The sequence below is a fragment of the Lelliottia amnigena genome (genome assembly GCF_019047465.1).
Lineage (GTDB): Bacteria > Pseudomonadota > Gammaproteobacteria > Enterobacterales > Enterobacteriaceae > Enterobacter > Enterobacter amnigenus.
The window spans coordinates 2,645,917-2,876,602 of record NZ_CP077236.1 but is presented as its reverse complement, the minus strand read 5'-3'; the positions used below and the strand labels follow the sequence as shown (position 1 = coordinate 2,876,602).

The 230,686-nt window shown below is 53.2% G+C and carries 207 protein-coding genes, 5 tRNA genes, 3 rRNA genes, 1 other RNA gene, 1 pseudogene and 1 other annotated feature (2 of these 218 running past the window's edge); of the genes and pseudogenes, 88 read left to right on the top strand and 129 right to left on the bottom strand.

The features are described 5' to 3' along the window. Window positions 1-901, bottom strand: partial view of a cysteine--tRNA ligase gene (gene cysS / locus I6L74_RS13435; RefSeq protein ID WP_059177962.1) — the 5' portion only. The gene continues 485 nt to the left of window position 1, outside the view; the window shows 901 of its 1,386 coding nt (coding positions 1-901); the start codon lies at window positions 899-901; the stop codon falls past the left edge of the window. 173 nt (window positions 902-1,074) lie between these two features. On the opposite strand from cysS, the gene ppiB reads away from it, so the two are divergent. The 5 genes from ppiB (at window position 1,075) to mnmH (ending at window position 5,252) form a co-directional block, all read left to right on the top strand. Then, window positions 1,075-1,569, top strand: a complete 495-nt coding sequence (gene ppiB / locus I6L74_RS13430) for a peptidylprolyl isomerase B (RefSeq protein ID WP_059177961.1) — start codon at window positions 1,075-1,077, stop codon at window positions 1,567-1,569. A 3-nt stretch (window positions 1,570-1,572) separates the two neighbouring features. Beyond that, on the top strand, window positions 1,573-2,295 hold the full coding sequence (gene lpxH / locus I6L74_RS13425) for a UDP-2,3-diacylglucosamine diphosphatase (protein ID WP_059178042.1): 723 nt from the start codon (window positions 1,573-1,575) through the stop codon (window positions 2,293-2,295). A gap of 116 nt (window positions 2,296-2,411) precedes the next feature. Next, on the top strand, window positions 2,412-2,921 hold the full coding sequence (gene purE, locus I6L74_RS13420) for a 5-(carboxyamino)imidazole ribonucleotide mutase (protein ID WP_059177960.1): 510 nt from the start codon (window positions 2,412-2,414) through the stop codon (window positions 2,919-2,921). Further along, window positions 2,918-4,003 (top strand): 5-(carboxyamino)imidazole ribonucleotide synthase, encoded by a 1,086-nt coding sequence (gene purK / locus I6L74_RS13415; RefSeq protein ID WP_059177959.1) that lies wholly within the window; start codon window positions 2,918-2,920, stop codon window positions 4,001-4,003. The genes purE and purK overlap by 4 nt, the downstream gene beginning before the upstream one ends. A 178-nt stretch (window positions 4,004-4,181) precedes the next feature. Further along, a complete protein-coding gene (mnmH, locus tag I6L74_RS13410; protein WP_059177958.1) occupies window positions 4,182-5,252 on the top strand; it encodes a tRNA 2-selenouridine(34) synthase MnmH in 1,071 nt (356 codons plus the stop codon). 4 nt (window positions 5,253-5,256) lie between these two features. On the opposite strand, the gene I6L74_RS13405 is transcribed toward mnmH, so the two are convergent. The 6 genes from I6L74_RS13405 to ybbA form a co-directional block, all read right to left on the bottom strand. Then, a complete protein-coding gene (locus I6L74_RS13405) occupies window positions 5,257-5,916 on the bottom strand; it encodes a methionine ABC transporter permease (protein WP_012016378.1) in 660 nt (219 codons plus the stop codon). Continuing rightward, window positions 5,909-6,925 (bottom strand): virulence-associated ABC transporter ATP-binding protein SfbB, encoded by a 1,017-nt coding sequence (sfbB, locus tag I6L74_RS13400; protein WP_059177957.1) that lies wholly within the window; start codon window positions 6,923-6,925, stop codon window positions 5,909-5,911. The genes I6L74_RS13405 and sfbB overlap by 8 nt, the downstream gene beginning before the upstream one ends. 58 nt (window positions 6,926-6,983) lie before the next feature. Next, window positions 6,984-7,817 (bottom strand): MetQ/NlpA family ABC transporter substrate-binding protein, encoded by an 834-nt coding sequence (locus I6L74_RS13395; protein WP_059177956.1) that lies wholly within the window; start codon window positions 7,815-7,817, stop codon window positions 6,984-6,986. 222 nt (window positions 7,818-8,039) lie between these two features. Beyond that, window positions 8,040-9,185 carry a porin gene (locus I6L74_RS13390; RefSeq protein WP_059177955.1) on the bottom strand — a complete coding sequence of 382 codons (1,146 nt, stop codon included), beginning with the start codon at window positions 9,183-9,185 and terminating at the stop codon, window positions 8,040-8,042. Between the two features lie 185 nt (window positions 9,186-9,370). Then, window positions 9,371-11,782, bottom strand: coding sequence for a putative ABC transporter permease subunit YbbP (gene ybbP / locus I6L74_RS13385; RefSeq protein WP_059177954.1), 2,412 nt, complete (start codon window positions 11,780-11,782; stop codon window positions 9,371-9,373). After that, window positions 11,779-12,465: a putative ABC transporter ATP-binding protein YbbA gene (gene ybbA, locus I6L74_RS13380; protein WP_059177953.1), complete on the bottom strand. Its 687-nt coding sequence runs from the start codon at window positions 12,463-12,465 to the stop codon at window positions 11,779-11,781. The genes ybbP and ybbA overlap by 4 nt, the downstream gene beginning before the upstream one ends. Here ybbA and tesA point away from each other — a divergent pair. The 5 genes from tesA to I6L74_RS13355 all read left to right on the top strand — a co-directional run bounded on the left by tesA (window position 12,436) and on the right by I6L74_RS13355 (window position 16,416). Further along, the gene (gene tesA / locus I6L74_RS13375) at window positions 12,436-13,059 is read left to right on the top strand and encodes a multifunctional acyl-CoA thioesterase I/protease I/lysophospholipase L1 (RefSeq protein ID WP_041689607.1); all 624 of its coding nucleotides are present in this window, start codon (window positions 12,436-12,438) and stop codon (window positions 13,057-13,059) included. The genes ybbA and tesA overlap by 30 nt on opposite strands. Beyond that, window positions 13,049-13,858 carry an SDR family oxidoreductase gene (locus I6L74_RS13370; protein WP_096759508.1) on the top strand — a complete coding sequence of 270 codons (810 nt, stop codon included), beginning with the start codon at window positions 13,049-13,051 and terminating at the stop codon, window positions 13,856-13,858. The genes tesA and I6L74_RS13370 overlap by 11 nt, the downstream gene beginning before the upstream one ends. A gap of 58 nt (window positions 13,859-13,916) precedes the next feature. After that, window positions 13,917-14,771, top strand: a complete 855-nt coding sequence (locus I6L74_RS13365; RefSeq protein WP_059177951.1) for a co-chaperone YbbN — start codon at window positions 13,917-13,919, stop codon at window positions 14,769-14,771. Window positions 14,772-15,052: 281 nt separating this feature from the next. Then, the gene (locus I6L74_RS13360; RefSeq protein ID WP_012016369.1) at window positions 15,053-15,967 is read left to right on the top strand and encodes an SPFH domain-containing protein; all 915 of its coding nucleotides are present in this window, start codon (window positions 15,053-15,055) and stop codon (window positions 15,965-15,967) included. Beyond that, window positions 15,964-16,416 (top strand): NfeD family protein, encoded by a 453-nt coding sequence (locus I6L74_RS13355; RefSeq protein ID WP_059177950.1) that lies wholly within the window; start codon window positions 15,964-15,966, stop codon window positions 16,414-16,416. The genes I6L74_RS13360 and I6L74_RS13355 overlap by 4 nt, the downstream gene beginning before the upstream one ends. On the opposite strand, the gene cueR is transcribed toward I6L74_RS13355, so the two are convergent. After that, window positions 16,413-16,823, bottom strand: a complete 411-nt coding sequence (gene cueR / locus I6L74_RS13350) for a Cu(I)-responsive transcriptional regulator (protein WP_059177949.1) — start codon at window positions 16,821-16,823, stop codon at window positions 16,413-16,415. The genes I6L74_RS13355 and cueR overlap by 4 nt on opposite strands. 221 nt (window positions 16,824-17,044) lie before the next feature. Between cueR and copA the strand changes: the two genes are divergently transcribed. The 3 genes from copA to ybaK all read left to right on the top strand — a co-directional run bounded on the left by copA (window position 17,045) and on the right by ybaK (window position 21,067). Then, a complete protein-coding gene (gene copA, locus I6L74_RS13345) occupies window positions 17,045-19,543 on the top strand; it encodes a copper-exporting P-type ATPase CopA (RefSeq protein ID WP_059177948.1) in 2,499 nt (832 codons plus the stop codon). Window positions 19,544-19,593: 50 nt separating this feature from the next. Next, on the top strand, window positions 19,594-20,388 hold the full coding sequence (locus I6L74_RS13340; RefSeq protein ID WP_059177947.1) for a TraB/GumN family protein: 795 nt from the start codon (window positions 19,594-19,596) through the stop codon (window positions 20,386-20,388). Between the two features lie 199 nt (window positions 20,389-20,587). Further along, window positions 20,588-21,067, top strand: a complete 480-nt coding sequence (gene ybaK / locus I6L74_RS13335) for a Cys-tRNA(Pro)/Cys-tRNA(Cys) deacylase YbaK (protein ID WP_059177945.1) — start codon at window positions 20,588-20,590, stop codon at window positions 21,065-21,067. 136 nt (window positions 21,068-21,203) lie between these two features. Here the strand turns inward: ybaK and ushA are convergent, their stop codons facing one another. Continuing rightward, entirely contained in the window at window positions 21,204-22,856 is a 1,653-nt protein-coding gene (ushA, locus tag I6L74_RS13330; RefSeq protein ID WP_059177944.1) for a bifunctional UDP-sugar hydrolase/5'-nucleotidase UshA, read from the bottom strand. A gap of 165 nt (window positions 22,857-23,021) precedes the next feature. Here ushA and I6L74_RS13325 point away from each other — a divergent pair, with 165 nt between their 5' ends. Continuing rightward, window positions 23,022-24,242, top strand: a complete 1,221-nt coding sequence (locus tag I6L74_RS13325; protein WP_059177943.1) for an MFS transporter — start codon at window positions 23,022-23,024, stop codon at window positions 24,240-24,242. A gap of 233 nt (window positions 24,243-24,475) precedes the next feature. Then, window positions 24,476-26,152: a YbaL family putative K(+) efflux transporter gene (gene ybaL / locus I6L74_RS13320; protein WP_059177942.1), complete on the top strand. Its 1,677-nt coding sequence runs from the start codon at window positions 24,476-24,478 to the stop codon at window positions 26,150-26,152. Between the two features lie 121 nt (window positions 26,153-26,273). Here the strand turns inward: ybaL and I6L74_RS13315 are convergent, their stop codons facing one another. The 9 genes from I6L74_RS13315 to I6L74_RS13275 all read right to left on the bottom strand — a co-directional run bounded on the left by I6L74_RS13315 (window position 26,274) and on the right by I6L74_RS13275 (window position 35,770). Then, window positions 26,274-27,578 carry an inosine/guanosine kinase gene (locus tag I6L74_RS13315; RefSeq protein ID WP_059177941.1) on the bottom strand — a complete coding sequence of 435 codons (1,305 nt, stop codon included), beginning with the start codon at window positions 27,576-27,578 and terminating at the stop codon, window positions 26,274-26,276. 62 nt (window positions 27,579-27,640) lie between these two features. Then, entirely contained in the window at window positions 27,641-28,603 is a 963-nt protein-coding gene (hemH, locus tag I6L74_RS13310; RefSeq protein WP_059177940.1) for a ferrochelatase, read from the bottom strand. 127 nt (window positions 28,604-28,730) lie between these two features. Further along, a complete protein-coding gene (gene adk / locus I6L74_RS13305; protein ID WP_059177939.1) occupies window positions 28,731-29,375 on the bottom strand; it encodes an adenylate kinase in 645 nt (214 codons plus the stop codon). A gap of 192 nt (window positions 29,376-29,567) precedes the next feature. After that, window positions 29,568-31,442: a molecular chaperone HtpG gene (gene htpG / locus I6L74_RS13300; protein ID WP_059177938.1), complete on the bottom strand. Its 1,875-nt coding sequence runs from the start codon at window positions 31,440-31,442 to the stop codon at window positions 29,568-29,570. 236 nt (window positions 31,443-31,678) lie between these two features. Continuing rightward, complete coding sequence (recR, locus tag I6L74_RS13295; RefSeq protein WP_059177937.1) at window positions 31,679-32,284, bottom strand: recombination mediator RecR; 606 nt, start codon at window positions 32,282-32,284, stop codon at window positions 31,679-31,681. Then, window positions 32,284-32,616 (bottom strand): YbaB/EbfC family nucleoid-associated protein, encoded by a 333-nt coding sequence (locus I6L74_RS13290; RefSeq protein WP_012016355.1) that lies wholly within the window; start codon window positions 32,614-32,616, stop codon window positions 32,284-32,286. The genes recR and I6L74_RS13290 overlap by 1 nt, the downstream gene beginning before the upstream one ends. A gap of 53 nt (window positions 32,617-32,669) precedes the next feature. Further along, the gene (gene dnaX / locus I6L74_RS13285) at window positions 32,670-34,598 is read right to left on the bottom strand and encodes a DNA polymerase III subunit gamma/tau (RefSeq protein WP_059177936.1); all 1,929 of its coding nucleotides are present in this window, start codon (window positions 34,596-34,598) and stop codon (window positions 32,670-32,672) included. After that, window positions 33,276-33,340, bottom strand: a sequence feature (DnaX frameshifting element). (Overlaps the previous gene by 65 nt.) Before the next feature lie 88 nt (window positions 34,599-34,686). Continuing rightward, window positions 34,687-35,238, bottom strand: coding sequence for an adenine phosphoribosyltransferase (apt, locus tag I6L74_RS13280; RefSeq protein WP_000127359.1), 552 nt, complete (start codon window positions 35,236-35,238; stop codon window positions 34,687-34,689). Window positions 35,239-35,392: 154 nt separating this feature from the next. After that, window positions 35,393-35,770 carry a DUF454 family protein gene (locus I6L74_RS13275; RefSeq protein WP_059177935.1) on the bottom strand — a complete coding sequence of 126 codons (378 nt, stop codon included), beginning with the start codon at window positions 35,768-35,770 and terminating at the stop codon, window positions 35,393-35,395. 50 nt (window positions 35,771-35,820) lie between these two features. Between I6L74_RS13275 and priC the strand changes: the two genes are divergently transcribed. Next, a complete protein-coding gene (priC, locus tag I6L74_RS13270; RefSeq protein WP_059177934.1) occupies window positions 35,821-36,348 on the top strand; it encodes a primosomal replication protein N'' in 528 nt (175 codons plus the stop codon). Window positions 36,349-36,359: 11 nt separating this feature from the next. After that, the gene (gene rsmS / locus I6L74_RS13265; RefSeq protein WP_059177933.1) at window positions 36,360-36,545 is read left to right on the top strand and encodes a pleiotropic regulatory protein RsmS; all 186 of its coding nucleotides are present in this window, start codon (window positions 36,360-36,362) and stop codon (window positions 36,543-36,545) included. A 46-nt stretch (window positions 36,546-36,591) separates the two neighbouring features. Here rsmS and mscK read toward each other — a convergent pair whose 3' ends face one another. Continuing rightward, window positions 36,592-39,939, bottom strand: coding sequence for a mechanosensitive channel MscK (gene mscK, locus I6L74_RS13260; RefSeq protein WP_059177932.1), 3,348 nt, complete (start codon window positions 39,937-39,939; stop codon window positions 36,592-36,594). Window positions 39,940-40,052: 113 nt separating this feature from the next. Next, entirely contained in the window at window positions 40,053-40,706 is a 654-nt protein-coding gene (acrR, locus tag I6L74_RS13255) for a multidrug efflux transporter transcriptional repressor AcrR (RefSeq protein ID WP_059177931.1), read from the bottom strand. A 142-nt stretch (window positions 40,707-40,848) separates the two neighbouring features. Between acrR and acrA the strand changes: the two genes are divergently transcribed. From acrA to I6L74_RS13225, 6 genes are all read left to right on the top strand, one after another. Then, the gene (acrA, locus tag I6L74_RS13250) at window positions 40,849-42,042 is read left to right on the top strand and encodes a multidrug efflux RND transporter periplasmic adaptor subunit AcrA (protein WP_059177930.1); all 1,194 of its coding nucleotides are present in this window, start codon (window positions 40,849-40,851) and stop codon (window positions 42,040-42,042) included. A gap of 22 nt (window positions 42,043-42,064) precedes the next feature. Next, a complete protein-coding gene (gene acrB, locus I6L74_RS13245; protein WP_059177929.1) occupies window positions 42,065-45,214 on the top strand; it encodes a multidrug efflux RND transporter permease subunit AcrB in 3,150 nt (1,049 codons plus the stop codon). A gap of 508 nt (window positions 45,215-45,722) precedes the next feature. Next, the gene (tomB, locus tag I6L74_RS13240) at window positions 45,723-46,097 is read left to right on the top strand and encodes an Hha toxicity modulator TomB (protein WP_059177928.1); all 375 of its coding nucleotides are present in this window, start codon (window positions 45,723-45,725) and stop codon (window positions 46,095-46,097) included. A gap of 27 nt (window positions 46,098-46,124) precedes the next feature. Further along, entirely contained in the window at window positions 46,125-46,343 is a 219-nt protein-coding gene (hha, locus tag I6L74_RS13235; RefSeq protein ID WP_012016344.1) for a hemolysin expression-modulating protein Hha, read from the top strand. A gap of 214 nt (window positions 46,344-46,557) precedes the next feature. Further along, the gene (maa, locus tag I6L74_RS13230) at window positions 46,558-47,109 is read left to right on the top strand and encodes a maltose O-acetyltransferase (RefSeq protein ID WP_059177927.1); all 552 of its coding nucleotides are present in this window, start codon (window positions 46,558-46,560) and stop codon (window positions 47,107-47,109) included. Between the two features lie 118 nt (window positions 47,110-47,227). Further along, window positions 47,228-47,695 (top strand): YlaC family protein, encoded by a 468-nt coding sequence (locus I6L74_RS13225; protein ID WP_059177926.1) that lies wholly within the window; start codon window positions 47,228-47,230, stop codon window positions 47,693-47,695. Here I6L74_RS13225 and pdxR read toward each other — a convergent pair. Then, window positions 47,667-49,127 carry a MocR-like pyridoxine biosynthesis transcription factor PdxR gene (gene pdxR, locus I6L74_RS13220; protein ID WP_059177925.1) on the bottom strand — a complete coding sequence of 487 codons (1,461 nt, stop codon included), beginning with the start codon at window positions 49,125-49,127 and terminating at the stop codon, window positions 47,667-47,669. The genes I6L74_RS13225 and pdxR overlap by 29 nt on opposite strands. Before the next feature lie 99 nt (window positions 49,128-49,226). On the opposite strand from pdxR, the gene I6L74_RS13215 reads away from it, so the two are divergent. Continuing rightward, a complete protein-coding gene (locus I6L74_RS13215; RefSeq protein WP_059177924.1) occupies window positions 49,227-49,937 on the top strand; it encodes a GNAT family N-acetyltransferase in 711 nt (236 codons plus the stop codon). On the opposite strand, the gene ykgO is transcribed toward I6L74_RS13215, so the two are convergent. The 3 genes from ykgO to I6L74_RS13200 all read right to left on the bottom strand — a co-directional run bounded on the left by ykgO (window position 49,934) and on the right by I6L74_RS13200 (window position 51,810). Continuing rightward, window positions 49,934-50,074, bottom strand: a complete 141-nt coding sequence (ykgO, locus tag I6L74_RS13210) for a type B 50S ribosomal protein L36 (RefSeq protein ID WP_003859006.1) — start codon at window positions 50,072-50,074, stop codon at window positions 49,934-49,936. The genes I6L74_RS13215 and ykgO overlap by 4 nt on opposite strands. 2 nt (window positions 50,075-50,076) lie before the next feature. Then, window positions 50,077-50,337 (bottom strand): type B 50S ribosomal protein L31, encoded by a 261-nt coding sequence (locus I6L74_RS13205; protein ID WP_012016339.1) that lies wholly within the window; start codon window positions 50,335-50,337, stop codon window positions 50,077-50,079. A gap of 93 nt (window positions 50,338-50,430) precedes the next feature. Next, on the bottom strand, window positions 50,431-51,810 hold the full coding sequence (locus tag I6L74_RS13200) for a PTS transporter subunit EIIC (RefSeq protein WP_059177923.1): 1,380 nt from the start codon (window positions 51,808-51,810) through the stop codon (window positions 50,431-50,433). Between the two features lie 278 nt (window positions 51,811-52,088). Here I6L74_RS13200 and I6L74_RS13195 point away from each other — a divergent pair, with 278 nt between their 5' ends. Beyond that, on the top strand, window positions 52,089-53,288 hold the full coding sequence (locus I6L74_RS13195; protein ID WP_059177922.1) for an enolase C-terminal domain-like protein: 1,200 nt from the start codon (window positions 52,089-52,091) through the stop codon (window positions 53,286-53,288). On the opposite strand, the gene I6L74_RS13190 is transcribed toward I6L74_RS13195, so the two are convergent. After that, window positions 53,276-53,995 (bottom strand): GntR family transcriptional regulator, encoded by a 720-nt coding sequence (locus I6L74_RS13190; RefSeq protein WP_059177921.1) that lies wholly within the window; start codon window positions 53,993-53,995, stop codon window positions 53,276-53,278. The genes I6L74_RS13195 and I6L74_RS13190 overlap by 13 nt on opposite strands. 94 nt (window positions 53,996-54,089) lie before the next feature. Between I6L74_RS13190 and pdeB the strand changes: the two genes are divergently transcribed. Then, on the top strand, window positions 54,090-55,652 hold the full coding sequence (pdeB, locus tag I6L74_RS13185) for a cyclic di-3',5'-guanosine monophosphate phosphodiesterase PdeB (protein WP_059177920.1): 1,563 nt from the start codon (window positions 54,090-54,092) through the stop codon (window positions 55,650-55,652). Window positions 55,653-55,689: 37 nt separating this feature from the next. Here the strand turns inward: pdeB and I6L74_RS13180 are convergent, their stop codons facing one another. The 4 genes from I6L74_RS13180 to yczE form a co-directional block, all read right to left on the bottom strand. Beyond that, on the bottom strand, window positions 55,690-56,043 hold the full coding sequence (locus I6L74_RS13180) for a DUF1428 domain-containing protein (protein ID WP_059177919.1): 354 nt from the start codon (window positions 56,041-56,043) through the stop codon (window positions 55,690-55,692). A 62-nt stretch (window positions 56,044-56,105) separates the two neighbouring features. After that, on the bottom strand, window positions 56,106-59,192 hold the full coding sequence (locus I6L74_RS13175) for a beta-galactosidase (protein WP_059177918.1): 3,087 nt from the start codon (window positions 59,190-59,192) through the stop codon (window positions 56,106-56,108). Between the two features lie 103 nt (window positions 59,193-59,295). Beyond that, window positions 59,296-60,363: a LacI family DNA-binding transcriptional regulator gene (locus I6L74_RS13170; RefSeq protein ID WP_059178041.1), complete on the bottom strand. Its 1,068-nt coding sequence runs from the start codon at window positions 60,361-60,363 to the stop codon at window positions 59,296-59,298. A gap of 76 nt (window positions 60,364-60,439) precedes the next feature. Continuing rightward, complete coding sequence (gene yczE / locus I6L74_RS13165; protein WP_059177917.1) at window positions 60,440-61,051, bottom strand: membrane protein YczE; 612 nt, start codon at window positions 61,049-61,051, stop codon at window positions 60,440-60,442. Between the two features lie 84 nt (window positions 61,052-61,135). On the opposite strand from yczE, the gene yczR reads away from it, so the two are divergent. Then, the gene (gene yczR / locus I6L74_RS13160) at window positions 61,136-62,557 is read left to right on the top strand and encodes a MocR-like transcription factor YczR (RefSeq protein ID WP_059178040.1); all 1,422 of its coding nucleotides are present in this window, start codon (window positions 61,136-61,138) and stop codon (window positions 62,555-62,557) included. Window positions 62,558-62,623: 66 nt separating this feature from the next. Here the strand turns inward: yczR and I6L74_RS13155 are convergent, their stop codons facing one another. The 4 genes from I6L74_RS13155 to I6L74_RS13140 all read right to left on the bottom strand — a co-directional run bounded on the left by I6L74_RS13155 (window position 62,624) and on the right by I6L74_RS13140 (window position 64,280). Then, on the bottom strand, window positions 62,624-62,839 hold the full coding sequence (locus tag I6L74_RS13155) for a hypothetical protein (protein WP_041689306.1): 216 nt from the start codon (window positions 62,837-62,839) through the stop codon (window positions 62,624-62,626). Then, window positions 62,836-63,087, bottom strand: a complete 252-nt coding sequence (locus I6L74_RS13150; RefSeq protein ID WP_012016329.1) for a hypothetical protein — start codon at window positions 63,085-63,087, stop codon at window positions 62,836-62,838. The genes I6L74_RS13155 and I6L74_RS13150 overlap by 4 nt, the downstream gene beginning before the upstream one ends. A 433-nt stretch (window positions 63,088-63,520) precedes the next feature. Next, entirely contained in the window at window positions 63,521-63,724 is a 204-nt protein-coding gene (locus I6L74_RS13145) for a hypothetical protein (RefSeq protein ID WP_059177916.1), read from the bottom strand. Window positions 63,725-63,791: 67 nt separating this feature from the next. Further along, entirely contained in the window at window positions 63,792-64,280 is a 489-nt protein-coding gene (locus I6L74_RS13140; protein WP_237729547.1) for a hypothetical protein, read from the bottom strand. A gap of 259 nt (window positions 64,281-64,539) precedes the next feature. Between I6L74_RS13140 and I6L74_RS13135 the strand changes: the two genes are divergently transcribed. The 3 genes from I6L74_RS13135 (at window position 64,540) to I6L74_RS13125 (ending at window position 67,624) form a co-directional block, all read left to right on the top strand. Next, the gene (locus tag I6L74_RS13135) at window positions 64,540-66,750 is read left to right on the top strand and encodes a glycoside hydrolase family 24 protein (protein WP_059177915.1); all 2,211 of its coding nucleotides are present in this window, start codon (window positions 64,540-64,542) and stop codon (window positions 66,748-66,750) included. Further along, complete coding sequence (locus I6L74_RS13130) at window positions 66,750-67,181, top strand: hypothetical protein (protein ID WP_059177914.1); 432 nt, start codon at window positions 66,750-66,752, stop codon at window positions 67,179-67,181. Before I6L74_RS13135 ends, I6L74_RS13130 begins: the two co-directional genes overlap by 1 nt. A 95-nt stretch (window positions 67,182-67,276) precedes the next feature. Further along, the gene (locus tag I6L74_RS13125; protein ID WP_072241755.1) at window positions 67,277-67,624 is read left to right on the top strand and encodes a DUF4087 domain-containing protein; all 348 of its coding nucleotides are present in this window, start codon (window positions 67,277-67,279) and stop codon (window positions 67,622-67,624) included. A gap of 58 nt (window positions 67,625-67,682) precedes the next feature. On the opposite strand, the gene I6L74_RS13120 is transcribed toward I6L74_RS13125, so the two are convergent. After that, window positions 67,683-68,657 carry a site-specific integrase gene (locus I6L74_RS13120; RefSeq protein ID WP_243398825.1) on the bottom strand — a complete coding sequence of 325 codons (975 nt, stop codon included), beginning with the start codon at window positions 68,655-68,657 and terminating at the stop codon, window positions 67,683-67,685. A gap of 225 nt (window positions 68,658-68,882) precedes the next feature. After that, an RNA gene (ffs, locus tag I6L74_RS13115) (signal recognition particle sRNA small type) lies at window positions 68,883-68,979 on the bottom strand. 162 nt (window positions 68,980-69,141) lie between these two features. On the opposite strand from ffs, the gene I6L74_RS13110 reads away from it, so the two are divergent. Together I6L74_RS13110 and I6L74_RS13105 are read left to right on the top strand one after the other, a co-directional pair. Beyond that, window positions 69,142-69,582: a GNAT family N-acetyltransferase gene (locus I6L74_RS13110; RefSeq protein WP_059177912.1), complete on the top strand. Its 441-nt coding sequence runs from the start codon at window positions 69,142-69,144 to the stop codon at window positions 69,580-69,582. 3 nt (window positions 69,583-69,585) lie between these two features. Next, a complete protein-coding gene (locus I6L74_RS13105; protein WP_059177911.1) occupies window positions 69,586-69,897 on the top strand; it encodes an MGMT family protein in 312 nt (103 codons plus the stop codon). Between the two features lie 32 nt (window positions 69,898-69,929). On the opposite strand, the gene I6L74_RS13100 is transcribed toward I6L74_RS13105, so the two are convergent. Then, window positions 69,930-70,499, bottom strand: a complete 570-nt coding sequence (locus I6L74_RS13100) for a YbaY family lipoprotein (protein ID WP_059177910.1) — start codon at window positions 70,497-70,499, stop codon at window positions 69,930-69,932. A 205-nt stretch (window positions 70,500-70,704) separates the two neighbouring features. Between I6L74_RS13100 and tesB the strand changes: the two genes are divergently transcribed. Continuing rightward, window positions 70,705-71,565, top strand: coding sequence for an acyl-CoA thioesterase II (gene tesB / locus I6L74_RS13095; protein ID WP_059177909.1), 861 nt, complete (start codon window positions 70,705-70,707; stop codon window positions 71,563-71,565). Window positions 71,566-71,929: 364 nt separating this feature from the next. Here tesB and amtB read toward each other — a convergent pair whose 3' ends face one another. From amtB to I6L74_RS13070, 5 genes are all read right to left on the bottom strand, one after another. Beyond that, window positions 71,930-73,216 (bottom strand): ammonium transporter AmtB, encoded by a 1,287-nt coding sequence (gene amtB / locus I6L74_RS13090; RefSeq protein ID WP_059177908.1) that lies wholly within the window; start codon window positions 73,214-73,216, stop codon window positions 71,930-71,932. A gap of 35 nt (window positions 73,217-73,251) precedes the next feature. Then, window positions 73,252-73,590, bottom strand: coding sequence for a P-II family nitrogen regulator (glnK, locus tag I6L74_RS13085; protein ID WP_012016323.1), 339 nt, complete (start codon window positions 73,588-73,590; stop codon window positions 73,252-73,254). A gap of 222 nt (window positions 73,591-73,812) precedes the next feature. Beyond that, the gene (locus tag I6L74_RS13080) at window positions 73,813-75,594 is read right to left on the bottom strand and encodes a SmdB family multidrug efflux ABC transporter permease/ATP-binding protein (RefSeq protein ID WP_059177907.1); all 1,782 of its coding nucleotides are present in this window, start codon (window positions 75,592-75,594) and stop codon (window positions 73,813-73,815) included. Continuing rightward, window positions 75,587-77,359: a SmdA family multidrug ABC transporter permease/ATP-binding protein gene (locus I6L74_RS13075; RefSeq protein ID WP_059177906.1), complete on the bottom strand. Its 1,773-nt coding sequence runs from the start codon at window positions 77,357-77,359 to the stop codon at window positions 75,587-75,589. Before I6L74_RS13075 ends, I6L74_RS13080 begins: the two co-directional genes overlap by 8 nt. Before the next feature lie 42 nt (window positions 77,360-77,401). Then, complete coding sequence (locus I6L74_RS13070) at window positions 77,402-77,860, bottom strand: Lrp/AsnC family transcriptional regulator (protein WP_059177905.1); 459 nt, start codon at window positions 77,858-77,860, stop codon at window positions 77,402-77,404. Window positions 77,861-77,976: 116 nt separating this feature from the next. Between I6L74_RS13070 and I6L74_RS13065 the strand changes: the two genes are divergently transcribed. After that, window positions 77,977-79,023, top strand: a complete 1,047-nt coding sequence (locus I6L74_RS13065) for a PLP-dependent cysteine synthase family protein (RefSeq protein ID WP_059177904.1) — start codon at window positions 77,977-77,979, stop codon at window positions 79,021-79,023. A 41-nt stretch (window positions 79,024-79,064) separates the two neighbouring features. Here I6L74_RS13065 and cof read toward each other — a convergent pair whose 3' ends face one another. After that, window positions 79,065-79,883, bottom strand: a complete 819-nt coding sequence (gene cof, locus I6L74_RS13060) for an HMP-PP phosphatase (RefSeq protein ID WP_059177903.1) — start codon at window positions 79,881-79,883, stop codon at window positions 79,065-79,067. Window positions 79,884-79,984: 101 nt separating this feature from the next. Here cof and I6L74_RS13055 point away from each other — a divergent pair, with 101 nt between their 5' ends. Both I6L74_RS13055 and queC read left to right on the top strand, forming a co-directional pair. After that, complete coding sequence (locus tag I6L74_RS13055) at window positions 79,985-81,685, top strand: SgrR family transcriptional regulator (RefSeq protein WP_059177902.1); 1,701 nt, start codon at window positions 79,985-79,987, stop codon at window positions 81,683-81,685. A gap of 66 nt (window positions 81,686-81,751) precedes the next feature. Next, window positions 81,752-82,447 carry a 7-cyano-7-deazaguanine synthase QueC gene (queC, locus tag I6L74_RS13050; protein ID WP_059177901.1) on the top strand — a complete coding sequence of 232 codons (696 nt, stop codon included), beginning with the start codon at window positions 81,752-81,754 and terminating at the stop codon, window positions 82,445-82,447. Between the two features lie 87 nt (window positions 82,448-82,534). Here the strand turns inward: queC and I6L74_RS13045 are convergent, their stop codons facing one another. From I6L74_RS13045 to bolA, 9 genes are all read right to left on the bottom strand, one after another. Further along, window positions 82,535-82,933, bottom strand: coding sequence for a YbgC/FadM family acyl-CoA thioesterase (locus I6L74_RS13045; protein ID WP_059177900.1), 399 nt, complete (start codon window positions 82,931-82,933; stop codon window positions 82,535-82,537). Window positions 82,934-83,033: 100 nt separating this feature from the next. Beyond that, complete coding sequence (locus I6L74_RS13040; protein ID WP_059177899.1) at window positions 83,034-83,417, bottom strand: helix-hairpin-helix domain-containing protein; 384 nt, start codon at window positions 83,415-83,417, stop codon at window positions 83,034-83,036. A 148-nt stretch (window positions 83,418-83,565) separates the two neighbouring features. Further along, window positions 83,566-85,440 carry a peptidylprolyl isomerase gene (ppiD, locus tag I6L74_RS13035; protein ID WP_059177898.1) on the bottom strand — a complete coding sequence of 625 codons (1,875 nt, stop codon included), beginning with the start codon at window positions 85,438-85,440 and terminating at the stop codon, window positions 83,566-83,568. A 211-nt stretch (window positions 85,441-85,651) separates the two neighbouring features. Further along, window positions 85,652-85,924 (bottom strand): nucleoid-associated protein HU-beta, encoded by a 273-nt coding sequence (gene hupB, locus I6L74_RS13030; protein WP_012016312.1) that lies wholly within the window; start codon window positions 85,922-85,924, stop codon window positions 85,652-85,654. Window positions 85,925-86,134: 210 nt separating this feature from the next. Continuing rightward, entirely contained in the window at window positions 86,135-88,489 is a 2,355-nt protein-coding gene (lon, locus tag I6L74_RS13025; protein ID WP_059177897.1) for an endopeptidase La, read from the bottom strand. Window positions 88,490-88,672: 183 nt separating this feature from the next. Then, window positions 88,673-89,947, bottom strand: a complete 1,275-nt coding sequence (gene clpX / locus I6L74_RS13020; RefSeq protein ID WP_059177896.1) for an ATP-dependent protease ATP-binding subunit ClpX — start codon at window positions 89,945-89,947, stop codon at window positions 88,673-88,675. Between the two features lie 127 nt (window positions 89,948-90,074). Further along, a complete protein-coding gene (gene clpP / locus I6L74_RS13015) occupies window positions 90,075-90,698 on the bottom strand; it encodes an ATP-dependent Clp endopeptidase proteolytic subunit ClpP (protein ID WP_059177895.1) in 624 nt (207 codons plus the stop codon). A gap of 259 nt (window positions 90,699-90,957) precedes the next feature. Beyond that, complete coding sequence (tig, locus tag I6L74_RS13010; protein WP_012016308.1) at window positions 90,958-92,256, bottom strand: trigger factor; 1,299 nt, start codon at window positions 92,254-92,256, stop codon at window positions 90,958-90,960. A 332-nt stretch (window positions 92,257-92,588) separates the two neighbouring features. After that, window positions 92,589-92,906 carry a transcriptional regulator BolA gene (gene bolA / locus I6L74_RS13005; protein ID WP_012016307.1) on the bottom strand — a complete coding sequence of 106 codons (318 nt, stop codon included), beginning with the start codon at window positions 92,904-92,906 and terminating at the stop codon, window positions 92,589-92,591. 306 nt (window positions 92,907-93,212) lie between these two features. On the opposite strand from bolA, the gene I6L74_RS13000 reads away from it, so the two are divergent. From I6L74_RS13000 to I6L74_RS12965, 8 genes are all read left to right on the top strand, one after another. Beyond that, on the top strand, window positions 93,213-93,791 hold the full coding sequence (locus I6L74_RS13000; RefSeq protein ID WP_059177894.1) for a lipoprotein: 579 nt from the start codon (window positions 93,213-93,215) through the stop codon (window positions 93,789-93,791). Between the two features lie 46 nt (window positions 93,792-93,837). Continuing rightward, window positions 93,838-95,313: a muropeptide MFS transporter AmpG gene (ampG, locus tag I6L74_RS12995; protein ID WP_059177893.1), complete on the top strand. Its 1,476-nt coding sequence runs from the start codon at window positions 93,838-93,840 to the stop codon at window positions 95,311-95,313. 478 nt (window positions 95,314-95,791) lie between these two features. Next, window positions 95,792-96,739 (top strand): cytochrome o ubiquinol oxidase subunit II, encoded by a 948-nt coding sequence (cyoA, locus tag I6L74_RS12990; protein WP_012016304.1) that lies wholly within the window; start codon window positions 95,792-95,794, stop codon window positions 96,737-96,739. Between the two features lie 16 nt (window positions 96,740-96,755). Next, window positions 96,756-98,747 (top strand): cytochrome o ubiquinol oxidase subunit I, encoded by a 1,992-nt coding sequence (gene cyoB, locus I6L74_RS12985; RefSeq protein WP_012016303.1) that lies wholly within the window; start codon window positions 96,756-96,758, stop codon window positions 98,745-98,747. Continuing rightward, entirely contained in the window at window positions 98,737-99,351 is a 615-nt protein-coding gene (locus I6L74_RS12980; RefSeq protein WP_059177892.1) for a cytochrome o ubiquinol oxidase subunit III, read from the top strand. The genes cyoB and I6L74_RS12980 overlap by 11 nt, the downstream gene beginning before the upstream one ends. Further along, on the top strand, window positions 99,351-99,677 hold the full coding sequence (locus tag I6L74_RS12975) for a cytochrome o ubiquinol oxidase subunit IV (RefSeq protein WP_059177891.1): 327 nt from the start codon (window positions 99,351-99,353) through the stop codon (window positions 99,675-99,677). Before I6L74_RS12980 ends, I6L74_RS12975 begins: the two co-directional genes overlap by 1 nt. 11 nt (window positions 99,678-99,688) lie before the next feature. Further along, a complete protein-coding gene (gene cyoE, locus I6L74_RS12970) occupies window positions 99,689-100,576 on the top strand; it encodes a heme o synthase (protein WP_059177890.1) in 888 nt (295 codons plus the stop codon). Between the two features lie 341 nt (window positions 100,577-100,917). Further along, entirely contained in the window at window positions 100,918-102,279 is a 1,362-nt protein-coding gene (locus tag I6L74_RS12965) for an MFS transporter (protein ID WP_059177889.1), read from the top strand. Window positions 102,280-102,310: 31 nt separating this feature from the next. Here I6L74_RS12965 and I6L74_RS12960 read toward each other — a convergent pair whose 3' ends face one another. Beyond that, complete coding sequence (locus tag I6L74_RS12960) at window positions 102,311-102,802, bottom strand: YajQ family cyclic di-GMP-binding protein (RefSeq protein ID WP_012016298.1); 492 nt, start codon at window positions 102,800-102,802, stop codon at window positions 102,311-102,313. Between the two features lie 192 nt (window positions 102,803-102,994). Between I6L74_RS12960 and panE the strand changes: the two genes are divergently transcribed. Next, on the top strand, window positions 102,995-103,906 hold the full coding sequence (panE, locus tag I6L74_RS12955; RefSeq protein ID WP_059177888.1) for a 2-dehydropantoate 2-reductase: 912 nt from the start codon (window positions 102,995-102,997) through the stop codon (window positions 103,904-103,906). Continuing rightward, window positions 103,869-104,462, top strand: a complete 594-nt coding sequence (gene yajL, locus I6L74_RS12950; RefSeq protein WP_059177887.1) for a protein deglycase YajL — start codon at window positions 103,869-103,871, stop codon at window positions 104,460-104,462. Before panE ends, yajL begins: the two co-directional genes overlap by 38 nt. Before the next feature lie 76 nt (window positions 104,463-104,538). Here the strand turns inward: yajL and thiI are convergent, their stop codons facing one another. Then, the gene (gene thiI, locus I6L74_RS12945; RefSeq protein WP_059177886.1) at window positions 104,539-105,987 is read right to left on the bottom strand and encodes a tRNA uracil 4-sulfurtransferase ThiI; all 1,449 of its coding nucleotides are present in this window, start codon (window positions 105,985-105,987) and stop codon (window positions 104,539-104,541) included. A 191-nt stretch (window positions 105,988-106,178) separates the two neighbouring features. Between thiI and xseB the strand changes: the two genes are divergently transcribed. The 4 genes from xseB to I6L74_RS12925 all read left to right on the top strand — a co-directional run bounded on the left by xseB (window position 106,179) and on the right by I6L74_RS12925 (window position 110,249). Beyond that, complete coding sequence (gene xseB / locus I6L74_RS12940; protein ID WP_012016294.1) at window positions 106,179-106,421, top strand: exodeoxyribonuclease VII small subunit; 243 nt, start codon at window positions 106,179-106,181, stop codon at window positions 106,419-106,421. Further along, the gene (gene ispA, locus I6L74_RS12935; RefSeq protein WP_059177885.1) at window positions 106,422-107,321 is read left to right on the top strand and encodes a (2E,6E)-farnesyl diphosphate synthase; all 900 of its coding nucleotides are present in this window, start codon (window positions 106,422-106,424) and stop codon (window positions 107,319-107,321) included. Between the two features lie 24 nt (window positions 107,322-107,345). Next, a complete protein-coding gene (dxs, locus tag I6L74_RS12930) occupies window positions 107,346-109,208 on the top strand; it encodes a 1-deoxy-D-xylulose-5-phosphate synthase (protein WP_059177884.1) in 1,863 nt (620 codons plus the stop codon). Between the two features lie 66 nt (window positions 109,209-109,274). After that, complete coding sequence (locus I6L74_RS12925) at window positions 109,275-110,249, top strand: aldo/keto reductase (protein ID WP_059177883.1); 975 nt, start codon at window positions 109,275-109,277, stop codon at window positions 110,247-110,249. Between the two features lie 59 nt (window positions 110,250-110,308). Here I6L74_RS12925 and thiL read toward each other — a convergent pair whose 3' ends face one another. From thiL to nrdR, 5 genes are all read right to left on the bottom strand, one after another. Beyond that, window positions 110,309-111,280, bottom strand: coding sequence for a thiamine-phosphate kinase (gene thiL / locus I6L74_RS12920; RefSeq protein WP_059177882.1), 972 nt, complete (start codon window positions 111,278-111,280; stop codon window positions 110,309-110,311). Window positions 111,281-111,357: 77 nt separating this feature from the next. Beyond that, window positions 111,358-111,777, bottom strand: coding sequence for a transcription antitermination factor NusB (nusB, locus tag I6L74_RS12915; protein ID WP_012016289.1), 420 nt, complete (start codon window positions 111,775-111,777; stop codon window positions 111,358-111,360). Between the two features lie 19 nt (window positions 111,778-111,796). Next, on the bottom strand, window positions 111,797-112,267 hold the full coding sequence (gene ribH / locus I6L74_RS12910) for a 6,7-dimethyl-8-ribityllumazine synthase (protein ID WP_059177881.1): 471 nt from the start codon (window positions 112,265-112,267) through the stop codon (window positions 111,797-111,799). Between the two features lie 87 nt (window positions 112,268-112,354). After that, window positions 112,355-113,458 carry a bifunctional diaminohydroxyphosphoribosylaminopyrimidine deaminase/5-amino-6-(5-phosphoribosylamino)uracil reductase RibD gene (ribD, locus tag I6L74_RS12905; protein ID WP_059177880.1) on the bottom strand — a complete coding sequence of 368 codons (1,104 nt, stop codon included), beginning with the start codon at window positions 113,456-113,458 and terminating at the stop codon, window positions 112,355-112,357. Window positions 113,459-113,462: 4 nt separating this feature from the next. Next, on the bottom strand, window positions 113,463-113,912 hold the full coding sequence (gene nrdR / locus I6L74_RS12900) for a transcriptional regulator NrdR (protein ID WP_059177879.1): 450 nt from the start codon (window positions 113,910-113,912) through the stop codon (window positions 113,463-113,465). A 155-nt stretch (window positions 113,913-114,067) separates the two neighbouring features. Here nrdR and I6L74_RS12895 point away from each other — a divergent pair, with 155 nt between their 5' ends. Together I6L74_RS12895 and I6L74_RS12890 are read left to right on the top strand one after the other, a co-directional pair. Further along, the gene (locus I6L74_RS12895) at window positions 114,068-114,607 is read left to right on the top strand and encodes a SadB/YajI family lipoprotein (RefSeq protein WP_059177878.1); all 540 of its coding nucleotides are present in this window, start codon (window positions 114,068-114,070) and stop codon (window positions 114,605-114,607) included. 268 nt (window positions 114,608-114,875) lie between these two features. Then, entirely contained in the window at window positions 114,876-115,754 is an 879-nt protein-coding gene (locus tag I6L74_RS12890; RefSeq protein ID WP_059178039.1) for a nucleoside-specific channel-forming protein Tsx, read from the top strand. 195 nt (window positions 115,755-115,949) lie between these two features. On the opposite strand, the gene secF is transcribed toward I6L74_RS12890, so the two are convergent. The 5 genes from secF to queA all read right to left on the bottom strand — a co-directional run bounded on the left by secF (window position 115,950) and on the right by queA (window position 121,432). Continuing rightward, window positions 115,950-116,921: a protein translocase subunit SecF gene (secF, locus tag I6L74_RS12885; RefSeq protein WP_059177877.1), complete on the bottom strand. Its 972-nt coding sequence runs from the start codon at window positions 116,919-116,921 to the stop codon at window positions 115,950-115,952. Window positions 116,922-116,931: 10 nt separating this feature from the next. Further along, window positions 116,932-118,779, bottom strand: a complete 1,848-nt coding sequence (secD, locus tag I6L74_RS12880) for a protein translocase subunit SecD (RefSeq protein ID WP_072241752.1) — start codon at window positions 118,777-118,779, stop codon at window positions 116,932-116,934. A gap of 26 nt (window positions 118,780-118,805) precedes the next feature. Then, entirely contained in the window at window positions 118,806-119,138 is a 333-nt protein-coding gene (yajC, locus tag I6L74_RS12875) for a preprotein translocase subunit YajC (RefSeq protein WP_012016281.1), read from the bottom strand. Between the two features lie 22 nt (window positions 119,139-119,160). Then, entirely contained in the window at window positions 119,161-120,288 is a 1,128-nt protein-coding gene (gene tgt / locus I6L74_RS12870) for a tRNA guanosine(34) transglycosylase Tgt (protein ID WP_012016280.1), read from the bottom strand. A 73-nt stretch (window positions 120,289-120,361) separates the two neighbouring features. Next, a complete protein-coding gene (gene queA, locus I6L74_RS12865; RefSeq protein WP_059177875.1) occupies window positions 120,362-121,432 on the bottom strand; it encodes a tRNA preQ1(34) S-adenosylmethionine ribosyltransferase-isomerase QueA in 1,071 nt (356 codons plus the stop codon). 91 nt (window positions 121,433-121,523) lie between these two features. Here queA and acpH point away from each other — a divergent pair, with 91 nt between their 5' ends. Further along, on the top strand, window positions 121,524-122,105 hold the full coding sequence (gene acpH, locus I6L74_RS12860) for an ACP phosphodiesterase (RefSeq protein WP_059177874.1): 582 nt from the start codon (window positions 121,524-121,526) through the stop codon (window positions 122,103-122,105). A 128-nt stretch (window positions 122,106-122,233) separates the two neighbouring features. Further along, the gene (locus I6L74_RS12855) at window positions 122,234-122,836 is read left to right on the top strand and encodes a peroxiredoxin (protein ID WP_012016277.1); all 603 of its coding nucleotides are present in this window, start codon (window positions 122,234-122,236) and stop codon (window positions 122,834-122,836) included. A 71-nt stretch (window positions 122,837-122,907) separates the two neighbouring features. Here I6L74_RS12855 and malZ read toward each other — a convergent pair whose 3' ends face one another. The 5 genes from malZ to phoB all read right to left on the bottom strand — a co-directional run bounded on the left by malZ (window position 122,908) and on the right by phoB (window position 130,043). Continuing rightward, the gene (malZ, locus tag I6L74_RS12850; protein WP_059177873.1) at window positions 122,908-124,725 is read right to left on the bottom strand and encodes a maltodextrin glucosidase; all 1,818 of its coding nucleotides are present in this window, start codon (window positions 124,723-124,725) and stop codon (window positions 122,908-122,910) included. 133 nt (window positions 124,726-124,858) lie between these two features. Continuing rightward, window positions 124,859-126,229: a proline-specific permease ProY gene (gene proY, locus I6L74_RS12845; RefSeq protein WP_059177872.1), complete on the bottom strand. Its 1,371-nt coding sequence runs from the start codon at window positions 126,227-126,229 to the stop codon at window positions 124,859-124,861. Between the two features lie 78 nt (window positions 126,230-126,307). After that, a complete protein-coding gene (brnQ, locus tag I6L74_RS12840) occupies window positions 126,308-127,627 on the bottom strand; it encodes a branched-chain amino acid transporter carrier protein BrnQ (RefSeq protein WP_059177871.1) in 1,320 nt (439 codons plus the stop codon). Between the two features lie 409 nt (window positions 127,628-128,036). After that, window positions 128,037-129,332 (bottom strand): phosphate regulon sensor histidine kinase PhoR, encoded by a 1,296-nt coding sequence (phoR, locus tag I6L74_RS12835; protein WP_059177870.1) that lies wholly within the window; start codon window positions 129,330-129,332, stop codon window positions 128,037-128,039. Between the two features lie 21 nt (window positions 129,333-129,353). Continuing rightward, the gene (gene phoB / locus I6L74_RS12830; RefSeq protein ID WP_059177869.1) at window positions 129,354-130,043 is read right to left on the bottom strand and encodes a phosphate response regulator transcription factor PhoB; all 690 of its coding nucleotides are present in this window, start codon (window positions 130,041-130,043) and stop codon (window positions 129,354-129,356) included. Window positions 130,044-130,347: 304 nt separating this feature from the next. On the opposite strand from phoB, the gene sbcD reads away from it, so the two are divergent. Both sbcD and sbcC read left to right on the top strand, forming a co-directional pair. Next, a complete protein-coding gene (sbcD, locus tag I6L74_RS12825; protein WP_059177868.1) occupies window positions 130,348-131,553 on the top strand; it encodes an exonuclease subunit SbcD in 1,206 nt (401 codons plus the stop codon). Continuing rightward, entirely contained in the window at window positions 131,550-134,681 is a 3,132-nt protein-coding gene (gene sbcC, locus I6L74_RS12820; RefSeq protein WP_059177867.1) for an exonuclease subunit SbcC, read from the top strand. The genes sbcD and sbcC overlap by 4 nt, the downstream gene beginning before the upstream one ends. A gap of 533 nt (window positions 134,682-135,214) precedes the next feature. Here the strand turns inward: sbcC and mak are convergent. After that, on the bottom strand, window positions 135,215-136,120 hold the full coding sequence (gene mak / locus I6L74_RS12815; RefSeq protein WP_059178038.1) for a fructokinase: 906 nt from the start codon (window positions 136,118-136,120) through the stop codon (window positions 135,215-135,217). Between the two features lie 123 nt (window positions 136,121-136,243). On the opposite strand from mak, the gene rdgC reads away from it, so the two are divergent. Continuing rightward, window positions 136,244-137,155 carry a recombination-associated protein RdgC gene (rdgC, locus tag I6L74_RS12810; protein WP_012016268.1) on the top strand — a complete coding sequence of 304 codons (912 nt, stop codon included), beginning with the start codon at window positions 136,244-136,246 and terminating at the stop codon, window positions 137,153-137,155. 39 nt (window positions 137,156-137,194) lie between these two features. On the opposite strand, the gene ppnP is transcribed toward rdgC, so the two are convergent. The 5 genes from ppnP to I6L74_RS12785 all read right to left on the bottom strand — a co-directional run bounded on the left by ppnP (window position 137,195) and on the right by I6L74_RS12785 (window position 139,961). Then, window positions 137,195-137,482: a pyrimidine/purine nucleoside phosphorylase gene (ppnP, locus tag I6L74_RS12805; protein ID WP_059177866.1), complete on the bottom strand. Its 288-nt coding sequence runs from the start codon at window positions 137,480-137,482 to the stop codon at window positions 137,195-137,197. A gap of 71 nt (window positions 137,483-137,553) precedes the next feature. Continuing rightward, window positions 137,554-138,231: an AroM family protein gene (locus tag I6L74_RS12800; RefSeq protein WP_059177865.1), complete on the bottom strand. Its 678-nt coding sequence runs from the start codon at window positions 138,229-138,231 to the stop codon at window positions 137,554-137,556. A 241-nt stretch (window positions 138,232-138,472) separates the two neighbouring features. Then, on the bottom strand, window positions 138,473-138,664 hold the full coding sequence (yaiA, locus tag I6L74_RS12795; protein WP_059177864.1) for a protein YaiA: 192 nt from the start codon (window positions 138,662-138,664) through the stop codon (window positions 138,473-138,475). 43 nt (window positions 138,665-138,707) lie between these two features. Continuing rightward, window positions 138,708-139,232 carry a shikimate kinase AroL gene (gene aroL, locus I6L74_RS12790; RefSeq protein ID WP_059177863.1) on the bottom strand — a complete coding sequence of 175 codons (525 nt, stop codon included), beginning with the start codon at window positions 139,230-139,232 and terminating at the stop codon, window positions 138,708-138,710. Window positions 139,233-139,502: 270 nt separating this feature from the next. Further along, entirely contained in the window at window positions 139,503-139,961 is a 459-nt protein-coding gene (locus tag I6L74_RS12785; protein WP_059177862.1) for a YaiI/YqxD family protein, read from the bottom strand. 141 nt (window positions 139,962-140,102) lie between these two features. Between I6L74_RS12785 and proC the strand changes: the two genes are divergently transcribed. Next, complete coding sequence (gene proC / locus I6L74_RS12780) at window positions 140,103-140,912, top strand: pyrroline-5-carboxylate reductase (RefSeq protein WP_059177861.1); 810 nt, start codon at window positions 140,103-140,105, stop codon at window positions 140,910-140,912. 16 nt (window positions 140,913-140,928) lie between these two features. Here proC and adrA read toward each other — a convergent pair whose 3' ends face one another. The 6 genes from adrA to I6L74_RS12750 form a co-directional block, all read right to left on the bottom strand. Further along, window positions 140,929-142,044 carry a diguanylate cyclase AdrA gene (adrA, locus tag I6L74_RS12775; RefSeq protein WP_059177860.1) on the bottom strand — a complete coding sequence of 372 codons (1,116 nt, stop codon included), beginning with the start codon at window positions 142,042-142,044 and terminating at the stop codon, window positions 140,929-140,931. An 89-nt stretch (window positions 142,045-142,133) separates the two neighbouring features. Beyond that, window positions 142,134-142,454 (bottom strand): phosphate starvation-inducible protein PsiF, encoded by a 321-nt coding sequence (gene psiF / locus I6L74_RS12770; protein WP_059177859.1) that lies wholly within the window; start codon window positions 142,452-142,454, stop codon window positions 142,134-142,136. Window positions 142,455-142,546: 92 nt separating this feature from the next. After that, window positions 142,547-143,962 (bottom strand): alkaline phosphatase, encoded by a 1,416-nt coding sequence (gene phoA, locus I6L74_RS12765; protein ID WP_059177858.1) that lies wholly within the window; start codon window positions 143,960-143,962, stop codon window positions 142,547-142,549. 98 nt (window positions 143,963-144,060) lie between these two features. Further along, window positions 144,061-144,321, bottom strand: coding sequence for an anti-adapter protein IraP (gene iraP / locus I6L74_RS12760; RefSeq protein ID WP_059177857.1), 261 nt, complete (start codon window positions 144,319-144,321; stop codon window positions 144,061-144,063). A 244-nt stretch (window positions 144,322-144,565) separates the two neighbouring features. Beyond that, on the bottom strand, window positions 144,566-145,780 hold the full coding sequence (locus I6L74_RS12755) for a multidrug efflux MFS transporter (RefSeq protein WP_096759572.1): 1,215 nt from the start codon (window positions 145,778-145,780) through the stop codon (window positions 144,566-144,568). 169 nt (window positions 145,781-145,949) lie between these two features. Beyond that, window positions 145,950-146,633: an extensin-like domain-containing protein gene (locus I6L74_RS12750; RefSeq protein WP_059177855.1), complete on the bottom strand. Its 684-nt coding sequence runs from the start codon at window positions 146,631-146,633 to the stop codon at window positions 145,950-145,952. Window positions 146,634-146,736: 103 nt separating this feature from the next. Between I6L74_RS12750 and ddlA the strand changes: the two genes are divergently transcribed. Continuing rightward, complete coding sequence (gene ddlA, locus I6L74_RS12745) at window positions 146,737-147,837, top strand: D-alanine--D-alanine ligase (protein WP_059177854.1); 1,101 nt, start codon at window positions 146,737-146,739, stop codon at window positions 147,835-147,837. Here the strand turns inward: ddlA and I6L74_RS12740 are convergent. Further along, a complete protein-coding gene (locus tag I6L74_RS12740; RefSeq protein ID WP_059177853.1) occupies window positions 147,834-148,070 on the bottom strand; it encodes a DUF2754 domain-containing protein in 237 nt (78 codons plus the stop codon). The two genes, ddlA and I6L74_RS12740, sit on opposite strands and share 4 nt — an antisense overlap. A gap of 248 nt (window positions 148,071-148,318) precedes the next feature. On the opposite strand from I6L74_RS12740, the gene I6L74_RS12735 reads away from it, so the two are divergent. Further along, window positions 148,319-148,636: a DUF2755 family protein gene (locus tag I6L74_RS12735; RefSeq protein WP_059177852.1), complete on the top strand. Its 318-nt coding sequence runs from the start codon at window positions 148,319-148,321 to the stop codon at window positions 148,634-148,636. On the opposite strand, the gene I6L74_RS12730 is transcribed toward I6L74_RS12735, so the two are convergent. From I6L74_RS12730 to I6L74_RS12720, 3 genes are all read right to left on the bottom strand, one after another. Further along, window positions 148,625-149,725: a DUF1615 domain-containing protein gene (locus tag I6L74_RS12730; protein ID WP_059177851.1), complete on the bottom strand. Its 1,101-nt coding sequence runs from the start codon at window positions 149,723-149,725 to the stop codon at window positions 148,625-148,627. The two genes, I6L74_RS12735 and I6L74_RS12730, sit on opposite strands and share 12 nt — an antisense overlap. Window positions 149,726-149,739: 14 nt before the next feature. Further along, entirely contained in the window at window positions 149,740-150,960 is a 1,221-nt protein-coding gene (gene sbmA / locus I6L74_RS12725; RefSeq protein WP_059177850.1) for a peptide antibiotic transporter SbmA, read from the bottom strand. A gap of 99 nt (window positions 150,961-151,059) precedes the next feature. Continuing rightward, the gene (locus I6L74_RS12720; RefSeq protein WP_059177849.1) at window positions 151,060-151,593 is read right to left on the bottom strand and encodes an isochorismatase family protein; all 534 of its coding nucleotides are present in this window, start codon (window positions 151,591-151,593) and stop codon (window positions 151,060-151,062) included. 194 nt (window positions 151,594-151,787) lie between these two features. Between I6L74_RS12720 and ampH the strand changes: the two genes are divergently transcribed. Continuing rightward, complete coding sequence (gene ampH, locus I6L74_RS12715) at window positions 151,788-152,954, top strand: D-alanyl-D-alanine-carboxypeptidase/endopeptidase AmpH (RefSeq protein ID WP_410199991.1); 1,167 nt, start codon at window positions 151,788-151,790, stop codon at window positions 152,952-152,954. A gap of 4 nt (window positions 152,955-152,958) precedes the next feature. On the opposite strand, the gene I6L74_RS12710 is transcribed toward ampH, so the two are convergent. Then, a complete protein-coding gene (locus I6L74_RS12710; protein WP_059177847.1) occupies window positions 152,959-153,585 on the bottom strand; it encodes a helix-turn-helix domain-containing protein in 627 nt (208 codons plus the stop codon). Between the two features lie 91 nt (window positions 153,586-153,676). Continuing rightward, entirely contained in the window at window positions 153,677-156,451 is a 2,775-nt protein-coding gene (locus I6L74_RS12705) for an autotransporter YaiT-related protein (RefSeq protein WP_059177846.1), read from the bottom strand. Window positions 156,452-156,922: 471 nt separating this feature from the next. Here I6L74_RS12705 and hemB point away from each other — a divergent pair, with 471 nt between their 5' ends. The 8 genes from hemB to fbpC all read left to right on the top strand — a co-directional run bounded on the left by hemB (window position 156,923) and on the right by fbpC (window position 167,846). Further along, a complete protein-coding gene (gene hemB, locus I6L74_RS12700) occupies window positions 156,923-157,897 on the top strand; it encodes a porphobilinogen synthase (protein WP_059177845.1) in 975 nt (324 codons plus the stop codon). A 119-nt stretch (window positions 157,898-158,016) separates the two neighbouring features. Then, a complete protein-coding gene (gene olsF, locus I6L74_RS12695; RefSeq protein WP_059177844.1) occupies window positions 158,017-159,762 on the top strand; it encodes a bifunctional ornithine lipid synthase OlsF in 1,746 nt (581 codons plus the stop codon). A 164-nt stretch (window positions 159,763-159,926) separates the two neighbouring features. Further along, window positions 159,927-160,556: a response regulator transcription factor gene (locus I6L74_RS12690; RefSeq protein WP_059177843.1), complete on the top strand. Its 630-nt coding sequence runs from the start codon at window positions 159,927-159,929 to the stop codon at window positions 160,554-160,556. Continuing rightward, entirely contained in the window at window positions 160,556-162,097 is a 1,542-nt protein-coding gene (locus tag I6L74_RS12685) for an MASE1 domain-containing sensor histidine kinase (RefSeq protein WP_059177842.1), read from the top strand. The genes I6L74_RS12690 and I6L74_RS12685 overlap by 1 nt, the downstream gene beginning before the upstream one ends. A 58-nt stretch (window positions 162,098-162,155) precedes the next feature. Then, window positions 162,156-163,484, top strand: coding sequence for an MFS transporter family glucose-6-phosphate receptor UhpC (gene uhpC, locus I6L74_RS12680; protein WP_255210199.1), 1,329 nt, complete (start codon window positions 162,156-162,158; stop codon window positions 163,482-163,484). A 12-nt stretch (window positions 163,485-163,496) separates the two neighbouring features. Beyond that, a complete protein-coding gene (locus tag I6L74_RS12675; protein ID WP_059177840.1) occupies window positions 163,497-164,528 on the top strand; it encodes an ABC transporter substrate-binding protein in 1,032 nt (343 codons plus the stop codon). 188 nt (window positions 164,529-164,716) lie between these two features. Then, window positions 164,717-166,795, top strand: a complete 2,079-nt coding sequence (locus I6L74_RS12670) for an ABC transporter permease (protein ID WP_059177839.1) — start codon at window positions 164,717-164,719, stop codon at window positions 166,793-166,795. 4 nt (window positions 166,796-166,799) lie between these two features. Continuing rightward, on the top strand, window positions 166,800-167,846 hold the full coding sequence (gene fbpC / locus I6L74_RS12665) for a ferric ABC transporter ATP-binding protein (protein WP_059177838.1): 1,047 nt from the start codon (window positions 166,800-166,802) through the stop codon (window positions 167,844-167,846). Between the two features lie 90 nt (window positions 167,847-167,936). Here fbpC and mmuM read toward each other — a convergent pair whose 3' ends face one another. Both mmuM and mmuP read right to left on the bottom strand, forming a co-directional pair. After that, on the bottom strand, window positions 167,937-168,872 hold the full coding sequence (gene mmuM, locus I6L74_RS12660) for a homocysteine S-methyltransferase (RefSeq protein WP_059177837.1): 936 nt from the start codon (window positions 168,870-168,872) through the stop codon (window positions 167,937-167,939). Continuing rightward, window positions 168,859-170,259, bottom strand: coding sequence for an S-methylmethionine permease (gene mmuP / locus I6L74_RS12655; protein WP_059177836.1), 1,401 nt, complete (start codon window positions 170,257-170,259; stop codon window positions 168,859-168,861). Before mmuP ends, mmuM begins: the two co-directional genes overlap by 14 nt. 417 nt (window positions 170,260-170,676) lie before the next feature. On the opposite strand from mmuP, the gene I6L74_RS12650 reads away from it, so the two are divergent. Both I6L74_RS12650 and I6L74_RS12645 read left to right on the top strand, forming a co-directional pair. Then, complete coding sequence (locus I6L74_RS12650) at window positions 170,677-171,786, top strand: AI-2E family transporter (protein ID WP_059177835.1); 1,110 nt, start codon at window positions 170,677-170,679, stop codon at window positions 171,784-171,786. A 121-nt stretch (window positions 171,787-171,907) separates the two neighbouring features. Beyond that, window positions 171,908-173,692, top strand: coding sequence for a diguanylate cyclase (locus I6L74_RS12645; RefSeq protein ID WP_059177834.1), 1,785 nt, complete (start codon window positions 171,908-171,910; stop codon window positions 173,690-173,692). A 34-nt stretch (window positions 173,693-173,726) separates the two neighbouring features. Here the strand turns inward: I6L74_RS12645 and I6L74_RS12640 are convergent, their stop codons facing one another. From I6L74_RS12640 to proB, 11 genes and pseudogenes are all read right to left on the bottom strand, one after another. Then, complete coding sequence (locus tag I6L74_RS12640; RefSeq protein WP_072241751.1) at window positions 173,727-174,023, bottom strand: hypothetical protein; 297 nt, start codon at window positions 174,021-174,023, stop codon at window positions 173,727-173,729. Between the two features lie 95 nt (window positions 174,024-174,118). After that, window positions 174,119-174,730 carry a class I SAM-dependent DNA methyltransferase gene (locus tag I6L74_RS12635; RefSeq protein WP_059177833.1) on the bottom strand — a complete coding sequence of 204 codons (612 nt, stop codon included), beginning with the start codon at window positions 174,728-174,730 and terminating at the stop codon, window positions 174,119-174,121. A 135-nt stretch (window positions 174,731-174,865) separates the two neighbouring features. Further along, on the bottom strand, window positions 174,866-176,419 hold the full coding sequence (locus I6L74_RS12630; protein ID WP_059177832.1) for a peptide MFS transporter: 1,554 nt from the start codon (window positions 176,417-176,419) through the stop codon (window positions 174,866-174,868). Window positions 176,420-176,789: 370 nt separating this feature from the next. Next, on the bottom strand, window positions 176,790-177,542 hold the full coding sequence (locus I6L74_RS12625) for an alpha/beta fold hydrolase (RefSeq protein ID WP_059177831.1): 753 nt from the start codon (window positions 177,540-177,542) through the stop codon (window positions 176,790-176,792). Window positions 177,543-177,856: 314 nt separating this feature from the next. Then, window positions 177,857-179,686: an ATP-binding protein gene (locus I6L74_RS21440; protein ID WP_254204911.1), complete on the bottom strand. Its 1,830-nt coding sequence runs from the start codon at window positions 179,684-179,686 to the stop codon at window positions 177,857-177,859. After that, the gene (locus tag I6L74_RS12615; protein ID WP_059177830.1) at window positions 179,670-180,143 is read right to left on the bottom strand and encodes an ABC-three component system middle component 2; all 474 of its coding nucleotides are present in this window, start codon (window positions 180,141-180,143) and stop codon (window positions 179,670-179,672) included. Before I6L74_RS12615 ends, I6L74_RS21440 begins: the two co-directional genes overlap by 17 nt. Continuing rightward, window positions 180,131-181,135: an ABC-three component system protein gene (locus I6L74_RS12610; RefSeq protein ID WP_082691902.1), complete on the bottom strand. Its 1,005-nt coding sequence runs from the start codon at window positions 181,133-181,135 to the stop codon at window positions 180,131-180,133. The genes I6L74_RS12615 and I6L74_RS12610 overlap by 13 nt, the downstream gene beginning before the upstream one ends. Before the next feature lie 22 nt (window positions 181,136-181,157). Continuing rightward, a pseudogene (locus I6L74_RS12605) lies at window positions 181,158-182,326 on the bottom strand (tyrosine-type recombinase/integrase). A gap of 163 nt (window positions 182,327-182,489) precedes the next feature. After that, window positions 182,490-182,565 (bottom strand) — tRNA-Thr (locus tag I6L74_RS12600). 112 nt (window positions 182,566-182,677) lie between these two features. Continuing rightward, the gene (proA, locus tag I6L74_RS12595; RefSeq protein WP_059177829.1) at window positions 182,678-183,931 is read right to left on the bottom strand and encodes a glutamate-5-semialdehyde dehydrogenase; all 1,254 of its coding nucleotides are present in this window, start codon (window positions 183,929-183,931) and stop codon (window positions 182,678-182,680) included. Between the two features lie 10 nt (window positions 183,932-183,941). Continuing rightward, complete coding sequence (gene proB / locus I6L74_RS12590; protein ID WP_059177828.1) at window positions 183,942-185,045, bottom strand: glutamate 5-kinase; 1,104 nt, start codon at window positions 185,043-185,045, stop codon at window positions 183,942-183,944. Window positions 185,046-185,349: 304 nt separating this feature from the next. Between proB and phoE the strand changes: the two genes are divergently transcribed. After that, entirely contained in the window at window positions 185,350-186,402 is a 1,053-nt protein-coding gene (gene phoE, locus I6L74_RS12585) for a phosphoporin PhoE (protein WP_059177827.1), read from the top strand. Between the two features lie 203 nt (window positions 186,403-186,605). On the opposite strand, the gene I6L74_RS12580 is transcribed toward phoE, so the two are convergent. The 4 genes from I6L74_RS12580 to gpt all read right to left on the bottom strand — a co-directional run bounded on the left by I6L74_RS12580 (window position 186,606) and on the right by gpt (window position 190,027). Continuing rightward, window positions 186,606-187,148, bottom strand: a complete 543-nt coding sequence (locus I6L74_RS12580; protein WP_059177826.1) for a fimbrial protein — start codon at window positions 187,146-187,148, stop codon at window positions 186,606-186,608. A gap of 608 nt (window positions 187,149-187,756) precedes the next feature. Next, window positions 187,757-188,158: a sigma factor-binding protein Crl gene (crl, locus tag I6L74_RS12575; protein WP_059177825.1), complete on the bottom strand. Its 402-nt coding sequence runs from the start codon at window positions 188,156-188,158 to the stop codon at window positions 187,757-187,759. Window positions 188,159-188,215: 57 nt separating this feature from the next. Continuing rightward, window positions 188,216-189,460, bottom strand: coding sequence for an esterase FrsA (frsA, locus tag I6L74_RS12570; protein WP_059177824.1), 1,245 nt, complete (start codon window positions 189,458-189,460; stop codon window positions 188,216-188,218). A 108-nt stretch (window positions 189,461-189,568) separates the two neighbouring features. Next, entirely contained in the window at window positions 189,569-190,027 is a 459-nt protein-coding gene (gene gpt / locus I6L74_RS12565; RefSeq protein WP_059177823.1) for a xanthine phosphoribosyltransferase, read from the bottom strand. A 259-nt stretch (window positions 190,028-190,286) separates the two neighbouring features. Here gpt and pepD point away from each other — a divergent pair, with 259 nt between their 5' ends. Continuing rightward, window positions 190,287-191,744 (top strand): cytosol nonspecific dipeptidase, encoded by a 1,458-nt coding sequence (pepD, locus tag I6L74_RS12560; protein WP_059177822.1) that lies wholly within the window; start codon window positions 190,287-190,289, stop codon window positions 191,742-191,744. 105 nt (window positions 191,745-191,849) lie between these two features. Here the strand turns inward: pepD and dinB are convergent, their stop codons facing one another. Then, the gene (gene dinB / locus I6L74_RS12555) at window positions 191,850-192,908 is read right to left on the bottom strand and encodes a DNA polymerase IV (RefSeq protein WP_059177821.1); all 1,059 of its coding nucleotides are present in this window, start codon (window positions 192,906-192,908) and stop codon (window positions 191,850-191,852) included. 286 nt (window positions 192,909-193,194) lie between these two features. Between dinB and dpaA the strand changes: the two genes are divergently transcribed. Beyond that, entirely contained in the window at window positions 193,195-193,935 is a 741-nt protein-coding gene (gene dpaA / locus I6L74_RS12550) for a peptidoglycan meso-diaminopimelic acid protein amidase (protein ID WP_012016168.1), read from the top strand. On the opposite strand, the gene I6L74_RS12545 is transcribed toward dpaA, so the two are convergent. Both I6L74_RS12545 and lpcA read right to left on the bottom strand, forming a co-directional pair. Continuing rightward, window positions 193,906-194,673: a class II glutamine amidotransferase gene (locus tag I6L74_RS12545; RefSeq protein ID WP_059177820.1), complete on the bottom strand. Its 768-nt coding sequence runs from the start codon at window positions 194,671-194,673 to the stop codon at window positions 193,906-193,908. The genes dpaA and I6L74_RS12545 overlap by 30 nt on opposite strands. 214 nt (window positions 194,674-194,887) lie before the next feature. Next, window positions 194,888-195,466 (bottom strand): D-sedoheptulose 7-phosphate isomerase, encoded by a 579-nt coding sequence (gene lpcA / locus I6L74_RS12540; protein ID WP_059177819.1) that lies wholly within the window; start codon window positions 195,464-195,466, stop codon window positions 194,888-194,890. Window positions 195,467-195,829: 363 nt separating this feature from the next. Here lpcA and fadE point away from each other — a divergent pair, with 363 nt between their 5' ends. Further along, the gene (gene fadE, locus I6L74_RS12535; protein WP_059177818.1) at window positions 195,830-198,274 is read left to right on the top strand and encodes an acyl-CoA dehydrogenase FadE; all 2,445 of its coding nucleotides are present in this window, start codon (window positions 195,830-195,832) and stop codon (window positions 198,272-198,274) included. A gap of 108 nt (window positions 198,275-198,382) precedes the next feature. Further along, a complete protein-coding gene (locus I6L74_RS12530) occupies window positions 198,383-199,153 on the top strand; it encodes an amidohydrolase (protein WP_059177817.1) in 771 nt (256 codons plus the stop codon). Between the two features lie 399 nt (window positions 199,154-199,552). Here the strand turns inward: I6L74_RS12530 and I6L74_RS12525 are convergent, their stop codons facing one another. The 9 genes from I6L74_RS12525 to dnaQ all read right to left on the bottom strand — a co-directional run bounded on the left by I6L74_RS12525 (window position 199,553) and on the right by dnaQ (window position 208,646). Further along, window positions 199,553-201,154, bottom strand: coding sequence for a gamma-glutamyltransferase family protein (locus I6L74_RS12525; protein WP_059177816.1), 1,602 nt, complete (start codon window positions 201,152-201,154; stop codon window positions 199,553-199,555). Window positions 201,155-201,163: 9 nt separating this feature from the next. Next, window positions 201,164-202,039 (bottom strand): ABC transporter permease, encoded by an 876-nt coding sequence (locus I6L74_RS12520; protein ID WP_012016162.1) that lies wholly within the window; start codon window positions 202,037-202,039, stop codon window positions 201,164-201,166. Between the two features lie 2 nt (window positions 202,040-202,041). Next, window positions 202,042-202,983 carry an ABC transporter permease gene (locus tag I6L74_RS12515; protein WP_012016161.1) on the bottom strand — a complete coding sequence of 314 codons (942 nt, stop codon included), beginning with the start codon at window positions 202,981-202,983 and terminating at the stop codon, window positions 202,042-202,044. 19 nt (window positions 202,984-203,002) lie between these two features. Then, entirely contained in the window at window positions 203,003-204,517 is a 1,515-nt protein-coding gene (locus I6L74_RS12510; RefSeq protein WP_072241749.1) for an ABC transporter substrate-binding protein, read from the bottom strand. A 2-nt stretch (window positions 204,518-204,519) separates the two neighbouring features. Beyond that, window positions 204,520-205,602 (bottom strand): ABC transporter ATP-binding protein, encoded by a 1,083-nt coding sequence (locus I6L74_RS12505; protein WP_059177815.1) that lies wholly within the window; start codon window positions 205,600-205,602, stop codon window positions 204,520-204,522. Further along, a complete protein-coding gene (locus tag I6L74_RS12500) occupies window positions 205,599-206,612 on the bottom strand; it encodes an ABC transporter ATP-binding protein (RefSeq protein WP_059177814.1) in 1,014 nt (337 codons plus the stop codon). Before I6L74_RS12500 ends, I6L74_RS12505 begins: the two co-directional genes overlap by 4 nt. Further along, window positions 206,609-207,328 (bottom strand): FadR/GntR family transcriptional regulator, encoded by a 720-nt coding sequence (locus I6L74_RS12495; protein WP_059177813.1) that lies wholly within the window; start codon window positions 207,326-207,328, stop codon window positions 206,609-206,611. Before I6L74_RS12495 ends, I6L74_RS12500 begins: the two co-directional genes overlap by 4 nt. Before the next feature lie 383 nt (window positions 207,329-207,711). Further along, a tRNA-Asp gene (locus tag I6L74_RS12490) sits at window positions 207,712-207,788 on the bottom strand. Window positions 207,789-207,917: 129 nt separating this feature from the next. Continuing rightward, the gene (gene dnaQ / locus I6L74_RS12485) at window positions 207,918-208,646 is read right to left on the bottom strand and encodes a DNA polymerase III subunit epsilon (protein ID WP_072241748.1); all 729 of its coding nucleotides are present in this window, start codon (window positions 208,644-208,646) and stop codon (window positions 207,918-207,920) included. Between dnaQ and rnhA the strand changes: the two genes are divergently transcribed. Continuing rightward, on the top strand, window positions 208,600-209,178 hold the full coding sequence (rnhA, locus tag I6L74_RS12480; RefSeq protein WP_164841565.1) for a ribonuclease HI: 579 nt from the start codon (window positions 208,600-208,602) through the stop codon (window positions 209,176-209,178). The genes dnaQ and rnhA overlap by 47 nt on opposite strands. Here rnhA and I6L74_RS12475 read toward each other — a convergent pair whose 3' ends face one another. After that, window positions 209,179-209,895, bottom strand: a complete 717-nt coding sequence (locus tag I6L74_RS12475; protein WP_059177810.1) for a class I SAM-dependent methyltransferase — start codon at window positions 209,893-209,895, stop codon at window positions 209,179-209,181. A gap of 32 nt (window positions 209,896-209,927) precedes the next feature. Between I6L74_RS12475 and gloB the strand changes: the two genes are divergently transcribed. Next, window positions 209,928-210,683: a hydroxyacylglutathione hydrolase gene (gene gloB, locus I6L74_RS12470; RefSeq protein ID WP_059177809.1), complete on the top strand. Its 756-nt coding sequence runs from the start codon at window positions 209,928-209,930 to the stop codon at window positions 210,681-210,683. Between the two features lie 71 nt (window positions 210,684-210,754). Next, window positions 210,755-212,122 (top strand): murein transglycosylase D, encoded by a 1,368-nt coding sequence (gene mltD / locus I6L74_RS12465; RefSeq protein WP_059177808.1) that lies wholly within the window; start codon window positions 210,755-210,757, stop codon window positions 212,120-212,122. 50 nt (window positions 212,123-212,172) lie between these two features. Here mltD and I6L74_RS12460 read toward each other — a convergent pair whose 3' ends face one another. Beyond that, window positions 212,173-212,943, bottom strand: coding sequence for a class I SAM-dependent methyltransferase (locus I6L74_RS12460; protein ID WP_059177807.1), 771 nt, complete (start codon window positions 212,941-212,943; stop codon window positions 212,173-212,175). 75 nt (window positions 212,944-213,018) lie between these two features. Next, entirely contained in the window at window positions 213,019-213,819 is an 801-nt protein-coding gene (locus I6L74_RS12455) for an endonuclease/exonuclease/phosphatase family protein (RefSeq protein ID WP_012016150.1), read from the bottom strand. Window positions 213,820-214,127: 308 nt separating this feature from the next. On the opposite strand from I6L74_RS12455, the gene yafC reads away from it, so the two are divergent. Then, the gene (yafC, locus tag I6L74_RS12450) at window positions 214,128-215,027 is read left to right on the top strand and encodes a DNA-binding transcriptional regulator YafC (protein WP_059177806.1); all 900 of its coding nucleotides are present in this window, start codon (window positions 214,128-214,130) and stop codon (window positions 215,025-215,027) included. Between the two features lie 322 nt (window positions 215,028-215,349). Here the strand turns inward: yafC and I6L74_RS12445 are convergent. The 7 genes from I6L74_RS12445 to gmhB all read right to left on the bottom strand — a co-directional run bounded on the left by I6L74_RS12445 (window position 215,350) and on the right by gmhB (window position 221,621). After that, window positions 215,350-215,426 (bottom strand) — tRNA-Asp (locus I6L74_RS12445). Between the two features lie 55 nt (window positions 215,427-215,481). Beyond that, window positions 215,482-215,597, bottom strand: a 5S ribosomal RNA gene (gene rrf, locus I6L74_RS12440). A gap of 95 nt (window positions 215,598-215,692) precedes the next feature. Further along, window positions 215,693-218,603 (bottom strand): 23S ribosomal RNA (locus I6L74_RS12435). A gap of 208 nt (window positions 218,604-218,811) precedes the next feature. Continuing rightward, window positions 218,812-218,887 (bottom strand) — tRNA-Ala (locus I6L74_RS12430). A 110-nt stretch (window positions 218,888-218,997) separates the two neighbouring features. After that, window positions 218,998-219,074: transfer RNA gene (locus tag I6L74_RS12425), tRNA-Ile, on the bottom strand. Between the two features lie 70 nt (window positions 219,075-219,144). Next, window positions 219,145-220,684, bottom strand: a 16S ribosomal RNA gene (locus I6L74_RS12420). Together the 16S, 23S and 5S rRNA genes with 3 tRNA genes alongside form the textbook arrangement of a ribosomal RNA operon. A gap of 376 nt (window positions 220,685-221,060) precedes the next feature. Further along, window positions 221,061-221,621 (bottom strand): D-glycero-beta-D-manno-heptose 1,7-bisphosphate 7-phosphatase, encoded by a 561-nt coding sequence (gene gmhB / locus I6L74_RS12415; protein ID WP_059180046.1) that lies wholly within the window; start codon window positions 221,619-221,621, stop codon window positions 221,061-221,063. Between the two features lie 188 nt (window positions 221,622-221,809). Between gmhB and metN the strand changes: the two genes are divergently transcribed. The 6 genes from metN to proS all read left to right on the top strand — a co-directional run bounded on the left by metN (window position 221,810) and on the right by proS (window position 227,387). Continuing rightward, a complete protein-coding gene (gene metN / locus I6L74_RS12410; RefSeq protein WP_059180047.1) occupies window positions 221,810-222,841 on the top strand; it encodes a methionine ABC transporter ATP-binding protein MetN in 1,032 nt (343 codons plus the stop codon). Next, on the top strand, window positions 222,834-223,487 hold the full coding sequence (locus I6L74_RS12405) for a methionine ABC transporter permease MetI (RefSeq protein WP_012016144.1): 654 nt from the start codon (window positions 222,834-222,836) through the stop codon (window positions 223,485-223,487). The genes metN and I6L74_RS12405 overlap by 8 nt, the downstream gene beginning before the upstream one ends. 38 nt (window positions 223,488-223,525) lie before the next feature. Further along, window positions 223,526-224,341 carry a methionine ABC transporter substrate-binding lipoprotein MetQ gene (gene metQ, locus I6L74_RS12400; protein WP_059180048.1) on the top strand — a complete coding sequence of 272 codons (816 nt, stop codon included), beginning with the start codon at window positions 223,526-223,528 and terminating at the stop codon, window positions 224,339-224,341. A 106-nt stretch (window positions 224,342-224,447) separates the two neighbouring features. Then, the gene (rcsF, locus tag I6L74_RS12395) at window positions 224,448-224,852 is read left to right on the top strand and encodes an envelope stress sensor lipoprotein RcsF (RefSeq protein WP_059180049.1); all 405 of its coding nucleotides are present in this window, start codon (window positions 224,448-224,450) and stop codon (window positions 224,850-224,852) included. After that, window positions 224,849-225,556 (top strand): tRNA (N6-threonylcarbamoyladenosine(37)-N6)-methyltransferase TrmO, encoded by a 708-nt coding sequence (tsaA, locus tag I6L74_RS12390; RefSeq protein ID WP_059180050.1) that lies wholly within the window; start codon window positions 224,849-224,851, stop codon window positions 225,554-225,556. Before rcsF ends, tsaA begins: the two co-directional genes overlap by 4 nt. Window positions 225,557-225,668: 112 nt before the next feature. After that, window positions 225,669-227,387 carry a proline--tRNA ligase gene (gene proS / locus I6L74_RS12385; RefSeq protein WP_059180051.1) on the top strand — a complete coding sequence of 573 codons (1,719 nt, stop codon included), beginning with the start codon at window positions 225,669-225,671 and terminating at the stop codon, window positions 227,385-227,387. 62 nt (window positions 227,388-227,449) lie between these two features. On the opposite strand, the gene nlpE is transcribed toward proS, so the two are convergent. From nlpE to I6L74_RS12370, 3 genes are read right to left on the bottom strand one after another with little or no spacing between them, the layout of a single operon-like run. Beyond that, window positions 227,450-228,148 carry an envelope stress response activation lipoprotein NlpE gene (nlpE, locus tag I6L74_RS12380; protein WP_059180052.1) on the bottom strand — a complete coding sequence of 233 codons (699 nt, stop codon included), beginning with the start codon at window positions 228,146-228,148 and terminating at the stop codon, window positions 227,450-227,452. 34 nt (window positions 228,149-228,182) lie between these two features. After that, entirely contained in the window at window positions 228,183-228,605 is a 423-nt protein-coding gene (gene arfB / locus I6L74_RS12375; protein ID WP_059180053.1) for an alternative ribosome rescue aminoacyl-tRNA hydrolase ArfB, read from the bottom strand. Beyond that, window positions 228,602-229,147, bottom strand: coding sequence for a YaeQ family protein (locus I6L74_RS12370; RefSeq protein ID WP_059180054.1), 546 nt, complete (start codon window positions 229,145-229,147; stop codon window positions 228,602-228,604). Before I6L74_RS12370 ends, arfB begins: the two co-directional genes overlap by 4 nt. Window positions 229,148-229,343: 196 nt before the next feature. Between I6L74_RS12370 and I6L74_RS12365 the strand changes: the two genes are divergently transcribed. Next, window positions 229,344-229,544, top strand: coding sequence for a YaeP family protein (locus tag I6L74_RS12365; protein ID WP_059180055.1), 201 nt, complete (start codon window positions 229,344-229,346; stop codon window positions 229,542-229,544). Continuing rightward, window positions 229,531-229,791 carry a Rho-binding antiterminator gene (rof, locus tag I6L74_RS12360; RefSeq protein WP_059180056.1) on the top strand — a complete coding sequence of 87 codons (261 nt, stop codon included), beginning with the start codon at window positions 229,531-229,533 and terminating at the stop codon, window positions 229,789-229,791. The genes I6L74_RS12365 and rof overlap by 14 nt, the downstream gene beginning before the upstream one ends. Before the next feature lie 28 nt (window positions 229,792-229,819). Here the strand turns inward: rof and tilS are convergent, their stop codons facing one another. Further along, on the bottom strand, window positions 229,820-230,686 hold the 3' portion of the coding sequence (tilS, locus tag I6L74_RS12355) for a tRNA lysidine(34) synthetase TilS (protein WP_059180057.1). 414 nt of this gene lie beyond the right edge of the window; the window shows 867 of its 1,281 coding nt (coding positions 415-1,281); its start codon lies beyond the right edge, outside the window; its stop codon occupies window positions 229,820-229,822.

Below are 230,686 nucleotides of genomic sequence, written 5' to 3'. Positions count from 1 at the left end.
GACTACGATAGTGGCCGGACATCAAGAAATAACGCACGGTTTCGGCATCGTAATATTTCAGCACGTCACGCACGGTGAAGAAGTTATCCAGCGATTTGGACATCTTCTCGCGATCGACCATCACCATACCGGAGTGCATCCAGTAATTAACGTACTCGCCGCCGTGTGCGCAAGTAGACTGGGCAATTTCGTTTTCATGATGTGGGAACATCAGGTCAGAACCGCCACCGTGGATGTCGAAATGGTTACCTAACTGTTTGCAGTTCATTGCTGAGCACTCAATGTGCCAGCCTGGACGCCCTTCGCCCCACGGCGACGGCCAGCTCGGCTCACCTTCTTTAGACATCTTCCACAGCACAAAGTCCATCGGGTTGCGTTTGACGTCGACGACATCGACGCGCGCGCCGGCCTGCAGTTGCTCAAGATCCTGACGAGAAAGCTGACCGTAGCTCGGATCGGTGGGAACGGAGAACATTACGTCGCCGTTGCTGGCCACATACGCATGACCGCGCTCAATGAGCTTTTCGGTGATCTCGATAATTTCATGAATATGGTGAGTCGCACGCGGTTCGCTGTCCGGACGCAGAATATTTAATGCATCAAAATCTTTGTGCATTTCGGCGATCATGCGATCCACCAGCGCGACAAAGCTTTCACCATTCTCATTTGCACGTTTAATAATTTTATCATCAATATCGGTGATATTACGGACGTACTTCAGGGTGTAACCTAAGAAACGCAGGTAGCGAGAGACCACGTCAAATGAGACGAAGGTACGGCCATGACCAATGTGACAGAGATCGTAGACGGTAATACCACACACGTACATGCCGACTTCCCCGGCATGAATAGGTTTGAATTCCTCTTTTTGGCGCGTCAGAGTATTAAAGATTTTTAACATCAAAGATTCCATGTAAACGTGTGTGGATCGTAAAGACCGTATAATACCTATAATTCGGGATAGGATCAGCACGCAATGCAAGGTGATCGCATCCTGCGGTTATGCTATAACAAACCCCTATATGTGACCCTTATGTGGGTCGAAGCACCACTATAACGGAACAGGATGAAAAAATGGTTACTTTCCACACTAATCATGGCGATATCGTCGTCAAAACATTTGATGATAAAGCGCCTGAAACAGTTAAAAACTTCCTGGACTACTGTCGCGAAGGCTTCTACAACAACACGATTTTCCACCGTGTGATCAACGGTTTTATGATCCAGGGCGGCGGTTTCGAACCTGGCATGATCCAGAAAGACACCAAAGAAGCGATCAAAAACGAAGCGAATAACGGTCTGAAAAACACCCGCGGTACGCTGGCTATGGCCCGTACTCAGGCTCCGCACTCTGCAACTGCACAGTTCTTCATCAACGTAGCAGACAACGACTTCCTGAACTTCTCCGGCGAGAATCTGCAGGGTTGGGGTTATTGTGTGTTTGCAGAAGTGGTTGAAGGTATGGACGTTGTTGAGAAGATCAAAGGCGTTTCAACTGGCCGCAGCGGTATGCATCAGGACGTTCCAAAAGAAGACGTTATCATCACAAGCGTGACCGTCAGCGAGTAATTGGTGGCGACACTCTTTATTGCGGATCTGCATCTGCAAACAGAAGAACCGGCGATTACCGCCGGTTTTCTGCATTTTCTACAGGATGAAGCGCGTACTGCACACGCCCTGTACATTCTTGGCGATTTGTTTGAGGCCTGGATTGGCGACGACGACCCGAATCCCCTCCACCGTGAAATGGCGGCGGCGATCAAAGCGCTGGTCGATTCTGGCGTCCCCTGCTATTTCATTCACGGCAATCGCGATTTTCTGATCGGCAAACGCTTCGCTCGCGAAAGCGGCATAACATTGTTGCCGGAAGAAAAAGTGCTCGAATTATATGGCCGCAACGTCCTCATTATGCACGGCGACACGCTATGCACCGACGACACGGGCTATCTGGCTTTTCGCGCTAAAGTCCACACCCCCTGGATTCAAACCCTGTTTCTGGCCCTACCTCTGTTTATCCGCAGCCGTATCGCCGCCAAAATGCGCGCGGGCAGTAAATCGGCGAACAGCAGCAAATCCATGACGATCATGGACGTCAACCCGCATGCGGTCGTTGAAATAATGGAAAAACATCGCGTGCAGTGGTTAATTCACGGTCACACCCATCGCCCGGACGTGCATCAACTCACTGCCAACGGCGAACCCGCGCATCGTGTTGTATTGGGTGCCTGGCACAGCGAAGGTTCAATGGTAAAAGTCACGCCAGAAGGCGTTGAACTCATCTCGTTTCCGTTTTAATTAACGCCTTTTTTTGCCGGTATTCTGGCGACGCAACCGTTTTCCTTGCCTGTATATCATGCTATTCTCTGTGCCCTCAAAGCAGTGTGTTCCGCACCACAGGAGTTTTAAGACGCATGTCTTCCCGCAATAATCCGGCGCGTGTCGCCATCGTGATGGGGTCCAAAAGCGACTGGGCTACCATGCAGTTTGCCGCCGAAATCTTCGAAATCCTGAACGTTCCGCACCACGTTGAAGTGGTCTCCGCGCACCGCACCCCCGATAAACTGTTCAGCTTCGCCGAAGGCGCAGAAGAGAACGGCTATCAGGTGATTATTGCTGGTGCGGGTGGTGCAGCACATCTGCCAGGCATGATTGCCGCTAAAACGCTGGTCCCGGTGCTTGGTGTACCGGTGCAAAGCGCAGCGCTAAGCGGCGTCGACAGCCTTTACTCCATCGTCCAGATGCCGCGTGGTATTCCGGTCGGCACGCTGGCGATTGGTAGAGCGGGCGCGGCGAATGCAGCCCTGCTGGCGACCCAAATTCTGGCGACCCACGACAAAGCCTTGCATCAGCGTCTGGTCGAATGGCGTCGTTCGCAGACCGACGAGGTGCTGGAAAACCCGGACCCGCGAGGTGCAGCATGAAACAAGTTTGCGTTCTCGGTAACGGGCAGTTAGGTCGAATGCTGCGTCAGGCGGGTGAACCGTTGGGTATCGCCGTCTGGCCCGTTGGGCTGGATGCAGAGCCTGAAGCCGTGCCATTTCAGCAAAGCGTTATCACCGCTGAAATTGAGCGCTGGCCCGAAACCGCATTAACGCGTGAACTGGCGCGTCACAACGCCTTTGTTAACCGCGATGTATTCCCCATTATTGCTGACCGTCTGACGCAAAAGCAGCTGTTCGATAAGCTGAATCTCGCCACCGCGCCGTGGCAATTGCTCGCGAGCGAAAGCGAATGGCCTGCCGTTTTCGATAAGCTGGGCGATCTGGCTATCGTGAAGCGTCGCACGGGTGGCTACGACGGACGCGGTCAGTGGCGTTTACGCCAGCACGAAACCGCAGACCTGCCGACGGATTGCTACGGCGAATGTATCGTTGAGCAGGGCATCAATTTTAGCGGTGAAGTCTCGCTGGTTGGCGCGCGCGCGCATGACGGCAGCACGGTCTTTTACCCACTGACGCATAACCTGCATCAGGACGGTATTCTGCGTACCAGCGTCGTCTTCCCGCACGCCGATGCCGGGCAGCAGGCGCAGGCAGAAACCATGCTGTCTGCCATCATGCAAGAGCTGGGTTACGTGGGCGTCATGGCGATGGAGTGCTTTATCACGCCTGCGGGTTTGCTGATTAATGAGCTTGCTCCTCGCGTGCATAACAGCGGACACTGGACGCAAAACGGCGCGTCCATCAGCCAGTTCGAATTGCATCTGCGGGCGATTACCGATCTGCCACTGCCGCAGCCGGTGGTGAACAGCCCATCGGTGATGATCAATCTGATTGGCACCGCGCTGAACTACGACTGGCTGAAGCTGCCGCTGGTTCATCTGCACTGGTACGACAAAGAGGTGCGTGAAGGGCGTAAAGTTGGTCACCTGAACCTCAACGATGATGATACGGATCGTCTGAGCGCGACGCTCGAAGCCATCGTTCCCCTGCTGCCGCCGGAATATGCCAGCGGTATTGCCTGGGCGCAGACTAAGCTTAACTCATTCGCTTACCCTCAATAATTCGCATTTCAGAAAGGCGGCAAGAAAGTGAATCCCAGGCACGTGCGCAAGTACGTGACTGGGTGAGCGAGCGCAGCCAACGCATATCAAACGCGGATAATGAAGGGTAAGTTGACCTTCCCCTTCCCCGGCGTACAATCCCCGCCCATTGCTATTTTGCTTTCCTCAGGAATTCATCATGAACGATGGGACGGACTATCGCGCGATCCTCGCGAACGATACACCTTTAATTGACGTGCGCGCGCCCGTCGAATTTGCGCAGGGTGCGATGCCCGCGGCACTCAATCTCCCGCTGATGAACGACACCGAACGCGCCGCCGTTGGCACCTGTTATAAACGCCATGGACCGGAAGCCGCGCTCGCGCTCGGCCACCGTCTGGTGAACGGTGAAACCCGCGAACAGCGCATTCATGCCTGGCGCGAAATCTGTCTGGCGAATCCGCACGGCTATTTTTGCTGCGCGCGCGGCGGCCAACGCTCGCACATCGCGCAGGCATGGGTGAAAGAGACCGGGATTGATTATCCGTTGATCGCGGGCGGCTACAAAGCGCTGCGCCAGGCGGCGATTCAGGCGACCAACGAGCAGGTGCAAAAGCCAATGGTGCTGATTGGCGGCTGCACGGGGAGCGGAAAAACGTTGCTGGTTAAGCACCATCCCGACGGGATTGATCTCGAGGGGCTGGCGCATCATCGCGGTTCGTCATTCGGTCGCACGCTGCAGCCACAGTTATCACAAGCCACGTTTGAAAATCATCTCGCGGTTGATCTGCTAAAGAAAGATGCGGCCCGCTGGGTACTTGAAGACGAAGGCCGGATGATCGGCTCCAACCATTTGCCGGAATGCCTGCGTGAACGTATGGCACAGTCAATGATTGCGGTGGTGGAGGATCCGTTCGAGGTGCGTCTTGAGCGTCTGCGCGAGGAGTATTTCGAGCGCATGTGGCACGACTTTGCTGCGGCTTATGGCGAAGACGCGGGCTGGCAGGAATACGGCGAGTATCTTCATCACGGCCTTTTCGCCATCAGCCGCCGTCTGGGATTACAGCGTTTTGCCGAGCTGACCGCATGGCTGGATTCCGCACTCATCGAGCAGCGGCGGACCGGCAGTACCGAGGCGCACTATGCCTGGCTTGCGCCGCTGCTCAATGACTATTACGACCCGATGTACCGTTATCAGCTTGAGAAAAAAGCCGACAAGATTGTCTATCGCGGGACGTTTAACAACGTGGCCGCCTGGCTGGCGGCCTGAAGAGCTAGCGCCGATCCCGTTTATCGGCACGTTTCGCCAGCCAGTCACCCAGCACCTGAACGATCTGTACCAGAATAATCAGCGCAATCACCGTTACCACCATGACCTGGGTTTCGTAGCGGTAATACCCGTAGCGGATCGCCAAATCCCCTACGCCACCGCCGCCGACAATCCCCGCCATTGCCGAGTAGCCGATCAGGCTCACCAGGGTGATGGTCAAACCGCGCAGCAATCCGGCGCTCGCTTCCGGCAATAATACCGTGCAGATGATGCGCATTGGGCTGGCACCAAAGGCTTCTGCCGCTTCGATAATGCCTTTATCCACCTCACGCAGTGCGCCGTCCACCAGACGGGCATAAAAGGCAATCGCCGCTACGGAAAGCGGAACAGAGGCCGCAATCGGACCAATAGTATTACCCAGCAGCAGTTGCGTGAGCGGCAACAGCAGCACCAGCAGAATGACAAACGGCACCGAGCGGATAATATTGACCAGCACGGAGCTGACCAGATAAACAACGCGGTTTTGCCAGAACAGATTTCGGTCGGTGACAAAAATCAAAAAGCCCAGCGGCAGACCGCCGATAATCGCCAGCACCGTTGAGATACTCAACATCTGGAAGGTTTCGTTAAACGCCAGCCCCAAATCGGCCACTAAATCATCCACGAATCACCTCCACCTGTGCGGTACGTTGACGGATATGTTCCACAGCCAGCGCCACGGCAGACGGATTGTCCTGTGCGGTGAGTTGCACCACCAGAATCCCCAACGCGCGTTCGCCGATGTACTCAATCTTGCCGTGCAGAATATTCACCGCGACACCAAATTTCACCGCCACCTCCGATAATACGGGCTGTTCGGCAGAATCCCCGATAAACAGAATCTTCAGCAGCTGTCCCGGAAGATGCTGGCGTAACCGTTCGGGTAAGGTCAGATTCAGCGTGTGCGACACCAGCTGCTGGGTAAACGCGTGTTGCGGATGCGCAAACACATCGAACACATCGCCCATCTCAACCACAACGCCGCCGGACATCACCGCCACGCGATCGCAGATGGATTTGATCACGTTCATCTCGTGGGTGATCAGCACGATCGTGATCCCCATCTGCGCGTTGATCTTTTTCAGTAGCGCCAGAATGGTGGCCGAGGTTTCCAGATCCAGCGCAGACGTCGGTTCATCACAGAGCAATACGTCAGGATGATTCGCAATACCGCGAGCAATACCCACGCGCTGTTTCTGCCCACCGCTCAGCTGTACCGGGTAACGATCCGCTTTATCGGTTAGCCCGACTAATGCCAGTATTTCCGTGACGCGCGGCGCGATTTTACTGCGCTCCCAGCCAGCGGCTTTGAGGCTGAATGCGACATTTTGCGCCACCGTGCGGGTATGCATCAGGTTGAAGTGCTGGAAAATCATACCAATACGCTGGCGCGCTTTGCGCAGGTCTGCGCCATCAAGTGATGAAATTTCCACACCGTTGACGTTCACACTGCCAGCACTTGGGCGTTGTAGCGCGTTCAGCGTTCGCAATAGCGTGCTCTTGCCCGCCCCGCTGGTGCCGACAATGCCAAAAATCTCGCCCGCCGCAATCGTCAGGCTGACGTCTGATACCGCGCGGGTAGAAGGTCCGCGTCCCGTTGAAAAATCAACGCACACCTTATCTAACTTAATCATGACTACCTCAGAAATGCGAAAAGGGCTGACTCGGCTGCCCTGTCTTTCAAAAACGCGATTACTGTTTTGCTGCCGTCATCCAGTCTGGTTTCTGGAAAGCGGTGTAAACATTTTTCGGATCGTCGATAACGGCGCGATACGCCGGGGACTGCACCACCGCCACGATATCTTTGGCGAACGGTTTGTCCGCATCTTCCGTGCGCACGGCAATAATGTTTTTCAGATTTTCGTCGAGGTGTTCCTGCGCCAGGGCGCTGGAGAGATCTAACCCGGCTGCAATCGCAAAGTTCCCGTTGACCAACGCGGCGGTCACGCTATCCAGCGTACGCGGCAGTTGTGCAGCTTCCAGTGGCTTGAACACGAGCCCTTTTGGGTTGCTGGCAATATCACGCTCGGAGGCTTTGGTCGGGTCAATATTGTCTTTGATGGTAATCAGGTTCAGCGATTGCAGGAACCGCAGACCGCGCGCCAGATTGGTTGGGTCATTAGACAGGGTGACGATATCGCCCTTTTTCAGTTCATCCAGGCTTTTAACCTGACGTGAATAAAAGCCCATCCCGGCCGTGGGTACGGTCAGCAGTTTAGTGAGCTTCAACCCTTTATCAGCGGTGAATTTATTGAAATATAAGGAATGCTGGAACAGGTTGGCGTCGATACTGCCGTTGGACAGCGCCATATTCGGCTGCACGTAATCGCTAAATTCACGTACAACCACTTTATAGCCTTTCTCTTTCAGTGAAGGGGCAATCGCCTGCTTCACCATGTCGCCATACGGCCCCGGCGCAACGCCGAAGACGATAGTGTGTGGATCGCTATTAGCGTGAGCGGCCTGCATACCGCAGACCAACAAAAATGCACCGGCAGCGGCGCGAAGCGTGTGACGTAATCCCATGAGATCTCCATTTCAAAGCGGCGTGGCGTTGTGTGAGTGCGCCGTACGATGCGGCACAGTTCCCATTAACATGACACAGATCACAGGCCGCGTCCTTGAAATTATTTCATGATGTTGCTGAATATGTCTTTGAATGTACAGGAGATGAGTTATGCAAAAGGTGAATAAGCAGAGGTCAAAAATGGCAATGCCGGGCGGCAAAACACCGCCCGGACAGACGACTTAGAAGTCGTAACGCAGACGCACCAGGTTCATATCGCCCAGATTGTCGGTGCTGGAGGTAAATACGTGTTCGTAATCAACGCGGAAACCGTAATCCAGCTGGAAGCTGATACCCACGCCGTTATCGATGCGCTGGTAGTTGCGACCATTCACATATTCAATGCGATCGCCCATGAAGTAAGGCTGAACGGATTTCAGTGCATACTGACCCACCGGGATTTTGTAGCCTGCAAAGTACTCAATCCCCCACGCATCACCGGCAAAGTAATCATTCACAGACACTTTTTTGGTGGTCATAAAGTTTTGATACCAGCCGCCACCGACGGAGAAGGTCCAGTTGTCTGGCGTCCAGCTCAGCGCCGTCCCCAGAATGTTCTGGTCGTACGTTTTGCTGTCGCCATTATCCGGGTTACGCATATCCACACGGGTGTAGTTCCACGCTGCGCCCCAGGTCAGGTCGGTGGTCAGATGATAATCCAGACCCAGTGAACCGCCGCCTTTACGCTTATAACGCAGGCCGTTGCCCGGCAGATATTCGCTGTCTTCAAACAGGTAAGAAGCGTAGATATCGGCATCGCCAACGGTTTTTTTGTATTTCAGCATCTGGCGTGAACGATAAGATCCGTCGTAGTCACCGTTGATGCCGTTACCGGAGGCCTGGCCGACCATGTCGTAGTCCCAGATATCGGTCTTCGCGCCCACCACATCATAATAAACGCTGTTCTGTTGACCGAAGGTCAGGGTACCCCAAGTGTCGCTTTTCAGGCCGGTATACAGCATGCGACGAGAGGTATCACGCGCACCCTCGGCATAGTGATGATCCCAGTTGAACTGCGCAGGAATATTCACGCCCAGCTCGTAATAGCTCACCCAGCTAATGTCATCAAACAGGTAATAATCGGCCGCGAAACGGAAACGCGTACCGCCGTCAAAACCATTACGCTTATAGCTATTTTTGCCGTCGTCACCGGTCATATTTTGGAACTGTGGACGAATACTGCCGCCAACGGTGAAGTTGAGACGGCTCAGCGGATTACCCGCCTGAGGATCTTGCTTCAGAACGGTGATTTCTGCTTGAGCTGCGAAAGACATCAATGCCACTGCTGCGCCGATCGTTGTCGCCAGCGCTGTTTTAATTATTGTCATTATTATTCCTTGATAGACACGCTGCTAATTATTTAGCAGCAGAATAATATCCGGAATTAAAGGGATCGTGTGGGCGGGTTTTTAATGTTTCGTGCTACTAAAAAAGAAGAGGTTGTCTTTTTGTGCTACCAAAGGATTACGCACCAGCATATATCCCGGTGCGTAATCATCACATTTAGAAACTATCAGGCAAACTGACGGAACAGCGCTTTGCCTTTGAGCAGACGCGTGCCGAGCCAGCCACCGCATAACGACAGCAACAGCGCGCCGCAAACCGGCAGAATCAGCCACAGACGCCAGTCAGGCTCCCACGGGAAATCAAACACCCGCGTTTGCAACACCGCCAGCGCCGTTTCTGCACCTATCGCCGCCACCAGCCCCGAGACAAATCCCAGCAGCGCAAACTCGCACCACAGCGTGGTGCGCAGCAGTTTTTTACCCGCACCCAGCGTGCGATAAACCACCAGCTCCTGATGGCGCTGACGCATTCCCACCTGCACCTGTGCCAGTAATAACAGCACGCCACAGGCCGTCACCAGCACCACCATCACTTCCAGCGCACGGCTAACCTGCTCCAGTACCTGCCCAACCTGCTTCAGGATGGCGCCGATATCCAGCAGGCTGACCGTCGGGAACTCACGGTTGAGCTGCGTCAGCATGCCGTTACCGTTTTCCCAGCGGAAGCTGGTGAGCCAGCTTTGCGGTTGCCCTTCCAGCGCGCCGGACGGGAAGATAAAGAAGAAATTGGGGCGCAGACTTTCCCAGTCTACTTTGCGCAGGCTGGTCACTTTGGCGCTAAAGTCCTGCGTGTCGCCGGTGAACGTCACCGTATCGCCCAGCCCCACTTTCAGACGCCCTGCCAGCCCCTCTTCCATCGACACTTCGCCCGACTTCGGCGGCCAGCTCCCGGCGGTGATCGGGTTATGATCCGGGCGTTTGTCCTGCCATGTCAGGTTCAGTTCGCGGTTAAGCGACTCATCCTGACTGCCGTCCGTCGTCTGCCCGTTGATTTGCGTCAGGCGTGCACGCACGATCGGATAGAACGACTCCGGCACGATCTGGTGTTCAGACAAGAACCCTTTCAACGGCGTGACCTGTTCCGGCGCGATGTTGATCAGGAAGTAGTTCGGGCTTTCCGGCGGGAGCTGTTGCTGCCAGCGATCGAGCAGATCGCCACGCAGCACCAGCAGCATTGCCAGCAGCATAAACGACAGTGAAAACGCCGACAGCTGGCTGAGCGTGGACCACGGCTGGCGCAGCAGACGGTTTATCGCCAGGCGCACCGGCAACGATTTGACCGTTAGCCCTTTCAGCGCATTGAGCAGCATCCAGCCCAGCACGCCGCACAGCAGCGCCAGTACTACCGCACCGGCCAGCACGGCCCATAGGAGCATGCTGCCGCCCATCAGCCAGGCGAGTAAAATCACCACAACAGCAACAATAATGGGCAGATAGAACTTCATCGGCCAGACGCTGGCGACCGCATCGCGACGCAACACGCGCAGCGGCTGGGTGGCCAGCAACAAACGATACGGGCGCAATCCCACCAGCAACGAAATCACCACCATCGCGCCAATGGACCACAGCCACGGCCACAGGCTGGCAGGGGGGAGCTCCGCTGGCAGAACCGGTTTAAGCAGCAGCATCAGCACTTTTTCAAACAGCAGGCCAATTATCCCGCCCGTGACGGCGGAAAGCGCGAGCACCATCAACCACTGTCCGACGATCAGCTTGCGCAGTTGCGCTCTGCCCGCCCCCAGCGTTTTGAGGATCGCCACCAGATCGTAGCGGCTGCGGCAATAATGCCCCATCGCCACCGCAACGGCGGCCACCGCCAGTAGCATGGTCAGCAGCGCTGAAAGGAGTAAAAATTGCTGCGAACGCTCAAGGGATTTGCCCAGCGCACCGTCGTCCTGCTCAAGACCGATCCAGCGATGCTCTGGTTTTAACTGCGGCAAAAGCCACTTTTCGTAGGACTCAAGCTGAACAGGCGTACCGCCAAACTTGTAGCGCCAGGTGACGCGGCTGCCCGGCTGCACCGCACCGGTTTTTTCCACGTCCGCCGTGTTCATCAACAGGCGAGGTGCCATCTGGAACGGGTTAAAGCCGGAATCGGGTTCCTGAACCACTTCACCTGCGATTTGCAGCGTGGCATCACCCACGTCAATATTGTCCCCGGTTTTGAGATTCAGCAGCGCCATCAGACGCGGGGCCAGCAGCACCGAGCCTACGGTCGGCTTCAGGCCCGGCGGATTGGTCTGCAACTCGCCGTACATCGGATAGACATCGTCGACGGCTTTCACGCTGGCCAGTTGCGGCGTGTCGGCGGCAAACGTCATGGTCTGGAAAGTCAGCTGTTTGCCCACTTTCAGCCCCCGTTTCTGCGCTTCATCAATCCAGGCCTGCGGCACATCGCGCGAGCTGCTCAGCGTTCTGTCGCCCGCCATAAATTCACGGCTTTGCTGACTCAACCCCTTTTCCATGCGATCGCTGACGCTGCCGAGCGCCAGCACGCAGGCCACCGCCAGACTTAGCGCCAGCCAGACAATCAACAGCGAGGGCGAACGCCATTCTCGCCAGAACCAGCGTGCGATCATGCTTCCTCCTGCAACTGCCCGTTAACCAGACGCAGACGGCGATCGCAGCGCGCCGCCAGCTGTGGATCGTGCGTGACCAGAATCAGCGTGGTGCCGTGTTCACGGTTGAGCGAGAACAGCAGATCGGCAATTTTATCCCCGGTCTGCCTGTCCAGATTGCCCGTGGGTTCATCGGCAAACAGGACGTCAGGACGACCATTAAAGGCGCGCGCCAGCGCGACGCGCTGCTGCTCGCCGCCGGAAAGCTGCGCCGGAAGATGATTGAGACGCTTACCCAGCCCAAGCTGCTCCAGCAACGCTTTGGCACTGGCACGGCTCTGGCGGGTATTTTCACCGCGTAGCAGGCCAGGCAGCTCTACGTTTTCCAGCGCATTGAGCGTGGGAATTAGCATGAACGACTGAAAGACAAAACCGATATGTTTTGCCCGCAGCGCTGCACGCGCCTCTTCGTCAAGCTTATGCAAGGGCTGTCCAACAAGATTGACCTCGCCGCTGCTGCCGTCATCCAGACCGGCCAGGATCGCCAGCAACGTGGATTTACCGGAACCGGATTCACCAATCAACGCGATGGTCTGCGCGCGTTTGACAACGAGTTCAACTCCGGTGAGGATGGATAGCTCGTGCTCACCCTGACCGACGGACTTCTTAAGATGATGAACTGCAACAATGTTTTCCGCTGGCATTTGCCCTTCCTGTTTCTGATTCTGATGACGTTTCGCGCCGCGGCGGCGGACACGTTACTGGTGCTGGGTGACAGCCTGAGCGCGGGCTATCGAATGGCGGCTACAGCCGCATGGCCCGCACTGCTCAACGATAAATGGCAAACTAAAACGCCGGTACTGAATGCCAGCATCAGCGGCGATACTTCGCAGCAGGGGCTTGCGCGCCTGCCTGCCCTGCTCAAACAACATCAACCGCGCTGGGTACTGGTGGAGCTGGGCGGTAACGACGGGTTACGCGGTTTCCAGCCGCAGCAGACTGAACAAACGCTGCGCAAAATCATTCAGGATATTCAGGCCGCCAATGCGCAACCGCTATTAATGCAAATTCGACTGCCCGCTAACTACGGTCGCCGTTATAATGAGTCCTTTAGCGCCATCTATCCCAAGCTTGCCAAAGAATTCGATATTCCGCTGCTGCCATTTTTCATGGAAGAGGTCTATCTGAAGCCGCAATGGATGCAGGATGACGGGATACACCCCAATCGCGACGCCCAGCCGTTTATCGCCGACTGGATGGCAACACGGCTGGCCCCACTAGTTAAACATGACTCTTAATTCAGCGGAGATCCTGACAGGTAAAGTTATGCAAAAATCGGTCTTAATAACAGGATGTTCCAGCGGAATTGGCCTCGAAAGCGCCCTCGAACTTAAACGCCAGGGATTTTGGGTGTTGGCCGCTTGCCGAAAACCCGAAGACGTCGAACGGATGAACAACAAAGGCTTTAAGGGCGTTTTACTGGATCTGGACTCCTCAGAGAGTATTGAACAGGCCGCCGCCGACGTGATCGCCCTGACCGGAAATCGTTTATACGGTCTGTTTAATAATGCAGGCTACGGCGTTTATGGCCCTTTGCAAACCATTTCACGCGAACAGTTAGAACGGCAGTTTTCAGCCAATTTCTTTGGCATCCACCAGCTCACGATGGCGCTGTTACCGGCTATGTTGCCGCACGGTGAAGGCCGTATCGTGATGACCTCTTCGGTGATGGGGCTGATTTCTACCCCAGGCCGCGGCGCCTACGCCGCGAGTAAATATGCGCTGGAAGCCTGGTCTGACGCACTGCGTATGGAACTGCGTCATAGCGGCATCAAAGTCAGTCTTATTGAACCAGGCCCCATTCGCACGCGCTTCACCGAAAACGTCAACCAGACGCAAACGGATAAACCGGTTGAAAATCCCGGTATTGCTGCACGTTTTACCCTGGGTCCAGAGGCAGTTGTTGCTAAAGTGCGCCATGCTTTCGAGAGCGATCGTCCCAAATTACGCTATCCGGTGACGCTGGTCACCCATGCCGTCGGCTGGCTAAAACGGCTGCTGCCAGGCCGCATGATGGATAAAATTTTACACGGTTGAGTTGAAGCCTCGCTCCTCACCCCCATGTATTTATCAAACCGATAAAAGAGAATGCCGTATGTCCGTACAGAATATCGTCAACATTACCGAAGCTAACCTGCAGCAGACCCTGGAATTGTCGATGACAAAACCGGTGCTGTTCTATTTCTGGTCTGAACGCAGCCAGCACTGCCTGGAGCTGACGCCAGTTCTGGAAAGCCTTGCAGCCCAGTACAATGGACAGTTCGTTCTGGCAAAACTGGATTGTGACGCCGAGCAAAGGGTGGCCTCGCAGTTTGGCCTGCGCGCCATTCCTACCGTCTATCTGTTCCAGAACGGTCAACCGGTGGATGGCTTCCAGGGTCCGCAGCCTGAAGAAGCGGTTCGCGCTCTGCTGGATAAAGTGTTACCGCGTGAAGAAGAGCTGAAAGCCCAACAGGCGCTGGAACTGATTCAGGAAGGGAAACACGATGAAGCGCTGCCGCTGCTGAAAGAGGCGTGGCAGCTGTCGAATCAGGACAGCCAGATTGGTCTGCTGCTGGCACAAACGCAGATCGAGCTGAACCGTTCTGAAGACGCCGAAGCGGTGTTAAAAACCATTCCACTGCAGGATCAAGACACGCGCTATCAGGGTTTGCTCGCGAAGATTGACCTGCTGAAACAGGCTGCCGACACGCCGGAAATCCAGCAACTGCAGCAGCAAGTGGCGAACAACCCAGACGACGCCGCACTGGCGAGTCAACTGGCGTTGCAGCTGCATCAGGTGGGTCGTAACGAAGAAGCGCTCGAACTGTTGTTCAGCCATCTGAAAACCGATCTGGCTGCCGCCGATGGTCAAGCGCGTAAAATGTTCCAGGAAATTCTGGCGGCGTTGGGCACGGGCGATGCGCTGGCGTCTAAATACCGTCGTCAGCTGTACGCGCTGCTGTACTAACATAAAGTCCCCTCTTCTCGACACGGAGAGGGGAAATTCCCCGTTGAGCACTGAAACTATTCGCTCAACGTTTTTGCCTGATACAACACCCCCACGCTTCTCATTGCCTCTCTCACATGATTAACCTGCCACCCCTTCCCTTGATGAATTTCTGCGGCGACCGAATATTGTAGCCACGTTAATGGATTAGGGGCGAATTCCCCTGCAATAGCCGATATACTAATGTTCAACAAACGAACAATTTTTGCTATGACACGGACTGCTAAACAGGAGGTTTTTATATGTTGATCGTTATCCCTATCCTTATTTTCGTCGCACTGGTGATCGTCGGTGCAGGCGTAAAGATCGTGCCGCAGGGTTATCAGTGGACGGTGGAACGCTTCGGACGCTATACCAATACTCTTCAGCCGGGCTTAAGTCTCGTGGTCCCGTTTATGGATCGTATCGGACGTAAGATCAACATGATGGAACAGGTGCTCGATATCCCCTCGCAGGAGATCATTTCGAAAGATAACGCCAACGTCACCATTGACGCCGTCTGTTTTATTCAGGTGATCGACGCCCCGAAAGCCGCTTATGAAGTCAGCAATCTTGAGTCGGCAATCATGAACCTGACGATGACCAACATTCGTACCGTACTCGGCTCCATGGAGCTGGACGAAATGCTCTCTCAGCGCGACAGCATCAATACGCGCCTGCTGCATATTGTTGATGAAGCGACCAATCCGTGGGGCATTAAAGTCACGCGTATTGAGATCCGCGACGTACGCCCACCCGCAGAGCTGATTTCGTCAATGAACGCGCAGATGAAAGCTGAACGTACCAAACGTGCTTATATTCTTGAGGCCGAGGGTATCCGCCAGGCCGAAATTCTCAAAGCCGAAGGGGAAAAACAGTCCCAGATCTTAAAGGCGGAAGGTGAGCGTCAGTCCGCATTCTTGCAGGCGGAAGCGCGCGAACGTTCTGCCGAGGCCGAAGCCCGCGCCACGCAAATGGTTTCTGAAGCTATCGCGGCAGGAGACATTCAGGCCGTGAATTACTTTATCGCGCAGAAATACACCGATGCGTTGCAGCAGATTGGCTCAGCCAATAACAGCAAAGTCGTGATGATGCCGCTTGATGCCAGTAGCCTGATGGGTTCCATCGCTGGTATCGCGGAACTGGTCAAAGACAGCGGAAACGAGCGCAAAAAATGATTGAGATGATTACGGCACACCCGCACGTCTTTTGGCTCAGCCTGGGTGGCCTATTGCTGGCAGCCGAAATGCTTGGCGGCAATGGGTATCTGCTGTGGAGCGGCGTGGCGGCGGTGATGACTGGCCTGCTGGTCTGGCTGCTGCCGTTCGGTTGGGAGTGGCAAGGCGCACTCTTTGCCGTACTGACGCTGGTTGCAGCGTGGCTGTGGTGGCGATGGCTAAACCGCCAGGTGCGCAGCCAAAAGCCCGCCGACGCCGCGCTCAATCAGCGCGGACAACAGCTGGTGGGTAAACGCTACACGCTGGACGATACGCTAGTCAATGGTCGCGGCCATGTGCGCATCGGCGACAGTTCATGGCCGGTCATCGCTGATGAGGATCTGATCGCCGGAACCCGCGTAGAAGTGATTGCGGTTGAAGGGATCACGCTTCGCGTCAAAGCCAGTTAAGACCCCGTCTTACGATGGCAGCAGCCGGAAAGATTATCAATAATCGGACATTCGGCGCTGTCATCCCCTGGGCAGGACTCCGCCAGTGCCAGCAGCTGTTCACGCATTGCCTGTAACTCAACAATGTGGCGTTCGATCTCCGCCACCTTTTCCAGCGTTCTGCTTTTCACATCCGCGCTATGGCGTTTGGGATCGTTGAACAGATTAACGAGTTCGCCGCACTCTTCAAGATTGAACCCCACCTGGCGGGCCTGGCGCAATAGCGTGAGCTCATCCAGATGCAGTTGCGTGTAGCTGCGATAGCCGTTTTCGCTACGCAACGGCGGTGTCACCAGCCCTTTCTCTTCATAAAAACGAATCGCCTTGCTGGTCAGTCCGGTTTTTTTCGCCACATCACTGATATTCACATTTCCCCCTTGACCTTAACCTTACTGGAAGGTTTAACCTTTATAGTATCCTTTTAAAGCCTAAATAATTCGAGTTACATAAAGGCGGCAAGACTGAGAATCCCCAGAGCTTACTCAAGTAAGTGACTAGGGTGAGCAAGCGCAGCCAACGCACAGGCAACTCGAATTATGACGGGTTTATTGGTCAATCGTTGACCGGATAACTATACAGGAGTTTTGTTATGTCTCACACAATCAACCTGACGCTGGATGGCCTCACCTGCGGTCACTGCGTTAAACGCGTTAAAGAGAGCCTGGAGCAACGCCCGGACGTTGACCATGCTGAAGTGACCGTTGAGCACGCAGAAGTGACCGGCAGCGCGAGCGCCGATGCGCTGATCGACACCATCAAACAAGCCGGATACGGGGCGGAGCTCAGCCACCCAAAGGCTAACCCGCTGACAGAGTCATCAATCCCGTCGGAAGCACTGACAGCGGACACCCCTGAGCTTCCGGCAGCCAGCGATATTGATGACAGCCAGCAGCTGTTGATCAATGGCATGAGCTGCGCCAGCTGCGTCTCCCGCGTACAAAAAGCCTTGCAGGCCGTACCGGGTGTGTCGCAGGCACGGGTAAACCTCGCGGAACGCACTGCGCTGATTATGGGCAGTGCGTCCGCAGCAGAATTAGTCCAGGCGGTTGAAAAAGCGGGTTACGGCGCCGAGGCGATTGAAGATGAAGCCGAGCGCCGTGAACGCCAGCAGGAAACCGCCCTCGCTACCATGAAACGTTTTCGCTGGCAGGCGATAGTCGCGCTGCTGGTGGGTATTCCGGTGATGGTGTGGGGCATGCTCGGCGACAACATGATGGTCACCGACGAGAACCGCACGCTGTGGCTGGTGATTGGTGTGGTAACGCTCGGAGTCATGGTTTTTGCTGGCGGACATTTTTATACCAGCGCCTGGAAAAGCCTGAAGAATCGCACCGCCACCATGGATACGCTGGTGGCGCTGGGAACGGGCGCAGCATGGCTCTACTCGATGAGTGTGAACGTTTGGCCGCAATGGTTCCCGATGGAAGCGCGTCATCTCTATTACGAAGCGAGCGCGATGATTATCGGCCTGATCAATCTGGGCCACATGCTTGAAGCCCGCGCGCGTCAGCGCTCATCAAAAGCGCTGGAACGATTGCTCGACTTAACGCCGCCATCCGCGCGTGTCGTGACGGATGACGGTGAAAAAACGCTGCCGCTTGCAGACGTGCAGCCGGGAATGACGCTGCGTCTCACCACTGGCGACCGCGTCCCGGTGGACGGCGAAATCACGCAAGGCGAAGCCTGGCTGGATGAAGCCATGCTCACCGGTGAACCGATCCCGCAGCAAAAAGGCGCGGGTGACGCGGTACATGCCGGAACCGTGGTACAGGACGGCAGCGTGCTGTTCCGCGCCAGCGCGGTGGGCAGCCACACCACCCTGTCGCGCATCATTCGCATGGTGCGTCAGGCGCAAAGCAGTAAGCCGGAAATCGGGCAACTGGCCGATAAAATCTCCGCCATTTTTGTGCCGGTCGTCGTAGGTATCGCGCTGTTCAGTGCCGCCATTTGGTATTTCTTCGGCCCCGCCCCGCAAATTGTGTACACGCTGGTGATCGCAACGACGGTGCTGATTATCGCCTGCCCTTGCGCACTCGGTCTGGCGACGCCAATGTCGATTATTTCCGGCGTGGGCCGTGCCGCGGAGTTTGGCGTGCTGGTTCGCGATGCCGATGCGCTCCAGCGGGCGAGCACGCTCGATACATTGGTGTTTGATAAAACCGGTACGTTAACGGAAGGCCGACCGCAGGTTGTGGCGGTGCGGACAGTTAACCTTGCGGATACCGACGCGCTACGTCTGGCGGCAGCACTTGAACAAGGCTCCAGCCATCCGCTGGCAAGGGCGATTATCGAGAAAGCCGGTAACGCGACGCTGCCGCAGGTGGATAATTTCCGCACGCTGCGCGGTTTGGGCGTGAGTGGCGACGTGGAAAATCGCGCTGTGCTGCTCGGCAATCAGGCGTTGTTGCACGAAAATAGCATTGATACCGCAGCGCTGGACGATGAACTGAAAGCTCAGGCTTCGCAGGGTGCGACGCCGGTTCTGCTGGCGGTTGACGGCAAAGCGGTTGCACTGTTTGCCATTCGCGATCCGCTGCGTCAGGACAGCGTAGCCGCGCTTCAGCGTCTGCATCGCGCGGGCTACCGGCTGGTGATGCTGACCGGCGATAACCCCACGACGGCCAGCGCCATCGCCAAAGAGGCAGGTATTGACGAGGTGATTGCAGGCGTAATGCCGGACGGTAAAGCTGACGCCATCAAAACGCTGCAAAGTCAGGGCCGTCAGGTGGCAATGATCGGCGATGGCATCAACGATGCCCCTGCGCTAGCGCAGGCGGATGTCGGGATTGCGATGGGCGGCGGAAGCGACGTGGCGATTGAAACCGCGGCTATTACGCTGATGCGCCACAGCCTGATGGGCGTGGCTGACGCGCTGGCGATTTCAAAAGCCACTTTGCGCAATATGAAGCAAAACTTGCTCGGTGCGTTTATCTATAACGCGTTCGGTATTCCGATTGCTGCCGGCATTTTATGGCCGCTAACCGGAACCTTGCTGAACCCGGTTGTCGCGGGGGCCGCCATGGCGCTCTCCTCCATCACCGTGGTGAGTAACGCCAACCGGCTCCTGCGCTTTACGCCGAAGGATTGAACCTTAACCTCCTACGCGCTAGCATGAACCTTTGCATTCATGGAGCGCGTATGAGCCTGTTTAATCGTATAAAAACCACATTCCGCGCTCGATTTCCCCGCCGTTATCCCTGGCCGGGACTGGATAGGGTGCTCTCTGGCGGGCAGCATTTGCATCTGATCGGCAGCATCCATATGGGCACGCGTGACATGTCACCGCTGCCGCCCGCGCTGGTTGAAAAACTGAGTACCGCCGATGCGCTGATCGTTGAGGCGGATATTTCCGGCAACGAATCCCCCTTTGCCAACCTTGATATTCCGCCGCCTCTCAACGAACGACTCAGCGAAACGCAGCTAAGCGAACTTGAACGCGTCGCCGATGAACTGGGGCTTGCCCTGTCGATGCTCGAAACCCAGCCGCTATGGCAAATCGCCATGGTATTGCAGGCCACGCAGGCTCAGCGCCTGGGATTACGCGGCGAATACGGTATCGACTATCAACTCCTCACCGCCGCGCGCGCCAGAAATCTCAGAGTTATTGAGCTGGAAGGCGCTGAAAGTCAGATTGCGCTGCTGCGCCAGCTTCCGGGCGACGGGTTGTCGCTGCTGGATGATACGTTAACGCACTGGCACACCAACGCGCGGCTATTACAGATGATGATGAGCTGGTGGCTGGAGTCGCCGCCCGCAGACGGCAAGCTTGAGCTGCCCTCGACGTTTAGCGAATCGCTGTATGATGTGTTGATGCATGAGCGTAATCAGGCCTGGCAAAAAACCTTGCAGGCGTTGCCCGCCGGGCACTATGTGGTTGCCGTCGGCGCGCTGCATTTATACGGGGAAGGGAATTTGCCGTCGCTGTTAAAATAAAAAAATGGCCAATATTTCTATTGGCCCGTCAAAGAGGAATTTCATCGTTATTATTATGCCGAAGGAGACCTTCGGTTGAGCCGATTGTCGCTCAAAGTCATCATCTCCGCCAATACTATTGCGCAAGATGGTGCTATTTTTTAGACAGCCGTCAGGCGTATGCTGAACGCGAAAATTGTCTGTCGTCAGAAGGATCACTATGACTCCCGCCGTTAAATTACTCGAAAAAAACAACATTCCTTTCCGTATTCATACCTACGACCATGATCCCGCCGAAACTAACTTTGGTGACGAAGTGGTGCGCAAGCTGGAGCTGAATGCCGACCAGGTTTATAAAACGCTGCTGGTGGCCGTGAATGGCGATATGAAACATCTTGCGGTGGCGGTCACGCCCGTCGCGGGCCAGCTGGATTTGAAAAAAGTCGCCAAAGCGTTGGGCGCGAAAAAGGTCGATATGGCGGACCCGATGGTAGCGCAGCGCACCACGGGATATCTGGTCGGCGGTATCAGCCCGCTCGGCCAGAAAAAGCGCCTGCCCACTCTGATCGATGCCCCTTCCCAGACGTTTGAAACAATCTTTATTTCAGGCGGAAAGCGCGGACTGGATATTGAGCTTGCAGCAGGCGATTTAGCGAAAATACTCGGGGCCCAATTTGCGGATATTGCGCGGCGGGAGTGATCCTGCTGCGCATAAAAAGGGCGTTACGGGTGACGTCAGTTTGGGCGCGGACAGCACGCAGGAACCGGAGCGTACAGAGAGTACGTGAGGATCCCGGACACTGCCCGCGTTCAAAATAGCGAACGAGTTTGCTCTGTTACTGCCAGCTCACCTCGCCTTTCGGCTCATACGCATTCACATCCAGCGGTGAATTTTGCTGGATAAACTGCTTCAGCACTTCGGCATCAATAAAACCGGTGTTCACGTAGCCCGGTTTATCATCGATATGCGGATACCCGTCACCGCCAGTGGCGTTAAAGCTTAGCGTCGCCATGCGGTAGGTTTTGGCGGGATCAACCGGTTCGCCTTTGATCTTCAGATCGTTCAGCTTGCCGTCCTTCGCGGTAAAACTGACGTTAGCAAACTGCGGATAGGCACCGGAGTCAGGCTTCATTTGCGCCACGGCGGTCAGATAATCGATCACCTCTTTACCGCTCATATCGGCGTATACCACGATGTTGCCAAACGGCTGCACCTTGAGCACATCTTTGTAGGTAATATCACCGCCATCAATGGAATCGCGAATGCCGCCGCCGCTCATCACCGCAAAATCAGCACCGGTGCGTGCCATTTGCGCTGCCAGCAACAGATGTCCCATATTGGTTTGCACAAAGCGAACTTTGCTGCGATCCCCTTCCAGACGACCATTAATAGTGCCGATCTTCACATCCAGCTGCGCTTTGCCTTTATTCTGGAAAGGCGTCAGAAGCGACAGCATTTGGGCGTTTTCGGCAATTTCAGGCGTGTAAAGTACGCGCTCACTTTTGCCATCATCGTAAGTTACTTTTTTCTTCAGATTCACCGGAATCAGCTGATAATTAACCAGTTTCATCTCGCCGTTGCGGAATTCAAAGTCAGCACGGCCAACGTATTTGCCCCACTCGTGAGCCTGAACAATCCAGATCCCGTTCTGACGATCGGGAGCACATGGCGTTCCCGGCACGTAATCGACCTGCTTTTTATTCTCAGCAGCCATGCAAACCGGGTTTTGTGAGTGACCACCCACAATCATTGCCAGCGCGCCTTCTGGCAGACTGCGCGCCATTTCCACATCACCCGGCGCGTTCGAGCCGTGGTCGCCGTTATCGTAATGCCCCATATGGGTTGTCGCGATAATCACGTCCGGCTTTTCGTTTTGATTCAGCTCCTGAATCACCAGCTTTGCTTCGTCAGCCGGTTTACGAAATTCGATGTCCGTAAAATATTCCGGGTTGCCGATTTTCGCGGTGTCATCGGTGGTTAAACCGATCACGGCAATTTTTAAATCTTCCCTTTTGAATAATGCCCAAGGCTTAAACAGGCGTTCGCCGGTACTTTTTTGATAAATATTGGCGGACAGGAACGGGAATTTAGACCACTTTTCCTGCTGGCGCAGCACGGTTAACGGATTATCAAATTCATGGTTGCCGACGGCCATCGCGTCATAACCAATTAAATTCATGCCGCGGAAATCGGGTTCCGCGTCCTGTAAATCGGACTCCGGTACGCCGGTATTAATGTCGCCGCCAGAGAGCAATAATACGCTGCCGCCCTGCGCCGCCACATCTTTGCGAATCCCGTCCACCAGCGTTTTTTGCGCCGACAGACCATATTCACCGTATTCACTGCGCCAGAAATGACCGTGATGGTCATTGGTGTGCAGAATAGTGATTTTGTAGGTTTTATCTTTTTCGTATGCCTGCGCTGACTGGCTTGCCAACGCCCATGTGGCTATCAGCGCCAATGCGACGCCTCGCTTCATTAACTTCATATTCTCGCTCCCTGACTAAAAGACAAACGCAAAAATTACAATGAGTAAGAAGAATAGACAAATATGTTTTCAGAATTGCGACTTTCCTCAACTCTCACGGAAAGGTATGTTAGCCAGATAATAATGACATCCTGCATTTCTTATAAATAAAAGACGTGGAATTTTATGGCAATCAGTGAATCAACCCAGCCCGTCACGGGCTCTCCGGCGTCACCGCCAAAAGCGCGCACCTCATTTGGTATTTTGGGCGCGATCAGTTTGTCACATCTGCTGAACGATATGATTCAATCGCTGATTCTGGCGATTTATCCCCTGTTGCAGTCAGAATTTTCATTAACCTTCGTTCAGATCGGAATGATTACGCTGACCTTCCAGATGGCATCGTCTCTGTTACAGCCTGTCGTGGGCTACTGGACAGATAAATATCCGATGCCGTGGTCGCTGCCGATTGGGATGTGTTTCACTCTCAGCGGGCTGGTGCTGCTGGCGCTAGCCGGTAGCTTTGAGATGGTCCTGGTGGCTGCGGCACTGGTCGGGACGGGCTCGTCGGTATTCCATCCGGAATCCTCGCGGGTGGCGCGTATGGCCTCGGGGGGTCGTCACGGTCTGGCCCAGTCGCTGTTCCAGGTGGGCGGCAACTTCGGTAGCTCGCTCGGTCCATTGCTGGCCGCCGTCATCATTGCGCCATACGGAAAAGGTAATGTGGCCTGGTTTGGGCTGGCCGCGCTGCTGGCGATTGTCGTATTGATACAGATCAGCCGTTGGTATTCTGCACAACATCGGGTGAACAAAGGAAAACCGCAGGTCGCCGTAGTGAATCCGTTGCCGCGCGACAAGGTTATTCTGGCCGTGGGAATACTGTTAGTGCTGATTTTCTCTAAATATTTCTATATGGCGAGCATCAGCAGCTATTACACCTTTTATCTGATGGAAAAATTCGGATTATCGGTACAAAACGCGCAGTTTCACTTGTTTGCGTTCTTGTTCGCGGTTGCAGCCGGTACGGTGATTGGCGGCCCTGTCGGCGATAAAATTGGGCGTAAATACGTGATTTGGGGCTCTATCCTCGGCGTTGCGCCGTTTACCCTTATTTTACCCTACGCATCCCTTGAATGGACGGGCATTTTAACCGTGATAATTGGTTTTATCCTCGCCTCTGCGTTTTCAGCCATTCTGGTATATGCCCAGGAGCTGATGCCGGGACGTATCGGTATGGTTTCTGGACTGTTTTTCGGCTTCGCTTTTGGGATGGGAGGCCTTGGCGCCGCCGTTCTGGGGCTGGTTGCTGACCATACCAGTATCTTCCTGGTCTATAAAATCTGTGCTTTCCTGCCACTTCTGGGGATACTGACCATATTCCTGCCTGATTATCGGCATAAGGCCTAGTTTCTCTGCGGCCAAAGTCAAACTTTGGCCGCACTCAAAGCCTACTGCTGTAAGGCTTCCCTCTCGCTCCTCGTGTTAATTTGTCCTAATCTGCTTTTTTTAACGCTTATTGCTGTTTTATTCAAATTTCAACAATTATTCATAAACATAAGGGTCAAAATTGTCATAAACTATTAATCGGGTTTTTGGCATTCACGCCAAAAATGGATCACCACACGACGAAAGGAGACGGAATGCATCACGCCACACCGCTTATCACCACCATTGTTGGTGGTCTTGTGCTCGCTTTTATCCTTGGCATGCTTGCCAATAAGTTACGTATTTCTCCTCTCGTGGGCTATTTATTAGCAGGTGTGCTGGCCGGTCCGTTTACGCCCGGCTTTGTGGCAGATACCAAACTGGCACCAGAACTGGCGGAATTAGGCGTGATTCTGCTGATGTTTGGCGTGGGTCTTCATTTCTCCCTGAAGGATTTGATGGCGGTAAAGGCCATCGCCATCCCCGGTGCGATCGCCCAGATAGGCGTGGCGACGTTATTGGGTATGGCGCTTTCTGCGATGCTGGGCTGGCCGCTGATGACCGGCATTGTGTTTGGATTGTGTCTCTCAACCGCCAGTACCGTGGTGCTGCTGCGCGCGCTTGAAGAACGGCAGCTTATCGACAGCCAGCGCGGGCAAATTGCCATCGGCTGGCTGATTGTTGAAGATTTGGTGATGGTGCTGACGCTGGTTCTGCTGCCTGCCGTCGCCGGGATGCTTGAAAAAGATAACGTCGGCTTCGCTTCGCTGGCGCTGGATATGAGTATCACCATTGGGAAAGTGATCGCGTTTATCGCCATCATGATGGTCGTGGGCCGCCGTCTGGTCCCCTGGATTATGTCACGCAGCGCCGCCACCGGCTCACGCGAACTGTTTACCCTTTCCGTGCTGGCGCTGGCGCTGGGCATTGCCTTCGGGGCAGTCGAATTCTTTGACGTCTCCTTTGCTCTGGGCGCATTCTTCGCCGGGATGGTGTTGAACGAGTCAGAACTCAGCCACCGCGCAGCGCACGATACGCTGCCGCTACGCGATGCATTTGCGGTGCTGTTCTTTGTCTCCGTCGGCATGCTGTTCGACCCGTGGATCCTGTTAGAGCAACCGCTGGCAGTGCTGGCAACCCTGGCGATTATTATCTTTGGTAAATCCATTGTCGCGTTCCTTCTGGTACGCATGTTTGGTCACTCTCCGCGTACCGCGCTGACCATCGCGGCAAGTCTGGCGCAGATTGGTGAGTTCGCCTTTATCCTGGCGGGCCTGGGCATGGCGCTGAACCTGCTGCCGCAGGCCGGGCAAAATCTGGTGCTGGCAGGCGCGATACTCTCCATTATGCTCAACCCGGTGCTGTTTGCGGTGCTGGAAAAATATCTCGATAAAACCGAGACGCTGGAAGAGCAGACGCTGGAAGAGGCGACCGAAGAAGAGAAACAGATCCCAGTGGATATCTGTAACCACGCGCTGCTGGTCGGGTTTGGCCGCGTCGGTAGCCTGCTCGGCGAGAAGCTGCTGGCTCAGGGCGTTCCACTGGTGGTTATCGAGACATCACGTTCCCGCGTGGATGAACTCCGTGCACGCGGTATCCGTGCCGTGTTAGGCAACGCCGCTAACGAAGAGATCATGAATCTGGCACACCTGGACTGCGCGCGCTGGCTGCTGCTGACCATTCCAAATGGTTACGAGGCAGGCGAGATTGTCGCGACGGCGCGTGAGAAATGCCCGACGATTGAAATTATCGCCCGTGCGCATTATGACGATGAGGTGGAGTACATTACCGAACGCGGTGCAAATCAGGTGGTGATGGGCGAGCGCGAGATTGCCAATACCATGATTACGCTGATTGAAAAGCCGCCGATTGAAGAAGCGGTGACGGGGTAAGATTATTGCGGCCTGATGCCTTCACCCCGCCCCTATTCCACAGGGAAAAGGGAATACCGAGCCACGATGAGATGCACCGAACGGTTCCCTCTCCCTTAGGGAGAGGGTTGGGGATTATCTTTTAGCGATCCCAGTACGACTCTTCGAGACTGTCTTCCCGCTCCGGCAGCCCACGCGTTAAGCGCGGGGAATGCTGATTCAACACCTGATAGCTAACGCGGTTCGCGTATTTACATACCTGTGCCAGCGACGAATAGGTCAGCCAGCTGAATTTGTGCTTGCTGGAGTTCGGGACGTTAGAGCGGTGATAGGCATTCGCGGTGATGTCGTGCAGCAGTGCCGCCAGCGCACCATCGCCCGCGCCGTTGGTGTTCATGATCTTCTCCGGCCCGCCCATGTATGGCGCGATATGGGAGAAAATGCGCAGTGGATTTTCACACTCTTTGTGGCGCATCGCGCGGCTGAATTCATACTGGTTGAACTCGGCAATCGCGCCCGGCAATAACGGATGCTGGGTTTTGCGTTTGCTCTCTTCTTCCGTAAAGCCCGCCATAAACAGCCCCACAGGACCGGCGGTACAGAGCACTAAATCAACCCAATCCAGCGCTTTATCAGACGCCAGCAGCGGATCGCTTTCGCCGGTCAACGCTTCGGCCTCTTCTTCATTCATCGCCAGAATGGAGACATGCTCTTTCAGGAACGCCTGCCACCACTCCGGGTTATCAGCGATCACGAATTTAGTCCCCAGCGTCAACACCACCGGGACATTATATTTCTTCGCATATTCAATCGCCTGCATGGTCGCTTCCGGCATCGGCTCGCCAGGCTTACAACGCACCAGATAGGAGGTCAACACCAGTGCAGACGCGCCCGCGATCACCTCTTCCGGGATGCTCTCCGCGCGCAGCTTATTCATGTGGCCTGGGCTGATGGCAAACGTGCGCTCGCCGGAATCGCTAATGAGCGTAAAACAGCGGCCAATCGCTCCGTCAACGCCCTGAAGATAGTTCAGGTCGGTACGGCTGGAGGTGTTGCAAAGATAGCGGTAGGCATAGCCGCCGATTTCAATATTGCTGCACATCACGCCCAGCAGGACCGAACGGTCATCCGCCAGCACGGAATAGTTGTGCATAGTGTTCCCGATAGTGCCACCGGCAAACTGATGGGTGATCAGGTTTTCGCGCACCAGCTCCTGGTACAGCGCCTCAGCGACATCATCTTCTATCACCAGCGAATGGCCGGAACTTAGCCCATAGCGTGCGACAAACGCATCATCCACTTTTGCTTCAATGTCGACCAGCGTCTGATCGATACCGACCACCCACGCCGCGCTGGTTTCATTTTCTGGCTGAATCTGTTGCAGGAGGGGATCGCGTGCGTTGACGGGGAAATAGTGCTTGGATTTGCGCTTACCGGGAAATTTCATTTTCAGGGCTACGAGTGACTAATGGGCCGGAAATGGTAGCACAAACCCGGCCCAATACGCGATTATCGACGCGTCGTTACCAGTGAAACCATCATCTCGATATGCTCTGGCGAATCATTCAGAGCTGGAATGTATTCGTACTTCTCGCCGCCAGCTTCGAGGAAAAACTCCCGGTTCTGCACCGCGATCTCTTCCAGCGTTTCCAGACAGTCCGCCGAAAAGCCAGGCGACATCACCTGAACGTGCTTCACGCCCTTTTCACCGAGCATTTTCAGGGTTTCATCGGTGTAAGGTGTCAGCCAGGGTTCGCGACCAAAGCGAGACTGGAAGGTCATCATCACTTTTTCCGGTGGCAGGCCGAGAGCCGAAACCAGTTCGCGCGTGGTGTCGCGACAGCGCTGCGGATAGTCATCGCCTTCGTCGGCATAACGCTGCGGAATCCCGTGATAGGAGAGTAAAAGCAGATCCGGCTCGCCGTGCCTAGCGAACGATGCGCGCGCGCGGTTCACCAGGGCCGCAATGTACATCTCATCATCAGCGTAATCGCGGATAAAGGTGATGCCGGGAATATGACGACGAGTGGCGAGAATGCGCGCCAGCTCATCCCAAACCGCAGCGACCGTTGAGCAGGAATATTGCGGATACAGTGCCAGCACCACAATATGCTCAACGTCCTGTGACAGCAGGTTTTCGACCGCACTTTCCAGGGACGGTTTGCCATAGCTCATGCCGAGTGCAACGGGCATGTCGGGCAATCGGGCGGCAAGCGCTCTCTCCTGACGACGGCTGTAGACCATCAGCGGAGAGCCCTCATCCATCCACACGGACTGATAAAGTTTGGCAACGCGTGGGGAGCGAATAGGCAGAATGACGCCACGCAGCAGCGGCCACCACAAGACGCGTGGGGTATCGACGACGCGCGTGTCGCTTAAAAACTGTCGCAGGTAACGCTTAACTGCCGCTGGAGTGGGTGCTTCTGGAGTGCCCAGATTGGCAAGCAGGATGCCGGTTTTCGCCTGACTCATTCACGCCTCTTAACCATTTGAATGGCTGATGATTGTAACTGAAAAGCGTGTAAACGGAACCCATTGCTGCGATAGGTACTGGTGAGAATATTTCTCACCCAGAGAGCTCCGGGTGAGAGGAGCGTGATTAGCCGAGGATTTTTTCCAGCTCTGCACGCACTTCAGCGACCGGCCTGGTGCCGTCAACTTTCGCGTATTGGGTGTTACCCGCCTGCGCTTCTTTAGAGTAGTAGCCAATCAGCGGCGCGGTCATCTGATGGTATTCCACCAGGCGTTTACGCACGGTCTCTTCCTGATCGTCTTTACGCGTGGTCAGCTCTTCGCCAGTCACGTCATCTTTACCTTCAACCTTTGGTGGGTTGAATTTGATGTGGTAAACGCGGCCAGAAGCAGCATGCACGCGACGACCGATAATACGATCAACGATCAGCTCGTCAGGAACGGCAAATTCCAGAACGTAATCCACGTTGATACCCGCTTCTTTCATGGCGTCAGCCTGCGGAATGGTACGCGGGAAGCCGTCCAGCAGGAAACCGTTACGGCAATCTTCCTGAGTGATGCGTTCTTTTACCAGGGCGATAACCAGTTCGTCAGTCACCAGTTTGCCAGCGTCCATGATGTCTTTCGCTTTTTTACCCAGCTCGGAGCCAGATTTAACAGCGGCACGCAGCATGTCACCCGTAGAGATTTGCGGAATACCGTATTTCTCCATGATGAACTGAGCCTGAGTTCCTTTACCCGCGCCCGGAGCGCCAAGCAGAATAATACGCATTGCGAAAATCCCCTCAAAAGTTGGTTCAATTTTTCAAAAGCGCTAAACAATACCATCAGAACGGGTATGGCTCAAGGAAGGCAGGGAGGCTGAAACGGTTAACGGGGGGATTATTTGGGAGAGCGCGGTCTGAAGCCCTCACCCTGGTCCTCTCCCACATGAGAGGGAGAAGACCAGGGGAGGTGCGGTTAATTACGCCAGCAGCAACGCATTCACGCGCTTGATGAACTGGTTTGGATCTTCCAGCGTACCGCGCTCAGCCAGCAGGGACTGATCCAGCAGCAGCTCAACCCACTCGGCAAAACGAGTTTCATCCTGCGTGTCTGCCGCGCGTTTAACCAGCGGGTGATCCGGGTTCAGCTCGAAGATGTATTTCACTTCTGGCATCGCCTGGCCGGCAGCAGCGAACAGTTTCGCCATCTGCGTGCCCATTTCGTCGGCTTCAGTGGTGACGATTGCCGGCGTGTCGGTCAAACGATGGGTGAAACGCACCTCTTTAACGCGATCGCCCAGCAGCGTTTTCACGCGCTCAACGAACGGCTCCAGCGCTTTCTCGGCTTCTTTCGCGGTTTCGTCCACGTCATCCGCCAGTTTATCGATGGATTCGTCCGCTTTCGCCACGGACTGGAACGCTTTACCGTCGAACTCGGTCAGGTAGTTCATCATCCACTCATCAATGCGATCGGAAAGCAGCAGCACTTCGATGCCTTTCTTACGCAGCAGCTCCAGATGCGGGCTGCTCTTCGCGGCAGCGTAGCTGTCAGCGGTGATGTAGTAGATCTTCTCCTGCCCGTCTTTCATACGAGACACGTAATCTTCGAGCGACACGGTCTGCTCGGAAGAGTCGGTGTGCGTAGAGGCAAAGCGCAGCAGCTTCGCGATAGATTCTACGTTACCCGAATCTTCCGCTGGGCCTTCTTTCAGCACCAGGCCGAACTGTTTCCAGAAGGTCTGGTATTTTTCCGCGTCGTCTTTCGCCAGTTTTTCCAGCATCTGCAGCGTACGTTTGGTCAGCGCGTTACGCAGGTTGCGCGTCACGGTGCTGTCCTGCAGGATTTCACGCGAGACGTTCAGCGGCAGATCGTTGGAATCAATCAGACCACGGGTAAAGCGCAGGTAATTCGGCATGAACTGTTCAGCGTCGTCCATGATGAACACGCGCTGTACGTACAGTTTCAGACCGTGCTTGTGATCGCGGTTCCACATATCCCACGGCGCCTGCGCCGGGATATACAGCAGGCTGGTGTATTCCTGCTTACCTTCCACACGGTTGTGGCTCCAGGTCAGCGGATCGGTAAAGTCGTGGGCGATGTGCTTATAGAATTCGTTGTATTCGTCGTCTTTAATTTCAGACTTGTTACGCGTCCACAGCGCCTGCGCCTTGTTGATTTTCTCCCAGGAGACCACGGTTTCACCGTCGACCTCTTCGGTTTTTTCAATCTCGACCGGCAGTGCAATGTGATCGGAGTATTTGCTGATGATCGAGCGCACGCGCCAGTCATTCAGGAAATCGTCCTCGCCCTCACGCAGGTGCAGGGTGATTTCGGTACCACGATCGGCTTTGGTGATGTCATCAACGGTGTATTCACCTTCGCCATGAGATTCCCAGAATACGCCGTTTTCAGCGCTGTCGCCCGCCGCGCGGGTGCGGACGGTGACTTTATCCGCCACGATAAATGCAGAGTAGAAGCCCACGCCGAACTGGCCGATCAGCTGGCTGTCTTTCGCCTGATCGGAACCCATGGATTCGAGGAAGGATTTGGTGCCAGATTTAGCAATCGTACCGAGATGATCGATCACCTCGTCGCGATTCATACCGATACCGTTATCAGCGATAGTCAGGGTGCGTTTGTCTTTATCGAAAGAGACGCGCACGCGCAGTTCGCCGTCGCCTTCATACAGATCCGGGTTGGACAACGCGCGAAAACGCAGCTTGTCCGCCGCATCCGAGGCGTTGGAAATCAGTTCGCGCAGGAAGATTTCTTTATTGGAATACAGGGAATGGATCATCAGATGCAGAAGCTGTTTGACCTCTGACTGGAAACCACGGGTTTCTTGTCCTTTCATATTCAATCGACCTCAACAATGCCATTTAATGAAGTGGATACCCTAAATAATTCGCGTTGCAGGAAGGCGGCAAGTCAGAGAATCCCCGGGAGCTTACCTAAGTAAGTGACTGGGATGAACGAACGCAGCCAACGCACCTGTAACGTAAAAATATGACGGGTACAAAGCGTTGAGGGAGAGATGGGGATAAGAAGAGAATATTTCAAGCGGAGGCCACAAATGCGACCTCCGTTTGGTCAGAAAACAAGCTTATGACGACCCGCTAAAGAGTGGGACAGCGTGGTGCCGTCCACCATTTCCAGCTCACCGCCGACCGGCACGCCGTGGGCGATTCGGCTGGCGCTCACGCCATACTGTGCGCACAACTCACCGATATAGTTCGCTGTCGCCTCGCCTTCCACCGTGGGGTTAGTGGCGAGAATCACCTCGGTGAGCGTCTCGGATTCAAGACGCTGTTCAAGACGATCCAGACCGATATCATCCGGGCCAATCCCATCCAGTGGAGACAGATGTCCCATCAGCACGAAATAACGGCCCGAAAACTGCCCGGTTTGCTCAATGGCGTAGATATCCGCTGGACTCTCCACCACGCAAATCTGACCGTTTTCCTGACGACGCGGATTGGTGCAGATATTGCACACATCCTGCTCGGTAAACGTACGGCAATCCGCACAGTGACCAATTTCTGACATGGCGCGGGTCAGTGCCTGCGCCAGGCGCATCCCGCCGCTGCGGTCGCGCTGTAACAGCGTAAACGCCATGCGCTGTGCTGACTTTGGGCCGACGCCCGGTAAGCAGCGCAGCGCTTCCATTAACTGCGTGAGCAGCGGACTGGTTTGCATCAGAACGGCATCTTGAAGCCCGGCGGCAGTTGCATACCGCTGGAAACAGAAGCCATTTTCTCTTTCTGCGTTTCGTCGATACGGCGCGCAGCATCGTTAAATGCAGCAGCGACCAGATCTTCCAGCATGTCTTTGTCGTCTTCGAGCAGGCTTGGATCGATCTCCACGCGGCGGCAGTTGTGCGCGCCGTTAATGGTGACTTTCACCAGACCAGCACCAGATTCACCCGTGACTTCCAGCTGGGCGATCTCTTCCTGTGCCTTCTGCATTTTTTCCTGCATCTGCTGAGCCTGCTTCATCAGGCCACCCAGACCGCCTTTTCCACCAAACATAGGCTTCTCTCTCTTTCACGTTTAACGATTAAAACCGTAAGTCAGACTCACGATCAAAGGGGGCGAATACTTTCTTCATCCAGGTCAGCGTCGAAGAAACGACGCAGAGTCTGGATGTTGTTATCCGCAATAATCGACTCGCGCGCCTGCGCAAGCTTCTCTTCATAAATGGCCTGTCGCCACTCCAGCGGCGTTCGCATCTCGGGATTATCATCTTCAATGATAGTCAATTCAACCGGTGCACCGTGCAATGTGGCGAGCGCCTCCGTCAACACCTTGTGCGCTGACGGGGAATTGAGGTGCCGCTGACTCGGACGCAGGTGCAGGCGGATATGATTTCCGTCCTGCTCTTTCCAGGCATTCAGCGCAACCTGTTCCACCAGCTTCGGCAACTGCAATTTACTGACCTCCGCGGCCCAGGCATCACGCTCAAGCGACTCTTCGGCAAGCTTTGCTGACAGCTCTGGCGTCTTCTCATGCTCGAGCGCTTTTTTGAGCGCTTTCGGCGTGGCAACGTCGACTTTCACCTCTACTGCGGTGTTGGTCGATTTCCAGCGGTAAGCCTCTTTCTTCGCCGGGGCTTTGACTTCAGCTGCGCTGGATGCGGGGCGCGATTGCACACGCTCCGTTACCGAGGCGAGTCGTTCGAGTGCGGCGTTATTAACCGGCCGCGCTCTTCCTGGCGCTGCCGGTTCACTCTTTTTTGGCTTGGTTGCTCCCTGCGCGCGCTGTAGCTGATTGCGGGCGGCGAGCACCGAACTGGTGGCATCCGGCAGCGAGACGTCCTGCCGGGGTGGTGGCGCAGGATCGTGCGGCACCTGCGGTGGCGTCAACACGGCGGTCGGCGCGACCGGAGCAAAGGATTGTTGCGTCACTTCAGGCTCGGGCAACGGCTTGCGCGGATGGAACGCCAGCGCGCGCAAAAGCGTCATTTCAACGCCCATACGGCGGTCCGGCGCAAACGGCAGCTCTTTGCGACCGATCAGCAGCGTCTGATAGTAAAGCTGAACGTCGGTAGGCGGAACGATGCGCGCAAGTTCGCGCATCCGCTGTTCTATCGCGGCCATATCTGCGCCGATAGCGGCAGGTGAAAGCTGCAACATGGCCACGCGGTGCAGCAAAGCGAGCATTTCCACCAGCAGCGCTTCCCACTCCACGCCGCGAGACGCCGCGGCGTTGACCAGCGACATCACGCGTTCGCCGTTCGCCTCGATCACGGCTTCCACCAGCGACAGCGCCTGATCGTCGTCGAGCGTGCCGAGCATCGTGCTGACCGCGACCGTAGAAAGCTGGCCGTCACCGCTGGCAATGGCCTGATCGGTGAGGCTTAACGCATCACGCAAGCTACCGTCTGCGGCACGCGCCAGCAGTTGCAGCGCACGCGGTTCGTGGACGATTTTTTCTTCGTCAAGAATATGTTCGAGCTGCGCGCGGATCTGTTCGACGTCCAGCGCCTTCAGATGGAACTGCAGGCAGCGCGACAGAATCGTGACCGGCAGCTTTTGCGGATCGGTCGTCGCCAGCAGGAATTTGACATGCGATGGCGGCTCTTCCAGCGTTTTCAGCAGGGCGTTAAAGCTGTGGCGCGACAGCATGTGGACTTCATCGATCAGATAGACCTTGAAGCGGCCACGCGCCGGGGCGTACTGCACGTTATCCAGCAGATCGCGGGTGTCTTCGACTTTTGTGCGCGACGCGGCATCGATCTCAATCAGATCGACAAAACGCCCCTGCTCGATTTCACGACAGTTATCACACACGCCGCACGGTGTGGCGGTGATCCCGGTTTCGCAGTTGAGGCCTTTTGCCAGCAAACGGGCAATAGACGTTTTGCCGACGCCGCGCGTGCCGGAGAATAGATACGCGTGATGAATACGTCCTAGCGACAAACCGTTCGCCAGGGCGGTCAGCACATGTTCCTGGCCGACAACGTCAGCGAAGGTTTGGGGTCGCCATTTTCGGGCTAACACCTGATAACTCATGGGCAGGCTCTGCAACGCTGGAAGGTGGAATTCAGGGGGGTCATGCTAACACAACCTCACCCGTTGGGCGAGGTTGCGGGAGTCGGGATTAATGACCCGGGAAAGGAACGAGACTGTAGCTGGTGATGCCCTGTTTTTCCAGGCGCTGTTCGCCACCCAGATCGAACAGATTGATGATAAACGCTGCGTCGGTCACTTCACCGCCCAGACGGCGGATCAGTTTCACGGTTGCTTCAATCGTGCCGCCCGTTGCCAGCAGATCGTCGACAACCAGCACTTTATCGCCGGGTTTAATCGCATCAACATGGATTTCCAGCTGATCGGTGCCGTATTCCAGCTCATAACTTTCAGCAATGGTTTCACGTGGCAATTTACGCGGTTTACGTACCGGTACAAAGCCCACGCCCATCGCCAGCGCAACCGGTGCGCCAAACAGGAAGCCACGCGCTTCTGTTCCTACTACTTTGGTGATCCCGGCGTTTTTGTAACGCTCAACCAGCAGTTCAATGCTGAGAGCGTACGCTTTCGGGTCTTCCAGCAAGCTGGTGACATCACGGAAAAGAATGCCAGGCTTCGGATAATCCTGGATGCTTTTGATGCTGTTTTTCAGATATTCAAGCTGCTGCGCAGTTGCGGTCATAAATGTATGCCTGGTTAAAAACGGTGTTACCCACGGCGCGCATAAAAGTCCGGTCAACGTTACAATTGATTAACCTTTGACCAGGCGCACCTGTGCTCGAAAACGGTCGAATTTACTGGCTGCGCGGGATAATTGCAACAGCGATCGGCGCTCTTCAGTGCTTTTGTTGTTTTTCGTCAACCACGGGAATTCGCCACATAAAGAAAAGCAGGCAGGAAAGAATCACCAGCAGCAGAATGCGTACCCACATCATTTTGACCAGCCACAATGAAATGGCAAAGGTAATGAGGATCACCGCAATGGCGCGAGGCTTTGCCCCAGGCGGCATCGCCCGGTATTGTTGCCAGTGGCGCAGATAGCCGCCAAACCACGAGCGATACAGGAGCCATTGGTGGAATCGCGGCGACGAGCGGGCAAAACACCAGGCCGCCAGCAGAATAAACGGCGTGGTCGGCAGAAGCGGTAAAACCACGCCCAACGTGCCAAGCACTACCGCAAGCCAGCCAATGATGATTAAAATAGTACGCTTCATAATGCGAATCGTTATCAAACTGAACGGCTACTTTACCACTGGAGAGCGGATTGAAAACAGCCTTGCTTTTGGAAACCCTGCAAAATCAGCTGATCGCCCTGCGTGCGCAGGCCTCACCGCTGATGCAGCACGCGACGCTGAAACCCCGCTTTGACAGGCAGTTATTCCGCACCCGCAGCACGCTGATGAAAGATTATCTTGATGAAGCGCAGGCTCACTTTGAGGAGCTGCAGCGCGCCGTTAAGCAGGCGCAGCCGGAGCAGGTGGCGTGGCTTGCGGGGCATCTGACCGAGCAAATCACCGCTCTGCATCGCGAGATTACCGCATGGCCGCTGCGCGCCTGGGACAGCGCATCGTCCGGCACAGGAAAATGGCAGCGCAAGCGTCTTGAGCATCAGGATTTTGAGCGCCGGCTGTTTGAGATGAAACGGGATCGAGAAAAGCAGCTAGAATCCGCCGAAACGCTGGACGATCAGCAGCGCTTAATCCGTGAAGTCAGCGCGCTGGAAGGCCGTATCACCCGTTGTCGTCAGGCACTGGAAGAGATCGAACGCGTGATTGCGCGTATGACCCGTTAATGGAGAGAAAAATGTCGCTGGAAAACGCACCTGATGAGGTCAAATTGGCCGTCGATTTGATTATGCTGCTGGAAAATCACGATCTTTCGCCCGAAACGGTGCTGAAAGCGCTGGACATTGTAACGCGGGATTTTGAAAGCAAGGTGAAGGCTGGAAGCCCTCACCCTACCCCTCTCCCACGGGGAGAGGGGATGTAATCAAACCCATTTGCCAGAATCAAGCCAGCGTTCAAGCAGGGAAAAATCAGGCTGGCGTTGGGTCGTCGCCCTTCATTTCGCGCTTCACTTCCGTATGCTCATCACCTTTCTCATTGCGCAGATGAACTTCAAGCTGGTTGAAAGCGATATTAATGCCATTTTCGCGGCACAGGCGGTCGATGGTGCGGTTAAGCTCATCCACCGCATAGCTGCGATCGCGCAGTTCACGCACATATAAACGCAGTTCGTGATCCAACGTGCTTGGGCCAAAGGTGGTGAAGAACACCGCCGGAGCCGGATCGTGCATCACTTTTGGATGCTCCATCGCCGCCTGCAGCAGAACCTCTTTCACTCTCTCAAGATCGGAACCGTACGCCACGCCGAGACGGATCACCACGCGCGTAATGGTGTCGGAAAGCGACCAGTTGATCAGACGCTCGGTCACAAACGCCTTGTTCGGGATGATCACCTCTTTGCGATCGAAATCGGTAATGGTGGTCGCACGAATGCGGATCTTGCTGACCGTACCGGAGAAGGTTCCGATGGTTACGGTGTCGCCGATACGCACCGGGCGCTCGAACAGGATAATCAGACCGGAAACGAAGTTACCGAAGATCTCCTGCAAGCCAAAACCGAGACCGACGGAGAGCGCGGCGGCCAGCCACTGAAGTTTATCCCACGAGACGCCAAGCGATCCGAAGACGGTCATTGCTCCCGCGACCAGAATCACGTAGTTCAGAATGGTGGTGATGGCGTACGACGACCCCTGACGCATGTTCAGACGCGAGAGCACCAGCACTTCCAGCAAGCCCGGCAAGTTGCGGATCAGCGCCCACGCGACCATCGAAGAAACCAGCGCAAACAGCAGGCTACCCATGGTTACGCTTTTCATCACCGCCGCACCGGCTTCGGTGCCGTTGTATTGCCACAGAGTGATGCTGTCGAGATAGGCGAACACGGTGATCAAGTCTGACCAAATCGCCCAGAACACCACGCCAAACAGCGCCACCATCACCAGCATGGTGATACGCAACGTCTGCTGGTTAACCTGTTCGAGCGCAATGGTCGGCTCCTCCTGCGGCTCCGCCCCTTCCGCGCCCTCTTTCACCATGTTCTGACGACGCGCCAGCGCACGACGATAGGCGATACGGCGCGCCGCAACGCTCAGGCCACGCAGCACCGTCTGATGCAACAGGTTCCACAGGATCACCAGATAAACCGTTTCAATCCAGCGGCCTGACAGGCGCAGCGTGGTATAGAAATAGCCCGTCGCGGTGAGCACCATCAGCGCCAGCGGAATGACCGCCAGCACGGTAACGGTGATCAGCCGCATATTGTGCGACTCTTTATCACGCCAGCTGTCGCGGCACATCGGCCACATCAGCACGGCAATCAGCAGCAGGTTGAGGAAAATGGCAAGCTGGCCAAGCACATCATCCATCAGATGCAGCGGGGAAAGCTCAGCCACGACAGACCAGAAATGCAGCGGCAGCAGTGCCAGACTCACGCGCACAATCTGGCGACGCCAATGGCTGGTTAGCTGCTCAGGCATATTGAAGTGACGCACTGCCACGCCATCTTTTTCCAGCACTTTCCAGCACAAGCCAAATACCAACCAGAACAGTGCCAGCTTTTTACTGAATGCCCACAGCAGATCGCTGATGTTGAGCTGCATGGTCAGCAGAATCAGGCCAACGGCCAGAATCACAAGGCAGATCGGCATCGCACGGATCAGATCGATAAGGATCGCTTTTGGCGTGTGGAGCTGGCTGTCATTACGCAGTTGCCCCACTTCGTCCGCCAGCTTCTCCTGATATTTTCTCAGCCAGCCGAGACGCCAGCGAATCAGGCCCGCGATCAATAACAACGGCAAACCCGCGAGGAAGGCAATCATCACCGCAGGCCAGGCTTTCTCCCAGTTCACGGTAATTTTCATGCTCTTGATCTGGGATTTCAGCGTTTCGGGGAAAGATTTAAACCAGTCCCAGTCCATCGGTTTATTGCTGTTCACCCAGAAAATTTGCTGTGTCAGAATTTCCTGCAGACTTTTCGATACGCTCACCAGCTGCTGCTGGTTAATTTGCAGGTTAATCGCCATCATCAGCTGATTACCCAGCTGTGTGTTGAGCTTGTCCAGCAGCTCACGGCGCATATCCACCACCTGCACCAGCGCGTCATGCACCTCGTCATTCACTTCGCTGGAGTGGCCCTCTTCCACTTTCGCGACAAAAGCGTCGCTCTGGAAAAGCGCATCGCGCTGCTGGTTGACTTCGAACTGCTCAAGACGCAAATCGGCAATACGATTCGTCATGTCTTCCAGCTCATCGGCAGAAGGCAGCGTCTGCTGTTGCTGATAGAGAATGCGCGATAACAGCAGACTGCCCTTCAGCACTGCAATCTGTTCTTTGATGTTACGTTCGGCCTGCAGCGCGCGATCCAGCCAGTTTTTAACTTTAATATTTTGCTGAACCAGCGAGTTCCCGCTCTCCGTCGCCTGAATCAGGCGCTGGCTAAGCTGATGGTTAACATCAAGCTCTTGCTTCACCAAAGGATTCGTCTGGATGCGCGTGGTTTCGTCCGGGGAGACCGCTTCCTGCGCGGTTTTTTCAGTGATCGTCAGGCGTTTGCTGTTCAGCGCTTCCTGCAAGAGCTGTAGCTGGTGCTCCAGACGATTAATATTCGCAGTGACATAATCACGTTGTTTTTGCAGGGTATCCTGCAAAACGGTATTGCCTTCCAGACTTTTACGCTGCTGGTCAATTTGCGCATTGAGCAGCGTTTGCTGCGCCAGCAGCAGCGTTTGTTGAGTGGGACGCAGTGCGCCCTCTCCCAGCGTCGTCCCGTTCAGGCGGTTACGAATTTGCTGAAGCTGTTGCGAGGCGCTGTACATCGCGTTCTGTACGCGTTCCGGCTGCGTTTGCAGGGAGACCAGTTGGCTGTTGTACGTCGCGAGATCGCTCTGCCCGGTTTGTAAATCCTCAAGCAGTTGCGTCACTCGCGATTCAAGCTGGCGCAGCGAGAGTGTCGTCAGCGTTTTGCGGGTTTCATCGTCATTATCCACATCGCTCAATGCGCTAAGCGATGCGGTAGCCTGACGCATTTTCGCCGGCGCTTCGGCCACTTTCTGACGCAGTTGCGTGGTTTCCGTCTTCACGCGCTCGATTTTATCCAGCGTCTCCAGCGTTTCCGTCAGATCGGCGAGGACGAGTTTATCCTGTGGCGTGAGGTCTTTTTGTTTGTTGAGCGCGTCCACCTGCGACTGAACATCCGCACGCGCCGGGAGGTCGGTGCTATTTTCAGCACGCGCCCAAGCGGCAGGCGCGGCCATCATGAAAATCAGCACGGAGAAAATTAAGGCAAAAACAGGGTTTTGCAAGCGAGAATAGTGCAACATAGTTATGAGTTTGCTGTGAGAAGATGACCAAAAATAGCCAGGTGCGAAGAATATCATGCGCACAAGTTGCAGAATAGCGAGAACGCCACGCTCCAGGAAAATTCCTGGGGGGATTAAAGCTGAGGGTTGTGGGAACCGGCGCGAAGCGTTGGGCTGAACTGGCACATCTCGAGTAAAATCGCGACGTAACTGCGCGCTTCATTTTTTAGGTCAAACGACTGCGGAGAAAAAAGCCAATTTTCCATCAGACCGGAAATATAGGCACGCATCAGAATGGCCGTCCGACGGGTCAGGAGATCGGCAGGCAACATTTTCGCCTGAATGCACTGGTTCAGGGTATACTCGATGCGGTCGTAGCTCTCCAGACACAGGCTTCTTTGTGCCTGTTGCGCGCTTTCCATTTCACCGACAAACTCACATTTATGGAAGATGATTTCCATCATCAGGCGGCGTCGTTCTTCAATGACCGTCGCTTCAAGAACATATACCAGTATTTCTCTCAAAACTGAGAGTGGATCGTCGGGGAATTTTGCCCGATACTCAGTCTCAAGATCGGCAATACTAGATTCTGACAACTCCCAGATTTCGCTAAACAAGTCTGACTTATTTTTGAAATGCCAGTAAATCGCTCCCCGCGTGACACCCGCGGCCTGAGCAATCTGCGCCAGCGAGGTTGATGACACGCCCTGCTTTGAAAACAGACGCAACGCCACATCAAGAATGTGTTGTCGAGTTTCAAGCGCTTGTTGTTTGGTTTTTCGTGCCATACGTGAGTGAATTTACAGTAGTCAGATTTACATACATTTATGAATGTATGTAACATAGCACGACGATAATATAAACGCAGCAATGGGTTTGCGGACTTTTGATCCATTGATCAATTTGAAATCGGACACTCGAGGTTTACATATGAACAAAAACAGAGGGTTAACGCCTCTGGCGATCGTTCTGATGCTCTCAGGCGGCTTAGCGCTTACAGGATGTGATGAGAAACAGGCTCAACAAGGAGCGCAGCAGGCACCCGAAGTCGGTGTCGTGACGCTTAAAACCGAACCTCTGCAAATCACAACAGAATTACCAGGCCGTACAAGCGCTTACCGCGTTGCGGAAGTTCGTCCTCAGGTGAACGGGATTATCCTGAAACGTAACTTCATCGAGGGTGGTGATGTAAAAGCAGGTGAGTCTCTGTATCAGATTGATCCGGCAACCTATCAGGCTGCTTACGAAAGCGCAAAAGGCGATTTGGCAAAAGCAGAAGCTGCAGCCCGAATTTCTCAGGTCACGCTAAATCGTTATAAGAAACTGCTCGGTACGCAATACATCAGTCAACAGGACTATGACACTGCGCAGGCAGATTCCCAACAAGCTAACGCTGCGGTTGTTGCCGCAAAGGCCGCTGTCGAAACTGCCCGCATTAACCTGGCGTACACCAAAGTGACCTCTCCTATCAGTGGTCGTATTGGTAAGTCCTCCGTCACTGAAGGCGCATTGGTTCAGAACGGTCAAGCGACCGCGCTGGCGACTGTCCAGCAGCTTGATCCGATCTATGTTGACGTCACGCAATCCAGCAACGATTTCCTGCGTCTGCAGAAAGAGCTGGCGAGTGGTGCACTGAAGCAAGAGAACGGCAAAGCCAAAGTGGAACTCGTGACCAATGATGGCAGCAAGTTCGCCCAGGAAGGGACGCTGGAATTCTCTGACGTGACCGTCGATCAGACCACAGGCTCCATCACCTTACGTGCCATTTTCCCGAACCCTGACCACACGCTGTTGCCAGGTATGTTCGTGCGTGCCCGTCTTGAAGAAGGGATTAACCCAACCGCACTTCTGGTACCGCAGCAGGGCGTAACGCGTACGCCACGTGGCGATGCCAGCGCAATGGTTGTCGGTGCTGATGACAAAGTCGAGATGCGTCAAATCACTGCAACGCAGGCGATTGGCGATAAATGGCTGGTGACCGAAGGTTTGAAAGATGGCGATCGCGTAATTATTACTGGTTTGCAAAAAGTACGACCTGGTGCGCAAGTGAAGGCTCAGGAAGTCAAATCTGACGAGAAACAACAAGCCGCAGCCGGTGGCCAGTCAGAACAAACCAAGTCTTAACTTAAACAGGAGCCGTTAAGACATGCCTAATTTCTTTATCGATCGCCCCATATTCGCGTGGGTGATCGCCATCATTATCATGCTTGCAGGGGGACTGGCGATCCTGAAGCTGCCTGTCGCGCAATATCCAACGATTGCGCCGCCAGCAGTTTCGATCTCCGCCGTCTACCCTGGCGCTGATGCGAAAACGGTGCAGGACACCGTGACACAGGTTATCGAACAGAACATGAACGGTATCGATAACCTGATGTACATGTCCTCCAACAGTGACTCCACCGGTACGGTTCAAATCACCCTGACCTTCGAGTCTGGTACCGATGCGGATATCGCGCAGGTTCAGGTGCAGAACAAACTGCAGCTGGCCATGCCGTTACTGCCGCAAGAAGTCCAGCAGCAGGGCGTGAGTGTCGAGAAATCGTCCAGTAGCTTCCTGATGGTTGTCGGCGTGATCAACACCAATGGCACGATGACGCAGGAGGATATTTCCGACTACGTGGGTGCCAACATGAAGGACGCGATCAGCCGTACTTCCGGTGTTGGTGACGTGCAGCTGTTTGGTTCCCAATACGCGATGCGTATCTGGATGGACCCGAACAAACTGAACAACTTCCAGCTTACGCCGGTCGACGTGATTGCCGCCATTAAAGCGCAGAACGCCCAGGTTGCAGCCGGTCAGTTAGGCGGTACACCGCCGGTGAAAGGCCAGCAGCTTAACGCCTCCATCATCGCGCAAACCCGTTTAACCTCCGCGGATGAGTTCAGTAAAATTCTGCTGAAAGTGAATCAGGACGGTTCACAGGTTCGCCTGCGCGATGTGGCGAAGGTAGAACTGGGTGGTGAGAACTACGACGTTATTGCGAAATTTAATGGTCAGCCGGCATCCGGTCTGGGTATTAAGCTGGCAACCGGCGCAAACGCCCTGGATACCGCCACGGCGATTCGTGCTGAACTGAAGAAAATGGAACCGTTCTTCCCATCAGGCCTGAAAATCGTTTACCCGTATGATACGACCCCATTCGTGAAAATCTCCATTCACGAAGTGGTAAAAACGCTGGTTGAAGCGATCATTCTGGTCTTCCTGGTCATGTATTTGTTCCTGCAAAACTTCCGCGCGACGTTGATTCCAACCATCGCCGTACCGGTTGTTCTGTTAGGCACCTTTGCCATCCTGTCGATCTTCGGATATTCGATAAACACCCTCACAATGTTCGGGATGGTGTTGGCGATAGGCTTGCTCGTCGATGACGCCATCGTGGTGGTCGAAAACGTCGAGCGTGTGATGGCCGAAGAGGGACTTCCGCCAAAAGAAGCCACCCGTAAATCCATGGGCCAGATCCAGGGCGCACTGGTGGGTATCGCGATGGTACTGTCAGCAGTATTTATCCCGATGGCCTTCTTTGGTGGCTCGACCGGTGCGATTTACCGTCAGTTCTCCATCACCATCGTTTCTGCGATGGCGCTGTCGGTACTGGTAGCATTGATTCTGACGCCAGCGCTTTGTGCAACCATGCTAAAACCTATCGCCAAAGGCGATCACGGTGAGAACAAGAAAGGGTTCTTCGGCTGGTTCAACCGCATGTTCGATAAGAGCACGAATCACTACACCGACAGTATCGGCGGGATTCTGCGCAGCACCGGTCGTTATTTGCTGCTCTACATCATCATCGTCGTGGGTATGGCGTTCCTGTTCGTTCGTCTGCCAAGCTCCTTCTTGCCGGATGAAGATCAGGGCGTATTCCTGACGATGGCGCAGCTTCCTGCGGGTGCATCGCAAGAGCGTACGCAGAAAGTGCTGGATGAAGTGACCGATTACTACCTGACCAAAGAAAAAGCGAACGTTGAATCGGTGTTTGCGGTTAACGGCTTTGGCTTTGCGGGTCGTGGTCAAAACACCGGTATTGCGTTTGTCTCGTTGAAAGACTGGTCTGAACGTTCGGGCGATGAAAACAAAGTTGAAGCGATTACCGGCCGTGCAATGGGCACGTTCTCACAGATTAAAGATGCGATGGTGTTCGCCTTTAACCTGCCAGCGATCGTGGAACTGGGTACCGCAACGGGCTTTGACTTCCAGCTCGTCGATCAGGGCGGTCTGGGTCACGAAAAACTGACTCAGGCACGTAACCAACTGCTCGGGGAAGTGGCGAAACACCCTGACCTGTTGGCCGGTGTGCGTCCCAACGGCCTGGAAGATACACCGCAGTACAAGATCGACATCGATCAGGAAAAAGCACAGGCGCTGGGCGTTTCTATCAGTGACATCAATACCACACTGGGCGCAGCCTGGGGCGGTAGCTATGTGAACGACTTCATCGACCGTGGTCGTGTGAAGAAAGTCTACATCATGTCTGAAGCGCAGTACCGTATGTTGCCGAACGATATCAACAACTGGTACGTGCGCGGTAGCGATGGTCAGATGGTGCCGTTCTCCGCCTTCTCAACCTCGCATTGGGAATACGGTTCGCCGCGTCTGGAACGTTACAACGGCTTGCCATCGATGGAAATCTTGGGCCAGGCCACGCCAGGTAAAAGTACAGGTGAAGCGATGAACCTGATGGAAGAACTCGCCAGCAAGCTGCCTTCGGGTATCGGCTACGACTGGACGGGAATGTCTTATCAGGAACGTCTGTCGGGCAACCAGGCCCCTGCCCTGTACGCCATTTCACTGATTGTGGTGTTCCTGTGTCTGGCAGCATTGTACGAGAGCTGGTCGATTCCATTCTCCGTTATGCTGGTTGTTCCGCTGGGGGTTATCGGTGCGCTGCTGGCCGCGACGTTCCGTGGACTGACAAACGACGTTTACTTCCAGGTGGGCCTCCTCACAACCATTGGCTTGTCGGCGAAGAACGCGATACTTATCGTGGAATTCGCCAAAGATCTGATGGATAAAGAGGGTAAAGGTCTGATTGAAGCGACGCTGGAAGCGGTACGTATGCGTCTGCGCCCAATCCTGATGACATCATTGGCGTTTATCCTTGGGGTAATGCCGCTGGTTATCAGCACCGGTGCAGGCTCTGGCGCACAGAACGCCGTAGGTACAGGCGTAATGGGCGGTATGATTACCGCAACCGTACTGGCTATCTTCTTCGTTCCTGTGTTCTTTGTGGTGGTTCGCCGCCGCTTCAGCCGCAAGAATGAAGACGTTGAACACAGCCACTCAGTAGAACATCACTGATACCGGTTTCACCTGATAAAAAGGCCGCAATAGCGGCCTTTTTCTTTTCCGTAAAATCATAAATTACGCTTATTGTCAGTTCATTTATTTTCTGCCAACGTAATAAGGCATATCCTATTTAATAGCGAAATTAAGCCATACACTCCGAGTAATTTAATTGGATCCCATTTCAGGATTATTAAGATTATTCCTGGTGGATTAAGTAAGGTCGATGTGTACAGATCCAGACTTCATACGCAAGGGCTGGGTAACGTGATGAATCTTAAGATAGCATTAAAAATGCCAATGCCGATTAAGGAAGTATTTACCCTGCCAACCGTAAGCATTCATTTAACTTTCTCCATTACGAGGTTAATTGTAATTTTTCGTAATAGCGCGATGAAATTTTGATCCGAGTAGATTATAGTTAAAGACATCAGGAGAACTGTACCCGTAAAGGCTACGCTAGTTGTATCCATCCCGACGTTGAAGCTCGGTGAGTAAAGAATCACTCAAAAGGGGATGCGCTATGGACGAGTACTCGCCAAAAAGGCATGATATCGCGCAGTTGAAATTTCTCTGCGAATCCTTGTACCATGACTGCCTCGCCAATCTTGATGAAAGCAACCATGGCTGGGTTAATGATCCGACCTCTGCAATCAACTTACAGCTTAATGAGCTGATAGAGCATATCGCAACCTTCGCACTTAATTATAAAATTAAGTACAATGAAGATAATAAGCTGATTGAGCAAATTGATGAATATCTGGACGACACCTTTATGTTGTTCAGTAGTTATGGCATTAACACGCAAGACTTGCAAAAATGGCGTAAATCAGGAAATCGGCTATTCCGTTGTTTCAACAACGTCAGCAGAGCTAATCCGGTAAGTCATTCCTGTTAAAATTATTACAAATACTAAGGTGAATTTATGTCTGATAAACCATTAACTAAGACAGATTATTTGATGCGTTTGCGTCGCTGTCAGTCACTCGACACGCTTGAACGTGTTATTGAAAAAAATAAATATGAGCTGCCCGATCATGAACTGGCTGTATTTTATTCAGCCGCAGATCATCGTCTTGCCGAGCTAACCATGAATAAACTGTATGACAAAATCCCGGTGTCTGTATGGAAATTTGTCCGTTAATTTCAGGCTTGTTTTAGAGGCACTACCGTTATCTTCTTACGCTGAATTCACCTTTCGATTTACGATCCCTGCGTGAAAGGCAGGTCCACCGTTTCAAACGTGCGCGTCGGCATTTATGCTGTGACTTTGATCACATCAACTTATCGGGAACGTTCCCTTTCTGGATGAGGTTATTTACGCTGATACCGAGCGTATCATTCCAGTGAGGCATTCCATGAGTGAAGAAAAACAAAAAATGATCGCCGGAGAGCTTTACCGCCCTTCGGACGAGACCCTACGGGCAGAGCGCCTTCAGGCGCGCCATCTGATTCACCGCTACAATCACACTGAACCTGATGCGAAATCTGAGCGTCAGGCTTTGCTAAACGATTTATTAGGGCAAAGCGAAGGCGCGTATATTGAGCCTACCTTTCGGTGCGATTACGGCTACAACATTTATCTCGGCAAAGGGTTTTACGCGAACTTTGATTGCGTGATGCTGGATGTGTGCCCCATTATCATCGGTGACAATTGTATGCTGGCGCCTGGCGTGCATATTTACACCGCCACGCATCCACTGGACGCAACCGAACGCAACAGCGGCCTGGAATTAGGTAAACCCGTCACCATCGGCCATAATGTCTGGATTGGTGGACGAGCGGTGATCAACCCTGGCGTTACCATTGGTGATAATGTGGTGGTGGCCTCTGGCGCCGTTGTCACAAAAGACGTGCCTGCTAACGTGGTCGTGGGCGGCAACCCTGCCAAAATCATCAAAACACTGTAAAACTGAAAATGAGTAACTGTTATGCTTTTTCCCCGCATAACTGTTACTTTTTTCCGCTAAACCACTCCCCTAAAATGGGCAGATCCCCTGTATTTTGCAAAATTCATGAAGGTTATAAATGACAGAGATACAGCGCCTGCTTACTGAAACCATCGACGATCTCAATGCCCGCGAGAAACGCGATAATCGCCCGCGCTTTAGCATCAGCTTTATCCGTAAACATACTGGCCTGTTTTTGGCGATGTATGCTGCCCTCCTCGCAACACTCATCGTTATGCTATTGTCAGAAACGCTCATCGACTCGGTGTGGTTACTGATTGTTTTATTCGTCGTCTTTAACGCCTTCTTCTTCTTTGACGTTAACCCGCGCTATCGCTATGAAGATATCGACGTGCTCGATTTCCGCGTTTGCTATAACGGCGAGTGGTACAACACCCGCTATGTGCCGTCGGAGCTGATCAACCGCATTTTGCATTCGCCAAATGTGGAAGAAGAGCAAAAGTCCAAATTGCAGAAAATGATCTCCACGAAAGGCGAACTCTCTTTCTACGACGTCTTCACCCTTTCTCGCCCCGAGACTGCATAATTAACGTCTGCAAGCGCCTGATGCCAGGCGCAAACTGAGACGCAGGGGTATTTCCATACCCCAAAACCAAACCGGTTTGCCCCTGCTGCTCGTCAAGGTAATACCCGCTCAGCGCAGCGGGTGCCATCTGATATTGACTTGCCTGACGTGCTACGGCTTTATCATCAATACCGTCAATCGCGACGGTCAAATGCATGCCCCCTTCCCCGGCTAAAACCCGATGTGGAACGTGGAGTTCAGCGTGAAGCGCATCGCGTAGCTGTTTATACCGCTTGCGGTACAAACGCCGCATCGCAGCAAGATGTCGGGCGTAATGTCCCTCTTCGATAAACAACGCCAGCGTGCGCTGCTCCGCGCGATGTCCGCCGCGTAGCAACGAGCCAAGCGCGGGCTGCGCGGCGTTCGCTAATGCCTTTGGCATCACCATAAAACCGGTGCGCAGCGAGGGAAACAGTGTTTTGCTAAATGTCCCTAAATAGACCACGGGCGCATTTTTCTGCATGCCCATCATCGCTGGAACGGGTTCCCCGCTATAGCGAAATTCACTGTCGTAATCATCTTCAATAATCCAGGCATTATGCTGACGCGCAAATTCAAGCAGCGCGAATCGTCGATGGATGCTTAGCACACTCCCGTACGGAAACTGGTGGGATGGAGAGGTGAATATCAGTGTGGGTGAGTACTCACCTTTTGTTTCAAGCCGCATGCCTTCTTCGTCAACAGGCATGCCGACCATCGTCAGGCCCGATTTCGCAAACGCGCTTTTGGCACCGGCGTAACCCGGATCTTCTATCCAGGCAATATCCCCCGTCTCGCTGAGAAGTTGAGTGCACAGGTTCACCCCTTCAAGTGCGCCTTCGGTAATCACAATCTGGCTGGCGTCGCAATCAATCCCACGCGAAAGCGCCAGATGACGGGCAATCGCGCTACGCAGCGACACTTCGCCCGCCGGATCGCCATACCCTAACAACGCGCTGCCTTCTTCTCGTAAAACGCGATCGTACAAACGTCGCCACAGCGGTAAGGGAAAATAGTGGATCGCGGGCGTGCCGGGTGTGAATGCTGGGACGGGCATGGCGCGAGATGTCGGCGCGGGGAGCCGTGCCACGCGCTGCGCAAGCGTGATATCAAGAATCTGAGCGGACTGTACGTTATCACGATGCCCGACCTGAGCAACACGAGTTCCTTGCCGATTACGGTGTAAAAAGCCTTCAAGAGTGAGCTGCTCCAGCGCGGCATTCACCGTGTTACGCGAAATCCCCGCCTGTTCAGCGATGATGCGGGATCCCGGTAAACGGCTCTCCGCCAGCAGCCTGCCGTTTAATATGGCTTCCCGCAAGCCGCGATACAACGATCGCTGAAGCGTGTCTGCACCGCGACGTTGCAGCACATCATTGATTAATGCGTAAAAATCGTCACCTGAAATATTCATTGCCGCCTCCGTGGTACCACATGATTATAACCATGTGGATCTTCTTGTGGGGCCACAAATTTCCTAATCTGGAATTCACATCAGACAAAGGGAATCAACATGAATCAATTCAATCAGTTTGGTCAGCCAGTGGGCGAGCCGATGAACGACTGGCAGCCTCGTCCACATCCGGATCGTGTGGCGCTAAAAGGGCATTATTGCACGCTCACGCCGTTACGCCCGGAACATGCTGAAGCCCTTTTTACCGCCTATCAGCAGGCTGAAGACACCCGCAGCTGGACGTGGCTTTTGCGCGAACCGGATGCAACTGCCGACGAATTTACAGCGTGGGTAGAGAGCGTTTGTGAACTGTCCGATCCGATTCACTTCACGGTGATCGACAACCAGACCAAATCACCTGTCGGCACACTAGCCTTGATGCGTATCGATGCGAAAAACGGCGTGATCGAAGTTGGGCATGTCCATTTTTCACCGCGCCTCAGCGGCACCGTGATGTCCACCGAAGCACAGTATTTACTGATGCAGTATGTATTTACTACGCTGGGATATCGTCGCTACGAATGGAAATGCAACAGCCTGAATGCGCCTTCACGCCGCGCGGCGCAACGTCTGGGGTTTCAGTATGAAGGGCGTTTTCGTCAGGCGCTGGTGATCAAGGGGCATAATCGCGACACCGACTGGTTTTCGATCATTGATAGCGAATGGCCAGGACTGGAAAGCGCATTCCAGAGCTGGCTCGCCGCCGACAATTTCACCGCCGACGGCAAGCAGATAAGATCCCTGGAAAATTGGCGCGAATCACGGCGTTAACGTCTTTTCTTTCTTCCCTGCACCGCTTTAAAGCGCGGGTTAGATTTGCAAATCACGTACAGGCGTCCTTTGCGTTTCACAATCTGGCAATCCGGATGACGCTGTTTTGCACTGCGTAGCGAGTTTAGTACCTGCATGGTTAGCCTCGCTTCGCATTGATAAAGCCGCTAAAGCGCTGGCGGAAACGTGCCGCGCTGCCCTCTGTCGAGAAGGTTTTCTGCTTCCCGGTATAGTACGGGTGCGATTTTGACGAGACATCGAGAGTGATGTACGGATACGTCTGGCCGTCGAGTTCGATTTCGCGATCGGTTTTAATCGTCGATCCCACTTTAAAAAATTCGTCAACGCTGGTGTCGTGAAAAACGACGGTACGGTAGTGCGGATGGATATCAGGTTTCATCTTATGCTCGATATGTTTTGTTATAACATAACAAAAGTCTATCCGAGTCACAGGATAAAAACAACCCCCGCCCGATTGGGCGAGGGAACCACGCTAAACGTCTTGCGAAGCCTGCTCTTTGCCCACCAGCAACGTGGTCAGGAAAAACGACAGCACCAACGCCATCACCACGCCCGCAAGTGCAAAGATAAAATAGGGGCCGATATAAGCAGGCAAACTGAAGATGCTCGACAGAATGTAGCCGTAAAGACGCACGCCGAAGAACGCGATAAACGCGGAGGCCAGTGAACTGGCAACGGTGGCCGCAATAAACGCTTTTTTGTAGCGCGTCAGAACACCAAACAGCGCCGGTTCGGTAATGCCGAGGAGTGCGGAAATCGCGGCTGAAAGGGTAACGGTTCTCTCCTGGCGGTCTCTGCTCAAGCGCCAGATGGCGAACGTAGAACCCGCAATCGCCATATTGGCCATAAACATCATTGGCATCAGCATGTCGTACCCGCGATCGCTAAAGTTTTGCAGCGCGATCGGCGTCATCGCATGGTGCATACCGGTGAGGATCGCTACCGGGCGAATCGCGCCCACAATCAAACCGGCAAAACTTGCCGACACGCTAAACAGCCCTTCAATAAACAACGCCAGCCCTTTTCCTAGCCAGATGCCAATCGGGCCAATCACCACCAGCGCGGCCAGAGCGCCAATAAACAGCGTTAGCGTGGGCGTGAATACGGTCTTCAGTACGTCCGGCATGATGCTATCGACCCAGCGGTGGATATAGCTCAAGGCCAGAATCGAGAAAATCACCGGGATCACGCTGGAGGAGTAGTTGAACACCGAAACGGGAATCGCATTCAGTAGCCAGAACGCGCTGACCGCCCCTTCCTGATGCGTCGCCAGCGCTTTGGCCGCGTCAATCAGCGACGGATACATCAGGCAAGCCGCGACGGCCGCCGCCAGATACTCGTTGGTTTTGAAGATTTTCGCCGCCGATACCGCCAGGAAAAACGGCAGGAAATAAAACACGCCGCTGGCAATCAGATCGATCACCATCACGGTATCACTTTTGGCGGAAACCACTTTTAGGGCGATCAAACCTGCCAGCAGCCCTTTGATCATCCCCGCGCCTGCGATGGCCGGGACAATAGGACCAAACACGCCCGACACGGTATCCATAAACAGCGATATCAGGCTCTTACGCCCTTTGGTTGCTGCCGGTGCCGCCGTATCGTTATTGCCCAATACGGTAAGCATCTGTTCATACCAGCTGTTCACTTTCGGGCCAATAATGACCTGAAACTGATCGCTTTGCAGCTGCGCGCCCAGCACACCGGGCAATTTTTTTATCTCATTTTGATCGACTTTATTATCGTCAATGAGATCAAAGCGCAGCCGCGTCATGCAGTGCCAGACTTTATTAATATTCCCCTGGCCGCCGACCAGACGAATAATATTATTGATCGCTTCGTGCGTCCCCATAAAGACTCCTGCCCGATGTTGTTGTCGTTTTAATGTCGCCATGAAGAATAATTAAAGCATGGCAACAAAACAAACCAATAAAAGTAGACTTCGCTCACAATTAGCCAGCAGAAAGCCACAAAAACGTAAAACGGCTCAAATTGGTATGGTTTTAAATTACATTTGCGATAAATAACTGACCAAAATAAATAGTCAAAAAAACGGTTTACCCACTCACGATTTTAGGGTGATGATATTCCCCATAACGTATTCCCACAGTGCAGCAAAGGAGTTATTTCGTGACGCCTGTGATCATCAAAGATATTGAATGTTTTATTACCCGCCCGGATCGACATAATCTGGTTACCGTCCGTGTGACCACCGAACAAGGCATCACGGGCCATGGATGTGCGACCTTTCAGCAGCGCCCACTGGCCGTTAAAACGCTGGTGGATGAATACCTGCGACCCCTGCTGATTGGACGTGATGCGAACAATATTGAAGACCTGTGGCAGATGATGAACGTCAACGCCTACTGGCGTAACGGCCCGTTGATGAACAATGCCATTTCAGGCGTCGACATGGCCCTGTGGGATATCAAAGGTCAGCTGGCTGGTATGCCGCTGTATCAGCTGTTTGGCGGTAAATCCCGCGACGCGATCCCGGCCTACAGCCACGCCAGCGGCGAAACGCTGGAAGCGTTATTTGCCTCCGTGGATACGCTCATTGCGCAGGGCTATCGCCATATCCGCTGTCAGCTCGGCTTTTACGGCGGTACGCCATCTGAACTCCACTCCCCGGACAACCCTACCCCGGGCGCATGGTTCGATCAGCAAGAGTACATGAGCAATACCGTCGAGATGTTCCGCGCCCTGCGCGAAAAATATGGCTGGAAGCTGCATATTTTGCATGATGTCCACGAGCGGCTGTTCCCACAGCAGGCCGTGCAATTGGCAAAACAGCTCGAACCGTTCCAGCCCTACTTTATTGAAGATATTTTGCCGCCACAGCAAAGCGCATGGCTGGAACAGGTGCGTCAGCAAAGCTGCGTTCCGCTGGCGCTGGGAGAGTTATTTAATAACCCTGCTGAATGGCACGATCTGATTGTGAATCGTCGTATCGATTTTATACGCTGCCACGTCTCGCAAATCGGCGGGATCACTCCGGCGCTCAAGCTGGCGCATTTATGTCAGGCTTTTGGCGTACGCCTTGCCTGGCATGGCCCGGGCGATATGACGCCGATCGGCGTCGCGGTGAACACTCACCTGAATATTCATCTGCACAATGCGGCGATTCAGGAATTTATTCCTCGCTCTGCCACGACAAACGACGTGTTCCCCGGCGCGCCAGAGGTAAAAGACGGATTTGTCTATCCTCCCGTACAGCCCGGCATCGGCGTGGGCTTCAACGACGCGTTGGCGCTGGCGCACCCGGTTGTTTATCGACCGCACGAGTGGACACAGAGCCGTCTGCCCGACGGTACCCTTCACACGCCCTGATTTTGGCGCCAGGCCAGATTGTCGCGGTTGTACGGAATGACGTAAGTACAGGTGTAGTTGATATCAATAATATCGCTCACCTCAAACACGCGCCCGCCATCCAGAATACCGCGGTTATTGATATGCATTGCCGGGCTGCCTTTTTTGCAGCCCAGAATCACCGCCTGTTCACGGCCTACGCTCACCGCGCGATAGGTGGTCAACATATGAGAAATGGTCAATCCTTTGCTCAGAACATACTGCTGGATTGAGCGCTCAATGGCCTGCTGATTCAGATCCGGGAAATCCGCGGCAGGCATACTCGATATTTCGAGCTGTACGGGCATGTCATCGACGTAACGCAAGCGGCAGAAGTGCCAGATAAAACTCTCCTCATCAATACCGAAAATCTGCTGCGCGGCGCGATCCGGGCGCGTCTTATGCAGACTGATCATTCGGTAACGAATCTGATCGAAGCGCTTTTCCGTGATCGAGTTATACACCAGGGGATTATTGCGCGCGTGTTCGTTGATCCAGATCCCCGAACCTTGCACAATCCGCACCACGCCAATGCTGACCAGCTTTTCAAGCGCCTGTCGAATAGTAAAACGTGACACACCATATTCCTCGGCGAGCTGTCGTTCCGGCGACAGTTTGCGCGGACCCGGCGTGGTGTCCTGATAAATTTTGCTCAGGAGATCTTGTGTCACGAATTCTTTTTTCTTCATTACTTTTCCCTGAATCAAATCAATCACTGCAGCATGTTATAAGATTATCATTTTGGGGCGATTTAATTCAGCACTGCAGAAAGGATACCGCTGCATGACAACCCGCCATTTGGTCAGCCTGGTGACTGGTGTTCTGATTTTTTCCGTGCTGATCCCCATCAGCCTGAGTGTTTGGCTCGCGCATCGCCAGGCAGAAGACAAATTTGTCCAGGATTTGGATCGCTACTCTTCGCGGGTACTGATCCGCACCAACATCGTTATCGATCAAGCTAAAGCAGCGTTAACGCAAATCCAGTCTTTTAACGGTGAGCCGTGCAGCTATCAGCATTTACTGGAGATGCGCCGGATCTCTTTCTCCTTCCGCTACGTTCAGGAAGTGATGTACGTTGATAACCGCAAGCCCGTGTGTTCATCGCTCGAGCAGGTTAGCAAAGCGAAGGCGTTTCCGCTTCCTATGCGCACGACGCACGATGGCTATGATGCGTGGCTGACGCAGCAAAACGATCTCGGTATTCGGCGCTATATGACCGTGCTGGGCCTCGGAAACTATCTGGTCCTGTTAGATCCGGAATCGCTGATTGATGTCATTCCTTTTGGCGCCTGGCCGATCGAAGCCGCGCTGGTCGGCTATGACAGCAATATTGTTTTTTCCAGCAGCAGCCCTCTCCCACCGCACATCTGGCAGCAATTACAGAAACAGAATTTTGCGCCGCTGCAGTACAAGGGATCGATGTACGTCGTCAAATCCGTCCCAGATTTGCGCTTTGCGGTCGTCGCCTGGGCCTCTCTTGAGCCGCTCAAGGCGAGCTGGCATCAACAGCTGCTGTTCTGGTTCCCGTTTGGTGCTCTGGTCAGTCTTGTGGCCGCGGCCTTTGTGATGCGGCTTTTACGCCGCCTGCAATCCCCGCGTAATCGTCTGCTGGATGCGATCCACGCCCGTGAATTTGTTATGCATTATCAGCCCATCGTGGCGCTTGATAGTGGCAAGATAACCGGCGCCGAGGCACTCACTCGCTGGCCTCAGCAGGACGGCAGCCTGCTTTCGCCAAACATTTTTATTCCGCTGGCTGAGCAAACGGGGCTGACGTCTAAATTAACCAGGCTGGTGATTGAGAAGGTCTTTGAGGATATGGGCGAATGGCTGCGCCATCACCCTCATCAACATATTTCCATTAACCTTTCCGCCGCCGATCTATTTTGCGATGAACTGCCGCAGGTGTTGAGTCGTCTGCTTAAGCACTGGCAGATTCCGCCGCAGCAAATTGCGCTGGAATTGACCGAACGGGAGTTTGCCGATCCCGCGGTGAGTGCGCCGCTTATCGCCAGTTTGCGTCGTTCAGGCCACCCCATCTATATCGACGATTTTGGTACCGGCTACTCCAGCCTCAGCTATCTCCAGGATCTGGATGTCGATACGTTGAAAATTGATAAATCATTCGTGGATGCGCTGGAGTACAAAAACGTCACGCCGCACATTATTGAAATGGCAAAATCGCTCAACATGGCAATGGTTGCTGAAGGTATCGAAACCGAAGGGCAATTAGAGTGGCTGCGTCGCCACGGCGTGCAGTACGGGCAGGGCTGGTTATACAGTAAAGCGTTGCCAAAAGTGGAGTTCATCTTATGGGCAGAGAACAATCTCGACCCTGACGAATAAGTCGCCCGGCACGCGGTGCGTCGCCGGGCGCAAACCATCACTCATCCAGTAACGGCATAAACCCGCCGTAGATCATTCGCTTGCCGTCGAACGGCATGGAATCTCCCCACTCTTTCATGCGTGGGTCGGACATCAGCTTTTTGTTCGCCTCATCGCGAACCTCTTTCGACGGATATTCAATCCAGCTGAAAACGACTTCTTCGCCCTCTTCCGCTTTGACCGCCATGCGAAAATCGGTCAATTTTCCATCCGGAACGTCCTCGGCCCAACACTCCACAACCCGCGTCGCGCCAAACTCTTTAAACAGTGGAGCCGCCCTGGACGCCATCTCGCGATAAGCCTCCTTATTTTCTGCAGGAACGGCAACCACAAAACCATCGACATACTTCATGAGTCAAACCTCCGAAGTGAGCGTGCGGCCACCAGCTGTGACCGCAACCGACGAGGTTAAGTTTAGTCCTGTCGCCAGCTAAACGCGTAACGCATCACGCGGTGTTGCAGGATAAATTCCGGCGACACGCTGGGGCTCCAGGAGTCATCGCCGCCCACACCCATATGGAAGGCGTCGATATTCAGCCAGCAGCCCGGTTCAGGTTCCAGCAAATGATGATGGCTGGTTTCACGCAGCTGTTGCTGACTGTAGCGGCTCAATGAAAAGTGGAAATCACCCTGCAGCTGATGCGTGCCAAAAGTCAGTTCGCGCGTATCGCAGCGCAGGCCGTTATCCGTCGGGAAAATATACGGCGTATGCAGCGCATCCAGCGGCAACGTCCAGCGCCCCTGACGGGCGGCCAGTTTTCTGTCCGGATAGTTCTCGTCCGGTCCCAGGCCGAGCCAGCTTGCCGTTTGCGGCGTTTGCGCCAGCTGACAGCTCAGGCCAATGCGCGCGGGTTGCGGAATATCATTCGCCACTTGTACCTGCACGTCGCCATGCAGCACGCCAGAACGGTCAATTGTCCAGGTTTTGCGGCTCAGGAACAGCGTTTTGCCGTTTGATTCCCAGGCGTGAAGCGTGGTGATTGTCACGGCCTGCGCGAGTTGTTCTCCTTCGCAGAGCAACAGACGCGGCGTGAGGTTGTACATGCCCGCCGCTTTCCAGCGCTCAACCCACGCATTCGGATCGATACGCGTGGCTTCGCTGACGCCGATATCATTATCGAGCGGCGCACGGGTGAAATTATCTCTCATCGGGGCGATGAGCGTCGCGGTGCCGTTATTCCACCACTGGGTCAGATTTCCGCTGGTACGATCAAAATGCCAACGCTGTGACTGATGGCTGACTTCGAGCAAATCCTGTTTTACCGTCAGGTTTGGCTTCGTCGTTCCCTCAACGGACGGCGCAATATAGAGCGGCGCGGGCAGCTGCCACTGATCCCAGGCGCAGCGATGATTCGCCGGAGACCAGGCGGTCGCCGCCGTCTGAACGATATCTACATTCAGCCAGATTTCGCCTGCCGCCGCGGCAAATTCCGGTGCGTCAATTTCAATACGCTGCGTTTGCTGCGGGGCAATCGTGAGCGCCACGTCCCCACTCGCCAGCACTTCGCCGTCGCGTGAAATATTCCAGCGCAACTGCTCATTATCACTCTGGCGGAACAGATAATCGCTGTGCACGTCGACCACCAGCGGTGAAGTGCTTACCAGCGTAAACGTGAAAAATTGCTGCGCGCGCTGGGCTTCAAACAGCGCCGGATGCGGCGTGCGATCCGGGAACACCAGCCCATTCAGGCAAAACTGACGGTCATTCGGCGTATCACCAAAATCACCGCCATACGCCCAAAAAGGGTTGCCGTTGTCGTCTTTTTTGGTCAGCGCCTGATCCACCCAGTCCCAGACGAATCCTCCCTGTAAGCGTGGGTGATCGCGAAATGCCTGCCAGTATTTTGCAAATCCACCAAAACTGTTACCCATGGCATGGGCGTATTCGCACAGGATCAGCGGGCGCGTCTCATCCGGCATGCCGATCCACTTTTTCAGTGACCATTTTGGTACGGCCTCAAACGGCTGATCCTGATCGACACGGGCATACATCGGGCAGACGATATCGGTCGCAGCGGTATTTGCGCCGCCGCCTTCATACTGCACCGGACGCGTGGGATCGGTGGTTTTAACCCAGCGGTAGAGCGCGTCATGGTTGGCGCCATGCCCGGATTCATTGCCCAGCGACCAAATGATAATGGACGGATGGTTACGATCGCGCAGCACCATGCGCGTCACGCGTTCGCTCATCGCAGGCAGCCAGCGCGGATCGTCGGCCAGACGGCTCATCGGCACCATGCCGTGTGTTTCAATATTCGCTTCGTCCACCACGTACAAGCCATACCGGTCACACAGCGTGTACCACAGGGGATGGTTCGGGTAATGCGAGCAGCGGACGGCGTTAAAGTTATGCTGTTTCATCAGCTCGATGTCGCGGCGCATGGTGGCTTCGTCCATCACCTGCCCGTTTTCCGGATGGTGCTCATGGCGGTTGACGCCACGGATCAGTAGCGGTTTGCCGTTCACTTTTAACAAGCCGTTGCTGATTTCCACACGACGGAAGCCGACGTCGCAGGCCTCCACGTCCAGGAGTTCACCTTGCCCGCTGCGCAATACAATCGTTAAGCGATACAGTTCCGGGGTTTCGGCGCTCCACAGCGCCGGATCATTCACCGGCAACGTGACGTTTAAACGCTCCGCCCAATTGCCACGCTCATCAATAATGGCTGACCCGGGCCTGGCGCAGACCGTCGCGACTGAAAGCCCGTCACGCCACAGGGTCACCGCCACTTCGCAATCGGCAAACTGCTCACCGGCAAGCGCCACTTCAACCTGTAATTTTGCGCGGTCGTAATCGGCGTTCAGCTCCGTCACGACATGATAATCCGCTATCTGAGTGTGCGGTTTATGCAGCAGCGACACGTCGCGGAAAATGCCGCTCATCCGCCACATGTCCTGATCTTCAAGGTAACTTCCGTCGCACCAGCGCAACACCAGCACCGCCATGCGGTTGGTTCCCGCGCGCAAAACCGTGCTTAAATCAAACTCTGCGGGCAAGCGGCTGTCCTGCGAATAGCCAATCCATTTGCCGTTGCACCAGAGATAAAACGCTGAGTTCACGCCCTCAAAAACAATGCGCGTTTGCCCGCTTTCGAGCCACTGCTCATCCACTTCAAATGTGAGCGAGTAACAACCGGTTGGATTCTCTGCGGGCACAAACGGCGGATTCAGCGGAATCGGATAGGTCACGTTGGTATAAACAGGCGTATCAAAGCCCTGCATCTGCCAGTTTGACGGAACCGGCGTTGTCACCGCGTCGGCGCAATCGTCTGTCACCCAGCTTTCCGGCACCAGCTCTGGTGCCGCGTAATAGCTAAACTGCCAGTCACCGTTCAGCGAGCGCTTACGGGAGGAGTTTTCGTCGGCCCGCGCGAGTGCTTCATCGCGCCAGCTGTTGAACGGGGCATGGGCAGGCAGGCGATGCCATTGGGTCACGCCGGGGTTTTCCCAGTCGCGGCGGGCTAAGATTTTGCTAAGTGACATTGGGGATGCAGTAAACATTTTAACCTCTTTGCGAAGCGCTCACAATTTTAGTCACAATGCCCTGCAGAAATGATCCGGTAAAGGATCGAAAGGCCGCAAAGCGAAGTCGATCACAAAAGCGTTATTGTCGCGCCAGCTGCTCGGCCACGATCGCCAGTGATTTCAGCTGTTGCGCCAGCGCTTCGCGATCGGCCTGCTGTGGCGAAAATCGGGCGCTGGAGTGCCGTTCGACCAGCGTGACGGGCAGCTGCGTTTGCCAGAGTTCATCCATTGCGGGAGAAAGCAGCCACTCGACGCTGCGCTCACCGGCGTCACGAAACGCCTGGCGAATTGTGGTTAACGGCGGTGAAAACCAGGCGCTGTCAGCGGTATCATCAAATCCCACCACCGATATTTGCCCCGGTACGGCGATCCCTTTTTCTGCGCAGGCGCGCATCACGCCCAGTGCCATCTGATCGTTGGCCACCAGAATGGCGTCGGGAAGCGTTGCGCCAGACAAAAGCTGATGTCCTTTTTCATACCCGGAGGCGGCACTCCAGTCACCGTGAGCAATAGCACACGGCGTAATATCCGACTGCCCCAGCCGCGCCTGCCAGCCGGCTAAACGCGCGCGTGAAGAGACCGAGCTTTCAGGCCCTGCGAGGAGAGCAATCTGCTGATGCCCGAGCGAAAGCAGATGTTCTGCACCCAGCGTCGCGCCCTGCTCAGCGTCAAAAGCCAGGCGATGGACGTTCGCAGAAGGAGAAACATCAAAGAACAGTACCGGAACCGGCGCGGCCAAATGGCGAATTTTTTCCGCTTCGGCATCGTCCAGCGGAACGTTCACCAGCAGGCCCTCAACGCGCTGCGCCAGCAATTCCTGCAACGCAGCCTGACAAAACTCGGGCTGTTCCACCATCGAGATCATCACGCTCACGCCGCGCTCACCCGCACGGGATTTTACCGCAGAGGCAATCTGCGAGGGCGCATGCAACGCCAGATCGGTGGTAATCAGCCCGAGCGTGCGGGTGCGTTTCCCGGCGAGCTGCTGCGCGCCGCGATTGGGCACGTAATGCAGCTCGGTCATTGCCTGCTGCACTTTTTCACGGGTGCGAGAAGAGACGTGTTCCGCATCGTTAATCACGCGGGAAACCGTCTGATAAGAAACGCCCGCCAGGCGGGCAACGTCATAGAGTGTAATGGCTTTCATGCTGTATACATCGCAACGGAAGATGCCGATATTCTGGCACAGCGCGTCTGTTAAAGCATGTGAGCGCTTCGCAGAATTAAACAACGCTTTCCGGTTGTGGGGTCACACTCATTTTCGGTTTCTGACGAAACCACGGCAGGCAAATTTGAATCAGTGGGCCGATGGCGAGCGCATACAGCACGGTACCTACGCCGAACGTGCCACCCAGCACACAGCCGATCAGTAAAACCGAAACTTCAATCGCCGTACGCACACTGCGCACCGACCAACCCGTACGGGCGTTGATGCCGGTCATCAGGCCGTCTCGCGGGCCCGAGCCAAAACCCGCACCGATGTACATTCCGGTGGCGAGCGCATTCACCACTACCGCTGAAAACAACAGCACGCTGCGCGCCACCAGCGAACTCATTTCTGGGAGCAATGCCAGCGAGGCATCGGCCGCCAGACCAATCACAATCACATTGCTGATGGTCCCCAGCCCTGGACGCTGGCGCAGCGGGATCCAGAACAGCAACACCAGCGCGCCGGTTAAAATCATCACCGTACCGATGTCCATCGCCAGCAGTTTGGCTACGCCAAGGTGAAACACGTTCCACGGATCAGCACCGAGATCGGCACGGACGAACATCGCGGTGGAAAGCCCGTAAAATCCCAGCCCGACGTAAAGTTGCAGTAAGCGACGCAGCATTCTTTTTCTCCTGAAGTTTATGCTTTCATCTTCGCCGGAAATGGCCCTATGATTAATGTCCAGTTTTCAAATAGTGGACTGCATATGTCATCACGTCGCTTTGGTAGCCAGTCGCTGGTGCGCCTGTTGGGCCACTGGCAGCAAGTTTCTTCGCGCACGCCGCTGTGGCGTCAGTTAGCCGATGCGCTGCGCCTGCTCATTCTGGACGGCAGGCTGGCGCTGGACACACGCTTGCCCGGCGAGCGGGAGCTGGCAAGCGCGCTGAATGTCAGCCGCACTACCGTCAGCAGCGCCCTGGCGCATTTACGCGACGAAGGTTATCTGGAAAGCCGTCACGGCAGCGGGTCGCGCGTCATTCTGCCGGAAAGCCACGCCGTCCCGACTCGCGCGGCCATCACCTCGGCGCTGGATCTCTCCACTGCCGCGCTCAGCGCCGGACCGGAAATTCATCAGGCTTATACCCACGCCCTCACCGCCATGACGCAGCATCTGTCGCTAACGGGTTACGATCAGATGGGGTTGCTGGCGCTGCGCGAGGCGATTGCCACACGGTACAGCGCACGCGGATTGCCGACGCGCGCGGATGAAGTGATGGTAGTGAATGGCGCGGTCAGCGGGCTGGCATTGGTATTACGAATGCTTACCGGCCCAGGCGATCGGGTGGTGGTGGATCATCCGACCTATCCGCTGGCGATTGCCGCGATTCAGGGGGCATCCTGTCGTCCCGTCGGTGTCTCGCTGCCTGAATCGGGATGGGATACCGACGGTTTTGCCGCCACGGTGGCGCAAACCGCGCCGCGTCTGGCGTACGTGATGCCGGATTTCCATAATCCGACTGGACGTTGTATGGACGCCGCCACCCGCCAGACGATAACGGATATTGCCGCTCAGACCCGCACGACGCTGGTGGTCGACGAAACCATGGTTGATCTGTGGTTTGATGCCCCGCCACCGCCACCGCTGGCGGCATTTAACCCACAGGCCAGCGTGATTACACTGGGTTCAGCAGGAAAAAGCTTCTGGGGAGGATTACGCCTTGGCTGGATCCGCGCGTCTTCGCGCACCATCGCAACGCTTGCGCAGACGCGCGACACGCTCGATCTTGGATCGCCGTTGCTGGAACAGCTTGCTACGCTCTGGTTGATTGAGCATTCAGCGTCGTTTCTTCCGGCAAGACGAGAGATGCTGCTTGAACGCCGGAACCAATGTGGCGCATTGATGCGCGAGCATTTTCCTGAATGGCGCTTTTGTGAGCCAGAAGGAGGGCTTTCTTACTGGGTAGAACTTCCAGGCATGGTGGCGACTCAGCTGGCGGCCCGAGCAGAAGCGCTGGGAATCCATCTGGGTACCGGCACGCGGTTTGGTGTTTCGGGGGCGTTTGATCGCTACCTGCGGATGCCTTTTTCATTGGATCCCGCGGAGCTTGAGAAAGCGCTTTTGCAAATTAAACCGCTATGGGCAAATTTGAATAAAACAGACGTTTTTTTAAAACGCGCTGTTATATAGCGCTTCAGAAATAATAAAAACTGCTGGCTGCAATGCATGCAGTCAGCAGTTTTCACAGGTTTGTTCTCAGTGCTGAGGAGGAATAGGGAAACCCTTAAGAGAAATAACAAAACTTTCTCCTTCTTTCTTTATTTTTGCGCCGGTATCACACCAGTCAGACGCAATGCGAAAGAACTCATCACTTCCTACATTCCAGCCAAGACGTACATGCTTTACATAGCCTGAGCGAAGCAGATCGCAGGCTTCTTTGTAGTCACTGGCATTAGACAGTTGTTGTTTCATTTTCTCTTCTTCAGAATTTTTCGTAGTGCTTTGATTTCTTTAGGAGTAAATGGCGCTACACTCTCTTCTTCCGTATGTTGATTATCGATATCCTCTTCCGATACTCCCGCCTCTTCTACTGCTTCAAAGGCCAGCAGCAGCAGTTTTTCTGTGGTGACACTTAAATTCTCGTTATTCACTTCTGCGTAATGACGAAGTCTTTCTTTTAGCGCTTCATCTATTTTTACGTTAAGTACCGCAGTGACCATGTTTGTGACTTCCCTTCGGAATAAGTTATTTATTTAATACACGAAGTTATCAGCGCAATCCACATATATATTTTTTGCTTATGACAGAATAAAAACACCCAACAATAATTTGCCAGTCTATTATTACAGGTTTATGACAATAATATTTCAGATGGATGAAAGATATATTACATAACCCATTTAATCGTAAGGCTAATAACAAAAAAACAAGCCATGGGATCTGCGGACGGTAAGTGAAGATCGAAGGTGTTACGCGAGAGCGTCGAGATGGGCAGAAATGGGTGGGGGCCCTGCCAGCTAAGATTTTTCAAACAAAACCTATGTATTTCAATGCACTAAAAAGCAGTGAGGCAATCAATTTTTATAACCAAAAAGAGGCCAGGCAAGCCGTTTTCTCATGTGACAGACACAAAAAAGGCCAGGTTGCCCAGTCTCAGATTGCTTTCTTCTTTCTCATTTTCAACAGCGCTTCACTGATTGCCTTCTCAAGCCCGTTTTGCTCAACGTCCATCATGAAGGATGAGCGCGGAATCTTAAGGAATCGACATACGGCGCCCACGTTCAGAAATTCTAAAACGCGCTCGTCTGCGATGGTCAGCAGCGGAAAGCCGTTGTTAGTCTGGAACTGAATTTTCAAAGTAATCACCTCTTCTTTGCCTAATTCTTCACTGTGGGGCCAAAAGTCAGCCCCAAAGTCCGCTGTCTTACGCTGCGTCGTTCGTCAACAGCGTTACCATGTCGGGACGGTACACAACTGGTAAAATTGAGCTTTCCGCGAAAATCTCCATGTTGTTGAACTTGTCCTTCAACGACCAAATGCGGAAATCAACAGGATCAACAAATGACAAATCCAGATCGCGGCTGGTCGCTGTTGCTACATAACCGAAAGGTAGAGCAATGTTAGACGACATAGGGCGACTGAAACGGGGAACAAGGAAGGATTGATCCGGACCTATGCCATAAAGATTCTGATCCGTCACCTCCACAACTCGAACATTATCGATCAGGAAGGTGCTGAACGCCGGAAGCACCTCTTTGTTAAACAATACATCGCGATCAAGAACACCGTATTGCACGTTCTGGCGTACATCTGGGTGATACTTAATGCCGCGATAGACGTTGCTATCAGCGAACAGAACAAAGCCATCAAGCTGACCAGCAAGACCACCCATACGCACTTTAGGAGCGGTCACAGCATCATCAAGGCTGCGGAGTGGATCACCAGAGCTAACGTTGGTGTTAATCGTTCCGGTTGCCTGCTGGTATTTCCCACAGATCCCAGCAAAATGGTTAGCGACCTAAGCAGTTGCTTGGCACATGACCCCAAGAGCCGGGAATATTTCATCTCTACAGCGGCAGTCAGTAACAAATTGATAAAATTAAGGAAGTTTTGGTCACGTCCTGTCCAGTATATGATGGAGAAATAACCATCATAAAATCAGGGAGAACAGGATGAAAATGGTGCTGCCAATTGACGGCTACCGATCCGCTTCGGAATTCATGGCCGCCATGCAGGGAAGTAAAGGAGACTCATACTGGTTGATGAAACCGGCGGAGCACTGGCACGGTGGTATTCATTTCTATGAGAATTTTGCTGGTAATGCCATTTTCAAACCTGGCAACCACGGTCTAAAGTGCATGACCGATGGTCACGTAGTGGCCTGGCGTCTGAATGATCATTACCAAACTGCACCATTCGGGAAAAAAGCACCAAAATTCAGCTCCACCTTTGTCCTCATCAAGTCCACCTGCACCCCGGATAAAGACAAACCCGATAATGCACTGGATTTCTACACCCTGTGGATGCAGATAGCTCCACTGTCTGAGTACGGTATCACTGACACCCCAACCGCAACAGTGAGCGCCAGCGCATTGAAAATCCGGCAGGACAATACATTCTCCGGCTGGATGCGCAACGGGATCACTGAAGGCATTAATATTCCCCAAAATTCACAACGCTACTATGAAGCGCCTCAGGATTCACGTACCACATTACCTCGCGGTTCTGTTGTGGAAATTAAACAAGAAGCCACTTTTCTGCTCAATGGCAAGGCTGCCCCATTTATTTTTATCAAAGTAATGTCAGTGCCTGAAGGGGCTAAAACGGGGTTATCAGTGGGGGAGGCTGGTTGGATTTCCGGGCTGGATAAATTTGTTAAACGTCAGGAAAACATACTGCCTGCCTGGATGCAAAAAGCTCGTGAGTATGGCGTATTTAATCAGGTGGTAACAACTTCCGGAAATGAGATAGCCGTTCAGGCCGGGGAGACCATAGGGCACCTGAGCCTGGATGAAAGCCCTTATGGTGGTCCGCAGTATTTCTGCCATCTGGAAGTATTCAGTCAGGATCCCCGAATGAAAGATTTTCTGGCGAATAAAGCTGGGGTAACGGTCGGGGCAGCAGAGTTGCACACGCTTGCAGATAAACCCCGCTGGCAGCATCGAGAGAGGGACAATTCTTTTGTGGTGGCAGGTGTTGGTGGCGATCCCTCGCCAAGTACAGCAGAACGCTACACGCAGGAAAGCGAATGCCAGAAACTAGAAGTTGACGGAAAAACCTGGTATTACATTCCTGGCGAACATGCCTGGATGTCAGCGACTGACGTTGAAAGAGCTAATCAGTTTAACCTTGAAAAACGAGGCTTTATTCCTCTGGAACAGGAGGATGCACCACAAAGTATCTTCCAGACGCCAAAAGAAGGTTGGCTGCGAAATGTATTCGGACGCCTCGAAGAACTGGCACGAGCAGAAACCCGTGATATGTACTCGTTAAGCTACACGGAGAAGTACCAGAGGTTGCTGAAACAGATTGATTCGAACCAGGATGGTGTTATTGATGCTGGCGATCTGTGGCGTTTTTTACATAACAGTCAGCCTCATATTCAGTATCAGGTGCAGCGTCTGGTATTTAAACACCACAGCGAGTGGCTTAAGGATGGTATGTCAGCTTTGTGGCAAGCGGCACTGGATGAACAGGCAAAGAAATATCCCAGCATGGCACTCTTCAACCGTGTCTTCATCAATAAACTGGTGTGGATGAAGGATGTGCCGGAGATCCGCAGTAGTGAGGCTTTGTGGCATATGCACCCACTGGTATTCCTTAATGCAATAAGTCTTTTTTCATTATCACTCGAAGAGGCAAGGGTTCGGGCATTTATGCGAATGCTTCGTGTTGGTGAAGGAACTGTTGGTGAAGCTGGTTATGAGACTTTATTTGGAGGGCAATCTTTCATCAAGGATTATCATAAGGATTTTAGCGACCACCCGCAGATCTCCATTACAAGGGGCAACCTCACTTCATCAGCAGCAGGGGCATATCAGATCATGGGTTATACTTGGAATGACCCCAAAATGATCTCACATCGAGCAGATGCTGGTATTGTTGATTTCACACCAAAATCTCAAGATGAATTTTGTGTTCTAATTTTTAAATATAAGAGAAAACACTCTTTAGATAAAATTATGTCCGGGGATGTTGATGGAGCATTGGATATATTAAGTTATGAATGGGCAAGCCTTCCTCCTGGTCGGTATGGTCAACCAGCGAAATCAAAACAAGATGCACTTTCTTTGTATAGTCATTATCTTGATGAAGAATCATCAGGAAAAACTGATCTTCATTTAGATATTGGATATATAGCAGCCGTCGCGGAGTCTAAATAATGAAAATTTGGCCATTTGCTTTACTCTTCATTTCCATAACAATCCATGCAGGTTCAAATTTTGGTGTGTGGAGCACAACATGTGATGATGACGGTTTCTCTATCAATATTGAAGAAAAGCCTAGCCCTCTTGTTGTTAATGACAATCAGATTGTTATTAATTCACACTCCAAGGAAGTAGATAATAACAAGATTAATATTTTATACGATAGTGTAACCGATCTTGGTAGAGGTGGTATGAATTTCGACTGGAAGAGTGTCAGCTCCACAATGCCGATTGCAGTGCTAAGCGTAAATAATAATAATGGCAAATTGCTCTGGAAAGGGTTTTATGATAATAAAAAATCCAAGTATTACTGGATTAATGATCCTGATTTCGTACAGTCTTATGCGGAAAACGGCATTATAAAACTTCATAAATGTGAAAAATAGCCGAGGTGTAAAACCGCTACCTGTTGGGTTCATACTGATACACTAAAAACCCATAAAGACGGGTGTTGTCCAAAAAATAGCAACGAGTAATAGTAATGAGAAATTTTTTACCATTGGCCATACTAATTTTAAGCAGTTATGCCTTTGCCAGTGAGTTACGGTGCGGCTGGTTGCAAAACCCTACACCAGCCAATCAATGGCTTATTGATAAAGATGGTACTTGGGATATTTCGTTGGAAGGTGGATATTCTGCTCCAGGCATCGAAAAATTAAAGGATTTCCCGGATGACCAATTTGTTAAAACCAACGGAAACTATGGGTATGGTTGCTCATGTATTCGAGTTGACGTAAACAAAAGCGATAAGAAGGTGACAAAGATTTACAGCTCTAAAATTCTGCCTCTTAGCCGTTGCGAAACAGACAAGACTCTCCCAAAACCATAATATCGAGCTTAAGCGGAGGAAATTCAGCCTCCGCTTTGCACCCACATAGTTTTTTGTTCTACAGAGTTTCCACCAGTTCAACCGAGCACGAGACATCAATGCCCTTCCCGTATCGGTTGTAAGTGATCGCTGCGTTCGAGTGTCCGAGCACTTGGGTGGCGAACTGCTCAGGAAAGCCATTTTGTTTGAATGTTGTGGCGGCGTAGTGTCGCAACGAATGATACTCAGGCAAACCATGCTTACCCCTGAACCTCGTAAACCAACGGCTAAAGTAGTGACCATAACTGCCAAGATGCAAGGTTAACTCAGGGAACAAATGCCCTTTTCTGTCGGATATGAAATCAACCAGACCAAGTGTCAGTAGTTGCGAATGGATAGGAACGAACCGACGTGAACTGTCCGTTTTAAGCGTCTGATTAGGGTTTAAGTTATCGATACGGAAGCACCAAACCCCGTCAACTTTCATCACGTCATTGTCGTAAAGCTGGCTTATCTCATTTTGCCTCATACCAGAATATCGCCCGATTAAGATGACCCAGCGCTTCCAATCCCTCACACCATGCAAAGCAATGTGCAAGCGTTTCAAATCGTTGAGCGAATACGCAGGACGGCGATCCATTGGTGCTGTAGTCTCCTTCACCCCCATCCCCTCAAACGGGTTTCGAATGTCTTCATCCGTGCGAGTCGCAAGCCATTTGAAAAACGCCGAGTTCTTTTTGATGTAACGGTTTCTGGTAGATGCAGATCCTTCCAAACTATCAACAAACGCCGCTGCGCTTCTCTTGCTAAATGGCTCTTTGGTCGCAGGCAAATACGCATTCACGCACCTGTTGATCGTCAAAATCTCGCGCTCACCCACAGACCCCGTTTTCGCATTGCCGTACTTCTCAAACTCATTTTTCAGGTTCGGAAATAATGGCTTCTTCTCGTTCAGCAGCGTAGGTGCAGCCAGGGCAGAATATGAGTGTGCCGGGATGGCCTGGGGAACACAGGCGAAAGGCTGTGAGGTGATGTATTGCTCTGCACGTTTCATAGCTTCGCGCTTTGAACGTGTACGCAGAGAAATACGAATCTCGCGCCGTTTCCGAGGTGTTGAATAAACTCTACGGTAGTACCAGATCCCGTGACGGGATAGCATCAGATGTGACATTGATTAGCCTATTAAGTGATACACAAAAGTTGTACCATCAGCAAATCAATGCAGAGAAATAATATTTTTAGCTATAAAAATCATAGCGTTATCAGAAATGGGTGGGGGCCCTGCCAGCTACATCCCGGCACACACGTCATCCGCTTTGGCTGCTTCCTTCCGGATCTGACCTGGTAAACAGAGTAGTGTTGCGGGAGAACCAACAGAGCCCCCATTGAGAGCGTTGTTCCCAACGCGCCGGCGCATTATCCCTGCACAGGATCGCAATTGCAAGTTCACCGCGACCGGATGATGGTTTATTGCGCAAAGAACATCATTTATCCGCTATTATCGTCATCCCGGCATGAAATGAACGCAAGGATGAGGCATGGCTGTAAAAATTAGACTCGCAGTTCCCGGCGATGTTCCCGGTTTGTTCGACGTTCGCACGTCGGTCACGGAAAACTCCATGAACCAGGAAGAGATGCAGGCGCTGGGCATTACGCCCGCGGCGATAAGATCCATGATACAGACTTCTGACTGCGCGTGGGTCGCAGTAGATAACGAGCAAATTGTCGGTTTTTCCATGATTATCCCGGAGGATAACTGTCTTTTCGCCGCGTTTGTTCTGCCACAATTTGAAGCTCTGGGGCTGTGTAAACAGCTTGTGCACATTGCTGAGCAGGAACTTTTCAAGCACAGCGCTACGATTTGGCTGGAAACCGGAAAGAACACACGCGCAGCGGGCTTTTATCGTCATCTGGGATGGGGGAATGAACAGGACGCTGGCGACGGCGATATCCGTTTAGAGAAACGCCGACAGGACTAACGCATGGACAATAACGACACCTTCCCGCAACGGGTATGGCAAATTGTGGCTTCTATTCCGCAAGGTTTCGTCACGACCTATGGCGATGTGGCCCGGCTGGCAGGTTCACCACGCGCGGCGCGTCAGGTGGGCGGCGTGCTCAAGCGCTTGCCGGAGGGCAGCACGTTGCCGTGGCATCGGGTTGTGAATCGTCATGGGGAGATTTCCCTGACTGGGCCTGATTTACAGCGTCAGCGCCAGGCGTTGCTGTCAGAAGGCGTGCAGGTGTCGGGAAAAGGCCAAATCGATATGCAGAAATATCGATGGGTGTATTAAAACCCTCTCCCCGCAAGGAGAGGGTCAGGGGATTAATACTGTGTCGGTGCAGGAACGGCAGAAGACGGGTTAACCTGCGTTGGCGAGGTTGACGGAACGGTTGTTGCCGAACCACCGCCCTGCTGCATCGGAACGGCTGTCTGCTGAACCGGAACCAGCGTCAGATCGGCTTTTGTCCCGCCCTGGTTGATCACTGGCTGTACCGTATCAGTGATAAACACCAGTTTGTCATTGACGGTCACCGCTGCGCTCAACAAGATACGCGCGTTCGGCTGAATGTCTGCCGGGTTAAAGGGCAGTACGAAGCTGAACGGGGACTGTTTACCTTCGGTTCGTACAGCCTTCTGCGACAGCACTTTTGACGGCGCATCAGCCAGCGAAGCATCCGACAGGGTCACGGTTAATACGGCATCCGGCGGCAGAGCCACTTTCTGACGGATCCAAACCGTACCGGAAACATTCGGCTGCTGCATGGTCGGCTGCGTTGTCGCCCCTGCCGCATTTGGGTTTGGCGCTGGCGTCTGAATGTCTGCACTTTTGTCCGCACACGCAGACAGAGCAACCGCTACCGCTAAACCACTTAACATGTGCACGAGTTTCATTGAGTTCTCCTTATCTTCAATGCACAAGCGGGATCGATCCCGCCCGAAGTCGTTAACAAAAACATAACGTGACTAAGTGTGGCACATATCACTTATTTATGCCTGGTTTCGCCTCGTTATTCAGATTATTGCACCCATCGGACCACTTCTCATTCTGCGTTATAATCAGCGTATCTTTCGCGATAGCGCTTTATTGAGGACGACTATGAGTCAAGCATTGAACAATCTGCTGACATTACTGAATCTGGAAAAAATTGAGGAAGGACTCTTCCGTGGACAGAGCGAAGATCTCGGCTTACGCCAGGTCTTTGGCGGTCAGGTCGTTGGTCAGGCGCTGTACGCAGCCAAAGAGACCGTGCCCGAAGACCGTCTGGTTCACTCTTTTCACAGCTACTTTTTACGTCCGGGCGATAGCGCAAAACCCATTATTTATGATGTAGAAGTCCTGCGCGACGGCAACAGTTTTAGTGCCCGGCGTGTGGCTGCCATTCAAAATGGTAAACCGATTTTTTACATGACGGCCTCATTCCAGGCCCCGGAGCCGGGTTATGAGCATCAAAAAACGATGCCGTCCGCCCCAGCGCCTGATGAGCTAAAATCAGAAACGGATATCGCGCGTGCGCTGGCGCATTTGTTGCCGCCGCAGGTTAAAGAAAAATTCCTGTGTGATAAGCCGCTTGAAATCCGCCCGGTCGAGTTCCACAACCCGATGAAAGGCCATATCGCCGAGCCAAAGCGTCAGGTATGGATGCGCGCTAACGGCGCAATGCCGGAAGATCTCCGCGTTCATCAATATTTGCTGGGCTATGCCTCTGATTTCAATTTCCTGCCGGTGGCATTGCAGCCGCACGGCGTGGGCTTCCTGGAAAAAGGGATGCAGGTGGCGACTATCGACCACTCCATGTGGTTCCACCGCCCGTTTGATATGAACGAATGGCTGCTGTACAGCGTGGAAAGTACGTCTGCATCCAGCGCGCGCGGATTTGTGCGCGGTGAGTTTTATACTCAGGATGGTGTTTTGGTAGCTTCAACGGTGCAGGAAGGGGTGATGCGAAATCGCGGTTAAGCCTTGTGCGGTCTGCTGCCCTCACCCCTGCCCTCTCTCATGGGAGAGGGGGAAAACAGTAAAAAAGGCAACTTACGTTGCCTTTTGCCTGGATCTTGTGCGGTCTGCTCACCCCAGCCCTCTCCCACGAAAGAGGGGGAAAACAGTAAAAAAGGCAACTTACGTTGCCTTTTTGCCTGGAGCTTGTGCGGTCTGCTGCCCTCACCCCAACCCTCTCCCACGGGAGAGGGGGAAACATTAAAAAAGGCAACTTACGTTGCCTTTTTGCCTGGAGCTTGTGCGGTCTGCTGCCCTCACCCCAGCCATCTCCCGCGGGAGAGGGTGAAACATTAAAAAGGCAACTTACGTTGCCTTTTTGCTTTTATTACGCGTTATACGCATTCTCGCCATGGCTGTTGACGTCCAGACCTTCGCGTTCCTGCTCTTCAGGTACACGCAGACCCACGGTCATATCAGCAAGTTTGTAGGCAATGAAGGCGACGACACCAGACCAGACAATCGTCACGCCGATGCTTTCCAGCTGAACCAGAACCTGATGGCCCATGGTCACACCTTCTGCATAACCCACACCGCCCAGAGACGTTGAGGCAAAGATACCGGTCATGATGCAGCCAACGATACCGCACACACCGTGCACGCCGAAGACGTCACAAGGGTCATCTACACGCAGAATACGTTTCAGCGCAGTCACGCCCCACAGACCTGCCAGACCGGCAACCAGACCCACGATCAGTGCTCCGCCTACGCCCACATAACCACAGGCTGGCGTGATACCGACCAGACCGGCAATCGCACCGGAACACGCGCCCAGCAGAGACGGTTTACCCCGTACCACCCACTCGCCGAACACCCATGAAAGGATTGCGCCAGCGGTTGCGACAACTGTGTTCACAAAGGCCAAAGCGGCGATTTCGTTCGCGGCGCTCGCAGAGCCAGCGTTGAAGCCAAACCAGCCAAAGTACAGAATCGCGGTGCCCGTGAAGACCATCGGCAGGTTGTGCGGTTTGAACGCTTCTTTGCCAAAACCTACGCGCTTGCCAATCAGGTATGCACCCACCAGGCCTGCTACCGCGGCGTTAATGTGAACAACCGTACCGCCTGCGAAGTCCAGCGCGCCATGGGAAGCCAGCAGACCGCCGCCCCAGACCATATGCGCGATTGGCACATAAGAGAGCGTCAGCCAAACCACCACGAAAATGAGCACCGCTGAGAAGCGAATACGTTCCGCCAGCGCGCCAACAATCAGGCCAACCGTAATCGCGGCGAAAGAGCCCTGGAACGCGACGTGGATATACTGGTAGAAACTGCCCATCAAAGCGGTCAGTTCAATATTTTTCAGCATTACCCAGTTAAAGTTGCCGAAGAAGGCGTTGCCTTCGCCGAACGCCAGTGAATAGCCGTAAACCACCCACAGCACGCAGACCAGCGCGAACGTCACGGCAACCTGAGTCAGCATCGACAGAACGTTTTTACCGCGGATTAAGCCGCCGTAGAACAGCGCGATACCCGGAATAGTCATGAACAGCACCAGCGCGGTGCAGATCATCATAAAAGCGTTATCGGCTTTATCAGCCACCGCAGGGGCCGCCATTGCCAGGCCCGGCAGCAGTGCCAGAGACCCCAGAGCCAGTTTGATTGTTGTTTTCTTCATTTTCTCGATCCCTATCACTGTGTGCCAGGAGTTACTTACAGTGCCGCTTCGTCAGCTTCGCCCGTACGGATGCGAATGACGCGCTGCAATTCGGCAACGAAAATTTTGCCGTCGCCAATTTTGCCGGTGTAGGCCGCTTTGCTGACCACATCGATCACTTCATCAAGCTGATCGTCAGCAATCGCCACATCAATCTTCACTTTAGGCAGGAAGTTGACGCTGTATTCTGCTCCACGATAGAGCTCCGCATGACCCTTCTGACGACCAAAGCCTTTCACTTCGGTGACCGTCAGTCCCTGAATACCCATTGAAGACAACGCTTCACGTACGTCTTCGAGTTTGAATGGTTTGATGACAACCGTAACCAGCTTCATAGATCCCCTCCAGTCAGAATTCAATAATGGCCGCAGCGTTTACGAAAGAGATATTGCAAGCCCTGTGCCAGAGTTGGAAAAGAGGACAAAATCAGGCTGGCGTGGCGAAGCGAGGGGGAATTTCGGACTTAACTAAAAAAAACGCACCATGACAGTGCATGATGCGTTGTATTTTTGCACCAACAGAAAATCCCTGTTAGCAATGTGCGTAATTCTGGTGCATTACGCGCTCAACGATTCCTCTTCGCGCGTGCTGGCGGCCAGCTCTTCACCGGCAAGCTGCAATTGATACATTTGCCAATAGCGCCCTTTGGCCTCAAGCAGCTGGCGGTGATTCCCACGCTCAACGGCTTGTCCGCGATGCAGCACCAGAATGGTGTCCGCATCGACAATCGTCGAAAGGCGGTGCGCAATCACCACCAGCGTGGTGTGCTCTCTGACGGCAGCCAGCGCCTGCTGAATGGCCTGCTCGGTACCCGAATCTATACTGGCGGTCGCTTCATCCAGGATCAGCACCTGCGGCGTTTCAATCAGCACGCGCGCCAGCGCCAGCAGCTGTTTCTGTCCGACGGAAAGCGTATTCCCCTGCTCACCGAGCATCGTGAATATTCCGTCGTTCATACCGCGAACCAGATCGGCGAGTTGGACTTTCTCCAGCACGTCCCAGACCTGTTCTTCCGTAAACGGCCGTCCCAGCGTGACGTTGGAAAAGAAGGAGTCAGCCATCACCACCGGATCCTGCTGCACCATCGCTACCCCTTTGCGCAGCACGCCGTGACTCAGTGAAGCTAGCGGTCGGCCATCAATGCGGATTTCGCCGTGGCTCAGCGGATAGTAGCCCATCAACAGGCTGGCGAGCGTACTCTTCCCGCTCCCCGTATGCCCCACCAGCGCCACAAAGCTGCGCGACGGGATGTCAAGGTTGATATCCTGAAGCACCAGCCGATCCTCGCGATAGGCGAAAGAGACATTTTCAATCGCAATGGCGCCGCTTTGCAGCTCACGCTCATCATCGCCATAGGTCTGACGCGGGCGGTCCATCAGCTCAAATACGCGCTCCCCCGCCACCACCGCCTGTTGCAGCATGGATTGCTGCGTCGTCAGCTCGATCAGCGGCTCGTTGAGACGCCCCAGATAGCTAATAAACGCATACAGCACGCCGACTTCAATTGTGCCACCGGAGCCGAAACCAAACAGCATCAGCAGGCCGCACAGCACAAGGGCCGAAAACAGGCTCAGTAGCGGGCGCAGCAGGAAACCGTCAAGACGCAGCGTTTGCATGCGGGCCATGTAGTGCGAGCGGCTTGCCTCGCCCATACGCTCACCAAAACGCCCCTGCTGGCGGAACTGCTGAATCACGCTCATGCCGTTAATAACTTCGTTGAAGCCGTCATTAATATCGGCGAGATAGGCACGCAGTCGACGCACAATAGGCGTGCTATAGCGCTGATAAATGACCATCACAATCATCACTGCCGGGAAAATGGTAATCGCCACCAGCGCCATCCGCCATTCGAGGCTGAACATCGCCACCAGCATGGCGCCAATTAACGCTGCGCTGCGCAGAACCGTGGCCACGACGGTGACGTACAGATCGCGGATCACTTCGGTGTCGTTTGTGACGCGCGAAATCACCTGCCCGACGGGTTGGGTATCGAACTCACTCAGCGGCTGGCGCAGTGCGGCGTCCATCACATCCGTGCGCAACTGCTGCACCACGCCGACCGCTGCCTGATTGAACAGTAGCGATTGCGCATAATGCAGCGAGGCGGCCAGCAGTTGCAGGCCCACATAGGCCACACCCAGCCCGGCCACCAGCCCTAATGGCATGTAGCTTTTCGCGACCATATTGTCGATAAAATAGCTGATCAGCAGCGGACCGCTGACCTCGGCAATCGCCGCTATCCACAGCATGACGACCGCGATAGAGAGCGGTTTACGCCATGGCGAACCGTAGGCCAGCAGGCGTTTTAGCGTAGGCCAAAGCTGGACGAATTTACGCATCGGTGGCCTCCTCATTCAGATCTGGCGCGTCGTTCAACGCCGCTTCCAGCTGTTGATAGCGATACATATCGCGATACCAACCCGCCTGATCGGCGAGCTGGTCATGATGGCCGCGCTGGGCAATATGCCCGTGCTGCATCACCAGAATTTCGCTCGCTTCGGTCAATGCCGATAATCGGTGAGCGCTGATGATCACCGTGCGCCCCTCGCCCCACTGGCGTAAGTTGTGCAAAATCTGGTGTTCCGTGCGGCCATCAACAGCAGAGAGGGCATCGTCCAGAATCAGAATTTCGGCATTCAGTAATAACGCGCGGGCAATGGAAATTCGCTGTTTCTGCCCGCCGGAGAGCATCACGCCGCGCTCGCCGACTTCAGTTTCATACCCCTGCGGCAGGCGCAGAATATCGTCGTGGACGCTGGCAAGCCGAGCCACATGCTCAATTTCTTCTTGTGTCGCATTCGGATGCCCCAGCGCAATATTGTTTGCCACCGTATCGGAGAACAAAAACGGCGTTTGACTCACGACCGCAAGACGGCTGCGCCAGGCGTCGAGCTGCAAACGCGTCAGCGGGAGATCGTGAAAACGAATTTCACCCTGCGTGACATCAAAGTGGCGCTGAATCAGAGACAGCACGGTACTTTTCCCGGCACCTGTCGGCCCGCAAATCCCCAGCATTTGTCCCGGATGCAACGTGAAGTTCACGTTCTCAAGCGTCGGGTTTTCGGTTTGCGGATAGGTGAATTGACGGATGGCAACGTCCAGCACACCGCGCCCTTCCGGCACGGATTCGGTGCCGTCGTTAACAACAGGCGCTTCGGCGAGCATCGCGCGAATACGGCTGTACGCTGCACTGCCGCGTTCAACGATGTTAAACATCCACGCCAGCGCCAGCATCGGCCAAATCATCAGGCCAAGATACATGGCAAAGCTGGTCAGTTGGCCCAGCGTCATTGAACCGTTGACGACCATCCAGCTTCCGCCACCGATCGCCAGCATGTTCGCGGTACCGATGGCGATATAAATTGTGGGATCGAACCGGGCGTCAATCCGCGCCACGCGGAGGTTTTTCGCGCCGGTGTCCGCGGCATCCGCAGCAAACAGCGCCGACTGGCGATCCTCAAGACCAAAAGCTTTGATCATCCGGATGCTGGTCATGCTCTCCTGGGTTCTGTCGTTGAGCGACGAGAACGCCGCCTGCGCCAGCTTGAAACGCTCGTGCAGTTGATCGCCATAGCGCTTGATCGCCAGCGCCATAATCGGCATCGGCAACAGCGCCAGCAACGTGAGCTGCCAGCTGATTTGCGTCGACATAACAATCAGCACCGCACAGCCCATCACCAGCGAATCCACCAGCGTTAAGACCCCTTCCCCGGCGGCAAAGACCACGCGATCCACGTCGTTGGTGGCGCGCGCAATCAGATCGCCAGTGCGATGGCGGAGGTAGAATTCAGGATGCTGACGGCTTAACTGACGATAAAAATCCTCGCGTAGCTCCACGGCCAGCTGATAAGACGCCCCGAACAGCAGCACACGCCAGACGTAGCGCAACAGGTAGACAATCACCGCAGTCAGGACCAGCGTGCCGACCCACATCATCACCCGTGCGGTGGTGTAATGTTGTTCCGTGACGCCATCCACCACATATCCCACCACTTTGGGCGGAATCAGTTGCAGAATGGCAATGATAATAAGCAGGGCTACTGCGCCGAGATAGCGTCGCCACTCCCGGCGGAAGTACCAGCTTAATTGAGCAAATAATCGCACGCGGTAAATTCCTGAAGGTGTTGTTCCGGCAAAGTCCGGATGTTATTCAATGGGTAAAGCTGTGGTGTATTTTATCTGTTCCATGGCAAAACTCGAGGTGACATCCGAGAGGCCCGGCACGCTGTTGACCAGCCGTTTGTAGAAGTCATCATAGCGTTTCATGTCCGCCACCTGAACGCGCATCAGATAGTCATACTCACCCGCCATGCGCCAGAACCCGAGCACTTCTGGCATCTCTGAGACTTCGGTGACAAATCGGCAATACCAGTCGCTGCTGTGATGCTGCGTTTTTATCAGAACAAACGCGGTCAGTCCAAGCCCCAGTTTTTCGGGATCCAACAGGGCCACGCGGCCCAATAAAACGCCTTCATCTTCCAGCCGTTTGAGCCGTTTCCAGCAGGGCGTGGTGGTCAGATTAACGGCATCAGCGAGTGCCTGCAAAGAGAGGGTGCAATCCTTTTGCAGCAAAGAGAGCAGCTTGCGGTCAATTTTATCTAACATACCCCACCTCACAGAGAATATTTTTCTCCTGTCATTCTATTTTAAAGGCCAGATAGCAACAATTTTTTCCGTGCTATTCGCTATGCTGGGCACAAAATGACAAACGGATTCCTACGATGAATATCACTTGGGTCAAACATGCGATCAGTGAGATTAACGCTGATTATCAACGTTCGGCGGATACGCATCTGATTCGCCTCGCACTGCCGGGTTTTACAGGGATTCAGCTCTATCTAAAAGATGAAAGCACTCACCCTACCGGCAGCCTGAAGCACCGTCTGGCACGATCGCTGTTTTTGTATGGTTTATGCAATGGCTGGATCAAAGAAGGCACAACGATTATTGAATCGTCATCGGGTTCAACTGCCGTGTCAGAAGCCTATTTCGCGCGCCTGCTTGGCCTGCCGTTTATCGCCGTGATGCCCTCATGTACCGCGAAACGCAAAATCGAACAGATCGAATTTTACGGCGGACGCTGCCACTTTGTTGAAAGCGCCTGCGAGATTTACGCCGCCTCGGAAATGCTCGCCCGCGAGCTGAACGGCCATTATATGGACCAGTTTACGTTCGCCGAGCGTGCGACCGACTGGCGCGGGAATAACAACATTGCCGACAGTATTTTCCGCCAGATGAACAATGAGCCGCATCCGCAGCCGTCCTATATCGTCATGAGCGCCGGGACGGGCGGCACCTCAGCGACGATTGGCCGCTATATCCGCTGCCAGGGATATGACACTCAACTGATGGTGGTTGATCCGCAGAACTCTGTGTTTATGGATTACTGGCAGAGCCGCGATGCCACGCTTCGAAGCCTGGTGGGCAGCAAAATCGAAGGGATTGGTCGCCCGCGCGTTGAGCCTTCTTTCATCCCTGATGTTGTCGACGAGATGTTGCGTGTGCCCGATGCGGCAAGCGTGGCGACGGCGCACTGGCTGGAAACGCAGCTTGGCCGCAAAGTGGGCGCGTCAACCGGTACCAATATGTGGGGCGTTCTGCACCTGGCTTCACGGATGCGCGAAGAAGGCCGCACGGGTTCTATCGTGACTCTGCTGTGCGACAGCGGCGAGCGCTATCTCGACACCTATTACAACGCAGAATGGGTGAAAACGAATATCGGGGATATCGCCCCCTGGAAAGCACAGATTGCGCAGATGCTGAAATAAAAAAAAGCCAGACCGAGGTCTGGCTTGCTGGAAGGGTCTCACTATTCGGGGGAATACGGGAGGTTTGGTTGATCCAGCCAATGTGTCAAAAAATGGGACACCGCTTCGTTACGGCAATGCCCGATAACCGGTAGATGGGATAGCTCCGCCTTAAGCTGCGGCATCGCATTCCCCATAATCAGACCGCGACCCACGCTTCCCAGCATTTCGCGGTCGTTCATGGCGTCGCCGAACGCCATACAATCCTGCAGTGTTAAGCCCAAGTGGTCGCTCAGCACCGCCAGGGCGGAGCCTTTGTTGCATCCTACGGGCAGCACTTCCAGACAATCCATCGCCGAAAACGTGAGATGCGCGCGGCTGCCTAACGCTTCGTTAAGCTGAATGCGCAGACGGCGGAGATCGTCGTGATCGCCGCAGAAACAGATTTTCGTCACCGAATGTGAGGGGATACGGCGCAAGTCTGTGAGTTGATAGCGAAACCCGCTGTAGACATGGGCATGCAACAACTCCGGAATCTCTTTGCCCGTTAACCAGCCCGTATCATTGAACACGTGAATACTCGCCTCGGTCTCCCAGGTGCTGTGCAGAACTAAATCCGCGACCTCAGGGTCGAGATCCTGACGGTGCAATACCTCACCTTCTACAGAGTGAATACGCGTGCCATTGCCGGTAATTAAAAACGCATCAATCGAAAGCGCTCCTAGTAGATGGCGCATCTCCAGTTCATGGCGACCCGTGGCAAACGTCAGCGTGATATCACGCTCATGCAGGCGCTTCAGCGTGCTCAGGGTTTTATCCCCTAAGCGGTGGTCCGGCATTAAAAGCGTGCCGTCCATATCAAATGCTGCAAGCCGCGCCATGATGACTCCTGAAATGTGATGGGATTAACTTGTGGATCAGTATTGCCTGAGATATACGGAAGTAATAGTGAATAGATGACAATAATTGTTCCGGGTTTAATATGCGCCAGCTAAATCGTCTCAACCAATATCAACGACTGTGGCAACCGTCTGCGGGTGCCCCCCAACACATTACGGTGACCGAACTTGCCAGCCGCTGCTTTTGCAGCGAACGGCATGTACGCACGCTGTTGCGACAGGCTCAGGATGCCGGATGGCTGACCTGGCGGGCACAATCAGGGCGCGGCAAGCGAGGTGAATTGACCTTCCACGTTTCACCTGACTCGCTGCGCAGTAATATGATGGAAGAGGCGCTAAAAAGCGGGCATCAGCATAACGCGCTGGAACTGGCGCAAATTGCGCCGCAGGAACTCCGCACGCTGCTGCATCCGTTTCTGGGGGGGCATTGGCAAAACGATACGCCAACGCTGCGTATTCCTTACTATCGTGCGCTTGATCCGCTGCACGCGGGTTTTTTACCGGGACGGGCAGAGCAGCATCTTGTGGGGCAAGTCTTCTCGGGGCTTACACGGTTCAACGGTAACAGTAGCGAACCCACAGGGGATTTGGCACATCACTGGGAGGTGTCAGCCGATGGGCTACGCTGGCATTTTTATATTCGCTCGACGCTGCACTGGCATAACGGCGACAAGGTCGAAACGGCACAGCTTCAGCGCAGCCTGATAAAATTACTCGCTCTGCCTGCGCTGCGCCGATTGTTCAACAGCGTATTGCGCGTCGATATGACGCATCCACAATGCCTGACGTTTGTTTTACATCAGCCGGATTACTGGCTCGCGCATCGCCTGGCAAGTTATTGCAGCCGCCTGGCCCATCCTGATCGCCCGTTGACGGGCAGCGGCCCCTTCCGTTTGACGGCATACGAGCCTGATCTCGTCCGTCTGGAGAGCCACGAGCAGTACCACCTCAGCCATCCTTTGCTGAAGGCCATTGAATACTGGATCACCCCGCAACTTTTCGAGCAGGATTTAGGCACCAGCTGTCGCCATCCCGTGCAAATCGCGATTGGTGAGCCGGACGAACTGGCTAATCTGAGTCTGGTCAGCAGTAGCACCAGCCTGGGATTCTGTTATCTCACGCTGAAACAAAGCCCGCGCCTTAGCCAAGCACAGGCGCAGCGGCTCATCACTATCATCCATCACACCACGCTTTTACATACGCTCCCGCTGGATGAAAACCTGATCACCCCTGCACAGGAGTTGCTGCCGGGCTGGACCATTCCCGACTGGTCAACGCAAAATAGTGTCGCGCTGCCCGAATCACTGACCCTCGTTTACCATTTGCCCGTTGAACTGCATACCATGGCAGAGCAGCTCAAACGTTATCTGGCTAAACTGGGCTGCAATCTGACGGTCGTTTTTCATGACGCCAAAACCTGGGATGGATGCAGCGGGCTTGCCGACGCCGATCTGATGATGGGCGACAGGCTCATAGGCGAAGCGCCGGGCTATACGCTGGAGCAATGGCTCCGCTGCGATACGCTTTGGCCGCATCTGTTAAGCGCGCCGCACTATGCCCATCTGCAGGCAACGCTGGATGCGGTACAGATTCAAACTGATGAGCAAGCACGCCACGCGGGGCTGAAATCAATCTTCACGCATCTGATGGAAAACGCCGTACTGACGCCGTTGTTTAACTATCAATACCAAATTAGCGCCCCGCCGGGGGTTAACGGTATCCGCCTCAATACCCGTGGTTGGTTTGATTTCACGCAGGCATGGGTTCCAGCGCCAAATACGTGAAGAAGCTGGTCGGCACGATCGTCAGACGTTACCATGATGCCTTTACCGTTCCTGATGAGATTATTTATGAAACGTGCCGTCGTCGTGTTCAGCGGAGGACAAGACTCCACCACCTGCCTGATTCAGGCTTTGCATCAATATGATGAAGTGCATTGCGTCACGTTTGATTATGGACAGCGTCATCGTGCAGAAATCGACGTGGCTCAGGAACTGGCGCTAAAGCTTGGTGCACGTGCGCATAAAGTCCTGGACGTTACGCTGTTAAACGAACTGGCCGTCAGTAGCCTCACCCGCGACAGTATTCCCGTGCCCGACTATGAACCCGATGCCGACGGCATTCCGAATACCTTCGTCCCTGGGCGCAATATTCTGTTCCTCACGCTGACAGCGATTTATGCCTATCAGGTGAAAGCCGAAGCGATCATTACGGGCGTCTGCGAAACAGATTTCTCCGGCTATCCAGATTGCCGTGACGAGTTTGTTAAAGCGCTCAACCACGCCGTCGATTTGGGTATGGCAAAAGAGATTCGCTTCGAAACGCCGCTCATGTGGCTCGATAAAGCGGAGACCTGGGCGCTGGCGGATTACTGGGAAAAACTGGAACTGGTCCGCACTGAAACGCTGACTTGTTATAACGGCATTAAAGGCGACGGATGCGGACAGTGCGCCTCCTGCAACCTGCGCTCCAACGGGCTCAATCATTATCTGACCAATAAGCCCGCTGTGATGTCAGCAATGAAAGCCAAAACAGGGCTGAAATAACGTCCTTTTACTACCGTGCTGTCGAACGATTCGCCGCGCCAGCACGGTCACGAAAATCTTTCCAGTCCCTTCCCTTTTCCAGGGGCGTTATACGATCATCAACTCGAGTTTTTCTCTTAGCTCGCCTTCCAGCGGCAGCGCTTTCTGCGTTTTGAGATCGATACAGACGAAAGTGATCAGCGCATCTGCCACAACCTGCCCTTCGGGATCAAGCGTCACTACCTGACTTAGCACCCCACTTTTACCGTTTAGCTGCTGCACCAGGCTCGTCACCGTGAGCCTGTCGCCCAACACGGCTGGACGGCGATAGTTGATATTGATGTTAGCGACCACAAAAGCAATGTTATGCGCCGTGAGCCACTGGAAACTTTCGCTATTTTCCAGCCCGTCCCAGCGCGCTTCCTCCAGGAACTCAAGATAGCGTGCATTATTCACATGCTGGTAAACATCAAGATGATAACCGCGAACTTTAATTTGGGTCTGCATAGCACAATAGCCTTTACTGTTGTTATAGGATAAAGAGGTCACAACTGGTATGACCTCTTTATCCTGGCAAATTTTCGCTGCTCTGCAAGCTATTACATGATTACAGCGTCAAGTGTGTGAGGTTACGCTCAACCAATGAGCTGCCAATGCCTGGTACTTGCTTAAGATCGTCGAGGGTTTTAAAGGGGCCGTACTCATCGCGATAGGCAACAATCGCCTGCGCTTTCTTCAACCCTACACCGTTCATGGCATGGGCCAGATCTTCTGCTGATGCAGAGTTGATACTCACCTGCGTGCCCTCTTCATCCGAGGCTTTGACGGTCGCCTTTGCCTTGGTTTGTGCAGATGCCGACGTAGCCGTTGAATCCGCTGCGGATGAAGTGGCATGGGCTTTCGCCACTGGTGTCGCCGCCAAAGCGCTAAAGCTCATTCCCGCCGTAGCGATTGCAAGAGTAATAAAAAGTGCTTTGATTCCACGTTTCATGCTGTTTTCTCCTTGTTTGTTGACAGCCAGGTGACGATAGCGCCCGGACGAAACAAGAACAAACGGCAGATTGCAGAAATGGAAAAGGCCGCGAAAGCGGCCTTTGTGTTTTGCATTACGTTACGAAAATTTGCGAGCAGCCACGTAATTACTGCTGCTGAGTGATGATATCGCCCAGCTTGATTTTCGCTTCTTTACGCAGGTTACTCATCAGTGCTTCGAAAGCGATCTGGGCGTTGTTCTGAGTGATACCCTGAACCATCGCCTTTTTCTGCTCATCCGGCATTGTGCCTGCTTTCACTTCATCCAGTGCCAGCACAACGATGTTGCCCTGCATGTCGGATGCGGTGCCAAAACTTGGCTTATCTTTCGCTGGCAGACTCAGACCAAACGCCGCCTGGCTGATCGGATCCTGACCCGTACGGCTCAAGGTTTTCGCTTCACCAAAGCTCAGGCCCGCCGCTTTCAGCGCTGCGTCACCCTTACCTGCTTTCAGCTCAGCCAGCAGCTTTTCAGCATCGAGTTTCGCCTGCTGTTCTGCTTTGGTGTGTTTCACCAGAGCTGCAATCTGATCTTTGACTTCTGCCAACGGCTTAATGGCTTCAGCTTTATGTTCGGTAACACGAAGCACAAAGGCACGATCGCCATCGACTGTGATGATGTCAGAGTTGTTGCCCGGCGCACCGTTGTCACCCAGCAGACCACCGTTGAAGATGACATCCGATACCGGTTTAAAGTTCAGTTCTTCCGGCAGGTTATCATGCCCAAACCAACCGGTCACAACGGCTTTAACGCCTGCGGCTTGCTCAGCACCGGCCAGCGATTCGTTGTCGTTGCTCGCGGCATCGCTCACTTTCTGCTGCAGCGCATAGTATGCGTCCAGCGCTTTTTCCTGCTTCACTTTCGCCGCGATATCATCACGAACCTCAGCCAATGGTTTGGTTTTTGCAGGTTGGATATCATCCAGACGCACAACCAGGAAACCAACAGAGGATTTAATGACACCGGACAGCTGACCTTTTTCTTTCAGGCCTGCATTTTTCAGCTCTTCTGGCGTCGTCGCATCTTCCAGCCATCCCATATCACCGCCATTTTTTGCAGAGATGATATCGGTGGATTTCGCTTTCGCCACGGTCGCAAAATCTGCGCCTTTAGCGAGTTCGTCAACGACGGCCTTCGCGTCGGCTTCCGTTTTCGTCTGAATCACACTGTAACGGTTACGCTGCGCCTGAGTGAACTGATCCTGATGCTGGTCGTAATAAGACTGAATATCGCTGTCGGAAGCAGTTTCAGGCATAGTCGCCGCGTCCAGCTTGATATAGCTCACGCGGAACTGCTCAGGTGCGGTGAAGTTGTTTTTATTCTGCTCATAATAAGCTTTAACTTCTTCGTCGCTGGCCTGCTGTTTTGCCGCCAGGGCATTCACGTCGATCGTGGCTGTACGCACTACGCGCTGCTGTGACACCAACGCCGCCAGCTCGTCAGTTTCGCCTTTGAGCATGAAATCGGTACCCACTACCGCGTTGATCAGTTGCTGAGAAGTCAGCTGATTACGCAGAGCCTGCGCGTACTGATCCGCCGTCATCCCCATCTGGTTGACGATAGCGTTATAACGGGTGTTGTCGAATTTACCGTTTGTCTGGAAAGCCTGAGTAGAGAAAATGGCTTTTTTGACCTGGTCATCACTGATGCCCAGACCCAAATGTTTAGCGTATTGGTCCAGCAGCGCTTCGTCGATAAGACGATTCACCGTCTGCTGGCGTAAGGTTTTCATGTAGCCTTCGTTCGCTGCAAGCTCAGAAAACTGGTCGCCGAGCTGCTGCTGCATGCGATTGCGTTCTCCGGCAAAGGCATTTTCAAACTGCCCGCGGCTGATTTCCTGGCCATTCACTTCCGCGGCGTAGTTGCTGCTACCGCCAATCAGGTATCCACTCACGCCGGTCAAAATGAATGACAGGATAATGATACCGAAAATAATCTTGAGCACGAGACTGTTAGCAGCCGTGCGTAAGCTGTCCATCATGGTGTGACCACACTCCGCTGTAGGTGACTGGAGACCTGACGCTGGCGGAAATCCTGACCGCAGCGCATAAAGTCCTATTGTGACAAGAAACCGGGGCAATTGTCAGCCCACAACTCGCATAAACTCGTATAAAGTCGTACTGGACAAACAAAAAAGGCACATCAAATGATGCGCCCTTGTACTTTTCAACTTCCCTTGAACGAGAATTCGATCAGTTCACTGCGTCTTTCAGTGCTTTACCTGCACGGAAACCCGGTACTTTGGCGGCAGCGATGGTGATCTCTTTACCGGTCTGAGGGTTGCGGCCAGTACGGGCAGCACGCTCTTTAACAGCAAAAGTACCAAAACCTACCAGCGCAACGTCATCCCCAGACTGCAGAGTTTCGGTTACAGAGGCAATTAATGCATCTAACGCACGTCCAGCCGCAGCTTTAGAGATATCAGCACCCGCAGCAATTTTGTCAATCAGTTGAGATTTATTCACTGTTCTCTTCCTCTCTTTATAATTTATATCGCGCCTGAATCCTTCACGACGCGACCGCGCAGCAGTTATATCAGGCCTGCCATGACCTTACAACACCCGTTGTTGATGGCTAACCCAATCAGCAATCTAAATTAGCTATACAAAAAAAGGCTGGCAAGTGCGAATTCACTTACCAGCCCTGTTTTTATTGACGCTCTTTGCGCGAGGTCACTATTTTGCGGTCACAACCTGCATTCCTGAAGGCTCATTCTGCAATGCGAGGGTCAAAACCTCTTCAATGCGTTTCACCGGATGGATATCCAGATCGGCAATAACATTGTCAGGAATCTCTTCCAGATCACGTTTGTTCTCGTATGGAATCAATACGGTTTTGATACCACCGCGATGCGCAGCCAGCAGTTTTTCTTTTAAACCACCGATCGGCAGCACCAAACCACGCAGTGTGATTTCACCTGTCATCGCCACATCGGCGCGAACAGGGTTGCCTGTGAGGCAAGAAACCAGCGCTGTACACATGGCGATACCGGCACTTGGGCCGTCTTTTGGCGTCGCCCCTTCCGGAACGTGAACGTGGATGTCGCGCTTTTCGTAAAAATCGGGATTAATACCCAGTTTTTCCGCACGTGCACGCACCACAGTCAGCGCTGCCTGAATGGATTCCTGCATCACTTCACCGAGAGAACCGGTATAAGTCAGTTTCCCTTTGCCTGGTACACAGGCGGTTTCGATGGTCAGCAAATCGCCGCCCACTTCCGTCCATGCCAGACCAGTGACCTGACCCACGCGGTTTTCGTTATCAGCACGGCCGTAATCGAAGCGCTGTACGCCCAGATATTCGTGCAGATTGTCGCCGTTAATCTCGATGTGTTTCAGGGATTTATCCAGCAACAGCTGTTTAACCGCTTTACGACACAGTTTAGAGATTTCACGTTCCAGGCTACGCACGCCGGCTTCACGCGTGTAATAACGAATGATGCTGACAATCGCGCTGTCGTCGACAGTGATTTCACTTTCTTTCAGGGCGTTACGCTCGATCTGCTTGGACAACAGATGGCGTTTGGCAATATTCAGCTTTTCGTCTTCGGTGTAACCGGAAAGACGGATCACTTCCATTCGATCCAGCAGCGGTGCTGGAATGTTCATGGAGTTGGACGTTGCGACGAACATGACATCGCTCAGATCGTAGTCAACTTCCAGATAATGGTCGCTAAATGCCACGTTCTGCTCTGGATCTAACACTTCCAGCAGAGCCGACGCCGGATCGCCACGCATGTCTGAAGACATTTTGTCGATCTCATCCAACAGGAACAGCGGGTTTTTAACGCCCACTTTCGCCATTTTTTGGATCAGTTTACCCGGCATGGAACCGATGTAAGTTCGACGGTGACCGCGGATTTCAGCTTCGTCACGGACGCCACCCAGCGCCATACGGATGTATTTGCGTCCGGTCGCTTTAGCGATCGATTGTCCCAGGGAGGTTTTACCCACCCCCGGCGGCCCTACCAGGCAAAGAATCGGGCCTTTGAGCTTATTCACACGGCTTTGAACCGCGAGATACTCAAGAATACGGTCTTTGACGCGTTCCAGGCCGTAATGGTCGGTATCAAGGATCTCCTGCGCCTGGCGCAGATCTTTTTTAACCTTGCTACGCGCATTCCACGGAACCTGAACCATCCATTCGATATAGCCGCGTACGACGGTCGCTTCGGCTGACATCGGAGACATCATTTTAAGCTTCTGCAATTCTGCTTCAGCTTTCTCTTTTGCCTCTTTCGGCATTTTTGCCGCGTCAATCCGGCGCTTCAGCGCTTCGTTTTCGTCAGGGGCATCATCCATTTCACCGAGTTCTTTCTGAATGGCTTTCATTTGCTCGTTCAGATAGTACTCGCGCTGGGATTTCTCCATCTGCTTTTTAACGCGGTTACGGATGCGTTTCTCGACCTGAAGCAGATCGATTTCAGATTCCATCATCGCCATCAGATATTCCAGACGTTCATTCACGTCGGACATCTCCAGCACTGACTGTTTATCTGCCAGTTTCAGCGGCATATGTGCTGCGATGGTGTCCGCCAGACGCGCAGGGTCGTCGATGCTATTCAGCGACGTCAGCACTTCTGGTGGGATTTTTTTGTTCAGCTTGATATAGCCTTCGAACTGGCTAATCGCGGTGCGCACCAACACTTCCTGCTCACGCTCATCAAGCTGAGGCGACTCGAGGTACTCCGCTTTGGCGGAGAAATGTTCGCCATCGTCAGAAAGCGTGGTGATACGCGCACGCTGCAGGCCTTCTACCAGCACCTTAACGGTGCCGTCAGGCAGCTTAAGCATTTGTAAAATAGAGGCCACGGTCCCGACGGTGAAAAGATCGTTAACACCCGGCTCATCCGTTGATGCTTCTTTCTGCGCAACCAGCATGATTTTTTTATCATGATCCATGGCAGCTTCAAGGCAACGGATGGATTTTTCCCGCCCTACAAATAAGGGTATGACCATGTGCGGATAAACCACCACATCGCGCAACGGCAATACGGGGATTTCAATGCGTTCAGAACGCTCAGGATTCATAGAGCTCTCTCTTAGTTTAGTGTCCGCCAGGGAAACTGGTTCTGCAACTGTGCTTTACATAACCATTAACATGTAACCAGTATATGGGGATGTTTCCCACACATTCAACGCTATGAATACGGAAAAATAAAAGGGGAGATAAAATCCCCCCTTTTTGAGTAACTGCTTGTATGATTTGGTTAATTATTCGCCAGATGCCTGCTGTGCTTCCGGTTTGCCATAAATCAGTAGTGGCTTGGTTTGCCCACTGATAACGGCCTCGTCGATAACCACTTTCTCGACATCTTCCATAGACGGTAGATCGTACATGGTGTCGAGCAGAGCCGCTTCAACAATAGAGCGCAGACCACGCGCACCGGTTTTGCGGATCATCGCTTTCTTCGCGATGGCGATTAACGCTTCGTCACGGAATTCCAGATCAACACCTTCGAGGTTAAACAGCGCCTGGTACTGCTTGGTTAGGCCGTTTTTCGGCTCTTTCAGGATCTGGATCAGCGCATCTTCACTCAGTTCGTTCAGCGTTGCCACAACTGGCAGACGACCAATGAACTCAGGAATCAGACCGAATTTGATCAAATCTTCTGGCTCAACCTGAGACAGCAGCTCACCTTCGTTCGCTTTTTCGGACTTCGCTTTCACCGTCGCGCCAAAACCAATGCCGGAGCCGGTTTCTACACGATGGGAAATGACTTTATCCAGGCCTGCAAACGCACCGCCACAGATGAAGAGGATCTTAGAGGTATCCACCTGCAAGAATTCCTGCTGCGGATGCTTACGACCACCTTGTGGCGGAACAGCGGCAACCGTGCCTTCGATTAGCTTCAGCAGGGCCTGCTGCACGCCTTCACCTGAAACATCGCGGGTGATTGACGGGTTATCGGATTTACGGGAGATCTTGTCGATCTCATCGATATACACGATACCGCGCTGGGCTTTCTGCACGTCGTAATCGCACTTCTGAAGCAGTTTCTGGATGATGTTTTCAACGTCTTCACCCACGTAACCGGCTTCGGTCAGCGTGGTAGCATCAGCCATAGTAAATGGAACGTCGAGCAGGCGTGCCAGCGTTTCGGCCAGCAGGGTTTTACCAGAACCGGTTGGGCCGATCAGCAAAATGTTACTTTTGCCCAGTTCAACCCCATTGCTGGTATCGCCATTGCGCAGACGTTTGTAATGGTTATACACCGCAACAGCCAGCACTTTCTTAGCCGGCTCCTGACCGATGACGTAATCATCAAGATGATGACGAATCTCGTGCGGAGTCGGCAATGCGCTGCGCTCACGGTGCGGTGCTACTTCTTTAATCTCTTCGCGGATGATGTCGTTACATAAATCGACACATTCGTCGCAGATATACACGGACGGTCCGGCAATCAATTTACGCACTTCATGCTGGCTTTTGCCGCAAAAAGAGCAATACAGCAGTTTGCCCGAACCATCTTTGCGTTTATCTGTCATGAGTCCAAACCTCTTTTTAAGTTCTTTGTGCCGCACATGACGACGCAAATGCCATTCTCGGACGCAAGTCGCTATTCAGCAAAGTGCCGCCCTACCTTAGTATAGCGGCACACTCGCGCCGTGGGCATCAATTACGATGGGTCAAAATGGAGTCGACTAAGCCGTACTCAACTGCCTCTGATGCGGAGAGGAAGCGATCGCGCTCGGTATCTCGCTCGATCTGCTCAAGTGATTGACCCGTATGGTGCGCCATAAGTTCATTCATACGCCCTTTTACCTTCAGGATTTCACGCGCATGAATTTCAATATCTGTTGCCTGACCCTGATATCCGCCCAGCGGTTGGTGAATCATCACGCGGGAATTAGGCAGACAGAAACGCTTGCCTTTAGCGCCTGCCGTCAGCAAGAACGCCCCCATGGATGCCGCCTGCCCCATACAAATGGTGCTGACATCAGGCTTGATAAACTGCATGGTGTCATAAATTGACATCCCAGCAGTAATGACGCCGCCTGGTGAGTTAATGTACAGGTAAATGTCTTTTTCCGGGTTTTCCGCTTCCAGGAACAGCATCTGCGCCACGATCAGGTTTGCCATGTGGTCTTCCACCTGGCCAGTCATAAAGATGACGCGCTCCTTGAGCAGACGGGAATAGATATCAAAAGAACGTTCACCGCGAGATGTCTGTTCGATAACCATTGGCACCAAAGCCATATGGGGTGCAATGTTATCTCGTTCGCCATTGTATGACATTTCCGTCTCCTGGATAAAAATTGGAAAATACCTGCTGTACTGATTGTAACCTTATGGACGGATTATCAGCCAGTCTCATTCATCGTGATTACACACTTATGGGGACGGCAGCGCCCTATTTCAAGCATAACAATATTTTGCTGTTACGCTAACACTGAAAGGGCGTTTTAGCACTCTTCCTGGTCTATTACAGCGATAAAAAAACCCGTCACCGGAAGGCAACGGGTTTTTGTTCAAACTTTAAACCGCTTGGGCAGAATTACGCCTGCTGGTTCATCAGTTCGTTGAAAGAAGTCGCTTTTTCAGAAACTTTAGCTTTAGCCAGAACCGCTTCAACAGCTTGTTCTTCCAGCGCTACGTTGCGCATGTTGTCCATCAGTTCTTTATTGCTGCCGTAGAACTGAACAACTTCACTTGGATCTTCGTAAGCAGAAGCCATTTCTTCGATCAGACCTTTCACGCGCTCATCGTCAGCTTTCAGCTCGTGGGTACGAATCACTTCGCCCAACAGCAGACCAACAACAACGCGGCGCTTAGCCTGCTCTTCAAACAGTTCGCGTGGAAGTTCCAGCGCTTGCTGCTGGTTGCCACCGAAACGCTGAGCAGCCTGACGACGCAGAACGTCGATTTCGCTGTCGATCAGTGCAGCAGGAACGTCGATTTCGTTCGCTTTAACCAGGCCGTCGATAGCCTGAGATTTCACGCGGTTACGCACAGCGCCGTTCAGTTCGCGTTCCATGTTTTTACGCACTTCAGCACGCAGACCGGCAACGGAACCATCTTCAACGCCGAAACGTTTGATGAACTCTTCAGTCAGTTCTGGCAGTTCGCGCTCTTCAACTTTCTTCAGGTTGATAACGAACTTCGCTGCTTTACCTTTCAGGTTTTCAGCGTGGTATTCTTCAGGGAAAGTCACGTCGATAGTGAACTCTTCGCCCGCTTTGTGGCCTTTAATACCTTCTTCGAAGCCTGGGATCATACGACCCTGACCCATCGCCAGTACGAAGTCAGACGCTTTGCCGCCTTCGAACTCTTCACCGTCTACAGAACCGGAGAAATCGATGGTGACACGGTCTTCAGCGTCAACGGCGCCGTCTTTGTCTTTCCAGTTCGCCTGCTGCTTGCGCAGGGTGTCCAGCATGCCATCAACATCAGCATCGGTCACTTCAACAACTGGTTTTTCAACTTCGATCGTTTCCAGACCTTTCAGCTCAACTTCTGGGTACACTTCGAACTCTACGGAGTAGGTGAAGTCTTCGCCCTGCTTGTATTCGCCTGGAACGTAGTTAGGTGCGCCAGCTGGATTGATTTTTTCTTTGATGATGGCATCAATGAAGTTGCGGCTCATCAGCTCGCCCAGCACGTCCTGGCGTACAGACGCGCCATAACGCTGAGCAACAACGTTCATCGGTACTTTACCTTTACGGAAGCCGTCAATACGTACCTTTTTTGCTACGTTGACCAGCTCGCTTTTCACAGCAGTTTCGATGCTGTCAGCAGCGATAGTAATCGTTACACGGCGGCCAAGGCCTTGAGTGGTTTCAACTGAAACTTGCATCTTGTTACCTCAAAAAAATCACGGTGCTCGGTCAACTCTGAATTTGTCTCGCAATCCCGGGATGCTCACTATTAGCAGATTCACATTCCCTGTCGCCAGAATCATCCCGAAGACATTCATTAAGACGCGGCATTATAGCGGCATCACATAGGTGAGTCGAGAACGGTTGGGGTATCTTCCTGCGGCTTTTTTCACAATTTAAGGCTATTTTTGGCCTAAAATCTGCCCCACACGCTCAAAACGCAGACAAAACAAAACGGCCCGCAGGCCGTCTTGATATCATTCTGCATGCAACATACTGGAAAAACTCCCGCTGTTGCAACCAGGATTTATTAAGCGATGCTTCCCGCGCCTCGACAAGGCGGAGAGGCGAAAATGGTATCCTGCAACCCTTCCCACTCCTTAATGGTGTAGGTATGCAGCGCCAGCGCGTGCACGGTAGTGGAAAGCTCTTCCGTCAATGTCCCGTAAATCATACGGTGACGATTGAGAAAACGTTCGCCAGCGAAGCGATCGCTCACAAGCACCACTTTGAAATGACTCTCAGAACCAGCCGGTACGTTATGACGGTAGCTCTCGTCGACGACTTCGAGAAACACGGGATTAAACGCTGTCCTTAGTTTTTCTTCGATCTGTTCACGTATCATCATGAAATTACTCCTCCGACAACGCTGATATGTCACCCATCCCTTTAAATGTTAGCCGCTTTTACCGCTTCCATTACATCAAGGCAACAAATATTTAGCTTTCGTCTGATTTTCTCATTCAAACGGATGATCTTAACTGTGTTGCTCATACGTTTTGTCTCGAATGACATATGTAAAGTACATAGAGTGGTCATATTTCGGACAAGACGATGAATTTACATGCGTTGACCACTTCCCCTTGCCGATTGCGATGTTATGATGGCGGCAATTTTCCTCTTTACTATGCTTACGATCCGTTGAGAACCTGAAATGTTAAAAAAACTCTTCTTTCCGTTGGTAGCACTCTTTATGTTGGCGGGTTGTGCAACGCCTCCTACGACCATTGATGTTTCCCCGAAAATTACCCTGCCACAGCAGGACCCTAGCCTGATGGGCATAACCGTAAGCATTAACGGTGCCGATCAGCGTCAGGATCAAGCGCTGGCAAAAGTTACTCGTGACAACCAGCAAGTGACGCTGACAGCCTCTCGCGACCTGCGCTTCCTGCTGCAGGAAGTGCTTGAGAAGCAAATGACTTCTCGCGGTTACATGGTTGGTCCAAGCGGTGCCGTTGACCTGCAAATTATCGTGAACAACCTGTACGCAGATGTCTCTCAGGGCAATGTGCGCTACAACATCGCCACGAAGGCCGATATCGCCATCATCGCCACCGCGAAGAACGGCAACAAAATGAATAAAAACTATCGTGCTAGCTACTCTGTTGAAGGGGCTTTCCAGGCCACCAATAAGAATATTGCTGACGCGGTAAACAGCGTGCTGACCGATACCATCGCCGATATGGCACAGGACACCAGCATTCACGATTTCATCAAGCAGAACGCGCGTTAATTCTGCCCACTGACCCGGCGATTCGTCGGGTCAGTTCTGTCTACTCATGCCCAATAATTACTTACGCATTTTCCAGCAACCTAAATCAGCCATTCTGCTGATCCTCGGTTTTGCCTCTGGTTTGCCACTCGCCCTCACTTCCGGCACGCTTCAGGCGTGGATGACCGTGGAGAATATCGATCTTAAAACCATCGGTTTTTTCTCTCTCGTCGGTCAGGCTTACGTCTTTAAGTTCTTGTGGTCGCCAGTGATGGACCGCTACACCCCGCCTTTTCTGGGTCGCCGACGCGGCTGGTTAATCATGACGCAGGTCATGCTGCTGCTGGCCATCGCTGCGATGGGGTTCCTGGAGCCTTCCACACAGTTGCGCTGGATGGCGGCATTGGCGGTCGTGATTGCCTTCTGTTCAGCGTCGCAGGATATCGTTTTTGACGCCTGGAAAACGGACGTCTTACCGGCCGAAGAACGCGGCGCAGGTGCGGCGATCAGCGTCCTGGGCTATCGTCTGGGCATGCTGGTCTCCGGCGGATTAGCGCTATGGCTGGCCGACCGATACCTCGGCTGGCAGGGCATGTACTGGATGATGGCCGTGCTGCTAATACCCTGCATTATCGCCACCGTATTTGCGCCAGAACCCAGCGATGTCATTCCTGTTCCGCGATCGTTAGAGCAAGCCGTCGCAGAACCATTAAAAGATTTCTTTGGCCGCAACAATGCCTGGCTGATTTTACTGCTGATCGTCCTTTATAAGCTTGGTGACGCCTTTGCCATGAGCCTGACCACCACATTCCTGATTCGTGGTGTGGGGTTTGATGCGGGGGAAGTGGGTGTGGTCAATAAATCACTAGGACTGCTTGCGACAATTATCGGCGCCCTTTACGGCGGCGTGTTGATGCAGCGTCTAACGCTATTCCGCGCGCTTCTGATCTTCGGCATTTTGCAGGGCATTTCCAACGCGGGCTATTGGCTCCTTGCCATTACTGATAAGCACATGATCAGTATGGCAACCGCGGTGTTCTTCGAAAACTTATGCGGCGGGATGGGGACGGCAGCATTCGTGGCGCTTCTCATGACGCTGTGCAATAAGTCCTTTTCTGCCACGCAGTTTGCGCTCCTCTCTGCCCTTTCTGCCGTGGGCCGCGTTTACGTGGGGCCGATTGCGGGCTGGTTTGTTGAAACACATGGCTGGCCAACGTTCTACCTCTTCTCCGTCTTTGCCGCTGTGCCAGGGATACTTCTTTTATTGGTGTGTCGGCAGACTCTGGAATATACCCAGAAGACAGAGCATTTTATGCCTCGCACGGAATATCACTCTGCCTATCGATTCGCTCTGCGTTTATTAATGGCGGGATGCCTGCTGCTCGCACTGTGGTTGGTGGTACTTATCATTAATGCTGCAACGATGCTTGAGCTGCCGTTTGAGGCGCTACTGCTGGACATCGGCGCGCTGCTCGCCGTGTCAGGTATCGTCACGGGCGGTGTCCTTGATTTTATGGCGCTACGTAAAACGCAGATGACCTAAAAATATCCCCGACAGTTATTTCCCGTTGTAATCACGGATCGGAATTATAACGGTGAAATAACGGCGTCTGATCAAAAAAATATTTGTTGTTTTGTGCGGGATAGTTTCCGGAAATTACTGGAAAGCTGAACGAGTGTGCCTTTTTAATTAACCGATTCAGCATTCGAAAGATTAAATTTCCGTATTTTAATTGTCTCTCAATTGATGCTTTATTGTTAATTAATTGTATATTTATAGCAATGGTTATACCAATTGCCCCTTTTAGGGTATCCTTGAGACTCCATTCGTTATAACTCCCGTCTCATGCGGCTTTTGTCTTAAAATTAGACATAATTTGCAACACATGTGACATGTGCGGCAGAACCCGGTAACACCTTCCTGACACAGGGCTAATGATGTTTACAGTAATGTAACCTTCCCGTAAAATGCCCCCACACTTTAAACGCCACCAAGGTCCCCGTGGAATTGAGGTCGTTAAATGACACTTAGGAAATACAATAAAAGTTTGGGATGGTTGTCGTTATTTGCAGGCACTGTATTACTCAGTGGCTGTGATTCTGCGCTTCTTGACCCCAAAGGACAGATTGGACTGGAACAACGTTCACTGATTCTGACGGCTTTTGGCCTGATGATGATTGTCGTCATTCCCGCCATTTTGATGGCAGTGGGTTTTGCCTGGAAGTACCGTGCAAGCAATAAAGATGCGAAGTATAGCCCTAACTGGTCACACTCCAATAAAGTGGAAGCTGTGGTCTGGACGGTTCCTATTCTGATCATCCTGTTCCTGGCCGTACTGACCTGGAAAACCACTCACGCGCTTGAGCCGAGCAAGCCTCTGGTTCACGATGAAAAACCGATTACCATTGAAGTGGTCTCCATGGACTGGAAATGGTTCTTCATCTATCCGGAACAGGGTATTGCTACCGTGAATGAAATCGCCTTCCCGGCGAACACTCCGGTTCAGTTCAAAGTGACGTCTAACTCCGTGATGAACTCCTTCTTTATTCCGCGTCTGGGCAGCCAGATTTACGCGATGGCCGGCATGCAGACTAATTTGCATCTGATCGCGAATGAAGCAGGCACCTACGATGGTATCTCCGCCAGCTATAGTGGCCCGGGCTTCTCAGGTATGAAGTTCAAAGCTATCGCTACGCCGGACCGTGCCGCTTTCGACCAGTGGGTTGAAAAAGCGAAGCAGTCTACCAACACCATGTCTGACATGGCGGCATTCGATAAAGTGGCAACACCTAGCGAATACAACAAGGTGGAGTACTTCTCTAACGTGAAACCAGATTTGTTCAAAGACGTTATTGGCAAATTTATGGACCACGGCAAGAGCATGAACGTGACCCAACCTGAAGGTGAGCACAGCTCGCACGAAGGAATGGAAGGCATGGACATGAGCCACGCGGAAACCTCTCACTAAGGGGCCGAGGAAGAAAATGTTCGGAAAATTGACACTGGATGCGGTGCCGTACCATGAGCCTATTATCGTGGTTACGATCGCTGCAATTATCATTGGCGGCGCGGCCTTACTGGGCCTGATCACTTACTTTGGTAAGTGGAGCTACCTGTGGAATGAGTGGCTGACCTCGGTTGACCACAAAAAACTCGGCATCATGTACTGCATCGTCGGTATCGTCATGTTAATTCGTGGCTTTGCCGATGCAATCATGATGCGTAGCCAGCAAGTGCTTGCCTCTGCGGGTGAAGCGGGCTTCTTGCCACCGCACCACTACGACCAGATCTTTACCGCGCATGGCGTGATTATGATCTTCTTCGTGGCGATGCCGCTGGTTATCGGTCTGATGAACGTTGTCGTTCCGCTGCAGATTGGCGCACGTGACGTTGCGTATCCGTTCCTGAACAACCTGAGCTTCTGGTTCACGGTTGTCGGCGTAATCCTGGTTAACTTGTCTCTGGGCGTCGGTGAATTCGCGCAGACGGGTTGGCTGGCTTATCCGCCGCTTTCGGGAATTGAATACAGTCCAGGCGTTGGCGTCGATTACTGGATATGGGCGATTCAGCTCTCCGGTATCGGTACGACCCTGACCGGTATTAACTTCTTTGTGACCATTATCAAGATGCGTGCCCCTGGCATGACGATGTTCAAGATGCCGGTATTTACCTGGGCATCTCTGTGCGCCAACATCCTGATTATCGCATCATTCCCAATTCTGACTGTCACCGTCGCGTTGCTAACCCTGGATCGCTATCTGGGCACCCATTTCTTCACCAATGATATGGGCGGCAACATGATGATGTACATCAACCTGATTTGGGCATGGGGTCACCCTGAAGTGTACATCCTGGTTCTGCCGGTCTTCGGTGTGTTCTCCGAAATCGCAGCGACCTTCTCGCGTAAGCGCCTGTTTGGTTACACCTCGCTGGTGTGGGCAACCGTGTGTATTACCGTTCTGTCGTTCATTGTTTGGCTGCACCACTTCTTCACGATGGGTGCGGGCGCGAACGTTAACGCCTTCTTCGGTATCACCACGATGATTATCGCCATCCCGACAGGGGTGAAGATCTTCAACTGGCTGTTCACCATGTATCAGGGCCGTATCGTGTTCCACTCAGCAATGCTGTGGACCATTGGCTTCATCGTCACCTTCTCCGTAGGTGGGATGACCGGCGTACTGCTGGCTGTACCAGGTGCTGACTTCGTTCTGCACAACAGTCTGTTCCTGATTGCGCACTTCCATAACGTGATCATCGGCGGCGTCGTCTTCGGCTGCTTCGCGGGTGTGACGTACTGGTGGCCTAAAGCGTTTGGCTACACGCTGAACGAAACCTGGGGCAAACGCGCATTCTGGCTCTGGATTATCGGCTTCTTCGTCGCATTTATGCCGCTGTATGTGCTGGGCTTCATGGGCATGACCCGTCGCCTGAGCCAGCAGATCGATCCGCAATTCCACCCAATGCTGGTTATCGCAGCCTGTGGTGCGGTGCTGATTGCTTGCGGTATCGCGTGTCAGCTGATTCAGTTCTACGTTTCTATTCGCGATCGCGAGCAGAACCGTGACCTGACCGGTGACCCGTGGGGTGGTCGTACGCTGGAGTGGGCAACGTCTTCTCCGCCTCCGTTCTATAACTTTGCCATTGTGCCGCAGATTCATGAGCGTGACGCATTCTGGGAAATGAAAGAAAAAGGCGAAGCGTACAAGCAACCTGAGCATTACGAAGAGATCCACATGCCGAAAAACAGCGGTGCAGGCATTGTTATTGCTGCCTTCGCGACGGTATTTGGCTTCGCCATGATCTGGCACATCTGGTGGCTGGCGATCGTTGGCTTCGCTGGCGTGATCATCAGCTGGATTGTGAAGAGCTTTGACGAGGACGTGGACTACTACGTACCAGTCCGTGAAGTTGAAAAACTGGAAAACCAGCATTTCGACGAGATTTCTAAAGCGGGGCTGAAAAATGGCAACTGATACTTTGGCGCACTCAACTGCCCATGCGCATGAACACGCGCACCACGATACAGGACCGATGAAAGTCTTCGGTTTCTGGATCTACCTGATGAGCGACTGCATTCTGTTCTGCTGTCTGTTCGCGACCTATGCCGTTCTGGTGAACGGCACGGCTGGCGGCCCGACCGGTAAAGACATTTTTGAACTGCCGTTCGTTCTGGTTGAAACAGGTCTGCTGCTGTTCAGCTCCATCACCTACGGCATGGCGGCTATCGCCATGTACAAAAACAACAAGAGCCAGGTTATCTCCTGGCTGGCGTTGACCTGGCTGTTTGGTGCTGGATTTATCGGGATGGAAATCTATGAATTCCATCACCTGATTGTTGAAGGCTTTGGCCCGGATCGCAGTGGTTTCCTGTCAGCGTTCTTCGCATTGGTAGGGACTCACGGTCTGCATGTCACCTCTGGTTTGATCTGGATGGCGGTGCTGATGTTCCAGGTTTATCGTCGTGGCCTGACCAATACTAACCGCACGCGTATCATGTGCCTGAGCTTGTTCTGGCACTTCCTGGACGTTGTGTGGATCTGTGTGTTCTCGGTTGTTTATCTGATGGGGGCGATGTAATGAGTCATTCAAACGATCATGGCGCTTCCCACGGTAGCGTCAAAACCTACATGACAGGATTTATCCTGTCGATCATCCTGACGGTCATTCCGTTCTGGATGGTGATGAACGGTTCTGCTTCTAAGCCGGTACTTCTGGGCGTAGTCCTGGTTACCGCCGTGATTCAGATTCTGGTGCATCTGGTTTGCTTCCTGCACATGAACACCAAATCCGATGAAGGCTGGAACATGACGGCCTTTGTCTTTACCGTGATTATCATCGCTATCCTGGTAGTCGGTTCCATCTGGATTATGTGGAACCTCAACTACAACATGATGGTTCACTAAGAGCGGCGAGTATGTTTAAGCAATACCTGCAAGTCACAAAACCAGGCATCATCTTTGGTAACCTCATCTCCGTGATCGGAGGGTTCCTGCTGGCCTCTAAGGGCAGCATCGATTACACCCTCTTTGCATCGACGCTGGTTGGGGTATCACTGGTGGTTGCGTCCGGTTGTGTATTTAACAACTACATCGACATGGATATCGACAGGAAGATGGAAAGGACCAAAAATCGGGTGCTCGTCAAAGGCCTGATGTCTCCTACCGTCTCGCTGGTGTACGCCACCTTGCTGGGTATTGCTGGCTTTATGCTGCTGTGGTTTGGCGCTAATCCTCTGGCCTGCTGGCTGGGGGTGATGGGTTTCGTGGTGTATGTGGGCGTCTACAGCCTGTATATGAAACGTCACTCCGTCTATGGCACGCTGATTGGTTCTCTCTCCGGCGCTGCGCCGCCGGTGATTGGCTACTGTGCTGTCACGAATGAGTTCGACAGTGGTGCGCTTATCCTGCTGGCTATCTTTAGCCTGTGGCAGATGCCGCACTCTTACGCCATTGCGATTTTCCGCTTTAAGGATTATCAGGCGGCGAACATCCCGGTTCTGCCGGTCGTGAAAGGCATTTCCGTTGCCAAGAATCACATCACGCTGTACATCATCGCTTTCGCCGTGGCGACGCTGATGCTCTCTCTGGGCGGTTACGCTGGATACAAATATCTGGTCGTGGCGGCTGCGGTGAGCGTCTGGTGGCTTGGTATGGCGCTGCGCGGTTACAAAGTGGAAGATGACAAAGTTTGGGCTCGCAAACTGTTTGTGTTCTCGATTGTCGCTATCACTTCATTATCCGTGATGATGTCCGTAGACTTTATGGTGCCAGATTCACATAGCTTGCTGACTTACGTCTGGTAAGAGATCGGTCTGGTCAATAAAAGGGTGCTTCGGCACCCTTTTTCATTCAATAAATCAATTCATCACGCATGCATTCCCTAAATAATTTGAGTTGCAGGACAAAACGCTTGTAGCGTTTTGAACAGTTCTGCACGGGCCCCGACGGGGCGAGCCATAGGCCGAGTAACGCGGCAAGAGAGTGAATTCCCTAGAGCTTACATAAGTAAGGACTGGGGAGAATGAGCGACCCCACCGCACCTGCAGCTTGAAGTATGACGGGGGTAATATTTGTTAAATAACCCTTTGTTGTCCCCGCCCCTTCCCCACACTACACTAGTGCCTGCTTTTGAACTGAGGTGGTAATGAACGATTATAAAATGACGCCAGGCGAATTGCGCGCGACCTGGGGTTTAGGGACTGTTTTCTCGCTGCGTATGCTTGGCATGTTTATGGTCCTGCCGGTTCTGACCACTTACGGAATGGCGCTTCAGGGGGCCAGCGAAGCATTGATTGGTCTGGCGATCGGCATTTACGGTCTCGCGCAGGCTATTTTCCAAATTCCTTTCGGACTGCTTTCCGATCGCGTGGGCCGTAAGCCGCTGATTGTAGCCGGGCTGATTATCTTTGTTATCGGCAGCATCATTGCCGCGCTGTCGCACTCCATTTGGGGCATCATTCTTGGGCGAGCGCTACAAGGCTCAGGGGCGATTGCCGCCGCCGTCATGGCGCTGCTTTCCGATTTAACGCGTGAGCAGAACCGCACCAAAGCGATGGCCTTTATCGGCGTCAGTTTTGGTGTGACCTTTGCCATCGCCATGGTGCTTGGCCCTGTCATTACCCATAAACTGGGGCTGAATGCGCTGTTCTGGATGATTGCCGTTTTAGCCACTATCGGTATTGCGCTTACGATTTGGGTGGTTCCGGACAGCAAAAATCATGTGCTGAACCGCGAATCAGGCATGGTGAAAGGCTGCTTTAGTAAAGTCCTTGTTGAGCCGCGTCTGCTCAAGCTCAACTTTGGCATTATGTGTCTGCACATTCTGCTGATGTCCACGTTCGTGGCCCTGCCCGGTCAGTTGGCTGCAGCAGGATTCCCCGCCGCTGAACACTGGAAAGTGTATCTGGTGACGATGCTCATCTCCTTCGTCTCCGTTGTCCCTTTCATTATCTATGCAGAAGTGAAACGCCGTATGAAGCGCGTATTCCTGACGTGTGTTGCGCTGCTGCTGATTGCCGAAATCGTACTATGGGGCTCCGGTCCACACTTCTGGGAACTGGTCATCGGCGTACAGCTTTTCTTCCTCGCCTTTAATCTCATGGAAGCCCTGTTACCCTCGCTTATCAGTAAAGAGTCCCCGGCGGGCTACAAAGGTACGGCGATGGGAATTTACTCCACCAGCCAATTTCTCGGTGTGGCCATTGGCGGTTCGCTGGGCGGTTGGGTAGATGGCTTCTTTGATTCGCAGACGGTATTTCTTGCCGGTGCGCTGTTGGCGATGGTTTGGCTGCTGGTTGCCAGCACCATGAAAGAACCACGCTACGTCAGCAGCTTGCGAATCGAGATCCCGGAAGGCGTCGATATTAGCGACGCGCTGAAACAGCGGCTGGAGACAAAAGAGGGTATCAGCGAGGTACTGCTTGTCCCGGAAGAGCGCAGCGCGTATGTCAAAATCGACAGCAAAGTGACAAACCGCTTTGAAGTGGAGCAGGCGATAAAAGCCTAAAAAAATGCCCGGTTTACCGGGCATTTTCATTTTAATCGCGGAAGTTTTTGAACTGGAACGGTTGCCCTAAATCGCCGCCACGCACCAGCGCCATCGCGCCCTGCAGGTCGTCACGGGATTTACCGGTCACACGAATCTCTTCACCCTGAATTTGCGACTGCACCTTCAGCTTACTGTCTTTGATGAGCTTAACGATTTTCTTCTGCATCGCGCTCTCAATACCCTGCTTCAGTTTCGCTTCAACGAACCAGGTTTTGCCGCTGTGTACAAACTCTTCAGGCACATCGAGAGACGCGCCCTCAATGCCGCGCTTTAGCAGTTTTGCGCGTAGAATGTCGAGTAACTGATTCACCTGGAAATCAGATTCACTCAGCACCTTAATGGTCTTATTTGCGTCGTTCAGCTCAAAAGTCGCTTCAACACCGCGAAAATCAAAACGCGTCTCGAGTTCGCGGCTTGCGTTATCCACCGCGTTACGCACTTCCTGGATATCAACTTCTGAAACAATATCGAAAGATGGCATCTTTTCTTCTCCCTTCACTTTTGTTGCGTTGCATAATACCCGCAACGAGACATTTACCCCAAATAATTCGCGTTACAGGCAGGCCGGCGGCCATGCAACGAGAAGTATGACCGGGTTGACTCAATAGAAGCTTAGCTGACAACGCTATACTTAGGCTGTAACACCTGGCGCAGTTGCAGGTGAGGAGGAACAATGAAAATTACTGTGCTCGGATGCGGGGCCCTGGGACAACTTTGGCTGACCGCGCTGTGCAAGCATGGACATGAGGTACAAGGCTGGCTACGTGTGGCACAACCGTATTGCAGTGTAAATCTGATTGGTGAAGACGGGAGTATTTTCAACGAGTCTCTCATCGCTAACGATCCCGATTTTCTGGCACAAAGCGATCTTCTGCTGGTGACGTTAAAAGCCTGGCAGGTGTCGGACGCGGTAAAAGCGCTCAGTGCAACGCTTCCTCACACCACGCCCATTTTGCTCTTGCATAACGGCATGGGCACGATTGACGAGCTTAAAAGCATTCCTCAGCCCCTGCTGATGGCCATTACCACCCACGCGGCACGGCGCGACGGCAACATCATTGTTCACGTCGCCAGCGGCGTTACCCATATGGGGCCGGCTCGCGAGCAGAATGGCGATTACAGCTATCTGGCGGACGTTCTGCAGAATGTGCTTCCGGATGTGGCCTGGTACAATACCATCCGTCCGCAACTGTGGCGCAAGCTGGCGGTCAGTTGCGTGATTAATCCGCTAACCGCGCTGTGGGATTGTCCAAACGGAGAGCTTAAAAATCATCCTGAAGAGGTTGCCGCTCTTTGCGCTGAGGTCGCCGCCGTAATGGAGCGCGAAGGTATCCATACCTCCGTGGAAGACGTTCGCTATTACGTCGAACAGGTCATCGACAGTACCGCTAAGAACATCTCGTCAATGCTGCAGGACGTTCGCGCATTACGGCACACAGAAATCGACTACATCACTGGCTATCTGCTGAAACGCGCCCGCGCACACGGCATCAGCGTGCCGGAAAATATCCGCCTGTATGACATGGTTAAACGTAAGGAGAGTGAGTATGAGCGCGTCGGCACTGATTTGCCTCGCCCCTGGTAGCGAAGAAACAGAAGCAGTCACCACCATTGATTTGCTGGTTCGCGCCGGCATTGCCGTCACAACGGCAAGCGTCGCCAGCGATGGCAATCTGACCATCACCTGCTCGCGCGGCGTAAAGATTTTGGCGGATGCCCCGCTGGTCGAAGTGGCAGACGGTGACTACGACGTGATTGTGCTGCCAGGCGGAGTGAAAGGCGCGGAGTGTTTCCGTGACAGCCCGCTGCTGGTAGAAACGGTCAGACAATTTCACCTGTCGGGACGAATTGTGGCCGCTATATGCGCCACTGCCGCAACCGTCCTAGTGCCGCATCAACTCTTCCCAGTCGGAAATATGACCGGTTTCCCGACGCTCAAAGACCAGATTCCGGAAGAACAGTGGGTGGATAAACGCGTGGTATGGGATCCACGCGTTAACCTGCTGACCAGCCAGGGGCCCGGCACGTCGATAGATTTTGCGCTGAAGATTATCGATTTAGTGGTGGGGCGTGAAAAAGCGCACGAGGTGGCATCATCCCTGGTGATCGCCGCGGGAATTTACAATTACTACGGCGCATGATGAATTCTCGCCAGTCAGAAAAACAAAAACGGCAACCCTGAGGTTGCCGTTTTTGATCTGCGAGGAATAAAGCCGGTTACGGGCGATATACCTTCACATTGGCAAAGCCCTGTTCGCGCAGATACAGCGCCTGCAAACGACTCATCACGCCGCGCTCACACCACAGAAGATAGGTTTTGCTCTGTTCCAGATCGCCAAACTTGGTGCTCAGCTTATAGAAAGGCAGAGACATCACCTCGACACCATCCACTTTCAGCGGGCTGGCATCCTGTTCATCAACGGAGCGAATATCCAGAATCACGTCATTTGCGCTGAAACCGCTGACGGTTTCGACTTCAACCACTTCCTGCGCGGTCTGGGTCGCGATTTCACGGATATCCACGTTAGTGGCTTCGGCGACAACTTTATCCAGAATCGCAAAATCAAAATTCTGCTCTTCGGCTTCGATTTTCGCCTTCACCGCTTTCACCGTTGGGCTTTTCGAGATCACGCCGCAGTATTCCGGCATGGTACGGGCAAAGTCTTCGGTACCGATTTCGCGCGCCATATCAATGATATGTTCTTTATCGTGAGAGATCAGCGGACGCAGAATCAGCGTGTCGGACACATTGTCGATCAGACGCAGGTTGGTCAGCGTCTGGCTGGAGACCTGGCCCAGCGCTTCGCCGGTGACCAGCGCCTGTACACCGTAGCGTTCAGCCACCTGAGAGGCCGCGCGCACCATCATGCGCTTCAGCACCACGCCCATCTGGCCGTCGTCCACTTTTTCGAGGATTTCGCCGACAACCGGTTCAAAGTTAATCGCGACAAAACGCACGCGGTGGGAGCTGCCAAAGCGCTTCCACAGGTAATGCGCAACCTGACGAACGCCGATTTCATGCGCAGCGCCGCCCAGGTTAAAGAAGCAGTAGTGCACGCGGCAGCCGCGACGCATCAGCATGTAGCTAGACACACCGGAGTCAAAACCGCCGGAGATGAGCGACAGCACATCTTCCTGGGTACCGATAGGGTAGCCGCCGATACCTTCGTAACGGCCTTTTACCAGCAACAGGCGGTCGTTCTCGATTTCGAGATTAACGGTCACATCCGGACGCGTCAGTTTTACGCGCGCGGATTCGATATGCTGATTTAAACCGCCGCCAATATAGCGTTCGGCTTCAATAGAGGTGAATTCATGCTTGCCGCGGCGCTTGACGCGCACGCAGAAGGATTTCCCTTCAACTTCGGCGCGGAACTGTTCCAGCGCTTTCTCGAAGATATCGTGAAGCGAGGTGAACGGCACATCTTCGACGTCCAGAATGTGGTGAATCCCTGGAATACGCGTCAGCGCATCGCGGATATCCAGACGTTGGCTTTCGTCTTTGGCGCGAACTTCGATGTGATCCCAGTGGCGCACAATGGCGAGCGTTTCTTCGTACTCTTTTAATACGTTTCGAATGTTTCCGGTCAGCATTTTAATAAAGCGCAAACGCACAGATTGGCTTTTGATGGTGATTTCCGGGAACAATTTAATGATAAACTTCATGGCGGCAATGTTTCGTTGGCAAGCCCGTAAAGGCTTGTGATGGAAAGAGACAGCAACCCACACCCGTGGTTGCATCCAGGCGCAGGAGTATACCACCATCGCGACGCTCCTGTGCACATTGCGCGTTATTTGATAATTGTCCCGAGTCCGTTACCATGGCGGGGCTTAAAATATGAGAGTCAACATTCACTATGCCGAAGAAAAATGACGCCCCCGCCAGTTTCGAAACTGCGCTGAATGAACTGGAACAGATTGTGAACCGTCTGGAAAGCGGCGATCTCCCGCTGGAAGACGCGCTCAATGAATTCGAACGCGGCGTACAGCTTGCGCGCCAGGGGCAGGTCAAGCTGCAACAGGCGGAACAACGCGTGCAGATCCTGCTTTCCGACAGCGAAGATGCCGCCCCAACGCCTTTTACACCGGACGCTGAGTAAATGGATTTTTCCACAGAGCTTCAGGCGTGTGTTAAGCGTGCCAACGATGCGCTACGCCGTTTTATCGATCCACAGCCTTTTCAGAACACTCCTCTGGTTGCCGCCATGCACTATGGCGCACTCTTAGGTGGAAAGCGCCTTCGCCCGTTTTTAGTGTACGCCACGGGAAATATGTTTGGCATCAGCAGCAACACGCTGGATGCACCCGCTGCCGCCGTTGAGTGTATTCACGCTTATTCGCTCATTCATGACGATTTACCGGCCATGGACGACGACGATCTGCGTCGCGGCCAGCCCACCTGCCACATTAAGTTTGGTGAGGCGAACGCGATTCTGGCGGGCGATGCATTACAAACGCTGGCGTTCTCCATCTTAAGCGATGCGCCCATGATCGAAGTGGCCGATCGCGACCGTCTGGCGATGGTGTCTGAGCTGGCGATGGCCAGCGGCGTCGCAGGGATGTGCGGCGGACAAGCGCTGGATCTGGAGGCTGAAGGGCATCAGGTTAATCTGGAACAGCTTGAACGTATTCATCGTCATAAAACCGGCGCGTTGATTCGTGCAGCCGTTCGTCTGGGCGCGCTGAGCGCTGGTGAACGAGGCCGCGAAGCCTTGCCCATTCTGGATCGTTACGCTGAGAGTATCGGTCTCGCGTTCCAGGTACAGGATGACATTCTGGATGTGGTGGGCGATACTGCAACATTGGGAAAACGTCAGGGAGCGGATCAGCAACTTGGCAAAAGTACCTATCCAGCCTTACTGGGTCTTGAGCAAGCCCAACAAAAAGCCCGGGATCTGATTGATGATGCCCGCCAGTCGCTGAATGCGCTGGCCGCGCAGTCACTTGATACCTCGGCACTGGAAGCGCTAGCGGACTACATAATCCAGCGTGATAAATAAACACACTTTCTCGATGAGCCTTTGATGAGTTTTGATATTGCCAAATACCCGACACTGGCGTTGGTTGACTCCACCCAGGAGTTACGTCTGTTGCCGAAAGAGAGCCTGCCGAAGCTGAGTGACGAATTACGTCGCTATTTGCTCGACAGCGTGAGTCGTTCCAGCGGACATTTCGCCTCCGGACTTGGCACGGTGGAGCTGACCGTGGCGCTTCACTACGTCTATAACACCCCTTTCGATCAGCTGATTTGGGACGTCGGGCATCAGGCTTATCCCCACAAAATTTTGACCGGGCGTCGCGATAAAATTGGCACGATTCGCCAGAAAGGCGGCCTGCATCCGTTCCCGTGGCGCGGTGAGAGCGAATTCGACGTTTTAAGCGTGGGACACTCTTCAACCTCCATTTCCGCCGGTATCGGCATCGCCGTTGCGGCGGAGAAAGAGAATAAACAGCGTCGCACCGTGTGCGTGATTGGCGATGGCGCGATCACCGCAGGCATGGCGTTTGAAGCGATGAACCACGCGGGTGACATCAAGCCGGATATGCTGGTGATTCTCAACGACAACGAAATGTCGATCTCCGAGAACGTCGGTGCGCTGAATAATCATCTGGCACAACTGTTGTCCGGCAAGCTTTACTCCACCCTGCGTGAAGGCGGCAAAAAAGTCTTCTCCGGCGTCCCACCGATCAAAGAGTTGCTCAAACGCACTGAAGAGCACATCAAAGGCATGGTTGTGCCAGGCACGCTGTTTGAAGAGCTGGGCTTTAACTATATCGGCCCGGTTGACGGGCACGATGTGCTTGGCCTGGTCACGACGCTCAAAAACATGCGCGACCTGAAAGGGCCGCAGTTCCTGCACATCATGACGAAAAAAGGGCGTGGCTACGAGCCCGCGGAAAAAGATCCGATCACCTTCCACGCCGTGCCTAAATTTGACCCAACCAGCGGCTGTCTGCCAAAAAGCAGTGGCGGTATGCCGAGCTATTCTAAAATCTTTGGCGACTGGCTGTGTGAAACGGCGGCCAAAGACAACAAGCTGATGGCCGTAACGCCCGCTATGCGCGAAGGCTCCGGCATGGTGGAGTTTTCCAAAAAATACCCGGATCAGTATTTTGACGTCGCGATTGCTGAGCAGCACGCGGTGACATTCGCCGCAGGCCTGGCGATTGGCGGCTATAAACCGATTGTAGCGATCTACTCTACCTTCCTGCAGCGCGCGTACGATCAGGTGATCCATGATGTCGCGATCCAGAAACTCCCGGTGCTGTTTGCTATCGATCGCGCGGGTATCGTCGGTGCCGACGGCCAGACGCATCAGGGTGCGTTTGATCTCTCCTTCCTGCGCTGTGTGCCAGATATGGTAGTCATGACGCCGAGCGATGAGAACGAGTGCCGCCAGATGCTGTTCACCGGCTATCACTATCAGGATGGCCCAAGCGCAGTGCGTTATCCGCGCGGCAACGCCGTGGGTGTCGAGCTGGAACCGCTGACAAAAATGCCGATTGGCAAAGGCATCATCAAACGTCACGGTGAAAAGCTGGCGATTCTGAATTTCGGGACATTAATGCCCGAAGCGGCAAAAGTCGCCGAGTCGATGAACGCGACGCTCGTGGATATGCGCTTCGTCAAACCGCTCGACGAAGCGTTGATTCTGGACATGGCAACACGTCATGAGGCGCTGATTACGCTCGAGGAAAATGCCATTATGGGCGGCGCGGGCAGCGGCGTGAACGAAGTGCTGATGGCAAATCGCAAGCCAGTTCCGGTACTCAACCTCGGTTTGCCAGACCGCTTTATTCCGCAGGGCACGCAGGATGAAGCCCGCGCGGAGATTGGCCTTGATGCCGCAGGCATCGAAGCAAAAATCCGCGCCTGGTTCGCCTAATCCCTCCCCTTTCCGCTCCTGCTATGCTTAAAGGTAATTTTTTAAGTGAACAGCAGGAGTGGAACCATGCAATACAATACATTAGGAAAAACAGACCTTAAGGTTTCCCGTCTTTGTCTGGGCTGCATGACATTTGGCGAGCCAGACCGGGGAAATCACGCCTGGACGCTGCCGGAAGAGAGCAGCCGTCTCATCATCAAACGCGCCCTCGAGGGCGGCATCAATTTTTTTGATACGGCGAACAGCTATTCCGACGGGAGCAGCGAGGAGATCGTGGGCCGTGCGCTGCGGGATTTCGCCCGCCGCGAGGATGTGGTGGTGGCCACCAAGGTTTACTATCCATCTGGTGAATTACGCGAAGGCCTTTCCCGTGCGCAGATCCTCCAGTCCATTGACGACAGCCTGAGACGTTTGAACATGGATCATGTCGATCTGCTGCAAATCCACCGCTGGGATTACAACACGCCGATTGAAGAAACCCTTGAAGCGCTGAATGACGTGGTGAAAGCCGGCAAAGCGCGTTATATCGGTGCGTCATCCATGCATGCCTCTCAGTTTGCCGAAGCGCTCAATCTTCAGGCGCAGCACGGCTGGGCACGATTTGTCACCATGCAGGACCACTACAATCTAATCTATCGCGAAGAAGAGCGTGAAATGCTGCCGCTGTGCTATCAGGAAGGTGTGGCGGTTATCCCGTGGAGCCCGCTGGCGCGTGGACGTTTAACCCGCCCATGGGGCGAAACGACCGCCCGTTCCGTTTCCGATGAAGTCGGTAAAAAACTCTATAACGACACTGAAACCAGCGATGCCCAGATCGCTGAGCGTCTGGCTGCCATTGCGGAAGATACGGGCGCAACGCGTGCACAGGTGGCGCTGGCCTGGCTGCTCAGTAAACGTGGCGTCGCCGCGCCAATTATTGGCGCATCGCGAGAAGAACAGTTAGATGAGTTATTAAATGCGGTGGATTTAACGCTGACACCCGAGCAGATCGCTGAACTCGAAACACCGTATCAGCAGCATCCGGTGGTGGGATTTAAATAACCGTCGTGCATTTTGCTCCCCTCTCCCAAAGAGAGAGGGGATTGAATGGCCGCACAGCATTACGCGAAGTGATCGTAACCTTTCCAGTCGAGCGTAACGGGCGCACCGTTGCGGGCAAATTGCAGCCCTTCACTCTCAGGCAGAATTTGCCCAATGCAGGTAAAAGGCGCGCCAAGATTATTCAGCGCGACGTCCAGCGTGCCACGATTGAGTTCCGGCACGGTGAAGCACAGCTCGTAATCTTCGCCACCGGAAAGCGCCCAGCGCAGTGCCTGCTCGGGTTCAACGTGTCGGCGAATCTGTTCTGAAAGTGGGAACGCATCCAGATCAACGCGCGCGCCCACACCGCTGGCTTTCAGGATATGGCCCAAATCCGAGATCAAACCATCGGAGAGATCAATGGCCGAGTTGGCGCGATCGCGCAGCGCCTGGCCGTGTAAAATACGCGGCGTTGGGCGCAAATGGCGCTTCACCAGATAGGCCGCGTCAGACGCGTCGCTCACCGTTAAACGGTCCTGCAAAATCGCCAGTCCCGCCGCACTGTCGCCCGGCGTACCGGTGACATAAATCCAGTCTCCGGGTTTCGCTCCCGAGCGTTTCAGCGCGCGGCCAACGGGCACATAGCCGTGGATCGCTAACGTCATCGACAGTGGACCGGCCGTCGTATCACCGCCAATCAGCTGCATATCGTAGTAATTGAGCTGTTCAAACAGCGCGTCGCTAAACGCTTCGAGCCAGGCTTCATCCACGTTGGGTAACGTCAGAGCCAGCGTTAACCAGGCTGGGTCGGCTCCCATCGCTGCCAGATCGCTCACGTTGACCGCCAGCGCTTTGTAAGCCAGATCGGCCGGATCGATATCCGCAAGAAAATGACGCCCACACACTAAGGTGTCGGTGCTGATCGCAAGGGTCTGTTTTTCAGGAATATTAAGCAGTGCGCAGTCATCGCCGATACCGGTTTCAACATCAAGACGAGAGGTTCTAACACGGTCAAAATAACGGGCAATCAGGGAGAATTCGCCGCAAGCCATACGTTATGCCTCAGCAAAGAAAAGAAAAAACCGGAGCCTGCGCAGCCCAACGGCCACACAGAACTCCGGCTTACGGATCACTTTTTACGGGGACGGATCGCAGGTGCGGCTTTATCCAGCACGCCGTTCACAAACTTGTGGCTGTCTTCAGCGCCAAAGGTTTTCGCCAGTTCGATCGCTTCGTTGATCGCCACTTTATAGGGCACATCATCACGTTTAGCCAGTTCAAACAGCGCAATGCGCAGCACCGCTTTCTCAACCTGACCCAGCTCTTCGAGCAGACGGGACAGGTACGGCTTCATCAGTCCGTCGAGATACGCGCTATTAGTCGCCACTCCCGACAGCAGTTCACGGAAGTACAGGACATCAACGTCTTTGACGTCTTGTTCCGCCAGGAACTGGTATTCGACATCAGCGATGTCGTTCTGGGACAACTGCCAGGAGTAGAGTGCCTGGACAGCACACTCACGGGCGCGGCGACGAGCAGCAGGTTTCACGGATTTCCCCTTACAAAAATCAGGCCTTAATGGCTTTCAATACGTTGATCATCTCAAGCGCAGTCAGTGCAGCTTCTGCACCTTTGTTGCCAGCTTTAGTGCCAGCACGTTCAATGGCTTGTTCAATACTTTCAGTGGTCAGCACGCCGAAAGCGACAGGAACTTCAGTTTCCTGCGCAACGTGCGCCAGACCATTACTTGCACCACCCGCAACGTATTCGAAGTGAGCAGTGCCGCCACGAATAACCGTACCCAGTGCAATCACCGCGTCGTATTTACCGGTTTTCGCCAAAGCGCCCGCTGCCAACGGCAGTTCGTAAGCACCTGGAACCCAAACAACGGTAATGTTTTCGTCTTTCACCTGGCCAATACGTTTCAGCGCGTCAATCGCACCGTCCAGCAGGCTGTCGTTGATGAAGTTGTTGAAACGCGCAATGGTGATGGCGACGCGAGCGTCCGGGGTAGCAACAGCAGCTTCAATAATGTTCATACTCTTCCTTTACGGGTTCATTTGGCCCCGCAGGGGGGCGGATTTTATCATAATACTTCGCGTACTGCTTCCCTATTTAAGAAAGCCTCACGCAGGGATTAAATGCAGACAAACGTCCGGGCCAACCGGCCGGATGTCGCTGAATTTGAGTTGCGGCGCATCAGCCAATTTTTCGAGCCCCGGCAGCGCAAACAAGCCACGCGCCTCATGACCTAACAATTTTGGCGCAACATAGACGATCAGTTCATCCACCAGCCCGGCCTGCAATAGCGCGCCCGCAAGCGTCGGTCCCGCCTCAACCCAGAGACTGTTGACCTGCTGCTTGCCGAGCAACATCATCAGGACGACTAAATCGAGATGACCTTTATGTTCCGGCACCATAATGCTGCGCACATGTTCAGGCCACTCGCGATCGTCTTCTTTTGTTCGCGCAAAAAGCGTTTCACCCGGTTGCTGCACGATACGGTGCGCGGGGGTAACGCGATTCTGGCTATCAATCACAATGCGCAGCGGCTGGCGCAAATTCTCTTGCGGATAAAGCGCCTGGGTATCCTGATTGAGTTCATCCCAGCGCACCGTCATGGCAGGATCATCGGCCAAAACCGTTTCGCTGCTGGTGAGAATAGCATGGCTTTGCGCACGCAGACGTTGCACATCGCGCCTTGATTGCGGTGACGTGATCCACTGACTTTCACCGTTTGCCATTGCCGTTCGCCCGTCAAGCGAAGCACCGAGCTTCAACTGGATATAGGGGAAACCGGTACGCATGCGTTTGAGGAAGCCCTTATTCAGCGCTTCGGTATCAGCCATCATCAAGCCATGGCTGACATCAATTCCTTCCTGCTGCAGGCGATACAGTCCGCGTCCGGCAACCTGAGGATTGGGATCTTGCATTGCAGCAACGACGCGCGCCACGCCGGCATCAATCAGCGCCTCGCAGCACGGCGGCGTTCGCCCATGATGGCTACAGGGTTCAAGCGTGACGTAGGCCGTGGCACCCCGCGCCTTCTCACCTGCCATACGTAACGCGTGGACTTCGGCGTGAGGCTCACCGGCGCGATAGTGGAAACCTTCGCCGACAATTTCACCGTCTTTAACGATAACGCAGCCCACGTTGGGATTGGGATGGGTAGTGAAACGTCCACGCTGCGCCAGCTTCAGCGCGCGCGCCATGTAAATCTCATCCTGCATTCGCTTAATCCTGTAGACGGGCGATCTCTTCGCCAAATTCTTTGATATCTTCGAAGCTGCGATAGACAGACGCGAAGCGGATATAGGCCACTTTATCGAGCTTTTTCAATTGCTCCATGACCAGATTGCCGATCATTTTGCTCGGCACTTCGCGCTCGCCGGTGCCACGCAAATGTGATTTGATGTGATTCAACGCCATTTCAACGTCATCTGCGCTGACTGGCCGTTTTTCCAGTGCTTTCAGCATCCCTTTGCGCAGTTTTTCTTCGTTAAATGGCTCGCGCACGTCGTTACTTTTCACGACGCGCGGCATCACCAGCTCTGCCACTTCAAAAGTCGTAAAACGTTCGTTGCAGACCAGACACTGCCGACGACGGCGTACAGAGGAGCCTTCCCCTACGAGACGAGAGTCGATTACTTTGGTATCCACGGCGGAACAGAATGGGCAATGCATACGGTGTCCTGACTATCTGGTTAACTGAACTCTATTTTAACCCGAACTGGGCTGACAACAAAGGAAGAGCACTTTTTGAGATAAAGGATCTATACCAGACGGCATCTTACTGACTACCATTACGATAATCCGTTATTTTTATGGAAATAAACGCAATGACAAGACGTTACCTAAGAATACTCGCGCTGGGAAGTCTCTTCACGTTGAGCGCCTGCGCACAGCAAAGCGAAGTTCGTCAAATGAACCAAAGCGTCAGCACGCTGAACAGCGCCATGACGAAACTGAACCAGGAAACGGTCAAGATCACCCAGCAAAATGCGCTGAATGCAAAATCCAGCAGCGGCGTGTATCTGTTACCAGGCGCTAACACCCCAGCACGACTGCAAAGCCAGATCGGGACGCTGAAAATGTCTCTGGTTAATATTGCGCCAAATGCAGACGGAACAAGCGCTACATTGCGTATTCAGGGCGAATCTAACGACCCATTACCTGCATTTAGCGGCACCGTGGAATGGGGGCAAATTCAGGGAACGACCGAAAGCTTCCAGGAAGTGAACGTGAAAAACCAGCTTATTAATGCCCCAGCAAGCGTGCTCGCGCCAAGCGATGTAGATATCCCGCTGCAATTGAGCGGCATTACGCCCGATCAATTAGGTTTCATCCGCATCCACGATATCCGGCCTGCCGTTCAGTAGTACTTTTTAGCGGAACGCGTGACAAGCGTTCCGCTCCCCCTAACCTTCCGCAAAGATTGGCAATATTGCTGTTTGCCATTACAATCCCCGCCGTTTAAAGTACGCAAACGTGAACGCAATCGATTACGCGTATGATAGATATGTGAAACAACACATATTTTTGTGAGCGAGGATTCCTATAATAGGCTCCGCAGAAACACGAAATATTTTGAAACGCAAATCGCGCATTTTTCACTCCCGGAAGGGAATTTCAATCAGTGGCATGATTATGAAAAAAACATTATTAGCAGCCGGTGCAGCGCTGGCACTTTCCTCTTCTTTCGCTGTTAACGCAGCAGAAAACGCAAAACCTGAGTATGTTTCCGACTGGTGGCATCAGAGCGTCAACGTAGTGGGTAGCTACCACACTCGTTTTGGACCACAAATCCGTAACGATACCTATCTGGAATATGAAGCTTTCGCTAAGAAAGACTGGTTTGATTTCTATGGTTACCTGGATGCGCCCGTATTCTTCGGTGGTAACACCGATGCGAAAGGTATCTGGAACCACGGTTCTCCACTGTTTATGGAAATCGAACCGCGCTTCTCTATCGACAAGCTGACAGGCGCAGATCTGAGCTTCGGCCCATTCAAAGAGTGGTATATCGCGAACAACTATATCTACGATATGGGTCGCAACTCTTCTGGTCGCCAGAGCACCTGGTATATGGGTCTGGGTACTGACATCGACACCGGTCTGCCGATGAGCCTTTCCCTGAACGTGTATGCGAAATACCAGTGGCAGAACTACGATGCAGCAAACGAAAATGAGTGGGATGGCTACCGTTTCAAAGTGAAATACTTTGTACCGATCACCCAGCTGTGGGGTGGTAATCTGAGCTATATCGGCTTTACCAACTTCGACTGGGGTTCGGACTTGGGCGAAAAGAGCGACTATGCTGAAAACGGTATTAAGCAGCGTACCAGCGACTCTATCGCGTCCAGCCACATTCTGGCGCTGAACTACGATCACTGGCATTATTCTGTCGTTGCCCGTTACTGGCACAACGGCGGCCAGTGGAACGACGATGCCGACCTGAATTGGATGAAAGAAAACGTCCGTTCTACCGGTTGGGGTGGTTACCTGGTAGTAGGTTACAACTTCTAACCCCCTGACAAAGGCGCTTCGCTGAATCAGCCTTGCGCCTCGCAGACAAAAAGCCAGCTATGCTGGCTTTTTTATGTCTCGAATCCAGCGCCATCGTCCGGCCTGACTGGAGAATATCGACTTACCGTCTGGATACACCCCATAAAAAAATCCCGGCCTTACGACCGGGATTTCAGTGTCAGAATGTTGTTGCCGTTACGGCAGAATAGACGGCTGATCCGCCCCTTCCTTTTCAACTTTCTGCTGGATCAAGTGCTCACGCTTCATACCCAGTTTCAACGCCAGCGCGGACGCGACGTAGATTGAGGACGCCGTACCGATGGAGACACCGATCAACATGGTCAGCGAGAAGCCTTCCAGAATCGGGCCACCGAAGAGGAACAGCATCAGGATAACCATCAAGGTCGTTCCGGATGTAATCAACGTACGGTGCAGCGTTTGCGTCAGTGAAACGTTAAAGATTTCATACGGCGTACCGCGACGAATCTTACGGAAGTTCTCACGAATACGGTCCGATACCACGATACTGTCGTTCAGTGAGTAACCGATAACCGACATCAGAGATGCCACGATCGTCAGGTCGACCTCAATATGGAACAGCGACAGCACGCCCATCGTAATGACCACGTCGTGCGCCAGTGAGATAACCACACCCGCAGCAAGACGCCACTCGAAGCGAAAACCGACGTACACCAGAATGGAAATCAGCGCCACCAGCAGAGCCATGGCACCGTTTTGCGCCAGATCCGCACCGACACTCGGGCCGACGAATTCGATACGCTTAACGGTCGCATCCTGGCTGGTCGCTTCGTTAATCACGTTAACGACCTTGCTTCCCAGTTCCTGGCTGCCGTTGGCATCGTGAACCGGAGGCATACGCACCATGATGTCGCGGCTGCTACCGAAGTTCTGCAGCTGCGGCTCTTCAAAGCCCGCCTTCTGCAGCGCTTCGCGCATTTGGTCCAGATCAGCGGGTTTTTCCAGCGTGATTTCAATCACCGTACCACCGGTGAAATCAAGACCCCAGTTAAAACCTCGGACACCAATGATGGCAATCGAGACAATCAGCAGAAAACCTGAAATGCCGAAAGCCCAGTAGTCCCAGCGCATAAAGTCCCAGACTTTACGGCCGTGGTTCAATTGTTCAACAGTATATTCCTGTGCCACAACGCACTCCTCAGATAGACAGCTTTTTGACGCGCTTGCCGCCATACAGCAGGTTCACGATGGCACGGGTGCCGACAATAGCGGTAAACATTGACGTTGCCACACCGATACCGGTTGTAATAGCAAAGCCTTTGATTGCGCCAGTCCCCACTGCATACAGGATAAGAACCTTAATCAGTGTTGTTACGTTTGCATCGAAGATAGAGCTGAAAGCGCCTTTATAGCCTTCGTCGATCGCTTGTTGTACCGAGCGACCATTGCTCAACTCTTCTTTGATACGTTCGTTTATCAGTACGTTGGCATCGACCGCCACCGCAAGGGTTAGAACGATACCTGCAATACCCGGCATGGTCAGCGTCGCCCCTGGCAGCAGGGACATAATGCCGATGATCAATACCAGGTTTGCGATCAGCGCGGTCGTCGCAATCAGGCCAAACTTCTTATAGAAGAACAGCATGAAGATAATGGAAACCGCCAGACCAGCCAGACACGCTTCCAGGCCCTGAGTGATGTTCTGCATCCCCAGCGTTGGACCAATGGTACGTTCTTCAACGATCTGAATAGGCGCAATCAACGCACCAGCACGCAGCAGCAGAGAGAGCTGGCGGGCTTCGTTCGGGTTGCTGATGCCGGTAATACGGAAGCTGTTACCCAGGCGAGACTGGATATTAGCGACGTTAATCACCTCTTCCTCTTTCACCAGAATTGCACGACCGTTAGCATCTTTCTTACCGCTGTCTTTGTACTCCACGAACAGGGTCGCCATCGGTTTTCCGATGTTATCCTTGGTGAAGTTCGACATGATGTTACCACCCGCGCTATCAAGCGAGATGTTAACCTGCGGCTGGTTGTATTCGTCCTGGTTAGACGTAGAGTCAGTGATGTGATCACCGGTCAGAATCACACGCTTGTACAGCACAACAGGCTGGCCTTCGCGCGTTTCTTTCACTTCGGAATCACCAGGCACACGACCAGACGCCGCGGCAGATTGATCCACATTGGTGTTCACCAGACGGAATTCCAGCGTCGCTGTCGCACCCAAAATTTCTTTGGCACGTGCAGTGTCCTGGATACCCGGCAGTTCTACCACGATACGGTCTGAACCCTGGCGCTGTACCAGCGGCTCAGCAACACCAAGCTGGTTTACACGGTTACGCAGGATATTGATGTTCTGCTGTACCGCGTATTCACGTGCTTCGCTCAGACGCGCATCGGTCATCACAGCACGCAGCTGGTTGCTACCCTGACGTGAAATCACCAGATCGCGGTGACGCGTAGAGAGATAATCCACCGCCTGATCGCGCGCGGCAGCATCATGGAACGTGATGCTCATTCCGTAGTTATCTTCCTTACGCACGGTGGTGTAAGGAATGCCTTTTTCGCGCAGATCGCTGCGCAGGCCGTCCATATTCTGTTCCTGCAATTTGCCAAGCGCGGTATCCATATCCACTTCCATCAGGAAGTGAACGCCACCACGCAGATCAAGACCGAGTTTCATCGGCTCTGCATTGATGGAGGCTAACCAACGCGGGGTTGCAGGAGCAAGGTTCAACGCCACGACATATTTATCACCCAGCACGCTCACCAGCGCTTCACGAGCGCGGAGCTGCGTGTCGGTGGTGTCGAAGCGAGCAAGAATAGCGCCCTCTTCCAGTGCCACAGACTTAGCGGTAATTTTTTCTTGTTGTAAAGTGTTCTGGACCTGGATCAGCGTTTGCTCACTGGCGGCGACACCGCGCGCGCCAGTGATTTGAACAGCCGGATCCTCACCATACAGGTTGGGAAGCGCGTACAGCAGGCCGACGATAATCACGACGACCAGCATGATGTACTTCCACAAAGGATAACGGTTTAACACGGCAGTTCCCTTTGGGAGAAGTTAGATTACAGCGCTTTCATAGTGCCTTTAGGCAGTACGGCAGCGACAAAGTCACGTTTGATAACCACTTCAGTGGTGTCGTTCAGCGCAATAGAGATATAGCCAGTTTCAGCTACTTTCGTTACGCGACCGACCAGACCGCCGTTGGTCAGAACTTCATCACCTTTCGCGATGGAGCTCATCAGGTTTTTGTGTTCTTTGGTACGTTTCTGCTGTGGACGCAAGATCATGAAATAGAAAATCAGACCAAACACCGCCAGCATCAGAATCAGAGACATCGGGCTGCCCTGCGACGGAGCGCCTGTTGCTGCTACCGCATCAGAAATAAAAAAGCTCATTCAAATTCCCTCATTTATAAAATTAGTCAACGTTCAAAGGTGGAACATCACGTCCCTGACGTTGGTAAAAATCAGTTACGAAGCTCTCTAATTTACCCTCTTCGATAGCCTTACGTAAACCAGCCATTAAGCGCTGATAATAACGAAGATTATGAATGGTATTAAGACGCGCCCCTAAAATCTCATTGCAACGATCGAGATGATAAAGATACGCGCGAGAATAGTGACGACAGGTATAGCAATCACACTCGGCGTCAAGCGTACTGGTATCGCTTTTATGCTTCGCATTACGAATTTTCACCACGCCATCGGTCACAAAAAGATGCCCGTTACGCGCGTTACGGGTTGGCATAACGCAATCGAACATATCAATGCCGCGACGTACACCTTCAACCAGATCTTCTGGTTTGCCTACGCCCATCAGGTATCGTGGTTTGTCTTCAGGGATTTGCGGGCAAACATGCTCCAGAATACGGTGCATGTCTTCCTTCGGCTCACCCACAGCCAAACCGCCGACAGCGTAGCCATCAAAACCTATCTCTACCAGACCTTTAACCGAGATATCACGTAAATCTTCGTAAACACTGCCCTGAATAATGCCGAACAGCGCATTTTTATTTTCAAGGGAGTCAAAACGGTCACGGCTGCGCTGCGCCCAGCGCAGGGACATTTCCATCGAACGCTTCGCGTAATCCCAGTCCGCCGGGTATGGCGTACATTCGTCGAAGATCATGACGATATCGGAACCGAGATCGTACTGAATCTCCATCGATTTTTCTGGATCGAGGAAAATAGGATCGCCGTTGATCGGGTTGCGGAAATGCACACCCTTTTCAGTGATCTTGCGAATATCACCGAGGCTGAAGACCTGGAAACCACCTGAATCGGTCAGGATCGGGCCTTTCCACTGCATAAAATCATGCAAGTCGCCGTGCAGCTTCATCACTTCCTGGCCCGGGCGCAGCCACAGGTGGAAGGTGTTACCGAGGATAATCTGTGCGCCAGTGGCTTCAACTTCTTCCGGCGTCATTCCTTTTACGGTGCCGTAAGTGCCCACAGGCATAAATGCTGGCGTTTCGACCACGCCGCGATCAAACACCAAGCGACCGCGACGAGCGCGTCCGTCGGTGGTATCGAGTTCAAATTTCATTTTTTCTCCGGCGTCAGAAAAACAGTCCAACGCAATTTCTCGTCATATGCCGAGAAGTTTATGTGCCGCGGACTTATTCCCCGACACGCTCATTCAAAGCCTGCGGATTGTACGTGATAAACATCGCGTCCCCGTAGCTAAAAAAGCGATAATTTTGTTCTACCGCAGCCTTATACGCATTCATTGTATTCTGATAACCCGCAAACGCGGAAACCAGCATAATCAATGTCGATTCAGGCAGATGGAAATTGGTCACCAGTGCATCAATCACGGTGTATTGATAGCCCGGGAAAATAAAGATTTGCGTGTCACCAAAGAACGGCTCGATCAGATCTTTTTTGGCCGCCTGGGCCGCACTTTCGAGCGAGCGCACCGACGTGGTTCCCACGGCGATCACGCGGTTGCCGCGCGCTTTGGCGGCCAGCACCGCATCAACCACATCCTGGGGCACTTCGGCATATTCGGAGTGCATGATGTGATCTTCAATGGTGTCCACACGCACCGGCTGGAACGTCCCCGCGCCGACATGCAGCGTCACAAACGCCATTTCGATGCCTTTCTCGCGCAGTCTTTCAAGCAGCGGCTCATCGAAATGCAGCCCCGCCGTTGGCGCGGCTACCGCGCCAGGCTTCTGGCTGTAAACGGTCTGATAGAGTTCACGGTCTGCGTCTTCATCCGGGCGGTCGATATAAGGCGGCAGCGGCATATGGCCGATAGCGTTAAGAATATCCAGAACGGGACGCTCGTCATTAAACTCCACTTCGAACAACGCATCGTGACGGGCGACCATGGTGGCATTAATGCTTTCGTCGTCGCCCAGCAGCAGTTCCGCCCCCGGCTTTGGCGCTTTGGATGCGCGAATATGTGCCAGAATACGTTTGTCATCAAGCATACGCTCGACCAGCACTTCAATCTTACCGCCGCTGGCTTTGCGGCCAAACAGACGCGCCGGGATCACGCGGGTATTGTTAAAGACCAGCAAATCACCGGGGTTGAGCTTGTCGAGTAAATCGGTGAAAGTACCGTGCGTCAGCGCGCCCGTTGGCCCGTCCAGCGACAGCAAGCGGCAACCACTGCGCTCAGGCTGTGGATAGTGGGCAATCAGGGATTCGGGTAATTCAAAGGAGAAATCGGCGACGCGCATGACTTATACTCGTGACTTAAAAACAGGCGGCTTAGTCTAGTGCTCGCGCCTCTTTGCTGCAACACCTAGCCGTAATCGGATACCAAAACGCATGAATTTTCTCGCACACCTGCACCTCGCCCACCTCGCGGAGAGCTCACTTTCCGGCAATTTGCTGGCTGATTTTGTGCGCGGCAACCCCACGCAAGCGTATCCCGTTGACGTGGTGGACGGTATTTTCATGCATCGCCGCATTGATGTCCTGACCGATAATCTGCCCGAAGTGAAAGAAGCTAAAGAGTGGTTCCGCCCCGAGACGCGCCGCGTCGCGCCGATCACGCTTGACGTGATGTGGGATCATTTTCTCTCGCGTCACTGGGCGCAGCTTTCGCCTGAGATGCCGTTACCGGAATTTGTGCGTTACGCCCACGCCCAGGTCGCGATGATTTTACCGGACTCACCGCCGCGTTTCGTCAATCTGAACGAATACCTGTGGTCCGAGCGCTGGCTGGAACGCTATCGCGAAATGGAGTTTATCCAGCGCGTGTTAAATGGAATGGCGAGTCGCCGCCCGCGTCTGGATGCGCTTCGTGACTCCTGGCAGGACTTAGATACCCATTACGACGCGCTGGAGACCCGTTTTTGGGAGTTCTATCCGCGCATGATGGCGCAAGCGAAAAACAAACAACTGTAAGAGAGACGCGATTGATAGGTAAAAGCTCGTTGAACGATTGCTCACGCCTCTTTGTCTTAATCACAATCCCTCTCTATAATGGCCCGCGTTGCGTTCCAAAATAACCTTAGTCACTACAGGAGAATCACATGGTTCTGGTAACTCGTCCGGCTCCGGATTTTACAGCTGCAGCAGTTCTGGGCAACGGTGAAATCGTTGAAAACTTCAATTTCAAACAGCACACCAACGGTAAAGCGACCGTCCTGTTCTTCTGGCCGATGGATTTCACCTTCGTTTGCCCGTCTGAACTGATCGCATTCGACAAACGTTACGAAGAATTCCAGAAACGTGGCGTGGAAGTTGTGGGTGTTTCCTTCGACTCTGAGTTTGTACACAACGCATGGCGTAACACCCCTGTCGACAAAGGCGGCATCGGTGCAGTGAAATACGCAATGGTTGCGGACATCAAACGCGAAATCCAGCAGGCTTACGGTATCGAACATCCGGACGCTGGCGTTGCGCTGCGCGGTTCTTTCCTGATCGACGCAAACGGCATCGTTCGTCACCAGGTCGTGAACGATCTGCCGCTGGGTCGTAACGTTGACGAAATGCTGCGCATGGTTGACGCGCTGCAGTTCCACGAAGAGCATGGCGAAGTGTGCCCGGCTCAGTGGGAAAAAGGCAAAGAAGGTATGAACGCGTCTCCAGACGGCGTGGCAAAATACCTTTCTGAGAACGTATCCAGCCTGTAATCGGCATGGTTTACGCAAAAAGCCCGCTGATGCGGGCTTTTTTGTTTCTGGAATGCAACGCCGTAGAACCGCTAATTACCGAACCACACCGACACAGAAATAGCAGGTAAAGAAAGCACACCCTCTTGCAGATCCGCTTTGCCCTCTTTCAGCTGCCAGCGTTCAACGTTGAGCAACGGCGAATCGTCCAGCACCACTTCACATGCCTCACCGCGGTTAATCGCCACCAGCACGCGCTGTTGATTATACACACGCGCAAACACCACCACGTTAGCGTGCGCATACACCACCTGACATCCCCCGTAACGCAGCGCCTGACTGTGCTTACGCAGTTTCGCCAGCCGTTGATAAAGCGCAAACAGGTTTTTATCCTGCTTGTCGGGATCCCACGGGAAGGTCTTGCGACAGAACGGATCGTTGTTGCCGTCCAGCCCGACTTCATCACCGTAGTAAATGCACGGCACGCCCGGCCAGGTAAACAGCCAGGTCACCGCCAGCGGCAAACGCGCCACGTCTTTACCGAGTAACGATTTAAAACGCGCAGTATCATGGCTATCCAGCTGGTTAAACATGCGTAACTGCTGCTGATGTGACAGGCTGGCGCGGTAGTTATCCATCCACTTGATACAGATTTCGGCGTCAATCAGCTGCGGATCGTACGAAATATCAGTGTTGGCGAGAAATCCCCATAACGGGAACGTAAAGCCGCGATAGTTCATCGCCGAATCTTCCGCATCTGCCTGCAGCCACTGACGCGCATCGCCAAAATGCTCGCCAAACACAAACGCATCTGGATTGGCGGCCTTTGCGGACTGGGTGATGCCGGTAACATGCTGAATGTTATTCCGCGCTCCGCCGTCCTCGCCCAGCATATGCACCACGTCCAGACGCCAGCCGTCCATACTCCACGGCGCTTTCAGCCAGTGGCGTACGATGCTGTCGTCCCCGCCGTAAATCTCGTCGACTAATGACGGCGACTGGAAATCCAGTTTCGGCAGGCTGGCATATCCCAGCCAGTCAAGCGCATGGCCATCATCGCTAAAGCTATACCAGTCGCGCTGCGGTGAATCCGGGTTGTGGCACGCACCGCCCATCGTTTGATTGTGGCGGTCAAACCAGGCGTGTGAGTCGCCGCTATGGTTGAACACGCCGTCCAGAATCAAACGCATTCCCTCACGTCGCGTGTTTTCCCGCAGGCGCAGCAGGGCTTCATCACCGCCAAACTGTTCATCAACGTGGCGATAATCTTCGGTGTCGTATTTGTGCACGCTGGGTGCTTTGAAAACCGGATTAAGATACAGCGCGGTCACGCCCAGCTTTTTCAGATACGGCAGTTTCTCGCTGATCCCATCGAGGTCGCCGCCGTAAAACGTCGATCCGCCCGCCTGAGCGGTCAGCGGTTCATCCCACGCTTTACGAATAATGTCGTGCCCTGCGGCGTGATGGTAATAGACCTTATCCTGCTCAGACGTCCGCGCTTCGCTGCGCGCAAAGCGGTCGGGAAAGATTTGGTAAAAGACCTGATCGTTAACCCACTGCGGACCCTTGTCCGGATAATCGACGGCGAACTGTTCCATTCGCGTCGGCGGGAAATGGCTAAATCCTTGCGGGGTGAACCACAGCTGGCGGTTATTCCACAGCAGCTTAAAGCTGTAACGGCGGCGCGGCTGGCCAGAGCGTAAATCGAGTGTTGCCCGCCACGCCGTAACGCCAGGCTGTGGCTGACTGCGCTGTTTATGCATCGGCAGCGACGTTTCTTCGTTATCGACTTCAGCGCGCAGCGTGACGCGCAGTGGCTGATTTTCACCCGTCAGCCACAGCGTTATCATCAGTTTATCTTTGTTTTGCTTAACAAATGGGGCAACCGGAAGGTGCCAGGCGTTCAACATCACGAATCCCCTTTAATGAAATTGAGGCCACCTTGCCACAGCGTAGTGGAGGATCACTCATCATGAAAAGGTTTATTGGGGGAGGAGGATGGGGGAGGAGAAAAAATGCCCGACGGAGGTCGGGCACGTCTCTTTATGCTTGTGCTAACTGACGCTCGCGGCGGCGTTTAAACACCCAACCGATCAGCAACAGCGCGATCCAGGCAAAGCCGACATACAGCGAAATACGCGTATCCGGATGGTAACCAATCAGGCCGATAATAAAGACCAGGAAGATCAGGCCAACCACCGTCGTCGGCACGCCGCCCGGCACTTTGAATTTCAGCGCTTTCACCTCTTCAGGCGGCAGACGGCGGCGGAACGCAATCTGCGACAGCAAAATCATGATCCACACCCACACCGTCGCAAAGGTCGCCAGTGACGCAATCACCAGGAAGACATTTTCCGGCATGATATAGTTCAGATAAACCGAGAGCAGCAGCGCAACGGTCATCACCAGCACGGTGACCCACGGCGTTCCGCGGCGCGAGGTTTTGGCGAACACTTTTGGCGCGTTCCCCTGCTCCACCATGCCGTGGAGCATACGTCCCACGCCAAATACATCGCTGTTGATGGCCGAAAAGGAAGCCGTCAGCACCACAAAGTTCAAAATACTGGCCGCGAACGCAATGCCTAAATGCTGGAAGGTGAGAACAAACGGACTGCCGTTGGTGCCCACCTGATTCCACGGATAAATGGACATAATCACAAACAGCGTTCCCACGTAGAACACCAGAATGCGCATCGGCACGGAGTTAATCGCGCGCGGAATGGATTTCTCCGGGTCTTTCGCTTCACCAGCGGTAATCCCAATAATCTCGATACCGCCATAGGCAAACATCACCATTTGCAGCGACATCACCATCCCGAGCCAGCCGTTGCTAAAGAAGCCGCCGTTGGTCCACAGATTATGGATCCCGGTCGGCTGTCCGCCGTTACCAATACCCCAGATAATGATCCCAAAACCGGCTGCAATCATGATGATAATCGTCGCGACTTTGAAGAAGGAGAACCAAAACTCCAGCTCACCAAACACCTTCACGCTCATCAGGTTAACGCCACAGATGATCAGCACCACGCTCAGCACCCAAATCCAGTGCGGCACCAGCGGGAACCAGACGCCCATATAAATGCCAAAGGCCGTCACGTCGGCAATCGCCACAATCAGGATCTCAAAACAGTAGGTCCAGCCGGTGATATAGCCCGCCAGCGGGCCTAAGTTTTCCTGCGCGTAGCGAGAAAAAGAGCTGGCAGAGGGATTGTGGACCGACATTTCGCCCAGCGCGCGCATAATGATATACGCCGCCACGCCGCCGATGATATAGGCCAGCAGGACGCTCGGGCCGGCCATTTTGATGGCATCTGCCGAGCCATAAAAAAGACCCGTTCCGATCGCAGAGCCCAGCGCCATAAAGCGAATATGGCGGGTGCTCAATCCACGTTTTAGTTTGTTAGTGCTTTCCATTTAAATCTTGCCATTCAACACGAAAAAAACAAAAAACCACGGGGCCATAAGCCCCGTGGTTAAACAATTTGTGATTGATTAATGCGCGCTGGAAGTGACCTGCCGCCCTGCTGCTCGATCCCAGATAATTGCCAGAATCAGTGCCACAACGGAAGGCATCAACCATGCCAGCCCCTGCTCTGACAGCGGTAAACGCTGAGTCCAGGCCGGAAGTATACCGCCAATAGCCGACGCTTTAATCCCGTCAAGGATACCAAAAATAAAGCTGATAAACATGGCAGGCGCAATAATTCGGGAGGAATTGTTCCACCACGGACGGGTGAAGCTCAACACCACCAGCACGATACACGGCGGATAAATCGCGGTCAGCACCGGGATAGAGACCTGAATCAGGTGGCTCAGCCCCAGGTTAGATACCGCCATCGAGAAACCGCCGAGGATAAACACCAGCGTGCGATAGGACAGCGGAACGTACTGCGCAAAAAACTCTGCACAGGCGCAGGTGAGGCCAACGGCCGTGACCAGACACGCCAGGAAAATCAGAACTGCCAGCATGAAGCTGCCCGCACCACCAAAGGTGTGCTGAACGTAAGCATGCAGAATCGCGGCACCGTTCGCACTCTGATCGACCAGAGATGCGCTATCAGAACCCAGGCGGAACAGCGCCAGATACAGCAGTGCCAGGCCCGCACCGGCCATCAGGCCAGCCCAGACGGTATACCGCGTCAACAGTCGCGCTTCGGTCACGCCGCGAGACCGTGCCGCGTTGACGATAACAATACCGAACGCCATCGCGCCCAGCGTATCCATCGTCAGATAGCCGTTAACGAAACCGTTCGAGAACGCCGCATTCTTATAGGCGTCCATTGCATCGCTGATCGGGCCCGCAGGCCAAATCACAGCGGCAACCGCCAGCACAATCAGGGCGAGGATTTTCAGCGGAGCAAGGAAATTGCCGACGGTATCCAGCAATTTACCCGGATAGAGCGAAACCAGAATGACAATCGCGAAGTACACCACGCTGTAAATCAGCAGCGGCAGCGGACCGTCACCGGTCAACGGCGCGATACCGACTTCAAAAGAGACGGTCGCGGTGCGCGGTGTTGCAAACAGCGGCCCGATGGCCAGATAGCACACGACCGCCAGTAAAACACCCGCTACTTTGCCAATCGGTGCGCTGAGGCTATCAACGCCGCCGCCCACTTTCGCCAGCGCGACAACGGTAAGCACCGGCAAACCCACGGCCGTAATCAGGAAGCCAAACGCCGCCATCCAGACGTGTTCACCCGCCTGCAAGCCAACCATGGGAGGAAAAATGATATTACCTGCGCCGACGAACAGCGCGAAAGTCATAAAGCCCAGCGCGATAATGTCACGCGATTTTAAGTGATGGGTCATAGAACCTTACTGCCTGTGGATGTGGTGTTGAAAACGTTGAGATTTTCGCCATCCCTAACGGGACGATACGGCGGAAAATTAACTCAATTTCAGCGGGATATGCTCCCGTCCTGGCGCAGCGAAGAATAGTTTTTCGGTTTACCGCGCAAATACAGTCGGTCTGACAGTATATGGGGCGCAATTTAAACGCTTATAACGTTTAAAGGCAAGGAGGGATCTTAAAACCAGAACAATATGCCAGCATGAAAATACAGGCCAGCACAATCCGCTAAGTATAAGAAAAACCCATGGCTAATCATGCGAACAAAAAAGCATCAGCCGTATAAAATTCATCCGCGTTTCGCTTGACTGCAAAGCAAACAGGCCAGCAAACGCTGGCCTGTGGAAAGTAAGGCTGACACACCGGCTGTCAGGCACTTTTTTTGGCAATTAATCGTTCCGGGATAACAAAACTGAATCGCGTACCTTTGCCCGGCGTACTCTGAATATCAAGGCGACTGTCGTGATGATTCAATGCATGCTTCACAATCGCCAGGCCCAGCCCACTGCCGCCGGTTTGTCGTGAGCGCGCTTTATCGACGCGGTAGAAACGCTCAGTCAGACGCGGAATGTGCTCCGGCCCAATGCCCGGTCCGTTGTCTTCAACGCTAAATTCGGCCCCCATCGGCACAGGCTGCCAGCGCACCACAATGTGTGTGCCTTCCGGCGTATGATTCACGGCGTTATAGACCAGATTCGATATCGCACTGCGCAATTGCTCTTCACTGCCGAGGATTTTGAGCGCGCTATCAACCTCAAACGTCAGCTGATGTTTTTTATGGCTCAGCGTCTGCGCTTCCCGCTCCACAACACGCAGCATCATCGGAACATCAATGGTTTCATTCAGTGCCAGCGTCGGGGCGGCTTCAATTTTCGACAGCGTCAGAAGCTGCTTCACCAGCCCTTCCATGCGATGCGTTTGCTCGCGCATCGTATGTAATGCTTTCTCTCGCGGCGCGCCTTCCAGCGTTTGCTCCTGCATCATCTCCAGATATCCCTGAAGCACGGTCAACGGGGTGCGCAATTCATGGCTGACGTTGGCAAAGAAATTACGACGCGCCCCTTCAAGCTGATGCATTTGGGTAACATCACGCGCCACCATCAGCCACTGCTTGTCGCTATAGGGCATAACGCGAATCTCAAGGTGACGGCCGTTATTCAGCACCAGATTGTGCGGGCGAGTAAATTCACGCTTTTTCAGATACAGCGTGAACTCGGGGTAACGTAGTAGATTCAGTATGTTCTGGCCATTATCGTCCGGCCAGCGGAGTCCAAGGAGCTGTTGTGCCAGACCATTACACCAGAAAATCGTCCCTTCTTCGGTAGTGAGGATCACGGCATCCGGCAGCGACTCTGCGCCGCTACGAAAGCGCTTTATCAGACTTCCCAGCTCGCGACGACGCTTTTTATTACGCATCTGCATCTGATGCAGGCCGTAAAGTAACGGCTCCCAGCTTCCGCTACCGGGCGGTGGCGTCATGCTGCGATCCACCCACAGCCACCACGACAGGCGCAGTAAATTCCAAAAATGCCAGATCAACAGGCCGGTTACTGCCGCCAGTAAAAACCACGGCAGGTAACCAAAAATAGCCCCCAAAATGAAGGCCGGGAGACAGCATAAGATCAGTTCAAAAACGAGCCTTTTCCATGACAGACGTTCCAGCACGCGTCACACTCCTGTCAGTGTTCAGAAACGGGTCGAAAAACGATAACCCGTGCCGCGGACCGTTTGCACCATGCGATCGTGGCCGCTGTGTTCCAGCGCTTTACGCAAGCGGCGAATATGCACATCAACCGTTCTGTCTTCAACATAGACGTTGGTTCCCCAAACGTTATTCAGCAACTGCTCACGACTGTAAACGCGTTCCGGATGCGTCATAAAGAAGTGCAATAGCTTAAATTCGGTCGGTCCCATGTCGAGCGGGTTTTCACCCGTCATCACGCGATGCGACGTGGGATCCAGGCTCAGCCCCTGCATCTCAATCACCTCTTCCACCGCCATCGGTGAAATACGGCGCATCACCGCTTTAATACGTGCCACCAGCTCCTTCGGTGAAAACGGCTTGGTGATGTAGTCATCCGCACCCGTTTCCAACCCGCGCACGCGATCTTCTTCTTCGCCGCGCGCGGTCAGCATCACAACCGGGATCTCGCGGGTCATCGCTTCACGTTTGATGTGTTTGATAAATTGCAGTCCAGAGCCGCCAGGCAACATCCAGTCAAGCAGAATCAAATCAGGCCAGGGTTCGTTCAGCTGATTCACCGCGCTGTCATAATCTTCAGCTTCTATCGGCTGAAAACCGTTTTGTTCGAGCACGAAGCACACCATTTCACGAATCGGAGCTTCATCTTCTACGACCAGAATACGTCTCGCCATACTTTACCCTGTCTTATTGAGGTTAAAAGTTTGTAATGCGGCGTCATTATGCGTCAGATTTATGACAGATTTATGAAAAACATTACCACTATGAATAGCAAACTATTGTTTTATTACAGCTGTAATTTCCCGTTCCCAGGACATTTATCACCGCAAAAGCCGTCACGCTACCTCACACCGGCACACCTCAGAACCCCATACTGACGCCCTTAACACTCAGAATTGGGCCGATGCAGCCAACACAGAGGCGGCCTGAAGGATCAAGTGTATAATCCCTTTCACCTTTTTTTGCCACGGATCTGTTATGCGCATACTTCACACCTCGGACTGGCATCTGGGTCAAAATTTTTACAGTAAAAGCCGCGCGGCCGAACACGAAGCGTTCCTGAACTGGCTGCTGGAAACGGCGCTGACGCACCAGGTTGACGCAATCATTGTCGCCGGTGATATTTTTGACACCGGATCGCCGCCCAGCTATGCGCGCGAAATCTATAATCGCTTCGTGGTTAATTTACAGAAAACGGGCTGCCATCTGGTCATCGTCGCGGGCAATCACGACTCGGTGGCAACACTGAATGAGTCGCGCGATATTCTGGCCTTTCTGAATACCACTGTAGTGGCAAACGCCGGGCACGCACCGCAAATCATCAAAAAACGCGACGGCACGCCGGGCGCCGTTATCTGCCCGATCCCCTTTTTGCGTCCGCGCGACATCGTGCAAAGCCAGGCCGGACTGACCGGCGGCGAAAAGCAACAGCACCTGCTGCAGGCCATCACCGACTACTATCAGCAGCAATATCTCGACGCCTGTGCCTTACGCGGTGAGGCGGCGCTACCCGTCATCGCCACCGGCCATTTAACCACCGTCGGTGCCAGTAAAAGCGACGCGGTACGCGAAATTTATATTGGTACGCTGGATGCGTTCCCGGCGCAGAACTTCCCGCCTGCCGATTACATCGCGCTCGGGCATATCCATCGGGCACAGAAGATTGGCGGCAGTGAACATATCCGCTATTGCGGCTCGCCCATTTCGCTCAGCTTTGACGAAACGGGCAAACCTAAAAGTGTGCATCTGGTGAGTTTTGTCGACGGAAAACTGCACGCGGTAGAAACCCTGGAAGTGCCGGTGACGCAGCCGCTGGCGGTGCTGAAAGGCGATCTGGCGGCCATCACCGCGCAGCTTGAGCAGTGGCGCAATGTGGAGCAAATCCCGCCCGTCTGGCTGGATATCGAAATCACGACGGATGACTATCTGCACGATATGCAGCGCAAAATCCAGGCGCTCACGGAAACGCTGCCCGTTGAGGTATTACTGGTGCGTCGCAGCCGCGAACAGCGTGAGAAAATCCTGCTCAGTGCGCAGCGCGAAACGCTCAGCGAGCTGAAAGTCGAAGAGGTTTTTGAACGCCGACTGGCGCAGGAAGAAATTGACGACGCGCAGCGCGCAAGACTCAACGAGCTGTTCACCCATACGCTGCATGCGCTCAATGATGAGGAAGAAAACGCATGAAAATTCTCAGCCTGCGTCTGAAAAATATCAACTCTCTGAAGGGCGAATGGAAGATAGATTTCACCGCTGAGCCGTTCGCCAGCAACGGTCTGTTTGCGATAACTGGCGCGACCGGCGCCGGAAAAACCACCCTGCTCGACGCCATCTGCCTCGCGCTGTATCACCAGACGCCGCGTCTGAACAAAGTCACACAATCACAAAATGATCTTATGACGCGCGACACCGCTGAATGTCTGGCGGAGGTAGAATTTGAAGTTAAAGGCATCGCTTATCGCGCGTTCTGGAGCCAGAGCCGCGCGCGTAATCAGCCAGACGGAAATTTACAGGCACCGCGCGTAGAGCTGGCCCGCTGTGAAGACGGTAAAATCCTGTCTGACAAAGCCACAGACAAAATTGAGCAAACGGCCTCGCTGACCGGGCTGGATTACGATCGTTTCACACGCTCAATGCTGTTGTCGCAGGGGCAATTTGCCGCCTTCCTCAATGCCAAACCCGGTGAACGCGCCGAGTTGCTGGAGGAACTGACCGGAACCGAAATTTACGGTCAGATTTCCGCGAGAGTCTTTGAACAACACAAAGCCGCGCGCACGGAGCTGGAAAAGCGTGAAGCCCAAGCGGCTGGCGTGATTTTACTGAGCGACGAGCAGCAACAGCAGTTGAAGCAAAGTTTGCAGGTGCTTACTGACGAAGAGAAAACGCTGCTGCTGCAACAACAAAATCACCAGCGCGATTTTCACTGGTTGACCCGTCACGAAGAGCTTCAGCGCGAGCAGCTGCGCGCGTTTACCTCGCAACAGGAGGCGCAACAGGCGCTCATCGACGCCGCACCAGACCTCGAAAAATTGCTACACGCCCAGCCCGCCGCATTGCTGCGCCCACTCTGGGAACGTCAGCAGGAGCAGACGACGCGTCTCGCACAAACCAAACAGCAGACCCAGGAAGTGAATACTCGCTTACTGTCCAGGGCGGCGCTCCGTGCGCGCATCCGCAACGGTGCGCTGCGCGCCCGCGACCAGCTGCAAACCGAGCTGTCTGCGCTGACACAGTGGCTCGCCGGGCATGACCGCTTCCGTCTGTGGGGTCAGGAAATCGCAGGCTGGCGTGCCCATTTCGCTCAGCTTCATCGCGACAAAAGTCAGATAGCGACATTGACCGGACGTATCACCGAGCTGCGGCAAAAACTGGCGAACGTACCAGAGATCGCCCTGACGCTGACCGCCGATGATGTCGCTGCGGCGATGGATCAGCAAACGGCGGCGCGTGCGTCTCGCCAGCAGCTGACCACCCTTCACGCCCGTTATCAACCGCTGCAAAAGCGCATCGCTCAAAACGCTGAAAGCGTGCAAAAGGCGCAGGCGGAGCAGCGAAAACTTAACGAGACGTTGGCCCTGCGTCGACAGCAATATAAAGAGAAAAACCAGCACTATCTGGATATCAAGGCCTTGTGCGAGCGAGAGGCCGAGATTAAAGATCTTGAGGGTTATCGAGCGCGTCTTGAAGCGGGAAAACCCTGCTTGCTCTGCGGTTCAACTGAACACCCTTCGGTGAAGCAGTATCAGACGTTAGAGATATCAGAAAACCAGCGCCGCCGTGATGCGATGGAAAAAGAAGTCGCCGCGCTGAAAGAAGAAGGCCTGCTGGTATTAGGGCAAGTCAATGCCCTGGCCAGTCAGATCCAGCGCGACACCGAAGAGGCGCAGACGCTCTCCCGGGAGGCGCAAACGCTCATGCACGCATGGCGCGAAGTGTGTGCAACACTGAACGTGACGTTGAATATCCAGGATGATATTGCCCCGTGGCTGAACGAACAGGAACATTACGAGCGCCAGCTGTATCAGCTCAGCCAGCGTCTGGCCTTACAAAGCCAGCTTAACGAGCAGGAACACCAGGAGCGGCAACTCCAGCAGCAGATTGCGGCAACACGCCTGACGCTGGAAAACGCGCTGAATGCGCTGTCATTGCAGATCCCCGATGAGGGCGCTGAAACGCTCTGGCTCACCGATCGCGAAAACGAATCGTCGCACTGGCAAGCGCAGCAGAAACAGCTCACCGCCCTTCAGGAACGTATCAACGCGCTAACACCGCTGTTGGATACGCTGCCCGCGACGGACACCGAAGACGCGGAATCCGTTATTCCTGATAACTGGCGCGAGATCCACAATGAATGCGTCTCGCTGCAAAGCCAACTCGCGACATTGCAGCAGCAGGAAAGCCTGGAAACCGAGCGCATGCAGCAATCGCAGGCTCAGTTTTCCGCCGCGCTGGAAAAAAGCGCGTTCGCCGACGGCGAGGCATTCCTGAGTGCGTTGCTTGATGCCGACACAATGCAGCGTCTGGAAACGTTAAAGCAGACGCTGGAAAACCAGATTCAACAAGCGACGGCGCTGGTGCGTCAGGCAAATCAATTGCTCAACCAACATCTGGAACAACGCCCGGAAGGATTGCAGTTGGATGCACCGACATTGCAGCATGAGCTCCAGCAACTGGCGCAACGTCTGCGTGAAAACAGCACCCGTCAGGGTGAGATCAACCAGCAGCTCAGACAGGATGGCGAGAACCGGCAGCATCAGCAGGCGCTTATCCAGCAGATTGACGAAGCTGCTCGCCTTGCGGATGACTGGGGATATCTGAATGCACTGATCGGGTCCAGTACCGGCGATCGCTTCCGTAAATTCGCTCAGGGGTTGACGCTCGACAATCTGGTGTGGCTGGCGAATCAGCAGCTGAATCGCCTGCACGGCCGCTATCTTCTGCAACGCAAAGCGAGCGACGCGCTGGAGCTGGAAGTGGTGGATACGTGGCAGGCTGACGCGGTGCGCGACACGCGAACCCTTTCCGGGGGTGAGAGTTTCCTGGTGAGCCTGGCGCTGGCGCTGGCGCTTTCTGACCTGGTGAGCCACAAAACGCGCATTGATTCCCTGTTCCTCGACGAGGGATTCGGCACGCTGGACAGCGAAACGCTGGATACCGCGCTCGATGCGCTCGATGCCCTGAATGCGACGGGGAAAACCATCGGCGTGATCAGTCATGTGGAGGCGATGAAAGAGCGCATTCCTGTGCAGATCAAAGTGAAGAAAATTAACGGACTGGGCTACAGCAAGCTGGATAAGATGTTTGCGGTGGAGTGAGGGCATCTCGCCTCTTGATGAGGGGTACAGCCGTTCCCCTCTCCATTGAGGAAGAGGGTCAGAATGAGGGGGAACATGTTGCTCAGGAGGTGGTTCCGTTCACTTCAAGACACGCGCTTCTCTATAAAAACGGAACCAGTGAACGTGCCATGGCGGCTCAATCGCCGCCGCCCTGGCGACCCGGGCTCCCGGCAAGAAAATCGCCGCTACGCGGTGCCTTCGTCTTATTCCCTCCGGCTTCGGGTCGGGCGCGATCCTGCATCCCTGCAGGTCGCACCCTCTCCGCGCATCCCTGCGCGTCGCCCCGGCCTTTGGTCAACGACTCAGCGATTTACAGCCGGACCAGTCGTCGCTTTAAGTCTTTTATTCCTGGCTGCCATCTTTAGTGCTTCAACATCAAGAATTACTGTGGCCACAACCACGCTGCGCCGCGTACTCCCCCTCACCCCGCCCTCTCCCTGAATGGAGAGGGCGGACATTATGCAAATCATGAGCTTGTGCGGATCACTCGCCACCACTGAAAGAGAAAAGAATTACTGCGGCCACAGCCACGCTGCGCCGCGTACGCCACTTGAATCGCCATGCACCGCTTTGCGGAGCGGGGTTTCACATTCGCCGCCAAAGACCCACTGCTTCATCAGGTGCGGAACCGTGGTGTAGATCCGGTCAACATTACTCATCCCGCCGCCGAGGACGATCACGTCCGGGTCGAGAATGTTCACCACATGCGCCAGCGATTTCGCCAGACGCATTTCGTAGCGATTGAGCGCCAGCTCGGCAACGGCATCGTGCTCTTCGACAAGACGCATAATCTCGTTGCCTTTTAACGCATGTCCGCTCAACCGACGATAATCGGTGGCGAATCCGGTTCCGGAAATAAAGGTTTCGATACAGCCTTGTTTACCGCAATAACACGGCACTTCGGCGCGGTATTTCAGTTCATCTTCGTCCATCCACGGCAGCGGATTGTGCCCCCATTCGCCCGCCGTCCCGTTGCCGCCAATGTGCGCGCGTCCACCAAACGCCAGGCCAGAACCGCAGCCAGTACCAATAATTACCGCAAATACCGTTTGCGCGCCCGCCGCTGCACCGTCTATCGCTTCCGAAACGGCCAGACAGTTGGCATCGTTGGCCAGACGCACTTCTCTGTTCAGGCGCACGCTCAAATCTTTATCAAAGGGCTGACCGTTAAGCCATGTGGAGTTCGCGTTTTTCACGACTCCGGTATAAGGCGAAATCGAACCCGGAATTCCCATCCCCACAGTGCCAGTCTGTCCCGTAGCCTTTTCCGCCATCTCCACCAGCGAGGCGATCGTTTCAATGGTTTGCTGATAATCATCACGCGGCGTAGGCAGGCGGTGTCGGAACAATTGTTCGCCCTGATCGCTAAGCGCAATGACTTCTGTTTTGGTGCCGCCCAAATCAATACCAATACGCACAGGACTCTCCTCATTATTTTGATTATCAACAGAGTAGAAGCAGGCCACCTGATTAGCAATGCAAGCCATGCCACAATTCGTTATCATGCCCGCTGATTTAACGACAAGGCCGTGGAAATTATCATGCTGTGGTTCAAAAATTTGATGGTTTACCGTCTCAGCCGCGAGGTTTCGCTGCAGGCAGAAGAGATGGAAAAACAGTTAGCCGCGTACACGTTTACCCCTTGCGGTAGCCAGGATATGGCGAAAACCGGTTGGGTTGCACCGATGGGTTCACAAAGCGATGCACTGACCCACACGACCAATGGTCAAATCATCCTTTGCGCCCGTAAAGAAGAGAAAATCCTGCCCTCCCCGGTGGTGAAGCAGGCGCTGGAAGCCAAGATCTTCAAGCTTGAGGCTGAACAGGGCCGTAAGCTGAAAAAAACGGAAAAAGATTCACTGAAGGATGAAGTGCTGCACTCGCTGTTGCCGCGCGCCTTTAGCCGTTTCAACCAGACCATGATGTGGATCGACACCGTCAACGATTTGATCATGGTTGACTGCGCCAGTGCCAAAAAAGCGGAAGATACGCTGGCCCTGCTGCGTAAGAGCCTGGGGTCACTGCCGGTCGTTCCGCTGACGATGGAAAATCCTATCGAACTGACGCTCACCGAATGGGTGCGCAGCGGCAGTCCGGCGCAAGGGTTCCAGCTGCTTGATGAAGCCGAATTAAAAGCGATCCTTGAAGATGGCGGCGTGATCCGCGCGAAGAAACAGGATCTGGTGTGTGACGAAATTGCGGTGCACATTGAAGCAGGCAAACTGGTGACCAAGCTGGCGCTCGACTGGCAGCAGCGAATTCAGTTTGTGATGTGCGATGACGGCTCGATTAAACGTCTGAAGTTCTGCGATGAATTGCGCGATCAAAACGAAGATATTGAGCGCGAAGATGTTAGCGGACGCTTTGATGCCGACTTCATCCTGATGACGGGTGAACTGGCCGCGCTGATTAAAAACCTGGTCGAAGGTTTAGGCGGAGAAGCACAGCGTTAATGCTGTGAAACCCTCTCCCCATGGGGAGAGGGAGAATCACTATTTCAAATAGCGGCACAGATAAGACGTCGGTTCCGCAACCTGCAGATGGAACTCGCTATGGCCAGGGACGTTGAAAACTTGTCCAGCGGAATACACTTTCCACTCTGTTTCATCCGGCAACAGCACGTTCAACGCCCCGCTAACCACCGTCATCTCTTCGGGCTCTGCGGTACCAAAGGTGTATTCCCCTTCAGCCATGACGCCAACACTGGCACGGCCAGTACTGCTGCTGGTAAAACCAATGGATTTCACTTTACCGGAAAAGTATTCGTTACTCTGAAGCATGAACTGGCCCTTATGTCTTTGGAGAAAAATCCACTATAGGGGCCATCCTTCGTGCCTGTCACGCAAAATCATCAGGCCAATAATTCAGACGCCAGGCGCGTCACCAGCACGTTGGATAACAGCACAGGCACATCGAGCGCTTTTTGCAGTAAATCGCGATGACGCTGGTGGAATCCCAGACAATCGAGCATTAAAACGTCCGCCCCCTGGTCGAGCAGTTCACGCCCTGCGGCGATGAGTTTTGTTTCGCTATCCCAGATGGGATTGGCCAGCGCAAAGAGCGGCATTTTTTGCAGGACTTTCCATTTATTCACCTGATTATCAAGCAGTTCCTGGATCGGGACGATAACGCCCACCTGATGACCATCCACAATGGAGGCCACCAGCGGTGGAATAATGCGCATGGGTTCAAGCAGAATAGAATTTCGAGCGACCAGCCCGGAGATCGGCGCGGTGCTCATCAGCAGAATAACGTCATACCCTTGATTATCGAGGACTTCGATGATGCCCTGCAACGCCCGCTCAACTTTCTGGTGCGAGACATGCGCCAGCGCACCGTCGCTTAACAATGTCGGCAGCGAATCCTCCCCGGTCCCAATCGCGTAGTCTTCCATGACCTCTTCCCGACCGATCCCAGCGAGCAGGCTGAGATGCGTAATCTGTTGTTCAGAGACATGCTCCGTTAAGAGCGGTAACACTTCGCTAACAGGAACCACACCAATGGTGAGGATCGCCAATGTTGCCTTCATTTTCGTTGTCGCCTTTCATTACTGCCACTGCACTTATACAGGCACAAGCTCACTACGCTGCGCGGCTCTTGTTTCAGGTTAAACAGCTCAAAAGCGTAGCAGCAGATCTTTACACCGAAGTGTAAAGATCGTTCACCGTTTCCGAATCTAACTGTAATGACTAAATATTAACTCTCACTTAACATTCACGCTGAGCCAAAAGTGTGATGCAGGCACGTTTATCCCCGCTTTCAGATTTATGTCAGGTCTTATCGGGGTCTTCGTAGCGGCGCTTCGCATCCAGCGCTTCCTGCTCGGTTTCATGCTCACTGATGAGTGAGTTTGGCTTCGGGTGATCCGCGCGCAGTTGGTACCAGGTAACGGTCTGATCGCCGTTACCTTTTTCAATCGTTTCGATTCGCGCTTCGCGTGGATAGGGAGGTCTGGTTGGCATAGTTCATCCTTTTTTAACGTTGAACTATGAGTATAGACGCCTGCTAGCTGGCGCAAGCCAGACGCAGCGCGGTAACGATCTGGCTGACAACCTGTTCCGGCGTCTGCGACGCATCGACGACGTGATGCGCGGCTTCACGATAAAGGGCATCACGTTCAGCAAGCACTTGGCTCACTTCGTCACCGATCGCCTTTCCGGTGAGCGTAGGGCGTTGCCCCTCTTCCGGAAATGCTTCGAGCCGTTCCACCAGGGTGGCGACGGGCGCGCAAAGATAAATGACGATGCCGTGCTCACGCATAAAGCCGCGATTATGTTCCGCCAGAATAATGCCCCCGCCGGTCGCAATGACGCTCGACGGTGCCGTGACGGCCTTCAGGGTTTCGGTCTCAAGCGCACGAAAAGTTTCCCAGCCCTCTTTTTCCACAATCTCCGCGATGGTCCGCCCGGCTTTCGATTGCAGCCAGTGATCGGTATCGACAAATTGGCTTTGACACGCGCGCGCCAGTGCGAGGCCGACGGTGGTTTTCCCGCAGCCGCGAGGGCCAACTAAAAAGATGGGTTGGGTCATAACCAGGTGTTCCCCTTGATACCGCGAGGTTGCGGCGTGTGAAATCAAAAAACGAGCAATAATACCATTAAACTAGTACACAAAGTAATTGTAAAAATTGGATTACAGCAAGAATATGTGTGTATGACAGAGAGCGTAAACACTGAGAATATCAATCGCACTCTGTAAAGAAATCATTGCATATGTGGGTGCGTTTACTTTACTGCAAAGCGTCTGATGATGACAACCCTGCGGTTGTCATACTCTATCACATTTTAGCAATGCTTATCATTACGCGGTACGGCGTTTCACTTCCAGCAGCCATTTATCCAGCTCAGCGGCAAATTGCTGCCGATCGCGTTGGGAAAGCGTGTCAGGCCCACCCGTTTGCACGCCGCTCGCGCGCAGGGTATCCATGAAATCACGCATCGTGAGGATCTGACGAATGGTTGACGGCGAGTAACGCTCGCCGCGTGGATTCAGTGCGGCCGCCCCTTTTTCCAGAACTTCCGCAGCCAGCGGAATATCCGCAGTTATCACTAAATCTTCCGGGCTGCACAGCCGCACAATCTCGTTATCCGCCACGTCAAAACCCGCAGGGACGCGCATCGAGCGAATAAATTTTGACGGCGGAATGCGCAGATTCTGGTTTGCCACCAGCGTTAACGGCATCTGCACGCGCTCGGCGGCGCGAAACAAAATCTCTTTGATGACATTCGGACACGCATCCGCATCCACCCAAATCGCCATAGTGTCTCCCTTGTTTAGCATGAGCGGCTATTGTCGCCTGCTTTTCGTCGACAGGCAAAGCAGCGTAAGCTTTAGCCCTGAAGAAAAATCCACGTTAAGCTATAGAGTAGAACGCAAAACGCATAATTACGGAGAGACGTGATGGATAAGAAAATCGGTTTTATTGGCTGCGGTAACATGGGAAAAGCCATTCTCGGCGGCCTGATCGCCAGCGGCCAGGTGTTGCCGGGACAAATTTGGGTCTACACCCCGTCACCGGATAAAGTGGCTGCCCTTCGCGATCAGTACGGGATTAACGCCGCCGAAAGCGCACAGGAAGTGGCCCAGATTGCCGATATCGTCTTCGGCGCCGTCAAACCTAACATCATGATTAAAGTGCTGAGCGACATTACCTCCAGCCTTAACAAAGAGACGCTGGTGGTATCAATTGCAGCGGGCGTCACTCTGGATCAGCTCGCGCGCGCGCTGGGTCACGACCGTAAAATCGTCCGCGCCATGCCAAACACGCCGTCGCTGGTGAATGCGGGCATGACCTCTGTCACACCGAATGCGCTGGTGACGTCTGAAGACGTGGCGGACGTGCTGAATATTTTCCGCTGCTTTGGCGAGGCCGAAGTGATTGCCGAGCCGATGATCCACCCGGTTGTCGGCGTCAGCGGATCTGCCCCGGCCTACGTCTTTATGTTTATTGAAGCGATGGCTGATGCTGCCGTGCTGGGCGGAATGCCGCGCGCGCAGGCGTACAAATTTGCCGCTCAGGCGGTGATGGGTTCTGCAAAAATGGTGCTGGAGACGGGTAAACATCCCGGTGAACTGAAAGATATGGTGTGCTCGCCCGGTGGAACCACCATTGAAGCCGTGCGGGTGCTCGAGGAGCGCGGATTCCGCTCTGCGGTGATCGAGGCGATGAGCAAATGCATGGAAAAGTCAGAACAGCTGAGTAAATCCTGATAAGGATTGCCGGGCGTCAGGCGGCCACTTCGGTGCGGTTGCGTCCGGCATTTTTCGCTTTATATAACGCTACGTCAGCCGCTTTCAGCCATTCACGGTAGTGTCCAAATTCCGGTGTTAACGGTGCCACGCCAACGCTGATACGCAAGCGCACCTGCGGGGCACAGGGTAAGGTGAGCGCCGCCAGCCGTTCATGCACGCGAGACATCGCCGCTATCGCACTCTCCGCAGGCGTTCCACTCATCACCACGGCAAATTCATCACCACCAAAACGGCCGATAAGATCCCCTGCACGTAACGCCAGTTGCAGTTGACGCGTGACGGCGATAATCGCCTCATCGCCCACGTCGTGGCCCCACGTATCATTGATATTTTTAAAATGATCGATATCGATAATCAAAATGGCGGCGTCGCGATGGCTCCGTAAGCAGGTGTCGTATTCATTGCGTAACAGAATTTCCCAGTGCCGACGATTAAACACGCCGGTCATTCCGTCGCGGGTACTCATTAGCTCCAGACGACGCTTATGCTCCGCCAGTCGGATCGCTGTCTGATGACTCACCCAGGCAAAAATCAGCGGATAAAGCACCAGGACCGGTAGCGAAAGCCATAATTCGAGCGGGGTCAACGTCAAGGCAGGCGTGGTACCGGTGAGTTGCAGCGTGATGAGCGTGGCGACGGCAGTAATGATGGCGCCAGCGCTAAACAACTTCACGCCGCCCGCCCCCATCAGGTTCATTCCGATCATCATGACCAGCGCGACCGTGGGCAAGACGTCAACGCCCATTAACCCCATCCAGACGCCTGCCACCATCGCATCCGCTTTGAGATTTAAAATTTCGCTGCTGCGGGGATCGGCGGAACGGTAAGCCAGCTGCCAGGCCAGATGTGGCCAGATGAACGACCAACCCACCAGCAATAGCCACCAGCCTCCAGGCGGAGCATGTGCCACCATTGCCCCTGCAATCGGGAAGAACATTGCGGCCAGTCCCAACATGCGCGGCAATCGAACTCGCCGGGCAAACCGAATGCCGGAACGGTGGTGGTCATCCTGAGAAAGGTCCTGTTGCCACTCTTCTCGGGTGACGCCTTTATTGTAAAAGTTTTCGTCATTCATAATTTTTGGGAACATTCTGAAACATTTCCCAAATTATAGAGAGGGGGGGAGCGGGGAAAGTATGAAATTTCGGGTGAGCCAATACCCAGGCTCACCCGTTAGGACTACACGGATTTCTTGAGGCACGCGCTCATAAACTTGCTGCGGTCTTCGCCTTTGAGCATCTGTTGCGTCGCCTGAGAATTACACTCGCGCATTTTTTGCTGCTGTGGCGTCAGGCTCTTTTCGCCGGGTTTCGTGTCTTTGTTTTTCAGGCAATCGCTCATATAGGTTTTACGGGCATCGCCTTTCAGCGTCTGGGACGTGGCCTGCTGATTACAGGTCGTCATTCGCTGCTGTTGAGGGGTAAGCGTTCTCTCCGCCGCCGTTGCCGTCGACATCAGGAACATCGCGGAAAGCAGAGTCACAGACAGAGTCAGTTTCATAGCACCATCCTTTCATGAAGGTTCACACTAAGTCTGGTTCGTGACGGGGAAAAAACCACCCGGCGGAGGGGAATTTCCGCCGGGTTTCTCTTTTATTTCAATCCAAGCGCCGCTTTCATGGTGTAGAACAGATCGGTCTGATCCGTCAGCCCTACCACGTTTGCTGCATGAGGACCATACGCCGCAATGCGTAGCTGCGAGCCAGTATGTTCCATGGAGTCTTCTTCGGAGTTGCCATAGCTCATCACCATCACCGCCCCGTCTTTGGTGTTCAGCGCCTGAGTCAGGCCCGGCGCTTTGGTGTCCGGTGCAACGATCTGGCTGGCATGTGCGTGGTCAGCCGTAACCACCACCAGGGTGTTGCCGTCTTTCTTCGCAAACTCCAGCGCCTTTTGCACCGCTTCATCCAGATCGACCGTTTCGCCGATCTGACCACACGGATTCGCAGCGTGATCCTGTTTATCGATCGACGCGCCTTCCACCTGCAGGAAGAAGCCCTTATCGCCTTTGTTTAACAGGGTGATCGCTTTATCCGTCATCTGCGCCAGCGTAGGGATGCTGTCATTGCGTTTCGGATTTGGCGCACAGGTGACAACAGGCTTGTCGAGGTTACCGTGATAGGAGGCTTTTGGCCCTTCCCAGCGCACCGGCATATTCCCGTCCGAGAACAGGCCAAGCAGCGGTTTATCCTGGTTTGCTTCAGTAATGGCCGCCAGAGAAGTCGCATCGCTCACCATCTGATAGCCGCGAGCCTGCGCCTGCTCGCGCAGCGTTTTGCCCTGCCAGTCTCCCGCGGTTGCGGTTTCGGCGAACGTCTTCGCTCCGCCGCCCAGAGTGACATCAGCGCGGGCATTCAGCAGTTGCTCGGTAATGGAGCCTTTACCGCCTTTTTCCAGCGCGTTAGAGGGGCATTTTTCGCTGGTCACGGTCGGGCCGTAGCATTTACGCGACGTCACGTGCGCCACCAGCGCGGCAGGGGTTGCATCCTGGAGCTCCGCCGTAGAGACGTTGCCCGTTGAAAGCCCAGCGGCTTTTGCCATCTCCAGAATGGTCTGGTGATCTTTTTCGTGAATATCGACGCCCAGCGCGCCGTTATAGGTTTTAACCCCGGTGGTCCAGGCGGTTGCGGAAGCCGCAGAGTCGGTCACGTAATCCGGCTTGCCGGTTTTTTTGTCCAGCGCGTAATGGGTATATTGGCCGGTCAAAGGCAACGCATCGATCCCTTTAAAGAAACCGCCTGCACCCTCAGCGTAATTACGCGCAGCGGTAATTTCAGAATCGCCCATGCCGTCGCCGATTAACAGAATAATATTTTTGGCCGGCTTATCATTAAGCGATGCACGAATCGCGGCGGTTTGGTCTTCCGACAAACGGCGGGCACCGCCGGGTTGAGTGATATCCCCGTGCGCAGCACGATTGTCCAGGACGTGGGTATCGGTGGTTTCGGCGTGTGACGTTGCGGTGAATAACAACGGAATTAATGCGATGAATAGTGCGCTCTGTTTCACTTTATTTTCTCCATGTACAAATACATAAAAAATAAACAGAGCGACTATAGGCAGTCCATATGACAATGCTATGACAGCGTTTTCGATTTTGTGAAAGATTAATTACGGGGATGTCGCAACAACTTTTTTACGTATTCCTGTAGCATCTCGCTATCCTGAACCGGCACCTGAGAGCCGGGCCTGGCATCCTCCAGAGCGCCTTCGATACTTCGTATCAGCGCCTGTTGCTCGGTCTGTGCCATTTGTCGTAACAATGCAGTGACGACAATCTCTAACGCTTCAACCTGGGCAACCAGCTCTTTTGACTCTTCTTCCTTTTGGGCAAGCTTCACCAGCAACTCAGCAATGAGATTTTTCATCGGGTATTTCCTTATCAGATTTTTGCTGAACTTATCACTCCGATGGAATAATGCAAAGAGGCGAAAACTATTATCGTTATGAAAAAACACGCTATGTCGCAAATAACGATGATTTAGCGTGAGCGAAACGTTTTGCTATTATAAAAACTGATTACACCCCTTATGAAGAGTAGAAATTGACATCTTCTTTTCTATTCATAAAATTCAGCTGCTCTTAAATACATCCTATATTGTCGCTACATTATTATCGGGCGCCTGCCCTATCGGCTTTTTGACGTCGGCGCTGTAAAGCAATGGCAAGTTGAATAATATTGAGCAACACCACCACCGCCGTGGCGGCAAACACCCAGCGGAATCCCGCCATCGCCGAGACAGATGCGCCAATCAGTGGGCCAATCACATTTCCCAGATACATAAATGACTGGTTATACCCAAAGATCCGGCCTGTTACCTGATCGCTGGAGTACTTCACCAGCAGCGTTTGTACCGCCGGGAGCATCGCTCCGTCGGCGAATCCCAACAGAAAACGCAGAACGCCAAGCTGGAAGGGTGACGTCACAAATGACATCGCGAAAAACAGCACCACTGCAAAAATAAGCGTCGCCATTAATATGCGTGCCGTGCCGATCCGATCGCCCAGCTTGCCCAATTTTGGTGCAGACATCAGCGCAGACACGCCGGGCACGGCGGCGATCATGCCGCTCAGAAACGCAATATTGTTGCTGTCCGGGGCCATCGATTTAATAAACAGCGTCAAAATCGGCCCAATCGAGCCGTTACAAAGCTGAATCACCATCGTGGTGACAAACAGGCTAATCATCAGCCCGGGATAAGGAAGCGTGGCGAATACGGCTTTGCCGCTCAGACGCTCGGCTTTGCTGATCGTCGGCCGCACGCCCTCTTTGATCAGGAAAAACGTGACCAGAAAACTCACCATCAGCAGCAGCGCGGTGATGAAAAAGACCGCGCGCAGGCCAACATGGTCAGCCAAAAAACCGCCCATCAGCGGGCCGCCAATCACGCCGCTAATCTGCGCGGTGGAAAGCGTACTGATCGCCCACCCGCTGCGCTCGCGCGGGACTTGCGACGCCACCAGCGCCATCGCGTTAGGAATATAGCCCGACGTTAGCCCCATCAGGCCGCGCAGCAAAAACAGCTGCCAGACGTTGGTCGCGTAAGCCTGAAGCAGAATTGCGATCGCCATCCCCAGCGAGGCGCGCAGCAGCATGAGTTTGCGCCCTTTACGATCCGCCAGGCTGCCCCACATGGGCGAAACAATCGCTGAAACCAGGAAAGTGATACTGAACGTCAGACCGGACCACATCGACAGCGCCTCATGCGACGAGACGCCGAGCTGTGAGACATACAGCGGCAGGAACGGCAAAATCTGGCTGATGGCAAGGCCGGTAAAAAAGCAGCCAAACCAAACGGAGATGAGGTTTACTTTCCAGGATTCCATAACAAGCGGTATCTTCATTTTTAGGCGAATTCGCCGACAGATTAGCAAGTTACGTTAAATCAGATGGCACCAGAGATGCGGTATCGACGACTTTGGTGTTTTATCTCCCCAGTCATCATATATGTGAAACAAGTCACATTTTATCCACTTTATGCTGGTGATTTATGCTTTAACGACACAGTCCAAAACCGCGCATCCCAAGATGGAAATGGTTGGCGTGCGCGGCGTTATATTCCGGGCCTAAGCCATTGCCATAATAATCACAGCTGGCACTCAACAGCGCTTTAAGCCAGGGCTGCGTTTTATCTTCGCGCCAGCCGCGGAGCACCGTTACCCGCTGCCCATCAGAGAGCTGAAACGCGCTGATATCCAGGGCTTCGGCGCTGGCGTGTTCACTGCGGCGCGCATCGGGGCGATGATAAATATTGCGGCAGGCAAAACTGCCCAGATGTTCGATACGCTTCAGCTCGCTGCCCATTATCGTTTGAGTCAGCGGGCGCGCCTGCTGCTGAATAAACAGCGCGGAGCTCAGCGCCAGCGGGCAGCTGGCGATAAAACTGCTGCTCAGCGTCACCGGACCAAAATTTCGCACGCGCACCACGTCAGTCAGCGGGCAGTCCCCCGCGCTATCGGCCATGGACTGGGTCTGGATCCACTGTTTTTGATTCGCCTCTGCCAGCAGAGTCGTACAGGCCTCCGGCGTCAGGCGACGCAGTTTGAACTGGGTGATCTTGCCAGGCTTGTCGTCGAGCTTAAGTGGCGTAAAAGGATTGTAATACGACGGTAGCCAGCGATAACCCACCACGGCGGCACCCACAATAATCGCGCAGACAAACAGACTTTTCCCTCTCACATTCTCTCCTCTTTTATGCGTCAAAACATTATGGCAGAAGGCGGCGAATCCCACAGGGCATGTGGTATGTTATAGGCTTTGAGACAGACTGGAAGAGTGTGAGATGGCGAAGCAGCGGGTAGGAATTGTCTTTGGGGGAAAATCAGCAGAACACGAAGTGTCGCTGCAATCGGCTAAAAATATCGTGGATGCGATTGATAAAAGCCGCTTTGATGTGGTCCTGCTGGGCATTGATAAACAAGGCCAATGGCATGTGAACGATGCCAGTCAGTATCTGCTGAATGCAGACGATCCGGCGCATATCGCGCTCAATCCTTCAGAAATCAGCGTTGCGACCGTGCCTGGCGTCATCCACGGCCAGCTGATCAACGCGGGCAACGCTCAAACGCTGGCGCAGATTGACGTCGTTTTCCCGATTGTTCACGGCACGTTGGGCGAAGATGGCTCCCTGCAAGGGATGTTGCGCATGGCAAACCTGCCGTTTGTCGGCTCGGATGTGCTCGGTTCTGCCGCCTGCATGGATAAAGATGTCACCAAGCGTTTGCTGCGTGACGCCGGTCTGAACATTGCGCCATTTGTGACCCTGACCCGTGCCAACCGCGATAAACACAGTTTCGCCCAGATCACCGCTCAGCTTGGCCTGCCGCTGTTTGTGAAACCAGCCAACCAGGGTTCATCCGTTGGCGTCAGTAAAGTGACCAGCGAAGCGCAATTCGCAGATGCAGTGCGCCTGGCGTTTGAATTCGATCATAAAGTGGTAGTTGAACAAGGCATTACAGGTCGTGAAATCGAATGCGCCGTTTTAGGCAACGATTTCCCACAGGCCAGCACCTGCGGTGAAGTGGTTCTGAACAGTGATTTCTACTCTTACGACACCAAATATATCGATGATAAAGGCGCGCAGGTCGTGGTGCCGGCGGTATTGGATCCTGAAATTAACGACAAGATCCGCGCGATCGCCATCGACGCTTATCAGGCACTTGGCTGCGGCGGTATGGCGCGCGTCGATGTGTTCCTGACGGCAGAAAATGAGGTCATTATTAACGAAATCAACACGCTGCCGGGCTTCACCAACATCAGCATGTATCCAAAACTCTGGCAGGCGAGCGGGCTCAGCTATCCTGCGTTAATCACCCGTCTTATCGAACTGGCGCTGGAGCGACACACCGCCGACAGCGCCCTGAAGAGCTCAGTAAACGGTTAATCCGCTTTCTCAGAACGCTCTACGTTTTCCGTCGTCGCGTCTTCAGGCCGACGGCGGATAATTAACCCTGCCAGCCAGAAACAAATCACCCACGTCACCAGCCCCAGCGCATAGGTTTGCCAGCCTTTTGCTTCAAACCCAAGCAGCCCAATCACACCGTTAAGAATAAAAATCAGCCCAATCGCAAAGGCATAGTAATGCCAGTCACGGCGTAGTTTGTCAGACAGCTTCATGGCAACTCCGGCAGGATAAAAAGACATCCTCTCACAGTTTCGTGATGCGGTCTGTGGCGGATGCGGAAATTCTTAAATACGAATCAATTTAACTTAAGTTAAAAAACTGTGATGCGATGCAGAAATCGACAATCCAGGAGGAATACCAGGCGTAAATTACCACGATTCTGATATTGACAAATGTTATGACCTGTCAAACTCACCTTGTACGACTGGCACTCGGCCAGAATCAATATCGGGAGGTTTATATGGCAGACTTTACACTGGCGAAGCCGATTTTTGGCGGCAAGCAATCCAAAACCTCCGCGCCGGGTAATATCGCCTATGCCCTGTTTGTGCTGTTTTGCTTCTGGGCGGGTTCCCAACTTCTGAACATTCTGGTGCACGCACCCGGCGTGTATGAGCATCTGATGCAAGTTCAGGACACTGGTCGGCCGCGCGTCGATATCGGTTTAGGCGTCAGCACGATTTTCGGTGTGATTCCGTTTCTGATTGGATGCGTCATTCTCGGTGTTGTCGCGTTGGTCCTGCGCTGGCGCCGTTATCACTCACGTTTAGTTAAGTGACATACAGCGAGCCCGACGGTCGTCGACCCGTTTTGCGAACCACGCCGTGGTGAGATTACGGGTGATTTTCGGGCTTTCAAGCTGAATGCCCGGCAAAATTTCGCGCGGTAACGCTTTGCCGCTTTTCTGCTCCGCAAGCTTATACACCTGCTGGTAGAGATCCGTTTTCTCGAACGCCAGACTGTCGCCTTTTTCCAGTTGGTGGCGAATGTCGCTGTTGCTCATATCCAGCTTTATCGCCAGCTTGCGCACCGCAAGTTCAATGGTCCCTGCCTCGCTGCTACCGTAAGCAATCAGATCGCCATCCAGCGCCAGTTTTGTGCCTGTTGCACGACTCACCGCATTCTGGAACGCGGCGTTGCGGCTCGCATACCATCCCGCGTTGAAATCGGCAAAACGGTACAGCGGCTCGCTGTAATTGACCGGATAATTCAGCAGATGATAGGTACCAAACCACAGCCCGCCGCGCAGAGAGAACACTTCCTGACGCACCGTCCCGTCGATTTTCCATGGGTAACCGCGGGTGTGTTTCTCTGCAAAATCAATGCTGACCTGCATGGGGCCGCCGGTATGCACCGGATTGAGCGATCCGAAAAGCGTCTGCCCCATCGGCACCATATTGATAAAGTCATCAAAAATGGCGCTGAGCTGCTTCTCCGTTTTCACCGTATCCAGCCGTTCGCTGTAGCTTTTACCGTTTGGCGACGTGATTTTGAGCGCCGTATGCACCAGGAACACCGGGACGTGCATTTTTTCGGCACGTCGGTCGATCTCTTTCCAGGCGATTTTGTTCAGCCCCGGCACCGCCGGATCGGACTGATACATCGACTCCTGCTGCGCCACCGCCAGCACCGAGCAGATATTCTCCTCGGTCGGCGCAATTTTTTGGCTCTCAAACGTTTTCGCCAGCACGATCGCCCAGTCGTCACGATCTTTCACGCTGGCCGGCATTTTTTGCCGTACCACGCTTGCCACATCAACCGGCTTTTCGCCCTTTTTCAGCGGTGCAGCGCTTTTTTCGGCGCATCCGGCCAGCACCAAGGCGGCGAACAGTGATAAAGGCAACGTTCGTGATACGGCAAATGGCATAGCGATTCCCTGTCTTAACCTAATGTATGAGTGACTTCCTGTAGATCCTGGCCATCCAGTTCGCGCTCAAAACTGCGTAAACGCTTATAGATAGACATCAGCTCGACAAGCGTAGTCCATGACGCGATGAGATACTGGAAAGAACCACGAACCTGACTGAAAACGTTAGTTATCTGCGTCATCAGACCGAGCGTAATCGTACCTGCCACAATCGACGGAAACAGCAGGAACAAACCGAAAACGTTATCGACCTGCAGATATAAAATACGCGCGATGTTGAAGTACATATAGTGGAAATAGAGACGGAAATAGTTGCGGCGCACCGCGCCAAACAGCTCACGCACCGTCGGCGGCGAGGCGCGATTGGCGTCGTCTTCGCCGTAGACCAGTTCTTTACGATAAGCCGCTTCTACACGCTGATTTTTAAACTCCAGCCCCGGCAGTTTGATCCCAACGGCCGCCAGCAAACCGGTCCCCATCAGCGACCAGACAATTGCCGCAATCACCAGGCCATAAGGCAGATGGCCGACAATCGGCAGTTCCTGAACATGGACGGAGAGTGCCACCAGTACCGGCAGGAAGGCGATGAGCGTCATAATGGCGTTAATAAAGCTCACGCCCATATCTTCCAACGTCGAAGCAAAACGCATGGTGTCTTCCTGCACACGCTGCGCCGCACCCTCGATATGACGCAGCTGCTGCCAATGCGCCATATAGTGTTCGTTCATCGCGGTACGCCAGCGGAACACGTAGTGGCTCACAAAGAAGTTATTCATCACCCCAACGAATACCGCAATAAGCGCAATCCCCAGGAAAATACCAATTTCTTGATAGAACCGGTTAATCGTAACCTTATGCGGTGAACTGAGCGCCGTTTGGATCAAGTCATAAAACGGAGCATACCAGGCGTTGACGGCCACGCCCACTTCCACCAAAAACCAGGTGACGAAGATGATGAGCGCGGTCCCCAGTATTGACCAGTATTGCCAGCGATGCGGGGAATACGTAAACCAGAACAGGGCGAACAGACCGACGCACAGGGCGTAATAGGCATAAAACAGCAAATAGCTCCGCGACCAAAAACGCGCGGCGCTGATAGGGACATCGCCCGTCGCCCCGACCAGGCGCTCAAGCCATGCTCCACCGCCCGCCTGCCAGAAAATGACCGCGATCAGTGCCCAAATAAATGCCGAGAGGAAAAACGGTCCCGGCTTTGGGAAAAAAGATTTAAACATAGTGTTTCCTTCTTGTTGTTATCTCATTGCTATGCACGACACATGACTCTCACGGGCCGCTCACCGGCTCGTGCAAAAAATAGACCAGGGCTTTAGGGGTTAGTTCGCTTTCCAGTGGTCCAGAATTGTTTCTGTGGATTTCACTGCAGGAGGGTTGTGCGGTGCAGTCAACGTACGCCAGACGTCGTTATAGTGCTGAATCAGGATGTGTGCCTGCGCGGCCGGGCGATTAGCCGTGGTATGAGCATCCTCCGCGACGGTGATGTGATATCCCCGGCTGACGCCATTTTTAAGCGTGGTATCCACACAATAGTCGGTTGCGCACCCGCAAATCACAAAATGCGTGACGTCTTGTTCGCGCAGCAGGGCCTCAAGCGTAGTGTGGTAAAACGCATCGCAGGCCGTTTTAGTCACATAAAACGCGCCTGGCGGCTGATAGATTTCCGGCAACAGCGCAAACCCTTCGCTCCCCTCTTCCAGCCCACCCGCTTCGGTATGCTGGATAAAAATTACCGTATCGGCGGCCTGAACAAGTTGGTTAATCTGCGATACGCATGCTTCGCGTTGAATACGGGGTGTTTCGAAAACCCCTTGCTGCATATCGACAACCATCACCACACGCTTTTCACCCATCAACCTTCTCCGCAAATTGAACTACGCCTACGCTTATCATAAGCCTGATGTCACAAAAATGGAGAAAGCGTGCAACGAAAATGTTCTTATTTACTCGCGGTTACGTTTTTCCCACTATCGTTATGCTATTCGGCCCATTGCGCCGTGCCGTTTAGTAGTATAAATACGCATTACTTTGTTCATTCACTTCATGGATGCTTTCGTTGAAACGTTGTCTGTTTTCCATTGCCGCGCTGTGTGCGGTAAGCCTCTCCACAGTTCAGGCTGCTCAGCCGATCACGGCCCCCGTTTTCGCCTCCGATATTGCGGATCGTTACGCCAATCTGATTTATTACGGCAGCGGTGCCACCGGCATGGCAATGGTCGTGATTGACGGTAATCAGCGCGTTTTCCGTAGTTTTGGCGAAACGCGCCCGGGCAACAATGTTCATCCGCAGTTGGATTCCGTGATCCGCATTGCATCGTTGACGAAGCTGATGACCAGCGAAATGCTGGTGAAACTGCTCGATCAAGGCGTGGTGAAACTCAACGATCCATTAAGCAAATACGCACCGCCGGGTTACCGCGTCCCGACGTATCATGGCACCCCCATTTCACTGGTGAATCTGGCAACGCATACCAGCGCGCTGCCGCGTGAACAGCCAGGCGGTGCAGCGCATCGTCCTGTTTTCGTCTGGCCCACGCGCGAACAGCGCTGGAACTACCTGACGACAGCGACGCTGAAAACCGCACCGGGCGCACAGGCGGCCTATTCAAACCTGGCATTTGATTTGCTCGCCGATGCGTTAGCCACAGCATCCGGCAAGCCGTATCCGCAGCTGTTTGAAGACAACATCACCCGTCCGCTGGGCATGAAAGACACCACCTTTACGCCGTCACCGGATCAGTGCAAACGCCTGATGGTGGCCGAAAAAGGGGCCAGTCCGTGTAATAACACCCTCGCGGCCGTTGGCAGCGGCGGCGTTTACTCCACGCCGGGGGATATGATGCGCTGGATGCAGCAGTTCCTGTCGTCTGATTTCCATGCGCGCAGTAATCAGGCTGACCGCATGCAAACGCTCATCTACAAACGCAACCAGCTCACCCGAGTCATTGGCATGGACGTGCCGGGTAAAGCCGATGCGCTTGGCTTGGGCTGGGTGTATATGGCACCGAAAGATGGCCGCCCGGGCATTATTCAGAAAACGGGTGGCGGCGGCGGATTCATTACCTACATGGCGATGATCCCGCAGTCCAATGTTGGGGCCTTCGTGGTCGTGACCCGATCGCCGAATACGCGCTTCACCAATATGAGCGACGGGATTAATAATTTGGTCGCCGAATTGAGCGAGAATAAGGCGAAAGTGATCCCGGCCTCCTGATCGTTTAATACTCCGCGGGCAAACGGTGAATACTGACCAGTTTGCCCCGATTCATATTGATATAATTTCCCTTACGCAACGCGGCCAGCACCTCCGCAACAACCGAACGCGAAATACCTGTACTTTGCTGAATATGATGCATCACGCCTATTTTTGAGCGCAGCGTTTCATCCCACTCTGCCATCACCAGCAACACTGACCTGATCTGGCTGTAGGAGTTATTTCCCACCAGGTTCATGTCCCGCTTTTCCATCATTAGGTTAATCCATGACAGCCAGCCAAATGCATCCCGCCAAAGATGAAATTGCTGGAGACAATGATGCGTGGTTATTGCTGGCAGATAAAACCCTGTGCAGGGCGATTGTGGAATCAACGTATATTCCTGACGGTTTTTTACCATGCCAGCCGTCAGGCCGAAAATGAAAGGCGCCTTCACGATTCCAACAAGTAAATCGTCAGTTTTTCGATGGACTGCCACGACACCCGTCTGTAAAAACCAGGTGTGATGATCGTCGTCATAAAAGCCATCACCAAGAATTTGCTGAGGAGAAACGCTGAAAGGAGTGCTTTCGGCTTTCAGACACTGTTCAAGCCGCTTAAATTCAGAAAGGGGTTTCGCGTGGGGATTCATGCAGACCTCAAGGCATCCATACTTATCGGTTCTGTTTCATTATTATCGAGTTATAAAAAAAGCGGGGATGAACCTCCCCCGCTTATTGGCATTACCAGGCGTATTTCACACCCAGATTTGCGCCCCAGTTTTGGTCAACATCACCGCCACCCAGGTAGTTTGCACCGGTATAGGTGCTAAAGTTTTTCGTGAAGCTAAACTGTGTGCCCAGACCCACACGTACGGCGGAACCTTTCACCCCGTTGTCAATGTTGTCCCCGTTAACATCCGCATCGTTACCCGCATCGTCATAGACATATGCCAGAGTGAAGTACGGTGTTAATGCCTGCTCGCTACCGTAATTAAAGGTGTAGCCCGCATCAAGACCCGCTTCATAACGCATACTGTCGTAAGACTGGCCGTCTACTTGCATATTGTTACTTAACTGATAGTCATCGCCTGACTGGAACAGGCCCGACACTGCCGCATACGGCGTAATGTAGCCTGACGCGTTGGGTTTCCAGTCGTAGCCGAGTTTCAGGCCAAAGCCCCAGGCATCCGTGGTGGTGTTGCCGTCCACGTACTCATCGTTGCTCATTGTGGCAGTAAGATCGTTGTTAAAGCGAGAGTAGCTCAGGGAGCTATCAATAAAGATATTGTTAGCAAAATGTGCAGAGGAATAGATCATCGCCGTCTGGCTATCCTGATCAACCTGACCAGAACCCTGGCTCATATCGCCTTTTGCAAAGCCCGCCGCGCCCCCGACAATCCATTTAGCATTATTGCCATCAATCTGCGTATCCAGACCGACCATTATACCGCTGACGTCCTGATCGTAGCTGAGAGTGCCGTTATCACCGTTGAAACTGCCACCGAAGTAGCTAACCCACGCACCACCGTTATCCGCAAGACCGTGACGACTGTTGGTAAGACGCGAGCCCACTGTGTCCTGCTGCAGATTCCAGATATTGGTGTTCGCGGAGGGGATGCTCAACGCCATATTTGCGTAGTCGGTCAGCGCTTCCTGATGAAGAACAACGGTATCACCCTTCTGCTGCGCCTTGTACGTATATGCGCCTAAATCGGCTGTATTTGCCGCCGTAAAGCTCGCCTGAGTATCCGTGTTGTTGTCATATACGCGGATGATTTCGGCGTTCTTGTAATCAGCGACAGAACCCGCACCCGTCGCATTATCGATACGCACTTTGTAGTTGCCCGCGACGTCACCGTTCACCGCCAAATGACCATCAGAGTTGAGCGCCACGACACCATAGTCGTAATCCGCTTTGCTCGTATCGTTGGTAACATAACGCGCATTGTTCAGATCGGAATTCAACACCTCATCGCGACTGGCGATGTTCAACACGCCGCCGTCGGTCAGCACCATGCTGTGAGTGTCAACCTGACCCAGACCCAGTGCCAGTTCCGCACCGTTGTCCACGGTGATGGTATTGGCATAGAGCTGCGCCGTTTCTTCCGTCAGCGTGGTCAGGCTATAGCTGTCCAGATAAAGGCTATCCGTGGCAACGGCTCCACTGTCACCAATATTCAGCGACGAGCCGTTGGTCATTGTGATGCTGTCCGCGAGAAGACCCGAGTTTTCCACGTTGACCTGCGAGTGATTATTCACTGCCAGCTTATCAATGTTAGAGGTTTTACGCGTGTCCCACTCGGAACCGTTATCCAGCGTCACGTTGAACAAGCCGCTCTGATACACCTCTTCGCCAGAGACGTGACCGTCGCTGTTGAAAGTGGAATCCGGCCAGATGCTGTTAGGTGAAAGCGTGGTCCAGTCAGCGTCACTGTAGCCCAGGCCATACATTTGCGCGGGGCTGATAGCCTCAACGCTCGACTGCGCTGCGCCCACCCATTTGCTGCCGTTAGTCAGGGTGACATCCAGCTTATCGGTGTCGTCCCAACCGTTGGTCGTCGGGTTATAGATACCATCGTCGGTGGTGTCAGTCGCCGGATCGCCGTTCTCAAAGAAGTTGTTATCAAACGTGCTCGAAAAAAGAATATCCCCCGTCACGGTAGAGTGATCGAACGTTGCCGTCGTCTGCATCGCGTTATCTACGTCGCTCGATGCCACAATTAATGCCGCGTCATCCGCAGCCGTGGCATTGGTTTCGCCGTAATCACTTGGCTTCGCACTTTGGCCGTAAAAACCGCTGGTCCCCAAATCGCTGTAAGCACCAGAGGTTAACACTGAATCTTTGACTACCAGCGTATCGGTAAAGATGTTACTGCTATTTGCGACGCCTTCAGTGCCATCATAAGGCGTATTATCCAGCTCCTGATAGCCCTGCGTTAGCGTAATACCGGCAACGTGCGAGTTATTTTGAATAACAATATCGGACTCGACATCAAGAGTAATCGCATTACCGAGCGCATAAGTATCCTGATAATGCGTTTCGGTATTATCGCCATCAATAACGTCATAAGCATAATGCTCATAGGCATCATTAATCGTCGTATTATCGACTGTCAGGCTAAAACGATCATATTGCGTATGCGTTGTACCGTCTGGGTCAACGCCATTATCGCAAGAGGTGGTCATGCATTTAGAGGTAATCATTCCATTGATGGTACTATTAGAAATGCTCAGCGCATTCGCACGGCCATTAATTCCATCGTCAAGATAGTAGCTGGAAATAACGCCATTCACCGTGGAATTATTGATAACGGGATAGATATCACTGTCATGTGTAGCATCAGAGCTATCCCAGTCAACATAACCATCATACCAGGGGGTAGTCACGGTATTGTCATACCCGAAAGTATCGTAAGTGCTGTTAGAGATATCTTTAGCATTAGCCTGAGAAGCGATAGCCAATGTGCAGGCTAATGCAATTTGAGATACCACGAGTTTCTTTTTCCATGTTTGCATTGAGTCATCCCTCCTCAGGGACGTAAGCAGTTTTTCCGTCAAAACATAAATGCGACATAATATATTGCGAAGGGAATTATGCAGTCTGAATTGAAAAAGGTTCAATGAATGATTCAATTAAGTCCGTATCCAGACAATAATCATAAAAAATAAAAACAAGGGAGGAATGAAACGAGAAAATGCTATAAACACAATAAATTACATCAGAATTATATTATTTCAGGAAATATCAGCAGACCATATATATATACCCAGAAAATACAACCACGGATTTTGAGAAATAATATGAATAGATGTCCGTAACCTTGGACCGATGTAAAATCACGCGCGATAATGCCTTTGCACGTTTTAACGACATTCCAGGGTACAGGGCTCCCCCCTTCTTGCCTTCATAAGAACCACTTTCGTAAAACAGCCCGCAGGAATTTCGAGTACACTGTCCCGCATTGTTCTCCAGACATCAGGCATATCATGACCGATTTAATTGCACGTCCCCGTCGCCTACGCCAATCCCCTGCGTTGCGCGCTATGTTTGAAGAGACAACACTGAGCTTAAACGATCTGGTGTTGCCGATTTTCGTCGAAGAAGAGATCGATGACTACAAAGCCATCGACGCTATGCCAGGCGTAATGCGCATCCCCGAAAAGCATCTGGCGCGTGAGATCGAACGCATTGCCAACGCAGGCATCCGCTCGGTGATGACGTTTGGCATCTCTCACCACACTGACGCCACCGGCAGCGATGCGATGAAAGAAAAGGGTCTGGTCGCGCGCATGTCACGCATCTGCAAAGAGACCGTTCCGGAAATGATCGTCATGTCCGATACCTGTTTCTGCGAGTACACCTCGCACGGTCACTGCGGCGTATTATGCGATCACGGCGTCGATAACGATGCAACGCTGCTGAACCTGGGCAAACAGGCCGTCGTGGCGGCGGCTGCTGGGGCTGATTTTATCGCGCCATCCGCAGCGATGGATGGTCAGGTTCAGGCCATCCGTCAGGCGCTGGACGCTGCGGGTTTCACCGACACCGCCATCATGTCCTACTCCACCAAATTCGCCTCCTCCTTCTACGGCCCGTTCCGTGAAGCCGCGGGCACGTCGCTGAAGGGCGATCGTAAAACCTATCAGATGAACCCGCTTAACCGCCGCGAAGCAATCCGCGAATCCCTGCTCGACGAAGCGCAAGGTGCAGATTGTCTGATGGTCAAACCGGCAGGTGCGTATCTGGACATCCTGCGTGACATCCGCGAGCGCACCACTTTGCCGCTGGGCGCATACCAGGTGAGCGGTGAGTACGCGATGATCAAATTCGCCGCACTGGCAGGGGCGATTGACGAAGAGAAAGTCGTTCTGGAAAGCCTTGGCGCCATTAAACGCGCGGGTGCCGATCTGATCTTCAGCTACTTCGCACTCGATCTGGCCGAGAAAAAAATCCTGCGTTAACGCGCGCTCCCCTCTTCTGAACGGAGAGGGGAATCCCCCCTCACAAAACTTCACCCAACTGCAATACAAACGACATCTCGCGCTTCTACTGTCTCGGCAAGACGGTAGGAGAAACCATCATGTTTAGTCTCGATAGCGTTCTTGATGATCTTTGGCCTCAGGCGAGGCCCGCACCCTGGCAAAAAAGTCTGTTAAAACGGTTATTCCACGAAGAAGAGTTCCAGCAGTTCGCCGCAACACACCGCCACCTGAAAGGGCTGGATATGGTGGAACAGGTTCTTGAACACCTCGATATTATCTGCACTATTCCCGCTCACGACCTCGAACAAATCCCTGAACATGGCCCACTGGTTATTATCGCTAACCACCCCACCGGCACGCTGGATGGCCTGGCGCTGATGTACGCCGTATCGCGCGTTCGCCGCGATGTCAAAGTGGTGACCAATCGTCTGTTATCACACCTCGAACCGCTGAGTTCGCTGTTTATCCCGGTGGATAATATGGGCGGAAAAACGGCCAAATCCTCGCTGATGCACATGGAACAGCACCTGCAAAACGCGGGGGTACTGATTTTCTTCCCGGCTGGCGAAGTCTCGCGCCCGACGCGCACAGGTATTCGCGACAAAAAATGGCACTCGGGCTTTATCAAACTGGCGAACAAACTGCGCGTGCCGCTGCTGCCCATGCACATTCAGGCGCACAACAGCCTGCTGTTTTACGCCATCACTCTGGTCTCACCTACGCTGTCGATGCTGCTGCTAATGCAGCAGATGTTCCGCCGTCAGCACAGTCGATTGCCGATCAAAATCGGGCAGCAGATTGCCTGGAGCCACTGGTTCAGCGCCACGCTTTCACCGCGTGAAATGGCCGAGCAGTGCCGCCAGCATGTGATACGTCTTGGCAAGGGACTGCCGGGGACCTTCAAAACGCAGTGCGCGATTGCACGACCGGAAGACCGGGCAACGCTGAAGCGTGAACTGGCGCTGGCTGAATGTCTCGGCACCACCAGCGACGGCAAATCGATTTATCTGTGGCAACGCAACGGGCAGGAAGACGCCCCGATTTTGCGCGAGCTGGGACGGTTGCGCGAAATTGCCTTCCGCGCCGTGGACGAAGGCAGCGGAAAGCGTCGGGACACCGACAGCTATGACGACGATTATCTGCATCTGATTCTGTGGGACGACGACGATCTGGAAATCGTCGGTGCGTATCGTTTTATGCCCACGGCAAAACAGGTCGAAAACCAAGGGCTGGGTGGTTTGTATAGTTTCAGCTTGTTCCAGTATGACGACAAGATGGAGGGCATACTGGAACACGGCATTGAGCTTGGCCGCAGCTTTATCCAGCCGCGCTACTGGGGCCGCCGTGGCCTGGATTATTTGTGGTCAGGGATTGGCGCATATCTGGCGCGCTATCCGCAGTATCGCTACCTGTTCGGCCCGGTTTCGATTTCAGGCGGACTCCCCCCCGCCGCACGCGATCTGCTGGTGGCGTTTTACCGTCTGTGGTTTCCGGCGAATCATCCGTTAGCCGTGTCGCGCCAGCCGTATCCGGCGTCCTTGCCCGACGTGCTGGCCCAGTTTGAGGGTAAAGCGTATGTCGATGATCTGACAAAGCTGAAATCCCTGCTCGGCAATCTGGGCTGCGGCATTCCACCGCTCTACAAACAGTATTCCGAGCTGTGCGAACCGGGCGGCGTGCAGTTTATCGATTTCGGCAGCGATCCGGCGTTCAACAACTGCGTGGATGGGTTGGTGCTGGTGGATTTGTGTTATCTCAAGGCGAATCGCTATCAGCGGTATATTGGGGTGCACTCTGAGGGGCATCAGGCGACGCAGTGTCAGGATTCTCTCCCTCTCCACTAGGGAGAGGCTGGGGTGAAGGGGAAGAGCAGAGCCGCCCGATCACCCGAAGGAAAAAACAATCTATATTGCAATTCTGTTACATCCGTTACATAACCGTACGCACACGATTGCCAGCCCGGCGGCGGCAGGCATCATAGAGAAACTATTCAGCAAAGGTATGAATGATGATCAAAGTGGTGCTGGTGGACGACCACGTGGTGGTCCGATCTGGATTCGCTCAGCTGTTAAATCTGGAAGAGGATCTGATCGTCGAAGGCCAATACGGTAGCGCTGCCGAAGCGTGGCCTGCCTTGTCACGTAATGATATCGACGTCGCGGTGATGGATGTCGCCATGCCCGACGAAAATGGCCTCAGTCTGCTAAAACGCCTGCGACAGCAGCGCCCCGGCTTTCGCGCAATCATTCTCAGTATTTATGATACGCCTGCGTTTGTGCAGAGCGCACTCGACGCTGGCGCCAGCGGGTATCTCACCAAGCGCTGCGGGCCGGAAGAGCTGGTGCAGGCCGTACGCTCCGTCGGTATGGGCGGACATTATCTCTGCGCTGATGCGGTCAAAGCCCTGCGCGGCGGCCAGCCCGCCGCCAAAGTGCTCGATGTACTGACCCCACGCGAGCGCGAAGTGTTCGACCTGCTGGTGAAAGGCGAAAGCGTCAAAGCCATCGCCTATACGCTCGAACTGAGCCACAAAACGGTGCATGTGCATCGCGCCAACGTGCTGGGAAAATTGCAGTGCAGCAGCACCATCGAACTGGTGCATTTCGCGCTCGACAATCAGCTGCTGACGGGCCACTGATGCGGCGATCCGTGCGGCACATTATCCTCTCACTGTTCATTATGCTGGCCTGGGGCACCGGCTGGCTGATGCTGTGGACGCTCAGCTTTTATCTGACGCACAACGGTCAACAGGCCGCGTTATTCCTGCCGCAGGGCGTCTATCTGGCGCTGCTGATTTTGCTGTCGCGCCGCTTCTGGCCGGCGTTGATTCTCTCCACTCTCGTGGCCATTGGGTGGCTGCACAGCGAACAGCTCCTGACCCGCTACGAGATGCTCGTGGTACCGCTGATTGGGACTGTCGCCGCCTGGCTGACGCAACGCTACTGGCACCGTTTTCCGCTTTACTGGCAGCGTCTTTCCCTGCTGATTGCTGCGGTGACGTTCAACGCGCTGCTGCAAACGTTACTGCTGTCACCGTTTCTGGAAAGCCCTAACACGCTTCTGCTGCTGGCCTCCTTCACCGGCGGGGTGTTGCTCACGCCGTTTGTCTATCTGGTGTTTGAGTTTTTGCGCCAGCAGCATCGCTCCCATTTACTCGGGCTGGACACCAGTAATCCGCCGCTACGCACCTCGCTTATCATCTGGTGCAGCCTGTTTTTTATCATCGGAATCGGCACGCAAATGGTGCTCTCCCCCGCCCTTGAGCGCCTGCTGCTGATCGTCGTTTTTCTGCCAAACGTCGTGATGGCGTGGAAGTTTGGCTGGCAGGGCGGCGTATTGTCTGGACTGCTGGGCAGCATGATGATCACCATTGCGCGTCAGGTTGGCGTCGGTTTTACCGATCTGATGGAGCTGGAGATTTTCCTCGCCACCCAGTCGTTGCTCGGGATTGGTCTGGGGATCGCCATCAGTCGTCAGCAGCAGTTGGCACGAAATCTCGATCACTATCGCCGCCGACTGGAGGCCGAACTTCAGGCGCGGCGGGCGCTCACCGAAAAGCTAATCCACACCGAAGAAGATACCCGCAAGCACCTCGCCCGCGAGCTGCACGATGAAATCGGCCAGAACATTACGGCCATTCAAATTCAGTCTCAGCTGGTCAAGCGCGCTGCCGATACCCCGCTGGCGGTTGAAGCCGCCGGGCAGATCAACGAACTGGCGCGGCGGATTCATCACTCGACCCGTCAGCTGCTGCGCCAGTTACGCCCGCCCGTTCTCGACGAACTGTCGCTCAAAGAGGCGCTGCATCATCTGGTCAACGAATTTGCCTTTGCCGAGCGCGGGATTACCTGTCGGTTTGACTATCAACTGCCCGCGCCACCGGAAAATGAAACGCTGGTATTCACCCTCTATCGCTTGCTACAGGAATTGCTGAATAACGTCAGTAAACACGCCGATGCCAGCGAAGTGACCATCGTCCTTCGCCAGCAGGAAAACCGGCTGCATCTGGAGGTCGCGGACAACGGCGGGGGTATCAGTCCGGAAAATGTGCCCGGCTTTGGTATTCAGGGAATGCGCGAGCGCGTCCACGCCCTCGGCGGCGAATTCACGCTGAACGCCCACGCCGGCACGCGCGTAATTGTTAACCTGCCCACAATTTTGCAACAAACACTTCACTAACCAGGAAAAAGTCTTAGTCACTCCAGACTTTCTCTCATCCCTTTTTCGTCACGCTTTCATACAGTCATCTCAAACGGAGAACGCCATGCACGCACTGTCTGCTGAAGAGATCACGCAACGCTATCGGGCGATACGCCCACGATTGCTGTTGTGCATGGCCATCGGTTACGCCGCGTTTTACCTGACGCGCAAGAGCGTGAATTACGTGTTACCCGCGCTGCAAATGGATTTGGGGCTGAGTAAAAGCGATATCGGGCTGATCGGTTCGCTGTTTTATCTGAGCTACGGGCTGTCTAAATTTGCCGCCGGACTGTGGCACGACAGCCACGGGCAGCGGGCGTTTATGGGCATCGGCCTGCTGGCAACGGGCGTGCTGAACGTGCTGTTTACGTTTAGCGATTCGTTCCCGCTGCTGCTGTTTATCTGGACGCTGAACGGCTTCTTTCAGGGATGGGGCTGGCCGCCCTGCGCCAGATTGCTCACCCACTGGTATTCGCGCAATGAGCGCGGTTTCTGGTGGGGCTGCTGGAATACTTCCATCAATATTGGTGGTGCGATTATTCCATTGATATGTGCGTTTGCCGCCCATCTTTGGGGCTGGCAGGCAGCGATGCTGACACCAGGGATCATCAGCATTGTGCTCGGCATTTGGCTGACCACACAGCTGCGGGGAACACCGCAGGAAGAGGGTCTGCCGACGGTCGGGGAGTGGCGCAACGATCCGCTGGAGTTGCGTCAGGAACAGCAAAGCCCGCCGATGGGGCTGTGGCAGATGTTACGCACGACGATGCTGCAAAATCCGATGATCTGGCTGCTCGGCGCGTCGTATGTCCTGGTGTATCTGATCCGGATTGCGCTGAACGACTGGGGCAATATCTGGCTGTCAGAAAGCCACGGCGTAAATCTGTTGAGCGCCAACGCCACGGTGATGCTGTTTGAAGTGGGCGGTTTACTGGGCGCGCTGTTCGCCGGATGGGGTTCGGACCTGCTGTTTAGCGGCCAGCGTGCGCCGATGATTTTGCTGTTCACGCTGGGGCTGATGGTTTCCGTCGCCGCGCTGTGGCTGGCACCGGTTCACCACTATGCCCTGCTGGCGATGTGCTTTTTTACCGTAGGATTTTTTGTGTTTGGCCCGCAAATGCTGATCGGCCTTGCCGCCGTTGAATGCGGGCACAAACAGGCGGCAGGCTCGATTACCGGTTTTCTCGGCGTCTTTGCCTATCTGGGGGCGGCGCTGGCGGGATGGCCGCTGTCGCTGGTTATCGAACATTACGGCTGGTCGGGGATGTTCAGTTTGCTCTCGATTGCCGCCGTACTGATGGGTTTATTGCTGATGCCGCTGCTGATGTCGGGCATCACCGCTTCTCGCAGTCACATAACGTCATAAAAAGGCTGAATAATGAAAACAACACTCCTCTCTACCCTCATTGCATCTGGGATCGCGCTGGCCACCTTAACGGGTGCCGCGCAGGCTAAAGGCCGTCTGGTGGTGTATTGCAGCGCCACTAACGAAATGTGTGAAGTCGAAACGAAAGCCTTTGGCGACAAGTACGACGTCAAAACTTCGTTTATCCGCAACGGCTCCGGCAGCACGCTGGCGAAAGTCGATGCGGAGAAGAAAAACCCGCAGGCTGACGTCTGGTACGGCGGCACGCTGGACCCGCAATCGCAGGCCGGAGAAATGGGGTTGTTGCAGCCGTACAAATCGAAAAATCTTGAGCAGATCATGGAGAAATTCCGCGATCCGGCCAAAGTGAAAGGCAACCTCTCTTCCGCTGTCTACGTCGGCATTCTGGGCTTTGGTGTGAACACTCAGCGCCTGAAAGAGAAAAATCTGCCGGTCCCCAAATGTTGGAAAGATCTGACCAAGCCGGAATACAAAGGCGAGATCCAGATAGCCGATCCGCAAAGCTCCGGTACGGCGTATACCGCACTGGCGACTTTCGTGCAGCTGTGGGGCGAAGATCAGGCGTTCGATTACCTGAAACAGCTGAACAGCAACGTGTCGCAGTACACCAAATCCGGTATCGCCCCGGCGCGTAACGCCGCGCGCGGTGAAACCGCCATCGGGATTGGCTTCCTGCACGATTACTCGCTGGAAAAAGAACAAGGCGCACCGCTGGAGCTGATTTCACCGTGCGAAGGCACCGGGTATGAAATCGGCGGCGTCAGCATTCTGAAAGGCGCGCGTAACGAAGAAAACGCGAAGCTGTTTGTGGATTGGGTGCTGTCGAAAGAGGCGCAGGAGCTGGCGTGGAAGAAAGGCAAATCCTACCAAATCCTGACCAACACCACGGCGGAAACCTCCCCGAACTCGCTGAAGCTCGACGACCTGAAATTGATCAGTTACGACATGGATAAATACGGCTCAACGGACGTGCGCAAGGCACTGATCAACAAATGGGTCAGCGACGTGAAGATGGGTAAATAAGCCCGCAAACCGTAGTTATACCCAAAATAATTCGCGTTGCAGGCAGGCGGCAAACGAGCAAATCCCCAGGAGCTTACTCAAGTCAGTGACTGGGGTACGTGAGAGCAGCCAACGCATCTGCAACTCAAGTATGACGGGTATATCGCCCGGCGGATTTTCCCGTCGGGCCTCCAACACTCGGAAAACGTATGTCACACACATTAGCTCTCCATCCCGCCAAGAAACGGGATGCGGTATTCCTTTGGGTTTTGCTTGGCTGGCTGGCGTTTGCCCTGCTGCCAAGCTGGAGCCTGGATTACGGCCTGCTGGAGTCGACGCGCGACGAGATCCTCGACGCCTACAGCTGGTCACATTTCAACGTTAGCTGGCTGTGGTATTTACTGCCGAGCCTGCTGCTGGTGCGTCCGTTCAGTGAAGCGAAACGCGAGCAGATTAGCCGTCATTATATTGATGCGGGATGGGCGCTGCTGTGCATGGCGTTTATCGTCATCAGCGCCACGGTCGAAGGACGCGGGTTAGGCTACGCGTCTATCGTGCTGTTCGTCGCACTTGGGGCGATCATGACGCTGGCGCTGACGCGACTCGAGTGGCTGGGCGGCGACCGCTTTGTGATTGCCTCGCTGATAACCATCGTCGCGCTGATCGGCATCTTTATCGTCTGGCCGAGCATCGCCATTTTCATTCCGATGTTCACCACCGATACGGGCGAATTTGCGCCGCTGGCCTTTATGACGGTGCTGTCGCAGGCGCATATCGTACAGGTCATTATCAACTCGATTGTGCTGTCGATTGCCGTCGGTATCGGCTGTACGTTCTTTGGGTTGGTGCTGGCTATTTACACCACCCGCATCGCCAGACGCAGCGCCATTATTGGGCGTATCTTCTCGATTCTGCCGATCGTCACCCCGCCGTTCGTGGTGGGGCTGGGCGTGACGCTGATGATGGGCCGCTCCGGCTACATTACCGAGCTGATGGTGGACTGGTTTGGCCTGACCAACACTAACTGGCTGTACGGGTTTACCGGTATCTGGCTGGCGCAGGTGCTGGCCTTTACGCCGATGGCGTTCATGATCCTCGACGGAGCCATCAAGACGATTCATCCGTCGCTGGAAGAGGCGTCGTATACCCTGCGCGCCAGCCGCTGGCAGACCTTTAACGGTGTGTTTGTGCCGTTGCTGAAACCCGCGCTGGCAAACGCCTTCCTGATTGTTATCGTGCAGTCGCTGGCCGACTTCAGTAACCCGCTGGTGCTGGGCGGCAACTTCGACGTACTCGCCACGCAAATCTACTTCTACATCACCGGGTCGCAGTTGGATTATCAGGCGGCCAGTACGCTCGGCGCGTTCCTGCTGGTCTTCTCGCTGCTGGTGTTCTGCATTCAGTACATGTGGATCGGCAAGCGGTCTTACGTAACCGTATCCGGCAAATCCTACCGTGGCGACGTGCAGCCGCTGCCGGTGACACTGGTCTGGGCCGTGGTGGCGCTGTTAACCGTCTGGATCGCGTTTAACGCCCTGCTTTACGGCAGCATTTTCTACGGCAGCTTTACGGTGAACTGGGGCGTGGATTACACCCTGACGCTGGATAACTTTATCAAGTTGTTCGGCCAGGGCATGAGCGACGGCGCGTGGCCTTCACTGCTCGATACGCTGCTGTACGCCGGGATCGCCGCACCGATCACCGCGGGCTTTGGTCTGCTGATCGCCTGGGTGGTCGTGCGCCAGCAGTTCCGTGGCAAAAAGACTATCGAGTTCACCACCATGCTGTGCTTTGCCGTGCCAGGCACCGTGGCGGGCGTGTCGTACATTCTGGCCTTTAACAGCGCGCCGGTTTACCTCACGGGAACGGCTGCGATTGTGATTATCTCAATGGTGATGCGTAACGTGCCGGTGGGCATTCGCGCCGGGATCGCGGGGCTCGGCCAGATCGATAAATCGCTGGATGAAGCGTCGCTCAGCCTGCGCGCCGGGAGCTTCCGGACCATCACGCATATCCTGCTGCCGCTGCTGCGCCCGGCGATTCTGTCGGCGCTGATTTACAGCTTTGTGCGCGCCATTACCACCGTTAGCGCCATTGTGTTCCTCGTCACGCCGGATACCCGCGTGGCAACAGCCTACATTCTGAACCGCGTGGAAGACGGCGAATACGGCGTGGCGATTGCCTACGGCTCGATCCTGATTGTGGTCATGCTGGCGATCATTTTCCTCTTTGACTGGCTGATCGGTGAATCTCGTACCTCCCGTTCAAAAGCCAAAAACCAGGCGTAACACTATGACTCAAAAACATTTCGTTGAATTGCGCAATGTCACCAAGCGCTTTGGCAACAACACCGTTATCGAGAATATCAATCTTGCGATTCCGCAGGGGCAGATGGTGACGCTGCTCGGCCCGTCGGGCTGCGGCAAAACCACGGTGCTGCGTCTGGTCGCGGGGCTTGAAAAACCCACCGAGGGGCAGATTTTAATTGACGGCGAAGACGTCACGCATCGTTCCATTCAGCAGCGTGATATCTGCATGGTGTTCCAGTCTTACGCCCTGTTCCCGCACATGTCGCTGGGCGAGAACGTGGGCTACGGCCTGAAAATGCTTGGCGTATCGCGCAGTGACATGAAAACCCGCGTCAAAGAAGCGCTGGCGATGGTGGATCTGGACGGCTTTGAAGACCGCTACGTCGACCAGATCTCTGGCGGACAGCAGCAGCGCGTGGCGCTGGCGCGTGCGCTGATCCTCAAACCGAAAGTGCTGCTGTTCGATGAGCCGCTGAGTAACCTCGACGCCAACCTGAGGCGCAGCATGCGCGACAAAATTCGCGAGCTACAAAAGCAGTTCAACATCACGTCGCTGTACGTGACCCACGATCAGAGCGAGGCGTTTGCGGTGTCCGACACCGTGCTGGTGATGAACAAAGGCAACATTATGCAGATTGGCTCGCCGCAGGATCTGTATCGCCAGCCCGCATCGCGCTTTATGGCGAGCTTTATGGGCGACGCCAACCTGTTCCCGGCACGCTTTAGCGAGGATTTTGTCGAGATCCACGGCTACCGCTTGCCGCGCCCACTGCATTTTGCCCGCGAGGGAGCGGGATCGGTCGGTGTGCGCCCGGAAGCGATCACCCTGAGCGAGCACGGCGAAGAGAGCCAGCGCTGCGTGATTCGCCATGTGGCGTACATGGGACCGCAATATGAGGTGATTGTGAACTGGCACGGCCAGGAGATTTTGTTGCAGGTGAACGCCACACGCCTACAGCCGAACGAAGGCGATAATTATTACCTCGAAATCCACCCCTACGGAATGTTTGTGCTGGCGGATGCCGCATAGTTAAAAACAAAACGGCAACGCCCGTTGCCGCATTTAGTGTCTACCCTCTCCCATTGGGAGAGGGTTGGGGTGATGATATCAGGCTCGCACTCATCCGCGCTGCGCGTTCAGCTCCGTAATATCTTTCGGCGTGGTGCGACAGCATCCGCCAATCAGCTTTGCCCCTGACGCCAGCCACTTCGGTAGATACCCCGACAGCGTTTCGCAAGCTTCGCCGTGGTGGTGCCAGGTTTTGCTCACTGCGTCATAGTGCTCGCCGGAATTCGGATAGACCACCAGCGGCAGCGCAGTCAGGCTGTGCAGATGCGCAAGCGCTGCAGGGGTGTTTTCCAGCGCGATACAGTTGATGCCCAGCGCGACAACGTGCGGATAATCCGCCAGGGCGGCAACAACGTCACGTAGCGGCGTGCCATCGCTGAGGTGCTCGCTGTCACTCAGGGTAAACGAGAACCACGCCCGAGCACGGGGATATTCACTCAGCAACACCGCCAGGGCTTTGATCTCGGCAAATGACGGCAGCGTTTCGCAGGCCAGTAAGTCAGCTCCCGCATCCAGCAGCGCTTCTACGCGCGGGCGGTGAAATTCGGTAAATTCTTGCGCACTGCGCACGTAATCCCCGCGATACTCAGACCCGTCCGCCAGATACGCGCCGTAAGGCCCGACGGAACCGGCGACCAGCAGCGTGCCCGCGTGCGCGTTTTCAGCCAGATACGCTTCGCGAGCTTTACGCGCCAGTTCGACGCTTTTACCTATTAGCGCACGCGACTGCGCCTCATCCAGACCGCGTGCGGCAAAGCCCGCCGGCGTGGCCTGATAGCTGGCGGTGATTGCCACCTGTGCACCCGCGCGGAAATAGTCCAGGTGCACGTCACGGATCAGCTCCGGGTTTTCGACCAGCACTTTTGCCGACCATAAGCTATCAGCCAGGTTACACCCGCGCGCTTCAAGCTCCGTCGCCATTGCGCCGTCCAGCACGATAAACGGCTGTTTCTCAAGGAGGGCGGTAAGCGGATTATTCAGCGACATGTTCAGGCTCCTGCTTTTTAAGATTTTGGGTGAGGTAATACGCACCATAACACAGGGCGACAAACGGAATTCCGCAGTAAAGCGCAATGCGCTGGCTCGGATCAAAGGCCAGACCGACGCAGGCCATCACGCACAGGACAAATCCCAATACCGGCACCAGCGGATACCACGGGGCACGATACTGTAAATCCGTCAGCGGTTTGCCCGCCTGGAGGTGACGGCGGCGGAACATAAAGTGCGAGGCGCAGATGCTTATCCACACCGCCACCACCGCAAATCCCGAAATCGCCGACAGCGCGACAAACACCGTATCCGGGGCGATCACGCTTGAGAACAGCGCCAACACGCCGCCCAGAATCGACACCGAGATCGCCGTCAGCGGCACGCCGTTTTTATTCACGCGGGCAAAACAGCGCGGCAGCGTTTTCTCATTCGAGAGCGACCACAGCATGCGACCCGAGGCATACAGCCCGGAGTTCGCCGCCGACAGAATGGCCGTCAGGATCACGAAGTTAAAAATGTCGGCTGCATAGGGAATGCCGACTTTCTCGAACACCAGCACGAACGGGCTTTTCTCCACGCCGGCCTGCTGCATCGGGATCAGCGCCGCCAGTACAAAAACGGTGCCAATGAAGAACAGGATCAGGCGCGCAATCGTGGTGCGGATCGCCACCGGGATGACTTTATGCGGATTCTCCGTTTCACCCGCAGCGATGCCAATCAGCTCGGTACCGGAGAACGCGAAGTTCACCGCCACCATCGTCATCAGAATCGGCAGGCCACCGTGGGGGAACCAGCCTTCGGCGGTGATATTGGATAAGCCCGGCGCAGGTGAACCGTCCTGCATCGGGATAAAGCCGAAGATCGCTGCTCCGCCCAGGATAATAAAGGCGATGATGGTGATGACTTTCACCAGCGAGAACCAGAATTCGCCTTCGGCGAAGAAACGCGTCGAGATGACATTGAGGGCAAAAATCACCGCGCAGAACACCACGCACCACACCCAAACGGGCACCTGCGGGAACCAGTACTGCATGCAGAATCCGGCGGCGGTAAAGCTTGAGCCGAGCGCAACGGTCCAGGTGAGCCAGTAAAGCCACGCGACGGTATAGCCCGTTGCTGGCCCCAGATAGCGCGTGGCGTAGACATGAAATGCCCCGGTTTCCGGCATCGCGACGGAAAGCTCGCCCAGACACTGCATCACCAGCCAGACCACCAGCGCGCCGATCAGATACGCCAGAAGCGTGCCCGCCGCACCGGTCGTGGAAATGATGTAACCCGTATTAAAGAATAGCCCTGTGCCAATCACGCCACCCAGCGACAACATAATCAGGTGACGCGTTTTCATGGTGCGCTTTAGCTGCCCATTGTCGTGTTCTGTTTGCATATTACCTTCTAAACGTATGGACATCTAAACATCCAAAGAAGGTTTTGTTATACCGCGATTGTTAACAAAAAGCTAGCCGCGCACCAAACGTAGCCGCGCACGGCGGGCGCTGAGTCGGGGTTGGTTTGTCATGATCACGTAGAGAATTGGTCGCCAGGCCATAAGCACCTCCATAAGCCGATACTGAGATCATGGCGCGGACGGAGGGCATTTTCGGTCAGTCGAAAGTGGGAACCCATTGCGCTGTCTCATACAGAAAGGTGTGATTGCCCCTGCGTCTTCGGGATTCACACGTGCGGGGCGTCCGACAACAGCGTAGAGAGGGTGATCCAAACAGTGTGATCCTGATTACAAAATTGGTAAATCCGCTAAAGGGTTCTATAGTCGACGGTGATTCTACGTTACCAGGACTGGCTCATGCGCTTTAAAGGACTTACCAAAGGTTTCTTCATTCTGATTCTCGTCATCGTTTCGCTGGCTTTCTTTGACATACTGGCCCCCTACTTTTCGGCCGTTTTCTGGGCGTCGATACTGGCCGTCATCTTCCATCCGGTGAAGAACAAAGTGCGCAGTCTACTGGGGGAACGTAACGGGCTGGCATCGCTACTGACGCTGGGCATTATCTGCCTGATCGTGTTTACACCGCTGATCGTGATTCTCTCGTCGCTCGCCATTGAGCTGAACGTGGTTTACACCAAGCTCCAGCATACGAATTCCCAATTCCCGGAAGTGGTGGCAAGCCTGTTTACACACCTGCCGGACTGGGCACGGAATTTCCTTGTCGATCACAATTTGGATAATGCCACGCAAATCCAGCAAAAACTCTCTGATGCTGCCTTAAAAGGCGGACAGTATCTGGCGGGCAGCGCCTTCTTGATCGGCAAGGGCACGTTCGGCTTTGCGATTAGCTTCGGCATCATGATTTACTTGCTGTTTTTCCTGCTCAAAGACGGGCCATATCTGGTGCGTCAGATTCTTGATTCCCTGCCGCTGTCCGATTTTGTTAAGCAGCATCTGTTCGCGAAATTTGCCGCCGTCTCCCGCGCGACGGTTAAAGGCACGGTGGTTGTGGCGCTCGTGCAGGGTATTTTGGGCGGTATCGCCTTTTATATCGCCGGTATCGACGGCAGTATTTTGTGGGGCGCGCTGATGGCGTTCCTGTCGTTAATTCCGGCCATCGGCTCGGCGATTATCTGGGTACCTGCCGCTATCTTCCTGTTTGCCACGCAACAGCTTTGGCAAGGCTTCTTCATTGTCGGCTTCTTTGTCATCATCGTGGGGCTGGTGGATAACATCCTGCGCCCGCTGCTGGTCGGCAAAGACACCAAAATGCCGGACTATCTGATCCTGATCTCGACACTGGGCGGGATGGAAATTTACGGCATTAACGGCTTTGTGATTGGCCCGCTGATCGCCGCCCTGTTTATTGCCTGCTGGAATCTGCTTTCCGGACGCGACCATGCTGGCAATTCGGACGAAATCGACGAAACCTTTATTGAAGAAGGCAAAAACCCTCCAGATTTGTGAAAGCGTGACGATATTTAACAGACCAGGCGGCCAAATGGCCGCCTTTTTTTTACACGGAAATCATGCGTTTCCTATAATTTCAAAATAGCTATCCCACAAATGGCCTAGAAGGATCCTACAGGTGCGTATTGCGACCATAACGAACTGGGCCTACGGTGCCACGGTGTGTCTGACAATTGTGTCAGGCGTGGTGATGCTGATGGCGTCAAACGCAGATAATGTTGAGCGGCAGGCGGTAGAACAGCGGCAGGTTTTTGACCAGCTCACTGAAGAGGTTGACGTCGAGATCTGGTCGCTTTCGGATCTGGCGCGGCTGTACGTGATCAAACAAGACCCGGACCTGCTGGCGGAATATCAGCAAAAAGAGCAGTTATTGAAGGCCGTTGAGCATCGTCTGGCAAAACTGAAAGACAACGGCGCGACGGATGATGAACTGGCGCTTTTGCATGAAGGATTCCGGGTTGTCGATGCGCTTCAGGATGAACAGCAGACCGCGTTAGCTCAGGTGGCTCGCGGTGAACAGTCGCAAGCCCTCGCGCTACTTTACGGCAAACCTTACGAACAAGAGCTGGAGCGGGCGCAAGACCAAATCGACCATTTCCGCCTGATGCTCGATCGTCGTGCACAGGACGCCGTCGAGCAAGCGACCAACACGTCACGCCTGTTACGCACGTTGTCCGAAGTGATGGTGGGTGTGACGGCCCTGCTGTTCCTGTTTGTGCTGGGTTTCATCTTAAAACGCCGCGTGCTGCGACCGGTGGTGCGTCTGAGCGACGTGGTGAATCGCCTGGCCTCCCAGGATTATGCGGTTGAAACGCCCAACTTTAACCAGATCGACGAAATTGGTGACATGGCGCAGGCGATCCGCATTTTTCGTGAGAATGGACTGGCACGACAGCGTCTGGAAAAAGAGCGCGACGCCGACTGGGCGATCCGCGAGCTGCTGGCGCGCATGACGCAGCGTTTGCAGGGCTGTGAGAACTTCGAGGATGTGATTAACGTCGCACAGCTTTTTGCCCCCAATATCGCGCCGGGAATAGCCGGCCGGCTCTATATTCTCGACCACGATCCGTGGCAGATGCGCTGCGTCGCGCAATGGCTTTCGCCCGAGGGGAAACAGGACCCGTTCCACCCCGACGAATGCTGGGCTGTACGTCGCGGTCAGAGCCATCCACCGGTTAACGGCGAGCCGGATATCGCCTGCTACCATCTGCCGGACACCTGTGCAAATCACTCGCTTTGCGTACCGCTGATCGCCCAGGGAGAAGCGATTGGTTTACTCTCTTTCCAGAACATCACGCCAGAAACGGCGCCTTCTCGCGCTTATCTGGAACTGATGGCCGAAGCGCTTGGCCTCGCGTTAGCGAACCAACGTCTGCGTGATGCCCTGCTCGAAAAAGCGCTCTATGATCCGTTAACCGGCCTGCGCAATCGTCACCATCTGGAAGACACGTTGCGTACCCAAATGAGCCAGGCGACGCGCAATGCAGAACCGGTGAGCTGCCTGATGATCGACATTGATCACTTTAAAAATATTAACGACAGGTTCGGTCACGAGGCGGGCGATCAGGTGATCAAAAACGTCGCGGCCATCGTCCAACGCGCCGTTCACGACCATGGCGTGGCGTTCCGTTACGGCGGCGAGGAGTTTCTGGTGCTGCTGACGGGCGTTGATGAAGAGGCGGCTCACGCCTGCGCAACCGAGATTTTTAATGGCGTTCACACCCTCTCAATGCGCTATGGGCTGTCTGAAATCGGTCCCGTGGACGTGTCGATTGGCATCGCCAGCTACCCGGAACACGTCCAGAGCGACAACCTGCTGCGTGCGGCCGACGTCGCGCTGTATCGTGCGAAAGAGCTGGGCCGTTCGCGGATTGTGAGTTTCGGGATGCTGGAGCCGGGTTAATTTTAAATTTACCATTCAGTGAAGAGCATATTAATTAACTGTTATTTTGCTCCCTCCACTGTTTGACCCTGTCATCCGTAACTTCATTTTTATAGCAGAGTGGCGCGTAGCCTCCGGCCTTGCTCCATGCGCTGCGCCTGCCACAGGCACTACCATTCCTCGCACGATTGAATGGGCAAGCACACACGCCGGGATATGAGGCGATGGATTCGGCAATAACCTTATCTTTAATCTCTGAGTCTAAAACTGAATGACTCTTGGCCATGACGCTACCCATATTAAATACCCAGCATGCAGCCAAAATCACCGCTAACAATGATTTTATTTTCATTAAATTTGCTCACTAAGGGAGGGAATACAGATTCACAGTAGAGTGAGTAAGAGCAAAAAGTCATGATGTAAGACAATAAGCGCACTAACAAATGATTACGGGACAAGCGCCTGACAAAGCCAAACCGAATGCCCGCCACAATCGGGATCTTCAAATACCACGTCAATCACTGCAAAACCATTTTCCGCCAGCCGTTGTCGGTATTCGTCCGGCGACAGGCTGGCGTGATACAGCGGTTCGCCTTCAAATTCTCCCATCGCAATACCGTGATGTGTGCCGCTGGTGAACATCAGCACGCTGCCAGGATGGCTGTGACGCGCAAAAACAGGGAACATCTGGCGCTGATCTTCAGGAGTCAGGTGGAAAAAGCTGTCCCAGGCGATCAGCCCGTCAAAGGTTTTATTCAGCGCTAGCTGACGCATATCCAGATTCAACCAACGCTGTTCAGGAAACTGCTGCTGTGCGCGAGCCAGCATCGCGGAAGCGCCGTCGATACCCGTGATTTGATAATTTTGCTGAATGAAATAGTCAGCAATGGGCCGACCATTGCCGCAGCCGATGTCCAGAATCGTCCCGCGCGTACCGAGCAGATCGATAAATTTATCGAGCCAGGCTTTTTCCATTAAATGGCGGGAACGCAGGCGAGCAAAGGCATCAGCGTGCGTGTCGTAAAGGTTGATAATGTGTTTAGCGGCGGATTCTGACATGTCCTGCTCTTACGGTTGGGTTGTAGGGCGTCGCGTTTGTTCATCACCCGCAGGGTGATCATTACTGAACATATCACGCCCATAAAAAAACCGGCGCGTTTCGCGCCGGTCTGTTTATGGCTCAGTCACTGCCCGTCAGGCAGTTTTCACCGGTTTCTCTTCCGTTTTTACCTGCGCGTTTTCCAGCATACGACGCACCGGAACAATCAGCACCAACAGCACCGCAGCACAAATCAATAGCGCAACAGAACAGCGCGCGAAGAGATTTGGCAGCATATCCAGCTGATCGGCTTTGACGTGGCCACCAATCAAACCAGCCGCCAGGTTGCCCAGCGCGCTGGCGCAGAACCACAGCCCCATCATCTGGCCGCGCATTCTTTCCGGCGCCAGCAGCGTCATGGTCGCCAGACCAATCGGACTCAAACAAAGTTCGCCAAGTGTCAGCATCAGGATGCTGCCCACCAGCCACATCGGCGATACGCCTGCCCCGCCGCTGTTCAACACGTTTTGTGCCGCCAGCATCATCACGCCAAAGCCTGCCGCCGCACACAAAATGCCGATCACAAACTTGGTGATGCTGCTCGGACGCACGTTGTTACGCGCCAGCATCGGCCATGCCCAGCTAAAGATCGGCGCCAGAATAATGATAAACAGCGCGTTGATTGACTGGAACCACACTGCCGGGATTTCAAAATCACCGATCATGCGGTTGGTGTAGTCATTGGCAAACAGGTTGAATGACGTTGGTTTTTGCTCAAATGCAGACCAGAAGAACGCAGCGGAAACCAGCAGAATGAAACAAACCAGCAGCCTGGCGCGCTCTTTACGATTCAGGCCGGCAAAGAGGAACAACCAGATAAAATAGAGCGCGACCGAGGCAGCAATCACGTAGACAAGCACGCTGGCGACCGCGACAGGATTAATCACAATCACACCCTGTGCAATCAGCGTCACAATAATCGCCACGCCGACCGCCAGAGCCAGCAGCCAGGCGCCTACGCCATTTTTCTTCGCCACCGGATTGTTCCAGGTCGAATCCAGGCCGACTTCACTGTCGTAGCGTTTCATTGATGGCACGGCAAACAGGCGGAAAATCACCAGCGCCACCAGCATCCCGATACCACCGATGCCGAACCCCCAGTGCCAGCCGTGCGTTTTAATCAGCCAGCCGGAGATCAACGGGGCGATAAACGATCCCATGTTGATGCCCATATAAAACAGCGAGAAGCCGCCGTCGCGACGGGCATCGCCTTTTTTATACAGCGTCCCCACCATGACCGAGATACAGGTTTTGAACAAGCCAGAACCGAGGACGATGAACATCAGGCCGATAAAGAACAGGTTGTTGCCCATAAAAGCCGACAGCGCGATCGACAAATGCCCAAGTGCAATCAGAATGGAGCCGTACCAGACCGCCCGCTGCTGGCCGAGCCAGTTATCCGCCAGCCAGCCGCCAGGAAGCGCAGCGAGATACATACTGCCAGCAAAGATCCCGACGATGGCCGATGCGTTTTCACGCGCGAGCCCCATGCCGCCGTCATAGACGGTTGCCGCCATGAACAGGATCAGTAACGGACGAATGCCGTAAAACGAGAACCGCTCCCACATTTCGGTAAAGAAGAGCGAGCCGAGCGGATAAGGATGGCCGAAGAAAGTTCGGCTTTCGTTATTATTAACAGAGGATTGCATAATGCTCCTGAAAAGGTGTGTCAGTGTGTTTGCTGCGCTGACATGCACGCCGACCAGTCATCTATCTGGGCGATTTTTTACATGTAGCGATATTTTAATTAACCATATGATAACCAGACGTTGGTTTTGTCTAGTACAAAAGTTAGAACTTTAAGGCGAAAACTCGATAGATGTCTAGTTTTGTAGATTTTTTGTTTGATGAAAAGAGGAACTGATTGACACCGACTGCAAAAAAAGCGGCAGAGTATTAAGTATTTATGTCTCGCATTCGTGTGCTCATGCGAGCGAGAAGAGGAAAAAAGGTTGTCATCATGAACACGGTCTTCGCCTGAGCGAACCTTGTCGAAGACCGTAGGCACGAAGCCACCGGTTATCCAAAAGCCTTGTTCAACGCCTCGGCAAGCGCAGAAGGATTCTCCCAGGACATTGAGTGTCCAGCCTGGGGTACTATGGCTACAGGAACGTCGTTATGGCTAACATGTTGAAAATCATCGTCCGGTAAGGATTGTTCGCCAAAAATCAGCGCGCGGGAACAGGACAGGCTAAGAAAGATCTCCATCCACGAGGGTGAAGTCCCCTCAATCAGGCTTTTGGCTCCACGCCACATTGCCCAAGGCGCAGCATTTTGGGCCGAACCTTTCCATGGGGAGGTGTGGCTCGCCAGTATCCGATCGTAAACGTGAGAGACAAACTCAGCTTCCGGTTTCTCTACGATGATTCGGCTATATTCGCCGCCGCCTGCATGAAAGTTAGGTTCCGAAACCACCAGTTTACCGACCCGCTCACGCAACCGTGCCGCGACTTCAATCGCGATGCTGCCCCCCATGCTGTGACCATAAATGTCGCATTGCGGGAGCATCAATGCGTTGATCACCTCGATAACCACGCCAGCCTGATGAGCAATGCTGTAATCATAATCATGAGGTTTGTCGCTGAAGCCATATCCAGGAAGATCAACCAGTATGGCGCGCCGCCCGCCAAATGCCGGATCTGCCACAATGCGTGGGTATTCATAAGAAGAAGCACACCCGAGCCCGTGAATAAACACAACAGGAATTCCCTTCCCTGGCAAATCATGCCAACGAACGTTGGCACCGGCTGTTTCCGAAAACACACTCTGCATACTGTGTCCCTTTATAAGTTGTGATTTTGAGATCTCAAAATGAGGAGGTCATTTCCCGGCGAATGAGGTAAAGCCCAAACGCGCAGAACTGGCGGCACAGTAGCCCGTCAAAAAATCCCCGTAAATCATGCCATTTTCCCCGAATTAAGCCATGCATGAGTAAGGTGCATGGTTTTGCATGTGTTTTTACGCCCCGATATCTCCCGCCAGCGCCAGCTCTGGCACGGTCTGAGCCTACTGATACACCTGCATTAAAAGCGGCCCCTTTAGCGGGCAGGCGTGGCGGGGAGAGCATTGCGCGCCAGATCAGTAAATTAATTTATATTCTTCTTAGGAAAAATCCCTGTTGCGCCATCAGCATTAAGATCAATCAACTTTACGCCATCATCATTTTGCACAGTAAAAGACGGCCCTTTATTTTCAATCAATATTATCTGGACACTTGAGCTAGTATTTATCAAATAACTGTAAAATGCATCAGTCAAAGTTAACGGGTTAACCTCTGATTCCTTAATTTCTCTTTTTTTGTCGAAGTGTGTTACCAAAGGGCTATCTAATAGCACAAAACCTGCCTGTGGCTTTTCCTTTTTAGCTAAAACATCCGCAAAAGAAATTACAAAGCAAGCATATATAACAGCACGACTGCCTTTGCCATACAAAGATCGTCTCTTGTCATTTATGATAAAATCATACTTTTCCTCATCAAATCTCACAGTGTTATCATTACGCCCATCAAACTTTATTGAATTGAGAACTAATCTTAACTGGTTAGTCAACTCATTTATTTCATCAACCTTTAGAACATCAAAATCCTCTACATTATAAACATCAAGATCAACATTATCTCCCTTGGATTCCAAAGCGCTTATTATTTTATGTTTAGAATAGTCTGATAACAAACTTTCTTTATGCTCATACAATTCCTCAATCATTTTTCGGGAGTTTTTTAAATCGACATCATGTAAGCGTTCATACTCCGGCATTTCCAAATCTAAAAGAAACTGACTTTCTTTAATTGACAAATTAACGGATGATAATTCATCTTGATTTGATTGGATTGATTTAAGCAACCCAGACAATTGAACATTTATTTTTTCGGACTCTGCCATGCATGAAGCATAATAATCTGGATAATTTAACTCTGGTGAATGATTTATTGCATGCCCACAGTTATCGCACAACTCCTCGGCAAAATTCTCCAAGAAAAATGTCGCTTGAGATATAGAATTAATTCTTTGAAGATCGGAAATGTAACAATCTTTGAGCATCAAGAACCGGTCAATAAGCATTGATAAATAATTCTCTTTCTTTTGCAGTATCCCTATTTCATTTTTAATTTCATTGATAACCGTCACTTTACCTTCATAAATTTCTAGAAAGTTATCCACTTCTACCGCGGCATTTTCAATATCCGTCTCAACCTTATGCAATTCTTCGTTGATTAATAAAAAATTCAAATCTGGAAAAATCAGGTCTCTGTTCATTTCCTCTATTATATCTTTCACTTGCTTCTTCAAAAAAAACTTAGCCTTTTTATTTGGTTTTTCATCTCCAATTAAAGCATCATCTCTTTGAGTTAATAAGAATTTAAATTCAGCCTTGCTTTTTATTTGTTCTGAATACTGCTCAGATAACAACAGGGATTTAGATGTCAAAATTCTAATTTCATCTATACAGAAAAAATCAAGAACATTACTTAAATTAAAGTTTTGCACGCCGCCATTGTTATTAATTCTTACTTGCGCTTTATTGAAACCCAACTTGCTATAAAATATCGAATTAAAGCTATTCTTCGAACTCGCTTTTTTTGCAATTTTCTGAATAAATGTAGCAGGGCCAATTGTATTTATCCCACCAGAATAAAGTTTGTACTCAGAGTTATCATGCAGCCCTCTTTCAAGTGAATATGAATCATCGTTTATAGAAAACTCTATACAAGATGAATCATAACCCTCAGCCTCGTTTATCCCCGCATTTTCCAGTTTATCGCTTCCAAAAAGGTAGCGTATAAGATTAAATAAATACGTCTTTCCTGAATCTGAGCCACCGGTAAAAATGGTTAACTGCGAGCCAAAATCAATTACAACATCATCAAGCATTACACTCTTTATCAATATTTTTTTAATCTTAATGTATTGACTCATAATATCCTTCCTTGTCCAAACGACCAAATTTTGATCCTACTAACTTTTTCAACTCTGATTCATTGAAAGAACCAAAATTCTCTTTTGCTACATTTATATTATGTCCCATTTTTGAAACATACTCATTTTGAACAGAGTTTATGAATGAAAAAGTTTTGTCCGTTACGGAAAATAAGATCCCATTCCTTGTGTAATTTTCCTCTACTATTTTATACTTCTTCATTAAAACAAGTGCGTCTGTAAAAGTTTTTCTCGTTATTGCCAATTGGCTATCTCGCCTTGGAATAGCGGGATGTAAACTACTTTGCTCCGGAATGAAATCGCTTAAATTAAGCACTAGGAAATCTAGACAGATTAACTTTTCAATAGTCAAACCTATCGGGTTAAATGCCATAAGAATTTTGGAAAGTCTCAATGAGATTTCTACTTGAGAATTATATAATTTCAAATTTTCCATTGTAGCTCACCATCATTAATCATGTGATGACATATCCCTTTTTTATCTGGAACTTCACATATTTTTGATAAAATAGGATTCGATATAGGGGTCAGAGAAGCTTGTTTTAGTATGTCATTGCATCTATCGAATGAGCTTCCATGTGTTTTATATATTTCACTTTCGATAGAAGATGCAATGTAGCGTTTCAGAATCTTAAAATTATCTTCAACAAATGAATCTCTTATGTATCTACTTAGTGAGGAAGCAAAATAAAAATCATCACGACATCCTCTGAAATGATTGCTGAATGGAGCAATCAAATTTTCTAAGTCCATCTTTCCTGTTGGGCAAACCTCAGAATAAACATCCAACAATTGCCCAACATAAATTGACTCAATAGATGGATCATATTCTGGTGTTGATTTAGGAAAATCTCTAGCATAAAACATTTCATTGAAATACTTGAAATATAGAGGTGTCTTTGTTATTTCGCTTAAAATCAGAGATAAAGGGAGTGAATAAAAAATGTTAAAATTAAAATCATTTATATATTCAACCAAATCATCGGTTAACGTAATAACTTTTGTAGATGTAATTTTCTTACTTATTGACTCACCCCAAACATCTAAAATTTTTGTTTTTAACGAAGCAGAGTCCTTTAATAATTCAGAAAATGCAGTAGATAGGTCTTTGGGGGATACAAAAAAATATTTCTCGGGTATTGGGAAATCACCATTCTTAGTAAAAAAAATAAGTTTTCCAAATTCATCAACCACGTCGGAGAAACCGATTCTTTTAGCGTAAAACTTGCACTGATAATTGTGCCAGATGTAGTCTTTGTTATGCGGATCAGTAATAAACCCGACAATATCCCGACCTTTATCCCCCGCGCCCCCCAGCCTTTCATGAGATATATAATCTCCGGCATGACATTCAATAAGCCAGTCATGGATGAACTCCTCCCATGTAGCATCATCCCAAGTCATAATTGTTGCCAGTGCTTTAGCCATATTTAAGTATCCATCCTATAAACTAAATGCCTAATTGGTTCGCATACCATTGCATCATATTTCTGCGATCCTCTAAATATTGTGCATGATTATACGTGCCGCGAATTTTATTCTTGTCTGTATGTGCTAGCTGCATCTCAACCCAAGCGGTTGAATAGCCCTCTTCATGTAATATCGTTGATAAGTTATGTCTAAACCCATGTCCAGTTACCTTACCTCCGTAGCCAATACGCTTGATAAGCTGATTTATACTCGCTTCACTCATCGGTTTGTTAGGATCATTCCGCCCCGGAAAAACACAACGATAGCTCCCTGTCATGACTTTGAGTTCGTTGAGTAAATCTAGCGCTTGAGTAGACAATGGCACAAGATGTGACCTACGCATTTTCATCCTTTCAGCGGGAATTTCCCAAATAGCGTTATCCAGATCAAATTCTGCCCATAATGCCGCACGTAATTCGATGGTTCTAACACCCGTAATCATGAGTAATTTCGTGGCAATCAGGACAAGCCGACTTCCGGTGTAACAATTCAAAGCACGCAGGAAATCTGGTATCTCATCAGCCTTTAGGAACGGGAAGTGATTTGATTGGTGTACATCGAGGGCGCTTGAAAGATCCGCTGCCGGGTTAAACTCTGCCCTTCCAGTAGCAATGGCATAACGGAAAACTTCTAAGCATCGCTGTCGAACTTTGCGCATTTTTTCTAATGCACCGCGTTTTTCGATTTTACGCAGCACATTAAGCAGTTCTAGCGGTTTAATTTCGCCTACTGGTCTCGTACCCACATAAGGGAAAATGTCGTTCTGAAACGCTTCCATGATGTCTGACACATAACCTACCGACCATTTGGCAGACTTCATCTGGTGCCACTCTGTCGCTATCTTTTCGAACGCGCTTTCAGACTCGGTTTGCAAAGCTATCTTCTGCTCTTTTCGAACCTCACTAGAATTTTTTTTCCTTCGGCGACCAGTTTTCGGGCATCATCACGACGAGAACGGGCATCTGCAAGTGTGATCGTTGGGTACACACCCAGCGAGATCATTTTTGGTTTACCGGCAAAACGATAGCGGAACCGCCAGCTCTTGCTTCCATTAGGTTCAATTAGCAATGACAGCCCTTGCCCATCTCCAAGTGTATAGGCTTTAGCTTCAGGCTTAGCGCGGCGAATCTGCATATCGTTTAAAGGCATGTGTATAGGAATCCAAGACCGAACAGGAACATATACACAATCCTATACACAATCCGTATCGGATTTTACTGGACGGTTACGGATAGCGAGGGACTAAAAATCAGTAAAATCGTTTTAAATCAGGGTATTTATGGATGAATGCGGACGTGTGGGGAAGTTAAGATGGTGCCGATAATAGGAGTCGAACCTACGACCTTCGCATTACGAATGCGCTGCTCTACCAACTGAGCTATATCGGCCCTGAAAGGCCGGCTACGAATGTAACCACGGGGCAAAAGGTTAAAACTAACGGGGCGATGCGTCAATGGCCTTATGAATCAAGTGCCTGTTTTTGCACCACCCGCGTTTTAATTACGCACGAATCGTATCATCGCCGTAACCGATCCACTTGTAGGTAGTCAGTGCTTCGAGACCCATTGGCCCGCGCGCGTGGAGTTTCTGCGTACTAACCGCCACTTCTGCGCCCAAACCAAACTGTCCGCCGTCGGTGAACCGCGTTGACGCATTCACGTAAACGGCAGAAGAATCCACTTCGTTGATAAAACGATTGGCGTTACTGAGCGTGCGGGTAAGGATCGCATCGGAGTGCTGCGTACCGTGTTCACGAATGTGCGCAATGGCGTCATCCAGATCGGTAACCACTTTTACGTTCAGATCCAGCGATAAATACTCGTCATCATACTGCTCTGCTTTCACTGCTTCGACTTTCGCCGCGCCGCCTTGCAACAGCGTCAATGCGCTGGCATCGGCATGTAACGTGACGCCACTCTCGGCCATTTGCTGACTCAACGCAGGCAAGAATGTGTCGGCAATGCCCTGATGAACCAACAGCGTCTCAACAGTGTTACAGGTGCTTGGTCGCTGGGTTTTGGCGTTGACGATAATCTTCAGCGCAGGCTCAATTTCGGCGCTGTCATCCACCACGATATGGCACACGCCGATACCGCCGGTGATCACCGGAATGGTCGATTGCTCGCGACACAGCTTATGCAGGCCCGCACCGCCGCGTGGGATCAGCATGTCGATATATTTATCCATGCGAAGCATTTCATTCACCAGCGCACGGTCCGGGCTTTCAATCGCCTGTACGGCCCCCGCCGGTAAACCGCACTCTTCAAGCGCTTGCTGAATCACTTTGACGGTGGCGGCGTTGGTGCGCCATGTCTCTTTGCCCCCGCGTAAAATGGCGGCGTTGCCCGTTTTAAGGCACAGAGAGGCGACATCAACGGTGACGTTTGGGCGCGCTTCATAGATCACGCCAACCACACCGAGCGGCACGCGGCGACGTTCAAGGCGCAGGCCACTGTCGAGCACCCCACCGTCGATCACCTGCCCAACCGGATCGGCAAGATTGCAGACCTGACGCACATCATCGGCAATGCTTTTCAGGCGTGCAGGGTTCAGCGCCAGACGATCCAGCATCGCGTCGCTCAGGCCGTTCGCGCGGGCTTCCGCTAAGTCTTGTTCGTTGGCGAGCAAAATCTGTTGTGACTGCCCTTCCAGATAATCAGCGATTTTTTCCAGAACGCGATTCTTCTCGCGGCTGGAAAGGAGCGCCAGCTTATAAGAGGCGGCTTTAGCAGCTGCGCCCATTTGTTCCAGCATGTTTGGCTCCTTAGCGAATAATCATATCGTCGCGATGCACAGCGACCGGACCGTATTCGTAGCCCAGAATGGCGTCAATTTGTTGTGAGTGATGGCCGGCAATACGGCGCAGCGCGTCACTGTTATAGCGCGTCACGCCGTGAGCGATGTCGCGTCCTTCAAGGTTACAGATACGAATCACTTCACCACGGGAGAAGTTACCTGTCACGCTTTTAATCCCTTTCGGAAGCAATGAGCTCCCTCTTTCCAGAATTGCGGCGGTGGCACCTTCATCAACAGTGATTTCACCGGCAGGCGGCGCACCAAAGATCCAGCGTTTACGGTTTTCCAATGGCGTGGCTTCGGCGTGGAAACGCGTGCCAACGGAAATACCTTCCATCACGTCGCCAATCACTCCCGGACGGCTGCCCGCAGCGATAATCGTGTCGATACCGGCGCGACACGCGACGTCAGCGGCCTGTAATTTCGTGCCCATGCCGCCGGTGCCCAAACCCGATACGCTGTCTCCGGCGATGGCGCGCAGCGCGTCATCAATACCGTGAACGTCTTTTATCAGCTCGGCCTGCGGATTGTTGCGCGGATCGGCGGTGAATAAGCCCTGCTGATCCGTGAGCAGCAGCAGCTTATCGGCACCCGCAAGGATCGCTGCCAGCGCGGAGAGATTATCGTTATCGCCGACTTTGATTTCCGCCGTCGCGACGGCATCGTTCTCGTTGATCACCGGAACGATATTGTTATCGAGCAGCGCCCGCAGGGTGTCGCGCGCGTTCAGGAAACGCTCACGATCTTCCATATCTGCACGGGTTAACAGCATCTGCCCCACGTGAATGCCATAGATTGAGAACAGCTGTTCCCACAGTTGAATCAGTCGGCTTTGTCCCACGGCGGCCAGCAGCTGTTTGGAGGCGATCGTCGCGGGCAATTCGGGGTATCCCAGATGTTCACGTCCGGCAGCAATCGCCCCGGATGTGACGATCACGATACGGTGACCTGCGGCATGAAGCTGTGCGCACTGGCGGACAAGTTCAACAATATGGGCGCGATTGAGGCGGCGCGATCCGCCTGTTAAAACACTGGTACCGAGTTTTACCACCAGCGTCTGGCTGTCACTCATGATTCTCTGCCATTCAACAATAAGGGAAAATGATGTAATCAGACGTTTTAACAGGACTCAGCGCCGTTGCCAACTGCCATAGCACAAAGCACGATAATTTGTTGTGCGGGATCAGGAAGCGTAGCGGCAGATGTTGACATTTTTATTACCGAAAAAATAAATGTGACTTTTTTAAACATATTCTTACTTTGTCATAAAACGTTCATCCCCGGACGATAAAAACCATCCTGTTTTTCACGGGGTAATGAGCCGAATCTTATTGCTCAGCGAATATTAGCGCGTTTTAAAAATATCAGGATTGAAAATGAAAAAGAGCACTCTGGCATTAGTGGTAATGAGCGTTGTCGCATCCGCATCCGTACAGGCAGCCGAAGTTTATAATAAAAACGGAAACAAACTGGACGTGTACGGCAAAGTTAAAGCCATGCATTATATCAGTGATAATGATGCTAAAGACGGTGACCAGACCTACGTTCGTTTTGGCTTCAAAGGTGAAACGCAAATTAACGATCAGCTGACCGGTTACGGTCGCTGGGAAGCAGAATTCTCAGGTAACAAAGCCGAGAGCGATTCCACGCAGAAAACCCGTCTGGCATTTGCTGGCCTTAAATTAAAAGACTTCGGTTCCCTGGATTACGGACGTAACCTGGGCGCGCTGTATGACGTGGAAGCCTGGACCGATATGTTCCCGGAATTCGGCGGTGACTCTTCCGCTCAGACCGATAACTTTATGACCAAACGCGCGTCTGGTCTTGCGACATACCGCAATACCGATTTCTTCGGCGTGATTGATGGCCTGGATATGACTCTGCAATATCAGGGTAAAAACGAAGATCGTGACGTCAAAAAACAGAATGGCGACGGCTTTGGTACCTCTCTGACTTATGATTTCGGTGGCAGCGATTTCGCCGTTAGCGGTGCCTACACAAGCTCTGACCGTACTGACGACCAGAACCTGCAGGCGCGTGGCGAGGGCAAAAAAGCGGAAGCCTGGGCAACAGGTCTGAAATATGACGCGAACGATATTTACCTGGCCGCGATGTATTCTGAAACGCGCAATATGACGCCTATTTCAGGTGGTTTTGCAAATAAAGCGCAGAACTTCGAAGTGGTCGCGCAATATCAGTTTGACTTTGGTCTGCGCCCATCCCTGGGTTACGTCCAGTCGAAAGGCAAGGATATTGAAGGTGTTGGCGATGAAGATCTGGTCAAATACATCGACGTTGGCGCGACCTATTATTTCAACAAAAATATGTCCGCATTTGTTGATTATAAAATCAACCAACTCGACGACGACAATAAACTGGGTGTGAACAGCGATGACATCGTCGCGCTTGGTATGACCTACCAGTTCTAATATTCAAATATGAAAAACCCGGCACGACGGTGGCCGGGTTTTTTATTGCATAATTTTAACAGAGCGTGTCATCTTCGACTTTCAACGCCACAGGCTGAGTTGAACCGTATTTTTTAGATTAGATGCAGAACCCATACGTTCATACGGTTTATCCGTTGCCCTGTTGCCAGCCTTCACTCAACGACACGTAGTGAACATGACTTTCACAGACGCTCAATATTGATAGTCATTGCCGCGTGAAGCGTTCCTGGTACGGCTTCCTGCCCCGTGAGTTTAACAATAGCAAAGTTTATCGCTTCAACGCGGATGGGTGATGCGATCATTAATTCTTTGTTTATGGGAAAAAGTTTATGGTCTTTGTCATAAAGACCAATACCTAAGCCTTTAGCGCGAGTTTGCGAAACGTCCATGTTCACCAGGGCTGTCCCGTCGGCATTATCTGCTGTTCCAGTCAGGCGATAAGCGAGCCTGCCGTTCGTTGCCATGGCTATGCATTCCTCGCCACCCGTAAAATAAAAATTAAGGGCTTGCCCGGTTCCGTCAAACGTTTCCGTCCCCTGGTCAATAACATCTTTCATACTTTCCGAAATCATAAACGTGTTTTGATTGATATTAATCCCACAATCTTTAGATATGTTATCGGTAACTGACCCGGTAATGGCAAGTGTCGATGAGGTATCTTCCGCATGCGCAAAACCCGCCAGTAAAAAAGTGGATAATGCCAGGTTAAGAATACTTTTTCCCATTTTATTCATCCTTGTATGTTCTGTATAAAGTAAACACTGGAGACTACACAAAGCCTCTACATCGTATTTAAAGACATATTACCCTCATGAATGTCTTATTTTAAATATCACTCTCCAAATAATGAGTCCAGACATTGTGCAACGGTCTTCTACATCGGCCAGGGCATATTATTGCGTGCAAAATGACGAGTCTAAATGTGTCATTTAACCCCACAGTCTTAAAGTTCGCAATGACATCAAACACCTACCTTTTAGAAAGAATGAACCGGCATTTTTATGCGAATTAATAATAACCAGCGAACAATACTGCAAGTTTTTGATTTTAATGAGATAAGACAAAAAGGCTTCTTACTATTGTTTGGGTGAAATGCCGAGTGGCTAATAACGAAGAGGAAATATTTTTTATCCAGATATACACACTTATTTTCTGGACACAATAAGAAGATAATGCATCTTCATTCACGCTGTACAATTATCTTTATTAACGGTCTCCACATCGTATATGCCGTAAGGGAAAGCATTAATAGCGTGTGTGCTGGGGGAATTCTGCGGGCATCAGGGGCGATAAATAAAACCCGGCGCAAGGGCGGCCGGGTTTTATACGTTATTCAGGCGGAAAGTTTGATCTTCTGGTTGGTAAAATCATCTGCAGGTTCAAGCTTAAGCTCAAAGGTCTCCAGCAAAGCGCGCGCTTTTTCATGGAATCCGCGCAGGGTTTGCTCCAGACGCTCGACGACTTCCTTATCCTTGATGGTTGTCGCTTGCCAGTGGCCCGCTTTATTGAACAAACCAAAATGATAGGTGTAGGTGAAGCGTTTTTCTTCGGCTTCCATTTCCATCCACCAACCCCAGAATTCACGCTCTTCTGGCGCGGGTTGCACATTGACGCATACAGCCAGGCAGTCGAAAAAAAAGCGATTCTCTTCACACTGCTCTTCACGGATGTACGGGCCCAGAGCCATGAACTTCTTAATCAGTCTGCTTTTCGGGTGTCCACTCGGTAACGTCATTGCGATCTCCTTTTGTCAGTCCACTGTTTTACCAAACCATCAAAATTTAGCAATCTCTTAACACAATCTCTGCGTGATCCAGCGTGTAATCTCTTTCAGGCCTTTGTCAAAATTCTGATACACCGGACTGAAGGGGATCTCCAGCAGTTTGCCATCCGAAGATGACGACGTGATTAAACGCGATTCTTCTTCAGGGCTGAAGGGGTCATTTTTCCAGAAACCTGACATCATTGGCGTGGGACAACGACGCCCCAATAACCCCTGCGTTTTTAACGAGTAACGGTTCAGTTCTACGCGCAGCGCTTCATCCGATGCATCATGCATGCCAAGCCGGCTTGCCAGGACGTCCAGATACATTTCAGGCACGCTTCCCTGACGCTGCGGCTCGCTGAGCAAAGCATGGACAACAGGCCCAAGACATGCGACCGCTTTCAGACGGGACGACTCAAGATACGCCAGGCGCACCGCGACGTTTGCCCCAAACCGGAAGCCAAATGCCGCCACACGGGTGTGATCCACCCACGGAATATTCTCGAGCGCTTTGAGCGCATGCTGGTGCAGCAAACTGGAATCTTGCGTCAGTTTCCATTTCGATGAAAACCCGATCGACGGCATGTCCAACGTCAGCATCGCGATCCCTTTTGGTGCGAAGTAACGCTCAAACAGACTGTAATAGTCAATTTGCAGGGAGTCGAGACCGCCGCACATCAGCACCGTCGGGAACGGGCCCTCGCCGGGCGGCATATGCAAGAATCCGGTTACCGATGCACCACCGGGGATGGCGAATTCGATTTCACGCATGTTGCAAGGTAGTCGCTGTGCCGCTTCTTCATAAGCGCGATTGGCCAACGCCTGCGCTTGTTCTGCCAGGTCATCGCCTTTGAGATGGGGATAGGCGGCGATGCTGTAGAGGTTGGCGGCATGCAGCCAGTGTTGTCCGCTGAGGGTTTGATCTGGCTCCTGCGTCGCCTTTTGCTGCCAGACCATCGCCTGCGTGGCCCACTCGTAGATCCAGTTTCCGCCACGATACCCCACAACGGTATCGTAAAGTTCACTGTCGGTACGGTCAGCTTCGCTCATGACGATGCGCGCCTGGACTTCGAGGATCTCACGCGCATCAATACCGCGCCAAATCCACATCAGGCGGTTGATCATGCGATACCAGTGCGGCACGGTTTTGCCATCCAGGGCGGACTGAACTGCGGGCTGAGTGCCGGGATTGAAACGACGCACCAGCGTCGACGTTTCCGGGTGCTTGAAACGGGGTTTGAACAGGGTTTCGCTGAGATTCGCCTGAGTCATTGCGCTCTGCCTCCATGATGACGTGTCATAGCGGCTATTGTAACGCGGCGCAGGCTAAATAAAACAACGCCCGGCATCACCGGGCGTTAAAATTATATCGATGCGGTATTAACGGCCTGAAATCGGCGGTACGAAGACCACGCCCATATCCCATGGCTGTTCAATCCAGGTATCCTGCGGGATATCGATAACGTAATCGTCGACCAGCGGCTGCCCGGCAGGTTTGGCGAAAATCGTCACGAAATGCGCTTTTGGATACATGTCGCGGATCGCAACGGCAGTACCGCCGGTGTCGACCAGATCGTCAATCACGATAAAGCCTTCGCCATCGCCTTCAGCGCGTTTCAGCACGGTCAGCTCACGCTGGTTATCGTGGTCATAGCTGGAGATGCAAACGGTATCAACATGACGAATACCCAGTTCACGCGCCAGCAGTGCGCCAGGCACCAGACCGCCACGGCTAACGGCAATAATGCCTTTCCACTGTTCAGAAGGCATCAGTCGCGCGGCCAGCTTGCGGGCGTGAATCTGCAACATGTCCCAGGTGACGACGTATTTTTCGCTCATGTGAAGTGTCCCAGCCTGTGTATATACGGCTTAAAAAGTGTTCGAGGGGGAAATAGGTTGCGCGAGATTATAGAGATCTGACGCGCTAAAAACCAGTATTAAGCGGCGCTGGCCGGAGTTTTTACTTGCATTATGCTAGCAGCAGACGGAGAAAGTGGTATTCTCGACCTTATCTCGCAAGCCCGACTTGTGGTGACTATTAATCTGCTAACCCTGTGACCTGCAAGCTTGTTGCAGCGCCACGACAAGGAGACTCATCGTGTCTGAACTGTCTCAATTATCTCCACAGCCGCTGTGGGATATTTTTGCCAAAATCTGTTCCATTCCTCACCCGTCCTATCACGAAGAACAGCTTGCCGAACATATTATGGGCTGGGCGAAGGAAAAAGGCCTGCACGCGGAACGCGATCAGGTTGGCAATATTCTGATTCGTAAAGCGGCTACCGCAGGGATGGAAAACCGCAAACCGGTTGTGCTTCAGGCGCACCTGGACATGGTTCCGCAGAAGAACAACGACACCGAACACGACTTCACCAAAGATCCTATTCTGCCGTACATTGATGGCGAGTGGATCAAAGCGCGCGGGACAACGCTGGGCGCGGACAACGGTATCGGTATGGCATCTGCGCTGGCCGTGCTGGCCGACGATCGCGTTGAACACGGTCCGCTGGAAGTGCTGCTGACCATGACCGAAGAAGCGGGCATGGACGGCGCATTTGGTTTGCAGGCCAACTGGCTGCAGGCGGATATCCTGATCAATACCGACTCCGAAGAAGAAGGTGAGATCTACATGGGTTGCGCGGGCGGGATTGATTTTATCTCTACCCTGCCGCTGTCCCGTGAAGCGGTTCCGGCCGGTTTCCAGACCTTCAAGCTGACGCTGAAGGGCCTGAAAGGCGGTCACTCCGGCGGCGATATTCACCTGGGCCTGGGCAATGCCAACAAACTGCTGGCGCGCTTCCTGGCGGGTCATGCGGACGAACTGGATCTGCGTCTGGTGGATTTCAACGGCGGTACGCTGCGTAACGCGATCCCGCGTGAAGCCTTCGCGACCGTTGCCATTGCTGCGGATAAAGTCGATGCGCTGAAAAACCTGTCGACGGATTATCTGGATATCCTGAAAAACGAACTGGCCGCGAAAGAGAAAAATCTGACCGTGGTTCTGGAAGCCGTATCCAGTGATAAAGCGGCACTGACTAAACAGTCGCGCGACAGCTTTGTCCAGTTGCTGAACGCGACGCCAAACGGGGTGATTCGCAACTCCGACGTGGCGAAAGGCGTGGTGGAAACGTCCCTGAACGTGGGCGTTGTAACCATGAGCGACGACAGCGCAGAAATCATCTGCCTGATCCGTTCTCTTATCGACAGCGGTAAAGAGTACGTGGTGAGCATGCTGGAATCGTTGGGCAAACTGTCTGGCGCGAAAACGTCCGCTAAAGGCAGCTACCCAGGCTGGCAGCCTGACGCCAGCTCTCCGGTGATGGCACTGGTGCGTGAAACTTATCAGCGTTTGTTCAACAGCACGCCGAACATTCAGGTGATTCACGCGGGTCTGGAGTGCGGTCTGTTCAAAAAACCGTACCCGGATATGGACATGGTTTCCATTGGGCCGACCATTACCGGGCCACACTCCCCGGATGAGCAGGTTCATATTGAAAGCGTGGGCCATTACTGGACGCTGCTGACCGAACTGCTGAAATCGATCCCGGCTAAGTAAATCTCTTCTGGGATGGGTGCGGTCTGATACCCTCACCCCAGCCCTCTCCGACAGGGAGAGGGAACCAAAACGCAGGCCCGGTAAGCGTAGCGCCACCGGGCTTTTTTATAGCCCCAGCACCAGTTGCCGCTCCAGCTGCGGATCGAGCAGCGTAACATGCAGGCCCACCAGCCTGACTCCCCTTCCCGCGCGGCGTTCTTGCCAGGCTTTTTTCGCCGTCTCAATCAGATCGTCTTTATTCAGTTTCGGCCAGACGTGTTCCTGCGTGGTTTGCTGGAAATCGTTAAATTTCAGCTTAACGCCCTGGCGCGCAATCAGCAGATCCGGCTTCACTTTTGCCAGCCGTCGTTCCAGCTCGGGATAAAGCTGTTCGGCAATAATCGTTTCGCAGTCGCTCCAGTCGTGAATATCTTCTGCCAGCGTGCGCTCGACCCCCACGGATTTTCGCAGGCGTTCATTGTTAATACTGCGCGCGTCGATCCCCTGACTGCGCTCCCAGAGCACGCGCCCAAACTTACCAAAACGCTTCAGGAGCATCGCCAGGTCGCTTTTCTGCACGTCTTCACAGGTGTGCAGCCCCAGGTTTTCCAGCCTGGCGGCGGAGACTTTGCCGACGCCGGGGATTTTACTCAGCGGCAAGCTTTTCAAAAAATGGGGAACGTCATCGGGCGTTATCACGTACTGACCGTTAGGTTTGTTGAGATCCGAGGCGATTTTGGCGAGAAACTTTACCGGCGCGATACCGGCTGAGGCGGTGAGATTCAGTTCATCAGAAATGGTCTGGCGGATCGCCTGCGCCATTAGCGTGGCGGAGCCTTGGCAGTGCACGCTGTCCGTCACGTCCAGATAGGCTTCGTCCAGCGACAGCGGTTCAATAAGCGAGGTGTAACGGGAGAAGATTTCCTGAATACGAACCGAGGCTTCTTTATATGCATCGAAACGGCCGGGCAGCAAAATCAGATGAGGGCAGAGCTTGAGCGCCATCGCCGTAGGCATCGCGCTGCGCACGCCAAATTTGCGCGCCGGGTAATTGGCGGTGCTGATAACGCCACGCTTGACGCGGCTACCGCCAATCGCGATGGGGACATCCCGCAGCGCCGGATTGTCTCGCATCTCCACTGCGGCAAAAAAGCAGTCCATATCGACATGGATTATTTTGCGCATAGTAAGCCCTCACTCATCACTGGATAAGTATACAGTAAAAGTTTGAACATTGAGAAGCACTCTATGACGCAGACTATCGTCCGAATAAGGCGCGTTTTTACACTGTTCTTACAGTTATTCCGGCGTGAATGCGGTATAAATAAAACTATTTTGTAAACTCATGGCTTCGCGCTTGCGAAAAAATTCAGCGATGCTAATGTGAGCGCTCCTAATCCAGATAATTCTGATTTCGGGTCTCTTTTGCCGTCCTGGCAAGTTGGTTTGGCTTTATCAAGGAACTTGTAGTATGCGTAAAATCGCATTGTTCATTGCGATGCTTCTGATTCCGTGTCTTTCGTTTGCTGGGCTATTAAGTAGCAACAGTTCAACAACACCAATCAGTAAAGAATATAAACAGCAGTTAATGGGATCACCGGTTTATATTCAGATCTTCAAGGAAGAACGCACACTCGATCTATTTGTCAAAATGGGCGAGACATATCAGCTGCTTGATAGCTACAAAATCTGTAGTTATTCCGGCGGGTTGGGCCCGAAACAGCGTCAGGGTGATTTCAAAAGTCCTGAAGGGTTCTACACCGTTCAACGTAATCAGCTCAAACCTGACAGCCGCTTTTATAAAGCCATTAATATCGGCTTCCCGAATGCCTATGACCGTGCACACGGTTACGACGGCAAATACCTGATGATTCACGGTGCCTGTGTGTCGATTGGCTGTTACGCCATGACGGACGGCGGTATTGATGAAATTTTCCAGTTTGTGACGGGCGCACTGGTGTTTGGTCAGGCGGGCGTGCAGGTGAGCATCTATCCGTTCAGAATGACGGATGCCAACATGCAGCGTCATAAGTTCTCGACCTACTCGGAGTTCTGGAAACAGCTAAAACCGGGCTATGACTACTTCGAGCAGACGCATAAACCGCCAACCGTTTCGGTTGCAGATGGACGCTACATCGTCAGCAAACCGCTGAGCCACGAAGTCGTCCATCCACAGCTGGCGTCAAATTACGCGGTCCCCGAGACAAAATAAGACCCACTCGCCTGGCATAATCTTTTGCCAGGTTTCATTGCCCGTCAGTGGCTGAGTGGCGATAACCGTGACCACATCGTTAGGTGTGGTCTCCGTTTGAAAATCAATTTCCACATCCTGATCGAGCAGCTTCGCAACGCCAAACGGCGCGCGGCGCGTTATCCAGAACAGATTGGTTGAACAGAACGCCATCACGTAGCGCCCATCCGACAGCAGCATATTAAATACGCCCTTCTCACGCAGCTCACAGGCCAGCGAGCCGATGTATTTGAACACGGCGGTCATGTTGGTCGGCGTACGCGGATAGCGCTCGGCAAGCTTATGCAGCAGCCAGCAAAACGCCTTTTCACTGTCGGTCTCCCCCACAGGACGGAAATTCCCCGTCACCAGCGTTTTATAGCCCGTTAGTTGGCCGTTGTGCGCGTAGGTCCAGTTGCGGCCCCACAGTTCACGGGTGAAGGGATGGGTATTTTCCAGCGCCACTTCACCGCGATTCGCCTGACGAATATGCGCGATGACCGAGCACGATTTTATCGGGTAATCCTGCACCAGTTTGGCAATCGGGGAGTTAAAACTAGGCTGCGGATCTTTGAACGTGCGACAGCCTTTGCCTTCGTAGAAGGTAATGCCCCAGCCGTCTTTATGCGGTCCGGTTCCTCCACCGCGCTGCACCAGCCCGGTGAAACTAAAGCAGATATCGGTTGGCACATTGGCGCTCATCCCGAGCAATTCGCACATACATCACCTCCACAAAAACGCCTCAACCCAGGAAGGCGTCAATGGTGTAGCAATCTCACTACACAACGGCAAATACTAAAAACGTTTATACCCTAAATAATTCGAGTTGCAGAAAGGCAGCAAGGGAAGAAATCCCCAGGAGCATAGATAACTATGTGACTGGGGTTACTGAGTGCAGCCAACGCATCTGCAGCGTGAACGATGACGGGTATAATTACTTAACCATCTCTTTTTCGATCAACTGAATCAGGATATGAATCACTTTGATATGAATCTCCTGAACGCGGTCAGCGTAGCCGAAGTGCGGCACACGAATTTCAATATCCGCAGAACCTGCCATCTTCCCGCCATCTTTACCGGTCAGAGTGATGACTTTCATCCCCTTCTCACGCGCCGCGTCGATCGCTTTGATCACGTTTGCGGAGTTACCGGAAGTGGAAATACCCAGCAGAACGTCACCTTCACGACCGACCGCTTCAACGTAACGAGAGAAGATATGGTCATAACCGAAGTCGTTACCCACGCAGGAGATGTGGCTCACGTCAGAAATCGCAATCGCCGGATAGCCCGGACGGTTTTCACGGTAGCGACCGGTCAGCTCTTCCGCAAAGTGCATCGCGTCACAGTGAGAGCCGCCGTTACCGCACGAGATCACTTTGCCGCCCGCTTTGAAGCTGTCTGCCAGCAGAACTGCCGCACGCTGAATCGCATGAATATTGGCTTCATCTTTCAGAAAGTTAGCTAACGTTTCCGCTGCTTCGTTCAGTTCGTTACGAATAAGATCCTGGTACATGAGGATAATCCTTCAGTATTGATGAAATAACTTACGGAGTGTACCGGATCACGCGAAAAGCGAGAAGCTATACCCGTCATACTTGAAGTTGCATGTGCGTTGGCTGTGCCTGCTCACCCCTGTCACTGACTAAAGAAAGCGCCTGGGGATTCTCAGGCTTGCCGCCTTCCCGCGACTCGAATTATTTAGGGTAAACAGCCATGCGAATCATCCGGCGTTTTGATGATTCGTGCCTGCCACACCCTGAACATTGTGAACCAGGTTGTAATTATTTTGTGAACGTATTGCTAAAAGAAATAACATCCACTACAACCATATCATCACAAGTGGTCAGACCTCCTACAAGACAGGGAGCTTTTCTTTATGATGATTTTGAGCATTCTCGCAACTGTTGTTCTGCTCGGTGTGCTGTTCTATCACCGCGTGAGTTTACTTCTGAGCAGCCTGATTTTACTGGCCTGGACCGCTGCGCTGGGTCTTTCTGGCCTGTGGAATATCTGGCTTGTCCTGCCGCTGGCCATCATCCTGCTGCCGCTGAATTTACCCGCGATGCGTAAGTCGATGATTTCCGCGCCCGTGTTTAAAGGCTTCCGTAAAGTGATGCCGCCGATGTCGCGCACCGAAAAAGAAGCGATCGACGCGGGCACAACCTGGTGGGAAGGTGACCTGTTCCAGGGGAATCCTGACTGGAAAAAACTGCACAACTATCCGCAGCCGCGTTTAACGGCTGAAGAAGTGGCCTTTATTGACGGCCCGGTTGAAGAAGCGTGCCGTATGGCGAACGACTTCCAGATAACCCATGAAATGGCCGATCTGCCGCCGGAGCTGTGGGCGTTTCTTAAAGAACATCGCTTCTTCGCGATGATCATTAAAAAAGAGTACGGCGGTCTGGAATTCTCCGCTTACGCTCAGGCTCGCGTTCTGCAAAAACTGGCGGGTGTCTCCGGAATTCTGGCGATCACCGTCGGCGTACCGAACTCACTAGGCCCGGGCGAACTGCTGCAACACTACGGCACTGAAGAGCAAAAAGATCACTATCTGCCGCGTCTGGCACGTGGACAGGAAATTCCATGCTTCGCGCTGACCAGCCCGGAAGCCGGTTCTGATGCCGGTGCGATCCCGGATACCGGCGTGGTCTGTATGGGCGACTGGCAGGGCCAGCAGGTGCTGGGCATGCGCCTGACCTGGAATAAACGCTATATCACCCTGGCGCCAATCGCGACCGTACTGGGCCTGGCCTTTAAGCTTTCCGACCCCGACAAACTGCTGGGCGATGAGGAAGATCTGGGCATTACCTGTGCGCTGATCCCAACGTCCACGCCGGGCGTTGAAATTGGTCGCCGCCACTTCCCGCTGAACGTCCCGTTCCAGAACGGTCCAACCCGTGGCGAAGACATCTTTGTGCCGATTGATTACATCATCGGGGGTCCGAGCATGGCCGGTCAGGGCTGGCGGATGCTGGTGGAATGTCTGTCGGTTGGACGCGGCATCACCTTGCCGTCAAACTCTACAGGCAGCCTGAAGTCAGTGGCGATGGGTATCGGCGCCTACGCGCACATTCGCCGCCAGTTCAAAATTTCTATCGGCAAAATGGAAGGTATCGAAGAGCCGCTGGCGCGTATCGCGGGTAACGCCTACGTGATGGACGCCGCTGCCTCGCTGATTACTTACGGCATCATGCTCGGTGAAAAACCGGCGGTGCTGTCGGCTATCGTGAAGTATCACTGTACCCACCGCGCACAGCAGTCAATTATTGATGCGATGGATATCGCGGGCGGCAAAGGCATTATGCTCGGTGAGAGCAACTTCCTTGCACGTGGATATCAGGGCGCACCGATTGCCATCACCGTTGAGGGGGCAAACATTCTGACCCGCAGCATGATGATCTTTGGTCAGGGCGCGATCCGCTGCCATCCGTATGTGCTGGAAGAGATGGCGGCGGCGCAGAATAATGACGTCAACGCCTTCGATAAACTGCTGTTCAAGCATATTGGCCACGTGGGCAGCAACAAAGTACGCAGCTTCTGGCTGGGCCTGACGCGCGGTTTGACCAGCGCCACGCCAACCGGCGATGCAACCAAACGTTATTACCAGCACCTGAACCGTCTGAGTGCTAACCTCGCGCTGTTGTCTGATGTGTCGATGGCCGTCCTGGGCGGCAGCCTGAAACGTCGCGAGCGTATCTCTGCCCGTCTCGGCGATGTGTTAAGCCAGGTGTTCCTCGCGTCTGCCACGCTGAAACGCTACGACGACGAAGGCCGTCACGAAGCGGATCTGCCGCTGGTCCACTGGGGCGTTCAGGATGCGCTGTATAAAGCAGAACAGGCGATTGACGATCTGCTGGCTAACTTCCCAAATCGACTCGTCGCCGGCGCGCTGCGCGTGGTGATCTTCCCGACCGGTCGGCACTACCTTGCACCGTCCGATAAGCTCGATCATAAAGTGGCGAAGATCCTGCAGGTCCCAAGCGCGACTCGCTCCCGTATAGGTCGCGGTCAGTACCTGACGCCAAGCGAGCACAATCCGGTGGGACTGCTGGAAGCGGCGCTGCTGGACGTGATGGCTGCCGATCCGATCCACCAGAAAATCTGCAAACAGCTGGGTAAAAACCTGCCGTTTACACGTCTGGATGTACTGGCAGAACAGGCGCTGGCGGGTGGAATTATCGATCACACCGAAGCCGCCGTGCTGATTAAAGCCGAAGAGAGCCGTCTGCGCAGTATCAACGTCGATGATTTTGAACACGACGAGCTGGCGACCAGGCCGGTAAAGCTGCCGGAGCAGGTCCGCAAACCTGAAGCGGCATAACCCGGTCAGCGTCCACCAACCCCGCCCTGTGCGGGGTTTTTTATTGCCACATTTTCTCTTTGCCCCGTGCTACAGTGTCAAAATGCTGTCTGACGAGGAGACTGAATTGTGCCTGGTTTGAAGATTACCCTACTGCAACAACCCCTGGTGTGGATGGATGGCCCGGCCAACCTGCGCCATTTTGATCGCCAGCTCGAAGAGATTTCCGGGCGCGATGTGATTGTTCTGCCAGAAATGTTCACGACCGGCTTCGCCATGGAAGCGGCAAAACAGTCTCTGCCGCAGGACGACGTGGTCGCCTGGATGCACACCAAGGCTCAGCAAACCAATGCCCTGGTAGCCGGAAGCGCGGCGCTGCAAACCGATCGCGGCCCCGTAAACCGTTTCCTGCTGGTCGAGCCGGACGGCACGCTGCACTTTTACGACAAACGCCATCTGTTCCGCATGGCGGATGAGCATCATCATTACGAAGCGGGCAATGAGCGGGTGATATTTGAGTGGCGCGGCTGGCGGATTTTGCCACTGGTGTGTTACGACCTGCGCTTCCCGGTGTGGTCACGCAATCGCAACGATTACGATCTGGCGCTGTACGTGGCCAACTGGCCTGCCCCACGCTCGCTGCACTGGCAGGCGCTGCTGGTGGCGCGCGCGATCGAAAACCAGGCGTACGTGGTCGGCTGTAATCGCGTCGGCACGGACGGTAATGGACATCACTACCGCGGTGATAGCCGGGTGGTGAATCCTCAGGGAGAAGTGCTAGCGACGGCGGAGGCGCATCAAGCCACGCGTATTGACGCCGAGCTGTCGCTGACTGCACTGAAGGAGTATCGGGAGAAGTTTCCTGCGTGGCAGGATGCCGATCCATTTATCATTGGTTAAGTTTTTGAAGCATTAATGCGACGAAGAGTTTAAGAAACAAAGAGCGTTGCAGCGATGACCTTGTCCGGCTGTAAATCGCCGAAGCGTTTCCGTAGGGCCGGGGCGACGCGCAGGGAAGCGCGGAGAGGGCGTGACCTGCATGGATGCAGGATCGCGCCCGACCCGAAAGCCTGAAGGAATAAGCTGAGGGAACCGCGTAGCGGCGATTTTCTTGCCGGAAGCCGGGGTCGCCAGGGTGGTGGCGAATGAGCCACCCTGGCACGTTCACGTGTTCAGTGATGAAAGATAAGGATGGAACGTGAAGTGAACGGAACCGACAACAAAGTCACCTAACGCCCCTTTCCTGAGTCAGTGGGCCAGTATAGCTGGCCCAATACGCCCGTTAACACCGGGAATGCATCAGCTCACTAACGCCTGTCCGTCTTTGCGACTTTCGGTTGCTGCAACGTAATGCCCTTCCGGCATGCGGTAAATCACCTGCGCACCGCCGAAGTTGTATTCCTGCAGCGGATCTTCCACCACAATCTGATGCCCGCGCTCGCGCAGCGCCGCAATCGTATTGCGATCAAACGTCGATTCGACGATCACTTCCCTGCCCTGCACCACGCGCCAGCGCGGCGCATCGATTGCCGCCTGCGGGTTTTGCCCGTGCAGCATAATGCGCAGCGCCATTTGCATATGCCCTTGCGCCTGCATCGGGCCGCCCATCACGCCAAATGACATCAGCGGCTGACCGTTTCCATCCATCGCAAAGCCCGGAATGATGGTGTGGAACGGACGTTTGCCGCCCGCCAGCGCATTAGGGTGTTTTGGGTCGAGAACAAAACCGCAGCCACGGTTTTGCAGGCTGATGCCGGTATCCGGCACAACCACGCCAGAGCCAAAGCCCATAAAGTTCGACTGAATAAAGGAGATCATCATACCGCTCGAATCGGCCGCGGAAAGGTAAACCGTCCCGCTTTGCGTCGGCGCACCGTAGGTGAAATCTGACGCCTTATCGTGGTCAATGAGCGCCGCGCGCGAGGCCAGATACTCATCGGTCAACAACGCTTTCGCCGCGAACTCCATGTGCTCTTCGTCGGCCACATAACGATCCAGATCGGCAAGCGCCAGCTTCATCGCTTCGATTGACAGATGCAGCGACTGCACGGAATCCGGGTGATGGCGCTCAATTCCGCACTGTTCCAGAATCCCGAGGGCAATCAGCGTAGCGATGCCCTGGCCGTTTGGCGGTAGCTCTTGCACCGAACCGCCCGCGAAATCACGCGACAGCAGTTCAACCCAGTCAACGCGATGATTCGCCAGATCCTCAGCCGTCAAATGCGCACCATGCTCTTTGGCAAAGGCGGCAATTTTCTGCGCCAGCTCACCACGATAGAACGCTTCACCGTTGGTTTTGGCAATCAGCTCCAGGGAATTGGCCTGCGCCGGATTACGGAAAATCTCGCCGATACGCGGGGCGCGGCCTTCTGGGGCAAAACAGGCGCTAAAGCCCGGCTGATCTTTCAGTTTGTTATAGCCGCGCTGCCACAGATGACCAATCAGCGGTGAAACCGGGAAACCGTTGCGCGCATAGTCAATGGCCGGTTGCGCCAGCGTGGTTAGCGGCAGCGTGCCAAAACGCTCCGCCAGCGCCACCCAGCCAGACACCGCGCCGGGTACGGTAACGGCATCCCAGCCAAGCTCTGGCATGGCGGTTTTGCCCGCAAACAGATCCGCATGCCAGCTGGCGGGCGAACGGCCTGAAGCGTTCAAACCGTGCAGTTTTTTACCGTCCCAGACGATGGCAAACGCATCGCTGCCAATTCCGTTACCGGTCGGCTCAACGACGGTGAGCGCCATGGCGGTTGCAATCGCCGCGTCAACGGCATTGCCGCCGAGCTGCAGCATGCGCATCCCAGCCTGCGCCGCCAGCGGCTGAGAGGTGGCGACCGCATTGTGCCCCATCATCGGAGGGCGTCGTGACGCGTAACCGGTCGTAAAATCAAGCGCTTTGGTCATCATGACTCCTTAGTCGTGGCGCGGATCGAGCGCATCGCGCAGCCCGTCGCCGAGTAAATTAAAGCCCTGCACCGCCAGGAAAATAGCGATGCCAGGAAAAATAGACATCCAGGGGGACTGTTCCAAAAACCCTTTTGCCGTGTTGAGCATTGAGCCCCACGACGGGTTTGGCGGCTGTTGACCCAAGCCGAGGAACGAGAGGCTGGCTTCGGCGATAATCGCGGAAGCAATCGCCAGCGTAGCCTGCACAAGAATCGGTGACATCACGTTTGGCAGCACGTATTTGATGATGATCCAGCGATCCGGCAGGCCAATCGCGCGTGCCCCATCGATATACTCTTCGTTGCGAATGGCGATCACCTGACCACGCGTCAGCCGCGCAAAGATCGGCATCGCTGATAAACCAATGGCGATCATCGCGTTGGTCAGGCTTGGACCTAAAAATGCGCCCAGCGCGATCGCCATGATCAGGAACGGACAGGCCAGCAGCGCTTCGATAAACCGCGAAATGACGCCGTCCCAGATCCCCTGGAAATAACCGGCCACCAGCCCCAACGGCACACCGATCACCACGGCAATCACAACCGACATACAGCCCGCCATCAGCGACGTGCGCGCCCCCCAGACAATACGCGAGAGAATATCGCGCCCCAGTTCGTCGGTGCCAAACCAGAACAGTTCTGACGGCGGTTTACGTACCGCAAGGAAGTTGGCTTTGACCGGGTCGAACGGTGCGAGCCACGGTGCCAGCAGCGCAATCAGCACAAAGATGCCGACCACGACGGCACCAATCACCGCACTTTTATTGGCGAGGAATTTCTTCAGCACCCGGTTTTGCGCGCGCGGCAGCACGGGCGCAACGGTTTGAGTGGTCATTTCCGCCATGATTAGCCTCGCATTTTCGGGTTGATGAGAACGTAAAGCACGTCAGCCAGCAGGTTCAGCAGCAGGAAACCTATTGCGACGATCAGCACCACACCCTGCACCACCGCGTAGTCACGGTTGAACACGGAATCGACAATCATTTTGCCAAATCCGGGGATCGTGAAGACCTGCTCGGTCAGCACCGCTCCGCCCAGCAATTCGCCAAACAGCAGCGTGGTGAGCGTGATAACTGGCACCAGCGCATTACGAAAGGCGTGCTTGAGGATCACCGCGTTTGGCAGCAGCCCTTTAGCGCGTGCCGTACGAATGTAATCTGCTTTCAATACCGCAATCATCGACGCGCGCGTGTGACGCATCAGCGTTGCCGCAAGCCCGGTTCCGAGTACGGACGCGGGCAGTAACAGCGTACGCAGGTTTTGCAGCGGATCCTCACTGAACGGCACGTAGCCTGAGGCGGGGAGCCACTGCAAATTGACCGAGAACACCAGGATCAGCAAGATCCCCAGCCAAAAGTGCGGTATCGAGATCCCGGAGATCGCCACAAAGTTGGCCCCGTGATCGACCCAGGTATTTTTGTTGACCGCCGCGAGGATCCCCATGCCGATACCAAACACCAGCGCGATGATCATCGCCAGCAATGACAGCTCCATCGTGACCGGCAGTTTGCTGGCGATCAGCTGCGTTACGGGTTCATGGGTGCGTAAGGAGACACCAAGATCGCCCTGCAACGCACGCGTCAGCCAGTCGAAATACTGCACCGGCAGCGGCGCATCCAGGTTCAGTTCCGCGCGCAGTTGAGCGATGACCACCGGGTCACGCTCTTCTCCTGCCATGGCGATGAGCGGATCGCCGGGCAGCAATTTTTGCAGTCCGAAAACCATCATGCTGACCAGCAGTAACGTTGGGATCGCCAGCAGCAGGCGTTTACAAATCAGTTCCAGCATGGTTTCTCCTCACACCTCGTTACTTCGCAAGCGTTAAGCCCGCCAGACGCACGATGCCATCCGGATACGGTTTGAAGCCCTGCACGCTTTTATTCAGACCGAAAATACGCGGCTCAAAATAGAGGTAAGCGATGGGCATATCCGTTTGCAGCTGCTTAACCACCTTGTCGTATAACGGCTGACGCGCCGCAGGGTCGGTATTCAGGCGAGCCTGGGTCAACCATTCGTCCACCTGCGCATTGCTGTAACGACCGTCGTTGAGATTGCCTTTGCTGTTAATAAAGCCGTAGATGCTGCCGTCAGGATCCGGGCGACCGGACCAGCCGGAGAAACTCAGCTGGTAATCGCCGCTTTGCTGACGATCCAGCAGCGTAGCGAATTCGGTCATTTGCAGATTCAGATTAAAGCCCGCTTCCGCCACCATCGCCTGTAAAACCTGGCCTACCTGCTGTGAAGTTGGGTTATTCGGCACCAGCAGATTGACGTTCAGCGGGGCATTAATGCCTGCAGCTTTCAGCAGTGTTTTGGATTTTTCAACGTCGCGTGCCGGAACAGGCACGTTGACGTGGTAGGGGCTGACCGGTGAGAACGCCTGGTTTGCCGGGGTATACAGCCCTTCAAACACCACCTGATTCAGCGCGTCGCGGTCAATCGCCAGCGAGAACGCTTCACGTACGCGCGCGTCTTTGAACGGATCGTTCGCCGGGACTTTACCGTTGTTGATATTGAACGTGATGCCCTGATATCCCAGCCCGGTAACTTTCGAAAGCAGAAGCTTGCTGTCCGCTTCAACCGTTTTCACGTCGCTTGCCGCCACGCCTTCGGTCAGATCCAGATCCCCCGCGCGCAAGTTCGCCAGACGCACAGAGGCATCCGGGATCGGCAGATAGATGATTTTGTCGAAGTGATACGCGTCTTTATTCCAGTAATTGTCGAAACGGCTCAGAACGATGCGATCCTGCGAGACGCGGCTGTCGAATTTGTAGGGCCCGGAACATACGGGATGCGCGGCAAAATCGGGCTTCGCCGCCGCTTCTGGCGCCATCATCGCCCCTGCACGGTCGGTTAACTGCATCAGCAGCGCGGCGTCAGGCGTTTTCAGGTGAATCGCAATCTGGGTTGGGCTTTTGACTTCGACGGATTCAATAGATGAAATTTCGCTTTTACGCAGCGAGCCTTTCAGCGTTAACGCGCGGTCGAGGTTATATTTCGCGGCTTCAGCATCAAACTTTTCGCCATCGTGGAAGGTCACGCCCTCCCGCAAATTCATGGTCAGCGTTTTGTTGTCATCGCTCCATGACCAGTCTTTCGCCAGGCCCGGCACCACTTTCAGATTTTCATCCACGTCCACCAGCCTGTCGCACAGGGAGGCGAACACGAAACGGCCATAGTAGGTGCGCGCCAGATGTGGATCGAGCATATCCGGGTCAGCGCCGAGGCCGATTCGCAGCACGCTTTCTGCGTGTGCGGGAACGGCCGCACCAAGCAACATTACACTTCCCAGTACGGTCAAAAGAGAATTACGCATTGTCATTATCATGAGTTCCTTGCTGGAAGAGACGAGTGAGTTGCCGCATGTTCGAACAGCGCGCGGCGGCGCAAAAAGGCTGCGGATGGCGGTGCTATCTGGATAACACTGCGATCGCGATTGATCTCCTGCCAGCGATGACAGGCGACCTGACGTCCACCTTCCAGAACCTGATCGATAGGTTCTACCTGGCGGCATTCATCCGTGACGTAAGGACAGCGGGTGTGGAATCGACATCCGGTTGGCGGGTTTGCCGGGTTCGGCAAATCGCCCTGCAATAACGGCGTAGTGCGCTGCGCACCCGGCTGCATTTGCGGCGCGGAGGCAATCAGCGCCTGGGTATAAGGGTGTAGCGGTGCGTCAAAAATTTCATCGACGGTCGCCAGCTCAACGATTTGCCCGAGGTACATTACCGCCACGCGGTCGCTCATATGGCGGATCACCGCCAGACCGTGCGCCACAATAACCATCGTCAGGCCCAACTGATGCTTCAGGCTTTCCAGTAGATTCACAACCTGCGCCTGTACGGAAACATCCAGCGCCGACACCGGCTCATCGCCGAGCAACAGCTTTGGCCCTGATGCCAGCGCACGCGCAATGCCGATGCGCTGGCGCTGACCGCCAGAAAACTCATGTGGATAACGCCCGGCCCAGGCGGCGGGTAGTCCAACGGTTTTGAGCAGTTCCGCCACGCGATACTGGCGGTCGGCTTTTTTCATGTTCTGATGCAACCACAGCGGCTCACCGACGATTTGCTCCACCGTCATGCGTGGATTCAGCGAGGCAAACGGATCCTGAAAGATGATTTGCAACTCACGGCGCAGCAGGTTCAGACGCGAACCTGAAGCCTGAGTGATCTCTTCGCCCTGATAAAAAACACGCCCTTCGCTGGCCGCGAGTAAACGCAGGAGCAAGCGCCCAAGGGTGGACTTGCCAGAGCCGGACTCACCGACGATAGCCAGCGTTTCACCCGGCATTACCGAGAGCGAAACTCTGTCGACCGCCGTCACAAATTTTGCCGGGGCGAAGAGTTTTTTAGGACCGGGAAAGCGTTTGCTCAGATCGCGAGCTTCAAGAATGGGTACGGTCATGCGATTTCTCCCAGCGCGATATGTTGCTCAAGGGGGACGCGGAAACAGGCAACCTGATGCCCCGCGCCCAGGGTGTTCAGCACAGGTTTTTCTTCGTGACAACGGGTTTGCGCGAACGGGCAGCGAGTCGCAAAACGACAGCCTTTCGGCATAAATTCGGGTAAAGGTACAGCCCCCGGGATCGTTGAAAGCTGGCCTTTACGCGCACCGAGCGAAGGAATCGATCCCATCAAACCAATGGTGTAAGGGTGCTGCGGATCGGCAAATATCGCCTCGACGCTGCCCTGCTCCACCACCTGTCCGGCGTACATCACCGCTACCTGCTGCGCGACTTCTGCGACGACGCCCAGATCGTGAGTGATCATCAGTACCGCTGTGCCGGTTTCCGCTTTCAGGGTGTTCAGCAGGCTCAAAATTTGCGCCTGAATGGTGACGTCCAGTGCGGTTGTCGGTTCGTCGGCGATGAGCAGACGCGGATGATTAATAAGCGCCATCGCAATCATCACCCGCTGGCGCATCCCCCCCGAAAGCTGATGGGGATACGATTTCAGACGCATTTCTGGCGCAGGGATTTGCACTTTTTCCAGAATTTGCAGCGCCACTGCCATGGCGTCCGAAGGGGACATTTTCTGATGGCGGATAACCGCTTCGCTGAGCTGATCGCCCAGAGTGAAGGCGGGATTCAGCGAGGTCATGGGTTCCTGGAAAATCATCGCCAGTTCGTTCCCACGCAAATCGGCGTATTCGCGGGCGGAAAGCTTGCGCAGATCGTGACGGCGGAACTGCATTTCTCCACTCACGATTTGCGCGCTGGCTGGCAGTAGCCCCATCAGCGCCAGAGAGGTGATGCTTTTTCCGCACCCGGATTCGCCCACCAGCGCCAGGGTTTCACCCGATTTGACGGTCAAAGAAATGCCGTCGAGCACGCTGACCGGCGAGCCGGCAAATTTCACGTTGAGATTGTGCAGGCGAAGGACGGGCGCGGCCTCCTTAAAAGGGATCGTCGTCATAACAGGGAATCATCCTCAAGGTTGATGGCCTGAATCAGGGCGGTTTGCAGGCTGAGCAAGTGTTCGCGCATGGCGGCAGCGGCTTCATTGGGCTGGCGGTTGATGATCGCCGTCATGATTTTGTCGTGATGATCGTTGTAGCTGTCGACGCGTTCAGGCGTTCGGGCAAGTTCGCGTAAATGCTGCCAGCCGGGATCGCGGCGAACGGCGTCAATAGCGTCGAACAGTCCCAGCATCAGGCGATTTCCGGCGGCCTCAGCGATGGCGCGGTGAAATGCGCTGTCCCACAGCTCGTTAAGATCGCGGTCATCCGGGCTGACCTTATTGATGCGTTCCAGCATGCGCTGCATGAGCGCGAGGTTTTCCCTGGTGGCACGCAGTGCCGCAAGCCGGGCCAGGCCCGGTTCGAGCTGCAGACGGGCTTCCATGACTTCCAGCAAATTGGTTTGTTGCACTAAACCCTGAAGTGCCAGCGGTTCAACAGGTGCAGCCGGGCCAATAAAGGTCCCTTTGCCCTGCTTGCGCCAGATGCGCCCCTCTTCTTCCAGCACGTCCAGCGCACGACGAATTTCACGTCGCCCTACGCTGAGTGTTTCCGCCAATTCACGTTCTGTGGGCAGCGGAATGCCTGGTGTTGACTCGTGCTGATGGATGAGACCGCGCAACTGCTCAAGCGCAGTGCTGGAATTTGCCAGAAACCGTGACGCTTTTTCCATAATGGTTCGCCTGCTTTCATCATTGCTTTATCGTTATGAACGATAAGTTATTGATATAGATATGTACTTATCGCCCATATGATTAAGCAATTAACGAACCAATAAATGATTGGTTCAGGAACTTTCTGGAAAACAGTGAGTAAGCTAATGATTATCGGAGGATTATTTTTTACAAAGCAGTTACAAAAAGTCATGTTTGTAAATGAGTTGGCACACTAAAATGCACAAAAAAGGTGCAAATGGCGCACTGAAATCGCACAATTGTTAATTAATTGCACCATTTACATTAACTTTTGGTTAACAAAAAAGAGAAGAGGGATAAGAGATGAGCTGGGGCTGAAATGACGAAAGCCTGAATCATTTCTGATTCAGGCTTTCTAATGTGGCGGAACGGACGGGACTCGAACCCGCGACCCCCTGCGTGACAGGCAGGTATTCTAACCGACTGAACTACCGCTCCGCATTGTTCCCTTGGGAACGAGGCGAATATTACGGTTTGCCTTCGATCCCGTCAACGCTTTTTCTCAACATTTGAATCAGTTGCTGCAAAAATCGCCCGTGCGGGGAGTTTACACGCGTTAAACCGGATTTATGTCCGCCAGAGGCAGCTTCCACCTTTCTTCTGGACGATATCGAGACGCGACTCATGTGCTGCCAGCTCTTCTTCACTGGCTAAAATAACGCGCAGTCGGCTGTCTTGTCGTACAACGCGTTGAATCCCGCCATTGGCCTGCTGCTGAGAATCGCTTTCAGTGCTGAAAGCCATCGACGTCTGGCCACCCGTCATGAGCAAGTAGACGTCAGCCAGAATCTGGGCATCGAGCAATGCGCCGTGCAGCGTTCGTTTGCTGTTGTCTATTTCATAACGCGAGCAGAGCGCATCAAGGCTATTACGTTTGCCCGGAAACATTTTTCTCGCCAGCGCCAGGCTGTCGGTCACCTTGCAGAAGGTGTTTGTTTTCGGGATGTTACGGTTTAGCTTGCTGAATTCATAATCCATAAAGCCGATATCGAACGAGGCGTTATGGATAACAAGTTCTGCCCCATTGATGTACTCGATAAACTCATCCGCGACATCCGCAAACGTGGGTTTGTCTAACAAGAATTCATCGGCAATACCGTGGACGCCAAACGCTTCCGGATCCACCAGCCGATCGGGCTTGAGATAAACATGGAAATTTCTGCCAGTCAGACGACGGTTAATCACCTCAACGGCACCGATCTCAATGATCTTGTGCCCTTCGTAGTGCGCGCCAATCTGATTCATACCGGTGGTTTCAGTATCGAGAACGATCTGTCGTGTAATTGCAGTGCTCATATCAGTCATTTATGTCAGACTCGTCGTTTTACTGATCGTTTCAAATACAGGAAGTCTACCAGAGATGACTAAGCAGGTAGAAATTTTCACCGATGGATCTTGCCTCGGCAATCCGGGCCCTGGCGGCTACGGTGCTATTTTGCGTTATCGCGGACACGAAAAAACCTTTAATGAAGGGTATCACCTGACCACCAATAATCGCATGGAGCTGATGGCGGCCATCGTCGCGCTGGAAGCGTTAAAAGAAGATTGCGATGTGGTCATCAGCACCGACAGCCAATACGTTCGTCAGGGAATTACGCAGTGGATTCATAACTGGAAAAAGCGCGGGTGGAAAACTGCAGATAAAAAACCGGTCAAAAATGTGGATCTCTGGAAACGTCTGGATGCGGCATTAAGCCATCACACCATTAAATGGGAATGGGTAAAAGGCCACGCGGGGCACCCCGAAAACGAACGTTGCGACGAGCTTGCGCGCGCGGCAGCGATGAATCCCATTCACGAAGACGTGGGTTATCAGTCGGGTTCCTGATTACGGTTTGCGAAACTGTCGCGTCGCGCCCACGGCCTGGCGAATCCGGGATTTCGCTTTGCTCTGTTTCATCGGATTAAGCGTAAGGGGAATGGTCCGCTTACGCGCGACGATAAGCTGCATGCAGCCCAGCGCCGGAAAGTGCGTTGTCAGCATTTTCCCTCCCTGCTGCGTCCAGGGTAATACCTGAAAACCGCTGTAATGCATGACTTCAAAATTCAGTAACGAGAGCCAGTCAAGCTGTCGCGTGAACGTAAACATCCGGCTGTTGTAGGGTGTTTTTCGACGTAAGACGGGGACCAGTTTGCGCAGTCCCATCAGGCTCATCGGGTTAAAACCACTCAATATTAGCCAACCATCATCAATTAATACGCGGTCGGCCTCTCGCAAAAGACGATGCGGATCGCTACACCACGGCAGCGTATTTGCCAGCAGGCAGGCATCAACGGATTTTTCAGCAAACGGTAAATGCAGCGGATCGGCCTTAACCTGAATGGGTTGCCCGGCGAGCGACACATTCACCTGATGGGAGATAGCGCAGCTTTCGGTATTGATTTCCGCGCTGAGATTGCCAATCTTGAGCAGGTGAAAACCGTACATTTTTGCGAGCCAGGGTTTGAGCTGACGCTCAAGCGCGTCGCGAAAATATTCACCCTTAGGCAATTCCGCCCAATGTTCTGGTGCAGAGACAATCTGAGGTATCCTTGCCGGCTTCATCAAAACACTCGCTAGGTTATGAGAGGTAATTTATGAATCTTATCAGTATTCCCGCATTTCAGGACAACTACATCTGGGTTTTAGCGGACGATAAGGATCGCTGCATCATTGTCGATCCTGGTGAAGCGGCTCCAGTCATGAAAGCAATAGAAGAAAATGGCTGGCAGCCTGAGGCCATTTTACTGACTCATCATCATAACGATCATGTTGGCGGCGTTCCTGCCCTGCGCGAAAAATTCCCTCATCTTGAGGTGTACGGACCGAAGGAGACGCAAAATAAGGGAACCACACGTGTAGTCGAAGAGGGGCAAAACGTCCTCATACTGGAGTGGGAATTTTCTGTATTTGCTACACCGGGTCACACTTCAGGACACATTTGTTTCTACAGTTTCCCTTATCTTTTTTGTGGAGACACGATGTTTTCTGGCGGTTGTGGACGGCTTTTCGAAGGGACGCCGGAGCAAATGTATCAGTCTTTCCAAAAGATTAACGCACTCCCTGAAGAAACCATCATTTGTTGCGCTCATGAGTATACATTAGCAAACATGAAGTTTGCGCTGAGCATCCTTCCTCAGGATCCTGCGATTCAGGATTATTACCACAAAGTGAAGGAGTTACGGGCAAAAAAACTAAATACACTCCCCGTAATTCTCAAAAATGAGCGGCAAATAAATTTATTTTTAAGAACTGATGATATTGATTTAATTAATAAAATTAACCAAGAAACAAAAATGCAACAACCTGAACAACGTTTTGCATGGTTACGGTCAAAGAAAGATAACTTCTGACAATTGCGGGTTGCCTTTTCAAAATTTCGCCGTTATTATCGCTCGTCTTTTAAGCAACTATTGACACACACATGAAGGCAAAAGCGATATTACTCGCCTCTGTCCTGCTTGCGGGGTGCCAGTCTTCTCAGAATACTGGTAACGTTCAGCAGCACGCACAGAGCCTTTCTGCAGCTGGTCAAGGGGAAGCAGGGAAGTTTACAAGTCAGGCGCGATGGATGGACGATGGGACATCATTTGCGCAGGATCAGGACTTGTGGGCCTCTATTAGCGACGAGCTGAAGATGGGAATTCCGGAAAACAACCGGATTCGCGATCAGAAACAGAAGTATTTGAGAAATAAGAGCTATCTCCACGATGTAACTTTACGGGCAGAGCCGTATATGTACTGGATAGCAGGGCAAGTTAAGAAACGTAACATGCCTATGGAACTGGTACTACTACCCATAGTGGAGAGCGCTTTTGACCCGCACGCGACGTCTGGCGCCAATGCCGCAGGCATTTGGCAGATCATTCCGAGCACTGGGCGCAATTATGGATTGAAACAGACCCGCAGCTACGATGCGCGTCGTGATGTAGTCGCTTCAACGACTGCCGCTCTCGACATGATGCAACGTCTGAATAAGATGTTTGACGGTGACTGGTTGTTAACTGTCGCAGCGTATAACAGCGGTGAAGGTCGTGTACTGAAAGCAATGAAAGCAAACAAATCTCGGGGTAAACCCACCGATTTTTGGTCTCTCTCACTGCCTCAGGAAACCAAGCTTTACGTACCGAAAATGCTGGCATTGAGCGACATACTCAAAAACAGCAAACGTTATGGCGTACAGTTGCCAACGACAGACGAAAGTCGTGCGCTGGCTCGTGTTCGCCTCAGTAGCCCGGTTGATATGAAACAGGTTGCTGACATGACGGGAATGTCGGTAAGTAAGCTCAAGACCTTCAATGCAGGAGTTAAAGGTTCTACGCTGGGGGCAAGTGGTCCACAGTATGTGATGGTTCCGCAGAAGCATGCTGAACAGTTGCGAGAATCTTTGGCTTCGGGTGAAATTGCAGCGGTTCAGTCTACGCTGATTGCTGACGTTTCCTCTGTGACGAGTCGTAGCTACAAGGTTCGCTCTGGCGATACGCTTTCAGGGATCGCATCACGTCTCGGCGTGAGCGCAAAAGATCTGCAGCAGTGGAATAATCTGCGCGGTTCAAATCTGAAAATCGGTCAGAATCTGACGGTTGGTGCAGGCAGCAGTGCACAACGTCTCGCCAGCAACAGTGATAGCATTACCTATCGTGTACGCAAAGGCGATTCGCTGTCCAGTATCGCGAAGACTCACGGCGTGAACATCAAAGATGTGATGCGCTGGAACGATGATACCGGCAATCTGCAACCAGGCGATCAGTTGACGCTGTTTGTTAAAAACAGCACCACGCCAGATTCCTGATTGTACAATCCTTAATGAAAAGGCACCGATTCCCCCGGTGCCTTTTTTGTTTATCCCGCTTTTTGTGCTTCGGCCAGGATCGTATCGCTGGTAAACGAGCCATCCTCCTGCACCTCAAAGTACGCTCTCACGTCCGCAGAAGCACTATCCTGATACAACCTAATCGCATGGCTTAACGCCTCAGGTGTGCGCATACGCGCAATCCAGGAGGTGAACTCAAGGGGCAAACGGTCGGTGATGAACGATCGTGAAATTAATCCAGCATCTGTCATCATTGAAAACCATTCGCCGCTGGAATAGTTACGTACGTGCGAGGTGTCACGCAAGGCTTCAACAGTCTGGAGCCAAACGTCACGTACCGGGTGTCCCGGGGACATAATATCCATGATGATAAAAATACCGCCAGGCTTCAGGACGCGTTTGATCTCGCGTAACGCCAGACCAACATCATGCCAGTGGTGAGCAGAATAACGGCTGATGACAATATCGAATGACTCATCGGCAAAAGGCAGCGATTCGGCATAGCCCTGCTGCGTCGTTATGTTATTCAGCTCTTTGTCTCTTGCCGCCTGGCTGACCACCTCAAGCATTTGGCTGGATAAGTCATATGCTGTCACGTTCGCAACCTGTTGCGCCGCAACAAAGCTGGCGTGCCCTGCCCCGCAACCTAAATCGAGAACATACGCCTGGGGAAATGCCGCCAGACGTTCGCCGAGGCGCAGCAGATCGTTGCCAGATGCGTGTACGGCGCTGGTCAGATAGGCAGTTGCCTGCGAGCCAAACTGTTTTTCTACATTGTCATGATGGGATTGTGTTGTCATCGTACTGTCCTTTTTGATTGAAAAATAAAGGGCAGCACCTCCGTAGGCCTGCCCGACGGCAGACCTGACTCACCATTACTTATCAGGTTTGCCGGGACTGAATTCAACGAGTAGAGGATTGTGATCGGAGGCACGCGTGACCAACACGGAAGCTTCGTGCACGTTCAGGCCTCGATAGAAAACAAAATCAAGTGGACGACCAAACGCTTTACGGCGCTGGTCATCGGTAAAGCGAACTTCGCGCAATGACATTTCACGCGCAAAGCGATAAAGGGCGTTCATCCGCGGTCGGCTCCAGGCATTGAAATCTCCCGCCATAATAATCGGTCCACTGTGGTGCGCTATCTGATCGCCAATAGGAAGTAACTGTTTACTGTAAACATCCACGCCCAGACTAAAATTCACAGCATGAATATTTACGACCATCAGTAAACGGGTATCCGGCAAAGGATAGACCGTGACCAGCGCCGATTTAGCCAGACGTAAGATGGGCTCACGTTCACGCAGTGGACAACAATAGACAGGATGTGCAGCCGAGAGTGTCATGACGCCTGAGGGATGCTGAGGCAGGACAAATGCGGGAACCTGATCGGCGGCCAGATAGTTGGTTGTCGCAAACCGAACTAATTCAGGTGTAGTTTGCGCCTCTTGTAATAAGACCAGGTGCGCATCTTTCCCAAAATTCTTGAGGACTGATAACCATTCGGCGCGCTGCTGCTTAAAAATGTTCCATACCAGTACGCGGATTTTTTCATCGCTGCTTAACGGCGCACCAGCAGGTAACGCCTGACCAATGCTCGCAAAGGATCCCGGAGGCAAAATTCTCTCCGCAGGTTGTCCGGCGATATAGCGCATAGCATAGGTATTTTTTCGCACTTTTAGAAACGACCTCTATTACATGAACCCGTCCGAAATACGTGCGGGTTCTACTGTTATAGGGATTTTAGCTCACACTTTCAACGCAATTACTGATAAACCTGTTTCTGATTTGTAAGCAAGCGCTTACTAGAGCTCATCAATACGGGACATGTACTGCTTAGTTTTAACAGGGATCTTCATTTGCACGTGACTCATTATCAGGGGTTGCAGTGAAGGATAAGGATCATGATGACATGGAGCGTTCATGCGTGTATTACTATCAAAAATAGTCATAACGCCAATGGAATTTTGCGGATGGTGCAACAATGAAAGCAACGTCAGAAGAGCTGGTTATCTTTGTGGCGGTGGTAGAAAGCGGGAGTTTCAGTCGGGCTGCGGTGCAGCTGGGGCAGGCTAATTCGGCCATTAGTCGATCGGTAAAAAAACTGGAAATGAAACTTGGGGTGAGTTTATTAAATCGCACCACCCGACAGCTAAGCCTAACGGAAGAAGGTGAGCGATATTTTCGTCGCGTTCAATCCATCTTGCAGGAGATGGCCGCCGCAGAAACAGAAATCATTGAAACCAGGAGCACACCTCGAGGACTACTAAGAATCGATGCCGCTACGCCTGTCGTCTTGCACTTTTTGCTGCCGCTGGTAAAACCTTTCCGTGAGCGTTACCCGGAAGTATCGCTGTCGCTAGTTTCGTCTGAGACATTTATAAACTTGATTGAGCGTAAAGTAGATGTAGCGATTCGCGCCGGTACGCTGACTGACTCAAGCCTGCGCGCACGGCCTCTGTTTACTAGCTACCGAAAAATGATTGCCTCACCCAGCTATCTTGCCCGTTACGGGAATCCTACTAACGTGGACGATCTTAACCAGCATATTTGTCTGGGCTTTACTGAGCCTGTATCGCTGAATACCTGGCCTATCGCCGGTAGCGACGGACAACTGCATGAGATTATCAGCGGTTTGTCCTCTAATAGCGGTGAGACGTTAAAACAGCTTTGCCTTAGCGGCAACGGTATTGCTTGTCTATCAGACTACATGATTAACAAAGAGTTAGAGAGGGGTGATCTTATTGAGATATTGGCAGACAAGCGCCTGCCGGTTGAGATGCCATTCAGTGCGGTATATTACAGTGACCGAGCGGTAAGTACCCGTATTCGGGCATTTATCGACTTTCTAAGTGAGCATGTAAAACAACTGCCACAGGAATGATAGGGATGTTGAGGTGGTTTATATTCCCCACTCGATATTGAACGTGCCGAGTAAACCTTTTTGCTGAGATTCACAACCGGGTTTTAATGATGAAAAAACTCAAACGACAGGCAGTAAAAATCCGCCTTCATAGAAGGCGGCATTGATTGCGCCCTAAAAGGGCGTACCCAAACCCTGAAAAAGAAGTCTCTACCAGTCCTGTTGGATTTAAATCCGAAGACAATAAGGCAGAGCCAAAACCTGTTGATGACCACGCCCACAGGACGTGTTTTTCAGTTGGCAATAAAAAAGCCCTGAGCGTTAGCTCAGGGCTTTAAATAAGTGGCGGAACGGACGGGACTCGAACCCGCGACCCCCTGCGTGACAGGCAGGTATTCTAACCGACTGAACTACCGCTCCACCGAAGACTTCTGCAAACACCGGTTTATTGCCCCGGTTTACTGCTAAATTTGATGCCTGGCAGTTCCCTACTCTCACATGGGGAGACCCCACACTACCATCGGCGCTACGGCGTTTCACTTCTGAGTTCGGCATGGGGTCAGGTGGGACCACCGCGCTAAAGCCGCCAGGCAAATTCTGTTATCAACATGCATCTCTGCACATCAATTAATCTGTTATCAAGCTGAATATTGTGTCTCTTTCCGCCAAAACAGCTTCGGCGTTGTAAGGTTAAGCCTCACGGTTCATTAGTATCGGTTAGCTCAACGTATCGCTACGCTTACACACCCGACCTATCAACGTCGTAGTCTTCAACGTTCCTTCAGGACTCTCAAAGGAGTCAGGGAGAACTCATCTCGGGGCAAGTTTCGTGCTTAGATGCTTTCAGCACTTATCTTTTCCGCATTTAGCTACCGGGCAATGCCATTGGCATGACAACCCGAACACCAGTGATGCGTCCACTCCGGTCCTCTCGTACTAGGAGCAGCCCCCCTCAATTCTCCAGCGCCCACGGCAGATAGGGACCGAACTGTCTCACGACGTTCTAAACCCAGCTCGCGTACCACTTTAAACGGCGAACAGCCGTACCCTTGGGACCTACTTCAGCCCCAGGATGTGATGAGCCGACATCGAGGTGCCAAACACCGCCGTCGATATGAACTCTTGGGCGGTATCAGCCTGTTATCCCCGGAGTACCTTTTATCCGTTGAGCGATGGCCCTTCCATTCAGAACCACCGGATCACTATGACCTGCTTTCGCACCTGCTCGAGCCGTCACTCTCGCAGTCAAGCTAGCTTATGCCATTGCACTAACCTCCTGATGTCCGACCAGGATTAGCTAACCTTCGTGCTCCTCCGTTACTCTTTAGGAGGAGACCGCCCCAGTCAAACTACCCACCAGACACTGTCCGCAACCCGGATTACGGGTCTACGTTAGAACACCAGCCATTAAAGGGTGGTATTTCAAGGTTGGCTCCACGCAGACTGGCGTCCACGCTTCAAAGCCTCCCACCTATCCTACACATCAAGGACCAGTGTTCAGTGTCAAGCTATAGTAAAGGTTCACGGGGTCTTTCCGTCTTGCCGCGGGTACACTGCATCTTCACAGCGAGTTCAATTTCACTGAGTCTCGGGTGGAGACAGCCTGGCCATCATTACGCCATTCGTGCAGGTCGGAACTTACCCGACAAGGAATTTCGCTACCTTAGGACCGTTATAGTTACGGCCGCCGTTTACCGGGGCTTCGATCAAGAGCTTCGCGTTACCGCTAACCCCATCAATTAACCTTCCGGCACCGGGCAGGCGTCACACCGTATACGTCCACTTTCGTGTTTGCACAGTGCTGTGTTTTTAATAAACAGTTGCAGCCAGCTGGTATCTTCGACTGATTTCAGCTCCACGAGCAAGTCGCTTCACTTACCATCAGCGTGCCTTCTCCCGAAGTTACGGCACCATTTTGCCTAGTTCCTTCACCCGAGTTCTCTCAAGCGCCTTGGTATTCTCTACCTGACCACCTGTGTCGGTTTGGGGTACGATTTGATGTTACCTGATGCTTAGAGGCTTTTCCTGGAAGCAGGGCATTTGTTACTTCAGCACCGTAGTGCCTCGTCATCACACCTCAGCGTTAAAAAGCGTCCGGATTTACCTAAACGCTCCGCCTACATGCTTAAACCGGGACAACCGTCGCCCGGCTAACATAGCCTTCTCCGTCCCCCCTTCGCAGTAACACCGAGTACAGGAATATTAACCTGTTTCCCATCGACTACGCCTTTCGGCCTCGCCTTAGGGGTCGACTCACCCTGCCCCGATTAACGTTGGACAGGAACCCTTGGTCTTCCGGCGAGCGGGCTTTTCACCCGCTTTATCGTTACTTATGTCAGCATTCGCACTTCTGATACCTCCAGCATCCCTCACAGGACACCTTCGACGGCTTACAGAACGCTCCCCTACCCAACAACGCATAAGCGTCGCTGCCGCAGCTTCGGTGCACAGTTTAGCCCCGTTACATCTTCCGCGCAGGCCGACTCGACCAGTGAGCTATTACGCTTTCTTTAAATGATGGCTGCTTCTAAGCCAACATCCTGGCTGTCTGTGCCTTCCCACATCGTTTCCCACTTAACTGTGACTTTGGGACCTTAGCTGGCGGTCTGGGTTGTTTCCCTCTTCACGACGGACGTTAGCACCCGCCGTGTGTCTCCCGTGATAACATTCTTCGGTATTCGTAGTTTGCATCGGGTTGGTAAGCCGGGATGGCCCCCTAGCCGAAACAGTGCTCTACCCCCGAAGATGAGTTCACGAGGCGCTACCTAAATAGCTTTCGGGGAGAACCAGCTATCTCCCGGTTTGATTGGCCTTTCACCCCCAGCCACAAGTCATCCGCTAATTTTTCAACATTAGTCGGTTCGGTCCTCCAGTTAGTGTTACCCAACCTTCAACCTGCCCATGGCTAGATCACCGGGTTTCGGGTCTATACCCTGCAACTTAACGCCCAGTTAAGACTCGGTTTCCCTTCGGCTCCCCTATACGGTTAACCTTGCTACAGAATATAAGTCGCTGACCCATTATACAAAAGGTACGCAGTCACCCTGATAAATCAAGGCTCCCACTGCTTGTACGTACACGGTTTCAGGTTCTGTTTCACTCCCCTCGCCGGGGTTCTTTTCGCCTTTCCCTCACGGTACTGGTTCACTATCGGTCAGTCAGGAGTATTTAGCCTTGGAGGATGGTCCCCCCATATTCAGACAGGATACCACGTGTCCCGCCCTACTCTTCGAACTCACAGTATGTGCATTTTTGTGTACGGGAGTATCACCCTGTACCCTGCGACTTTCCAGACGCTTCCACTAACACACAAACTGATTCAGGTTCTGGGCTGTTCCCCGTTCGCTCGCCGCTACTGGGGGAATCTCGGTTGATTTCTTTTCCTCAGGGTACTTAGATGTTTCAGTTCCCCTGGTTCGCTTCGTTAAGCTATGTATTCACTTAACGATAGTGCAACGGATTGCACTGGGTTTCCCCATTCGGAAATCGTCGGTTATAACGGTTCATATCACCTTACCGACGCTTATCGCAGATTAGCACGTCCTTCATCGCCTCTGACTGCCTAGGCATCCACCGTGTACGCTTAGTCGCTTAACCTCACAACCCGAAGATGTTTCGTAAAACACCCACAGTGTTGCGAAAATTTGAGAGACTCGAACACACCGCTTACCTGCTCTTATTACGGAGAGCAGACACAGTGTGTCGTTTCAATTTTCAGCTTGATCCAGATTTTTAAAGAGCAAAACTTCGCAGCGCACCTTTTCAGGTACACTCTGAAGTTTTCTTGTTTTCAGCAGTAAAAGGATGGTGGAGCTATGCGGGATCGAACCGCAGACCTCCTGCGTGCAAGGCAGGCGCTCTCCCAGCTGAGCTATAACCCCATCGTAAATGCAAATCTCGTTACCGACAATTTTTCCTGAGACAAGGCGTGGAAGAACGAAGCATACTGAAGTATGCGAGTTATTTCGCAACGCAGTATTCAGGGAAAATTTGGTAGGCCTGAGTGGACTTGAACCACCGACCTCACCCTTATCAGGGGTGCGCTCTAACCACCTGAGCTACAAGCCTGCAGAGATTCTTTACTGCTTATTTTTCATCAGACAATCTGTGTGGACACTACAAAGGCAGGTTCTTCAGGTAAGGAGGTGATCCAACCGCAGGTTCCCCTACGGTTACCTTGTTACGACTTCACCCCAGTCATGAATCACAAAGTGGTAAGCGCCCTCCCGAAGGTTAAGCTACCTACTTCTTTTGCAACCCACTCCCATGGTGTGACGGGCGGTGTGTACAAGGCCCGGGAACGTATTCACCGTAGCATTCTGATCTACGATTACTAGCGATTCCGACTTCACGGAGTCGAGTTGCAGACTCCGATCCGGACTACGACATACTTTGTGAGGTCCGCTTGCTCTCGCGAGGTCGCTTCTCTTTGTATATGCCATTGTAGCACGTGTGTAGCCCTACTCGTAAGGGCCATGATGACTTGACGTCATCCCCACCTTCCTCCAGTTTATCACTGGCAGTCTCCTTTGAGTTCCCGGCCGAACCGCTGGCAACAAAGGATAAGGGTTGCGCTCGTTGCGGGACTTAACCCAACATTTCACAACACGAGCTGACGACAGCCATGCAGCACCTGTCTCAGAGTTCCCGAAGGCACCAAAGCATCTCTGCTAAGTTCTCTGGATGTCAAGAGTAGGTAAGGTTCTTCGCGTTGCATCGAATTAAACCACATGCTCCACCGCTTGTGCGGGCCCCCGTCAATTCATTTGAGTTTTAACCTTGCGGCCGTACTCCCCAGGCGGTCGACTTAACGCGTTAGCTCCGGAAGCCACTCCTCAAGGGAACAACCTCCAAGTCGACATCGTTTACGGCGTGGACTACCAGGGTATCTAATCCTGTTTGCTCCCCACGCTTTCGCACCTGAGCGTCAGTCTTTGTCCAGGGGGCCGCCTTCGCCACCGGTATTCCTCCAGATCTCTACGCATTTCACCGCTACACCTGGAATTCTACCCCCCTCTACAAGACTCTAGCCTGCCAGTTTCGAATGCAGTTCCCAGGTTGAGCCCGGGGATTTCACATCCGACTTGACAGACCGCCTGCGTGCGCTTTACGCCCAGTAATTCCGATTAACGCTTGCACCCTCCGTATTACCGCGGCTGCTGGCACGGAGTTAGCCGGTGCTTCTTCTGCGAGTAACGTCAATCACTGTGGTTATTAACCACAATGCCTTCCTCCTCGCTGAAAGTACTTTACAACCCGAAGGCCTTCTTCATACACGCGGCATGGCTGCATCAGGCTTGCGCCCATTGTGCAATATTCCCCACTGCTGCCTCCCGTAGGAGTCTGGACCGTGTCTCAGTTCCAGTGTGGCTGGTCATCCTCTCAGACCAGCTAGGGATCGTCGCCTAGGTGAGCCATTACCCCACCTACTAGCTAATCCCATCTGGGCACATCTGATGGCAAGAGGCCCGAAGGTCCCCCTCTTTGGTCTTGCGACGTTATGCGGTATTAGCTACCGTTTCCAGTAGTTATCCCCCTCCATCAGGCAGTTTCCCAGACATTACTCACCCGTCCGCCGCTCGTCACCCGAGAGCAAGCTCTCTGTGCTACCGCTCGACTTGCATGTGTTAGGCCTGCCGCCAGCGTTCAATCTGAGCCATGATCAAACTCTTCAATTTAAGTTTGATGCTCTTGAATTAAACTTCGTAATGAATTACGTATGTTCACTCAGAGACTTGGTTATTCATTTAGCGTCCGAAGACGTTTAGAATCCATGTCACTTTGAGTGCCCACACAGATTGTCTGATAAATTGTTAAAGAGCAGTGCAACGCGGCTTTCGCTCACCGTTGCGAGGTGGCGTATATTACGCTTTCCTCTTTCAGAGTCAATCCTTTATTTCAGGATTTTTCTCTTCAACCGAACCGGCTGTTTGTGTGAAGTGATTCACATCCGCCGTGTCGATGGAGGCGCATTATAGGGAGCTTCTGAGGAATGACAAGCGGAAAAATATAATTTTATTTCAACCGCTCATTTTTTCATCGCTACGCCTATTTTTACGGCTTTTTTAACGCTTTTGGCAGATCTGCAAGGCTATTAATGACCAGATCGGCTGCACTCTCAGCTTCTGGTGTCACTGGCTTACCTGTACGAACTAACACTTTTGTTCCTACGCCAGCCGCTGCCGCTGCCTGCATATCTTCCAGTTTATCGCCCACCATATAAGAAGCAGCCATATCAATGTGCAGGAATTCTTGCGCAGAAAGAAACATTCCGGGATGCGGTTTACGGCAGTCACACGTCTGACGATATTCTTCTACTGTGCCTTGCGGATGATGAGGACAATAATAGATACCATCCAGTTCGACATCACGATCCGCCAGCGACCAGTCCATCCATTCGGTCAGTGTTTCGAATTGAGCCTCGGTAAATTTGCCCCGGGCGATACCAGACTGATTAGTCACCACCACCAGCGCATAGCCCATTCCTTTAAGTTCGCGCATGGCATCAATGGCGCCGTCAATAAACTCGAACTCATCGATCTCATGCACATAACCGTGATCGACATTAATAGTGCCATCACGATCGAGAAATATTGCGGGTACTAATTTTGACACTGGCTTGCTCCTGAAAAAGGCATGTACGGTTAGTATCTCATGTTTCACGACGCAAGAAAGTGCTCATCTCGCACAGCTACATTGATTTAGACGTCTGGATGCCTTAACATCCATTTTGTTTACGGTAGACACCCGTATCTGGCAGAAGAAAATGCCACGGCTAACTTAAATACGATAAAAATAATCCAATGATTAAACTTTCCAATATCACCAAAGTGTTCCAGCAAGGAACCCGAACCATCCAGGCGCTGAATAATGTCAGCCTGCATGTTCCGGCTGGACAGATTTATGGCGTGATTGGCGCATCAGGTGCAGGTAAAAGCACGCTTATCCGTTGCGTTAATCTGCTCGAACGCCCAACCGAAGGTAGCGTCCAGGTTGGCGGCCAGGAGTTGACCCAACTTTCCGAGACGGAATTAACCAAATCACGCCGCCAGATCGGCATGATCTTCCAGCACTTTAACCTGCTGGCTTCCCGAACCGTATTTGGTAACGTCGCGTTGCCACTTGAGCTGGACAATACCCCGAAAGAAGAAATCAAACGTCGCGTGACGGAGCTATTGGATCTGGTGGGTCTTAGCGACAAGCATGATAGCTATGCCGCCAACCTGTCTGGTGGTCAGAAGCAGCGTGTGGCTATCGCCCGTGCGCTGGCGAGCAACCCCAAAGTTCTGCTGTGTGACGAAGCCACCAGCGCACTTGATCCCGCCACCACCCGTTCAATACTCGAATTACTGAAAGACATTAACCGCCGTCTGGGGCTGACGATTCTTCTTATTACGCATGAGATGGATGTAGTTAAGCGCATTTGCGACTGCGTAGCGGTGATCAGCAATGGCGAATTGATCGAGCAAGATACCGTGAGTGAAGTCTTCTCACATCCAAAAACGCCGCTGGCCCAGCAGTTTATTCAGTCAACATTGCATCTGGATATCCCTGAAGATTACCTGGCGCGTTTAAAAGCAGAACCTGCAGATGCCAGCGTCCCGATGTTGCGTATGGAATTTACGGGGCAATCGGTCGATGCTCCGCTGCTTTCCGAAACTGCACGCCGCTTTAATGTGAACAACAACATTATCAGTGCGCAGATGGATTATGCCGGGGGCGTGAAGTTCGGCATCATGCTGACAGAAATGCACGGTACACAGCAAGAAACGCAAGCCGCCATTGCCTGGCTGCAAGAACACCATGTAAAAGTAGAGGTACTGGGTTATGTCTGAGCCGATGATGTGGCTGCTGGTTCGCGGCGTATGGGAAACGCTGGCAATGACCTTCGTCTCTGGTTTTTTTGGCTTTGTAATTGGCCTGCCGGTCGGCGTCCTGCTTTACGTCACTCGCCCTGGGCAAATTATCGAGAATGCCAAACTCTATCGCACGCTGTCTGCGCTGGTGAATATCTTCCGTTCGATTCCATTTATTATCCTGCTGGTATGGATGATTCCCTTCACCCGCATCATCGTAGGCACATCGATTGGTCTGCAGGCGGCAATCGTTCCGCTCACCGTCGGCGCGGCTCCTTTTATTGCACGTATGGTTGAAAACGCCCTGCTGGAAATCCCTACAGGGCTGATCGAAGCGTCACGCGCAATGGGTGCAACGCCGATGCAGATCGTACGTAAAGTGTTGCTACCGGAAGCGCTGCCAGGCCTGGTCAATGCCGCCACTATTACGCTGATTACGTTGGTGGGATATTCCGCGATGGGCGGTGCCGTCGGTGCGGGCGGTTTGGGCCAGATCGGCTATCAATATGGCTATATTGGATATAACGCTACCGTGATGAATACGGTTCTGGTATTGCTGGTTGTGCTGGTTTATCTCATTCAATTCTCGGGCGATCGAATCGTCCGGGCAGTGACTCACAAATAACGTTACACAACGCAAACTCGACGAATTAAGGAAATAACATGACGTTTAAATTAAAGACCTTTGCCGCAGTCGGCGCGCTGATTGGATCTCTGGCTCTGGTAGGTTGTGGTCAGGACGAAAAAGACCCAAACCACATTAAAGTGGGCGTCATCGTTGGCGCAGAACAGCAAGTTGCTGAAGCGGCGCAAAAAGTAGCAAAAGAAAAATACGGCCTGGACGTTGAACTGGTGACATTTAATGATTACGTTCTGCCAAACGAAGCGCTGAGCAAAGGCGACATTGATGTCAACGCCTTCCAGCACAAACCGTATCTTGATCAGCAGATTAAGGATCGTGGCTACAAACTGGTTTCCGTCGGCAATACGTTTGTATACCCCATTGCTGGTTACTCTAAAAAAATCAAATCTCTGGAAGAACTGCAGCCAGGCTCGCAGGTCGCAGTCCCGAATGATCCAACCAACCTTGGCCGTTCCCTGCTGCTGCTGCAGAAAGTGGGCTTGATCAAACTGAAAGACGGCGTGGGTTTACTGCCAACAGTGCTTGATGTTGCTGAGAATCCAAAAAATCTGAAGATTGTTGAACTGGAAGCGCCACAGCTCCCGCGCTCGCTTGACGATGCGCAAATCGCGCTGGCGGTGATTAACACCACTTACGCCAGCCAGATTGGCCTGACGCCAGCAAAAGACGGTATCTTCGTAGAAGATAAAGACTCTCCTTACGTCAACATGATCGTTAGCCGCGAAGATAATAAAGACGCGGAAAACGTGAAAAAATTCGTTCAGGCTTATCAGTCTGAAGAAGTTTACCAGGAAGCCAATAAAGTGTTTAACGGCGGCGCTGTTAAAGGCTGGTAATCTTACCTTTATGTAATATCATCAGGACGGGCGAAAGCCCGTCTTGTCATTTATACAGGCAACTGCTTCAATAACTGACGATTTGATTATTCATTGAGGAAATATTATGCGGGCTTTACCGATCTGTCTTTTAGCACTCATGCTGAGCGGCTGTTCAATGCTAAGCAGATCTCCTGTTGAACCTGTGAAAAGCACTGCAACTCCGCCAAAAGTGGAACCAGCCAAACCGAAGGCACCGCGTCCGGCGCCGGTAAAAATTTACACCAATGCCGAAGCTCTCATTGGTAAGCCATTCCGTGATTTGGGCGAAGTCACCGGCGAATCATGCCAGGCCAGCAATCAGGATTCGCCGCCAAATATCCCGACAGCGCGCAAGCGTCTGCAGATCAACGCCGCCAAAATGAAGGCTAACGCCGTACTGCTGCATAGCTGTGAAGTCACCAGCGGCACGCCGGGATGCTATCGCCAGGCCGTGTGCATGGGCAGCGCCCTTAACGTATCGGCTAAATGAGTGCATTTAAGTTCGAGCAGATAGGTGTTATCCGCTCGCCTTATAAAGAGAAGTTTGCCGTTCCGCGTCAACCGGGTCTGGTCAAAAGCTGTGGCGGTGAACTTCACTTAACTGCGCCGTATAATCAGGCCGATGCAGTTCGTGGGCTAGAGGCATTCAGCCATCTGTGGGTTCTGTTCATCTTTCATCAAACGATGGATGGAGGCTGGCGCCCTACCGTTCGCCCTCCCCGGCTGGGTGGAAATGCAAGAATGGGTGTTTTCGCAACGCGCTCTACGTTCCGACCCAACCCCATCGGCATGTCGCTCGTTGAACTAAAGGGTATCCGCTGCCAAAAAGATCAGGTGATTCTCGAACTCGGGAGCCTGGACCTGGTAGACGGAACGCCGGTTGTGGATATCAAACCGTATCTGCCCTTCGCCGAAGCGCTTCCCGATGCCGTGGCGAGCTATGCCCAGCAGGCGCCAGCAGCAGATATGCCGGTTGGCTTCACTGCCGATGTCTTCTTAGAGCTTCAGCGGCTTGAAAAGCGGTATCCTCGACTGAAAGATTTTATCGTCGACGTTCTGGCTCAGGATCCGCGTCCTGCTTATCGAAAGGAAGAAGAGGTAGGGAAAAACTACGCCGTCTGGCTGCTGGATTTTAACGTTCGCTGGCGTGTAACCGAAGCGGGCTTTGAAGTGTTTGCACTGGAAGTGCGCTAATTTTATTGTCCTCTCTTTTGGCATCTTTGCCACACTGGTAAACTAAACCACTTTTTTTGTGTCAGGTTGACGAATCAGCCTGGTCCAATCGTCGAAATGGAACCGTAACAACATGCGTACTAGCCAATATCTGCTCTCCACACTGAAGGAGACACCAGCCGACGCCGAAGTCATCAGCCACCAGTTGATGCTCCGCGCCGGGATGATCCGCAAGCTGGCCTCTGGGTTGTACACCTGGTTGCCGACCGGTCTGCGCGTCCTGAAAAAAGTCGAAAACATCGTGCGTGAAGAGATGAACAACGCCGGCGCGATCGAGGTGTCTATGCCTGTGGTTCAGCCTGCTGACCTGTGGGTAGAAAGTGGACGCTGGGAGCAGTACGGCCCGGAGCTGCTGCGTTTTGTTGATCGCGGCGAACGTTCGTTTGTGCTCGGCCCAACGCATGAAGAAGTCATCACGGATCTGATCCGCAACGAGCTGAATTCCTACAAACAGCTGCCGCTGAACTTCTTCCAGATCCAGACTAAGTTCCGTGACGAAGTGCGTCCACGTTTCGGCGTCATGCGTTCTCGCGAATTCCTAATGAAAGACTCTTACTCTTTCCATACTTCTCAGGAATCTCTGCAAGAGACGTATGACAAGATGTATGAAGCGTATAGCAAAATTTTCTCCCGTATGGGGCTGGATTTCCGCGCTGTGCAGGCGGACACCGGCTCTATCGGTGGCAGCGCTTCCCATGAATTCCAGGTTCTGGCACAGAGCGGCGAAGACGATGTGATCTTCTCCGATACCTCAGACTACGCAGCTAACATCGAATTTGCAGAAGCGCTGGCACCATCAGCACCACGCGCGGCTGCATCCGAAGAGATGAAGCTGGTCGATACGCCAAACGCAAAAACCATCGCCGAGCTGGTTGAGCAGTTCAATCTGCCAATCGAAAAAACGGTGAAAACCTTGCTGGTTAAAGCCGTTGAAGAGAGCGCTTATCCGCTGGTAGCACTGCTGGTGCGTGGCGATCACGAACTGAATGAAGTCAAAGCAGAGAAACTGGCGCAGGTTGCCAGCCCGCTGACTTTCGCGACCGAAGCTGAAATTCGCACAGTGATCAACGCAGGTCCAGGATCTCTGGGTCCAGTGAACATGCCTATTCCAGTGGTTATAGACCGTACCGTAGCCGCGATGAGTGATTTCTCCGCTGGCGCGAACATCGATGGTCAACATTACTTTGGTATCAACTGGGATCGTGACGTTGCGACACCAGAAGTGGCTGATATCCGTAACGTGGTTGCAGGCGACCCAAGCCCTGACGGCCAGGGTACGTTGATGATCAAACGCGGGATTGAAGTGGGTCACATCTTCCAGCTAGGCACCAAATATTCCGAGGCGCTTAACGCTTCTGTTCAGGGCGAAGATGGTCGTAACCAGATCCTGACGATGGGTTGTTATGGTATCGGGGTCACGCGCGTTGTGGCTGCTGCGATTGAGCAGAACCACGACGAACGTGGCATCGTATGGCCAGATAATCTGGCACCGTTCCAGGTGGCCATCCTGCCGATGAACATGCACAAATCTTACCGTGTGCAGGAGCTGGCGGAGAAGCTGTACAGCGAGCTGCGCGCCCAGGGTATTGAAGTGCTGATGGACGACCGTAAAGAACGTCCAGGCGTGATGTTTGCTGATATGGAACTGATCGGCATCCCGCACACCGTGGTTATCGGCGATCGTAACCTCGACAGCGACGACATTGAGTACAAATACCGCCGTAGCGGTGAGAAGCAGATGATCAAGACCGGCGACATTCTTGATTACCTTGTGAAAGCTATCAAAGGCTAAGCCGCCAGCCGACAAAAAGCCCCGCTAATGCGGGGCTTTTTATTATCAGCGTTGAAATCCGTTTATTTCGTTTCGCAGTCTTTACCCGCCACAAACGTAGCGGATTTATCCGTCACCAGCGTTTTAACCATCTCGCCGCTATCCGGATTAGGTTCCAGAGTGAAGTGGCCATCCACGGTCAAGAGAACCGGTTTACTGTCATTTCCACGGGCCACGGCATAATCACGTTCCAGTTGCGCATTGTTGGCGACACTGACTTTCTTGCCCGTCGCACAGTCGGTAAATACCGCAGCGTCCGCCATATAAAAATACATGCCGCGCATCGGCATCGGAGTCGATGGCAAGGCCACTTTTACCGGTGCCAGCGTATAATTGAACTGAGATTCAATCGGAAGACCTTCCCGATCGAGCATCTCCATTCCTTCGCCCTTCGGGCGGAAATAGGTTTTCTCACCTTCAGCATCCGTCAGAATCAGCTTTTCGGCTGTGCGTTCCCACTTACCGTAAGTCGCGAAAGATGACGGTTCTTTTGCGCCTTGATAGCGCTGATTCATTACCCATGAACCGTCCTTTTCCAGGAACAGCGTGGTTTCAATGCCTTCGCAGTCGGCGCAGGGTAAAACACCGCGCCAGCTCTGCTGCATCGGCTTCAGCGCTTGCGACTCCGTCGGTTGGAGCGCCTGCGTTTCAGTGCGATTGTTACAACCAATAAGTGCAAAGAGCGTAGAGGCTGCGAGCACTGACAATATCGCTGTTTTCACGATGAATTCCTTATAAATTGGGTGTCCCGGTTCGTTAATCAGAAGACCGTCGAATTTTACCGCGCAGTGATTTCACTGTGGACTTTTGCGCTTTCGATGACAACCGGCGCTCTTTTGACGCGCGCGTAGGTCGGGTTGCCCGACGGCTTTTCTGCACGACGGTTAATTCTTTGATCAGCGCGACCAGGCGCGCAAGCGCGGCTTCGCGATTTAACTCCTGGCTGCGATACTCCTGCGCCTTAATAATGATCACGCCATCACTGGTAATGAGGTGATGACTGGCCGCAAGCAAAGCCTCTTTATAAGACTCTGGCAGACTAGAGGCCCGAATGTCAAAGCGCAGATGGATAGCTGTTGAGGCTTTATTAACATGTTGCCCACCCGCGCCCTGCGCACGAATCGCCGTGATCTCAAGCTCGCTGTCAGGAATGCTAACGGTGCGGGACAACGCGATCATAACGGGGACTGCCACGCGGTGAGATGTATTTCCAGATTATTCTGTGAATCAGACAACCAGATCGCCCCATCCTGAATCGTTGCCTGTAAAGCCATTGTTCTTCCTGCAAAATCACTCAGCTGTGCCAGCTGTTCATCATCCAGATACCAGACAGAAAGATGCGAATACTGCGCGCATTTTCGTTGGTTTTGCTGCCACCAAATCTCAGCTGCACGCTGATTATAAGCAAATATCGCCACCTCTGCGGACTGCGTGCAGGCTTTCTTAATGCGACGTTCATCAGGCAGACCGAGTTCGATCCACAAATCGATGCCAAGATGATCGTTCTTTAGCCACGCTTCTGGCTCTTCTTCGGCACTTAATCCCCGCGTGAACTGCAACCGATCGTTGGCATATTTAATCCACGCCAGCAGGCGCAGCATCATGCGTTCCTGGGTTTCTGAAGGGTGACGCGCCAGCGTTAGCGACGCATCGAGAAACTGGTTGCGGTCAAGATCGGCTACATTAACTACCGCTTTATAAATTGTCGCTTTCAGCGCCATGAGTAAACTCCATTCTTATAAGGCGATCATTGTAGCGAAATTATGGCCAAAAGACTGTTGTGAGTGGGCGAAAGTCCACAATATCAAGGCGCTGATATTGCCAGGATGAGTATGTTATAGTCACCTTGATAAACCGTGTTTATCTTCGTAGGCTTAAATATCTCACAGTAACGTCAGTGCGCTGGCAGGAGGGGATGTGGAAATTTATTGTGAGTTAATTCGCAAAAGGTATGCGGAAATCGCCAGCGGAGATCTGGGTTATATCCCGGATGCGTTGGGCTGTGTGTTGAAAGTGCTGAATGAAGTCGCGACGGATGACAGCCTTTCAGAATCGATCAGGGAAAAAGCGGCGTATGCTGCTGCGAATTTACTGGTGAGCGATTATGTCAATGAATGATACCTATCAACCCATCAACTGTGATGACTATGACAACCTGGAGCTTGCCTGCCAAAACCATTTGATCCTGGCGCTAGCGTTAAAAGATGGCGAAGAGCTGAAGGCAAAAGCCCGCGATCTGGTTATGCGTAAGAACGTTGAATACCTTGTCGTCGAAGACGCGGGCGCAACGCGTGAGTTTCGTCTCGATAAAATTGCCAGCTTCAGTCATCCGGACATCGGCACCGTTGTGGTGAGCGAATCCTGAATGTCCCTAACGGGCAGTCCACTGCCCGTTACGCTTTCCACTCCAGCTGCACACCCTTTTCTGCCCAACCTTCCTGCGTAACAAAAACACCCGCAGCGGCAATCAGCGTTTCGCCATAAAACAGCAGCGGCGTGGTATCGCGTAACCAGGGAGGAATGTTGTACTCCTGCCAGATTTTCTTCAGTTTTCGTCCGCCGTGACGCCCAACAATATGCAGTATTCCGCCGGCTTTAAAACGGATCGTGACCTGCTCATCCGGGTTCGGCAGGCGAATATGGCCGCCCTCCACAAAAGAAACGCTACCCAGAGACAACATCAGAGGCTCAGAAGGATCGCGCCACTCGATAATCTGGTCAGCCATCGAAGGCTGGCATTTCACCCACCAAAGCTCTCCTTTGAAGCGCCGAACCTCGAAGCCACCGAGATGCAAACGCGGCGTGGCATCTTCACGAGCTAAAGCAACCTCTTCCCAGATACGATTTAACATTGTGCGCGAAGGCATTTGCGCATCATGAGCGGCGAGCCAGCGGCGTAGTAGCGCAGCACGACGCACGAGGCTCATCGCTTCAAGGGGTTCAATTTTTAGCGCACCCTCCGTCGAGATCACACTGGCTAACTCTTCAGTCAGCAGCTCATCCAGCAGGCTTTCTTGCTCAGCACACAACGCCGCACTTCTCGCCGTCGCATCTGCAAAATGCGGCCAACGTTCGGAGAGTAGCGGCAATACGCGCAATCGCAGAAAATTGCGATCGTAGCTGTCGTCCTGATTACTTTCGTCCTCGATCCAGCAGAGGTTATAGTCCTTTGCCCACGTTTCTAGCGAGGTGCGCGTTTCACCCAGAAGTGGGCGAATCAACTGCGTGCCTGCAAATTCAGTGCGCACAGGCATGGCGGA

Excerpts from the sequence above, each read along its gene's own strand:
- I6L74_RS12965 (WP_059177889.1), top strand. The coding sequence starts at position 100,918 with ATGAACGATTATAAAATGACGCCAGGCGAATTGCGCGCGACCTGGGGT.
- I6L74_RS12635 (WP_059177833.1), bottom strand. The coding sequence starts at position 174,730 with ATGTCAGAATCCGCCGCTAAACACATTATCAACCTTTACGACACGCAC.
- I6L74_RS12500 (WP_059177814.1), bottom strand. The coding sequence starts at position 206,612 with ATGACGACGATCCCTTTTAAGGAGGCCGCGCCCGTCCTTCGCCTGCAC.
- I6L74_RS13065 (WP_059177904.1), top strand. The coding sequence starts at position 77,977 with ATGAATATCACTTGGGTCAAACATGCGATCAGTGAGATTAACGCTGAT.
- cyoB (WP_012016303.1), top strand. The coding sequence starts at position 96,756 with ATGTTCGGAAAATTGACACTGGATGCGGTGCCGTACCATGAGCCTATT.
- I6L74_RS12495 (WP_059177813.1), bottom strand. The coding sequence starts at position 207,328 with ATGGAAAAAGCGTCACGGTTTCTGGCAAATTCCAGCACTGCGCTTGAG.
- I6L74_RS13190 (WP_059177921.1), bottom strand. The coding sequence starts at position 53,995 with ATGAAGAAAAAAGAATTCGTGACACAAGATCTCCTGAGCAAAATTTAT.
- ribH (WP_059177881.1), bottom strand. The coding sequence starts at position 112,267 with ATGAACATTATTGAAGCTGCTGTTGCTACCCCGGACGCTCGCGTCGCC.
- ybaL (WP_059177942.1), top strand. The coding sequence starts at position 24,476 with ATGCATCACGCCACACCGCTTATCACCACCATTGTTGGTGGTCTTGTG.
- adk (WP_059177939.1), bottom strand. The coding sequence starts at position 29,375 with ATGCGTATTATTCTGCTTGGCGCTCCGGGCGCGGGTAAAGGAACTCAG.
- I6L74_RS12545 (WP_059177820.1), bottom strand. The coding sequence starts at position 194,673 with ATGTGCGAATTGCTCGGGATGAGCGCCAATGTGCCAACCGATATCTGC.
- panE (WP_059177888.1), top strand. The coding sequence starts at position 102,995 with ATGAAAATTACTGTGCTCGGATGCGGGGCCCTGGGACAACTTTGGCTG.
- I6L74_RS13395 (WP_059177956.1), bottom strand. The coding sequence starts at position 7,817 with ATGGGATTACGTCACACGCTTCGCGCCGCTGCCGGTGCATTTTTGTTG.
- I6L74_RS13125 (WP_072241755.1), top strand. The coding sequence starts at position 67,277 with ATGAGAAATTTTTTACCATTGGCCATACTAATTTTAAGCAGTTATGCC.
- htpG (WP_059177938.1), bottom strand. The coding sequence starts at position 31,442 with ATGAAAGGACAAGAAACCCGTGGTTTCCAGTCAGAGGTCAAACAGCTT.
- mltD (WP_059177808.1), top strand. The coding sequence starts at position 210,755 with ATGAAGGCAAAAGCGATATTACTCGCCTCTGTCCTGCTTGCGGGGTGC.
- queC (WP_059177901.1), top strand. The coding sequence starts at position 81,752 with ATGAAACGTGCCGTCGTCGTGTTCAGCGGAGGACAAGACTCCACCACC.
- I6L74_RS12980 (WP_059177892.1), top strand. The coding sequence starts at position 98,737 with ATGGCAACTGATACTTTGGCGCACTCAACTGCCCATGCGCATGAACAC.
- clpX (WP_059177896.1), bottom strand. The coding sequence starts at position 89,947 with ATGACAGATAAACGCAAAGATGGTTCGGGCAAACTGCTGTATTGCTCT.
- dxs (WP_059177884.1), top strand. The coding sequence starts at position 107,346 with ATGAGTTTTGATATTGCCAAATACCCGACACTGGCGTTGGTTGACTCC.
- I6L74_RS12960 (WP_012016298.1), bottom strand. The coding sequence starts at position 102,802 with ATGCCATCTTTCGATATTGTTTCAGAAGTTGATATCCAGGAAGTGCGT.
- I6L74_RS13275 (WP_059177935.1), bottom strand. The coding sequence starts at position 35,770 with ATGAAGCGTACTATTTTAATCATCATTGGCTGGCTTGCGGTAGTGCTT.
- sfbB (WP_059177957.1), bottom strand. The coding sequence starts at position 6,925 with ATGATTAAGTTAGATAAGGTGTGCGTTGATTTTTCAACGGGACGCGGA.
- I6L74_RS12650 (WP_059177835.1), top strand. The coding sequence starts at position 170,677 with ATGCGCTTTAAAGGACTTACCAAAGGTTTCTTCATTCTGATTCTCGTC.
- I6L74_RS13170 (WP_059178041.1), bottom strand. The coding sequence starts at position 60,363 with ATGAAAGCCATTACACTCTATGACGTTGCCCGCCTGGCGGGCGTTTCT.
- I6L74_RS12705 (WP_059177846.1), bottom strand. The coding sequence starts at position 156,451 with ATGCAAACATGGAAAAAGAAACTCGTGGTATCTCAAATTGCATTAGCC.
- iraP (WP_059177857.1), bottom strand. The coding sequence starts at position 144,321 with ATGAAAAATCTCATTGCTGAGTTGCTGGTGAAGCTTGCCCAAAAGGAA.
- I6L74_RS13290 (WP_012016355.1), bottom strand. The coding sequence starts at position 32,616 with ATGTTTGGTGGAAAAGGCGGTCTGGGTGGCCTGATGAAGCAGGCTCAG.
- I6L74_RS12975 (WP_059177891.1), top strand. The coding sequence starts at position 99,351 with ATGAGTCATTCAAACGATCATGGCGCTTCCCACGGTAGCGTCAAAACC.
- proC (WP_059177861.1), top strand. The coding sequence starts at position 140,103 with ATGGATAAGAAAATCGGTTTTATTGGCTGCGGTAACATGGGAAAAGCC.
- fadE (WP_059177818.1), top strand. The coding sequence starts at position 195,830 with ATGATGATTTTGAGCATTCTCGCAACTGTTGTTCTGCTCGGTGTGCTG.
- I6L74_RS12670 (WP_059177839.1), top strand. The coding sequence starts at position 164,717 with ATGTCACACACATTAGCTCTCCATCCCGCCAAGAAACGGGATGCGGTA.
- ykgO (WP_003859006.1), bottom strand. The coding sequence starts at position 50,074 with ATGCAGGTACTAAACTCGCTACGCAGTGCAAAACAGCGTCATCCGGAT.
- yafC (WP_059177806.1), top strand. The coding sequence starts at position 214,128 with ATGAAAGCAACGTCAGAAGAGCTGGTTATCTTTGTGGCGGTGGTAGAA.
- tig (WP_012016308.1), bottom strand. The coding sequence starts at position 92,256 with ATGCAAGTTTCAGTTGAAACCACTCAAGGCCTTGGCCGCCGTGTAACG.
- I6L74_RS13100 (WP_059177910.1), bottom strand. The coding sequence starts at position 70,499 with ATGAAACTCGTGCACATGTTAAGTGGTTTAGCGGTAGCGGTTGCTCTG.
- ddlA (WP_059177854.1), top strand. The coding sequence starts at position 146,737 with ATGGCGAAGCAGCGGGTAGGAATTGTCTTTGGGGGAAAATCAGCAGAA.
- glnK (WP_012016323.1), bottom strand. The coding sequence starts at position 73,590 with ATGAAGCTGGTTACGGTTGTCATCAAACCATTCAAACTCGAAGACGTA.
- I6L74_RS13390 (WP_059177955.1), bottom strand. The coding sequence starts at position 9,185 with ATGACAATAATTAAAACAGCGCTGGCGACAACGATCGGCGCAGCAGTG.
- I6L74_RS12580 (WP_059177826.1), bottom strand. The coding sequence starts at position 187,148 with ATGGGAAAAAGTATTCTTAACCTGGCATTATCCACTTTTTTACTGGCG.
- yczR (WP_059178040.1), top strand. The coding sequence starts at position 61,136 with ATGTCATCACGTCGCTTTGGTAGCCAGTCGCTGGTGCGCCTGTTGGGC.
- malZ (WP_059177873.1), bottom strand. The coding sequence starts at position 124,725 with ATGTTGAACGCCTGGCACCTTCCGGTTGCCCCATTTGTTAAGCAAAAC.
- queA (WP_059177875.1), bottom strand. The coding sequence starts at position 121,432 with ATGCGCGTCGCCGATTTCTCCTTTGAATTACCCGAATCCCTGATTGCC.
- I6L74_RS13360 (WP_012016369.1), top strand. The coding sequence starts at position 15,053 with ATGTTGATCGTTATCCCTATCCTTATTTTCGTCGCACTGGTGATCGTC.
- ppiD (WP_059177898.1), bottom strand. The coding sequence starts at position 85,440 with ATGATGGACAGCTTACGCACGGCTGCTAACAGTCTCGTGCTCAAGATT.
- I6L74_RS21440 (WP_254204911.1), bottom strand. The coding sequence starts at position 179,686 with ATGAGTCAATACATTAAGATTAAAAAAATATTGATAAAGAGTGTAATG.
- frsA (WP_059177824.1), bottom strand. The coding sequence starts at position 189,460 with ATGACTCAGGCGAATCTCAGCGAAACCCTGTTCAAACCCCGTTTCAAG.
- I6L74_RS12675 (WP_059177840.1), top strand. The coding sequence starts at position 163,497 with ATGAAAACAACACTCCTCTCTACCCTCATTGCATCTGGGATCGCGCTG.
- I6L74_RS13315 (WP_059177941.1), bottom strand. The coding sequence starts at position 27,578 with ATGAAATTTCCCGGTAAGCGCAAATCCAAGCACTATTTCCCCGTCAAC.
- proS (WP_059180051.1), top strand. The coding sequence starts at position 225,669 with ATGCGTACTAGCCAATATCTGCTCTCCACACTGAAGGAGACACCAGCC.
- I6L74_RS13155 (WP_041689306.1), bottom strand. The coding sequence starts at position 62,839 with ATGAAACAACAACTGTCTAATGCCAGTGACTACAAAGAAGCCTGCGAT.
- acrB (WP_059177929.1), top strand. The coding sequence starts at position 42,065 with ATGCCTAATTTCTTTATCGATCGCCCCATATTCGCGTGGGTGATCGCC.
- I6L74_RS12740 (WP_059177853.1), bottom strand. The coding sequence starts at position 148,070 with ATGAAGCTGTCTGACAAACTACGCCGTGACTGGCATTACTATGCCTTT.
- purK (WP_059177959.1), top strand. The coding sequence starts at position 2,918 with ATGAAACAAGTTTGCGTTCTCGGTAACGGGCAGTTAGGTCGAATGCTG.
- ppnP (WP_059177866.1), bottom strand. The coding sequence starts at position 137,482 with ATGCTTCAGAGTAACGAATACTTTTCCGGTAAAGTGAAATCCATTGGT.
- I6L74_RS13205 (WP_012016339.1), bottom strand. The coding sequence starts at position 50,337 with ATGAAACCTGATATCCATCCGCACTACCGTACCGTCGTTTTTCACGAC.
- nrdR (WP_059177879.1), bottom strand. The coding sequence starts at position 113,912 with ATGCATTGCCCATTCTGTTCCGCCGTGGATACCAAAGTAATCGACTCT.
- I6L74_RS12475 (WP_059177810.1), bottom strand. The coding sequence starts at position 209,895 with ATGAAGCCGGCAAGGATACCTCAGATTGTCTCTGCACCAGAACATTGG.
- I6L74_RS12710 (WP_059177847.1), bottom strand. The coding sequence starts at position 153,585 with ATGAATCCCCACGCGAAACCCCTTTCTGAATTTAAGCGGCTTGAACAG.
- cyoE (WP_059177890.1), top strand. The coding sequence starts at position 99,689 with ATGTTTAAGCAATACCTGCAAGTCACAAAACCAGGCATCATCTTTGGT.
- I6L74_RS12405 (WP_012016144.1), top strand. The coding sequence starts at position 222,834 with ATGTCTGAGCCGATGATGTGGCTGCTGGTTCGCGGCGTATGGGAAACG.
- ushA (WP_059177944.1), bottom strand. The coding sequence starts at position 22,856 with ATGAAGTTAATGAAGCGAGGCGTCGCATTGGCGCTGATAGCCACATGG.
- tesB (WP_059177909.1), top strand. The coding sequence starts at position 70,705 with ATGAGTCAAGCATTGAACAATCTGCTGACATTACTGAATCTGGAAAAA.
- ybbA (WP_059177953.1), bottom strand. The coding sequence starts at position 12,465 with ATGCCAGCGGAAAACATTGTTGCAGTTCATCATCTTAAGAAGTCCGTC.
- purE (WP_059177960.1), top strand. The coding sequence starts at position 2,412 with ATGTCTTCCCGCAATAATCCGGCGCGTGTCGCCATCGTGATGGGGTCC.
- olsF (WP_059177844.1), top strand. The coding sequence starts at position 158,017 with ATGTTTAGTCTCGATAGCGTTCTTGATGATCTTTGGCCTCAGGCGAGG.
- xseB (WP_012016294.1), top strand. The coding sequence starts at position 106,179 with ATGCCGAAGAAAAATGACGCCCCCGCCAGTTTCGAAACTGCGCTGAAT.
- I6L74_RS12690 (WP_059177843.1), top strand. The coding sequence starts at position 159,927 with ATGATCAAAGTGGTGCTGGTGGACGACCACGTGGTGGTCCGATCTGGA.
- lpcA (WP_059177819.1), bottom strand. The coding sequence starts at position 195,466 with ATGTACCAGGATCTTATTCGTAACGAACTGAACGAAGCAGCGGAAACG.
- hemH (WP_059177940.1), bottom strand. The coding sequence starts at position 28,603 with ATGAGTCAGGCGAAAACCGGCATCCTGCTTGCCAATCTGGGCACTCCA.
- mmuM (WP_059177837.1), bottom strand. The coding sequence starts at position 168,872 with ATGTCGCTGAATAATCCGCTTACCGCCCTCCTTGAGAAACAGCCGTTT.
- yajC (WP_012016281.1), bottom strand. The coding sequence starts at position 119,138 with ATGAGCTTTTTTATTTCTGATGCGGTAGCAGCAACAGGCGCTCCGTCG.
- hha (WP_012016344.1), top strand. The coding sequence starts at position 46,125 with ATGTCTGATAAACCATTAACTAAGACAGATTATTTGATGCGTTTGCGT.
- I6L74_RS13150 (WP_012016329.1), bottom strand. The coding sequence starts at position 63,087 with ATGGTCACTGCGGTACTTAACGTAAAAATAGATGAAGCGCTAAAAGAA.
- pdeB (WP_059177920.1), top strand. The coding sequence starts at position 54,090 with ATGACAACCCGCCATTTGGTCAGCCTGGTGACTGGTGTTCTGATTTTT.
- thiL (WP_059177882.1), bottom strand. The coding sequence starts at position 111,280 with ATGGCTTGCGGCGAATTCTCCCTGATTGCCCGTTATTTTGACCGTGTT.
- sbcC (WP_059177867.1), top strand. The coding sequence starts at position 131,550 with ATGAAAATTCTCAGCCTGCGTCTGAAAAATATCAACTCTCTGAAGGGC.
- arfB (WP_059180053.1), bottom strand. The coding sequence starts at position 228,605 with ATGATCGCGTTGTCCCGCACCGTTAGCATTCCTGACAGCGAGCTTGAG.
- proY (WP_059177872.1), bottom strand. The coding sequence starts at position 126,229 with ATGGAAAGCACTAACAAACTAAAACGTGGATTGAGCACCCGCCATATT.
- I6L74_RS12525 (WP_059177816.1), bottom strand. The coding sequence starts at position 201,154 with ATGACCAAAGCGCTTGATTTTACGACCGGTTACGCGTCACGACGCCCT.
- pdxR (WP_059177925.1), bottom strand. The coding sequence starts at position 49,127 with ATGAATATTTCAGGTGACGATTTTTACGCATTAATCAATGATGTGCTG.
- I6L74_RS13130 (WP_059177914.1), top strand. The coding sequence starts at position 66,750 with ATGAAAATTTGGCCATTTGCTTTACTCTTCATTTCCATAACAATCCAT.
- mmuP (WP_059177836.1), bottom strand. The coding sequence starts at position 170,259 with ATGCAAACAGAACACGACAATGGGCAGCTAAAGCGCACCATGAAAACG.
- I6L74_RS12890 (WP_059178039.1), top strand. The coding sequence starts at position 114,876 with ATGAAAAAAACATTATTAGCAGCCGGTGCAGCGCTGGCACTTTCCTCT.
- I6L74_RS13080 (WP_059177907.1), bottom strand. The coding sequence starts at position 75,594 with ATGCGTAAATTCGTCCAGCTTTGGCCTACGCTAAAACGCCTGCTGGCC.
- rsmS (WP_059177933.1), top strand. The coding sequence starts at position 36,360 with ATGTCGCTGGAAAACGCACCTGATGAGGTCAAATTGGCCGTCGATTTG.
- adrA (WP_059177860.1), bottom strand. The coding sequence starts at position 142,044 with ATGTTCCCAAAAATTATGAATGACGAAAACTTTTACAATAAAGGCGTC.
- I6L74_RS13215 (WP_059177924.1), top strand. The coding sequence starts at position 49,227 with ATGAATCAATTCAATCAGTTTGGTCAGCCAGTGGGCGAGCCGATGAAC.
- fbpC (WP_059177838.1), top strand. The coding sequence starts at position 166,800 with ATGACTCAAAAACATTTCGTTGAATTGCGCAATGTCACCAAGCGCTTT.
- I6L74_RS13340 (WP_059177947.1), top strand. The coding sequence starts at position 19,594 with ATGAGCCTGTTTAATCGTATAAAAACCACATTCCGCGCTCGATTTCCC.
- recR (WP_059177937.1), bottom strand. The coding sequence starts at position 32,284 with ATGCAAACCAGTCCGCTGCTCACGCAGTTAATGGAAGCGCTGCGCTGC.
- tgt (WP_012016280.1), bottom strand. The coding sequence starts at position 120,288 with ATGAAATTTGAACTCGATACCACCGACGGACGCGCTCGTCGCGGTCGC.
- I6L74_RS13120 (WP_243398825.1), bottom strand. The coding sequence starts at position 68,657 with ATGAAACGTGCAGAGCAATACATCACCTCACAGCCTTTCGCCTGTGTT.
- mnmH (WP_059177958.1), top strand. The coding sequence starts at position 4,182 with ATGAACGATGGGACGGACTATCGCGCGATCCTCGCGAACGATACACCT.
- I6L74_RS12510 (WP_072241749.1), bottom strand. The coding sequence starts at position 204,517 with ATGACAATGCGTAATTCTCTTTTGACCGTACTGGGAAGTGTAATGTTG.
- amtB (WP_059177908.1), bottom strand. The coding sequence starts at position 73,216 with ATGAAGAAAACAACAATCAAACTGGCTCTGGGGTCTCTGGCACTGCTG.
- ispA (WP_059177885.1), top strand. The coding sequence starts at position 106,422 with ATGGATTTTTCCACAGAGCTTCAGGCGTGTGTTAAGCGTGCCAACGAT.
- I6L74_RS13180 (WP_059177919.1), bottom strand. The coding sequence starts at position 56,043 with ATGAAGTATGTCGATGGTTTTGTGGTTGCCGTTCCTGCAGAAAATAAG.
- I6L74_RS12800 (WP_059177865.1), bottom strand. The coding sequence starts at position 138,231 with ATGAAGGCAACATTGGCGATCCTCACCATTGGTGTGGTTCCTGTTAGC.
- gpt (WP_059177823.1), bottom strand. The coding sequence starts at position 190,027 with ATGAGCGAAAAATACGTCGTCACCTGGGACATGTTGCAGATTCACGCC.
- I6L74_RS12895 (WP_059177878.1), top strand. The coding sequence starts at position 114,068 with ATGACAAGACGTTACCTAAGAATACTCGCGCTGGGAAGTCTCTTCACG.
- proB (WP_059177828.1), bottom strand. The coding sequence starts at position 185,045 with ATGAGTGACAGCCAGACGCTGGTGGTAAAACTCGGTACCAGTGTTTTA.
- thiI (WP_059177886.1), bottom strand. The coding sequence starts at position 105,987 with ATGAAGTTTATCATTAAATTGTTCCCGGAAATCACCATCAAAAGCCAA.
- ampH (WP_410199991.1), top strand. The coding sequence starts at position 151,788 with ATGCTTTCGTTGAAACGTTGTCTGTTTTCCATTGCCGCGCTGTGTGCG.
- tomB (WP_059177928.1), top strand. The coding sequence starts at position 45,723 with ATGGACGAGTACTCGCCAAAAAGGCATGATATCGCGCAGTTGAAATTT.
- dnaX (WP_059177936.1), bottom strand. The coding sequence starts at position 34,598 with ATGAGTTATCAGGTGTTAGCCCGAAAATGGCGACCCCAAACCTTCGCT.
- I6L74_RS12505 (WP_059177815.1), bottom strand. The coding sequence starts at position 205,602 with ATGACCGTACCCATTCTTGAAGCTCGCGATCTGAGCAAACGCTTTCCC.
- yaiA (WP_059177864.1), bottom strand. The coding sequence starts at position 138,664 with ATGCCAACCAGACCTCCCTATCCACGCGAAGCGCGAATCGAAACGATT.
- sbcD (WP_059177868.1), top strand. The coding sequence starts at position 130,348 with ATGCGCATACTTCACACCTCGGACTGGCATCTGGGTCAAAATTTTTAC.
- yajL (WP_059177887.1), top strand. The coding sequence starts at position 103,869 with ATGAGCGCGTCGGCACTGATTTGCCTCGCCCCTGGTAGCGAAGAAACA.
- I6L74_RS12925 (WP_059177883.1), top strand. The coding sequence starts at position 109,275 with ATGCAATACAATACATTAGGAAAAACAGACCTTAAGGTTTCCCGTCTT.
- I6L74_RS13000 (WP_059177894.1), top strand. The coding sequence starts at position 93,213 with ATGTTAAAAAAACTCTTCTTTCCGTTGGTAGCACTCTTTATGTTGGCG.
- bolA (WP_012016307.1), bottom strand. The coding sequence starts at position 92,906 with ATGATGATACGTGAACAGATCGAAGAAAAACTAAGGACAGCGTTTAAT.
- I6L74_RS13040 (WP_059177899.1), bottom strand. The coding sequence starts at position 83,417 with ATGAAACGTGGAATCAAAGCACTTTTTATTACTCTTGCAATCGCTACG.
- I6L74_RS12370 (WP_059180054.1), bottom strand. The coding sequence starts at position 229,147 with ATGGCGCTGAAAGCGACAATTTATAAAGCGGTAGTTAATGTAGCCGAT.
- sbmA (WP_059177850.1), bottom strand. The coding sequence starts at position 150,960 with ATGTTTAAATCTTTTTTCCCAAAGCCGGGACCGTTTTTCCTCTCGGCA.
- lon (WP_059177897.1), bottom strand. The coding sequence starts at position 88,489 with ATGAATCCTGAGCGTTCTGAACGCATTGAAATCCCCGTATTGCCGTTG.
- apt (WP_000127359.1), bottom strand. The coding sequence starts at position 35,238 with ATGACCGCAACTGCGCAGCAGCTTGAATATCTGAAAAACAGCATCAAA.
- clpP (WP_059177895.1), bottom strand. The coding sequence starts at position 90,698 with ATGTCATACAATGGCGAACGAGATAACATTGCACCCCATATGGCTTTG.
- cof (WP_059177903.1), bottom strand. The coding sequence starts at position 79,883 with ATGGCGCGGCTTGCAGCATTTGATATGGACGGCACGCTTTTAATGCCG.
- gloB (WP_059177809.1), top strand. The coding sequence starts at position 209,928 with ATGAATCTTATCAGTATTCCCGCATTTCAGGACAACTACATCTGGGTT.
- rcsF (WP_059180049.1), top strand. The coding sequence starts at position 224,448 with ATGCGGGCTTTACCGATCTGTCTTTTAGCACTCATGCTGAGCGGCTGT.
- I6L74_RS12630 (WP_059177832.1), bottom strand. The coding sequence starts at position 176,419 with ATGCAATCCTCTGTTAATAATAACGAAAGCCGAACTTTCTTCGGCCAT.
- I6L74_RS13070 (WP_059177905.1), bottom strand. The coding sequence starts at position 77,860 with ATGTTAGATAAAATTGACCGCAAGCTGCTCTCTTTGCTGCAAAAGGAT.
- tesA (WP_041689607.1), top strand. The coding sequence starts at position 12,436 with ATGAACTGCAACAATGTTTTCCGCTGGCATTTGCCCTTCCTGTTTCTG.
- I6L74_RS13110 (WP_059177912.1), top strand. The coding sequence starts at position 69,142 with ATGGCTGTAAAAATTAGACTCGCAGTTCCCGGCGATGTTCCCGGTTTG.
- cyoA (WP_012016304.1), top strand. The coding sequence starts at position 95,792 with ATGACACTTAGGAAATACAATAAAAGTTTGGGATGGTTGTCGTTATTT.
- I6L74_RS13135 (WP_059177915.1), top strand. The coding sequence starts at position 64,540 with ATGAAAATGGTGCTGCCAATTGACGGCTACCGATCCGCTTCGGAATTC.
- I6L74_RS12520 (WP_012016162.1), bottom strand. The coding sequence starts at position 202,039 with ATGGCGGAAATGACCACTCAAACCGTTGCGCCCGTGCTGCCGCGCGCG.
- rof (WP_059180056.1), top strand. The coding sequence starts at position 229,531 with ATGTCAATGAATGATACCTATCAACCCATCAACTGTGATGACTATGAC.
- I6L74_RS12615 (WP_059177830.1), bottom strand. The coding sequence starts at position 180,143 with ATGGAAAATTTGAAATTATATAATTCTCAAGTAGAAATCTCATTGAGA.
- acpH (WP_059177874.1), top strand. The coding sequence starts at position 121,524 with ATGAATTTTCTCGCACACCTGCACCTCGCCCACCTCGCGGAGAGCTCA.
- aroL (WP_059177863.1), bottom strand. The coding sequence starts at position 139,232 with ATGACCCAACCCATCTTTTTAGTTGGCCCTCGCGGCTGCGGGAAAACC.
- ppiB (WP_059177961.1), top strand. The coding sequence starts at position 1,075 with ATGGTTACTTTCCACACTAATCATGGCGATATCGTCGTCAAAACATTT.
- acrA (WP_059177930.1), top strand. The coding sequence starts at position 40,849 with ATGAACAAAAACAGAGGGTTAACGCCTCTGGCGATCGTTCTGATGCTC.
- acrR (WP_059177931.1), bottom strand. The coding sequence starts at position 40,706 with ATGGCACGAAAAACCAAACAACAAGCGCTTGAAACTCGACAACACATT.
- I6L74_RS13225 (WP_059177926.1), top strand. The coding sequence starts at position 47,228 with ATGACAGAGATACAGCGCCTGCTTACTGAAACCATCGACGATCTCAAT.
- yczE (WP_059177917.1), bottom strand. The coding sequence starts at position 61,051 with ATGCTGCGTCGCTTACTGCAACTTTACGTCGGGCTGGGATTTTACGGG.
- I6L74_RS13325 (WP_059177943.1), top strand. The coding sequence starts at position 23,022 with ATGGCAATCAGTGAATCAACCCAGCCCGTCACGGGCTCTCCGGCGTCA.
- I6L74_RS12755 (WP_096759572.1), bottom strand. The coding sequence starts at position 145,780 with ATGGAATCCTGGAAAGTAAACCTCATCTCCGTTTGGTTTGGCTGCTTT.
- I6L74_RS13175 (WP_059177918.1), bottom strand. The coding sequence starts at position 59,192 with ATGTTTACTGCATCCCCAATGTCACTTAGCAAAATCTTAGCCCGCCGC.
- I6L74_RS13365 (WP_059177951.1), top strand. The coding sequence starts at position 13,917 with ATGTCCGTACAGAATATCGTCAACATTACCGAAGCTAACCTGCAGCAG.
- phoE (WP_059177827.1), top strand. The coding sequence starts at position 185,350 with ATGAAAAAGAGCACTCTGGCATTAGTGGTAATGAGCGTTGTCGCATCC.
- I6L74_RS12460 (WP_059177807.1), bottom strand. The coding sequence starts at position 212,943 with ATGACAACACAATCCCATCATGACAATGTAGAAAAACAGTTTGGCTCG.
- ybaK (WP_059177945.1), top strand. The coding sequence starts at position 20,588 with ATGACTCCCGCCGTTAAATTACTCGAAAAAAACAACATTCCTTTCCGT.
- I6L74_RS12735 (WP_059177852.1), top strand. The coding sequence starts at position 148,319 with ATGGCAGACTTTACACTGGCGAAGCCGATTTTTGGCGGCAAGCAATCC.
- dnaQ (WP_072241748.1), bottom strand. The coding sequence starts at position 208,646 with ATGAGCACTGCAATTACACGACAGATCGTTCTCGATACTGAAACCACC.
- ampG (WP_059177893.1), top strand. The coding sequence starts at position 93,838 with ATGCCCAATAATTACTTACGCATTTTCCAGCAACCTAAATCAGCCATT.
- crl (WP_059177825.1), bottom strand. The coding sequence starts at position 188,158 with ATGACGTTACCGAGTGGACACCCGAAAAGCAGACTGATTAAGAAGTTC.
- metQ (WP_059180048.1), top strand. The coding sequence starts at position 223,526 with ATGACGTTTAAATTAAAGACCTTTGCCGCAGTCGGCGCGCTGATTGGA.
- phoB (WP_059177869.1), bottom strand. The coding sequence starts at position 130,043 with ATGGCGAGACGTATTCTGGTCGTAGAAGATGAAGCTCCGATTCGTGAA.
- I6L74_RS12625 (WP_059177831.1), bottom strand. The coding sequence starts at position 177,542 with ATGCAGAGTGTGTTTTCGGAAACAGCCGGTGCCAACGTTCGTTGGCAT.
- I6L74_RS12640 (WP_072241751.1), bottom strand. The coding sequence starts at position 174,023 with ATGAAAATAAAATCATTGTTAGCGGTGATTTTGGCTGCATGCTGGGTA.
- tsaA (WP_059180050.1), top strand. The coding sequence starts at position 224,849 with ATGAGTGCATTTAAGTTCGAGCAGATAGGTGTTATCCGCTCGCCTTAT.
- ybbP (WP_059177954.1), bottom strand. The coding sequence starts at position 11,782 with ATGATCGCACGCTGGTTCTGGCGAGAATGGCGTTCGCCCTCGCTGTTG.
- ribD (WP_059177880.1), bottom strand. The coding sequence starts at position 113,458 with ATGCAGGATGAGATTTACATGGCGCGCGCGCTGAAGCTGGCGCAGCGT.
- I6L74_RS13370 (WP_096759508.1), top strand. The coding sequence starts at position 13,049 with ATGACTCTTAATTCAGCGGAGATCCTGACAGGTAAAGTTATGCAAAAA.
- rdgC (WP_012016268.1), top strand. The coding sequence starts at position 136,244 with ATGCTGTGGTTCAAAAATTTGATGGTTTACCGTCTCAGCCGCGAGGTT.
- I6L74_RS13200 (WP_059177923.1), bottom strand. The coding sequence starts at position 51,810 with ATGGGGACGCACGAAGCGATCAATAATATTATTCGTCTGGTCGGCGGC.
- I6L74_RS12685 (WP_059177842.1), top strand. The coding sequence starts at position 160,556 with ATGCGGCGATCCGTGCGGCACATTATCCTCTCACTGTTCATTATGCTG.
- I6L74_RS12855 (WP_012016277.1), top strand. The coding sequence starts at position 122,234 with ATGGTTCTGGTAACTCGTCCGGCTCCGGATTTTACAGCTGCAGCAGTT.
- I6L74_RS12720 (WP_059177849.1), bottom strand. The coding sequence starts at position 151,593 with ATGGGTGAAAAGCGTGTGGTGATGGTTGTCGATATGCAGCAAGGGGTT.
- maa (WP_059177927.1), top strand. The coding sequence starts at position 46,558 with ATGAGTGAAGAAAAACAAAAAATGATCGCCGGAGAGCTTTACCGCCCT.
- I6L74_RS13105 (WP_059177911.1), top strand. The coding sequence starts at position 69,586 with ATGGACAATAACGACACCTTCCCGCAACGGGTATGGCAAATTGTGGCT.
- I6L74_RS13055 (WP_059177902.1), top strand. The coding sequence starts at position 79,985 with ATGCGCCAGCTAAATCGTCTCAACCAATATCAACGACTGTGGCAACCG.
- dpaA (WP_012016168.1), top strand. The coding sequence starts at position 193,195 with ATGCGTAAAATCGCATTGTTCATTGCGATGCTTCTGATTCCGTGTCTT.
- psiF (WP_059177859.1), bottom strand. The coding sequence starts at position 142,454 with ATGAAACTGACTCTGTCTGTGACTCTGCTTTCCGCGATGTTCCTGATG.
- brnQ (WP_059177871.1), bottom strand. The coding sequence starts at position 127,627 with ATGACCCATCACTTAAAATCGCGTGACATTATCGCGCTGGGCTTTATG.
- metN (WP_059180047.1), top strand. The coding sequence starts at position 221,810 with ATGATTAAACTTTCCAATATCACCAAAGTGTTCCAGCAAGGAACCCGA.
- I6L74_RS12515 (WP_012016161.1), bottom strand. The coding sequence starts at position 202,983 with ATGCTGGAACTGATTTGTAAACGCCTGCTGCTGGCGATCCCAACGTTA.
- copA (WP_059177948.1), top strand. The coding sequence starts at position 17,045 with ATGTCTCACACAATCAACCTGACGCTGGATGGCCTCACCTGCGGTCAC.
- dinB (WP_059177821.1), bottom strand. The coding sequence starts at position 192,908 with ATGCGCAAAATAATCCATGTCGATATGGACTGCTTTTTTGCCGCAGTG.
- hemB (WP_059177845.1), top strand. The coding sequence starts at position 156,923 with ATGACCGATTTAATTGCACGTCCCCGTCGCCTACGCCAATCCCCTGCG.
- mscK (WP_059177932.1), bottom strand. The coding sequence starts at position 39,939 with ATGTTGCACTATTCTCGCTTGCAAAACCCTGTTTTTGCCTTAATTTTC.
- I6L74_RS13045 (WP_059177900.1), bottom strand. The coding sequence starts at position 82,933 with ATGCAGACCCAAATTAAAGTTCGCGGTTATCATCTTGATGTTTACCAG.
- I6L74_RS13355 (WP_059177950.1), top strand. The coding sequence starts at position 15,964 with ATGATTGAGATGATTACGGCACACCCGCACGTCTTTTGGCTCAGCCTG.
- I6L74_RS12610 (WP_082691902.1), bottom strand. The coding sequence starts at position 181,135 with ATGGCTAAAGCACTGGCAACAATTATGACTTGGGATGATGCTACATGG.
- proA (WP_059177829.1), bottom strand. The coding sequence starts at position 183,931 with ATGCTGGAACAAATGGGCGCAGCTGCTAAAGCCGCCTCTTATAAGCTG.
- I6L74_RS12730 (WP_059177851.1), bottom strand. The coding sequence starts at position 149,725 with ATGCCATTTGCCGTATCACGAACGTTGCCTTTATCACTGTTCGCCGCC.
- I6L74_RS12785 (WP_059177862.1), bottom strand. The coding sequence starts at position 139,961 with ATGGCGATTTGGGTGGATGCGGATGCGTGTCCGAATGTCATCAAAGAG.